This is a genomic window from Rhizobium lentis (genome assembly GCF_014200175.1).
GTDB classification, from domain to species: domain Bacteria; phylum Pseudomonadota; class Alphaproteobacteria; order Rhizobiales; family Rhizobiaceae; genus Rhizobium; species Rhizobium mulingense.
In genome coordinates, this window is record NZ_JACHBD010000005.1 from 54916 (window position 1) to 284134 (window position 229219).

General features: G+C 62.0%; 202 protein-coding genes, 14 pseudogenes and 1 riboswitch (2 of these 217 running past the window's edge). Of the genes and pseudogenes, 104 read left to right on the plus strand and 112 right to left on the minus strand.

The genetic code is table 11. The features are described 5' to 3' along the window. From GGI60_RS13335 to GGI60_RS13370, 8 genes are all read right to left on the minus strand, one after another. On the minus strand, positions 1-732 hold the 5' portion of the coding sequence (locus tag GGI60_RS13335; RefSeq protein WP_183916428.1) for a pilus assembly protein. Its footprint begins 411 nt before the window's first position; the window shows 732 of its 1143 coding nt (coding positions 1-732); the start codon lies at positions 730-732; the stop codon falls past the left edge of the window. Positions 733-761: 29 nt separating this feature from the next. Next, positions 762-1385, minus strand: a complete 624-nt coding sequence (locus GGI60_RS13340) for a TadE/TadG family type IV pilus assembly protein (RefSeq protein WP_183916430.1) — start codon at positions 1383-1385, stop codon at positions 762-764. Then, positions 1379-1858, minus strand: coding sequence for a TadE/TadG family type IV pilus assembly protein (locus tag GGI60_RS13345; protein WP_183916432.1), 480 nt, complete (start codon positions 1856-1858; stop codon positions 1379-1381). The genes GGI60_RS13340 and GGI60_RS13345 overlap by 7 nt, the downstream gene beginning before the upstream one ends. Beyond that, positions 1855-3456: a TadE/TadG family type IV pilus assembly protein gene (locus GGI60_RS13350; protein ID WP_183916433.1), complete on the minus strand. Its 1602-nt coding sequence runs from the start codon at positions 3454-3456 to the stop codon at positions 1855-1857. The genes GGI60_RS13345 and GGI60_RS13350 overlap by 4 nt, the downstream gene beginning before the upstream one ends. A gap of 91 nt (positions 3457-3547) precedes the next feature. Next, positions 3548-3853, minus strand: coding sequence for a hypothetical protein (locus tag GGI60_RS13355; protein WP_183916435.1), 306 nt, complete (start codon positions 3851-3853; stop codon positions 3548-3550). After that, the gene (locus GGI60_RS13360) at positions 3837-5324 is read right to left on the minus strand and encodes a type II and III secretion system protein family protein (protein ID WP_183916437.1); all 1488 of its coding nucleotides are present in this window, start codon (positions 5322-5324) and stop codon (positions 3837-3839) included. The genes GGI60_RS13355 and GGI60_RS13360 overlap by 17 nt, the downstream gene beginning before the upstream one ends. A 55-nt stretch (positions 5325-5379) precedes the next feature. Then, positions 5380-6294: a Flp pilus assembly protein CpaB gene (cpaB, locus tag GGI60_RS13365; protein ID WP_183916439.1), complete on the minus strand. Its 915-nt coding sequence runs from the start codon at positions 6292-6294 to the stop codon at positions 5380-5382. Between the two features lie 121 nt (positions 6295-6415). After that, complete coding sequence (locus GGI60_RS13370; RefSeq protein WP_183916441.1) at positions 6416-6616, minus strand: hypothetical protein; 201 nt, start codon at positions 6614-6616, stop codon at positions 6416-6418. A 261-nt stretch (positions 6617-6877) separates the two neighbouring features. On the opposite strand from GGI60_RS13370, the gene GGI60_RS13375 reads away from it, so the two are divergent. Beyond that, positions 6878-7414: a prepilin peptidase gene (locus GGI60_RS13375; protein WP_183916443.1), complete on the plus strand. Its 537-nt coding sequence runs from the start codon at positions 6878-6880 to the stop codon at positions 7412-7414. A gap of 223 nt (positions 7415-7637) precedes the next feature. On the opposite strand, the gene GGI60_RS13380 is transcribed toward GGI60_RS13375, so the two are convergent. The 6 genes from GGI60_RS13380 to GGI60_RS13405 all read right to left on the minus strand — a co-directional run bounded on the left by GGI60_RS13380 (position 7638) and on the right by GGI60_RS13405 (position 13935). Then, positions 7638-8435 (minus strand): SMP-30/gluconolactonase/LRE family protein, encoded by a 798-nt coding sequence (locus tag GGI60_RS13380; protein WP_183916445.1) that lies wholly within the window; start codon positions 8433-8435, stop codon positions 7638-7640. A gap of 169 nt (positions 8436-8604) precedes the next feature. Next, complete coding sequence (locus tag GGI60_RS13385; RefSeq protein ID WP_183916447.1) at positions 8605-9579, minus strand: ABC transporter ATP-binding protein; 975 nt, start codon at positions 9577-9579, stop codon at positions 8605-8607. After that, a complete protein-coding gene (locus GGI60_RS13390) occupies positions 9576-10547 on the minus strand; it encodes an ABC transporter ATP-binding protein (RefSeq protein ID WP_183916449.1) in 972 nt (323 codons plus the stop codon). The genes GGI60_RS13385 and GGI60_RS13390 overlap by 4 nt, the downstream gene beginning before the upstream one ends. Then, positions 10547-11464, minus strand: a complete 918-nt coding sequence (locus GGI60_RS13395) for an ABC transporter permease (RefSeq protein WP_183916451.1) — start codon at positions 11462-11464, stop codon at positions 10547-10549. The genes GGI60_RS13390 and GGI60_RS13395 overlap by 1 nt, the downstream gene beginning before the upstream one ends. Further along, entirely contained in the window at positions 11461-12381 is a 921-nt protein-coding gene (locus GGI60_RS13400; RefSeq protein ID WP_183916452.1) for an ABC transporter permease, read from the minus strand. Before GGI60_RS13400 ends, GGI60_RS13395 begins: the two co-directional genes overlap by 4 nt. 36 nt (positions 12382-12417) lie before the next feature. Further along, positions 12418-13935 (minus strand): ABC transporter substrate-binding protein, encoded by a 1518-nt coding sequence (locus GGI60_RS13405; protein ID WP_183916454.1) that lies wholly within the window; start codon positions 13933-13935, stop codon positions 12418-12420. Between the two features lie 201 nt (positions 13936-14136). On the opposite strand from GGI60_RS13405, the gene GGI60_RS13410 reads away from it, so the two are divergent. From GGI60_RS13410 to GGI60_RS13450, 9 genes are all read left to right on the plus strand, one after another. Further along, positions 14137-14922, plus strand: coding sequence for an IclR family transcriptional regulator (locus GGI60_RS13410; RefSeq protein ID WP_183916456.1), 786 nt, complete (start codon positions 14137-14139; stop codon positions 14920-14922). Between the two features lie 73 nt (positions 14923-14995). Beyond that, positions 14996-15718 carry a ribonuclease activity regulator RraA gene (locus tag GGI60_RS13415; RefSeq protein WP_183916458.1) on the plus strand — a complete coding sequence of 241 codons (723 nt, stop codon included), beginning with the start codon at positions 14996-14998 and terminating at the stop codon, positions 15716-15718. A 428-nt stretch (positions 15719-16146) separates the two neighbouring features. Then, positions 16147-17469 (plus strand): sn-glycerol-3-phosphate ABC transporter substrate-binding protein UgpB, encoded by a 1323-nt coding sequence (gene ugpB, locus GGI60_RS13420; protein WP_183916460.1) that lies wholly within the window; start codon positions 16147-16149, stop codon positions 17467-17469. A gap of 61 nt (positions 17470-17530) precedes the next feature. After that, positions 17531-18415: a sn-glycerol-3-phosphate ABC transporter permease UgpA gene (gene ugpA / locus GGI60_RS13425; RefSeq protein ID WP_183916462.1), complete on the plus strand. Its 885-nt coding sequence runs from the start codon at positions 17531-17533 to the stop codon at positions 18413-18415. Positions 18416-18427: 12 nt separating this feature from the next. Next, on the plus strand, positions 18428-19276 hold the full coding sequence (gene ugpE, locus GGI60_RS13430) for a sn-glycerol-3-phosphate ABC transporter permease UgpE (RefSeq protein WP_183916464.1): 849 nt from the start codon (positions 18428-18430) through the stop codon (positions 19274-19276). A 1-nt stretch (position 19277) separates the two neighbouring features. Further along, the gene (locus GGI60_RS13435; RefSeq protein WP_183916466.1) at positions 19278-20324 is read left to right on the plus strand and encodes a sn-glycerol-3-phosphate import ATP-binding protein UgpC; all 1047 of its coding nucleotides are present in this window, start codon (positions 19278-19280) and stop codon (positions 20322-20324) included. A gap of 62 nt (positions 20325-20386) precedes the next feature. Beyond that, a complete protein-coding gene (locus GGI60_RS13440; protein WP_183916468.1) occupies positions 20387-21136 on the plus strand; it encodes a glycerophosphoryl diester phosphodiesterase in 750 nt (249 codons plus the stop codon). Positions 21137-21145: 9 nt separating this feature from the next. Continuing rightward, on the plus strand, positions 21146-21931 hold the full coding sequence (locus GGI60_RS13445) for a DeoR/GlpR family DNA-binding transcription regulator (protein WP_183916470.1): 786 nt from the start codon (positions 21146-21148) through the stop codon (positions 21929-21931). Continuing rightward, the gene (locus GGI60_RS13450; protein ID WP_183916472.1) at positions 21928-22743 is read left to right on the plus strand and encodes an HAD-IIB family hydrolase; all 816 of its coding nucleotides are present in this window, start codon (positions 21928-21930) and stop codon (positions 22741-22743) included. Before GGI60_RS13445 ends, GGI60_RS13450 begins: the two co-directional genes overlap by 4 nt. 112 nt (positions 22744-22855) lie before the next feature. Here the strand turns inward: GGI60_RS13450 and GGI60_RS13455 are convergent, their stop codons facing one another. Together GGI60_RS13455 and GGI60_RS13460 are read right to left on the minus strand one after the other, a co-directional pair. Further along, positions 22856-24850, minus strand: coding sequence for a glycosyltransferase (locus GGI60_RS13455; RefSeq protein ID WP_183916474.1), 1995 nt, complete (start codon positions 24848-24850; stop codon positions 22856-22858). Further along, entirely contained in the window at positions 24832-26064 is a 1233-nt protein-coding gene (locus GGI60_RS13460; RefSeq protein WP_183916476.1) for an HlyD family secretion protein, read from the minus strand. Before GGI60_RS13460 ends, GGI60_RS13455 begins: the two co-directional genes overlap by 19 nt. 310 nt (positions 26065-26374) lie before the next feature. On the opposite strand from GGI60_RS13460, the pseudogene GGI60_RS32000 reads away from it, so the two are divergent. After that, a pseudogene (locus tag GGI60_RS32000) lies at positions 26375-26563 on the plus strand (hydrolase); the annotation flags it as partial. Between the two features lie 160 nt (positions 26564-26723). Here GGI60_RS32000 and GGI60_RS13465 read toward each other — a convergent pair. The 15 genes from GGI60_RS13465 to GGI60_RS13535 form a co-directional block, all read right to left on the minus strand. Further along, positions 26724-27635: an ABC transporter permease gene (locus GGI60_RS13465; protein ID WP_183916478.1), complete on the minus strand. Its 912-nt coding sequence runs from the start codon at positions 27633-27635 to the stop codon at positions 26724-26726. Then, on the minus strand, positions 27632-28729 hold the full coding sequence (locus tag GGI60_RS13470; RefSeq protein WP_183916480.1) for an ABC transporter permease: 1098 nt from the start codon (positions 28727-28729) through the stop codon (positions 27632-27634). Before GGI60_RS13470 ends, GGI60_RS13465 begins: the two co-directional genes overlap by 4 nt. Beyond that, positions 28726-30246: an ABC transporter ATP-binding protein gene (locus GGI60_RS13475; RefSeq protein WP_183916482.1), complete on the minus strand. Its 1521-nt coding sequence runs from the start codon at positions 30244-30246 to the stop codon at positions 28726-28728. Before GGI60_RS13475 ends, GGI60_RS13470 begins: the two co-directional genes overlap by 4 nt. Before the next feature lie 3 nt (positions 30247-30249). After that, on the minus strand, positions 30250-31350 hold the full coding sequence (locus GGI60_RS13480) for a BMP family ABC transporter substrate-binding protein (RefSeq protein WP_183916483.1): 1101 nt from the start codon (positions 31348-31350) through the stop codon (positions 30250-30252). A gap of 20 nt (positions 31351-31370) precedes the next feature. Next, a complete protein-coding gene (locus GGI60_RS13485; protein ID WP_183916485.1) occupies positions 31371-32750 on the minus strand; it encodes an amidohydrolase in 1380 nt (459 codons plus the stop codon). 1 nt (position 32751) lies between these two features. Continuing rightward, a complete protein-coding gene (locus GGI60_RS13490) occupies positions 32752-33411 on the minus strand; it encodes a glutathione S-transferase family protein (RefSeq protein WP_183916487.1) in 660 nt (219 codons plus the stop codon). Then, positions 33408-34256, minus strand: coding sequence for an aromatic ring-hydroxylating dioxygenase subunit alpha (locus GGI60_RS13495; RefSeq protein WP_183916489.1), 849 nt, complete (start codon positions 34254-34256; stop codon positions 33408-33410). Before GGI60_RS13495 ends, GGI60_RS13490 begins: the two co-directional genes overlap by 4 nt. Then, a complete protein-coding gene (locus GGI60_RS13500) occupies positions 34253-34894 on the minus strand; it encodes a Rieske 2Fe-2S domain-containing protein (protein ID WP_183916491.1) in 642 nt (213 codons plus the stop codon). Before GGI60_RS13500 ends, GGI60_RS13495 begins: the two co-directional genes overlap by 4 nt. 134 nt (positions 34895-35028) lie before the next feature. Further along, complete coding sequence (locus GGI60_RS13505; RefSeq protein ID WP_183916493.1) at positions 35029-35316, minus strand: acylphosphatase; 288 nt, start codon at positions 35314-35316, stop codon at positions 35029-35031. Positions 35317-35915: 599 nt separating this feature from the next. Beyond that, complete coding sequence (locus GGI60_RS13510) at positions 35916-38000, minus strand: HlyD family efflux transporter periplasmic adaptor subunit (protein ID WP_183916495.1); 2085 nt, start codon at positions 37998-38000, stop codon at positions 35916-35918. A 77-nt stretch (positions 38001-38077) separates the two neighbouring features. Next, positions 38078-39412, minus strand: a complete 1335-nt coding sequence (locus GGI60_RS13515; protein WP_183916497.1) for an efflux RND transporter periplasmic adaptor subunit — start codon at positions 39410-39412, stop codon at positions 38078-38080. After that, positions 39409-40005, minus strand: coding sequence for an efflux RND transporter periplasmic adaptor subunit (locus GGI60_RS13520; RefSeq protein WP_183916499.1), 597 nt, complete (start codon positions 40003-40005; stop codon positions 39409-39411). The genes GGI60_RS13515 and GGI60_RS13520 overlap by 4 nt, the downstream gene beginning before the upstream one ends. Positions 40006-40207: 202 nt before the next feature. Then, on the minus strand, positions 40208-41782 hold the full coding sequence (locus GGI60_RS13525) for a TolC family protein (RefSeq protein WP_183916501.1): 1575 nt from the start codon (positions 41780-41782) through the stop codon (positions 40208-40210). A gap of 43 nt (positions 41783-41825) precedes the next feature. After that, positions 41826-50372, minus strand: coding sequence for a VCBS domain-containing protein (locus GGI60_RS13530; protein ID WP_183916503.1), 8547 nt, complete (start codon positions 50370-50372; stop codon positions 41826-41828). Between the two features lie 17 nt (positions 50373-50389). After that, positions 50390-53464: a DUF4347 domain-containing protein gene (locus tag GGI60_RS13535; protein ID WP_183916505.1), complete on the minus strand. Its 3075-nt coding sequence runs from the start codon at positions 53462-53464 to the stop codon at positions 50390-50392. Between the two features lie 1076 nt (positions 53465-54540). On the opposite strand from GGI60_RS13535, the gene GGI60_RS13540 reads away from it, so the two are divergent. Further along, complete coding sequence (locus GGI60_RS13540; protein ID WP_183916507.1) at positions 54541-54720, plus strand: hypothetical protein; 180 nt, start codon at positions 54541-54543, stop codon at positions 54718-54720. A gap of 48 nt (positions 54721-54768) precedes the next feature. Here GGI60_RS13540 and GGI60_RS13545 read toward each other — a convergent pair. The 3 pseudogenes from GGI60_RS13545 to GGI60_RS13550 form a co-directional block, all read right to left on the minus strand. Further along, a pseudogene (locus GGI60_RS13545) lies at positions 54769-54945 on the minus strand (IS481 family transposase); the annotation flags it as partial. Further along, positions 54911-55072 (minus strand): annotated as a pseudogene (locus tag GGI60_RS32005) (IS630 family transposase); the annotation flags it as partial. The pseudogenes GGI60_RS13545 and GGI60_RS32005, both read right to left, overlap by 35 nt. Positions 55073-55082: 10 nt before the next feature. After that, positions 55083-55347: pseudogene (locus GGI60_RS13550) on the minus strand (plasmid partitioning protein RepA); the annotation flags it as partial. A gap of 200 nt (positions 55348-55547) precedes the next feature. Between GGI60_RS13550 and cobF the strand changes: the two are divergent. From cobF to GGI60_RS13575, 5 genes are all read left to right on the plus strand, one after another. Continuing rightward, positions 55548-56312: a precorrin-6A synthase (deacetylating) gene (gene cobF, locus GGI60_RS13555; RefSeq protein ID WP_183916509.1), complete on the plus strand. Its 765-nt coding sequence runs from the start codon at positions 55548-55550 to the stop codon at positions 56310-56312. A 71-nt stretch (positions 56313-56383) separates the two neighbouring features. After that, on the plus strand, positions 56384-57766 hold the full coding sequence (gene cobG, locus GGI60_RS13560) for a precorrin-3B synthase (RefSeq protein ID WP_183916511.1): 1383 nt from the start codon (positions 56384-56386) through the stop codon (positions 57764-57766). A 2-nt stretch (positions 57767-57768) separates the two neighbouring features. Beyond that, complete coding sequence (locus GGI60_RS13565) at positions 57769-58401, plus strand: precorrin-8X methylmutase (protein ID WP_183916513.1); 633 nt, start codon at positions 57769-57771, stop codon at positions 58399-58401. Continuing rightward, complete coding sequence (locus GGI60_RS13570; RefSeq protein ID WP_183916515.1) at positions 58398-59129, plus strand: precorrin-2 C(20)-methyltransferase; 732 nt, start codon at positions 58398-58400, stop codon at positions 59127-59129. The genes GGI60_RS13565 and GGI60_RS13570 overlap by 4 nt, the downstream gene beginning before the upstream one ends. Further along, a complete protein-coding gene (locus GGI60_RS13575; RefSeq protein ID WP_183916517.1) occupies positions 59126-59890 on the plus strand; it encodes a precorrin-3B C(17)-methyltransferase in 765 nt (254 codons plus the stop codon). Before GGI60_RS13570 ends, GGI60_RS13575 begins: the two co-directional genes overlap by 4 nt. On the opposite strand, the gene GGI60_RS13580 is transcribed toward GGI60_RS13575, so the two are convergent. Next, positions 59854-60624: a cobalt-precorrin-6A reductase gene (locus tag GGI60_RS13580; RefSeq protein WP_183916518.1), complete on the minus strand. Its 771-nt coding sequence runs from the start codon at positions 60622-60624 to the stop codon at positions 59854-59856. The genes GGI60_RS13575 and GGI60_RS13580 overlap by 37 nt on opposite strands. On the opposite strand from GGI60_RS13580, the gene cbiE reads away from it, so the two are divergent. Both cbiE and cobM read left to right on the plus strand, forming a co-directional pair. Then, positions 60623-61861 carry a precorrin-6y C5,15-methyltransferase (decarboxylating) subunit CbiE gene (cbiE, locus tag GGI60_RS13585; RefSeq protein WP_183916520.1) on the plus strand — a complete coding sequence of 413 codons (1239 nt, stop codon included), beginning with the start codon at positions 60623-60625 and terminating at the stop codon, positions 61859-61861. The genes GGI60_RS13580 and cbiE overlap by 2 nt on opposite strands. 4 nt (positions 61862-61865) lie before the next feature. After that, on the plus strand, positions 61866-62624 hold the full coding sequence (gene cobM, locus GGI60_RS13590; protein WP_183916522.1) for a precorrin-4 C(11)-methyltransferase: 759 nt from the start codon (positions 61866-61868) through the stop codon (positions 62622-62624). Positions 62625-62710: 86 nt separating this feature from the next. On the opposite strand, the gene GGI60_RS13595 is transcribed toward cobM, so the two are convergent. Both GGI60_RS13595 and GGI60_RS13600 read right to left on the minus strand, forming a co-directional pair. Continuing rightward, positions 62711-63523, minus strand: coding sequence for a TIM barrel protein (locus GGI60_RS13595; RefSeq protein WP_183916524.1), 813 nt, complete (start codon positions 63521-63523; stop codon positions 62711-62713). A gap of 160 nt (positions 63524-63683) precedes the next feature. Continuing rightward, positions 63684-64712, minus strand: coding sequence for a LacI family DNA-binding transcriptional regulator (locus GGI60_RS13600; protein WP_183916526.1), 1029 nt, complete (start codon positions 64710-64712; stop codon positions 63684-63686). Between the two features lie 131 nt (positions 64713-64843). Between GGI60_RS13600 and GGI60_RS13605 the strand changes: the two genes are divergently transcribed. From GGI60_RS13605 to GGI60_RS13665, 13 genes are all read left to right on the plus strand, one after another. Beyond that, positions 64844-65932, plus strand: coding sequence for a fatty acid desaturase family protein (locus tag GGI60_RS13605; protein ID WP_183916528.1), 1089 nt, complete (start codon positions 64844-64846; stop codon positions 65930-65932). A 22-nt stretch (positions 65933-65954) separates the two neighbouring features. Next, entirely contained in the window at positions 65955-66269 is a 315-nt protein-coding gene (locus GGI60_RS13610; RefSeq protein WP_183916530.1) for a MocE family 2Fe-2S type ferredoxin, read from the plus strand. A gap of 10 nt (positions 66270-66279) precedes the next feature. Further along, a complete protein-coding gene (locus GGI60_RS13615) occupies positions 66280-67503 on the plus strand; it encodes an FAD-dependent oxidoreductase (RefSeq protein WP_183916532.1) in 1224 nt (407 codons plus the stop codon). A gap of 27 nt (positions 67504-67530) precedes the next feature. Continuing rightward, positions 67531-68343 (plus strand): 3-methyl-2-oxobutanoate hydroxymethyltransferase, encoded by an 813-nt coding sequence (locus GGI60_RS13620; protein ID WP_183916534.1) that lies wholly within the window; start codon positions 67531-67533, stop codon positions 68341-68343. Between the two features lie 203 nt (positions 68344-68546). After that, the gene (locus tag GGI60_RS13625; RefSeq protein WP_183916536.1) at positions 68547-69443 is read left to right on the plus strand and encodes an NUDIX hydrolase; all 897 of its coding nucleotides are present in this window, start codon (positions 68547-68549) and stop codon (positions 69441-69443) included. Positions 69444-69512: 69 nt separating this feature from the next. Continuing rightward, complete coding sequence (nadA, locus tag GGI60_RS13630; protein WP_183916538.1) at positions 69513-70484, plus strand: quinolinate synthase NadA; 972 nt, start codon at positions 69513-69515, stop codon at positions 70482-70484. Next, on the plus strand, positions 70481-72022 hold the full coding sequence (locus GGI60_RS13635) for an L-aspartate oxidase (protein ID WP_183916540.1): 1542 nt from the start codon (positions 70481-70483) through the stop codon (positions 72020-72022). Before nadA ends, GGI60_RS13635 begins: the two co-directional genes overlap by 4 nt. Continuing rightward, positions 72000-72920, plus strand: coding sequence for a carboxylating nicotinate-nucleotide diphosphorylase (gene nadC, locus GGI60_RS13640; protein ID WP_183916542.1), 921 nt, complete (start codon positions 72000-72002; stop codon positions 72918-72920). The genes GGI60_RS13635 and nadC overlap by 23 nt, the downstream gene beginning before the upstream one ends. A gap of 266 nt (positions 72921-73186) precedes the next feature. Further along, entirely contained in the window at positions 73187-75139 is a 1953-nt protein-coding gene (locus tag GGI60_RS13645; RefSeq protein WP_183934462.1) for a BTAD domain-containing putative transcriptional regulator, read from the plus strand. A 105-nt stretch (positions 75140-75244) separates the two neighbouring features. After that, entirely contained in the window at positions 75245-75388 is a 144-nt protein-coding gene (locus tag GGI60_RS13650; protein ID WP_183916547.1) for a hypothetical protein, read from the plus strand. 13 nt (positions 75389-75401) lie between these two features. Then, the gene (locus GGI60_RS13655; protein WP_183916549.1) at positions 75402-76667 is read left to right on the plus strand and encodes a YcaO-like family protein; all 1266 of its coding nucleotides are present in this window, start codon (positions 75402-75404) and stop codon (positions 76665-76667) included. Beyond that, positions 76664-77407 (plus strand): TfuA-like protein, encoded by a 744-nt coding sequence (locus GGI60_RS13660; RefSeq protein ID WP_183916551.1) that lies wholly within the window; start codon positions 76664-76666, stop codon positions 77405-77407. Before GGI60_RS13655 ends, GGI60_RS13660 begins: the two co-directional genes overlap by 4 nt. A 65-nt stretch (positions 77408-77472) precedes the next feature. Then, the gene (locus tag GGI60_RS13665) at positions 77473-77739 is read left to right on the plus strand and encodes a hypothetical protein (RefSeq protein ID WP_004668299.1); all 267 of its coding nucleotides are present in this window, start codon (positions 77473-77475) and stop codon (positions 77737-77739) included. A gap of 41 nt (positions 77740-77780) precedes the next feature. Here the strand turns inward: GGI60_RS13665 and GGI60_RS13670 are convergent, their stop codons facing one another. From GGI60_RS13670 to GGI60_RS13680, 4 genes and pseudogenes are all read right to left on the minus strand, one after another. Continuing rightward, on the minus strand, positions 77781-78185 hold the full coding sequence (locus tag GGI60_RS13670; protein WP_004668301.1) for a helix-turn-helix domain-containing protein: 405 nt from the start codon (positions 78183-78185) through the stop codon (positions 77781-77783). Positions 78186-78534: 349 nt separating this feature from the next. Beyond that, a pseudogene (locus tag GGI60_RS32765) lies at positions 78535-78734 on the minus strand (hypothetical protein); the annotation flags it as partial. A gap of 197 nt (positions 78735-78931) precedes the next feature. Further along, the gene (locus GGI60_RS13675; protein WP_183916553.1) at positions 78932-79768 is read right to left on the minus strand and encodes an amidohydrolase family protein; all 837 of its coding nucleotides are present in this window, start codon (positions 79766-79768) and stop codon (positions 78932-78934) included. A 71-nt stretch (positions 79769-79839) separates the two neighbouring features. Next, on the minus strand, positions 79840-80625 hold the full coding sequence (locus GGI60_RS13680) for an IclR family transcriptional regulator (RefSeq protein WP_183916555.1): 786 nt from the start codon (positions 80623-80625) through the stop codon (positions 79840-79842). 302 nt (positions 80626-80927) lie between these two features. On the opposite strand from GGI60_RS13680, the gene GGI60_RS13685 reads away from it, so the two are divergent. Next, positions 80928-81662, plus strand: coding sequence for an SDR family oxidoreductase (locus tag GGI60_RS13685; RefSeq protein WP_183916557.1), 735 nt, complete (start codon positions 80928-80930; stop codon positions 81660-81662). Positions 81663-81827: 165 nt separating this feature from the next. Beyond that, on the plus strand, positions 81828-83105 hold the full coding sequence (locus GGI60_RS13690) for an L-fuconate dehydratase (protein WP_183916559.1): 1278 nt from the start codon (positions 81828-81830) through the stop codon (positions 83103-83105). Between the two features lie 175 nt (positions 83106-83280). Here GGI60_RS13690 and GGI60_RS13695 read toward each other — a convergent pair whose 3' ends face one another. From GGI60_RS13695 to GGI60_RS13705, 3 genes are all read right to left on the minus strand, one after another. Next, on the minus strand, positions 83281-83754 hold the full coding sequence (locus GGI60_RS13695; protein WP_086156580.1) for a methyltransferase family protein: 474 nt from the start codon (positions 83752-83754) through the stop codon (positions 83281-83283). Positions 83755-83811: 57 nt separating this feature from the next. After that, positions 83812-84453: a glutathione S-transferase family protein gene (locus GGI60_RS13700; RefSeq protein ID WP_086156579.1), complete on the minus strand. Its 642-nt coding sequence runs from the start codon at positions 84451-84453 to the stop codon at positions 83812-83814. Between the two features lie 83 nt (positions 84454-84536). Continuing rightward, entirely contained in the window at positions 84537-85433 is an 897-nt protein-coding gene (locus GGI60_RS13705; RefSeq protein ID WP_077989563.1) for an NAD(P)/FAD-dependent oxidoreductase, read from the minus strand. Between the two features lie 213 nt (positions 85434-85646). Here GGI60_RS13705 and GGI60_RS13710 point away from each other — a divergent pair, with 213 nt between their 5' ends. Next, entirely contained in the window at positions 85647-86330 is a 684-nt protein-coding gene (locus GGI60_RS13710; RefSeq protein ID WP_183916561.1) for a TetR/AcrR family transcriptional regulator, read from the plus strand. Then, positions 86327-87190 (plus strand): class I SAM-dependent methyltransferase, encoded by an 864-nt coding sequence (locus tag GGI60_RS13715; protein WP_183916563.1) that lies wholly within the window; start codon positions 86327-86329, stop codon positions 87188-87190. The genes GGI60_RS13710 and GGI60_RS13715 overlap by 4 nt, the downstream gene beginning before the upstream one ends. Positions 87191-87367: 177 nt before the next feature. Here GGI60_RS13715 and GGI60_RS13720 read toward each other — a convergent pair whose 3' ends face one another. The 4 genes from GGI60_RS13720 to GGI60_RS13735 are packed head-to-tail and all read right to left on the minus strand — an operon-like array spanning position 87368 to position 92394. Beyond that, the gene (locus GGI60_RS13720) at positions 87368-87907 is read right to left on the minus strand and encodes a sarcosine oxidase subunit gamma family protein (protein WP_183916566.1); all 540 of its coding nucleotides are present in this window, start codon (positions 87905-87907) and stop codon (positions 87368-87370) included. Next, positions 87900-90854 carry a sarcosine oxidase subunit alpha family protein gene (locus tag GGI60_RS13725; RefSeq protein ID WP_183916568.1) on the minus strand — a complete coding sequence of 985 codons (2955 nt, stop codon included), beginning with the start codon at positions 90852-90854 and terminating at the stop codon, positions 87900-87902. Before GGI60_RS13725 ends, GGI60_RS13720 begins: the two co-directional genes overlap by 8 nt. Beyond that, positions 90851-91132, minus strand: coding sequence for a sarcosine oxidase subunit delta (locus GGI60_RS13730; protein ID WP_183916570.1), 282 nt, complete (start codon positions 91130-91132; stop codon positions 90851-90853). Before GGI60_RS13730 ends, GGI60_RS13725 begins: the two co-directional genes overlap by 4 nt. Before the next feature lie 11 nt (positions 91133-91143). Further along, positions 91144-92394, minus strand: a complete 1251-nt coding sequence (locus GGI60_RS13735) for a sarcosine oxidase subunit beta family protein (protein ID WP_183916572.1) — start codon at positions 92392-92394, stop codon at positions 91144-91146. An 87-nt stretch (positions 92395-92481) separates the two neighbouring features. On the opposite strand from GGI60_RS13735, the gene GGI60_RS13740 reads away from it, so the two are divergent. From GGI60_RS13740 to GGI60_RS13770, 7 genes and pseudogenes are all read left to right on the plus strand, one after another. Beyond that, positions 92482-93441: a GlxA family transcriptional regulator gene (locus GGI60_RS13740; protein WP_183916574.1), complete on the plus strand. Its 960-nt coding sequence runs from the start codon at positions 92482-92484 to the stop codon at positions 93439-93441. 77 nt (positions 93442-93518) lie between these two features. Further along, a complete protein-coding gene (locus tag GGI60_RS13745) occupies positions 93519-94196 on the plus strand; it encodes a helix-turn-helix domain-containing protein (RefSeq protein ID WP_183916577.1) in 678 nt (225 codons plus the stop codon). Positions 94197-94286: 90 nt separating this feature from the next. Further along, on the plus strand, positions 94287-95192 hold the full coding sequence (locus tag GGI60_RS13750; protein ID WP_183916579.1) for a glutamine amidotransferase family protein: 906 nt from the start codon (positions 94287-94289) through the stop codon (positions 95190-95192). A gap of 68 nt (positions 95193-95260) precedes the next feature. Further along, a complete protein-coding gene (locus GGI60_RS13755) occupies positions 95261-95947 on the plus strand; it encodes a GXGXG domain-containing protein (protein ID WP_183916581.1) in 687 nt (228 codons plus the stop codon). 14 nt (positions 95948-95961) lie between these two features. Next, on the plus strand, positions 95962-97290 hold the full coding sequence (locus tag GGI60_RS13760; protein WP_183916583.1) for an FMN-binding glutamate synthase family protein: 1329 nt from the start codon (positions 95962-95964) through the stop codon (positions 97288-97290). Between the two features lie 80 nt (positions 97291-97370). Continuing rightward, positions 97371-98678: a type III glutamate--ammonia ligase gene (gene glnT / locus GGI60_RS13765; RefSeq protein ID WP_183916585.1), complete on the plus strand. Its 1308-nt coding sequence runs from the start codon at positions 97371-97373 to the stop codon at positions 98676-98678. A 79-nt stretch (positions 98679-98757) separates the two neighbouring features. Continuing rightward, positions 98758-99326: pseudogene (locus tag GGI60_RS13770) on the plus strand (formyltetrahydrofolate deformylase); the annotation flags it as partial. A gap of 41 nt (positions 99327-99367) precedes the next feature. Here GGI60_RS13770 and GGI60_RS13775 read toward each other — a convergent pair. The 4 genes from GGI60_RS13775 to GGI60_RS13790 all read right to left on the minus strand — a co-directional run bounded on the left by GGI60_RS13775 (position 99368) and on the right by GGI60_RS13790 (position 105410). After that, the gene (locus GGI60_RS13775) at positions 99368-100189 is read right to left on the minus strand and encodes an oxidoreductase (RefSeq protein WP_183916587.1); all 822 of its coding nucleotides are present in this window, start codon (positions 100187-100189) and stop codon (positions 99368-99370) included. Positions 100190-100528: 339 nt separating this feature from the next. Next, positions 100529-101104, minus strand: a complete 576-nt coding sequence (locus GGI60_RS13780; protein WP_409527261.1) for a TetR/AcrR family transcriptional regulator — start codon at positions 101102-101104, stop codon at positions 100529-100531. Between the two features lie 77 nt (positions 101105-101181). After that, positions 101182-104292 carry an efflux RND transporter permease subunit gene (locus tag GGI60_RS13785; RefSeq protein WP_183916591.1) on the minus strand — a complete coding sequence of 1037 codons (3111 nt, stop codon included), beginning with the start codon at positions 104290-104292 and terminating at the stop codon, positions 101182-101184. Further along, complete coding sequence (locus tag GGI60_RS13790) at positions 104292-105410, minus strand: efflux RND transporter periplasmic adaptor subunit (protein ID WP_183916593.1); 1119 nt, start codon at positions 105408-105410, stop codon at positions 104292-104294. The genes GGI60_RS13785 and GGI60_RS13790 overlap by 1 nt, the downstream gene beginning before the upstream one ends. Before the next feature lie 90 nt (positions 105411-105500). Here GGI60_RS13790 and GGI60_RS13795 point away from each other — a divergent pair, with 90 nt between their 5' ends. From GGI60_RS13795 to minE, 4 genes are all read left to right on the plus strand, one after another. Continuing rightward, positions 105501-106088, plus strand: a complete 588-nt coding sequence (locus GGI60_RS13795; protein ID WP_183916595.1) for a TetR/AcrR family transcriptional regulator — start codon at positions 105501-105503, stop codon at positions 106086-106088. Between the two features lie 391 nt (positions 106089-106479). After that, a complete protein-coding gene (gene minC, locus GGI60_RS13800; RefSeq protein ID WP_183917013.1) occupies positions 106480-107202 on the plus strand; it encodes a septum site-determining protein MinC in 723 nt (240 codons plus the stop codon). Between the two features lie 83 nt (positions 107203-107285). Beyond that, entirely contained in the window at positions 107286-108101 is an 816-nt protein-coding gene (gene minD, locus GGI60_RS13805; RefSeq protein ID WP_041683996.1) for a septum site-determining protein MinD, read from the plus strand. After that, positions 108098-108358 (plus strand): cell division topological specificity factor MinE, encoded by a 261-nt coding sequence (minE, locus tag GGI60_RS13810; RefSeq protein WP_012490694.1) that lies wholly within the window; start codon positions 108098-108100, stop codon positions 108356-108358. The genes minD and minE overlap by 4 nt, the downstream gene beginning before the upstream one ends. 260 nt (positions 108359-108618) lie before the next feature. On the opposite strand, the gene GGI60_RS13815 is transcribed toward minE, so the two are convergent. Continuing rightward, positions 108619-109650 (minus strand): aldo/keto reductase, encoded by a 1032-nt coding sequence (locus tag GGI60_RS13815; RefSeq protein ID WP_183916596.1) that lies wholly within the window; start codon positions 109648-109650, stop codon positions 108619-108621. Positions 109651-109875: 225 nt separating this feature from the next. Next, positions 109876-111144: a flavin monoamine oxidase family protein gene (locus GGI60_RS13820; RefSeq protein ID WP_183916598.1), complete on the minus strand. Its 1269-nt coding sequence runs from the start codon at positions 111142-111144 to the stop codon at positions 109876-109878. Between the two features lie 115 nt (positions 111145-111259). Between GGI60_RS13820 and GGI60_RS13825 the strand changes: the two genes are divergently transcribed. The 5 genes from GGI60_RS13825 (at position 111260) to GGI60_RS13845 (ending at position 115628) form a co-directional block, all read left to right on the plus strand. Continuing rightward, positions 111260-112240, plus strand: coding sequence for a 3'-5' exonuclease (locus tag GGI60_RS13825; RefSeq protein ID WP_183916600.1), 981 nt, complete (start codon positions 111260-111262; stop codon positions 112238-112240). A 184-nt stretch (positions 112241-112424) separates the two neighbouring features. Then, complete coding sequence (locus GGI60_RS13830) at positions 112425-112571, plus strand: DUF1127 domain-containing protein (protein WP_183916602.1); 147 nt, start codon at positions 112425-112427, stop codon at positions 112569-112571. A gap of 586 nt (positions 112572-113157) precedes the next feature. Continuing rightward, entirely contained in the window at positions 113158-113994 is an 837-nt protein-coding gene (gene kduI / locus GGI60_RS13835) for a 5-dehydro-4-deoxy-D-glucuronate isomerase (RefSeq protein WP_183916604.1), read from the plus strand. Continuing rightward, positions 113991-114755, plus strand: a complete 765-nt coding sequence (gene kduD, locus GGI60_RS13840; RefSeq protein WP_312862803.1) for a 2-dehydro-3-deoxy-D-gluconate 5-dehydrogenase KduD — start codon at positions 113991-113993, stop codon at positions 114753-114755. The genes kduI and kduD overlap by 4 nt, the downstream gene beginning before the upstream one ends. A 126-nt stretch (positions 114756-114881) precedes the next feature. Further along, complete coding sequence (locus GGI60_RS13845; protein WP_183916608.1) at positions 114882-115628, plus strand: FadR/GntR family transcriptional regulator; 747 nt, start codon at positions 114882-114884, stop codon at positions 115626-115628. Positions 115629-115631: 3 nt separating this feature from the next. Here GGI60_RS13845 and GGI60_RS13850 read toward each other — a convergent pair whose 3' ends face one another. Beyond that, positions 115632-118919: a GH36-type glycosyl hydrolase domain-containing protein gene (locus tag GGI60_RS13850; protein WP_183916610.1), complete on the minus strand. Its 3288-nt coding sequence runs from the start codon at positions 118917-118919 to the stop codon at positions 115632-115634. Between the two features lie 102 nt (positions 118920-119021). Next, entirely contained in the window at positions 119022-120563 is a 1542-nt protein-coding gene (locus tag GGI60_RS13855; protein ID WP_183916612.1) for a DHA2 family efflux MFS transporter permease subunit, read from the minus strand. A 297-nt stretch (positions 120564-120860) separates the two neighbouring features. Here GGI60_RS13855 and GGI60_RS13860 point away from each other — a divergent pair, with 297 nt between their 5' ends. Continuing rightward, a complete protein-coding gene (locus GGI60_RS13860) occupies positions 120861-122882 on the plus strand; it encodes a beta-N-acetylhexosaminidase (RefSeq protein ID WP_183916614.1) in 2022 nt (673 codons plus the stop codon). 9 nt (positions 122883-122891) lie between these two features. On the opposite strand, the gene GGI60_RS13865 is transcribed toward GGI60_RS13860, so the two are convergent. Next, the gene (locus GGI60_RS13865) at positions 122892-123629 is read right to left on the minus strand and encodes a helix-turn-helix domain-containing protein (protein WP_096477741.1); all 738 of its coding nucleotides are present in this window, start codon (positions 123627-123629) and stop codon (positions 122892-122894) included. A gap of 276 nt (positions 123630-123905) precedes the next feature. On the opposite strand from GGI60_RS13865, the gene GGI60_RS13870 reads away from it, so the two are divergent. Beyond that, positions 123906-124820: a DMT family transporter gene (locus GGI60_RS13870; RefSeq protein WP_183916616.1), complete on the plus strand. Its 915-nt coding sequence runs from the start codon at positions 123906-123908 to the stop codon at positions 124818-124820. Positions 124821-124834: 14 nt separating this feature from the next. Here GGI60_RS13870 and GGI60_RS13875 read toward each other — a convergent pair whose 3' ends face one another. From GGI60_RS13875 to GGI60_RS13895, 5 genes are all read right to left on the minus strand, one after another. Then, positions 124835-126037, minus strand: a complete 1203-nt coding sequence (locus tag GGI60_RS13875; RefSeq protein ID WP_183916618.1) for an ROK family transcriptional regulator — start codon at positions 126035-126037, stop codon at positions 124835-124837. 75 nt (positions 126038-126112) lie between these two features. Continuing rightward, a complete protein-coding gene (locus GGI60_RS13880; protein ID WP_183916620.1) occupies positions 126113-127336 on the minus strand; it encodes an MFS transporter in 1224 nt (407 codons plus the stop codon). 101 nt (positions 127337-127437) lie between these two features. After that, positions 127438-128214, minus strand: coding sequence for an SDR family oxidoreductase (locus tag GGI60_RS13885; protein ID WP_183916622.1), 777 nt, complete (start codon positions 128212-128214; stop codon positions 127438-127440). 25 nt (positions 128215-128239) lie between these two features. After that, on the minus strand, positions 128240-129103 hold the full coding sequence (locus GGI60_RS13890; RefSeq protein ID WP_085861695.1) for a MurR/RpiR family transcriptional regulator: 864 nt from the start codon (positions 129101-129103) through the stop codon (positions 128240-128242). 22 nt (positions 129104-129125) lie between these two features. Next, complete coding sequence (locus GGI60_RS13895; protein ID WP_016736729.1) at positions 129126-129515, minus strand: RidA family protein; 390 nt, start codon at positions 129513-129515, stop codon at positions 129126-129128. 111 nt (positions 129516-129626) lie between these two features. Here GGI60_RS13895 and GGI60_RS13900 point away from each other — a divergent pair, with 111 nt between their 5' ends. From GGI60_RS13900 to GGI60_RS13910, 3 genes are read left to right on the plus strand one after another with little or no spacing between them, the layout of a single operon-like run. Then, entirely contained in the window at positions 129627-130109 is a 483-nt protein-coding gene (locus GGI60_RS13900; protein ID WP_183916624.1) for a hypothetical protein, read from the plus strand. Between the two features lie 30 nt (positions 130110-130139). Further along, on the plus strand, positions 130140-131615 hold the full coding sequence (locus tag GGI60_RS13905; protein WP_183916626.1) for a M81 family metallopeptidase: 1476 nt from the start codon (positions 130140-130142) through the stop codon (positions 131613-131615). Beyond that, positions 131616-132716 carry a D-TA family PLP-dependent enzyme gene (locus tag GGI60_RS13910; protein ID WP_183916627.1) on the plus strand — a complete coding sequence of 367 codons (1101 nt, stop codon included), beginning with the start codon at positions 131616-131618 and terminating at the stop codon, positions 132714-132716. 33 nt (positions 132717-132749) lie between these two features. Here GGI60_RS13910 and GGI60_RS13915 read toward each other — a convergent pair whose 3' ends face one another. After that, positions 132750-133040 (minus strand): hypothetical protein, encoded by a 291-nt coding sequence (locus GGI60_RS13915; protein ID WP_183916629.1) that lies wholly within the window; start codon positions 133038-133040, stop codon positions 132750-132752. Here GGI60_RS13915 and GGI60_RS13920 point away from each other — a divergent pair. The 3 genes from GGI60_RS13920 to GGI60_RS13930 are packed head-to-tail and all read left to right on the plus strand — an operon-like array spanning position 133019 to position 134581. Beyond that, the gene (locus tag GGI60_RS13920) at positions 133019-133621 is read left to right on the plus strand and encodes a TetR/AcrR family transcriptional regulator (RefSeq protein ID WP_183916631.1); all 603 of its coding nucleotides are present in this window, start codon (positions 133019-133021) and stop codon (positions 133619-133621) included. The two genes, GGI60_RS13915 and GGI60_RS13920, sit on opposite strands and share 22 nt — an antisense overlap. 43 nt (positions 133622-133664) lie before the next feature. Further along, the gene (locus tag GGI60_RS13925; protein WP_183916633.1) at positions 133665-134123 is read left to right on the plus strand and encodes a cupin domain-containing protein; all 459 of its coding nucleotides are present in this window, start codon (positions 133665-133667) and stop codon (positions 134121-134123) included. 53 nt (positions 134124-134176) lie between these two features. Further along, positions 134177-134581, plus strand: a complete 405-nt coding sequence (locus GGI60_RS13930) for a hypothetical protein (protein ID WP_183916634.1) — start codon at positions 134177-134179, stop codon at positions 134579-134581. Positions 134582-134805: 224 nt separating this feature from the next. Here GGI60_RS13930 and GGI60_RS13935 read toward each other — a convergent pair whose 3' ends face one another. Then, positions 134806-135564, minus strand: coding sequence for an SDR family NAD(P)-dependent oxidoreductase (locus tag GGI60_RS13935; protein WP_183916636.1), 759 nt, complete (start codon positions 135562-135564; stop codon positions 134806-134808). A gap of 171 nt (positions 135565-135735) precedes the next feature. On the opposite strand from GGI60_RS13935, the pseudogene GGI60_RS13940 reads away from it, so the two are divergent. Beyond that, a pseudogene (locus GGI60_RS13940) lies at positions 135736-136149 on the plus strand (AraC family transcriptional regulator); the annotation flags it as partial. Between the two features lie 55 nt (positions 136150-136204). Here the strand turns inward: GGI60_RS13940 and GGI60_RS13945 are convergent. Beyond that, positions 136205-136312 (minus strand): annotated as a pseudogene (locus GGI60_RS13945) (helix-turn-helix domain-containing protein); the annotation flags it as partial. Between GGI60_RS13945 and GGI60_RS13950 the strand changes: the two are divergent. Next, a pseudogene (locus GGI60_RS13950) lies at positions 136303-136667 on the plus strand (helix-turn-helix domain-containing protein); the annotation flags it as partial. The pseudogenes GGI60_RS13945 and GGI60_RS13950 overlap by 10 nt on opposite strands. 369 nt (positions 136668-137036) lie before the next feature. On the opposite strand, the pseudogene GGI60_RS13955 reads toward GGI60_RS13950, so the two are convergent. From GGI60_RS13955 to GGI60_RS13990, 8 genes and pseudogenes are all read right to left on the minus strand, one after another. After that, positions 137037-137974: pseudogene (locus tag GGI60_RS13955) on the minus strand (ISL3 family transposase); the annotation flags it as partial. Between the two features lie 291 nt (positions 137975-138265). Then, the gene (locus tag GGI60_RS13960) at positions 138266-138613 is read right to left on the minus strand and encodes a cupin domain-containing protein (RefSeq protein WP_183916638.1); all 348 of its coding nucleotides are present in this window, start codon (positions 138611-138613) and stop codon (positions 138266-138268) included. Continuing rightward, positions 138606-139274, minus strand: coding sequence for a cysteine hydrolase family protein (locus GGI60_RS13965; protein WP_183916640.1), 669 nt, complete (start codon positions 139272-139274; stop codon positions 138606-138608). Before GGI60_RS13965 ends, GGI60_RS13960 begins: the two co-directional genes overlap by 8 nt. After that, on the minus strand, positions 139274-140824 hold the full coding sequence (locus tag GGI60_RS13970; RefSeq protein ID WP_183916642.1) for an ABC transporter ATP-binding protein: 1551 nt from the start codon (positions 140822-140824) through the stop codon (positions 139274-139276). The genes GGI60_RS13965 and GGI60_RS13970 overlap by 1 nt, the downstream gene beginning before the upstream one ends. Beyond that, a complete protein-coding gene (locus tag GGI60_RS13975) occupies positions 140821-141522 on the minus strand; it encodes a cysteine hydrolase family protein (RefSeq protein WP_183916644.1) in 702 nt (233 codons plus the stop codon). The genes GGI60_RS13970 and GGI60_RS13975 overlap by 4 nt, the downstream gene beginning before the upstream one ends. Before the next feature lie 104 nt (positions 141523-141626). Beyond that, positions 141627-142553 (minus strand): ABC transporter permease, encoded by a 927-nt coding sequence (locus GGI60_RS13980; RefSeq protein WP_183916646.1) that lies wholly within the window; start codon positions 142551-142553, stop codon positions 141627-141629. Beyond that, positions 142553-143680 (minus strand): ABC transporter permease, encoded by a 1128-nt coding sequence (locus GGI60_RS13985; protein WP_183916648.1) that lies wholly within the window; start codon positions 143678-143680, stop codon positions 142553-142555. Before GGI60_RS13985 ends, GGI60_RS13980 begins: the two co-directional genes overlap by 1 nt. 20 nt (positions 143681-143700) lie before the next feature. Beyond that, positions 143701-144828 carry a BMP family ABC transporter substrate-binding protein gene (locus GGI60_RS13990; RefSeq protein WP_183916650.1) on the minus strand — a complete coding sequence of 376 codons (1128 nt, stop codon included), beginning with the start codon at positions 144826-144828 and terminating at the stop codon, positions 143701-143703. Between the two features lie 312 nt (positions 144829-145140). On the opposite strand from GGI60_RS13990, the gene GGI60_RS13995 reads away from it, so the two are divergent. Beyond that, positions 145141-145854: a GntR family transcriptional regulator gene (locus GGI60_RS13995; protein ID WP_183916652.1), complete on the plus strand. Its 714-nt coding sequence runs from the start codon at positions 145141-145143 to the stop codon at positions 145852-145854. A gap of 164 nt (positions 145855-146018) precedes the next feature. Here GGI60_RS13995 and atzF read toward each other — a convergent pair whose 3' ends face one another. The 9 genes from atzF to GGI60_RS14040 form a co-directional block, all read right to left on the minus strand. Then, the gene (gene atzF / locus GGI60_RS14000; protein WP_183916654.1) at positions 146019-147830 is read right to left on the minus strand and encodes an allophanate hydrolase; all 1812 of its coding nucleotides are present in this window, start codon (positions 147828-147830) and stop codon (positions 146019-146021) included. Next, a complete protein-coding gene (gene uca / locus GGI60_RS14005; RefSeq protein ID WP_183916656.1) occupies positions 147830-151369 on the minus strand; it encodes an urea carboxylase in 3540 nt (1179 codons plus the stop codon). The genes atzF and uca overlap by 1 nt, the downstream gene beginning before the upstream one ends. 2 nt (positions 151370-151371) lie before the next feature. Beyond that, a complete protein-coding gene (locus GGI60_RS14010) occupies positions 151372-152022 on the minus strand; it encodes an urea amidolyase associated protein UAAP2 (protein ID WP_183916658.1) in 651 nt (216 codons plus the stop codon). 10 nt (positions 152023-152032) lie between these two features. Continuing rightward, on the minus strand, positions 152033-152854 hold the full coding sequence (locus GGI60_RS14015; protein ID WP_183916660.1) for an urea amidolyase associated protein UAAP1: 822 nt from the start codon (positions 152852-152854) through the stop codon (positions 152033-152035). After that, positions 152851-153675 (minus strand): ABC transporter ATP-binding protein, encoded by an 825-nt coding sequence (locus GGI60_RS14020; RefSeq protein WP_183916662.1) that lies wholly within the window; start codon positions 153673-153675, stop codon positions 152851-152853. Before GGI60_RS14020 ends, GGI60_RS14015 begins: the two co-directional genes overlap by 4 nt. Further along, complete coding sequence (locus GGI60_RS14025; RefSeq protein WP_183916664.1) at positions 153672-154490, minus strand: ABC transporter permease; 819 nt, start codon at positions 154488-154490, stop codon at positions 153672-153674. Before GGI60_RS14025 ends, GGI60_RS14020 begins: the two co-directional genes overlap by 4 nt. Before the next feature lie 56 nt (positions 154491-154546). Next, positions 154547-155620 (minus strand): putative urea ABC transporter substrate-binding protein, encoded by a 1074-nt coding sequence (locus GGI60_RS14030; protein WP_183916666.1) that lies wholly within the window; start codon positions 155618-155620, stop codon positions 154547-154549. Positions 155621-155693: 73 nt separating this feature from the next. Beyond that, positions 155694-155807, minus strand: a riboswitch (guanidine-I (ykkC/yxkD leader). A 156-nt stretch (positions 155808-155963) separates the two neighbouring features. Continuing rightward, positions 155964-156194 carry a hypothetical protein gene (locus GGI60_RS32010; RefSeq protein ID WP_246720387.1) on the minus strand — a complete coding sequence of 77 codons (231 nt, stop codon included), beginning with the start codon at positions 156192-156194 and terminating at the stop codon, positions 155964-155966. Positions 156195-156275: 81 nt separating this feature from the next. Next, positions 156276-156734 carry a helix-turn-helix domain-containing protein gene (locus tag GGI60_RS14040; protein WP_183916668.1) on the minus strand — a complete coding sequence of 153 codons (459 nt, stop codon included), beginning with the start codon at positions 156732-156734 and terminating at the stop codon, positions 156276-156278. Positions 156735-156888: 154 nt separating this feature from the next. Between GGI60_RS14040 and GGI60_RS14045 the strand changes: the two genes are divergently transcribed. The 6 genes from GGI60_RS14045 (at position 156889) to scpA (ending at position 163553) form a co-directional block, all read left to right on the plus strand. Further along, the gene (locus GGI60_RS14045; protein WP_183916669.1) at positions 156889-157059 is read left to right on the plus strand and encodes a hypothetical protein; all 171 of its coding nucleotides are present in this window, start codon (positions 156889-156891) and stop codon (positions 157057-157059) included. 25 nt (positions 157060-157084) lie between these two features. Continuing rightward, positions 157085-158287 (plus strand): MFS transporter, encoded by a 1203-nt coding sequence (locus GGI60_RS14050; RefSeq protein WP_183916672.1) that lies wholly within the window; start codon positions 157085-157087, stop codon positions 158285-158287. A gap of 344 nt (positions 158288-158631) precedes the next feature. After that, positions 158632-159471, plus strand: coding sequence for a MetQ/NlpA family lipoprotein (locus GGI60_RS14055; protein WP_183916674.1), 840 nt, complete (start codon positions 158632-158634; stop codon positions 159469-159471). A 90-nt stretch (positions 159472-159561) separates the two neighbouring features. Further along, on the plus strand, positions 159562-160650 hold the full coding sequence (locus GGI60_RS14060) for a methionine ABC transporter ATP-binding protein (RefSeq protein ID WP_183916676.1): 1089 nt from the start codon (positions 159562-159564) through the stop codon (positions 160648-160650). Beyond that, complete coding sequence (locus tag GGI60_RS14065; RefSeq protein WP_183916678.1) at positions 160631-161284, plus strand: methionine ABC transporter permease; 654 nt, start codon at positions 160631-160633, stop codon at positions 161282-161284. The genes GGI60_RS14060 and GGI60_RS14065 overlap by 20 nt, the downstream gene beginning before the upstream one ends. A 130-nt stretch (positions 161285-161414) precedes the next feature. Then, positions 161415-163553 (plus strand): methylmalonyl-CoA mutase, encoded by a 2139-nt coding sequence (gene scpA, locus GGI60_RS14070; RefSeq protein WP_183916680.1) that lies wholly within the window; start codon positions 161415-161417, stop codon positions 163551-163553. Between the two features lie 72 nt (positions 163554-163625). On the opposite strand, the gene GGI60_RS14075 is transcribed toward scpA, so the two are convergent. Together GGI60_RS14075 and GGI60_RS14080 are read right to left on the minus strand one after the other, a co-directional pair. Then, on the minus strand, positions 163626-164372 hold the full coding sequence (locus GGI60_RS14075) for a hypothetical protein (RefSeq protein ID WP_183916682.1): 747 nt from the start codon (positions 164370-164372) through the stop codon (positions 163626-163628). A 70-nt stretch (positions 164373-164442) separates the two neighbouring features. Then, positions 164443-165603 carry a fumarylacetoacetate hydrolase family protein gene (locus tag GGI60_RS14080; protein WP_183916684.1) on the minus strand — a complete coding sequence of 387 codons (1161 nt, stop codon included), beginning with the start codon at positions 165601-165603 and terminating at the stop codon, positions 164443-164445. A 366-nt stretch (positions 165604-165969) separates the two neighbouring features. Between GGI60_RS14080 and GGI60_RS14085 the strand changes: the two genes are divergently transcribed. Then, positions 165970-166980, plus strand: coding sequence for a Gfo/Idh/MocA family protein (locus GGI60_RS14085; RefSeq protein WP_183916686.1), 1011 nt, complete (start codon positions 165970-165972; stop codon positions 166978-166980). Positions 166981-166990: 10 nt separating this feature from the next. Then, positions 166991-168082, plus strand: a complete 1092-nt coding sequence (locus tag GGI60_RS14090) for a Gfo/Idh/MocA family protein (protein WP_183916688.1) — start codon at positions 166991-166993, stop codon at positions 168080-168082. Positions 168083-168148: 66 nt separating this feature from the next. On the opposite strand, the gene GGI60_RS14095 is transcribed toward GGI60_RS14090, so the two are convergent. Continuing rightward, positions 168149-168658 carry a GNAT family N-acetyltransferase gene (locus GGI60_RS14095; protein WP_183916691.1) on the minus strand — a complete coding sequence of 170 codons (510 nt, stop codon included), beginning with the start codon at positions 168656-168658 and terminating at the stop codon, positions 168149-168151. 153 nt (positions 168659-168811) lie between these two features. Between GGI60_RS14095 and GGI60_RS32015 the strand changes: the two are divergent. Beyond that, positions 168812-168972, plus strand: a pseudogene (locus GGI60_RS32015) (VOC family protein); the annotation flags it as partial. Between the two features lie 8 nt (positions 168973-168980). Here GGI60_RS32015 and GGI60_RS14100 read toward each other — a convergent pair. After that, the gene (locus tag GGI60_RS14100; protein WP_183916692.1) at positions 168981-169898 is read right to left on the minus strand and encodes a helix-turn-helix domain-containing protein; all 918 of its coding nucleotides are present in this window, start codon (positions 169896-169898) and stop codon (positions 168981-168983) included. Between the two features lie 86 nt (positions 169899-169984). Here GGI60_RS14100 and GGI60_RS14105 point away from each other — a divergent pair, with 86 nt between their 5' ends. The 5 genes from GGI60_RS14105 to GGI60_RS14125 all read left to right on the plus strand — a co-directional run bounded on the left by GGI60_RS14105 (position 169985) and on the right by GGI60_RS14125 (position 176179). Next, positions 169985-171259 carry an extracellular solute-binding protein gene (locus GGI60_RS14105; RefSeq protein ID WP_097599593.1) on the plus strand — a complete coding sequence of 425 codons (1275 nt, stop codon included), beginning with the start codon at positions 169985-169987 and terminating at the stop codon, positions 171257-171259. Between the two features lie 90 nt (positions 171260-171349). Continuing rightward, positions 171350-172210: a carbohydrate ABC transporter permease gene (locus tag GGI60_RS14110; RefSeq protein WP_183916694.1), complete on the plus strand. Its 861-nt coding sequence runs from the start codon at positions 171350-171352 to the stop codon at positions 172208-172210. Beyond that, positions 172207-173043, plus strand: a complete 837-nt coding sequence (locus GGI60_RS14115; RefSeq protein WP_183916696.1) for a carbohydrate ABC transporter permease — start codon at positions 172207-172209, stop codon at positions 173041-173043. The genes GGI60_RS14110 and GGI60_RS14115 overlap by 4 nt, the downstream gene beginning before the upstream one ends. A gap of 13 nt (positions 173044-173056) precedes the next feature. Further along, complete coding sequence (locus GGI60_RS14120; RefSeq protein ID WP_183916698.1) at positions 173057-174139, plus strand: ABC transporter ATP-binding protein; 1083 nt, start codon at positions 173057-173059, stop codon at positions 174137-174139. Between the two features lie 36 nt (positions 174140-174175). Next, a complete protein-coding gene (locus GGI60_RS14125; protein ID WP_183916700.1) occupies positions 174176-176179 on the plus strand; it encodes an aldo/keto reductase in 2004 nt (667 codons plus the stop codon). A gap of 104 nt (positions 176180-176283) precedes the next feature. Here the strand turns inward: GGI60_RS14125 and GGI60_RS14130 are convergent, their stop codons facing one another. After that, positions 176284-176883 (minus strand): HupE/UreJ family protein, encoded by a 600-nt coding sequence (locus tag GGI60_RS14130; protein ID WP_183916702.1) that lies wholly within the window; start codon positions 176881-176883, stop codon positions 176284-176286. A 294-nt stretch (positions 176884-177177) separates the two neighbouring features. Between GGI60_RS14130 and GGI60_RS14135 the strand changes: the two genes are divergently transcribed. Continuing rightward, the gene (locus tag GGI60_RS14135) at positions 177178-178209 is read left to right on the plus strand and encodes a hydroxyacid dehydrogenase (RefSeq protein WP_183916703.1); all 1032 of its coding nucleotides are present in this window, start codon (positions 177178-177180) and stop codon (positions 178207-178209) included. Positions 178210-178229: 20 nt separating this feature from the next. Here the strand turns inward: GGI60_RS14135 and GGI60_RS14140 are convergent, their stop codons facing one another. Both GGI60_RS14140 and GGI60_RS14145 read right to left on the minus strand, forming a co-directional pair. Further along, positions 178230-179243: a Tim44 domain-containing protein gene (locus tag GGI60_RS14140; protein WP_183916705.1), complete on the minus strand. Its 1014-nt coding sequence runs from the start codon at positions 179241-179243 to the stop codon at positions 178230-178232. A 74-nt stretch (positions 179244-179317) separates the two neighbouring features. Then, on the minus strand, positions 179318-179776 hold the full coding sequence (locus tag GGI60_RS14145) for a YbaK/EbsC family protein (protein WP_183916707.1): 459 nt from the start codon (positions 179774-179776) through the stop codon (positions 179318-179320). Between the two features lie 249 nt (positions 179777-180025). Between GGI60_RS14145 and GGI60_RS14150 the strand changes: the two genes are divergently transcribed. From GGI60_RS14150 to GGI60_RS14180, 7 genes are all read left to right on the plus strand, one after another. Further along, on the plus strand, positions 180026-181372 hold the full coding sequence (locus GGI60_RS14150) for an extracellular solute-binding protein (RefSeq protein WP_183916709.1): 1347 nt from the start codon (positions 180026-180028) through the stop codon (positions 181370-181372). 67 nt (positions 181373-181439) lie between these two features. Continuing rightward, positions 181440-182741, plus strand: coding sequence for a carbohydrate ABC transporter permease (locus GGI60_RS14155; protein ID WP_183916711.1), 1302 nt, complete (start codon positions 181440-181442; stop codon positions 182739-182741). A 2-nt stretch (positions 182742-182743) separates the two neighbouring features. Beyond that, entirely contained in the window at positions 182744-183586 is an 843-nt protein-coding gene (locus GGI60_RS14160) for a carbohydrate ABC transporter permease (RefSeq protein WP_183916713.1), read from the plus strand. Further along, positions 183586-184641, plus strand: a complete 1056-nt coding sequence (locus tag GGI60_RS14165; protein ID WP_183916715.1) for an ABC transporter ATP-binding protein — start codon at positions 183586-183588, stop codon at positions 184639-184641. The genes GGI60_RS14160 and GGI60_RS14165 overlap by 1 nt, the downstream gene beginning before the upstream one ends. After that, entirely contained in the window at positions 184641-185414 is a 774-nt protein-coding gene (locus GGI60_RS14170; protein WP_183916717.1) for a glycerophosphodiester phosphodiesterase, read from the plus strand. The genes GGI60_RS14165 and GGI60_RS14170 overlap by 1 nt, the downstream gene beginning before the upstream one ends. After that, a complete protein-coding gene (locus GGI60_RS14175) occupies positions 185404-186408 on the plus strand; it encodes a LacI family DNA-binding transcriptional regulator (RefSeq protein WP_183916719.1) in 1005 nt (334 codons plus the stop codon). The genes GGI60_RS14170 and GGI60_RS14175 overlap by 11 nt, the downstream gene beginning before the upstream one ends. Continuing rightward, positions 186408-187229: an inositol monophosphatase family protein gene (locus GGI60_RS14180; protein ID WP_183916721.1), complete on the plus strand. Its 822-nt coding sequence runs from the start codon at positions 186408-186410 to the stop codon at positions 187227-187229. The genes GGI60_RS14175 and GGI60_RS14180 overlap by 1 nt, the downstream gene beginning before the upstream one ends. Before the next feature lie 55 nt (positions 187230-187284). On the opposite strand, the gene GGI60_RS14185 is transcribed toward GGI60_RS14180, so the two are convergent. From GGI60_RS14185 to GGI60_RS14220, 8 genes are all read right to left on the minus strand, one after another. Beyond that, positions 187285-188154 (minus strand): glycerophosphodiester phosphodiesterase family protein, encoded by an 870-nt coding sequence (locus GGI60_RS14185; RefSeq protein ID WP_183916723.1) that lies wholly within the window; start codon positions 188152-188154, stop codon positions 187285-187287. A gap of 65 nt (positions 188155-188219) precedes the next feature. Then, on the minus strand, positions 188220-189314 hold the full coding sequence (locus GGI60_RS14190) for an aminotransferase class V-fold PLP-dependent enzyme (RefSeq protein ID WP_183916725.1): 1095 nt from the start codon (positions 189312-189314) through the stop codon (positions 188220-188222). Positions 189315-189325: 11 nt separating this feature from the next. Beyond that, a complete protein-coding gene (locus GGI60_RS14195; RefSeq protein WP_183916727.1) occupies positions 189326-190105 on the minus strand; it encodes an ABC transporter ATP-binding protein in 780 nt (259 codons plus the stop codon). Continuing rightward, on the minus strand, positions 190102-190896 hold the full coding sequence (locus GGI60_RS14200; protein ID WP_183916729.1) for an ABC transporter ATP-binding protein: 795 nt from the start codon (positions 190894-190896) through the stop codon (positions 190102-190104). Before GGI60_RS14200 ends, GGI60_RS14195 begins: the two co-directional genes overlap by 4 nt. Beyond that, entirely contained in the window at positions 190893-191726 is an 834-nt protein-coding gene (locus tag GGI60_RS14205; RefSeq protein WP_183916731.1) for an ABC transporter permease, read from the minus strand. Before GGI60_RS14205 ends, GGI60_RS14200 begins: the two co-directional genes overlap by 4 nt. Next, on the minus strand, positions 191723-192712 hold the full coding sequence (locus GGI60_RS14210) for an ABC transporter permease (protein ID WP_183916733.1): 990 nt from the start codon (positions 192710-192712) through the stop codon (positions 191723-191725). Before GGI60_RS14210 ends, GGI60_RS14205 begins: the two co-directional genes overlap by 4 nt. 40 nt (positions 192713-192752) lie before the next feature. Then, complete coding sequence (locus GGI60_RS14215) at positions 192753-194363, minus strand: ABC transporter substrate-binding protein (protein WP_183916735.1); 1611 nt, start codon at positions 194361-194363, stop codon at positions 192753-192755. Positions 194364-194523: 160 nt separating this feature from the next. Next, positions 194524-195564: a substrate-binding domain-containing protein gene (locus GGI60_RS14220; protein WP_183916737.1), complete on the minus strand. Its 1041-nt coding sequence runs from the start codon at positions 195562-195564 to the stop codon at positions 194524-194526. Positions 195565-195699: 135 nt separating this feature from the next. On the opposite strand from GGI60_RS14220, the gene GGI60_RS14225 reads away from it, so the two are divergent. The 8 genes and pseudogenes from GGI60_RS14225 to msrA all read left to right on the plus strand — a co-directional run bounded on the left by GGI60_RS14225 (position 195700) and on the right by msrA (position 203462). After that, positions 195700-196731, plus strand: coding sequence for a Gfo/Idh/MocA family protein (locus GGI60_RS14225; RefSeq protein ID WP_183916739.1), 1032 nt, complete (start codon positions 195700-195702; stop codon positions 196729-196731). 11 nt (positions 196732-196742) lie between these two features. After that, positions 196743-197642, plus strand: coding sequence for a sugar phosphate isomerase/epimerase (locus tag GGI60_RS14230; RefSeq protein WP_183916741.1), 900 nt, complete (start codon positions 196743-196745; stop codon positions 197640-197642). 103 nt (positions 197643-197745) lie between these two features. Continuing rightward, the gene (locus tag GGI60_RS14235; RefSeq protein ID WP_183916743.1) at positions 197746-199008 is read left to right on the plus strand and encodes an ABC transporter substrate-binding protein; all 1263 of its coding nucleotides are present in this window, start codon (positions 197746-197748) and stop codon (positions 199006-199008) included. 66 nt (positions 199009-199074) lie between these two features. Continuing rightward, positions 199075-199983 (plus strand): carbohydrate ABC transporter permease, encoded by a 909-nt coding sequence (locus GGI60_RS14240; protein ID WP_183916745.1) that lies wholly within the window; start codon positions 199075-199077, stop codon positions 199981-199983. A gap of 3 nt (positions 199984-199986) precedes the next feature. Next, positions 199987-200874: a carbohydrate ABC transporter permease gene (locus tag GGI60_RS14245; protein WP_183916747.1), complete on the plus strand. Its 888-nt coding sequence runs from the start codon at positions 199987-199989 to the stop codon at positions 200872-200874. A 61-nt stretch (positions 200875-200935) separates the two neighbouring features. Then, the gene (locus tag GGI60_RS14250; RefSeq protein ID WP_183916749.1) at positions 200936-202012 is read left to right on the plus strand and encodes an ABC transporter ATP-binding protein; all 1077 of its coding nucleotides are present in this window, start codon (positions 200936-200938) and stop codon (positions 202010-202012) included. 85 nt (positions 202013-202097) lie between these two features. Continuing rightward, positions 202098-202822: pseudogene (locus GGI60_RS14255) on the plus strand (inositol monophosphatase family protein). Between the two features lie 130 nt (positions 202823-202952). Next, entirely contained in the window at positions 202953-203462 is a 510-nt protein-coding gene (gene msrA / locus GGI60_RS14260) for a peptide-methionine (S)-S-oxide reductase MsrA (protein WP_183916750.1), read from the plus strand. A gap of 158 nt (positions 203463-203620) precedes the next feature. Here the strand turns inward: msrA and GGI60_RS14265 are convergent, their stop codons facing one another. The 6 genes from GGI60_RS14265 to GGI60_RS14290 are packed head-to-tail and all read right to left on the minus strand — an operon-like array spanning position 203621 to position 210850. Continuing rightward, positions 203621-204910: an amidohydrolase family protein gene (locus GGI60_RS14265; RefSeq protein ID WP_183916751.1), complete on the minus strand. Its 1290-nt coding sequence runs from the start codon at positions 204908-204910 to the stop codon at positions 203621-203623. 23 nt (positions 204911-204933) lie between these two features. After that, positions 204934-205878: an ABC transporter permease gene (locus GGI60_RS14270; RefSeq protein ID WP_183916752.1), complete on the minus strand. Its 945-nt coding sequence runs from the start codon at positions 205876-205878 to the stop codon at positions 204934-204936. Next, positions 205875-206924 carry an ABC transporter permease gene (locus tag GGI60_RS14275; RefSeq protein ID WP_183916753.1) on the minus strand — a complete coding sequence of 350 codons (1050 nt, stop codon included), beginning with the start codon at positions 206922-206924 and terminating at the stop codon, positions 205875-205877. Before GGI60_RS14275 ends, GGI60_RS14270 begins: the two co-directional genes overlap by 4 nt. Then, entirely contained in the window at positions 206914-208446 is a 1533-nt protein-coding gene (locus GGI60_RS14280; RefSeq protein WP_183917015.1) for an ABC transporter ATP-binding protein, read from the minus strand. The genes GGI60_RS14275 and GGI60_RS14280 overlap by 11 nt, the downstream gene beginning before the upstream one ends. Further along, positions 208443-209855: an amidase gene (locus GGI60_RS14285; protein ID WP_183916754.1), complete on the minus strand. Its 1413-nt coding sequence runs from the start codon at positions 209853-209855 to the stop codon at positions 208443-208445. The genes GGI60_RS14280 and GGI60_RS14285 overlap by 4 nt, the downstream gene beginning before the upstream one ends. Positions 209856-209863: 8 nt before the next feature. Continuing rightward, positions 209864-210850, minus strand: a complete 987-nt coding sequence (locus tag GGI60_RS14290; protein WP_183916755.1) for a BMP family protein — start codon at positions 210848-210850, stop codon at positions 209864-209866. Between the two features lie 338 nt (positions 210851-211188). Here GGI60_RS14290 and GGI60_RS32630 point away from each other — a divergent pair. The 3 genes and pseudogenes from GGI60_RS32630 to GGI60_RS14305 form a co-directional block, all read left to right on the plus strand. Next, positions 211189-211299 (plus strand): annotated as a pseudogene (locus GGI60_RS32630) (CDP-alcohol phosphatidyltransferase family protein); the annotation flags it as partial. A 101-nt stretch (positions 211300-211400) separates the two neighbouring features. Then, on the plus strand, positions 211401-212021 hold the full coding sequence (locus tag GGI60_RS14300) for a lysophospholipid acyltransferase family protein (protein WP_183916757.1): 621 nt from the start codon (positions 211401-211403) through the stop codon (positions 212019-212021). Then, entirely contained in the window at positions 212018-212947 is a 930-nt protein-coding gene (locus tag GGI60_RS14305) for a phosphatidate cytidylyltransferase (protein WP_183916758.1), read from the plus strand. The genes GGI60_RS14300 and GGI60_RS14305 overlap by 4 nt, the downstream gene beginning before the upstream one ends. Positions 212948-212975: 28 nt before the next feature. Here GGI60_RS14305 and GGI60_RS14310 read toward each other — a convergent pair whose 3' ends face one another. The 3 genes and pseudogenes from GGI60_RS14310 to GGI60_RS14320 all read right to left on the minus strand — a co-directional run. Further along, complete coding sequence (locus GGI60_RS14310) at positions 212976-213299, minus strand: chaperone modulator CbpM (protein WP_183916759.1); 324 nt, start codon at positions 213297-213299, stop codon at positions 212976-212978. A gap of 2 nt (positions 213300-213301) precedes the next feature. Continuing rightward, on the minus strand, positions 213302-214216 hold the full coding sequence (locus tag GGI60_RS14315; protein WP_183916760.1) for a DnaJ C-terminal domain-containing protein: 915 nt from the start codon (positions 214214-214216) through the stop codon (positions 213302-213304). A 139-nt stretch (positions 214217-214355) separates the two neighbouring features. Continuing rightward, positions 214356-214472, minus strand: a pseudogene (locus GGI60_RS14320) (universal stress protein); the annotation flags it as partial. 142 nt (positions 214473-214614) lie between these two features. On the opposite strand from GGI60_RS14320, the gene GGI60_RS14325 reads away from it, so the two are divergent. After that, a complete protein-coding gene (locus tag GGI60_RS14325) occupies positions 214615-215481 on the plus strand; it encodes an NAD(P)-dependent oxidoreductase (protein ID WP_183916762.1) in 867 nt (288 codons plus the stop codon). Between the two features lie 66 nt (positions 215482-215547). Here GGI60_RS14325 and GGI60_RS14330 read toward each other — a convergent pair whose 3' ends face one another. Further along, a complete protein-coding gene (locus tag GGI60_RS14330; RefSeq protein WP_183916764.1) occupies positions 215548-216372 on the minus strand; it encodes a phosphoenolpyruvate hydrolase family protein in 825 nt (274 codons plus the stop codon). Then, positions 216369-217580, minus strand: coding sequence for a Tm-1-like ATP-binding domain-containing protein (locus tag GGI60_RS14335; protein ID WP_183916766.1), 1212 nt, complete (start codon positions 217578-217580; stop codon positions 216369-216371). Before GGI60_RS14335 ends, GGI60_RS14330 begins: the two co-directional genes overlap by 4 nt. A 129-nt stretch (positions 217581-217709) precedes the next feature. Here GGI60_RS14335 and GGI60_RS14340 point away from each other — a divergent pair, with 129 nt between their 5' ends. The 7 genes from GGI60_RS14340 (at position 217710) to yghU (ending at position 224191) form a co-directional block, all read left to right on the plus strand. Continuing rightward, positions 217710-218363 carry a GntR family transcriptional regulator gene (locus GGI60_RS14340; protein WP_183916768.1) on the plus strand — a complete coding sequence of 218 codons (654 nt, stop codon included), beginning with the start codon at positions 217710-217712 and terminating at the stop codon, positions 218361-218363. Between the two features lie 79 nt (positions 218364-218442). Next, a complete protein-coding gene (locus tag GGI60_RS14345; protein WP_183916770.1) occupies positions 218443-219696 on the plus strand; it encodes an ABC transporter substrate-binding protein in 1254 nt (417 codons plus the stop codon). Positions 219697-219755: 59 nt separating this feature from the next. After that, positions 219756-220691, plus strand: coding sequence for a carbohydrate ABC transporter permease (locus tag GGI60_RS14350; RefSeq protein WP_183916772.1), 936 nt, complete (start codon positions 219756-219758; stop codon positions 220689-220691). Continuing rightward, entirely contained in the window at positions 220688-221515 is an 828-nt protein-coding gene (locus GGI60_RS14355) for a carbohydrate ABC transporter permease (protein WP_183916774.1), read from the plus strand. Before GGI60_RS14350 ends, GGI60_RS14355 begins: the two co-directional genes overlap by 4 nt. A 2-nt stretch (positions 221516-221517) precedes the next feature. Then, entirely contained in the window at positions 221518-222609 is a 1092-nt protein-coding gene (locus GGI60_RS14360; RefSeq protein WP_183916776.1) for a Gfo/Idh/MocA family protein, read from the plus strand. A gap of 17 nt (positions 222610-222626) precedes the next feature. Beyond that, positions 222627-223007, plus strand: coding sequence for a cupin domain-containing protein (locus tag GGI60_RS14365; protein ID WP_183916778.1), 381 nt, complete (start codon positions 222627-222629; stop codon positions 223005-223007). Between the two features lie 308 nt (positions 223008-223315). Further along, positions 223316-224191: a glutathione-dependent disulfide-bond oxidoreductase gene (gene yghU, locus GGI60_RS14370; protein WP_183916780.1), complete on the plus strand. Its 876-nt coding sequence runs from the start codon at positions 223316-223318 to the stop codon at positions 224189-224191. An 82-nt stretch (positions 224192-224273) separates the two neighbouring features. Here yghU and GGI60_RS14375 read toward each other — a convergent pair whose 3' ends face one another. The 4 genes in view from GGI60_RS14375 to GGI60_RS14390 are tightly spaced (at most 19 nt apart) and all read right to left on the minus strand, a layout consistent with a single transcriptional unit that may run on beyond the window. Next, on the minus strand, positions 224274-225788 hold the full coding sequence (locus GGI60_RS14375) for an ABC transporter substrate-binding protein (protein ID WP_183916782.1): 1515 nt from the start codon (positions 225786-225788) through the stop codon (positions 224274-224276). Positions 225789-225807: 19 nt separating this feature from the next. After that, positions 225808-227517 (minus strand): dipeptide ABC transporter ATP-binding protein, encoded by a 1710-nt coding sequence (locus GGI60_RS14380; RefSeq protein ID WP_183916784.1) that lies wholly within the window; start codon positions 227515-227517, stop codon positions 225808-225810. Continuing rightward, positions 227514-228365, minus strand: coding sequence for an ABC transporter permease (locus tag GGI60_RS14385; protein WP_183916786.1), 852 nt, complete (start codon positions 228363-228365; stop codon positions 227514-227516). The genes GGI60_RS14380 and GGI60_RS14385 overlap by 4 nt, the downstream gene beginning before the upstream one ends. Then, positions 228362-229219, minus strand: partial view of an ABC transporter permease gene (locus GGI60_RS14390; protein ID WP_183916788.1) — the 3' portion only. It continues 81 nt past the right edge of the window; only the last 858 of its 939 coding nucleotides appear in the window; its start codon lies off the right edge, out of view; its stop codon occupies positions 228362-228364. Before GGI60_RS14390 ends, GGI60_RS14385 begins: the two co-directional genes overlap by 4 nt.

Consider the following 229219-nt stretch of genomic DNA (forward strand, 5'->3'; position numbering starts at 1 on the left):
ACGCAGCACGAGTTCACCGCCCTTCGGCGCCAGAAGGACGGATGGCTGCTTGAAGGACAGCAGCGAAAAGCCCCCCGAATGACGCTTTTTTACCAGATCGATGAATTCCAGATCGACCCGGGAAGGATTGGCGATGACGGGTTTCAAGTCGTAGTCGTTGACGAGGTTGAGATAATAGCCAAGGGTCCCGGCGCAGAAATCCGTGTCGAACAGGTCAACCCGCGGCTTGGAATTCTTGGTCGGCTGCGCCAGCACATGCGCGAGCGATGAGGCGATCATGCTGGCGCCGGCGCCACCGACGGCTGAGACTACGGCATGCACGCGGCTGTCGCTGGCCCCTGTGCCTGGCGCATGGGTCGAAATCATGTCGATCAGTGCGCGGCGCTCGAGAGGCTTCTTCAGCCAGTCATTGCCGTTCAGGCGGAAGAGCAGCCGCAGCATGTCGTCCGGGAGATCTTCGGAAACGACGACGAGGGGGATATCCCGGTAGCTGGTGCGAAACGCGAAGAGCTCCGGACGCTGCAGCAATTCGCCCCTGTCGACGTCGAGAACGATCAGGTCGAACTGCGTCGGATCGAACTTGCCCTTTTCACCGAGCGCCTTCAGTGCCAGATGGCGGACATCGTAACGCGAAAGCGACCCGAACGTATCGAGCATGAAGCTCGCTGCAGCCGCGTCGTCGGAGAGAACCAGGATCTTGGCGGATGCGGCAATGTTCATGTGCGCTGTCATTTTCGCTTTCCTACGCGTTAATTAAGGAATCAGCAGGTTGAGCAGGTCTTCAGGTCTTCCGTCGTGATCGTCACCGGATGGGCCGGGATGGTAACCTCGTTGAGCCCCAGCAGCCCGCCGAGGATCGGCAGATCGAAGGTGATGTCGCGCACCTCCAGTCGCATCGTCAGCACGGGCCCGTCCGGGCGGCCCCAATAACCGAGCCCCGATCGCTGGTAGGTGACGACCAGATTCTGCGGTTGGATGCGCCGATTGAGATCGCAAATGCCGGGGTGGGGATCAGTTCCCGCGTTGCAAAGGCCATCGCTTCCCAGGACGATCCGGTTCAATGCCGCCGTGCAGTTTGCGAGAGCCGGTCCGCAGGTCGAGGATATCGTGGCATCGTTCGGTGTGGCTTTGCCGTTGTTGAGCGGATCGGCAGCGTCGGTCGGGAATACGGCATTGAAATTCGTTGTCAGCGGATCGGATACCGCCGCCAGGCGGGCACCATATTGCAGCGCCTTGACCGTCTGATTCCACTGCGACATGGCATAGCCGAACTCGATGAAGGCGGCGAATACCAGCATAACGATAGGGAAGGTCATCAACGCTTCGACAAGGCTGACACCACTGCTATCCTCCCAGAATGTCTTGATTGTCCTAAAGGTCACCATCCGATGTATCTCTCTTCATGGGAGGAATTGATCGTGATGGCATCGATCCCGAGGAAGCCGAACACCGGCGAGCTCTTGTAGAGATGAGCAGTCGAAAGGGTGATGTTCCCGTCCGCATCGGGGGCCGTGATCGTGATGTCGGAGGGGTCCTTCCAGTCGGGGACGCGGGGTTCAGCGTCGGCCGCAGGTGTTTGCGTTCCATAAAAGGCGATCGTCTTCGCCGTCGCCTGACTACATGTCGGCACATAGGTTCCCGACACGGGTCGGCATCGCGAGAGGTAGCGCCCGGCATCGCGCAAGCCCGCGTCGATCTGCATGCGCTGCCAGAAGATGCTGCCGAACTCCAGTATGGCAGCCGCAAAGAGTGTGACAAAGGGGATCGCGAGCAGCGCTTCCGCAAGCACTGCGCCTTCCTCACGCCGCCAGAAGCCGGGGCAAAGCCGATGCAGGATAAAATTGCGGAGCGCCATCATCTGACCAGCTCCGCTTCTTCCCGCAGGAATTCGTCTGCCGTACCGCGACCACCCTTGCCGGTGATGTCGATCATCTCTAGGGAAAGGTATCGTTCGCTAGAATCCTTTATCGCCGGCTTGGTCAGGAACATGCGCGCGAAGGCGACGGCGCGGGTGGCCTTGTGACCGTTCAGATGACCGACCGAGGCTTCATAGCCACAGTTGACGATGGCTGAGAAGATCTCGCGGCGATCACCATATTCAGCCGCCGTATAGTTCGAAAGGTCCGGGCCGGTATAGCACTGGCCGCCGGTTGTCGGTTTGCCCGTTTCGCCATTCGCCGAGGCATGGTTGATCAGAGATGGGTTGGCAAGCTCGTAACGATAAACGTCGTATGCGGAAGGCTGGCTTGGTGTTCCAGTCGCCTGCGGGGGATAACTGGAGTAGTTGCTGAGGACCGTGCTCACCGAGGGCGCAGCCGTGCCCTGCGCGACATTCCAATAGGTCGTGTAGTTCCAGTTGTTGCCGCTGCTGATCTTGCCGCCGGAAAGCGAGCTCATGGCCGCTCCGTAGCCGAGCGGCAAAGCCTTGGTCGCATCGCCGACAACATCCCCGACCATGACCGGAGTATAGGTATCGCAGCCTGGCTTTCCCTTGGTGGTTGTCCGAGCGGAGCGTACGTTTCGGGCAGGACGGTATCGATAATCTCCCTTCGCCTTGTTGAACGAGGAGGCATAAAAGCCGAAGCGCGTATTCACCCCGTCTTCGACAGGCCCCGCCACTGCGCCGGTCTCCGTGTCGAGATTGTCCTGGGTGTAGCAGGCGCCGGGATTGCCGGTGGCAAGAGCCTCCGCCAGCACGGAGGCACCATTGCCCAAGGGGGTCCGCAGGAAGCCGAAATTGCCGGGGCCGGGATTGGACGATGAGGTGCTGTGAAGCTCGATCTGTCGCCCGTAGAGATTGCCGGCCGCAAAATTGGTGTGCAAGGCGGCAGCGGCATCTGCGTTGGCGCTTTCACTGGTGTTACCAGCAGGCTCGAACGGATTGCAGATAAAGATCGGCGTCACGTCGCAGGCGCTGGCGTGGTATACCGCCACGGCGTCGGCGGCAATATTGATCGTATCGCGGTTGAAGCCGACCGGGATCGGAAAGATCGTCTGCATCGCTTGCGGCTTTGCGATGACCCAGGCATAGGAAGCTTCGCTGGGCTCTGTCGTTTCCATCGAAGCCGCGATGGGCGTATCGTCGTCGGCCGGGATGCTCTTCAGAAAAAGCACGGTAACGGTGTTTCCGGCATCGTTGCCGGCGTCATAGGTCACGCTGATATTCGAGCCAAGGGACATGCCGGTCCCACCGCCGGAGAAAGCCGCGCTGTTGGCGATTTTCTCGATCGCCGTCTGCGCCCGTGAAATGGCATCGTCGCGGCCATCGAGTTCACGGGCTCCGGCCAGCGCCATCGCGTCGACCGCGTTCTGGAGATCGGTATGCAGGTTGCTGCTGCGGCCGACATCTATGACCAGCAGCGAAAAGCCGAGAAGCATCGGCATGGCGATGAGCGTCAAGGCGATGACATAGCCACGATGATCGTTCCAGAAGCGTCTGACAACCTTGCTGAGCATTGGCGTCCCCCCGTCACGGCGCTATCGCCGTGACGACCCCTTTTCGTGCATTTTCCCCTCCGGCGCTGCCGCCGTTCATGCCTTTCGCAAGCTACTGGCTGGCGGTCGCCCCGTTGGAGGCCCCATTCGCCCCCATGGCTGGCGACGGCTGAACAACGCCCAGCCCGCCGTTCTGATACTGAGTAACCACCCTGCGGATGACCTTGCCATCGCTTGCGATCTGGGTTCGCTGGGCTTCCGGCGGGAACGGGTCCTCAATATGGATGGCCTTGTTTGCTTCCACGGCGTTCCCGACCCCGAAAGTGACCGAGTCGCGATTGTTCATGTAGTCGGCGCAGCCGGAAGCGAGGCCGGCGGCTGCAAGGACGAGAAGGACGCGCTTAGCGTTTTGTAGCAACGGCTTGGACTCCCTGGTTCAGGTCGAGACGATGACCGTAAGGCCCGGTCACACCCACGCCATTGCGAAAGCGTCGGAGCATGTCCTTGTCGACTTCCAGGACACCGAGTGCGAAGAGCTCCACGTCGTTAGACGAGCGCGTCTGATCGAGCGGACTGTAGAGGTCCTCACCCGGGCGGGCCGGGCGCACAATGTGTGGCGTGACAACGATAACGAGATCGGATTCCTTCTTCTGGAAACTCGTCGAACGGAACAGTGCGCCGAGGACCGGTATCTGCCCGAGTCCCGGCAATTGCTGGATGTCTTTAGCATTGATCGACTGCAGCAGGCCGGCCAAGGCAAAGCTCTGGCCGTCGCGGAGCGCGACCGTGGTGCTGGCAGCGCGCGAGATGAACCCCGGATTGCCGTTGACGTTGATCGACGGATCAATCTCGGAAACCTCAGGCTCGATCTCCAGATTGATGAGGCCATCATCAAGAACCACCGGCTTGAAGGTCAGCCGCACACCGAAGGGGCGATAGTCCGTCTCGGTGGCGACAGTTGTGCCGTTGTTCGTCGTCTTCAGGATCGGCACTTCACCGCCGGCATGGAAGCTCGCGGTCGAGCCGCTCATGGCGATGAGGTTCGGCTGAGCCAGGCGGCGCACCAATCCCTTCTGCTCGAGGGCGTTGATGACCACATCGATGTGGCCGCCCGAGATTTCCAGCACCTTGGCAATCAACTGGCCGAAGGGCAGCGCACCCGTTGCCGCACCCTTGGGGTCAAGAAGGGTACGGGCCAGGCTGCCGTCGTCCACGGCGATCCCCTGGCTGGTGGTTGCCTTGCCGATGCGGTTGTTATTGCCCTGCCCGGACCAACCGATCCCGAGGTCACGACCCGTCTGGCGCGAGGCTTCGATGACACGGACCTCCAGCATCACCTGCTGGCTGTCACTGACGCGCAACTGATTCAGCACCGGCTGGTCGGAATAGGACTGGGCGATTTCCATCACCCGCTGCAGTTCGATGCCGTCACGGACGAAGCCTGTCAGGCGAATGCGATCGTTGGAGTTGATTACCCTGACCCGAGCCGAGGGCGCGGCTGAGCGAATGGCGGAGGCGACTTCACTGAAGTCGCTGGCAACGCGGATGTCAATGACACCGAGAAGCGACTTGTCGTCGCCATAGACCGAGATATTGGTGGCGCCGGTCTTTTTGCCGCGAATGAACAGCGACTTGTCGGAAAGCGGCACCACGTCGATCATATCGGCGCTGCCGATGACGAGATCCCCGAAAGGCTGGCCCGTGTTGAGCGTCAACGTCTCGTTCGGAGGCAACGTCACGTGCTGGACCGATCTGCCGAGTGAGATGGATTTTTCCTGTGCGTTGGCGCAGCCGGCAAATCCGGGGCCTAAACACACACAGGCCGAAAACACTGCCGCTAATGCCGCAAGGCTTTTCGTCCTTGCGATTCTTCTCTTGCCATACGCCATGCCTGCTTTAGCCCCTTCCTCCGGCCGGCCGCACCTGCGGCATGCCGCATAAACATCACTGGACCAGGCCGACTCGGTGCTCCTCGCGCTTCGTCGTGTTCCAGACACCCACTGTCACCCACTTCGGCTCAACCGGCAACACCGGTTCAACCTTTTGTTCCACAATCTGCACTTGTTTTTCGGGTTCTGGCAACATCTTTTCCAAATCCTTGCCCAGTTCCGTCGCCATCGCGCCGCCACCGAGGTCGGCGACGGTGATCGGCCGCGTCTGTTCGACAGAGGAAGAGGCAACATTGCGAAGCGCCAGCGAGAGCGTGCCGATACTGGAGCCGAGGGTAAGGCGCTGGGCCTCATCAGTCGTGACCTCAAAGGTCACGGTCTTGACGACGGACGGCTCGTCCTTGCGCTCGTCTGCCGTCTGGTCCACTGCAAGCACTTTGACGCCCTGCAGCAGCACGTCGACGAAGGTCTGATCGTTGCCTGCCGGTCCGCGCACGACCCGCGTCAGAAGCACGTCGACGCGATCGGAAGGTCTTACGAAGCCGGCAACGCCGAGCACGTCGTTGACACGGATGGAGACTGCCTTCATGCCCTGGTCGAGCGCCGCCGACAGCGTGGCGCGTTCGCCGGCACCCGTGATCTTCGAGGATAGCACCGGCTCGCCAGGGTCGATCGCCGCCATGGCATAACGCGGCTGGGCATCATTGCCGACGACCAGATCGATACTAACGAAGGAGCCCGTGGGTGTTTCATTGGAGGGCCACGGAATGGCCCTGAGATTTTCGGATCGGATCCGGTCGCCGAAGCGCATTGGCTTGGCGGCGACGACAAGTGTCCGTTCCTCGGCCTTCACGCCGTTCATCGCCAGCAGCCGGGCCTTCTGATCGGAGAGATACGCGCGCATGCCGAAAACTGCGGCGGCGGCGAGTACAAATGCAATAACGAGGCTTAAAATCGTTGAAGAACGCATCGCGGTTACTCGCTACACTGGACGGAGCGCATCCATTCATTGCTACTAATTTAGAAGAAAGGGGTTAACAAAACCCCTCTCTTCAGCTCAAAAACGCTGCTCAGGAAGCAGCTGAGGTGCATCAGGCCGGCGGCGCTTCCAGATTTTGTGCTTGGAACCAAGTGGCCCACGATGCCCATGCCGTGTTGAGTTCACCGCCGATCAGGACAACTGATGCAACAACGCCGCCGACCAACAAACCAAGCAGAATAAGATATTCAGTCAGCGCGACGCCATCTTCTTCCCGCGCGAAAGCGCGTACGCTATTTACAAATGCTTTCATCGAGAATTAACCTCCCAGGTAAGTTGTGCGCCGTAATTCCCCCGGCACGCTTTGTCGTTGAGACCGCCCCTTCGACTGGAAATATTAATAGTCTGTTAATTCTAATTTAGTCAATTGTTTTATACCAGCTCGAATTGAGAACTATACTTATAGTTAAGACCAAAACCCGAGGACTGGTCATAAAAGCCCGGGAAAATATGCCGACTCTGAGTAAAAACGGACCTACGTGGTAGATTGCCATAGCCCAAAAGGTTGAATCCTATGATTGGAATGATAGTTGTTGTTAATTCGCTTTCGGTATTACTTTTTCTCTATGCCGCCTGGACCGATTTCCGCACCTGGAAGATCCCCAATGCGGTCGTGCTTGCGCTCGTGACACTTTATGCAGTGCGCGCGGTGGCCGTGATGCTTGGCTCCGAGGATCTCGGCGCTGCGCTGTTTGCTTCGAGCGGAATTGGAGGCGACGTTGGGGCCGGTCTGCTGATGTTTATGCTCGGAGTGGTGCTTTGGGCGTTCCGTCTGTTTGGCGCAGGAGACGCCAAGCTTTTCCTGCCGATCGGCCTTTTTGTCGGATGGCACGGAATGCTGCCGTTTTCGTTCTTGCTCCTCGTCCTGGGTATCGTGACGCTTCTGGTCCTGCGGCTGCCGGTACCGTTGCGCGTCGCACATCTCGCCTTTTTCATGCGCATCGAGGAAATCCGGGCAAGCCGGAAGATACCGTACGGCGTCCTCATGGTCTTCGCCGTGCTCCTTACCCTGGCTCTGCCGATGATCCAACAGCAGCTGCAGCTACGGTGACCCGGTATCGACGTAGCGTCCCCCGCAATGGCCGCAGTGCCAACGCGCCCATCCTTCGTGGTGTAAGAATGGAGTCGCGGTGTGACATCGACGGCTGCAGCCTCCGGTCACGCGAAGTGAGGTCGACCGTGAGCAATCACAACCTGTTCAGGTCGCAGGTTCATCCTGGTGCCCGCCGGTGCCGAAAGTCAGTGAAGCTGGCAGACCTGATTCGTGCCGCTGTTCAATTGTATGGCCAGCCGGCTCCGGGAGTGTTCACTTCGACGGAGACGATCTGACCGGTTCCGGCCATCTGATCCATCCTGTCCATGCCAAACCATCGTGCAGTAGTGACGAAGAGGGTCGACCGATTTTCGCCGCCGAGCATACAGGCGAATGCGCCCCGATCGACCTTGACCTCATCAAGAATTTCGCCGCCTTCTCGGACCCGGCGGCAATAGGCATTGGGGACATCCGCGTACCAGATGGCTCCCTGGTTGTCGAAACAGATCCCGTCCGGGGGGCCGGGAAGCTCCGCCCAGATCCTCCTGTTGCCAAGCCGACCGTCCGGCGCCACATCGAAAGCAGTCAATTGCCTGGCCCAACTTTCGGCACAGACGAGAGTGCGGCCGTCCTGGGATATCGCCATGCCGTTCGGAAATTGGAAACCTTTGGCCTGCGTCTCAACGCTGCCATCCGGCCAGATCAGCATGAGGGAAGGGCCGTTGACATAGATCCTGCCTGCGGCGTCAATGACGATCTCGTTCCACCTGCCTGGCCCGAGCGCGGCGAACTCTTTCAGATCCTCGCCATCGAAACGCATGAGCGATGAGGAAGCTGACTGAACCACGAAGAGCTCGTTCTCCGGACTGAAATCGAAAGACAGCGGTGGAGCTTTCGCGGGAACGACAAGCCGCGATCGGCTTTGCTCTTCAAGAACTCGGATTTCGCCACTGGTCCAATCGGCAAACCATAGCTCGCCCTTATGCCAACGCGGGCATTCAACCAGTCCTCTTCCCTTCAACAATATCTTCGCCGGCACGTGCGTCTCCTAGGTCATCTACAACTCCCCAGGACGGATGACCTTCGGTCGCTCCGACATTCCGGAACAAAAAATTCCGGCTTTTGGCGGGCGAGACCGTCTGGTCTAGCGTTGGAATATTGCTGCGCTTGCGCAACGCTGCTGAAATCCGGGGGCTGCTCCGTCGCGGTCAGCCGGCATTCGCGGAAAAACCCGGATCGGCGTGGTGGCAGGCGGTCAGCAGTCCGGGAGCTGCCGTCCTGTTCGTCAATGCCGGCTCCTGATCCGCGCAAATCGATGTCGCCTTCCAGCAGCGCGTTCGAAACCGGCATCCGCTCGGTGGATCGACGGGGCTTGGCAGGTCGCCTTTCAGAACGATGCGGCTGCGTTGTCCGCGAAGCCGCGGATCCGGTGTCGGGACTGCCGACATCAGGGCCTGGGTGTAAGGATGGGCCGGCGCGCTGAAAATCGACTGTTTCGGCCCTGTTTCAATGATTTTGCCGATCACGCGGTCAGAGACATGCCGCACGACGGCCAGATCATGGGCGACGAACAGCATCGCCAGATTGCGCTCGCGCCTCAGCCTGGCGAGCAGATTGACGACCTGCGCCTGGACCGACACGTCGAGGGCCGAGACCGGCTCGTCGCAGACGAGGAGGGTCGGATCGAGTGTCAGGGCGCGCGCGATGCCGAGCCGCTGACGCTGGCCTCCCGAAAATTCGGAGGGATAGCGCTCCGCATGTTCGGCGCGCAATCCGACGGATTCGAGCAGCCTGACCGTCTCCTCCCGCCATTTGGATTTGGGCAGAACGCCGGGATGCAGCGCCCAGGGTTCGGCAATTAACCGGTCGACCCGCAGGCGCGGATTGAGCGACTGGTAGGGGTCCTGGAAGATGACCTGCATCTTTCGGCGCAGACCGTGCAACTGCGGGCCGCTTGCACTGGTGATCTCGACGCCGTCGAGCAGGACGCTGCCGCTCGTTGCCGGCCCGAGCTTCAGGAGTGTTCGTACCAGCGAGGTCTTGCCGCATCCGCTTTCGCCGACGAGACCAAGGGTTTCGCCGTGGGCGATGTCGAAGCTGACATCATCGACGGCGCGTACCGCCGTTGCGCCACTGCCGAAATGCCGGGAGAGATTTTGCACTTTAAGAAGAGGTTCGGTCATGCTGGCGCTACCGGGAAGTGGCAGGCGGCCTGGCGGCCTGGACCCACGGTTTCAAGGGGAGGGACACGCTCGGCGCAGATACCCGCAGCGCGCGGACAGCGCGTCCTGAAGGCACAGCCGGACGGCAGCGCGACCGGATTGGGAGCCGAGCCGGGGATCGGGATCAGCTCGTCCTCATCGGTGTCGATGCGCGGCTGCGAGGCAAGCAGCCCGACGCTGTAAGGATGCCGGGCATCCTCGAAGAGCTCAAAAACACTTGCGGTTTCGACGATGCTGCCGGCGTACATGACCGCGACACGGTCTGCCAGCTCGGCAACCACGCCGAGATCATGGGTGATGAAGATCATGCCGGCATTGCTGCGTGCGCGGATGGTGCGGAGTAGCTCGACCACCTGAGCCTGGATCGTAACGTCGAGCGCCGTTGTCGGCTCGTCGGCAATGATGATATCCGGTTCGAGCGCCACGGCCATGGCGATCATGATGCGCTGGCGCATGCCGCCCGAAAACTCGTGCGGATATTGCCTGGCGCGCCGTTCGGAGTCGGGAATACCGATCGCCGTCAGCAGGTCGATCACCGCATTTTCCACACCGCCCTCCGGCCTGCGCCCATGGATGCGGAACATCTCGGCGATCTGCCAGCCGACCGGATAGACCGGGTTGAGCGACGCCAGCGCGTCCTGAAAAATCAGGGCGATCCGGTCGCCGCAGAGATCACGCCGCTCGCTCCTCGGAAGTTGCAGCAACTCGGTGCCCTCGAAGCGGATGGAGCCGCGGTCGATGGCGCCAGGCGGATCGGGAACGAGGTCCATAATGGCCGAGGCGGTCACCGACTTTCCCGAGCCGCTTTCTCCTAGAAGCGCCAGAACCTCGCCGCGCTCAAGCGAGAAGGAAACGCCGTTGAGTGCGAGGATGCGGCCGGCAGCCGTATCGAAGCTGACCTGAAGGTCCCTAACGTCGAGAAGGGCCATCAGCGCCTCCGGCTGACAAGCCGCCAGTGCTGTGCCGGATCATTGATGATCCGGAACCAGTTGGCGAGAAGGTTGAAGGACATGGTGGTGAACATGACGGCGAGGCCGGGAAAGAAGCTGAGCCACCAGGCGGAGGACAGGTAGCCCTGGCCTTGCGCGACCATCAGGCCCCAGCTGACCGAAGGCGGCTGGATGCCAAGTCCGAGATAGCTGAGCCCGGATTCGAACAGCATGACCATGGCAAGATTGACGGAGGCTAGCGTCAGCATTGTCGGCGCAACGCTTGGGAGAATGTGCGTGCGCAGGATCCAGACTGGTCCACCGCCGAAGACGCGCGCCGCATCGACGAACAGCCTCTCGCGGACCTCCAGCGTTTCGGCTCTTGCAACGCGGATATAGGCCGGCATGCGGGTCACGGCGAGCACGATCACGAGGTTGCCGACGCTCGGGCCGAATAGATAGAGGCCGAACAAGGCCACCAGCAGCGTCGGGAAGCCGAGGATAATGTCGCAGATCCGCATGATGAGGCTGCCGACGAAGCCGCCGAAATAGCCGGCGACGACGCCGAGCAGCGTCCCCCCGGCCAGGCTCGTCAATACCGTGACGAGAGCGATCCCGATCGTCGTCGATGCCGCCTCGATGAGACGGACGAGGAGCGGGCGTCCGAGCGCATCGGCGCCCAGCCACAAGCTCCAGGACTGCCCGAAGTTGAAGGGCGGCAGGTTGCGTGCCTTGAGCGAGATGCGGTTCTCACCCAGGAGCGAAAGGCTGTCAGCGACAATGGCAAGCACGACAATCAGCAGCCAGATGGTTGCCGCCACCGCCATCGGATCTCCCGAAAGCGCCCGCATGAGCCAGAGGATGCGCCTGCCGCGGCGCTCTCGGGCGGGAAGGAGCTCGGCGGATGTGTCGGTCATTCGACCCTCACGCGCGGATCGATCGAGGCATAGAGCATGTCGATCAGGATGTTGATGACGAAGATGACGACGGCGACGGCAAAGATCGATGCCTGAACGATCGCGAAATCGCGTTTCAGGATGCCGTCGATCAGAAGTTTGCCGATGCCAGGAAAGCCGAAGACCACTTCGACGACACCGCCGCCGCCGGCGAACTGCGCGGCGAGATCGCCGGTCACCGTGACCGCCGGAAGGAGCGCATTGCGAAGCGCGTGCACGAAGGTGACGCGTCCGTCGCGGGCACCCTTAGCGCGCGCCGTGCGGACGAATGTTGCGTTCAGCGCTTCGATCATCGAGCCGCGGACGATCTGCACCAGCGTTCCGAAAGGTCGGGCAAACAGGCAGGCGACCGGCAACACCCAGTAGACGGGACCGCCGAAGCCCGAGGTCGGTAGAATTCGGAAGGTGACCGCAAACAGAAGGACACCCATCAGGCCGAGCCAGAAATCGGGTACGCTGGCGGCGGACTGCGACAGGAGGTTGATGCCCCGGTCGATCCAGCCACCGGCATTCACTGCCGCAATCGACCCGACGACGATCGCGGCGGCAAAGGCAAGCGCCAAGGCAATGGCGCCGAGCGCCAATGTGTTCGGCAAGGCTTCCAGCACGACGTTCATCGCGGGACGATGGTGCCAGAGAGACATGCCGAAATCGAGGCTGAGCATATCCCAGGCCCAATCGAAGAACTGGGCGAGAAGGGAACGATCGAGGCCAAGGCGGACGCGCATGGCTTCGCGCGCCGCATCCGAGGCGTCTACAGGCAGATAGAGATTGACGGGATCACCCGTCAGCCGCACGAGAAAAAAGGCTGACGTCATCAGAGCCGCAAGCGCGAGCGCTGCGAAGGCGGCACGTTTCAGGAAATAGGCGAGGGACATCCGCTCTCCTCAGGCGACAGTGTTTAGGCTCATCGATCAGCGATAGCTGATCGACTTCAGCTTGATCTCGTTGCCGGCCTGCACATCGGGGGTGTAGTTCACGTCCTTTGCGACCCGGGCAATCGAGACCATGTGGAAGAGCGGCGCGATATTGACCGCATCGACGGCGATGTAACGGAACGCTTCCTGGAACAGCTTCTTGCGCTCGTCGCCGGTTGCCTTCGAACCATCGGCGATCAGCTTATCGAGCTTGGGGTCTGCGATTGTCGCCTGATTGCCGTCGGTGGTGAAGCGGTTGGGCAGGGTGAAGACGGCATCTCCCTCGGCATTGTCGATCTGCGTCTGCAGGATGGACGGCGGGCGATCCTTATCCCACGGCTTCAGGAGCCGTTTCAGCCACGGGCTGGTCTCGAGCATTTCAAGCCGCGCGTTAAAACCGGCATCCGCCAGCATCGCCTGAATGGCCTCCAGGCTTTCGGAGGAGTTGGGATAGATGCCGATGCGACCGTAGATGACGATCTCCTTATCGACCGGCACGCCATCGGCCTTGGCTGCAGCAAGCAGCGACTTCGCCTTTTCTGGATCGTAGGTCCAGACGGGAATGTCGGGATTGAAGCCGAACACCGAAGGCGGCACGACCTGCATCGCCTTCTGGGCGTCCTCATGGAAAATGGTTCCGACAAGGCCGTCCCGGTCGATGGCGAGATTGAGGGCTTCGCGCACGCGTTTGTCGTTCAGTGGTGGGACCTGGGCATCGATCCTCAACAGCGAAGTTTCAGCGTTCGGAAAGGCCTGGTCCTGTTCGGTCGTACCGTCCTGCGGCGCGATCTCATAGGCGACCTGCGCTTCTCCGGTCTCTACCATTGCCGCACGAACGGCGGATTCGGCACGCCAGATGATCGTCGCGTTTTTGATCGCCGGCTTATCGCCCCAATAGCCGTCATAGGCCGTCAGCGTGACGGACTGGCCTGGCGTCCATGCTTCCAGCTTGTAAGGCCCCGTTCCGGCCGGGCTGCGCGTCTTGCCGTCGTCCGGGGTTGCCGGTGAACCAATGTCGACGGCAGACATCTTGTTCGGCAGGATCGGTTCGACGACGTCGGTTTTGATGAGGACGGTCGTCGGATCGGCGGCCTGTGCGTTGAGTTTGACGCCCTTCAAGGTGGCCAGTCCGACTTCGCATGCCAGTGCCGGGTCTTGAGCCCGCTTGACGGCGGCGACGACTGCGTTGGAATCGAACGGCTTGCCGTCATGGAACGTCACGCCCTCGCGCAGCTTGAACTCCCAGGTCAGCTCATCGACCTGTCGCCAGCCGGTGGCAAGGCTTGGAACGACCGATCCGTCCTGCGGGCTGAGGTTGACGAGCGCCTCAGTGATATTGTTGTGCAGGATGCGGGAATTTCCCGAAAGGTCGGTGTCGCAGGGATCCAGCGATTTCGGCTCGTCCGTCACCACAACCGCCAGCTTGCCCTCGGCAGCGTATGCTGGCATTGCGACACTCGCCGCCAAGGAGATTGCCAGTCCGATGCAAATTGCGTGGATAGTCCTTATCGCCATGAAAGCCTCCTCCCGTTCCCAGCCGCGCGCCGGCATCCAGTTCACGGCAGCCGTTCCGGCTGCGCAGACCTGTTCGGCGCTCTATCGGCTTTACTTCCTCCCGCAAGCGCGTAGTGTCAAATACGACACTTGCGGTGGACAAGATGGTTGTCAACGCCGGGCAAGTCAAGAAGATTAATTCTCTAATGGAATATGAATTTCATGAATGAACCAAAGCATGGTTCTCCTGTGGTGGAAAAGACGGCCCATCTGCTTGAGGCGGTGGCCGATGCGAAAACGGGCATTTCCCTTGGGGCTCTGGTCGATCAGCTGCGTGTGCCCCGCTCGACGGTCTACCGCATTCTGAACTCGCTGACCGCGCACGGCCTGGTCGCGCGGGTCAATGGCGGAGCCTCCTACGAACTGGGGCCGAAGTTCGTCGAGCTTGCCCGGCGGATATCGCCCGGTGCCGATCGGGTGACGCTCATCGAGGCGGCAAGGCCAATTCTTGCGGCGGCAGCGGAGAGGATAATGGAATCCTTCAAGCTGGCCGTGCCCGAGGGGCATGAAATGATGACGATATTCGCCTCCTCGAGCCCCGGCGATTATGCTTTGTTTATCAAGGTCGGCGCGCGCTCGCGCAAGCACGTCGGAGCGGCGGGCAAGCTTGCTCTGGCCTATTCGGACTATAGCGAAACCGAAGCCTACTGCTCCGGCGGGCTGGAGGCCAAGACGCCCTACACGATGACTGATCCGGAGGCGCTGAAAGAAGCACTCGTGGAAATTCGCCGCAACGGATACGCTGAGGACAATCAGGAATCCAACCTCGGCTTGCGCGCCTTCGCCGCACCAGTATTCGATGATCAAGGTCGTCTGATCGCCACCGTCAGCGTGCCTTTCATTGGGGAGGCAACACCGGATCGGGCTCGGTCGATCAGGCGCGAGGTCCTGGAGGCGGCTGCTACGCTGACGAAAACCATCAATGGGCTCAATCCATTGTCCAAATAAGAAGCTATAAATCCGCTATTGAACAATTGCTTTGATATGGTAGATCTTTCGCCGAACAAGGGGAGGGATTCTCATGACCGCTTTGGACCCATCGGTTTACGCCAAACTTTTGCAGACGAATTCGGCGAGTCTAAGCAGTTTGCTGCTGAAGCGGGGACTGAGGAACACGGCTGTTCGCGGGGTGCGCCCGCTCGCGGCCGCCGAAAAACCGATGATCGGTCCGGCCGTCACCGTCCGTTATATTCCGGCCCGCGAGGATATCGACGGTTCGACCTATAGTTCCGATCCGTCAAACCAGCAGCGCAAGGCGATCGACACGATACCGGAGGGCCATGTGCTTGTGTTCGACTGCCGCTCGATCGCCGAGATCGCCGGCATTGGCGCGGTACTGGCTCGTCGCCTTGTCTATCGCGGCTGCGCCGGTCTCGTGCTCGACGGAGGCGTTCGCGACACCGCCGATATCGCCCAACTCGGGCTTCCCACCTATTGCCTGGGTCCTGCAGCGCCCGCCAATCTGGTTGCCCATCATGCATCGGATATGAACCAGCCGATTGCCTGCGGCGGCGTTGCGGTCTACCCGGATGACATCGTTTTCGGCGACAGCGAAGCCGTCATCATCATTCCTCGCGAATATGTTGGCGAAATTGCCGACGAGGCAGTCGCGATGGAGGAGCAGGAGGAATTCCTGAAGCTGGAGATCGAATCCGGCAAGCCGACACTCGGCGTCTACCCGCCCAACAAAGAAACGCTCGAGCGGTTCCAGGCGTGGCGCAAGGCCCGAGTTCAAGCCGTCTGAGACGTGGCTTATATTTTCTGAAGGTCGTTGGCGTCAGCCACGCACATCCGACCCGCCGTGAAGCGGTCATGGATGCGGCGATGAAGGCTTGAGGGCCGTACTGCATTTTTGAACTCGCGTATGTCGGCCGCTTTGTCTTGACGCGGGCACGCGCTCGTTGCTGCGGTAAATTTCTGCGTCCCCGATATTTTTTGCGCCAACTGACACAAGACGTTCATTTGAACATTGTATCTGGGCATTCGAGCGGCTGACGGCGAATGTCGGTCAAGCCGACCATGCTGTGACACTGAGAAGCCGTTCGGCGCTCAGTATGCGTGCATTCGACATGTTCATTTGAACATTCCGTTATTGCAATGTGAAACTCCGCTGCTACCATTGCCGCGCGTCTGGAGCGGGAGGCTGCGGACCGAAAGAAAGTGGGAGTGACCATGAATAAGATCGCTTTTTTCCTGACCGCAGGACTGACCAGCCTGTCGTTGTCTGCGCCAGCAATGGCTGCCACGAAGATCCAGTGGTGGCATGCAATGGGCGGCGAGAACGGCGCGAAGCTGGAGCAAATCGCCAAGGGCTTCAACGCATCTCAATCCGATTATGAAATCGTGCCGGTCTATAAGGGCACGTATGACGAGACTCTGACAGGCGCCATCGCTGCCTTCCGCGCCAATCAGCAGCCTGCGATCGTGCAGGTCTACGAGGTCGGCACCGGAACCATGATGGCAGCGCAGGGGGCCGTCTATCCGGTGTACCAACTGATGAAGGATCAAGGCGAATCCTGGGATCAGAACAAGTTCATTGCGCCCGTCGTCGGTTATTACTCGGACACCAGCGGCAATGTCTTGTCCTTGCCGTTCAACTCCTCCACGCCGATCATGTATTACAACAAGGACGTGTTCAAGAAGGCTGGCCTTGATCCGGAGACCCCGCCGAAAACCTGGGCGGACGTAGAGTCTTATTCGCGTACGATCGTCAAGTCGGGCGCTGCCAAGTGCGGGTTCACCAGCGCCTGGATTTCATGGATTCAGACCGAAAATCTCAACGCCCTGCATGACAAGCCTTACTCCACCAAGGCAAACGGCTTCGGCGGCCTGGACGCGGAATTTACCTTCAACAACGATCTGACGATCCGCCACTGGGGGAACCTGAAGAAGTGGCAGGATGAAGGGCTCTTTAAATTCGGCGGACCTGTCGGCGGCGATAACGCCCCTCCGATGTTCTATTCGCAGGAATGCGCGATGTATATGAACTCGTCGGCCGGCCGTGCCGGCGTCATCAACAATGCCAAAAATTTCAAGGTCGGCTTCGCGCCGCTTCCCTATTATGACGACGTCATTGCGCAGCCGCTCAATTCGATCATCGGCGGCGCCACGCTTTGGACCCTGAAAGGCCGCCCGGAAGAAGAATATAAGGGTGTGGCAAAGTTCTACACCTATCTGCAGAAGCCGGAAGTCCAGGCCGACTGGCACCAGTTCTCAGGCTACCTGCCGATCACCGAAGCTGCCTACAAGCTGAGCCAGGAGCAGGGATTTTATGAAAAGAATCCTGGCGCAGATGTCGGCATCAAGCAGTTGACGCGGGTCACGCCGACCGAAAATTCCAAGGGTATCCGGTTTGGCAATTACGTCCAGGTCCGCGGCATCATCGACGATGAATTCGCCGCACTGCTGGGCGGCAAGAAGACCGCGAAGGAAGCGCTTGATTCCGTTGTCGCGCGCGGCAACGAGCAGCTTCGCGATTTCGAATCCGCCAACTAAGGGCTCCGGGCAGGGGGTCGGCGCGGCCGGCCCCTGCCTCTCCGTCAGTCAGTGAGGGCCCATGCAAACCAAACGGACCGTCTTTCCCAATAAGGTCTTGCCTTATCTGCTTATTGCTCCCCAGATTCTGATAACCGTGGTCTTCTTCCTGTGGCCCGCCGGGACCGCCTTCTGGCAGTCGTTCCTTCGCCAGGATGCCTTCGGGTTCAAAACGAACTTCGTGTGGTTCCAAAATTATCGCCGGCTCTTTGCCGACCCGCTCTATATGGACGCCTTCGGCCACACCCTGGTCTTTGCCGTTCTGGTGACGGTCTTGTCCACGACGATCGCCCTCATTCTGGCCGCCGCGGCCATGCGTGTGCTGCGCGCGTCCCGTCTTTATTCGACCTTGCTGATCTGGCCTTACGCCGTTGCACCCGCGATTGCCGGCATTCTCTGGTGGTTTATGTTCAACCCCTCGATTGGCATCGTCGCCTATATGCTTCGCAGCATGGGGGTCAGTTGGAACCATCTGGTAAATCCGAACGATGCAATGGTCCTGATCGTCATCGCCGCCACATGGAAACAGATTTCCTATAACTTTCTGTTCTTCCTGGCCGCGCTGCAATCCGTGCCGCGCTCGCTCCAGGAAGCCGGCGCCATCGACGGCGCCGGGCCGGTGAAGCGCTTCTGGACGATCGTGTTCCCGTTGATCTCGCCGACCACCTTCTATCTGGTCGTCATCAACATCGTTTACGCGATGTTCGATACCTTCGGCATCGTTCACGCGACGACGCAGGGCGGACCGGCGCGCGCCACGGAAATTCTCGTCTACAAGGTCTATTTCGACGGCTTCATCGGTCTCAACCTGGGCTCCTCGGCGGCGCAGTCGGTCATACTCATGGTGATTGTCATTGCTCTCACCGCGATCCAGTTCCGCTTCGTCGAACGCCGCGTGCAATATTGAGGAGCGTCAAAGGTGGTTGAAAATCGTCCCTTTTTGAATGTCCTGGCTCACCTCGTCCTGATCCTTGGCGTTACGATCGTGGTCTTCCCGGTCTATATCGCCTTCATCGCCTCGAGCCACGGTCCGAACGACTTCCTGTCCGGCGTTGTACCGTTGGTCCCGGGACCGCACCTAATCGAAAACTATTCGACCATGCTGTCGGCGGGAATGACGAGTTCCGGCGCCCCGCCGATCGGGCCGATGCTGCTCAACTCGTTGATCATGGCCGTCGGTGTCGCGGTCGGTAAGATCGCCATTTCCATTCTCTCCGCCTTCGCGATCGTCTATTTCCGGTTTCCCTTTCGCACGCTCGCCTTCTGGATGATCTTCATCACCCTGATGCTGCCGGTCGAGGTGCGCATCGTTCCGACCTACAAGGTGGTCGCCGACCTCGGAATGCTGAACAATTACGGCGGGCTCATCATTCCGCTGATCGCATCGGCAACCGCGACCTTTTTGTTCCGCCAGTTTTTCCTCACCGTTCCCGACGAACTGATGGAGGCCGCGCGCGTCGATGGTGCCGGACCGCTGAAATTCTTCCGCGACATCCTGCTGCCGCTCTCGGTGACCAATATCGCGGCGCTGTTCATCATCCTGTTCGTGCTCGGCTGGAACCAGTATTTGTGGCCTCTGATCGTCACCACCGACCAGAGCCTCTACACCGTCGTGATGGGTATTCAGCGCATGGCTGCGGTCGCCGATGCCGAGCCAAGATGGAATCTCGTCATGGCAGCGGTCATCCTGGCCGCTTTGCCGCCCGTCCTCGTCATCGTCGCCATGCAACGCCTTTTCGTCAAAGGCCTGGTCGAAACGGAGAAATGAAATGGCCACGATCAATATTATCGACGTCAAGAAAAGCTATGGGTCCGTTCCCGCCGTCAAAGGCATCAATCTGGCTGTTGCAGACGGCGAGTTCATCGTCCTCGTAGGTCCTTCCGGCTGCGGCAAATCTACCTTGCTTCGCATGGTTGCCGGATTGGAGTCGATCAGCGACGGGCAAGTCGAAATTGCCGGCCGCAACGTGAACAAGGCGGAGCCGGCAGAGCGCGACATCGCCATGGTCTTCCAGAACTACGCGCTTTATCCGCATATGACGGTGCGCGGAAATCTGGAATATGGTTTGAAAAACCGTGGCACAGCCCGCGCGGAAATCGACCGCCGCGTCAAGGAGGCGGCCGACATCCTCGAAATCGGACCATTGCTCGATCGCAAGCCACGTGAATTGTCCGGTGGCCAACGCCAACGCGTCGCCATGGGACGTGCCATCGTCCGCGAGCCGGCAGCGTTTCTGTTTGACGAGCCTCTGTCCAATCTCGATGCCAAGCTGCGCGTACAGATGCGCGTTGAGATCCGCAGGCTGCAACGCCGCCTGAAGACCACAAGCATCTACGTCACCCATGACCAGCTCGAAGCTATGACGCTTGCCGACAGGCTCGTCGTCATGAATGGCGGGCTGGTCGAGCAAGTGGGGACGCCGGTCGAGGTCTACGACCGGCCGGCGAGCCTGTTCGTTGCCGGCTTCATCGGCTCTCCGCCGATGAACCTCGTGCCGGTCGAGGTGCTCGATACGGTCGAGGCAGAGCGACGCCTTGCCCTGCCTGCGGGAACGGATGTAGTCGGGCTTCGGCCGGATGCGCTGCTCGTCGAACAGCCTGCCGGGCCTTCCATTCGCCTGAATGCGATCGTCGAACTGCTCGAGCCGATCGGCGGCGAAAGCCATCTGCATGTCAGGTTGGGCGAGAGCCAGCAGACGATTGTCCTGACCGTTCAGGGACGGCCGGACTTTGCCGAGGCCGCCAGGATCGATATCTTTGCCCGCGTCGATCAGATGCATCCCTTCAACAGCAGGACCGGAAGGCGCACGGACTGAGATGCGGCCATGGGCTCTCCAGTAAGTCCGATGCCACGAGAAACGACGAAAGAGACGAGTGAATGAAGGAATCAGAGCGAAGATCGGGACCTTCCCGCAGCGAGGTTCAGGCGCATCGGGGCGCATCGTCCGTCGCTCCGGAAAACACGATAGCCGCTTTTCGGGCGGCGGCCGAGCAGGGGGCCGAATGGGTCGAGTTCGATGTCGCGCTGCTCGGTGACGGAACGGCCGTCGTCATCCACGACGTTTCAGTCGACCGTTGCTCTTCGTCGACGGGCAATCTCGGTGACCTCACCGCAGCCGATCTCGAGACGATCGATGCAGGCGCCTGGTTCGATCCTCGCTTCAGGGGCGAGCGCTTGCCGACCCTTGCCGCGGCCGTGTCCGCCTTGGCGGAACTGGGGCTGAATGCCAATGTCGAGATCAAGCAGCACCCGCATCACAAATCGCTCGAGCAACTGGTGAAAACCGTTGATGAACATCTTCGGGCGCGCGTGCCGCAAACTGAGATCATGATATCGAGCTTTGACGCTGCTGCACTCAAGCGCATGCACGAAATCAATCCCGGCTACGAGCTCGCCATGCTGTGGAGCAGGGTGCCGGACGACTGGAAAGAGATCCTCCAATCTATTCCGGCAACGACAGTCCATCTTGGTTACAAATCTCTCAGCATCGGGTTCCTCGAAGAGGCGGTGCGTCACGGCATCAAGGTTCGGGCCTGGACCTGCAACGATCCTCGACAGCTCGCATCTTTCTGGGTTGCCGGCTTGACCGGTGTGATAACAGACGACCCGAGTGTCTATCTTTCCTAGGAAACAACGATGGCGCAGCGGGTCATATCGAGCCGACAACGCGAAATACTGGCGCTTATCGAAAGCGAGGGGGTCCAATATATCGACGAGCTGGCGCGTCGGTACGACCTGACGACCCAGACGATCCGGCGCGATATCAATGCGCTGTGCGATCTTGGGCACGCCCGCCGCTTTCACGGTGGCGTCGATGTGCCGGTCGAGGGCAGCAACATCTCGCTCAACGCCCGTGCCCAGCTCAATCGACGCGCCAAGCGGCAGATCGCCAGACGGGTCGCCGCCGATATCGGCCCGGATGCGACGGTGTTTCTCGGGATCGGCAGCACGGTTCAGTTCGTTGCAGAGGCTTTGCGCGATCATCAGGGGCTGAGGGTCATCACCAACAATATGCACGTCGCCTTGACGCTTTGCGAATCTCCCAGTGTCGAAGTCCATCTCACCGGCGGGCTGCTGCGTCACGACGACCGTGACGTTGTGGGTACTGACGTGATCAAGTTCGTCGAGAAATTCTATGCGACCTATGCGGTTGTCGGCGCCGGCGCACTGAACCCGCTGACCGGCCTGATGGACTTCAGCTACGCCGAAGCGCAGATCACCAATGCGCTGCTGGAGAATGCGCAGACGCGCCTTTTGGCGGCCGATGTCAGCAAGTGGACGCGCCATGCGAGCGTGCGCGTTGCGCCCTTCAACAAGATTACCCGCTTTTACACCGACCGGCTGCCGGCCGATGCGTCCGTCGCCGGCGTGCTCGCTGAGAGCAGTATGGAGGTGGTGACCTGCGGCGAGGAGGCGATATGACCTTCGTAAATCTGGCGCCATCCGCGGCCGAGTTGCAGCACGTGCGTTATCTCTTCACCGATATCGACGATACGCTGACGACCGAGGGGAAACTTCTGCCGCAGACCTATAATGCCCTTTGGGATCTCAGCCGCGCCGGCATTGCCGTCGTTCCGGTCACGGGCGGTTCAGCTGGGTGGTGCGAACACATCGTGCGTGCCTGGCCTGTCGCTGCCGTCATCGGCGAAAGCGGTGCCTATGCCGTTACGCGCCGGAGGGGCGAGGTTGTCTTCGATTATTGGGAGGACGGCGCGTTGCAGGGCGAGCATCAACGTCGGCATCTCCAGGCGATCGAAAATCTAATTTCGGAAAAAGGCGGCACCTTCAGGATTGCCCATGATCAGGTGTTCCGCCTGGCCGACGTGGCGATCGACATTCAGGGGCACGATGCGCACGCTGTCGAAGAGCTGGCTTGCGAAATCAGGGCGATGGGCGGGACCGTCGCCATCAGCTCCATCCATATCAACACCTGGATCGGTACTTATGACAAACGTGCGATGAGCGAGCGCCTCCTGACAGGCATGTTCGGGGTCGATCCTGCCGAATTGCCTTCGCTCACGGCATTCGTCGGCGATTCTCGAAACGATGCGCCGATGTTCGGTTTCATTCCAAACTCTTTCGGCGTCCGCAATATCGTTCCTGTCCTTCCGCATTTGCAGCATGTGCCGAAATGGATCTCCGCCCAGCCTGCGGGGCTTGGGTTCGCCGACATTGCGAGGACGATCCTGGATGCCGCGACAACCGGTGAACGACGCCGCGCCGAAAGGCGGTGAGGCGAGCCCGAGCCCGGGCCTGTCATGCCTGGAAGGCGATGTCATCGCGAGCCATTGGTCACTTTACGACGGGCTCCCCAGCGTTCGTGCACCAAAGCTGTCATGAGCTGGGCTACAACGTGCGCGTTCGCCCAAATGACCGCAGCAACAGATTGAGAGAGACGGCAACCTTGTCGATATCGCGAATGTCCCGCGAATATTGGCCGGTGTAGAGTTTGACAATCATGCTGTCGCGAGCAGCGCCGCTGAGCTCGAAATAGAGGTGCAGGTAATAGGCTTGCTTGTCGCCGCTGCGACTGATGCTACTTCGTCGTTGGGTGACCTGTCCGAGCTCCGCTTTGATCGGTGCGAAGCCGGCGAGTTTCAGCATCACCGATTTGGATTGAAATCTGGCCATGTTGTGGACAGCAACGACCGCCTTGTCCAGTGCCAGACTGACGATTTGGCCGGGGACATCGTCTACGACAGCAGGTTCATCGAGCTTGAAAGCATGAAACAGCCGTCGGGGTTTCTCAAAGCAGATGAGCGACGCGATGAGCAGGACGACGATATTGATACCTGACCACCAGGCCGCGACCGGCGAAAACTGGCCTTGTACATGCGACGTTTCCGGCACGACGTTGACCAGCAGACCAACAACGGTGATCGTGATCATGCTTGCGATCCAGGCGAAGCTGTAGCGGTCGAACTGGTTCGCCTCGTTGCCACTGCCCTTCGGCGTCACCCTGAACGGCTTGCCAAATGGTCTTACCAAGCTGGAGACCACGGTCGGCAGCATGCGGAATGTCGCAAAGGTCCCGACGGCGCTGGAAACCACCGGCAGATAACGCGTCGGCGTGATCCACAGCATAAGCAGGAAATACGCCGCCAGCAGCGGTACCTGATGCGAGACATAATCGGCTATGTCGGTGAAATAGAGCGGGAGCAGGCCGAACCAGAGATAGACGATGGGGACGAGCAAGATCATGAAGCGCACCAGATACTGCACCAGCCATGATGCCGGCAGGAACATGATCCGCTGAAACAGCGTCAATCCGGGGCCGCGCAGCGGGCCATTATACAGGTAAAGGGTTTGAATACCTCCCTGACACCACCGTTCGCGCTGCACAAAGTAACCGGTCAGGTTTTCGGCGGCCAGTCCCATCGATAACCGCTCGTTCAGATAGCGCGTCTTGTAGCCTTTGTTGAGCATCGAAAGAGTGGTCAGCAGGTCTTCAGTGATCGACTCCGTCGGAAACCCGCCTATTGCGTCGACGGCCTTGCGGCGGGCGATCGAGCATGAGCCGCAGCAGAAACTGACATCCCAGGCGTCGCGGCTGGGCGCGATCTCGTCGAAGAACAGGCGCTGCTCGTCGGGCCAGATGTTTTCCAGGCCCAGGTTTGATTGCACCGGATCGACATTGAAGAAATGTTGAGGTGTCTGAACGATGCCGATGCTGTTATCGGAAAAGAAGGGCAGCGTCCGGCGAAGGAAATGTCGATAGGGAACAAAATCGGCGTCGAAGATCGCAATAAAATCGCCCGAGCTGACCTTCAGCCCATTGTTCATATTGCCTGCTTTGGCGTGGCTGTTGTCGCCGCGCGTGACATGGATGACGTTCTTTTCTTCGCAATAGGCCTTCAGCCAGTCGCGGCGTTGGTCGTCAAGCACATATACATTCAACTTGTCGGCGGGATAATCCAGCGAGCGGGCGCCGATGATGGTTCGCTCGAGCACGTCGAGCGGCTCGTTATAGGTGGGAATGAAAACATCGACGGTCGGCAGCTCACGCTTGTCGCGCGCGAAGAAAACACGACCCAGCCTGTCCGCCTCTGCGCTCCGGTCGACATAGCGGCTCATCAATATCAGAAAAAGAATGACTTCGAAGCAGGCCAGAACCTCGACGGCAAAGAGGATCCAGACCCAGTAGAAACTCGGACCGTCGCCGGGGTAGGGGAGCACGGTCTCCGTCAAGCGCCAGAACATGTATCGCAATGCAAATGCTGCGACGAACGCGCAAGTCACCGCCCGTGTCCAGCTGTGATGGCGCGACCAATTGAACGGCCCCAGGAAAAAGAACGCCAAAACGACAAAGGTCGGAACCAGCGCTACAAGATACTGAACCACAGGCTTTTAACCCAGTTGGATACGTTGATGCCGCGCTTGGAAAACCGTACCTGCACTGTGCGCCCCACCTGGCAGAAGTTCGCAAAGTCGTCGTTCATGAAGGATGGATCGAGGCGAACCCGAATGCGGGCATTGCGTTGTGTCGACGGCGGCAAACTGGCGGCAAAGGAATCGGCCTCGACCGTGGCCGAATTGCCTCTGACGGAAATGACGGTGCCCTTGAAGACATCGCTGCGGCCGAGCAAGCGCACCTGCGCAACAAGTCCGGGATAGATCTCGTCGTAATTGACTTCAGGAACAAGGATATCCACGAACAGCTCCCGGCAGTCGAGCAGGCGCATCAGCTCGTTGTTCAGCACGACATTGGAACCGTTGACGATACTCCTGCTCCAGACAACGCCGTCGAACGGCGCGATTGCGGTTGCTGATTCAAGGCTGCTGACGCGGTTTCTCTCTTCGACTAATTGCTTTTGGACTTCGCCGGCTCGTGTCTCATTTTCCGCTATGCGTGAGTTCAAGTCGTTGATGCGAACGACCACCTCGTCTTCACGCTGCCGCGAATAGGGCACGTCATTCTGTCCGTCGCCGAAGACAAAGATACCCTGGCGGACCGCATTGAGCCTTTGTTGCAATTGATCGACGGTTAGATTGCTGATTTCGACCTCGCCGCCGGTCGCAGCTCCGGCGGCACGCGCGGCCTCAACCAGCTTCTGCGTCAGAATACCTTTTGAGTTGAGTGCCATCCGACGGTCCAGGTCGACCTGCGCGACCAAATCCTGGGCTTGCGACACCTCGACTTTTTTCCTGAGGATTTCGACTTCGCGTTCGAGATTGGCAATGGTGGTCTGTCTGTAGACTTCCAATCTGGCCGCCAATTCCTCGCGAAGCGCGGAAAGCTCCTCCCGTTCCTTTTTCAGTGCCGCGACACGGTCGAGTGCGGTGTTGCGATCTGCCTCGAGCGACGCGAGGATTGCGCGATTGACGCGCGTATTTTTGATTTCTGCGAGGGATTGTCCCGCTTTGGCCGGGCTGCCGACCTTGAGGGGGTCTTCGGCAATCGTGCCGTCGATTGGGGCATTAACGACAGCAAACCGCGCATTGACCGTGCCATCAAGGCTCGTAAAGCCGGTAATCATCGGCAATGAGACGACAGCCACGAGCGTCAGCAGCAGCAGGCCGACAATGATGCGTGTGATGCGATGGTTCCAGATCATATTGGCATCCGAAGGTATCGCTTTGCAGCCACCTGGACCTATCGGCCGGCAGGAGTGGATGCAACTATTTCTTGTATAACTTAATGCACTGAAAACCAATAGACAAGTGATGGTCGCAAAATGGGCGAATGGCGGATTAACAACCGCAGCCGCCAGCCCGCCGACACAGGCCTAGGCCTTATCGATAGGGGAAACAGCGAAGCATTCTTCGGCCGTTGCGGTCCAAGGCCATCCGCAATTTACATGCCGGCTTGACGCGGGGAGAATGACATTCCCACTTTGCAGAGATAGGACACTTTAACTTTGCGGCTACGTCGGCGATTCTCGAAACGATGCGCCGATCTTTGGTTTCATCCCGAATTCTTTCGGCGTCCGCAATATCGTTCCTGTTCTTCCGCATTTGCAGCATGTGCCGAAATGGATCTCCGCCCAGCCTGCGGGGCCTGGTTTTGCCGACATTGCCAGGACGATCCTGAATGCCGCGACTGCCGGCGAATGAAGCGCGAGCCGCTTGCAAGCGAAGCAGGCGCAAGCTGAGTAGGCCATGCACCGGTCGTCGGAGGCTCTGAAACCGGACCACCACTCGCCTTGCTTCAGCTGTCGTAATGGCGAACGAAGGATTGAATCCCGGTTATTACGTTGCGCGCCGGCGCGTCATGCTATCGCTCGAACGGTTCGCCGAGCGAGGCGATGCCGTTGAGCTTGAGCAGGCGGCGATCCGCCGAAATGATGCCGAGCACGATGATCGTCACCAGATAGGGCAGGCATGCGAGCAGCTGCGAGGGGACGTCGAGCCCGGTCGCCTGGGCGGCGAGCCCCATCAGCGATACGGCGCCGAACAGGCATGCCCCGAGAAAAATGCGGCCAGTCAGCCAGGTTCCGAAGACGACGAGCGCGATTGCAATCCAACCGCGGCCGGCAATCATCCCGTCCGCCCAGAGCGGCGTGTAGATCGTCGCAGCATAGGCGCCCGCGAAGCCTGCCATCATGCCTCCGAATGCGACTGCGGCGAAGCGGATGGCGATGACCGGGTAGCCGATTGCATGCGCCGCTTTCGGGTTTTCCCCTATGGCGCGGATGATCAGACCGACCTTGCTATAGGCAAACATCGCCCAGATCGCGATGGTTGCGGCCAGCGAAAACCAGACGACAATATCCTGGACAAACAGTCCGCCGATGACGGGAAGATCGGAAAGGCCGGGAATGTCGATCTTCGGCAGAGCCCTGACCGTCAGGCTCTCGTAGCTCTTGCCGAACAGCGCCGACAGGCCCTGCCCGAGAATCCCGATGGCGAGCCCCGTGGCGACCTGATTAGCGTTGAAGCCCAACACGATGACCGCAAAGACCAGCGACAGCAGGGCGGCGCCGAGGCCGCCGGCGAGGAAAGCCAAAAAATGACCGCCGCCGTGATAGACGATAATGAAGGCGATGACGGCGCCGAATGCCATCAGCCCCTCGACGCCAAGATTGAGAACCCCGGCGCGCTCGGCGACCAGTTCCCCGAGGGCTGCGAGGAGAAAGGGTGTCGCAGCCGCCAGCATTCCGGCGAGGATGAACTCGATGGCGTTCACGTCGCGCTCCTGGCTGCCGCCGGTCGCCAGGCAAGGCGGTAGCGCGTGAAGGCGATGGCGACCAGATAGGCGAGGAGCAGGCTGCCCTGGAAAACCCGGACGGCGGCAACCGGCAGATTGGCGGAGACCATTGCGTTGTCACCACCGATGTAAAGCGCCGCCATGACGATGGCTGAGATGATGATGCCGATCGGATGCAGCCCGCCGAGATAGGCGACGATGATTGCCGCATAGCCATATCCGGTGGAAATAGAGCGCTGCAATTGACCGAGGGGGCCGGCGACCTCGGCCGCACCGGCAAGACCGGCTGCCGCGCCGCCGATCAGCAGGGAAAGCCAGATTGCCCGGCTTTCCCTGAATCCGGCGTAGCTCGCCGCCCGCGGCGCCAACCCGCCGACCTGCAATTTGTAGCCGATGAAGCTCTTCTGGATGAAGACCCAGGCGGCAATCGACAGGAGGAGGGCGAGAATGAGCGAGACATTGACGCGCGTTCCCTCGACCAGGTTCGGCACCATCGCGTCATACTGGAACATGACCGATTGCGGGAAGTTGAAGCCGTTCGGATCCTTCCACGGGCCGAGCAGCAGATAATTGAGGAGTTGCACGGCAACGAAGCTCAGCATCAGCGAAACGAGGATTTCATTGGCATTGAGCCTGACGCGCCAGAAGGCGGTGAGTGACGCCCAAAATGCGCCGCCTATCGTGCCGAGCAGCAGCATTGCCGGCCAGATCCATTGTCCTGTTGCGCCAGGCCACCAGATCGGAATGGCGGAGGCGAAGATCGCACCGAGGACGAATTGTCCTTCGGCACCGATATTGAACACCTTGGCGCGGAATCCAATTGCAAGCCCCTGCGCGATAAGGAGCAATGGCCCGGTCTTCAGGAGCACCTCGGAGAACGACGCCCACGAGACGAAGGGCTCGATCAGCATCGCATAGACGACCGCAGCCGGATCGCGGCCCATGACGACGTAAAGTCCGAGATTGAGAATGACGGTGATGATGAGGGCTATGGGCGGTGCCAGAAGGGTGGCGGCAAGCGATGCCCGCTCCCGGCGGACCAGCCTGGGCAGGCCGAGGAAGGTTCTGCTCATACGGGGGCTTTCTCGCGATTCGGCTGGGCTCCGATCATATAACGGCCGATCTCTTCGGGCTTGGTGTCGCGCGTGACCAGCGGCGGGCTCAGCGTGCCGTGGTGCAGGACCTGGATGAAGTCGCAGAGTTCGAACAATTCCTCGAGCTCCTCGGAAATGACGAGGATCGCCATGCCTTCATTGCGAAGACTGATGAGCCGCTTGCGGATTGCCGCGGCTGCACCAATATCGACGCCCCAGGTCGGCTGGGCCAGGAAAAGAAGCTTCGGCGCCAGCATGATTTCGCGCCCGACGATGAATTTCTGCAGGTTGCCGCCGGAAAGCGACCCGGCTTCCGCCTCGGGGCCGGGGGTGCGCACGTCATAATCGCGGATGCATTCACTGGCAAAGCTCTTCGCCCGTGTCTTGTCGAGCAGGCCGTGCCTGACAAGGTCGAGCGGATGGGCGGTCAGCAGGCTATTGAGACTAAGCGACATTTCGGGAACCGCACCGCGGCCGAGCCGGTCCTCCGGGACAAAAGCGAAGCCGAGCAGGCGGCGGGCGGCGGCGTCGAGCGTGCCGACATCTCGGCCCATCATGAAGATCTGGTCGCGCTGATCTCGCGGCAGGACGGTCTCGCCTGAAATCAGTGCTGCGAGCTCACTTTGGCCGTTCCCTGAAATCCCGGCAATGCCGAGGATTTCACCGGCGTGCACCGTCAGGCTGATGTTGGAGAGCGGTACGGCGAAAGGATCCACCCGGTAGTCGAGGCCGATAAGCTCCAACCGCTTTTCGCCCTCGGCCAAAGGCAGAGCAGGCATGGGGTTCGGCATGTCGCGTCCGATCATCATGCGCGCAAGTTCGTGGGCGTCATGCTCGCACGGATCGACATGACCGGTCACGCGACCGCCGCGCAGAATCGTCGCCTGATCGCAGAGCGATTGGATCTCTTCCAGCTTGTGGGAGATGAAAAGGATGGATACGCCGCCGTCGCGCAGCCGGCGCAATGTTTCGAAGAGTTTTTCCACCGCCTGCGGCGGCAGCACCGACGTCGGCTCGTCGAGGATCAGCAGTTTCAGATTGGTCATCAGGCAGCGAATGATTTCCACCCGCTGCCTTTCGCCGACGGAAAGCGAATGCACATGGGCGAAAGGATCGACCTCGAGACTGAACTCGCGCCCGAGCTTGCGAACCCGCTCGGCAAGCTCGCTCTTCTTGCCGGACACGATCAGGCGGATATTCTCGACGACCGTCAGACTCTCGAACAGCGAGAAATGCTGGAAGACCATGCCAATGCCGGCGCGCCTTGCCTCTGCGGGCGAGGCAAGGCTGAGGGGCTGCCCATTCCAGGCGACCGTGCCGCTGTCCGGCTGCTCGACGCCATAGATCAGCTTCATCAGCGTCGATTTGCCAGCCCCGTTTTCTCCGAGGATGGCATGGATCGAGCCGGCCGCGACGTCGAGGTCGATCTGCCGATTGGCATGGACCTGACCGTAGCTTTTGGAAATGCCGCGCAGCGACAGAAGCGGGTTTACCATGGCTTACTTCGGCAACGGCGTCGTCACACCCTTGACGTGCCAATTCATAGCGACGATCTCAGCGTCCGCCAGCGTGGCACCGGAAGCGACGCCTTCACTGCCGTCAGCCTTGGTAATCGGGCCGGTGAATGGCGAGAAGCTGCCATCGGCGATCTTCGCCTCGATTTCCTTGATCTTGGTCATCGTATCGGCCGGAATGGCCGGGTTCCAGTCGACGACTTCGACCACCTTGTCGGCGACGCCGAGGAAGGTATTGGCGCCCTTGAAGGTGCCGGCAAGATGCGCGTCGACCGACGCCTTGAAAAACGGCGACCAGTCAGTGGCGACGCAGCCGAGATAGGTCTTCTCGGCGTATTTCTTCATTGAGGAATTGAGATTGAAGGCATAGATGCCGGCGTCCTCACAGGCCGAGATCACCGAAGGCGTATCCTGCGCATTCGAGAAGATCACGTCGCAGCCTTGCGAGATCAGCGCCTTGGCGGCTTCCTGCTCCTTGGCCGGATCGAACCAGGAATTGACCCAGACGACAGACACTTCGATATCCGGCTTGACGGCCTGTGCGCCGAGCGTGAAGGCATTGACGGAGGTGATCAGCTCGGGAATCGCGAAGGCCGAAACCGAGCCTAGCTTGCCGGTCTTGGAAACGGCCGCCGCCGCCATGCCGAGCAAATAAGTTCCTTGGAAATATTTGGCGGCGAAGGGCGAGAAATTCGGCGCGACCTGGAAGCCTGAAGCATGCAGGACGGTCACCTTGGGGTTACGACGGGCAATCTGCAGCGCGCCGTTCTGATAGCCGAAGGAGCCGGCGATCAGGAAATGATTTCCGTCGGCGACCGTCTTGTTCATGATTCGGTCGGCATCCGGGCCTTCGGCGATGTTCTCGATGATCGTGACCTTCACCTTGTCGCCGTAAGCGGCCTTGATCGGGTCGATGCCGGCGGCAAGCGCATGGCCCCAGCCGACGTCGCCGACCGGCGAGGGAACGACGAGGGCAATGCCGAGCGGTTCGTCGGCGGCAGCCACGGAGCGGCCGGCAAAAGCCGTCGCGAGACCGGCAGCCGCTGCGCTCTTCATGAGTGTTCTGCGGGTGAGATCGTTGGACATGTCAGTTCCCCTTTTGGTTTTCAAAATTTCACTGTCTCGAGCGCCGCTTCCGCGGCGGCGAAAAGCTTGGCCTCTTCGAGCCCGATAAATTCGCCGGCCTGCCAGACGATGCGCCCGTTGATCATGGTCAGATCGGTCGGCATGCCGATCCCGACCTTGGCAATAAGGCTCAACGGATCGTGGCGCGTGCCGACATAATCCATCCGCCGCGTATCGACCGCGAAGAGGTCGGCGGCCATGCCGGGAGCAAGCCGGCCGATATCGCTGCGGCCTAGCAGACTTGCGCCGCCCGTGGTCGCATAGTTCAGGAAATCCACCGGCGCGGGAACCGAATGAGCCCGCGTCGATGCCGTCAGGCATTGCAGCATATAGGCAGAGTGGATGCAGTGCATGAGGTTGGAGTTGTCGTTTGAAGCTGCACCATCACAACCGAGCCCAATGCGCAGGCCGAAATCCGCCATCGCAGGAATGTCCGTCACTTCGGCGCCGACCAGATAGACCGGCTCCGGGCAATGCGAGACACCCGTGCCGCTTGCCGCCAGCTTGCGCAATTCCTCGTGTGTCAACTCCCAGCAGTGAGCATAATAGGTGTCAGGCCCGGCAAAGCCGAGTTCGGCGCAATAGTCGACTGTACGCATGCCGTACCGGGCTTCGATGACGGGGCTTTCGCCTTCACCGACATGCGTGTGCAATTGGACGCCGCGATCACGGGCGAGCGCGACCGACTCGACGAAGGTCTCGCGATAGCAATTGACCGGCTGGCAGGGGGCGACGACCACCTGCCGCATGCTGAAGGCGCCAGCATCGTGATAGCTGTCGATCAGCCGGGCGCAATCGGCGATGAATTCGTCCGTCGTTTCCAGCATGGCGTCCGGGATCGTCGACCCCTCGGACTTCGGCAGTGTGTTGCCGCCGCGTCCTGCGTGGAAACGCATGCCGAGAAGTTCGGCCGCCTCGAATTGGCGATCGATCAGGCGCTTTCCGGCATGCCTGGGGAAACAATATTGATGGTCGAAGGCCGTGGTGCAGCCATGCTTGATCATCTCGGCCATGGCCGTGACCGACGAATGGTAGAAGCAATCCTCGTTCAGCCGCGAGAAGATCGGATAGATGCGATCGAGCCACTCGATCACGGAGAGCTTCGTCCAGTCGAGATCTGCCCGGTTACGCACGAAGCATTGAAAGAAGTGGTGATGGGTATTGACGAGGCCTGGATAGACAAACCAGCCGGATGCATCCTGGATGATCGTATCGGCCGGCAGCGCCTCTTGCGGCAGGTTCTCACCGATCGCCTGGATTGCCGGACCCCTGGTCAGCAGATCCGCATTGCGGCGCACGGTTGGCCCATTGCCTTCGTCGACAATGATGGCTGCGCAGTTTTTCAGGAGGTAGCCGGCCATCTCACTTCTCCAAACCGGCCGGATGAGGATCGGGCTTCAACTCGTGCAGGCGGTGGATGCCGGGCATTTCGATGAAACCCTCAAGGCTGCGGATGGCGCGCAGCCAGAGCCGGATGTTCGGATAAGGATCGAGCGATATGCCGCCATCAGGCGCCAACGCCACATAGGGGAAGCAGGCGATGTCGGCGATGGTCGCGCGGTTCGATATCAGGAACCGCATGTCTCGGAGCCGCTGCTCGAAAAGGCCCGCCTCCAGCTCGCGCAGCGCAGCGACCCCCTGTGCCTGCAGGGCCTCAATATTGCCGGGGCGCAAAAGCATCTGATGCAGCCGTGCGCCGCCAAGACTGGCCGTCAGCCGGTGTGAAAAAGAGAGCCATTGCTGCAGGCGCGCCGTTTCCTGCGGCGCGCTCGCGCCCAACCATTCCGGCCCGCTCCGGGCGGCGAGATAAGCAAGGATGGCTGAAGATTCCGTCAGGACGAGGTCGCCATCCTCAAGGATCGGTATTGAGCCTGCCGGATTGAGGGCCAGAAGTTCAGGGCCCCGATGCTCGGCACCCGGATGGAAGTCGACCGGCCGGATGTCCAGCTTGACGCCAAGGATCGCAGCCATCAGGCGGATCTTGTAGCAGCTCGGCGAAAGGATGTAGTCGTAGAGCTTCATTGTGCGACCAGCTGCGCGCCATAGAGATAGTTATGGCGCTTCAGCCAGCGCCGGTAAGCGATCGATGTCATGTCGGCCCGGGTCGGAATTTCCATGCCGGGATCGAGCGGCAGAAGCGCCGGGATCTGGTTTTCGAGGATCGACCGATCCTGCAGGAAAATCATCTGCTGAAAATGGATGAGGTCTGTCATTGGCGTCACATCGTCGAAGAGGGCCATCCACGGCCACACGTCGCAAAGATCTTCCGCAAGCGGCTGGACGAACAGGGCAATGACATCCCATTCCGTCGGGCGGGGAGGGCAGGTCTTGTACAGCACCGAGCAGGTCGGAGCCGGCACGCGGTACATATATTCAGTGGTTATCCCGCCGATCGCCGACTTTGCCGCCTGCGGCTGGTAGAATTTCACCTGCGTCGCCCAGACTTCATCCACCGCCTCGCGGATCTCGACCTTATAACTTTCGACTTCCGTGTGCGGCTCGGCGCCGAGTATATCCGTGTGGACGAAGGGAAAATGTGCGATGTCGAGGAAGTTCTCGACCGCTCTCAGCGGCGAACAGCGTACCCGTATGACGCCGACATCGACAAAGCGGCGGCCGGGTTGATCGGCCTCGGGAATGGCAAACAGCTCCTTGGCGGGGTTGCCGAGAGAAGACCAGACATGGCCGTAGCGGACGCGGACGGGCAGGGCGCGTCCACTGCTCGATCTAACTTGCGCCGCGCCGTCAGGCGTGCGCGTCACCTCTATGGGCTCGCCCATCAAAGCGGTTTTGCTTCCCGCCTCGGTGAGCCGACTGAAGAGGCCGACCGGGTACCATTCATCGATCATCGCGCCGGCTCCCGTCATGCGACAGCCTTTCGGTCTGTTTCCGCCCGGCGGCGCAAGGCCTCGGCGATGCGCGACGCCATGAGCCGATCGGCGACATTGCGACCCTGCTCGACAAGGACGTGAACGAGCGTGCGCCCGATCTGCGCTGTCGGGAGCAGCCGCACCCACGGACAATCGGCAATGCCGATCAGCCCGTCCGCATCGGCTTTTCCGCCGGCTGCCGCCTCGATCGCTGCAATATCAGCCTCCAGCGTCAGCGAACGGAGGGGAACGAGATGGTCGAGGCGCGGCGGCCGGGCCGTTGGTTCGCCCACTGCCACCCAAATAATGCCATCCAATTCTTCGACCTGCTGAACGGCCACACGGATCGTCTCCGGCGGCACGAGGTCGGGATGAGCCGGGATGCGGATGCATCCTCCCGCCGGAGAGTAGCTCCAGCCGTGATAGATACAGGAGAGCGCCTCGCCCCGCACGAAGCCATGAGACAATCGCATGCCACGGTGCGGACAGCGGTCGGATGATGCCGATAGACGCCCGGACTGACTGCGCCAGAGAGCAATCGCTCCCGCCGGGGTCCAGGCCGGTATGACAGTTGCCGGCGGCAAATCGGCAGAAAGCGCGACAGGCGTCCATGAGCCGGTCGTATCAGAGAACATGACCTATACTTCCTCAATTTACCAATGCTTTAGAGCCGCTGGCCACACATTGCTGACGAGGTTGCAATCTTCGTTTTCAGAAGCTTGCATAAAAGATTCGCATTGGCAACAATGATTAAATAAAGTGCATGCGATCAATGCTGAGCAGGTTGCAGCGTGTCGGAGGGATCTACAATTTTGCGCTGAATCTCGTCGACCCAGACATCGATCGGTCCGAGCGAACAGCCCATTTCCAGCATGTCGATCAGTTCCGCAGGCCCCGCCACCTCGAACTCTATCCTGCCGGCGTCGGCGTAAAAGAAATGCTGGGAAAGGCCGAGCTTGTCGGCATGGCGGCGAATCCACGGGACGAAAGAGGCGGCATTGACGTCGCCAACGATCGTGATCCGTTCCCGCAACTCGCCCTGGCGTGATGGTCTCATGGATTGCACTGGTTTCCTATCATGATGACAGCATAGCGCGTCGGTGCCGTTGTGAAAGGGGCATGAGCGGGCGAACGGTTTTGGCGCTTTCGTCGGACATCAGGACAGGATGCCAGTCAATTTGCCGGCGGCGTTGCGATGCGTGGACCTCGAAGTGCAGGCGGCCCGGATCTGTTCGGGACATGAGGCACGTAAAATCGGAGATCGTTCTCGCGCGCCGGCAACCTCGTTTTACGCGTCGAAGCATTGTTATTAGCATGTCGCACTTCTAACCAGCTTTGGAGAATCTACGCCAAGTGCAACATGGGCGTGTGCAGGGTAGGGGGTCAGCCGCATTCACGCAAATGCGCCATGAAGGTTTGCCGTAAATGATGAGCTTAGGACGACTCGTCCTCTCCTTCTGTTATGATTTTTTCACATTAATTGTAGCGGCGGTCGCTGCTTGTTCGCCGCCAAGACTCTGGGCGAGAGACAGGGGACCTGCATCCAACTTGGTCCGATGATCAAGACGGAGTTAACGATCGATCTGTTCTCAATGGGGCCCACCAAAGGCACGCTGCAAGCTGGCGCTAATCGCGGGCCATTGATTGGGTGATAGCTCAAATTCCGCTTTCGCGAATGATGACGCCGGCGACCTTCCGCCATATCTGCCCGGCAATCGATGCTGGGCGCGCTTCGATGACAGCAATCCCCGACATCAGGTGCTGGAGGGACGAGGGCTCCGCCACCTCCAGCGTAACGCGGTAGAGCGAAACCTCAGGAACCAGTGTCGCGTTCGCCCCTTGACGCGTTGCGATCGCGCCGCCATGAAGGGAGGCAAGTTCCCCGTCCGGCAATGTTTCTATGGCGGCGCCGTCGATGGTGATGACGCGTGCCTTGAGCCGAGGCGAGGCAAGATCAGCAGGAACAAAAGAGCCCTCGCCGCCAACCTCGATACGCTGGAGATCGGCCTCCATTACATAGGCCCGGACGCGGGCAGCCTTTGCGTCGGCAATTAGTCCGACGGATTCACCGACCTTGAGCCACTCGCCGACCGCCAGCGGATCGGCAAGCTGCACGACGGTTCCCGACACCTGTGCCCGAATGACGAGCCGGCCCCTCTCCACCTCGGCTGCAGCAAGCTCCGCCTTGGCTCCTTCTAATTCACGTTCCAAAAGCTGTGCATCGGAGCGCAGCGTCGGGTCCTGTGCTGCGGCCCGGATACGCATCACAAGATCATCGACATGCAGTCTCGCCTTCTTGAATTTGAACTCGATCTCGGGCGAGGCAAATTCGATCAACGGTTCATCCCTCTCCACCCGATCGCCGACCTTCACATGGATGACCGAGACACGCCCCGCCACCTGGGTGAACAGTTCGACTTGCGTGGCAGCGGCGAGCAGCGCCGGCGCATGAACCGAGCCCCGCCAGGGGACGACCAGCGTGACGAGAATGCCGGCAAAGATCGTGAAGGTGAGAACAGTTCTGGCGTTTAGCGGGCGGCTGCGGCGCCGTTTCCCCCAGTCGATCAGTTCCCGAACGATCGGACGTGCGGTGAACCACCACAGCTCCACTGCGAACAGCAGGATGCCGAGCGCCTTGAAGAACATGTGGTAGACGACCAGCGCGATGCCGAGGAACAGAAAAAATCGGTAGAGCCATGTCGAAAACGCGTAGACGAGAAGGATGCGGCGCATGCCCCGGGACCAGGGCTCGGGAGGCGGAGCGCGGAAATCGAACAGCATTTCCCGGAGCTTGTGGCGCGCGAGCGCGAAGGAGCGCTCCTGCAAATTTGGCACGTCGATCAAGTCCGAGAACAGGTAATAGCCATCGAACCTCATGAAGGGTGACATGTTGATAAACACCGTCAGTACCCATGCGGTCGTCGCCCATACCAACACAACGCTGCGAAAGGCGCCGTCGGGAAGGAAGCTCCACAACAGCAAGGCATAGGCCGCAAGGCAACACTCGGCCGCCACGCCGGCACAGCCGATCGCAAGCCGCTTCCGCCGGTCCTTGAGCCGCCAGGCCGCGCTAGTGTCGGTATAGAGGACAGGGGCCATGACCAGCAACGCGACCCCCATGCTTGGAACGCGACACCCGTAGCGCTTCGCCGTAAGTCCATGGCCAAGCTCGTGAAGGACCTTGGAGAAAAGCAGCGCCGCACCCGCCAAAGCCGCGCCTTCCAGCGAAAAGAACCAGGGGAACGACACTTTGAATGTGTCCCACTGCCGCAGCGCCAGGTATAGGCCAGTCAGCCCGACAAGGACGGTGGTTGTTAGAAAGCCGTAACTGTAGACCCATTCCAGCCTCCGCAGCAGGATCCCGAGAATCCGGTCCGGCCGCAGGAGCGGAATGCGAATGAATAGATAGTGGTGGATCAGCCAGGTGAGCCAACCATGCTGTCCGGCAGCCTTGCGCTCCAGAAGACGCCGTGTTGCCTCGGGCCTGGCTTCGCGCAACAGATGAGCATTGGAAAGGAAGCGGAAAAATTGCTCTATATCGGTCTTTTCCGGCCTCAGCGTCGTGTCGCGGCCGATCTGATCAGCGATCTCCTGCATGTCTCCGAGACGCCACCGGCACAGTACTTCGAATTCCAGCCAGCCGATGCGATAAAAGCGATTGGCAGCCGGATCGTAGAGCGTCCAGCTCGGCGCCCCGCCTCTCAGCCGTCCAGCCCTCTCCAGAACAAGCTCATCGCGCAATGGCGGAAGATCAGCCGATGCGCGCGCGGCGATGTTTTCAGGTATAGGAGGCGCGGGCGATGCGCCCGCAGCGAGGCTCAGAACCCCAGCCATTGGCGCGCCGCCGATATCGGCCGTCGGAATATCGCATAGGCTAGCGGCACTCGCTCGCCATAGAGCTTCGCCGTTCCCTTAAGTCCGATCCGCGGCAATTGTTCGTGCTCTGCAAACTGCGCCTTAACGCGATAGGCAAGTACCCCGTCAGGACCTTGCTGGGCCTTGTAAGAGACGGAGGTTAGAACGGCATCCAGCGGCCGCCCGGGCTCGATGTTCAGGAACAGCCAGACTGGTCCGCCGACTTCAAGGTCGATCGCGTCTGCCACCGGAAGACGCGCATCAACCTCGACTCTGCTCGGATCGGCAATCAGCATCATGCGCTCGCCGATGGCAACAGGCCGGCCAATCCAGTCGTTCGGATCGTCATAGACCGCTATTCCGGAACGCGGCGCCTTGATATCGGTCTGGCCGAGCTGCTCCGTCAAATAAGCGACCTCGGCCATCTGCTGATCCAGCTTGCCTTGCAGCACCGGCAATGAGGCACGGACCTTCTGGTCCACCACTGCGAATTGTTTTGCCTGGCGCAGCTCGGCTTCTGCCGCCTCCTTGGCGCGGGTCGCCACCTCAAGCTGGTTGCGCAGCTTTCTCGGGTCGAGCGTAATGAGGGTCTGCCCTTCCGCTATGGTTTGGTTCGGCTTCGCAAGGATATTCTCAACGACGCCGTCGAGGGGCGCGCGGATCATGAATGGTTCACGCGGAGCAATCTCGGCCTGCGCAAGCACGGATTGACGAACCGGCACGAAGGCAGAGGCGAAGAGAACTGCGAGCATGAGTACGAAGGCTATCCTGCGCCTGCCCTTTCCCGAGCCCGTTATCCTCTCCCGAAAGCCCCTGCCTTTAAGCTGCGCCCTCCAAGCGTGACCGTAAGCGTCAGCTATCACTTCTAGGAGATTCCGCTCTCCCTCATTCAGCGGAGTCTCGCGCGCCAGGACAAGCGCGCCGAGCGGACGTCCAAGTGGGACCCATACCAGATACGGTGGCAGCCACTCCGCCCACTCGACTGCGATCCTGGGATCGACGTCGGCGGAAACGACTTCGTGTATGCCTTCAAGGCCCTGCGCCTCCAGTTGAGAGCAAAGCCCGCTCGCCCAGACGAGGTAGGGTGCATATGGATCCGGAATCGCAACGCCTGATACTGCGATGACGCGCCCTGCCGGAGCCGAGCGCCACAGCAATGCCTGTCGGTAGCGCACGACCGCGAGCGTTTCATTCACCATGACGAAGGACAGTTCGTCATCGCCTGCCGCACGCGCCCGCTTTTCCAGGTGAATAAGGGCCGTGAGGCGCAGGAGTTCGCGATTGGGAATGTTGCTCATCGGACGGACGATTCCGGGGGCGCGATGAGGGCGAGGCCGCTCATGCCGGGAATGAGTTCCGGAAAGTCGCCGTCGATGCGTGCATAGATCTTGATCGACTGGCTGACCGGATCGATGCGCGCCCCCGTCCTGGTAACGACCGCGGGAAAATCGCGATTGAGCTCGTCGATGCGCACGGCGAACGTCGCGCCGGGTTTCAGCCAGGAGAGCCAACGTGACGGCGCAAGCAGCTCCACTTCGAGATCGTGGTCACTGACGATATCCAGCATGGGCTCGCCGGCCGAAACGTATTGGTACCGACGAATCTTCAGCTCGGCGATCCGACCGGAAAACGGGGCCACGATATTGCAGCGCGAGACATCCGCCGCGGCAGCACTGTATTCAGCTTTGGCGGCGAGCACCTCGATCTCGGCAAGGTCGACATCGACCTTGCCGGTCGCTCCCTTCTTATCGAGCACTGTGAGCGCTGCCACCTTTCGCTCGCCGCGGCGGACCTGGGCATCGGCGAGCGAGAGCTTGGCTTCGTAGGTCGCGCAGTCGATGGCAGCAATCTCGTCCCCTTGCCGAAAGGACTCGCCTTCGCGGAACGGCAAAGCTACGACCTTCCAGCGACCTCGCTGGAGAGCAGCGTGGCGCTGCGTGAGACCAGCTGCGCGCGAATACCTGCCCCCTCCGCCGTCTGAGCCATCGCGGGATCTGTTCCGGCGGGCAGGGCGATCAACAATGATATTGCAGCCCGCGGCAGAAACTTGCGTGCAAGTCCCATGTCAACAGCCCAACGGCTCGCTCTCATCTTCATGAGCCACTCTTCTTCGCCGGCGCCGAGGCGACGGCCGCGCCGTCGATCTTGACGGGTGCGGATGTGGGGGAACTGAAGTCAGGAACTTCGATCCTGGCGCTCCGCCGTTCGGATTCCCGCTGGCGGAGGGCCGCAACCAGGGCGTCGAGATTGGTCGTGGAGATGCCGTCGGGGAGAGCATCCAGACCGAGGGTCACGTAAATATACGCATCCGCGTTCTGCAGGTCGGCATAAGCACGATTGCGTGCCAGGTCCGAGAGCGTAGCATTGGCCCGCTCAAATATGCGATCGAGGTCGGATGCTGTTTCGGCTTCCGCCGTCTCGGCCGCAACGGTCGCAATACGGCGGTTGACCTCGGCCAAAGTGCGCGCATTGTGATAGTTTTTGCGGGCGATCTGGTATTGCTGGGCGGCGATTTGGACCTGCGCGAGCACGGACGTCGTCATTGCGAACCTGCGCGTTTCAGCAATTTGAGCCTGCGATTCATTCAGTCGCTTCACGTCCGGCAGGGTTGCCAGGCGCAACAGATTCGCCGTCACGCGGGCGCTCGCCTCGGCCCAGTTATTGAAAAGAAGATAGCTGTTGCTGTCGTAGTTGAGCGAACCGAGCAACGTGACGCCGGGGACCAGCTTCAGCAGCGACTTACGCCCTTCCTGCTGAACGACCCGGGTATTGTAGCCTTCCTCATGGAGTTCCGGCCGGTTCACCAGGGCCACCCGCTCCATCTCGTCGATGGTTAGCCGCACGGGCGCAGGTGCGGGCATGTCCTTGGGTATGACCAGCTTATATTCGATGCCCGGACGCAGCCCCATCAACTGCGCGAGCTGGATCTTGGCGATTGTGAGATTGTCATCGACACCTTCCAGCTCCTGGATCAGTTCGATGAGCGAACGCTGGTAGCGCAGCGCGGCAAGCGGATCCTGGGCGCGAGCCGTTTCCAGGTCGCGCGATGAAACCAGCGCCCGCCGCGCCTCACTGATGATCGGCCGCAGGCGCGGACGTAGCCGCTCGGCGGCTACCGCGGTCCAATAAGTCGACCGGACCTGCTGAAAGATGTTGTTGATGACTCGCCGCCGCTGCTCGTTGGCGATTTCGACGCGATCGGCCTGCTGCTTCGCCTGCAGATAGCTTAAACCGAAATCGACAATATTCCAGGATAGAGTAAGGTCGGCGAACTCGCGCCGACGGTCGACGGAGACGTTCTGGAAATTGGACGGGTTGATAGCGCCGCTCTGGTAGCTGGCGCTTGAACTCACCAGCTCGCGGTCGCGCGCCACATAGCCGGCATTGGCGGTGAGGTTGGGCAGCATGTCGAGCTTCGTCAGATCGAGCTGCCGGTCCTGCATGGCCGCATTGAAGATCTGCAGGCGGTGGTCGAGATTGTAGGCGACGGCCCGAGCCTGGGCTTCTTCCAGCGATATCGGGCCTGTCGGGGCGGGGCTGCTATTTTCCACCGCCGCAAGATCCTTCGATGCGCGAGCGATGTTCTCATTCAGCGTGAATGGCTCAGGTTTGACGATGCAGGCGCTCAGGCCTACGCACAATAAGATCGCTGACAATCGTAGCAGCATTGGTGCATCCCCGCTCGAATTCTGGATTATTGCCGCCACTTGATCATCGGTCGCCACTCCCTTCCGCAGCCAATGATTCAATGAAGCGTGCCGCTTGAATCATCTGACCGGCGGGGCCGAGCGCTAGCAGCAGATTACTTAACGAAATGTTGTCTGTTCCACCTTCCGCGCCGGTTTCAGGGGCGGCGAGTGAAATCCGCGGCAGGAGTTGATCGGCGACGACGTGACCCGGAAGCTGTATATCGCCGCTGTGATCGTCTTCGATCGGAGCGTCTTTCTGCTCCGGCTCAGAGGCGTTGTCAGGTGTTGTCTCGCCGGCGTCATCAACCGCCTTGGCGGGCTTGGTCGCCTTTTCCGGATGCGGAAGCTTGGCGGCACCCGCATCGAAGCTCTTCTTGACGTCGCGCAGCACGTTGATGGTAAGCACGGATTCCGCCTCGTTGCCCTCGGCGTCGCGGGCAACAACACGCACCGTGTAGACACCTGGCTTCACGGCGTCGTCCGGTATGGCGGTGACACTTTGTGTGTGCGCATCGAAGGTGATCCAGGAGGGTAGCGGCAAGTCGCGGCCGAGTCGGGCCTCATAGAAGAGCGTTTCCCGGTCCAATCCATATTGCTGGAACGACATCTGCTGCGTGATCGGCTGCCATGTCACCGCATAGCGATGGATAGGGCGGCCCTCGAGATGGCCCATGTCGCCGTAGGAGCGCTCGTCAGTGTCATGGATATCCCATTGCAGGGCACCGTCGTGATGATCTTCTTCCCCACGCTCGGAGTCAGGCAGGTTGATGACGCTGGGATCGCTCGCGGGCGGCCGGGTCACTGTAATATCCACCACATGGCTCGCCGTGCCCGGCTGGGCACCGTCTCCCGAGACGCCGTTCAGATGATCATCGAGCGCGACACTCAACTGGTCCGAACCTTCGAAAGTGCGGTCCGCCACATAGGAAAGGGTCGCAAGCGCCGCTTTGATCGCATCGCGCGTGCCGGAGATCGTGAGTGTCGCTCCACTGCCCTCGCCGACGATGCCGCCGGTCGGGTCGGCAATCGTGATCACGCCGTGTCCCACGCTCAGGGTGACGGTGAAGGCATCGGTCGCTCCGGTTGCCGAGAGGTCGATCAGGTCGTCGATGCTGATTGCCGGTGCGTGGCCTGAACCTCCGCGGCCGTCGAAGACCACAGGTGCATCCGGCATCGTGGAGATACTGTCCGGCCCGGAAACCGTGGGGGTGTCGTTGCGGGGCTCGATTTTGATGCCCATGGTGGCGGGCGTCGAGTATTCCGCGCCATCGCCGAGCTGATATTGGAAGCTGGCATAGACCGTGCCGTTTCCATCCGGCGCCGGGCGATAGGTGAGCTTGCCTGCCGCGATGTCAGATAGGCTGACAGTCGCACCGGCGGTCAGCGCCTCCCCATTGCGATAGAGCGTGCCCTTGGTTGGCACCTCGACAATCCTGACGTCCTCGACCAAATCGCCCGCATCAGCATCGGTTGAGGCGAAGTCGTCCGGCGTGAGAATTATGACGCCGTCCTCGGCACCGGCTATCAGGTGGTTCGGGTCGACGATGACCGGCGCGTCATTGGAACCGGAGATGATGATGGTCAGCGTTGCCGTGGACGCGTCGCCATCGCCATCAGTGATCGTGTAGGTGAACTCCTCCGTTAGCGTCTCGCTCGGGCGCAGCTGGTCGACGGCGGGATTGGCATTGTCGAGCACATAGGAATAGCTGCCATCCGGGTTGAGCGTCAGGTTGCCATAGTTGCCGCTGACAGGGGTTCCGATCGGCTGTGCGTCTCCGCCGAAGCTCAGACCGGTCACCGTGCCGCCGTCAGCACCGAGGCGATCGGCTACGTCACCCGGACCGGTGCCGCTCACCACGTTGCCGGTGACCGAGCTGGTGTTCTCGGCGATTGTGCTGATGTCGTTGGCCGCTGCCGGCACGTCATCGATGATGCGCACCGTCAGAATACCCGTGCTATTGTCGCCGCCCGCATCCGTGACTGTCAAAGCGATCTGATCGAAGCTCTCCGTCCCGGATGGCTGGCTCTGTGAGGCCTTTATGACATAGCTGTAACTCAGCGCTCCCGCGGTGGGCACTGCGCCCGCACCGCTGCCTGTCGTAAAGCCGGTCAGCGTCAGAGTGCCTTCCCCGGTGTCGATCGTTATCGGGGCCGAACCCAGCGCCTGCAGCTCGGTGAGCGTCACCGTCCGGCCGCCAACGGTAACGGACGCAAGTCCGTCCGGCGATGCGATATCGATCGTGCCGGTGGTTGTCTCGCTCGCGTCCGCCGTGTCGGTCAAGCCGTGCTCGTCGACCTCGGCCTCGCCCGCCGCGCCGCCATTGGCGTCGATCGAGGCTATGGCCGGTGAGCCATCCGTATTGCCGTGTACCGTGACCGTCAGCGTCGCTGTCGAGGTCTCACCGTCGCTGTCGACGATCGTGTAACTGACGGTCTCGCTTAGCGTGCCGCCGGCCTTCAGCTTGTTGACCGCCGGGTTGGTGTTGTCGAGCTGATAGATATAGCTGCCGTCGGCGTTCAGCGTCAGCGAGCCGTAGGCAGTCGCAAACGACAAGCCCACAGGATGTCCTGTGCCGCCGAAGCTCACCGCCGTTACGACATTACCGCTCGCCGGAGGACCGTCGGCGCCAAAATCGTCCGCCACGTCCTGCGGGCCTGCTCCCGTCACAACATTGCCGCTCACGGTCGCAGACGCCGCATCTTCGGTGATCTCGGCCGTGTCGTTGCGCCCCGTCGGCGCGTCATCAACAATGCGCACGGTCAACGTGCCGTTCGCAGTTGTGCCGCCCTCGTCGGTTATCGCAAGCGCAATCGCGTCGAGGCTTTCTGTCGCCGATGGTTGATCCTGCGCAGCCTTCAGTTCGTAGCTATACTGAATTGTGCCGCCGATCGGAATGCTGCCGTTCGTCGCCGTCACCGTGAATCCAATTAGGGTCAGTGTTCCCTCACCAGTATCGATCGTGATCGGCGTGGAACCGAGCCCCTGCAGCTCAGCCAAGGTGACGGCTTGTCCGCCGACCGTCACGGAGGCCAGTCCATCCGGCGCCGTAAGGTTGATGGTCCCGGTGGTTTTTTCGGTGGAATCCGATGACGATGTGAGGCCACGCTCGTGGACTTCAGCCTCGCCCGCCAGGCCGCCGTTGCCGTCAACGGGGAGAATGGTCGGACCGCCATCCGTATTGCCATGGATCGTGATCGTGAGCGTTGCGGTCGAGCTCTCGCCGTCGCTGTCGACGATGGTGTAGCTGATTGTCTCGCTCAGCGTCTCGCCGGCCTTCAGCTCGTTGACGAACAGGTTGGTATTGTCGAGCTGATAGGCATAGCTGCCGTCGGCGTTCAGCGTTAGCGAGCCATAGGCGGCCGCAAACGGCGAGCCAACCATGCGTACCGTGCCGCCGAAGCTCACCGCCGTCACGACATTGCCGCTCGCTGCAGGACCGTCGGCGCCAAAATCGTCCGCCATTTCCTGCGGGCCCGCTCCCGACACCACATTGCCGCTCACGATCGCAGACGGCGCATCTTCGGTGATCTCCGTGGCGTCATTGCGTGCGGCCGGTCCATCATCGACGATGCGCACCGTCAGCGTGCCGGTGCTGTTGTCGCCACCCGCGTCCGTAACCGTCAGCGCGATCTGGTCCAGGCTTTCCGTCGCCGCGGCCTGGTTCTGGGCGGCCTTCAACACATAGCTGTAGGTCAGAGTACCGCTTGTCGGCACGCCGGTGGCCGGCGTGAAGCCGGTCAGCGTCAGGATGCCCGCGCCTGTGTCGATTGCGATCGGTGTCGAATCGAGCCCCTGCAGTTGAGCGAGCGTCACCGACGTGCCGCCCACGTCGATGGAGGCAAGGCCATCGGGTGCCGTGATATCGATCGTGCCGGTGGCCGTCTCGCTCGGATCGATCGCCGAGGTCAGGCCGTGCTCGAAGACGTCGGTTTGCCCAGCCGCGCCGCCATTGGCATCGGCCGGCAGAACGGTCGGAGACCCATCGGTCCGGCCCTGGATGACGATCATCAGCGTCGCCGTCGACGTTCCGCCCGCGCCGTCGGAGATCGTGTAACTTACGGCGTCCTGCAGCGTGTCACCGGTCTTCAGCGCGTTGACCGTCGGATCGCCGTTGTCGAGATCGTAGGTGTAGGTGCCGTCGTCGTTGAGCGTCAGCCAGCCGTGATCTATCTTGAAGCGCGTGCCGACACTTTGCGCGTTACCGGCGAAGCTCACGTTGGTCACCGTAACCGTCAGCGAGTCCGGGTCAGTATCCTGGCCGACGCCGCCGTGGCCAGCGATCACGTTGCCGCCAACCGAGGCTGGGCCATCTTCCGTTATGCTATTATTGTCGTCACGCGCAGTCGGGGGTTCGTTCGCGGCATTGAACGTTATCGTTCCCGAGAGCACGTTGGAAGCCAGCGCGGGTCCGCCGGCATTCCCGCCCGCCTGCTGATTGTTCCCGTCATTGGCGATGATGGTATAGGTGCGGGTTGGGCTGGCACCGTAGCTCGTTGGATTGTCGGTGGTATTTACGAATGCAATGCGCTCGATGAGGCTCTGCACCTCGCCGATCGTGGTATCGGCATCAAGCGTGATGGTCAGCGTGCCGTCGACGCCGCCACTGACGGTCACTCCCGCCGGCAGGCTACCCTGAACCGCCAGTACGTCTCCGGTCTGGAAATTGCCGAGGCTGACCGTGATCGTGCCGGCACCGAAGACCGTGGCGGCAAGGCCGGGCGTCGTCGAAAGGTCGATGTCCGAGACCGTGGCAGTCCCGGCGGTCACCAGCGTCACGGGAGCAGTACCTACCCCGGACGTCCCGCTCTCGACCGCCGTCGGATTGCTCACTGCCCCGCCGAGCACCGGGGCGTCGTTTTGCTTGATGACCGAGGTCGTAAGGCCACTTGCGAGCGACCAATGGCTGGTCTGATCATTGACGGTGGGCGAGATATCCTGGCTGGCGGCGAAGTTGACAGGACTGTCCGATGCGCGAACTGCCAGGGCACCCGGCGTCCCATTGTAATTTCCGTCCGGCAGGAAACGCAGATGCGCATCGGTGGGCAGGAGCAGCGCCGCCGTATCGCTAACGGATGTGGCGATGTCGGTCCAGGTCGTTCCGTCGAGCGAATATTGCCAAACGCCCTGAGCGGCGGTGGCGGCGTTGTCGACGATCGCGATGCCGCCGAGGGGAGTCGCGGCATTGCCGCCGCCAGTGATGGAGGTTCTGTCGTCGATCGCGTCGGCGTAGGGGCCGGTGCCGTAGATCTGGGCGACCGTGCGGCCTGGAGGATTCGTAACGTCCTCATTCACGTTGGGCAGTGATGTAGAGGAAAGGGTCGGACGATCGTTGACGTTGTCGACGGCAGTCGACAGCACAACCGTTCCCGCGCTGTAGCGGGTCGTGCCGCCGGTGGCGCTCCCGCCCGAAAGATTGACGACGGTTCCGGTCACCGGCACCGTCCCCCCATCTTCCATCAACCGCACCGTCATCGCATTGGGCGTACCGTGGAAGTCGGCGGCAGGATTGAACCGCACCAGAGTGTCGGCGCTGAGGATGAGCGCAGTATTGAGGTTGCGAGCGCCGACATCCACCCAGCTGCTGCCGTTGAAATACTGCCAGCTGCCCTGAGACGTGTTGGTCGTCAGTCCGACGACAGCAATGCCGGCAAAGCTGTTCGAACTCGATCCTGCGGGAATGAGATCGACTGGATCACCGAACTGGCCTCCGAAAAGGCTGGCGACAGTCTGGCCGGCAGGTGTCCCGTCCTCCGGGCCGGCCGGCAAGGTTTCGGTTCCGTCGCCAACCACCTGGGGCGCATCGTTCACCGCGGTCACCGTGAAGGCGAACGTGCGCGTGGTCACGAGCGCCGCCCCCGACGCGTCAACGTAGCCGAAGTCGCCGGGATTGGAATTGGCGTCGTTCGTATCGCCGGTCAGACTACCTGGACGGCCACCGTTATGGCCGCCGTCATCGACCACGATCGTAACATCGAACTGCCCGTTCCAGTCGCTCGCGTTCGGCGCGCCGGCAACGTCGGGAAGCTGGATGCGGATGCTGTTCAGTGTCGAGTTGATGTCGGCCACCGACCCCGTCAGCGTCAGCGTCCCGGTTCCGATGCCGTTGACACCGGCCGTTCCGCCCGCCGAGGCGAACGTGAAGCCGCTGGGCAGCGTCACGGTGGATGAAACGGTATCGTTCAAGGCGTCGGCATCGGTGACGGTGATCCCGCTGAGCTGAACAGTGTTCGAGCCTTCGGGTGTGATCAAGGCTCCGCTGAGATCGATTTGTGCCGGGTCGTTGACCCCGCTCGGGAAAAGATCGCGCGCGTTCGCGGCCACATTGGTCGTCAGCCCGCCCGGCACTGCCGCGTAAGGATCGACCGCCGTCGTCGGCACCGCCGTGCCGTTGCCGCCATTGTCATCGAGCCCGCCGTCAGCGCCACCGGTCAACGCCCCGGACGAGACGTCGCGCACGCGGTCGTCCGCTACGACCTCCATTTTGTAATGGTTATCGCTGTTGGCAAGACTGCCAGTGAACTCGACCTGCAGCTGCCCGAGATAAGCGTTGACCTGATCACGTGTGCCGCGGATGACGAGCGCGCTCCCCGTGCCATCAAAGGTGTTGTCGATCTCGAATGTTGCTCCCTCGGCTATCGCGGCAGTCGAGGTGATGTTGACCTCCTGGTGTTGCAGCGAACTGAGCGGTATGCCCGAGGTCGAGGTGATGCGCACCGTGACCTGGACAAAATCGGTTTCCCCGGCGGCAGTTGCGGTCTCACCGTCTCCGCCAAGATCGAGGTCGCCGACCGAGAAGCCCGGTATGGCGGTCGGCCCGCTCACCGCAACCGTGCCGGTACCGGAGGAGACGGTCGGTGCGTCATTGACGGGGGTGATGTCAAGGGCGATCGACAGGTCGGAAGGGTTGTTGGCAGCCTGCCCCGTACCCAGGTTGGAGCCGGTGTCGCTGAATGAGACGGCGAGTGTTACGTCTCCGGCCGCAGCGCCGTTGAGATCGTGGTTGATATCCTGCGCGCTTCTGTAGTTGAGGCTGGCATTCAGGAGGTTCTGGATGTCGGCGGCGGTTCCGGTAAGAACCAGGGTCCCGGTGTCGCGGCCGCTGACTGCCACGGCGCCCGGGTTGGCTGCCACGTTCAGCGCTCCACTCGCAATGGTGAGCGTCACCGTGACCGGTGTTCCGAAGGCCGCCGATTCCGGATCTGCGACCGTGAAATTGATCTGGCTGCCGATAGGTGTCGCCTGGTCTTCGTAAACCGTCGCCGAAGCGCTTCCGCTGGTCAAGGTCGCCGGGTCGTTGACGCTGGACGCACGAATCGTCACCGTGGCCGCCGAGATATTGCCGGCGATCGCGCCGGTTGCCGGCACCGCATCGGCATACCAGTCGTAGTCGGTCGACGGCACCGCCAGGGGCGTCCCCGTCATGGGCGTTTCCGGCTCGTTCAGAGTGCCGCCGCCGTTGCCGCCGGGCTGTAGACCTGCAGCCGTCCCGTCCCTGTCGACAAGTGTGCCGGTGCTGTCGCGTACGCGATCATCGGCAATGACCTGGATCTTGTACGTCTCGTCCCTATCGGTGCTGAACGACACCTTGAGCGTGCCGAGCGCGGCGTTGACATCGGCAAGCGTGCCTCGCAGTACGAGGAAGTCGCCGTTGCCGTCATGATCAGCGTCTATTGTGGCGCCACCGGCAGTAACATCGATCTGTACGTCGGCGTAGTTTCCGGCGTTGAAGGCGCTGCTATCGGATTTGAGCAGGCGCACGATCACCTGGACGAAGTCCGTTTCCTGCGCCGTGACAGTCGCCAGATCTGGATCGGCCACGCTGAAGCCCGGCACGTTCGTCAGATTGTCGGTCACGTTGATGACACCGGATGGGGCCGTCACGACCGGCGCGTCGTTGGTAGGCTTCAAGTAAATCCACAACTCGCGGGCTGTCTGTTCTGCGGCGCCGTCGGCCAGCGTGAACACGACCTTGTCGTCCGGAGTGCCGGGATAGCCGCTGCTTGTCGGATCGTCGCCATTGCTCAGATAGTAGATGCGGCCGGCATCGACATCGGCCTGGGAAAAGGCCGAACCCACGCCGATCGTAGTGAAGTTCACACCGTCGGTTGAGTAGGCAATGCGACCATGCGCGGGTGCGGTGGTGATGCGATATTGCACCTGCTCCCTGGTACTGTCCGCATCAATCGCCTGCAGCATCGCCGAGGTGATTTGTGAGAACGAGCCTTCCCAGATGATCTCGAGCGGTTCGTTCGCGCCGGTGCCGGGGATCGACGTGCCCGGCAGATTCCCGGTCGGATCGGGCTGGGTTGGGTCCTGGGCAATCTGCGGTGCGTCGTTGACGTTGGTAATGAAGAAATTCACCGATCCAGTATTCGACGTCTTGCCCCAGCGGTCGGTCGCTTGCACGTCGAAGGTGTCGCTGCGGTCTTCCCCGCCGTCGTGAACGTAACGCAGGCGCGTTGTTCCCGGATCGTTTGTGATCCAGGAGGCCTCGATCTCCATACCGGCTGTGACGTCAAGCCAGTTGCCGACGCCGTCGCGATACTGCAACTTGCCGTGATTCGGCATGTTGGCAATCGTGAACGTCAGCGGATCTGAGGCGTCATGGTTAACGGCAAAATTGTCGCCGCCGGCCCGGGCAAAGTCGCAGTGCCCTCGAGATAGCTCTCGCTCTCGGCATCGTCAGCATCGCTGAAATTCAGCATGCCCGTCGTGATGGCGACGGTTTCGCCTTCATCGATGATGTTTTCGGAAGATCCCGTTACGACCGGCGCGTCGTTCACCGGCTTGACGTAGAAGGTGAAGCTCGTGTTCCACTCGTCGGTAGTAAGGCCGCCGCTACCGTCGCTTACGAGCACGCCGGCGGACGCCTGAAGCCGGACGTTCGATTCGAAGTCCTCGCCGCCATCATGCTGAAAGCGGACGTTTCCGGCATTAAGATCTGCCTGCGTGAAAGTGTCGTAGAGGCTCAGGCTGACCCAGCTGCCACTCACCAACTTCTGCAGTTCGCCGTTCCAGCTCGCGCCAGCCCCGTCGAAGCCAAGGATCGTGTAGACGACCTGCGAGGGATCGACCCCTTGTACGATGTAGTTTAGACCGGGCTGGCCGCCGCTGCCGTTGGTCAGAATGATGGTGCCACCTTCCTCGAGGGTGCCGTATGTGGTGCCAGACGGATTGGTGCCGGCAAAGGTCGAGCTTGCGCTGGACGTAACGGTCTGACGAGTCGGCAGACTGCCGTCCGTGCCGGCAGGTGTCTGGACCAGATTGATCGTAAAGACCAAGTTCCGCAGCGTATCCGACGAGGACGGCCCCGTATAGACGCCGCCCATGCGTTCAAACTGCCCGCCATCGGTGTTCCAGTGAGGCGCGATCGCATTGTCCACGACCTGGAAGTTGAAGCTGTCGACAAGGCCGTCGGTCGGGTTGGCCCCGGCGAGCTGCCAATATTGCACTCGACCAGCCTGTACGTCCGCCAGAGTAAAGGTCCCGCCTTCGGGCAGCAGTGATGCATTGCCGCCGCCGTCTATATAGACGAGGCGCCCTTGATCGAGGGCGGCCTGCGATGTGACGATGAAGGTTATGCTTTCAGGCGCAGTATCGACGTCGGTGGCGTTCAGCATGGCCGTCGTCAGCGTCACCTTGTAGTCTGTCGCCGTGTTGCCTGCGGGCGTCGGGACGGTCGCCGCGCGTGTGCTGCTTTCGACCCACACCGGATCGTCATTGACAGGACGGATCGTCAGATTGATCGTGGCATCCGCGCTTGCTGGAGTTCCAGTCCCTCCACCGCCATCGACGACCTTGACACCGAAGCCGTCGTTGGGCGGTCGCCCGTTCGAACCATCGATTCCGTCATTGGCATAAGTGAGGCCGGCCCGATCGGCATAGGCGAAGACGAAGCCGGCGCTGATGTCGCTCGCCGTGATCGCACGATTGGTGAACGTCTGAGCGACACCACCAAGGGTCGCCGTGCCCGTAAAGTAGAGTGTACCGTGATCCGGCAGGTCGGTCAGCTGGACGTTCAGCACCGTATCGCCGGAATCGCCGCCGCCGGTCGCGTTGATGAAATTGCCGACCACAGACTGCGGCACGCCGCCGAGAGTGGCGTTGGCAGGCTGCCCCTCATAGATCGCGCCGCTGCCGGAGGCAGTGGGCGCCTGGTTCACAGGCGTTACGTCCAGGGTGATGACTGCGGTATCAGAGCTCGCCTGCGGGGTCGCTCCGTCATTCAGCGAGACGGCAAAACTGTCGCTGGCGTTCTGGTTGCTTCCCTTCTCCGTGTGCACGTAGACGAGCTTGCCGTCGATCACATCCTGCTGCGTGAAGATGGAGCCAATGGCGATGCGCTGACCGTCGAGCTTCAGATAGCCGAACTGGGGATCGTCAGTCAGTCGATAGACGATCTGGCTCGGAATCTGCGCGCCTGCAGCGACCTCCGGATCGACCGGAGCAAGCACGCCTGAACCAAGCGTCAAACTGCCGCCCTCGACCACAGCGGTCGAGCGGTCGTCGAGAATGGCGGGGTCGTTCGAAGGTGTGACCTCCACGTCTATCGAGCGATTGGCAGTGCCGCCGTCCGCGTCCTGGATCGTCAGCGAAATGGACGTCGAGCCGGCAATGTTGCCCCGCTCCACATCGGCCGCCGCGAAGGTCAGGCTGTCGAGCCAGGCGTTGGCCTCGGCCAAAGTGCCGGTGAAGCGCCAGCCGCCTGTAACCGCGACGGCGCGGCCGTCGGTATTCAATATGGTGCCGATCGACGCGTCGTCCACTGCGGCTGTAACGGTGACGTTGCCGGAAACGTTGCTGTTGAACTGCCACGCGGCAAGCGAAGCGCGGTCGGCGCCGGCTGCGTTGAGCGTGCTCGGTTCCGCAACCCGCACCGGCGAGTCGGTTGGTCCGCTGATCGTCGGCGGATCGAGCAGATGATCCCAATTGGCGAGCGATTCGGCTTCGAAAGGCGTCGCAGTGTCGATTTCCCCACTTGATACCTCAAGGCTCCAGTCGCCGCCTCGCGCAGCCGCACCGGTGGCATCGGTGGATGCAGCCACGTCGGCGCCGGTGAGGGCCGAAAGCCCGCCGACCAGCGCCTCGCCCGAAGGCATCGACCCGACATCGCAGCCCCAGATCATGATGTCCGCGTCAGCGCCGAGCGCGCTGCTCCATCCGGCAATCTCGTTCGCGCGCGCAGCGAGGGTCGAGCCGTCAAGAGTTGTCGAACCGATCGAGAACGAGCCGCTTTCACCGTGGCCGACGAAATGGATAGCGGAGAGGTTTTTGTATCCGGCGAGCGTTTCGCTAACCTGAGCGAGGCCGTCTCGCGACGGATCTAGAACGACGACCTCGACGCCAGCGCGCGGGGCGAGCGATTGGATGTCCGGCAAGCGTCCATCAACGAAGGCGATCTCCGTGACGGGAGCCGGCCCTGATGTCGGAAGCGGTTCGCCGTGGGAAACGTCGGGATGGCTATTCGCATCCGCTGCATCGGCATGGGCTGTGTCGCTTGAGTGAGCCGAATCCGCAGGCGCTGTCGCCCCAGATTTGTCGGCCGTCGCGGAGCTTTCGGCCATATGGGCTTGATCCGCAACGGTTGCCGCGGTCGCTGCCCCGGCCGCATCATACATGAAGCGGGGTTCGAGCGCCAAGGCGAGGCTGACAGAAGACATGTCCCTGTTGGCGGAGACCGAGCGAGTCAGACTCCGGGCAAGAAAACCGCCACGTTTCATGCAAACCACCTTCCCTCGAGAGGCATCCTTTTCGGGACACGATCTCTGACCTACGCTGCTGCTACCGCTAACACCGGACCGGAATTCCCTTCAACGACTGCTTGAAACAAGGGAAAACAACCTCTTAACGTGCCAATCGAAGACACGCTGGAAAACTGCGATTTAGCGACCTGCCGGTTTCGGCATGAACCCGGCGGAAACGAATGGCGTCAACCGGCCGGCCGTAAGCCCCCGGCGTTACGCAATTTAACCCCTCTCTTGGATCGTGCGTTTGCTGACGAATCGAAAACAATCTGACATCGTTCGGAAGCGGATATAACAAAAAAAGCTTGGTTCGTTGCACAAAAATTCGACTTCAACGTGCAGGAACGCATGTCGGGGAGGCAAGCTGTTACTGGAACGCCACAGTAACGGCTCGCCCCCGGCGTCCAGGCTAAGTTTTTCAAGGTCAAAGAGGACACGAGCGTCCGGTTCAAGAGGCCGATTACCTTCTCGGTCCCTTCACAGCCAAAAGGATGCATGAAGACAGCGCAATTTACGATGTCGCGGATGTTAAAGCCGGCCCCGATTGCAGGCGTCGCCTGGATAGTGAGATGACGGCGGACGATCTTTTGGCCAATGTCTGAGGCACAGTCCTGAGCGCTCTCCCGAATGGCGCGGGCAATGTCACTTCACCGTCGGTCGAAGCTGATAGGCGGCTGCAAAGCCATGCGGCGGGCTAGTCTAAAACGTGAATTCTATGGCAACAAGCCGGTCGCTGGCCTCGAAAGCCCTCGCCGCGCGCCAGCACCGTTGACCCCACTATTTTAGTGTCAGTGGCGAAAAGGGTATTAATGGAACCTGTGAGCGGAGGCCTTGCGCGAAGCATCGATGCAGACCATCAAAGCCCGCTTCGACCTTGTCGTCGCCGGCATGTGTTCGGTAGCGTACCAAAGCGTCCGATATGTCTTATTTAATATATTTCTAATTTAGCAATGTTTAACTCATCCACTTGGTAGCAGGAGGACTGAGTAAGCATGCAGCATATTGAATCTCTCAAGAATGTTGAAACCAAACCCGTGTGGTCGGTAAAGGATTTCGCCAAGCGTCACCATCTCAATGATATCGAGGAAGCCCGCCTGCTGCAGCTATTCGGCCCCTTTGCGACAGCATCCGAACTTCTTCATAACGCCGAGCGAGCGCCTCGGTGGCGGTAGTTTTACGATGGCTGATCGCCGGCCGGGCGTCCTTCGCAGTGAATTCGTGCGGCGGAAAGCGACGATAACGGCCTCCTCCTCGACGGATAGCACCGTCGATCTCGGCTCTTTCGGGCCAGTCGGAAGGTTCGCAACGGAGGACCGCTTCCGCCATTTGGCGATGGCCTTCTGATCGATCCCGTAACGCTTCGAAAGCGTTCTCGGGTTCTCTTGACTTTGATCCATCGGAGACAGGTGCGGCAAGCCGATTGTAGCGCAACGCGCCCAGGAAAGTCCGGGCGCGCCAATGGGCCATGCGGGGCGAACCCGCGCAGGCGTTTACCCTCCGACCCCAGCCCCGAAGCGACGCCAGCCGCCAGGGATTCATTGATTTGGCCGAGCGTATAGGAGCGCCGGCCATTCTGGGAAAGCTCCGGCTGCGGCCCCTTTGCCATCCAGCGAAAGCTGGCGAAGATAGCCGTCGGAAACGCCGATCATCTGAGCGGCTTCGCCAGAGGAGAACGTGCGCAGCGTCTTCTGCGAAAGCGGCGGAAACAGCTTGTCGCGCAGCAGCTTCAATTGCCGCGAAAGCTGGTTCGCATGCCGCTCGATCCGCACATCTGTCGTCGATACGCTAATGTTGTCCAAAACACCCAATCCTTTTCGATGCGCTTTTCTGTCAACTTAGCGTCAAAAAGCGTATCGAAAACGACACGATTCGGGATTTGCGGCAACAATAGGGGCCGGGGCCTCATCGTCGGCCCAGTTGGCCGCGGCCAACTCCCCACCTGCCCTTGCGGTGGTCCGGCTTTTTCGGCAAGACCGGCAGGTATCATCGGAGTATCGGCGTGAAGCACATCCATATCATCGGCATCGGCACGGGCAACCCGGAGCACGTCACCATACAGGCAATCAATGCGATGAACGCCGCCGACGTGATCTTCCTGCCGCTCAAGGGCGCGGCCAAGGAAGAGCTTGCCGAGGTCCGCCGCGAGATCTGCGAGCGATATATCACACGGCCGGGGATCCGGATCTCAGAATTCGCAGTACCACAGCGACAGACGGCCGACAGAAGTTACGCGCAAAGCGTCGACGCCTGGCATGGCGAGATCGCCCATATCTATGCAGAATTGATCGCCGGCTTGCCCGAGGATGGCAGCGGCGCCTTTCTGGTCTGGGGCGATCCCAGTCTCTACGACAGCACGATCCGCATCATCGAACGGGTGCGGCAGCAAGCCCACCTGGATTTCGATTACAGTGTCGTTCCCGGCATCACCAGCATCCAGGCCCTGGCGGCCAGCCATAAAATCCCGATCAATCTCGTCGGCAAGCCGATCGAAATTACCACCGGACGTCGACTGGCGCGGGAGGGGCTCCACGTGTCGACGACGGTCGTCATGCTCGACGGCGAACAGGCTTTTGCCAAGATTGACGACCCAGATGCCGAGATTTTCTGGGGCGCCTATCTCGGTACCGAGGACGAGATCGTTCGATCAGGAAGGCTCGGCGATGTCGCGGCCGATATCCTGACACTCAGGAGCGAGGCCCGGCAACGGCATGGCTGGATCATGGACATCTATCTCCTGCGCAAGGGACGGGATTTCGAGGAATAGCCGGCCGACCGTTTCCATCATGTTTTGCCGCGTCTGCCGCGATCATGTAAGACACGGACAGAGGATTAAGAATGGGCATAGAGACCGCCAAGGCGATCGACAGAAGAGACGCGACGGACGGCCGTGATCGCGCGGCGGCGAAGAGGCGCGCGCGCGGCGCCTGCCCCGCCCTTGCCGCGCCGATGCCGACGGGTGATGGCCTGCTCGTGCGGCTGCGGCCGGCCGGCGGCGCGTTGACGCTCTCGCAATTCTCCGCTCTTGCTCACTCATCTGCGGCGCATGGAAATGGTATTCTCGAGATCACCGCGCGCGGCAATCTGCAGATCCGCGGGCTGCGGGCCGAGACGGTCGGACAGCTCGCTTCCGATATCGATGCCGCCGAGATCACCGTGCCTGCCGGGCCGGCGATCGAGATCTCGCCGCTGCATGGCATCGACCCGGAGCAGGCTAGCGATCCGGCCGCAATGGAACTGGCCCTGCGCGGCAAGCTTCAGGAACTACTCGCCTCGCCGCGGCTTGCGCCGAAACTGTCGATCGTCATCGACGGCGGTGGGGTCTTCGGCTTGTCGGCGCTTTCCGCCGATATTCGTGTCGTCGCACTATCCCAAGCGCATTGGCTTGTCGCCATCAACGGCGATGGTGCGACCGCAACGCCGGTCGCGGTCGGCCCTGCGGAGGCAGCCGTCTCGGCCGTTGGCGAAATCCTGGTTCTGCTGGCAATGCGCGGGCAGGGCAGTCGGGCACGGGATATCGATCCGGTGCTTCTGCGAACACATTTTCCCGCCACGGCCGCTATCCGATCCACTCAGTCGTGCTCGGCAAGGATGCCGCTACCGGGCCTGCATAGGCTGGCGGACGGCAAAGCCGTACTCGGCGTGCGGCCGGAGTTCGGGCAGACGAGAGCGTCCGACCTGACCGCGCTGCTCGATCTCGCCAAGGCCTCCGGCGCAACGGCCATCCGGCTGGCGCCGGGTCGCGGTTTCTTCTTCCTTGGCCTGTCTGCAGAGAAAGTGCCGGCGATCGAGGCCGCGGCCGCCCAATATGGCTTCAGCGCGCAACCCGGCGAGAAAGCCGAGCATATCGCCGCCTGCGCCGGCGCCGGCGCCTGCGGCTCCGCCTTCTACGAGACACGAACGCTGGCCCGCCGCATCCTGGCTGCCGCACCCGACCTGTTCGACGGGTCGCTGACGCTGCATCTCTCCGGCTGTGCCAAAGGCTGCGCACATGCGCGCCAAGCGCTGACCCTGACCGGGACGGCTGAAGGTTACGATCTCATCTTCAACGGGTTGGCAATGGATCAGCCGGATGAACGGATCGCTGGCGGACGGATCGATTTCGCTATAGAGAGGCTCGCCCGCTCCATCGAAGATAACAGAGGCGCTGGCGAATCGACCGCCGCCTGCCTTACACGGCTTGGCGCAACCGGCCTTTCGAAGACGCTGCGACAGGAATAGGAATGCCAGACTACGATTATATCCGCAGCGGCGACGCAATCTACGAGCGCTCCTTTGCGATCATCCGCGCCGAGGCCGATCTTTCGCGCTTCACCGAAGATCAGGCCGAGATCGCCGTGCGCATGATCCATGCCTGCGGACTGGTCGAAGCGGCGGACGATTTTGTCTTTTCCGCCGATGTCGTCAGCGCGGCGCGCGAAGCGCTGAAAGGTGGGGCGCCGATCTTCTGCGACGCGGAAATGGTCGCTCAGGGCGTTACCAGGGCACGGCTACCGGCGATGAACGAGGTGATCTGCACGTTGCGCGATCCCGCCACGCCGGAGCTTGCGGTTAAGACCGGCAACACGCGCTCGGCGGCCGCCATGCATCTGTGGGTCGACCGGCTCGGCGGAAGCATCGTCGCGATCGGCAATGCGCCGACGGCGCTGTTCCACCTGCTCGAACTCTTGCGCGATGGCGCCCCGAAACCCGCTGCCATCCTCGGCATGCCCGTTGGTTTTGTCGGCGCGGCGGAATCGAAGGATGCGCTGGCGGAAAATTCCTATGGCGTCCCCTTTGCCATCGTGCGCGGCCGGCTCGGCGGCAGCGCCATGACGGCGGCCGCCATCAATGCGCTGGCGAGGCCGGGCCTATGACAAGGCAAGGCCGCCTGATCGGCGTCGGCACGGGTCCCGGCGACCCGGAGCTCCTGACCCTTAAAGCCGTCCGCGCCATCAAAGATGCCGACGTCATTGCTTACTTCGCCAAAGAGGGCAGGGGCGGCAACGGCAAGGCGATCGTCGAGCCGCTGTTGAACTCCGGCGTGACGCTGCTGCCGCTCTATTATCCCGTCACCACCGAAATCGACAAGAACGACGAGCGTTACCGTAGCCTGATCACCCTGTTCTATGACCAGTCGGCCGAGGCAATCGCCGGACATCTCGATGCCGGGCAAACCGTCGCCGTGCTCAGCGAAGGCGATCCGCTCTTCTACGGCTCCTACATGCACCTGCATGTCAGACTTTCCCAGCGCTACCCGACGGAAGTGATCCCCGGCATCAGCGCCATGTCGGGCTGCTGGTCATTGGCCGGCATGCCGATCGTCCAGGGAGATGATGTGCTTTCCGTACTGCCCGGTACGATGGCCGAGGCCGAGCTGACGCGCCGCCTGGCCGATACGCAGGCCGCCGTCATCATGAAGGTCGGCCGCAATCTGCCGAAAATCCGCCGGGCGCTGGAAACTGCCGGACGACTCGGTGAAGCCGTCTATGTCGAACGCGGCACCATGGCGAACGCGGCCATGGCAAAGCTTGCCGACAGGGCAGATGGCGATGCGCCGTATTTTTCGCTCGTCCTGGTGCCGGGTTGGGAGGGCAGCCGATGAGCGGCGCGCTTTTCGTGATCGGCACCGGCCCCGGCAATCCCGAACAGATGACGCCGGAAGCGCTGGCCGCCGTCGATGCGGCAACGGATTTCTTCGGTTATGGCCCTTATCTCGACAGGCTGCAGCTCCGCGACGACCAACTGCGCCATGCCTCGGACAATCGGGAAGAGCTCGACAGGGCAGGGGCGGCCCTTTCGATGGCAGCGGGGGGCGCCAAGGTCTGCGTCGTCTCCGGCGGCGACCCCGGTGTCTTCGCCATGGCTGCCGCTGTCTGCGAGGCGATCGAGAATGGGCCAGCAACCTGGCGCGCGGTCGATCTCACCATCCTGCCCGGCATCACGGCGATGCTGGCGGTGGCGGCAAGAGCCGGGGCACCGCTCGGCCACGATTTCTGCGCCATCTCGCTGTCCGACAATCTAAAGCCTTGGAATATAATAGAAAACCGCCTCGAATTGGGGGCAAGGGCCGGCTTGGTCATCGCCCTTTATAATCCGATCAGCCGGGCCCGGCCCTGGCAGCTCGGCGAGGCCTTCAAGCTGTTGCGCGAGCATCTGCCGGCAACGACACCGGTTATTTTCGGGCGCGCGGCCGGGCGGCCGGACGAACGTATCGCCGTACAGCCGCTGTCCCAGGCTGATGCCTCGATGGCCGATATGGCGACCTGCATCATCATCGGCTCGGCCGAAACGCGGATCGTCACGCGGCCCGGCAAGCCGGATCTCGTCTACACCCCGCGTTTCATGGCGGAGGGGAAGAGGTGATCGACCGCCGCCAGCGCCGCCTCGACAGTTTCGACCGTCTTGACCATGGACGCTTGCACACGCGTGACCATCATCACCTCGATGCCGAGCAGGCGGGCTGCCTCGATCTTCGCATAGGTGGCGCCGCCGCCGCTGTTCTTGGCAATGATGACATCGATATGGTGCTGTCTCAGCAGAGCCAATTCGCCTTCCAGCGTGAACGGACCACGATCGAGGATATAATCGACATTCACGAGCGTAAGCGGCGGCTCGACGGGGTCGACGCTGCGAACGAGATAGCGATGCTGCGCTGCCGCTTCGGCATAATGCGCACCCTGCCGGCCCGTTGCCAGGAAAACATGGCGGGGGGAGGGGCCAAGCGCCTCAATGGCTGCCGGAATGCTCCGCACTTCCCGCCAATTGTCGCCCGGCAGGCGCTCCCATTCAGGACGACGCAGAGCGATCGCGGTTATGCCGGTGGCCTCGGCAGCATGAGCGGCATTGGCGGAGATGCGCTCGGCGAAGGGATGCGTGGCGTCGATCAGCAGATCATATCCGCCCCCGTTCAGGAAATCGGCCAGCGCCGCAGCGCCGCCGAAGCCACCGATGCGAACCGGAACCGGCTGCGCAGCCGGTTTTTCGGTACGACCGGCCAGCGACAGAAGGATATTGCAATCGTCACGCGCCGCGAGCGCTTCGGCGAGCAGGCGCGCCTCACTCGTGCCGCCGAGGATCAGAATGCGAGGCCGTCCCATGTCTGATCTCTCTCCTCCTGGCAATCAGCCCTGGCTCACTATTATCGGCATCGGGGAAGATGGTCCAGAAGGGCTGGGCGAGGAGGCGAAAAGGCTGATCGCCAGCGCACCGGCCGTCTTTGGCGGCGCACGGCATCATGCGCTTGCGGCGCAGCTGATATCAGGTGAGAGGTTTTCCTGGCAGAGCCCATTCGCGCGCTCGATCGAGGCCATCCTTACAAGGCGCGGCACGCCGGTCGTCGTGCTCGCCTCAGGCGATCCGTTTCTCCATGGCGTCGGCGCAACGCTCTCCCGCCATTTGGCGGTGGAAGAGATGCGCACCATACCGGCGCCGTCGGCCTTCAGCCTTGCCGCCTCGCGGCTTGGCTGGTCGCTGCAGGACATCGCGACGATTTCGCTGCACGGTCGGCCGATCGACTTGATCCGGCCGCATCTGCACCCTGGGCGGCGGATCATCGTGCTGACGTCGGACGAGAACGGGCCTCGCGCGCTGGCAAACCTGCTTACCGCCGATGGTTTCGGTCAGTCACAGCTTACCGTTCTCGAGGCGCTGGGCGGCTCGCGGGAACGGCGCAGAAGCGCGATCGCGGCGGATTTCGATCTTGCGGACATCGATCCCCTCAATGTCTGCGCCCTCGCTGTCACGGCAGGGGAGGGGGCGCGCATTCTGCCTTTCGTCGCCGGGCTCGAGGACGAACTGTTCGAGCATGACGGACAAATCACCAAACGCGAAATCCGGGCAATGACGCTGTCGGCGCTCGCGCCGCGGCACGGTCAACTGCTCTGGGATATCGGCGCGGGTTCGGGATCGATCGGCATCGAATGGATGCTTGCCGATCCGTCGCTGAAGACGATTGCCATCGAGCAATCGCCGGAGCGGGCGGCGCGGATCGCCCGCAACGCATCCGCTTTCGGCGTGCCGCATCTCGCCGTCGTCGAAGGCGCAGCACCCGGCGCGCTTGTGGGCCTGCCGAAACCGGATGCGATCTTCCTCGGCGGCGGCGGCGGCGGCAGCGAGGCTGGCGTCATCGATGCCGCGATTGCGGCGCTGAAGCGGGGAGGGCGGCTCGTCGCCAATGCCGTGACGCTGGAGATGGAAGCCGTGCTGCTCTGCGAACATGCAAAGCGCGGCGGCTCGCTCACGCGCATCGAAATAGCGCGCGCCGGCGCCTTAGGCGGCATGAGCGGCTGGCGGCCGGCCATGCCGGTGACGCAGTGGCGCTGGACGAAAGGATGACGGAATGACGGTGCATTTCATCGGCGCGGGGCCAGGGGCTGCGGATCTGATCACGGTGCGTGGCCGCGATCTCATCGCCCGGTGCCCGGTCTGTCTCTATGCCGGTTCGATCGTCTCTCCAGACCTGCTGCAATATTGCCCGCCGGGCGCGCGTATCGTCGATACCGCGCCGATGTCACTCGACGAGATTGAGGCGGAATATCTCGCCGCTGCGACTGCCGGGCAGGATGTCGCGAGGCTGCATTCCGGTGATCTCTCGGTCTGGAGTGCGGTGGCCGAGCAGGTGCGCCGGCTGCAAAAACACGGCATCGCCTATACGATGACGCCGGGTGTTCCGGCCTTTGCCGCCGCTGCCTCAGTGCTCGGCCGCGAACTGACGATCCCGACCGTGGCCCAGAGCCTGGTGCTCACCCGCGTTTCCGGCCGCGCCTCGCCGATGCCGAATGACGAGACGCTGGCGAAATTCGGCGCCACCGGCGCCACGCTGGCGATCCATCTGGCAATCCATGCGCTGAAGCAGGTGGTGGCGGAATTGACGCCGCTCTACGGCGCCGACTGCCCGGTCGCGATCGTGGTCAAGGCCTCCTGGCCGGACGAGCGCGTGCTGCGGGGAACACTCCGCGATATTGCGGCAAAGGTTGCGGCCGAGCCGATCGAACGCACGGCGATCATCTTCGTCGGCCCATCGCTTGCGGCAGAGGATTTTCGCGAGAGCTCGCTCTACGACCCCGCCTATCAGCGCCGGTTCAGGGGCCGCGAATAGAGTGATGCGGTCGGCCGCTCGCCAGCGGCCGACCACATCGACAATCGTGGCGACGCTTCATGACAGCGCCGCAGGTCTTTGCAGTCTTAAACCCGTGCGGTGAGATAATCCATGCTGGCGCGTAGCGCTGCAGCAGGGTCCTTGACGGCATGAACTTCGGCTGCGAAGGGCTCGAAGGAGAACGGACCCTTGTAGCCCGCCTGCAGCAGCGCCTTGATCTGCCCGGCATTGTCGAGCCGGTCGTTGCCATCGACGAGGACGCGGTGGGAATCGCGCATATCGGCAACCGACACAGAGGGGTCGCTGACGCCGGAAATGTGGACGAGCCCGGCAAGCTCCGGGAAGGTCGCCGCTTCGCCGGCAAGGTGATGGTGGAAGGTGTCGTGGACAAGCTTGAAGGTCGATTGCGCGTCGAGTTCCTTGATCGCCTCGGCCGCCTCGGTCTTCGAGCGCAGCGAGCAGATCTCGAAACCGAGGGGCTCGACGAGGCCGATGATGCCGGCTTCATCAAGCATCGGCTTCAACGCCGTCAGGGACTGGCGCAGATTGACCTGCCGTTCGCCATCGGCGCAGCCGGTGCCGTCGTTCTTCGGAACGAGGACGAGCGCCTTGGCGCCGCAGGCGCTAGCATAGTCGATCAGTTCCTGCGCTTCGGCAACCCGGGCTGCATTCCATTCGTTGAAGCGCTGCAGCGCATTGATCGAGATGATCGTCAGCCCGTGGCTCTCGGCGGCTTGCTTGATCGCCTCGGGTTTGGTGCCGTCGAGAATGGCGTTGCCGGAAAGGTCGTTGCGGATCTCAACCTCTCCGATGCCGAGCGACTTTGCCAGCGCGAAGAAATCATCGATGGCAAGCGACGGCGCGGCCATATGGTTGAGCGCAAAGCGGATGGAAGTCATGACGGATATATCCTCCTCGTCTCCGCATCGCGGCGGAGAAATCCTGTGAATGGGCGAGCGAATCTCTATCGGAATCCGTGCGGCAATCCATACGCTATCGCCTGCTCCCGCTTTCATTGCTGAAAGAATTTCGAGGGCGATGATGGAATTCCATCACTCCTCAGATGTTTTCTGAAATGTAGATGTCGAATGGCAGGAAGGACTGGCCGGGAATGGCGGCCTCGCCGCGCTCGATGGCGCCGAGCATCAGTGACACCAGCTCCTTGCAAAGGGCGGGCAGGGGGGTCGCGATCACCATCGTGACGATATCGTCGGCGAGACCGGCCTTGCTGTCCGGCGTCAGTTCGTTGACCACCAGCGCGACCCGGCCGCCGACGCCCTCTTCGCGGAATGCCGAGATCGCCCCCTCCATGCCGCCGCCGCAGACATAGAGGCCGACGAGGTCGGAATGCTTCTGCAGAAGCGTCAGCGTCGCCTCGTGGGTGATTTCTGCGGTTTCGAGATTGATCAGCGTGTCGACGACGTCGAATTCCGGCGCATTCTCGCGAAAATAGGAACGGAAGCCAATCTCCCTGAGTTCATGGCCGTGAAAGCGGTGACTGCCGACGAAACAGGCAACCTTGCCGGGTTTGTGCGCCGTGCGGGCGATCGTCCAAGCAGCGGTTCGCCCGACCTTGCGGTTGTTGACGCCGACATAGGCGTCGCGCACGCCCGTGGCGAGATCGGAGAGCACCGAGAACACCGGGATGCCCCGCTCCTTCAACTCCTCGACCGCCGTCGTCACCGCGGGATAGTCCGGCCCGACGACGGCAACCGCCTGGTTCCGGGCGGCAAAGCCTTTGATCTTCTCGATGATGGCGGCCGGGGTGGCCGCTGAGGGATAATCGATCTGGATCTGCAGGCGGGCGGTGGTCACGTTGCGCGCCGCTGCCTCGATTTCGCGAGCGAAGGCCTGATAGAAGGGCTGCATCGGCTTCTGCAGCAGGAAGGCCAGCCTGTATTGCGGCAGATCCTCGAAGACACGCTGCCGGATGAGGCCGACGGCATGGTAGCCGATCGCCTGGGCCGCGTCATAAACCCGCCGCGCCGTTTCCTCCCGCACGCGGTGGCGGCCGTTGAGAACCCGGTCGACGGTGGCAACACTGACGCCCGAGGCGCGGGCGAGATCGGAGATGGTGGGACGGCGCATGAACGTTCCTGATAGATGCAATCACGGATGCAAGCCAATTATGATGGCTTTTGATAGATTGTATCAAGCCTGCATTGAGGGCCCGCCAAAGTCAACCTATTCTGATCGGCAAGGGCAACGGGAGGCAGATAATGGCGACCCAGGCAAAGAAACGCGACTACGACCTGCTCGGCGAAAGCGGCCGCACCGCCGTCGAGACGGGGCTGGCGGCAGCGCAATGGTACCACACCGATATTCCGCGCAAGGAGATGAAGGCGCTGATGCAGCGCTCGGATGCGCCGGCGATCCGTGACACGGTCATCTGGCTCGGCAGCATGGCCGTTCTTGCCAGGCTCGGCATCTATTTCTGGGGTTCGTGGATCGCCGTGCCCTTCTTCCTCGCCTATGGCGTGCTCTACGGCTCGGCCTCCGACAGCCGCTGGCACGAATGCGGTCACGGCACCGCTTTCAAGACTCGCTGGATGAACGACGTCGTCTACCAGATCGCCTGCTTCATGATCATGCGCAATCCGGTGACCTGGCGCTGGAGCCATGCGCGCCATCACACCGATACCGTCATCGTCGGCCGCGATCCGGAAATCGCTGTGATGCGGCCACCGGACCTCCTCCGGCTGATTCTCAATTTCTTCGGCATCCTCGACGTCTGGCATGCGATGATCGACATGCTGCGCAACGCCTTCGGTATCATCAGCGCGGCCGAGAAAACCTTCATTCCCGAAATGGAACAGCCCAAAGCGATCCGCATCGCCCGCATCTGGCTGGCGATCTATCTTGCGACCGTCGCCGTTGCAGTCGCCACGGGCTCGATCCTGCCGCTGATGCTGATCGGCCTGCCGCGTCTCTACGGCGGCTGGCATCATGTGCTGACCGGGCTCCTGCAGCATGGTGGGCTTGCCGACAACGTCATTGATCACCGGCTGAACAGCCGCACCGTCTATATGAACCCCATCAGCCGTTTCATCTACTGGAACATGAATTACCACGTCGAACATCACATGTTCCCGATGGTGCCCTATCACGCGCTGCCGAAGCTGCACGCGATGATCAAGCACGACCTGCCGGCGCCGAACCGATCGATCTGGTCGGGCTACCGTGAGATGATTCCGGCTTTCCTGCGGCAGCTGCGCAACGAGGATTATTTCCTGAAGCGGGAACTGCCGGCCACCGCGCGGCCCTACCGCGAGGAATTCCACAGCGAACTCGCCCCGGCGGCGCAATAATGACAATCGACGGAGGTTAAAGATGAGCGGAAACTGGATCGAAGTCTGCGGCAAGGACGAGATAGACGAAGAGGATGTCATCCGCTTCGATCATGGCGGGCGCACCTTCGCGGTCTACCGCAGCCCCGACGACGCGTTCTTCGCGACCGACGGGCTCTGCACGCATGAACATATCCATCTCGCCAACGGGCTTGTCATGGATGAGATCATCGAATGTCCGAAACATAACGGCCGCTTCAACTACAAGACCGGCGAAGCCAAGGGCGCCCCGGTCTGCGTCAATCTGAAGACCTATCCGGTCAAGGTCGAAGGCGACACCGTCTTCATCGCCCTATAAGGAGGCGGACGTGGCTCATTTCGTCATCCTGGGTGCGGGCGAATGCGGTGCCCGCGCCGCTTTCGCCTTGCGGGAAAAGGGTTTTGACGGCGAAATAACGCTTGTCGGAGCCGAACCCCTCCACCCCTATGAGCGGCCGCCGCTTTCGAAGGCGGGTTCCGATGCGAGCGATCCGAAATTCATCGTTGCTGCGGAAAAATACGCCGAAAACCGCATCCGGCTCCTGACCGGTCTGGAAGCCACGGACTTCGATCCCGCCTCCAAGACCGTCACGTTTTCCAATGGCACTGCGCTTCGCTACGACAAGCTGCTGCTGGCGACGGGCGCAGCCGCACGATCGTTCCCCGGCGCCCCGCAGGGCAGTCCACATATCCGCGCGCTTCGGACCCATGACGATGCGGCGGCGCTGCGCGAGGCCATGAAAGCAGGACGGCATATCGCCATCATCGGCGGCGGCTTCATCGGCCTGGAGCTTGCGGCGACGGCGCGCCTCCTCGCCGCGAAGGTCACCGTCATCGAGGGGCTGGAACGGGTCCTGAAGCGCGGCGTGCCGGAGGAGATCGCTCATCTGCTCACCGAGCGCCACCACGCCGAAGGCGTCGATATTCGCTGCGGCGTCTCCATCGAAGCGCTGACGGCGGAAGGCGGGAAAGCCCGCATCCGATTGTCGAGCGGCGAGGTGATCGAAGCCGATCTTGCTCTCGTCGGCATCGGCGCGCGGCCGAATGTCGAGATCGCGCAAAGGGCGGGGCTGACGATCGAAAACGGCATTGCCGTCGACAGCTACCTCCGGACCTCGGCGCCTGACGTTTTTGCGGCCGGCGACTGCTGCTCCTTCCCGCTGCCGATCTATGGCGACCGGCGGGTGCGGCTCGAATCCTGGCGTAATGCCCAGGAGCAGGGCACATTGGCCGCGGCCAACATGCTCGGCCGCGACGAAGCCGTTTCATCGGTGCCGTGGTTCTGGTCGGATCAATACGACATGACGCTGCAGATTGCTGGCCTTGCCGAAGGGGCGGTCCTGCATCTGCGCCGCGACCTCGGGCCAGACGCCTTCATTCTCTTCCACCTCGGCGCCGATGGACGGTTGATCGCCGCCAGCGGCATCGGCCCGGGCAATGCGGTAGCGCGCGACATCAGGCTTGCGGAAATGCTGATCGCCGCACGCGCCCAGCCAGACCCGTCGGCGCTGACAGCCGCCGACGTCAAGCTGAAATCCCTTCTGGCCGCCTGAGCCGGTCCGACATTTTCAAAGGAATTGATGATGAAAAAACATAAGCGTGCAACCGTCGCCGATCTGCTTTCGGAAAAAGGCAAGCGTCAGCTGACCATGCTGCGAGTCACCTCGCTGGAAGAGGCGGAAGCCGCCGAAAAAGCGGGGATCGACATCGTTTCGGTGCCGCCATCGCTGCTCGGTCCGGTCTTTCGCGAGATCGCTCCCACGCCCTTTGCCATTCCGGGGCTCGAATATGGCGATCATGTTTCGGCCGAAGACTATCTGCGCGCCGCCTTTGCGGCGCTGAAGGCCGGCGGCGATGCCGTCTATTGCGCCGCCAGCCTGCAGATCGTCCGGCGCCTGCGCGATGAGGGCATTCCCGTTTGCGGCCATCTCGGCCTGATCCCGTCGAAGGCGACCTGGACCGGCGGCTTCCGCGCCGTCGGCAAGACGGCGGCAAGCGCGGCCGAAATCTGGCGGCAAACCAAGGCGCTTGAAGAGGCCGGCGCCTTCGCCGCCGAAATCGAAGTCGTGCCGGGAGACGTCGCTGCCGCCATCAGCAGCAATACCTCGATGCTGATGATCTCGATGGGGGCGGGCAGTGGCTGCGACGCCCAATATCTCTTCGCTGACGACGTGCTTGGCGCCAATCGCGACCACTATCCGCGCCATGCCAAGGTCTACCGCAACTTCGCCGCCGAACATGACCGGCTGCAGCGCGAACGCATCGCCGCCTTCACCGAATTCGCCGATGACGTCAGGTCCGGAGCCTATCCGGAGAAGCGCCATCTCGTCGGTATTGATGAAAGCGAATTAAAGGCTTTCCTGGATCGGCTGGCTGTCGAGACGGGGGAATAGCTGAGGCCGATGGCGGCTATTCTTTGCCTTCGCTTACGCGCATTCGCAGGAGCGCCCGCGACGAACGCCTTGAGCGCACGCAAAAGGCATCTTCACGGGAGACCAGAGAGATGTGGAAGGCCCGCGAAGTAGCTTCCTCTCCATTGGCTTCCGTCCCCGCCTGTGTCAGGAATGCCCATTCGGAACGGAGTATTCGATCCCCTGTGACGATCGGCTTTGCGCATGCGGAATTGATTGCGGTGCTCGTCGCGGTGACGGGGGATGAGCCGCGTGTGATGACGATCCGTTCCGGCAATGCGCTGCCGTCCGGCCCCTTCGAAATGGGCCATCGCACCCTGCAATCGGGCTTGCGCGAATGGGTCCAGGAGCAGACGGAACACCCGGTCGGCTATCTCGAGCAGCTCTATACCTTCGCCGACCGCGACCGGAACAACGATATTCCCGGCGGCCGGACGATCTCGATCAGCTATCTCGGCCTCGTCAACGAGCAGGCAGGCGCCGGCCGGCCGGGCTGGCACGGCTGGTACGACTATTTCCCATGGGAAGACCATCGCCACGGCCGGCCGGCTGTGCTCGACGAGATCGTAGCGCGCCTCAGGGGCTGGGCGGATGCCGATCCGGCCCGGCGTGATCACCGCCGTCGCCGCGCCGATTTCACCTTCGGCCTCGATGGCGGCGGCTGGAACGAGGATCTGGCGCTGCAACGCTACGAACTGCTCTATGAAGCCGGGCTCGTGGCCGAAGCCGGATGTGCTGGTGAAGCCAATCTCGGCCGGGCGATGTTTGCCGATCACCGCCGCATTCTCGCGACCGGGATCGCCAGGCTGCGCGCCAAGATCAAATACCGCCCCGTGGTCTTCGAGCTGATGCCGGAGAGTTTCACGCTCCTGCGGCTGCAGCGCACCATCGAGGCACTCGCCGGGCTGACGTTGCACAAGCAGAATTTTCGCCGCCTGATTGAACAGCAGGAGCTGGTCGAGGAGACCGGCGGCACGGAGAGCGAAACCGGCGGCCGCCCGGCCAAGCTTTTCCGCTTCCGCCACACCGTGCTCGAGGAACGGGCGCTCGCCGGAACGAAATTACCGCTCTCCCGCAATTGACATATGCTCAGAACGAGAATATCTCTTTGCCCAAGATATGCTCAAATAGAGCATAATTAGGAGCCGGCCATGAATCACCCTGTTTCCGCATTCTCACTCTATGAGCGCGTCAGCCGCGTCATTCCCAAAGCCGAATGGATGATGTTCGAAAATGACGTCGACGCCATTCTGGAACTCAAGCGTCGCCGCAACGCCGTCATCCTCGCGCATAATTACCAGACGCCGGAGATCTTTCACGGCGTGGCCGATATCGTCGGCGACAGCCTGGCGCTCGCCCGCAAGGCGATCGAGGTCGATGCCGACGTGATCGTGCTCGCCGGCGTGCACTTCATGGCCGAGACCGCCAAACTGTTGAACCCTGAGAAAACCGTGCTGATTCCGGATCTCGGCGCCGGCTGCTCGCTGGCGGATTCGATCACACCGGAGGATATCGCGCTGTTGCGCCAGGCCCATCCCGGCGTGCCCGTCGTCACCTATGTCAACACTTCGGCCGCGGTGAAGGCCGCTTCCGATATCTGCTGCACCTCGGGCAATGCCAAACAGGTGGTGGAATCACTCGGCGTGCCGAAGGTGCTGATGATCCCGGACGAATATCTGGCGCGCAATGTCGCCCGCGAGACCGCTGTCGAGATCATCGCCTGGCACGGCCATTGCGAGGTGCATGAACTTTTCACCGCCGACGATGTGAGGCAGCTGCGCGAAAACCATCCCGGCGTGACAGTGCTCGCCCATCCGGAATGCCCGCCCGACGTCGTGGCCGAGGCCGATTTCGCCGGCTCCACGGCCGTGATGTCCGATTATGTCGGCAGGCAGAAGCCGGCGCGCGTGGTGCTGCTGACAGAATGCTCGATGAGCGACAACGTCGCCGTGCACCATCCGGACGTCGAGTTCATTCGTCCCTGCAATCTCTGCCCGCATATGAAGCGGATCACGCTCGCCAATATCCGCGCGGCGCTTGAGGAAAACCGCCATGAAGTGACGGTCGATCCGGCAATCGCGGCAGCGGCGCGGCGCGCCGTCGAAAGGATGCTGGCGATATGAGCGAACGTCTCGATCATCTTGCCGGGCGCACCGTCATCGTCGGCAGCGGCCTGGCTGGGCTGATGACCGCACTGACGTTGGCGCCGGAACCCTCCGTCATCGTTACGCGCGCTGCCCTCGGCACACAGACCTCGAGCGCCTGGGCGCAAGGCGGCATCGCCGCCGCCATCGGCGCCGACGACAGCGCGGCGCTGCACCTGGCCGATACGCTTGCGGCCGGCGACGGGCTCTGCGATCGGCCCGTCGCGGCCGGCATCATTGCCGGGGCGCCGTCGGCAATTGCAGCGCTGGAACAGGCCGGCGTGCGCTTCGACCGCAATGCGGCGGGAGAGTTCTCGCTCGGACTGGAGGCGGCCCATAAACGCCGCCGCATCGTCCATGCCGAAGGCGACGGATCGGGTGCGGCAATCATCGCCGCCCTGGTGCGGGCCGTGGCGCAGACGCCCACCATATCCGTGCTCGAAGGCTTCGAAGCGCGGCGGATTCTGATGGACGGCGACGAGGTCGCCGGCCTGCTCTGCGCAACCGAGGGTGGAGCCGCCATCCTGCCGACCGGAAAGGTGGTCCTCGCCACCGGCGGCATCGGCGGTCTTTATGATGCGACCACCAATCCGCTCGGCAATTTCGGCCAGGGGATCGCGCTCGCGGCACGGGCAGGTGCCGATCTCGCCGACATGGAATTCGTCCAGTTCCATCCGACGGCACTCGATTCACGCCGCAGGCCCTTAGCGCTGGTCAGCGAGGCGGTGCGCGGCGAGGGGGCCCTCCTCGTCAACGAACGCGGCGAACGGTTCATGGCCCGCATCCCCGGCGCCGAGCTTGCGCCGCGCGATGTGGTGGCGCGCGCCATTAGCGCCGAGATCGCCCGCGGCGGCAGGGTCTTCCTCGACGCTCGCGACGCGCTCGGCAGCCGGTTTGCCGCACGATTCCCTGTTATCGCAGCCCTTTGCGGCGAAGCCGGAATCGACCCGGCGAAAGACCTCATTCCGGTGCGCCCGGCCGTTCACTACCACATGGGCGGGGTCGCGACCGATGCCAACGGCCGCAGCTCGGTTCCCGGCCTCTGGGTTGCCGGGGAAGTAGCCTCGACCGGCCTGCACGGCGCAAATCGACTGGCCAGCAATTCACTGCTGGAAGCGGCGGTGATGGGCATGCGGGCGGCGCGCGACATAGCGGGCATGGCGGCACGCACCGGCAGTCCTTTCCAATCCGAAAGGCTGCCGGTTTCGCCCGACGCATCGCTTGTCCGGCCGATCGTCTCGCGCCATCTCGGCGTGCTGCGCAATCGGGATGCCGTGCAGGACGCGACCGCCGCTCTGCTGCCGCTTGCCGAAAGTGACGGCCCTGCCGCCGATCCGGCCATCGTTGCGCTGTTGATCGCCGTCTTCGCCGGCCTGCGGATGGAATCGCGCGGCGCCCATGCCCGTACCGATTTTCCGCTGAAGCTCGCCGATGCGCAGCGTCGCCGGATGCGCCTTTCCCAGGCGTTGGAGATCGCCCGCGCAACACCGCCCTATGCCCTTGCCAGGAGTGCCTGAGATGAGCCTCGTTCCCCTTCCTCGCCTGATCGTCGAGCCGCTGGTGCGGGCGGCCTTGCTCGAAGATCTCGGCCTCGCCGGCGACATCACTTCGGCATCTGTCATCCCCAAGGATCACCGCTCGACAGTGGTGATGGCCGCCCGTCAGCCGGGCGTGATCGCCGGTCTCGACGCGGCCGAACTCGCTTTCACGCTTGTCGATCCCGAGATCGTCCTGCGACGCCATGTCGAGGATGGCGACGCGGTCAAACCAGGCGACGTAATCGCCACCATAGAAGGTTCGTCGCGCGGCCTGCTCACCGCCGAGCGAACAGCGCTGAATTTCCTCGGCCATCTCTCCGGCATCGCCACCGTGACGGCCGAGATTGCCGCCGCCATCAGCGGCAGCAAAGCTTCTGTTGCCTGCACGCGCAAGACGACGCCGGGGCTGAGGGCGCTGGAGAAATATGCGGTGCGGGCCGGCGGCGGCATGAACCACCGTTTCGCCCTTTATGACGCGGTGCTGATCAAGGACAATCACGTGGCGATCGCCGGCGGCGTTGCCGAGGCGATCCGCCGGGCCCGGGCCGGCGTCGGCCATCTCGTGAAGGTCGAGGTCGAAGTGGACAGGCTCGATCAGCTGCATGAAGCGATGGAAACAGGCGTCGATGCCGTCCTGCTCGACAATATGACGCCGGATCAGCTGCGCGAGGCCGTCGCCATCGTCGCCGGTCGGGCGATCACCGAGGCATCCGGCCGGGTGACGCCGGCAACAGCCCCCGCAATCGCAGCCTCCGGTGTCGACCTTATTTCCGTCGGCTGGCTGACGCACAGTGCGCCGGTGCTGGATATCGGGCTCGATTTCATCGAGGCGGCTGCGACGGAAACAAGCCCGAAACGGGTTGCGCAGATGCTGTGAGATCCTCAACTCTGCCTGCTGAAATTGCCGGCCATCGAGCCTCGCCCGGCTGAAACAATGGAAGGCAACTCGTATCGCCTGGAAAGTGTTAGCAAGCATTTCCTGTCGGCGAACGGGAAAAAATGCAAATATTCGACGAAAAATCCGCTTTTCGATAGCAAAGCCGCTATGCGCGGACCGCATATAGCTCTAACATCGTATAGCTCTAACATACGGTTGACCGGCGGGTGCGCATGCGCGCCTGGCTTTCAGGGGTGAGAAGCGGGATGCAACGGACATCCGGACAGATGTCGACGAACAGGCTTTGCCTGCTCGGGAGGCCGCGACTGCTGGCAGCGGGGAGGGAACTCCCCTTGCCGGAGAAGTCTTATTTTCTCCTCGCCATGCTCGCCGCCGAAGCCGATCTCGAGCTCGACCGCGAAACCGTCAGACGCCAGCTCTGGCAATCGGAATTGCCGGAAAAGCGCGCAGGCAGCCTGCGCCAACTCCTGGCGCGCATCGAGCAGAGCATTCCCGCCGGCCTTCCGCCGCTACTGGCGACAACCCGAACCCATATCGGGCTTGCCGATGGCTGGGAAGTCGACGTTCATTTGCTGAAGCAGAAAGGGCCGCTCGCCGCTGAAGACGGCGACATCCTGAATGGCGAACTGCTCGAAGGCGCCAAATCGCCGACGCAGGGGGCCGAGGACTGGCTGACCTTCGAACGCCAGCGTATTGACGAATTGCGCGCCGCCCATCTCACCCGGCTGGTCGAAGCTGGCGAAGACAGATCGGAGGAAGAGCAGGTCGCCTTTGCCCGGCGGCTGCTGGAACTCGACCCCGCCAGCGAGACGGCCTATCGCGCCCTGATGCGCCTCTATGTCAGGATGAACGATCCGGCCGCGGCCCGTCAGGCCTATCTGAAGTGCAAGAGCCAGCTGAAGGACGACTTCGATACCGAGCCGGAGGAAAGCACCAGCGCGCTTGCACGCGAACTCGGCCTGGTCCCGGCAGCACAGGCCGCGGGCGAGCGCCCGTCTTCCGCGCTCGGCGGCTTCGCCGACCCGCTCGGCCAGCCGCGGATCATCATCCTGCCGCCTGAAAGTATTTTTACCGATCCGCTGATGGAGCGCGTCGGCCGGGCCCTTCTCGAAGACGTCACCATCGGCCTCAGCCAGCAGCGCGGCTTCAAGGTGATCGCAGCCCATACGAGCCTCGAGATCCTCAGCCGCTCGGTCGATCCGGCGCGCGCCGTCCCCGGCCCCCTCGACCTCAGCTTCGACTATGCGGTCTACGTCACCATCCAGGGCCGCGACGAGGATGTTTATGCGACCTGCCGGCTGACGCGAACGACGACGTCGGAGGTGATCTGGGCGCTGGAACTGCCGCTGGTCATGCAGAAGATCAGCGAATCCTTCGCGCATCTGACACGGCGGATTGTTTCATCGCTCGCCGACACGATCGAGCGCCACGAACTGGTGATGCCGATCGGCGATGCGCCGCCATCCGCCTACCGTCTCTATCTGGAAGGCAAGCGGCTGATCGCCCAGACCGACCTGCAGCATCTGCGTCAGGCGCGCAAATGGTTCAAATCATCGCTCAATCGCTACGAGAATTTCTCGGCCGCTCATGCCGGCGTGTCGCGCGCGCTCGGCATGGAATGGCTGATCCGCGGCATGCAGGACACTGACCTGCTCGACGAGGCGAATGGGGCCGCGCGGCTCGCCCAGCAATCCGACCCGAACAGCGGCCGGGCCTACCGCGAACTCGGCTTCGTGGCGCTGTACCGCCGCCGTTTCGACGAAAGCCTGGAATATTTCCAGCAGGCTCAGGATCTCAACCCCAACGATGCCGACATCCTCGCGGATTATGCCGATGCCCTTTCCCATGACGGCGATTTCGATCGCTCACTGGAGCTCAGCCGCGCCGCATTCAGGCTCAACCCGCTGCCGCCGGACTACTATTACTGGAACCTCGGCGGCATCCACTTCATGCGCGAAGAATACGAAAAGGCAATCAAAGCGCTGGAGCCGGTAAAGGCCAAACAGGCGACCGCTCGCCTGCTCGCCGCCTCCCATGCCATGGCAGGCGATAGGGGTAAGGCGGGAAACTACGCACGCGTGGTGCTGGAAAACTTCCCCGATTTCCGCAGCGAAGATATTCGTCATTTCGTCCCCGATCGCGATCCCGCCTTTACGGAACCGTTGATAAAAGGCCTACAATTAGCCGGTCTTCCTTAATTGCACGGCCTTTTAACGAAGCCTGTAACGCTTAAATGACGCGGACAATGTTTCTCTCCGATGGTTAACGGCAGCAACGCGCTGTCCAGCCAATAGGAGATGAACATGCAGACGAACGCTGAAACCAACGCAGGTCAGACACAGTCCCTGCGCTTTTCCACAGCCGCCAAAGCAGCCCTGAAGCAGGACCAGCTGAATGTTTCCGCCAACGCGCTTGAGAGTCTGACGCATGCGCTGAGGTTCCGATAGGAACAAGATCGGTATGTCCGCCTTCGCCGACCTTGAAACGCTAGCCGGTGACCTCGAACGATCATCGGCCGGCATCAGCGACTATCATGACCGAGCGGTCACGCCCGCGCAGACATTGGCCGCCATCAGGCCGCATCTGCGCGAATTCGGCATCACTCGCGTCGGCCTGTTGACCGCCCTCGATGTGCTGAACATCCCCGTCGCCTTCGCGACGAGACCGAACAGCCATACGCTTTCGGTCTTCCAGGGCAAAGGTATCGACAATGATGCCGCTATGGCATCAGCCGCCATGGAGGCGATCGAGACTCGGATCGCGGAAATTGCGCCAGCCGACCTGACACAGGCGACCGTCGAGAGCATGCGGGCGGAAGGCGCCGCCATGATCGATCTCGACAATGTTGCGCGTTGCGCGCCCGATGACATCGGCGGCGGCCCTATCCCCTGGTGCTCGGGCCTCGACATCCTCTCCGGCAGCAGCGTCGTCGTCCCCTGGTGGCTCGTCGGCCTCGACCATCGCGGCGAGCGGCCGTCGGGCTTCGAGCAGTCGAGCGACGGGCTCGCCTCGGGCAACACGCCGTCCGAAGCGGTCCTGCATGGGCTTTGCGAGCTGGTGGAACGCGACGCCTGGGCCCTGACCCAGCTGAAATCGCCGCAGCGCCTCAAGGAGAGCCGCATCGATCCCGCCTCCTTCGGCGATGCGGTTATCGATGTCATGACCGACCGGATTTCGCGCGCCGGCATGCGTCTGCTGCTGCTCGACATGACCACGGATATCGGTATCCCGGCCTTTTTAGCCGTCATCATGCCGGGCAATCTGTCCGACCGCGTCGATGCGCGCTGGGCCCATGTCTGCGGCGGCTGCGGCTGCCACCCCGACCCAGTGCGTGCCGCGCTGCGTGCCATCACCGAGGCGGCGCAGAGCCGGCTGACGGCGATCGCCGGCAGCCGCGACGATTTCTCGCCGCGCATCTATCAGCGGCTCGACAAGAGTGCGGCGATGCAGCAGGTGGTCGAACTCTGGGAGGGCGATAGCCGAATGCGCTCCTTCCAGCCCCGCCATCGCCGTCCCGCAACCATCCAGGAGACCATCGGCCATATTGCCGACCGGCTGACGGCAACCGGCATCGAGCAGATCGTCGTCGTGCCGTTTCCGCATTATCAGGCTCTGCCGGTCTCCGTTGTCAGGGTAATCGTGCCGGGCCTGGAGGTCGATATTTCAGGTCAGTACATCCAACTCGGCCTGCGCGCCGTCAACACCATGAGGGGAGCCCAATCATGAAGGTTCTGTTCGTCGGTCCGAGCCTTGGTGGCGGTCTTGCCGCAGCAAGAAACATGTCTCCCTGCATCGATTTCCGGCCTCCTGCCGTCTGCGGCGACATTCTCAAAGCGGTGGAGGATGGGGCCACCGCGATCGGCCTTGTCGACGGCTATTTCGGCGATCTGCCGTCGGTCTGGCACAAGGAGATTCTCTACGCGCTCGAACAGGATGTCGCCGTTGCCGGCGGCGCCAGCATGGGCGCATTGCGGGCCGCCGAATGCGCTCCTTTCGGCATGGTCGGGCTCGGCTCGATCTTCGAAGATTACCTGTCCGGGCGGCTGCTTGACGATGAGGCCGTAGCGCTGGTGCATGCGCCGCAGGCGCTCGGCTGGCTGCCGCTTTCGGTGCCTTGGGTCGATTTCGAACCGACGATCAACGCGCTTCATGTCGGCGGAGAGATTTCGTCGGGCGAGCGCAAGAAACTGCTGCTCTCCGGCCGCTTCCTGCATTTCTCCGAGCGCACCTATGCGAGGGTGGTGGACGAATGCCATTTCCGCAAGCCGCGCCGCGACCATCTGCTCGCCGCCCTGCGCAAGAACCGGGTCGAACGCAAGCGGGACGACGCGCGGCTGGTGCTGGAATGGCTGCGCCGCGACGAATTCGTGCCCATCAACCGTGACTGGCACTTTGCCGCGACCTCCCACTGGGAGCTTTTGCACGCCGAAGTCACGCGCAATGTGACGCCTGTAACGCTTGTATAACGGTCATGGCGAAAAGATGCAGTGGTGATGGAATCTGAGGCCTCCACGGCCAAAGGGGCGGGACAATGTTTGAACAGCATAACGAAGGTACAGGCAGTGAATACGCAAGGATCTTCCGGCTGCTGTCGGCGGCCAAGGAGGAGGCTGAAAAGCTTCAGCTGCGTAATCTGATGCACCTGACGAACATGGCGCTGCTGCAGGTCGTCATCGATTGGGACGGCATAGATCCGGACAGGGAGCTAGACGTCAACCTCGAGAAACTGCTCGGCAGCAAGGCCAAGATCGCAATGAAGGACGCCAGCGAGAATCTGATCCTGATCGATCGCCATTGACCTTCATGCAGTCCGTTCGGAACGCGTGAAGGAGATCCGGCCTATTCGGCCGCTTCACCGTCCATCTGTTCGGTGTGGGCGATTGCCTGGACGAGCTTCAGGATCTTCTTGCGAAGCGCTTCGTTCTTGATCGAGAAGAACGCGGCGTTGAGAAGGACGCCCTCGCGCGAAATAACGAATTCCTCGCTGGGAGCGGGGTTGTCGTTGGCCGTATCAGGAGTGGACAGGTCGTCGAAGAACGTCCTGACGTCGACCTTCAGCGCGCCGGCGATTTCGACCAGCATGCTGGCGGAAACGCGGTTGGAGCCTTTTTCGTATTTTTGGATTTGCTGGAATGTCACGCCGACGCGATCGCCCAATTCCGTCTGCGAAACTTTCCGCAGCAGACGCTGTATGCGGATGGTCTTCCCGACATGAACATCCACTGCATGCGGTTCTTCTTTCATTCTGTTTTCCCTCCTGAGGACACGGAGATGAGGTTATTCGCCATATCCGTGTCTGACAACTTTTACCTGAGTTACATAAAGCTAGCAATTGCTCCGCTGTAAGTCGTCCCAAACCGAAACATTACCACGCTTCATATTAGCAGGAGCAAAAAGCATGCCAAAGTAGTACTTTTGGACGACACGTCACCTGATTTTGGGACGTGGCGTCGCTACGGGAGAGAGGGCAGCCTACCCTTAATGCCAACCGCCGGGATGATCCGGGATTACCACGCCCCGCGCCTGAGAAGCTGCGCAAAAGAGGCTGCAATATTTTGAATTAATTATCGTTAAATCGATTGCGATTTGGCAGTTATGCCGTCGCAAGCGCAAAGTTTCGGTCGAGCTGTGCCCTTGTCGTCGGAGCGGATATCTGATCCGTGTCGTAGCGGCTTCCAAGGGTCGGCAAGCGCCATGGGGTCCGGAGGAGCCGGATCCAGCGAGCTTGGCATGTTCCTCCAAATATTGTTCGTGCCCAGGTGGAGAAACGGTCATCCGCACGCGTGCCGGCTTTTGTTGGCGGCTGCTCGAACGCGCCGCCGAACTCGATCCAGCCTATGCCTTGGCGCATGGCAACGCCGCGATGTGCCATCATGGCCTGTTCTGCACGCCGGCTCGCTGGAAGCCAACCATGCCGCTTTGATAGACTATGCCCCCGCGGCCACCACGGGCAGGATAATGCCGCCCCCTTGATCCCGGCAGAAGCCGCGTCAGAGTGACCAGATCCGTTGGGCATTGGCGAAGAGCAGCTTCGAACGTTCCGCCTCGCTGCTGCCGGAGAGCGCGGCATGGGTCGCAGCGACCCAAGTGGAAAGGCCGCCACCGAGCGTGCAGACCGGCCAGTCGCTGCCCCAGACGACACGGTCCCAGCCGAAACTTGCGATGACATGTTCGATATAGGGCCGCAGCGTCTGCGCCGTCCACGTCTCGGCATCGGCATAGGCGACAACGCCCGAAACCTTGCAGATGACGTTCGGCCGCCGGGCGATCTCTGATATGCCGGCCTTCCACGGCTGGAAGGCGTCCGAGCGGATATCGGGCACGCCGCAATGGTCGAGCACGAACTGCACATCCGGCGCAAGGTCGACGAGGGCGGCGACGCGTCCTGCCTGATGCGGCAATGTGCAGAGGTCGAAGGTCAGGCCGCTGCCGCCAACGCGCCTGATGTTTTCGCGAAACAGCGTACCTTCCGAGACGTCGTCGGCCACGACATGCAGCACGCGACGAAATCCTTTGACGAAGGGATCGGCCTTCTGCCGCTCGAGATAAGCGGCAAAGCCCTGATCTTCCGGCCGGCAGGAGACGATGGCGCCGGCAATCAGGCTGCCGGGCTTTTGGGCGATAGCTGCGATGTGGTCGGTCTCGGCCTGCATGGCGGCCGGATCGACATCGACTTCCATATGCAGCGCCGTGGTGATGCCGCAGCGGCGCGCTTCGGCTGCATAGGTCTCGTAGAGAAAATCCTGGTCGAGCGCCGGCACGCCGGAGAGCCAGGGATAAGGCAGCGCCGACCGATCGATAACATGCAGATGGGTGTCGATGAACACGGGTTCCTCCAAGGCTGGCTTGCGGCAAGCTATCCCTGGTGAATGGATTGTTCAAATAGAAATTCGACAGTTCAGGCCGGGATGCTGACGTCGGCGCCGGCAAGCTGTGAGAGCTCGGCGGCGGTCTTCTGCAGCAGCATGATCGTCTGAGTGATGTCGGGCGCCGACGGCGCATTGACGAGCGCGATGAATGGACAGGTGAGGGCAGCAATGCAGCGCCGATCGGGCCCGAGCACCGGCGCCGACAGATTGTAGACGCCCGAGGTCTGTGCGCTCGCCATCATCTCATAGCCGCGCTCGCGGATCTGATCGAGGCGATCATAGAACTCGGCGCCGAGTTCGATATCGGCGCGATTGCGCACATGTTCCGATATCATCATCTCCCGCTCCTCATCACTGCGGAAGGCAAGCAGCACATGCCCCGAACCGGTGTTGAAGAGACTGATATGGGCGCCGATGCGGATCGAGAATCCCCAATAATCCGGGGCCTCCTGCTGGGCGATGACAACGGCGGCGCCGCGATCGAAGACGGCCAGGTGATTGGCCTGACGCGCGCGCTGGGCGAGATCGCGCATCAGCGGCGTGGCGTAGGAGGCGAGCCGGCGCACCGGCGCATGCAGTTGGGCAAGTCCGAAGAGCTTCAGCGTCAGCGAATAACGATCGCCGTCCAGCCGCGTGACGTAGCCGCGACGGACCAGCCGGTCGAGCATGCGATAGAATTCGTTGGGGCTACGGTCGAGCCGCTTGGCGATTTCCGCCTGGGTGAGGCCGCTGTCGACGCCGGCAAGCAGTTCCAGGATGTCGAGGCCCTTGTCGAGGGCAGGAGCGCGGTAGCGGTCTGACTCGTCGGGCTCCATTTCATCCTCCTGTGAATATATTTCTGCATATACGCAGAACCGCAGCCGGAAAAGCAAAACTTCGCGCTTGACCCTTGGCCAATCGTCTGTTTGTCTATAAACAGACAAATCATTGTTGAAGACAGCGGATCGGCGGGAACGACAGGGAAGCCGGCATCGTGCTTTGCCGCAGGCGGGCCGCAATCCGCAAGGAAGGAAAATGGCAGGCACTGATAGACAAGCTATTCCATCTCAGCCCGGCCTTCGCCAAGATATGACCGTACGCACCGCCCGCGCAGACAATTCCAGAAAAGGCCCGTGACATGACAAACAGACTTTCCGGCAAGACCGTTCTCATCACCGCCGCCGGCCAGGGCATTGGCCGGGCGACGGCGGCAGCCTTTGCCGCGATCGGCGCCAAGGTCCACGCCACCGACATCAACACCGAGGCGCTGGCGACGCTGGCTGCGGAAACCGGCGTTTCGACCCACAAGCTGAACGTGCTCGAGGAGGATGCGGTCAAGGCCCTCGTCGCCGAGATCGGCGCGGTCGACGTGCTGTTCAACTGCGCCGGCTTCGTCCATGCGGGCTCGATCCTGGAGATGAAGGATTCCGATTTCGAATTTGCCCTCGATCTCAACGTCAAGGCGATGATCCGCACCATCCGGGCCGTGCTGCCCGGCATGCTGGAGCGCAAGGACGGGGCGATCATCAACATGGCCTCGGTGGCTTCTAGCATCAAGGGCGTGCCGAACCGCTTCGCCTATGGCGTCACCAAGGCCGCCGTCATAGGCCTGACCAAATCCGTCGCCGCCGATTATGTCGCCAAAGGCATCCGCTGCAACGCCATCTGCCCCGGCACGGTGGAAAGCCCATCGCTGCAGGACCGCATGCGTGCCGGCGGCGACTACGATGCGGCCCGCGCCGCCTTCATTGCCCGCCAGCCGATGGGCAGGCTCGGTTCGCCGGAGGAGATCGCAGATCTCGCCGTCTATCTCGCCGGCGCTACCTATACTTCGGGGCAGGCGATCGCCATCGACGGCGGCTGGACGATCTGACCCGGCGCATGTCGCGCAAAACTGTGCAGCGGTTTTCGATGACGGCATGGATAAAACAAAGACCTAAAGCGCGAGGAGCGAATCGGAAAGATCGCAACGCGCTTCAGCCGATGAGGAGCCGGCAGGCTGCCGGCCGATCCGGCTATCGTATTTGGGAGGAACAACATGAGCCGCATCACCGACCTTCGCGTCTTCGATCTCCGCTTTCCTACTTCGCAAAGCCTCGACGGATCCGACGCGATGAACCCCGATCCGGACTATTCGGCCGCCTATGTCATTCTCGACACGGATGCGCCTGATCTTGCCGGCCACGGCTTGACCTTCACCATCGGCCGCGGCAACGATATTTGCTGCATGGCGATCGAAGCGATGCGCCACCTCGTCGTCGGCGTCGATCTCGACGAGGTGCTCGCCCATCCCGGCAAATTCTGGCGGCATCTGACCAGCGACAGCCAGCTGCGCTGGATTGGCCCGGAAAAGGGCGCCATTCACCTGGCGACCGGCGCGGTCGTCAACGCCGTCTGGGATCTGCTCGCCAAGCAGGCCAAAAAACCCGTCTGGCGGCTCGTCGCCGAAATGTCGCCGGAAGAAATCGCCGATATCGTCGATTACCGTTACCTCACCGACGTCCTGACGCGCGATGAAGCGATCGCTATTCTGAAGAAGGCAGAAACCGGCAAGGCGGAACGTATCGCCACTCTCGAAAAGGAGGGTTACGCCTGCTATACGACCTCGGCCGGCTGGCTCGGTTATGAGGACGAGAAACTGCGCCGCCTCTGCCGGGAGGCGATCGACGCCGGCTTTAACCATATCAAGATGAAGGTCGGCCGCGATCTGGAAGACGATATCCGCCGTCTGAGGATCGCCCGCGAAGTGATCGGTCCCGATCGTTACCTGATGATCGACGCCAACCAGGTCTGGGATGTCGGCCAGGCGATCGACTGGGTCAAGGCGCTTGCTTTCGCCAAGCCCTTCTTCATCGAGGAACCCACAAGCCCCGACGATGTCGCCGGCCACCGCAAGATCCGCCAGGCAATCAGCCCGGTGAAGGTCGCAACCGGCGAGATGTGCCAGAATCGCATCATGTTCAAGCAATTTATCGCCGAAGGCGCGATCGATATCGTCCAGATCGATTCCTGCCGCATGGGCGGGCTGAACGAGGTTCTCTCCGTCCTGCTGATCGCCGCCAAGTTCGGCCTTCCGGTCTGGCCGCATGCCGGCGGCGTCGGCCTCTGCGAATATGTGCAGCATCTGTCGATGATCGACTATGTTGCGGTATCAGGCACCAAGGAAGGCCGCGTCATCGAATATGTCGATCACCTGCACGAACATTTCCTCGACCCCTGCCGGATCGAGGACGCCGCCTATATGCCGCCGACCCTGCCGGGCTTTTCCATCGAAATGAAACCAGCTTCGATCAGCAGCTATATGTTTCAAGGCTGAGGAACCCGCGCCGGCGGCGCGCTCGTCCGCGCCAGACTGCGACATACACCCGGCCTAGCGAGATCACCGTGAAGCGGTTCAGTCCACGCGCCCCGGCGATGCTCGACGAAACGCTAGCGGCAAGGAAGCCGGTGCTGGTTTATCAGAAGGCCCCGCAGCGGCAGCGGCGGAATAGTCAGAGCCAGCGGCGAACCTCGGCCTTGTAGCGGCGGTAGTCGTCGCCGAACTTCGCTTCGAGATAGCGCTCCTCGCGGGCGATCACCTGCGTCTGGATCACGATCAGCACCAACGGGAGCAAGGCGAAGGCGATCGGCCCGTCGAAGCCGATCGCAAGACCGGCATAGATAAGCGCCATGCCGAGATACATGGGATTGCGGGTCCACCGATACGGACCTGTCGTTGCGATGAGGGTCGCTGGCTGCGACGGCGGAATGTTGGTGCCCAGCCGCCGGAACAGCCCCGCCGCCGCAAGCATCATCGCCGCGCCGGCAACGAACAGCAGCGCGCCCGCCGCGACCAGCAATCGCCAGTCGATGCCGAAAGAGCGCAGGGTGACGAACTGCTCCGCCGCCAGCCCCAACAGCAGCGCTCCCAGATAGATAAAGGGCGGTGGGAAGCGCACACCCGCGCTGTCCGGTTCGACGGCCATGCTCATCTCCAATCTGTGCTCTCAAAACGGCGGCCCCAGAAACAACGCCTCGAATTACTACCGCAGGACTTGTTTGGCGCTCGGGCGTCCGCTCACATGGGCGAACCACTGGACGAGCTTGTTCTTGCCATCGAGGATCGCGTCGCCCTCTGGCGTTATACGCAGCCGGTCGAAATGCGGCATGAGGCGGATGTCGGCCAGACTAAAGGTTTCGCCGGTGAGGTAGGGTGCCGCAATCAGAGGCTCAAGCGCCTCAGCGCAGCTACGTGCCATGGGCACGGCCGCGTTGACCCGTTCCATGTTGGTCGGCTGGCCGAGGAAGGTTGGCGCGACCACTCGCTCGAACCCAATACCGCCCCAGGATGGCCCCAGGTAGCAGTCGATAATGCCGATGATCTGATTCATACGCGCCCCTTCGCGCGCGTTCGTCGGCTGGAGCGCCGGACCAGGAAACGTCTGGTCCAGATAGCGCAAGATGGCCTGGGTTTCGAAGACTTCGAAGCCATCATGCTCAAGCACCGGAACCTTGCCGAACGGATTCCGCGCAAGATGCTCCGGCGTTTTCCATGCCGGCGGCATCAAGCTGACGAACTCGTATTCCACACCTTTCTCGGCGAGGCCAAGCATCGCCCCCCGCACGTTGGGACTACCTGCCGTCCCATAAAGTTTGACGCTCATCCCAGGACTGGTCGTATTCATGAGGATCACTTCCCTTCTTGCTTTAGATTGGAGCGCCGCCGCTCGGGTTGGCTAATTGGGACCGGAGAACGCAAATTCTGCTCTCAAACCAGCATCGACTGCTGCGCGAAGATGCCCGCCATCGCGCCATGCGACGATGCCAGGGTGACCGATGGCGGCGTGAGGGGGTTGGCGAGGTCGCCGGCGGCGTAGATGCCGGGCATGCTGGTTTGACGGCGCTCGTCAACCTTGAGGATGATGCCGAGGGGCGTATCGACCGTGGCGAGGCCCAGCGATTCATGCAGGCTTGCGGACGGCTTGTTGCGCGGATGCGCGAACAGGATGTCGACCGCGACATCGGGGCCGGTATCGCGCTTGACGATGGCGTTATGGGCTCCATGACGGGCGATCTCGGTGATCCGGCCATCAACGACAGGTACGTGGCGGCCCGCCAGATCGGCCCGGATATCGGGTGCAATGTCGTGACCATCGGCGAAGACCGTCAACCTGTCGGTCCAGTCGTGGAACAGCCTGACCTGATTCATCGACTGCGGGCCGGACCAGACGAGGCCCCAATGCTGCCCAGCGACTTCAAAGCCATCGCAATAGGGGCAGGGCACAATGGATGTGCCCCAGCTTTCCGCGAAGCCCGGAACAGCAGGCATCTGATCAACAACGCCATAGCTCAGGATCAGGCGTCGCGCGCCAAGGCTCTCGCCGTCGCCAGTAAGGACGGAGAAATTGTCGATAGTGCCGGAGATGCTGTCGGCCCGGGCATTGATCAGCCTTATCGTGGGATAACGTGTCAGCTGCTGCCGCGCCTCGGCCAGGATGTCCAGCGGTGGCTTGTGATCGTGGCCGAGCAGACCATGCGAGTGGCCAGCGAAGCGATTGCGCGGCAGGCCGGTGTCGAGAACGGTGACCTTGCGGCGGGCACGGCCGAGCTGCAGGGCGGCGGCGAGACCGGCAAAGCTGCCGCCGATGATGATGACGTCATCCATGGTGAGGGGCTCCGTGTTGCGGATAGAGGAGGTTGGGGTAGCGGTGGCCTGGGCACGGGGGGAGGCCGATGGCGGTAAGCACGGCCAGCTTCAGCAGTGTTCGTCGTTGCATGGCACCCTCGTGTTTTAAATTCATTCTTTGGCTTGCATATTTCCGATACGTCATGGTATCTTAATTCAGGAATTAGGATACTGTCAAGGACTAGAATTGTCGTGAACGAAATTAGTCAAGTCCGGCGCGGCCGGCCCGCCAACGAGGCGCTTGGCCAAACCATAGTCGACGCCGCATACGAACTCTTTGTGGAATTGGGTTTTCAAGCGACGACATTGGACAAGGTCGCCCAGAGAGCGAGGATATCCAAGCTCAGCATCTATCGGCACTTCGAGAACAAGGAGGCACTGTTCGGCGCGGCGATCGCGGCCCACTGCCATCAGTTTACACCACAGGCCCTTTTTGAAGGCGTCGACGGTTCGGCCGAAGATCAGCTCATGGCGGTGGGATCATCCCTGCTTCGCACGCTGCTGAACCCGGACGTCCGCAATGTCGAAGCCATGGTCATGGCCGACAAGACGAATCAAAGATCGTTAAGCAAGCTCTTTTACGAAGGCGGCCCCGTCCATGTCATCGCCCAGATAGAGGACCTTTTACGTCAGCTGCATGCGAATGCGGTTCTGAACGTACCCGATCCTCGCCAGTCCGCCCGCTTGTTTGCCGCGCTTATCAAAGGATCCGATCTCCTGATTATCGCACGCTTCGATGAGGCGAGAGCGGAAGACGACAACGAAATCGAATCCTATTGCCGGTCGGCCGTCGCCATGTTCATCGCCGCTCACGGTGGCAACAACGCGAAGGCGGATAGCTGGGTCGGAACAGACCAGACGAAGGACATAGTATGACAGAGGAAAATGTTTCTCAGGTAGCCGACTGGAAAGGCCAAAGCGGGGAGCGCTGGGTCGCTTATCAGGCCCGGCTCGATGCCATGATGGCAGTGTTCGGCCATGCCGCGATCGAAGCCGCCGCGCCCGCCATGGGCGAACGCGTGCTGGACGTCGGCTGCGGTGCAGGGGCGTCTAGCCTTGACCTGGCCACCCGCGTCGGCGCGGGAGGGCATGTGCTGGGCGTGGACATATCCGAACCGCTGATCGATAGAGCACGCGCGCTAGCGCCGCAGGATACGCCGGCCCTGTTCCAGGTGGCCGACGCCAGCAGCGCCGAGTTCCCCGAGGGCGCGTTCGACATCCTGTTCTCGCGCTTCGGAGTGATGTTCTTTGACGATCCTACGGCGGCGTTCGCGCATATGCGCCGTGCGCTCAAGCCGGGCGGGCGGGTCGCTTTCGTCTGCTGGCGCGGCATGGCCGAGAACGATTGGGTGCGCTTGCCGATGGGCGCGATCAAGGGCATCCTCCCGCCGATGGCGCCACCCGATCCCGAAGTGCCCGGCCCGTTCTCGTTTGGCGACCGGGGGCGGGTGGCGCGTATCCTGACGGCGGCTGGCTTCACCGATATCGCTATCGCGCCCTTCGATGCTTCCATCCCGTTCGGCGAGGGCGGGACGCGGGACGCGGCGATCGACGACGCGGTGAAGATGACACTCGAGGTCGGCCCGCTGTCGCGCGCGCTCGCTGATCAGTCAGACGACATCCGCGCCCGCGCCTCGGCCGCGGTTCGTGCCGCCTTCGCGGACCGCGCCGGCGAGCGGTCGGTGGTGATCGACGGCGCGGCGTGGATCGTCACGGCGCGCAATCCGGCAAGCTGACACACGGATTAGCAGAGGTAGACGCCCCCCCGTGGAGCCGGGCGTCTTTGGCCGGTCAGCGGGACCGGATGAGGGCGTATTCGCCGGCAATCTCGGTCTCGGACGTGAACGCCAATCGTCGCTTTCACTCATGGGGCAACCCCTTGGCGCGATGACAGGGAGGATGGCCTTTGCCGGCTATCCTCTTTCGGCGCTCGCCGCCATATGAGAGAGTTCGTCCCAGAGGCTTTCGGCGAAGCTGCGCAGGACCGTGAGTTCGAAGCTGTCGTCGCCGGTGCGGGCGATCTGCACGGAGATATGGCCGACCATCGTCATCGCCGAACTGCCTTCCGCAAAGACGGCGGGATCGAGATCGACGGCAGTGCCCTTTGATAGAAGCACGCGCGAAGACCGGCCGGAGATTCCGATGCGGACGCGCCCGTGGCTCTGGTCCGTGACGAAGGCTTTACCGGCAAGTGCTGCCGCAAGAGCGTCAAGACCGGTCAGCGCAAGCGGTTCGTCGCCGGCGACGAACCATTGGCGGAAGCCGACCTTGCGGATCGTACTGCTCGCAAGGCCTACCTTCGCCAGTTCGGCGGCAAGTGCGGTCGGCTCGATCGCGCCGAGCACGTGCAGCAGATGGCCTTCCGGCAAGGCTTCCAGCAGGATGCCGGATCCTGTCATGCCGCTATATCTGGCGCCGGCGAGAACCGGTCTGTGCTGGGGAAGATCAGGCATGGAGCTTCTCGTTTTCAGGGTCGACAAAGACGGGATGGCAGAGCACCCCCTCGGTGTATTCATTGTGCAGCCCGTTCCAGACCGTCACCTTCTCCCCGATGCGCTCCGGCCCGCGCTTGACGAGCGCCAGGCCGATCTTATGGCCGAGCGTCGGCGAAAAGGCGCTTGACGTGACGTAGCCCTGATCGTTTTCGAGCGTCGCCGCAGCGCCCTCGGCAAGAATATGCGAACCGGTGCGGAAGGTGCTTGCCGGATTGAGCGGCTTGACGCCGACCAGACGCGGACGCCCGGGATCTTGCAGGCCCTCACGGGCGAGCATCGCCTTGCCGATGAAATCCGGCTTGGTGGAGGAAACCATGCGGCCGAAACCGAGATCGCCTGGGGTGACCGTGCCGTTGATCTCGGCATGGGTGACGTGGCCCTTTTCGATGCGCAAGACGCCGAGCGCTTCTGCGCCGTAGGCGTTGATGCCGTGTTTTTCGCCGGCTGCCATGATGGCGTCGGCAACGCTCTCGCCGTAGCCGGCCGGCACGGCAAGCTCGTAGGCGAGTTCGCCGGAGAAGGAGATGCGGAAGAGCCGGCCTTCGAGACGGCCGTCGAACAGCGAAACCTTGCGGGCGCTCATGAAGGGGAAGGCCGCGTCGGAGATGTCCTCATCGACGATCTCGGCGAGGATGGCGCGGGATTTCGGCCCGGCAACGGCCATCTGCGCCCATTGATCGGTCGAGGAGGCGAGGCAGACGTCGAGCTCCGGCCAGAGCGCCTGGGCGCAGAATTCGAGATGTGTGAGCACGCCGGCGGCAAGCGCCGTCGTCGTCGTCATGAAGAAATGCTCGTCGCTGAAGCGGCTGGTGGTGCCATCGTCATAGATGAAGCCGTCTTCGCGCAGCATGATGCCATAACGGGCCTTGCCGACCGCAAGCTTGGCGAAGCCGTTGCAATAGACCCGGTCGAGGAAGGCCGCGGCATCGCGGCCGAAGACTTCGATCTTGCCGAGGGTCGAGACGTCGCAGAGACCGGCATTCTTGCGGATATTCAGCACCTCGCGGTCGACGCTGTCGCGCCACGTCGTCTCACCGGCGCGCGGGAACCAGGAGGAACGATACCAGAGGCCGGTTTCGACGAAGACCGCGCCATTCTTTTTCGCCCAGCCGTGCAACGGCGATTTGCGCGCCGGCTGGAAATCTTTGCCGCGCGACGCCCCGGTCAGAGCGCCGAAAGAGACCGGCGTATAGAAAGGCCGGAAGGTCGTCGTTCCCACTTCGGCGGGCGAAACGCCGCGTGCCTCGGCAAGGATGCCGATGGCGTTGATGGTGGAAAGCTTGCCCTGGTCGGTCGCCATGCCGCTGGTGGTATAACGCTTGGCAAGCTCGACATGGCCGTAACCTTCGCGAACGGCAAGGCCAAGGTCCTTGAGATGCACGTCGTTCTGGTAATCGACGAAAGCCTTGCCCTTCGACCCTTTGACCGACCAGAGCGGCTTCGTGCGCTGAGCCGTCTCGGTGGCTGAGGCAAAGGCCGGTTCCGCTGCAAAGCCGATTGCCTTCAATGCGGCGGCAGCCTTTTCCGCGCCATCGCCGAGGCAGGCTGCAATCTGCTCGAGGCCGGCAGCCGAGCCGGCAACGGCAAGACCATCCTGCGCAGCCGGCGCCAGAAACGCCGCGGCCTCGTGCGACCATTGGGGTTTACCGCCGCGATGGCAGGCAAGATGGATGATCGGGCTCCAGCCCCCCGACATGGCAAGTGCATCGGCTTCGATGCGGCGAATGCCGTCTTCGCTCTGGATGTTGACGCCACGCAGGCGCTTGCCGCCGAACGCATCGATCACCCGGGCGCCCGTCAGCACCTGGGCGCGGCCCTGCCAGCTTTCGGCCGTCTCCGCCCGGCTGTCGACGATCGCCGCAACGGCGAGGCCGGCGGCTTCGAGGTCGGCGGCGGTGCGGTAACCGGCATCGTTGGTGGTGAAGATCACCGTACTTGTGCCCGGCGCCACCGCCTGCCGGTTGAGATAGCTGCGCATGGCGCCCGCCATCATCACGCCGGGAATATCGTTGCGGCCGAAGACGAGCGGCCGCTCCTCGGCTCCTGTCGCCAGGATCGCCTGGCGGGCGATGATGCGCCACAATCGTTCGACGGGGCGCTCCGGATCGGGCGTCGCCACATGCTTCTGCACACGTTCGACGGCACCGAAGACATTATCGTCGTACCAGCCGAAAACGGTCATGCGCGGCAGGCGGCGGACATTTTCCAGCCCCTCGAGTTCGGTCAGCAGCTCGCCGACGAAAGTGTCCGCCGGCTTGCCCTCGATCGTGCCGCTCTCGGACAGCAGGCTGCCCCCGAGTTCGGCGCCTTCGTCGGCGAGGATGACGCGGGCGCCGGCGCGGCCGGCCGTCAGCGCCGCGGCAAGGCCGGCGGGGCCGGCGCCGATCACCAGCAGGTCGCAATGCGCCCAGCATTTCTCATAGGTGTCGGGATCGGCCTCATAGGAGGCTCTGCCGAGGCCGGCCGCCTTGCGGATCACCGGCTCGTAGAGTTTTTCCCAGAGCGCCGCCGGCCACATGAAGGTCTTGTAGTAGAAACCGGCGCCGAGGAAAGGCGAGAGCAAGACGTTGACCGCGCCGACATCGAAGCCGAGCGAGGGCCAGCGGTTCTGGCTTCTGGCCGCCAGCCCCCCGTAGAGCTCGATCATGGTCGCGCGCGTATTCGGTTCGGTGCGCCCGCCGCTGCCTGTCGTCACCAGCGCGTTCGGTTCGGCCGCACCCGCCGTCAGGATGCCGCGTGGGCGGTGATATTTGAAGCTGCGGCCGACGAGCTGGATGCCATTGGCAAGCAGCGCGGAGGCGAGCGTATCGCCGGGATGGCCTTCCAGCGCATTGCCGTCGAAACTGAAGCCGAGTGTCATGGCGCGGTCGATGCGACCGCCGGAGGAAAGACGGAAGCTCGTCATGCCGGTTCTCCGCCGAGCTTTGAAAGGGCGGCATCCCTGACGCGATGGACCTTATGGGTGGCGGTATCGCGTTCGACGATCAGCCAGCGGCGGCAACCGGCGGAATGGTGCCAATATTCGCTGTGGCGGCCGCGCGGATTGTCGCGCAGATAGACATATTTGAACCAGGCATCCGCACCGGCATCCGGCGCCGGCCTGACAAGGCTCGCATCGCCGCGGATCGAGAATTCCTCCTTCGGCCGGGCGCCGCAATGAGGACAGGAAATCAGGCTCACCATGTTGAGTGTCCTCAGTGCAGATTGGGCTGGGCGCCGACGCCCTTTTCGTCGATCGGATAGCCGCGGGCGAAACGGTCGAGCCGGAAGGCGCGGGCCGTCTGATGAGGCGTGTTGCGGGCGATCAGATGGGCGTAGCAGAAGCCGGAGGCGGGCGTTGCTTTGAAGCCGCCGTAACACCAGCCGGCGTTGAGATAGAGATTGTCGATATGGGTGCGGTCGATGATCGGCGAGCCGTCCATGCTCATATCCATCACCCCGCCCCAGGAGCGCAGGAAACGCACCCGCGAAAGCGAAGGGATCATCGCCACGCCGGCTTCGGCGACATGCTCGACGGTCGCCAGATTGCCGCGCTGGGCATAGGAATTATAGCCGTCGATATCGCCACCGAAGACAAGGCCGCCCTTGTCCGATTGGGACACATAAAAATGTCCGGCGCCGAAGGTGACGACATTATCAATGAAGGGTTTCAGCCCTTCGGAGACGAAGGCCTGCAGCACATGGCTTTCGATCGGCAGGCGAAGGCCCGCCATATCGGCGACGACGGTGGAATTGCCGGCCGCCGCCAGCGCCAGCTTGGCGCAGCCGATGAAGCCCCTGCTGGTCTCGACGCCGGTGACCTGACCGTTTTCGGTGCGGATGCCGGTGACCTCGCACTGGGTGATGATGTCGACGCCGCGGCTGTCGGCGCCGCGCGCATAACCCCAGGCGACGGCATCGTGGCGCACCGTGCCGCCACGCGGCTGGAACAGGGCGCCCATGACAGGGAAACGCGCATTGTCGAAATCGAGGAAGGGCAGTTTTGTGCGCACCGCCTGCCTATCGAGAAGCTCGGCATCGACACCGTGCAGCCGCATGGCGTTGCCGCGGCGCGTATAGGCATCGCGCTGCGCATCGGAATGGAAGAGGTTGAGCACGCCGCGCTGCGAGACCATGGCGTTGAAATTGAAGTCCTGCTCCAGCCCTTCCCAAAGCTTCATCGACAGCTCGTAGAAGGGATTGTTGCCGGGAAGCAGGTAGTTTGAGCGGATGATCGTGGTGTTCCGGCCGATATTGCCGGAGCCGAGATAGCCCTTTTCGAGCACGGCGACATTGGTGACGCCGAATTCCCTGGCGAGGTAATAGGCGGTGGCAAGGCCATGCCCGCCACCGCCGACGATGACCACATCGTAATGCGGCTTCGGCGCCGGGTCACGCCAGGCGGGCGTCCAGGCTTTGTTGCCGCGAAGGCCGTTGAGGAAAATCGAAAGAGCGGAATAGCGCATGGGTCAATCCGAAAAGAACGGGTGCATGATGCCAGAAAGGCCGGGATCGACTTGCGCAATAGGGACTTGAATGGTTAGAAAAGAGACATGTCCTCCTCCGATAATCGAAACGTCCAGGAGATCGGTTTCATCCTGATCCCGGGATTCGCGCTGATGTCCTATGCCTCGGCGACCGAGCCGTTACGCGCGGCAAACCTTCTGGCTGGCCGCGAGATTTATCGTCTGTCGATCTTCTCCCCGGAGGGCGCGCCGGCGCTCTCTTCCTCGGGCGTCAGTGTGCCCGCCGAACCTCTTCCGGCCCGGGGCTCCGGGCCCGGCACCGCCTTCGTCTGCGCCGGCGGCTCGCCGCGGGACTGGCGTTATCCCGGCGTGCTTGCCTGCCTCAGGCAGCTGGCGCGCGAAGGTGTCAGGATCGGCGGCATTTCGGGCGGTCCCTATCTGATGGCCGCCGCCGGACTGCTCGCCGGTCGCGACTTCACCATCCATTGGGAACATGCGGCGGCGCTTCTTGAAGCCTTCCCGGATCTCACACCGCGCCAGGCGCGCTTCATGATCGACGGCAACCGCATCACCTGCGGCGGCGGCATCGCCCCGCTCGACATGATGCATGTGCTGATCGCCGAACGGATGGGACCGGATTTTGCCCGCCGCGTCAGCGACTGGTATCTTCACACGGAGGTCAACGAGCCGGCAGCCCCGCAGCGCGCCTCGCTCGCCGAACGCTACGGCGTCCACCACCCCGGCCTGCTCACTGTTCTCGAGCGGATGGAAGAGACGATCGAGATGCCGCTCGACCGCGCCGCCATGGCGCGTATCGCCGGTGTCACTCCCCGTCACCTTGATCGGCTTTTTTCAGGCCAGCTCGGCACGACCTTTCTCGACCAATATCATAGGATCAGGCTTCAGCATGCCCATCGCCTGCTGAAGCAGAGCCCGCTTTCCATCTCGGAGATCGCGGTCGCCACCGGTTTTTCCAGTTTGAGCCATTTTTCCCGCATGTTCCGCACCGTCTATGGCATGGCTCCGAGTGAGGCGCGGCGGGATTGAGTTTTCTTCAAGGTTGAGGAACCTTCACCAGGGCGATAGGTTGGCATCGGGACAAAAAGCAGGCGGGCGGGACATTTATGACAACCAAGCGTGAAACGGCAGAACAACCGGACCATGGGGCACGCGCGCCCCTTTCCCAGGACCCGCACGCCGTTCGGGAACCGAAGGAAAACAACCTCGAAATGGCGATCGGCCATGAGGTGCGGGCCTACCGCAAGAAACTCGGCATCACGGTCACCGATCTCGCGGCCGCCACCGGCATTTCGCTCGGCATGCTGTCGAAGATCGAGAACGGCAACATCTCGCCTTCGCTGACGACGCTGCAATCGCTGTCGCGGGCGCTCGGCGTGCCGCTGACCGCTTTCTTCAGGCGCTACGAGGAACCGCGCAATGCCGTCTTCGTCAAGGCGGGAGAGGGCGTCGAGCTCGAACGGCGCGGCACGCGCGCCGGCCATCAATATAATCTGCTCGGCCATGTCGATAACAATTCGAGCGGCGTCATCGTCGAGCCCTATCTCATCACGCTGACGGCCGATTCCGACGTCTTCCCGACTTTCCAGCACGAGGGCATGGAGTTCCTCTACATGCTCGAGGGCGAGGTGGTCTATCGCCACGGCGACCAGCTCTTCCAGATGCAGCCGGGCGACAGCCTGTTCTTCGACGCCGATGCGCCGCATGGGCCGGAGCAGCTGGTGAAACTGCCGAGCCGGTATCTCTCGATCATCAGCTACCCCCAACAAGTCATTAGAAGTTGATATTGCCTTAAAAGAAAAATTTATTCCTCCCAGTTGAAGCCTGCAAACAGAGCTGTTACTCCTTTCGCAACATGAACGGAGGCACGCGCTATGTGCGGCATTGTTGGACTGTTCCTCAAGGACAAGAGCCTTGAACCCCAGCTGGGAAATCTGCTCTCGGATATGCTGATCACCATGACGGATCGCGGACCGGACTCGGCCGGTATCGCGATCTATGGCGGCTCCGCAGAGGGCAAGGCGAAAATCACTATCCAGTCCAGCAATCCAGAGGCGGACTTTGAAGGCCTGGCCGCTGATCTCGAGAAAGCCGGCATCAAGGCCCATGTGTGGATCAAGAGCACGCATGCGGTCATTGAGCTTGATGCCTCCAAGCTTGGAGCAGTGCGCGAGGCGCTCGAACGGATCCGCCCGGCTGTCCGCCTCATGGGCTCCGGCGAAAGCGTCGAAATCTACAAGGAAATCGGCCTTCCAAAGGACGTCGTGACACGGTTCGACGTCCGTGCCATGAGCGGCACCCACGGCATCGGCCATACCCGCATGGCGACGGAATCCGCGGTCACCACGCTCGGCGCCCATCCGTTCTCGACCGGCGTCGACCAATGCCTGGTGCACAACGGCTCGCTGTCCAACCACAACAATCTGCGCCGCCAACTCATCCGCGAAGGCATGACCTTCGAAACGCAGAACGATTCCGAAGTCGCCGCCGCCTATCTGACGGCCGAAATGGCCAAGGGTAAAGATCTCGGCGAGGCGCTGACCGGCGCCCTCGACGATCTCGACGGCTTCTTCACCTTCGTCGTTGGCACCAAGTCCGGCTTCGGCGTGGTACGCGACCCGATCGCCTGCAAGCCCGCCGTTATGGCCGAGACGGATCAATATGTCGCCTTCGGCTCGGAATACCGCGCGCTGGTCAATCTTCCCGGCATCGAGAATGCCCGCGTCTGGGAGCCGGAGCCGGCAACCGTTTATTTCTGGGATCACGACAAGGCCGCCTGAGGGGCGCCTGAAGGCAGGAGACGGCTGAAACCGTCTCCCAGACAAACGAGGATTCCAACGAGGATTCAATGCCCATATTCGACCTTTCCAACACCCCTCTTCGCGAACTGAACAGCGCGCTGCACGCCCTTTCCCAAGGCGCCAACGACACTGAATTCGAAGTCATCAACCCGCGCGGCAGCCATGCTGTCGCCGTCGGCATCGATAGCCCCGTCACGGTCGCCGTCAGAGGATCGGTCGGCTATTACTGCGCCGGCATGAATGACGGCGGCAGGGTTACGGTTCATGGGTCCGCTGGTCCGGGCGTTGCCGAAAACATGATGTCCGGCACCGTCGTCATCGAAGGCGACGCCAGCCAGTATGCCGGCGCCACCGGCCGGGGCGGCCTGCTCGTCATCAAGGGCAACGCGGCCTCGCGCTGCGGCATTTCGATGAAGGGCATCGACATCGTCGTTCACGGCAGCATCGGCCATATGTCGGCCTTCATGGGCCAGTCCGGCCATCTCCTCGTCCTCGGCGATGCCGGCGATGCGTTGGGGGATTCGCTCTACGAAGCCAAGCTGTTCGTCCGCGGCGAGGTGAAGAGCCTCGGCTCCGATTGCATCGAGAAGGAGATGCGGCTGGAGCATCTCGAAAAAGTTGCCGAGCTGCTCGACAAGGCAGGCGTGACGGGCGTCAGGCCCGAAGAATTCAAGCGCTACGGCTCGGCCCGCAAGCTCTACAATTTCAACATCGACAACGCCGATGCGTACTGAGGCGAGGGACACTCATGAGCTATCACAACCCCTATACCCCGCCACGCAAGTCCGCTACGTTCGACGACTATACACTTGCCGAAATCCGCCGCGCGGCCGCCACCGGCATCTATGACATCCGCGGCGCTGGCACCAAGCGCAAGGTTCCGCATTTCGACGATCTGCTGTTTCTCGGTGCCTCCATCTCGCGCTATCCGCTCGAAGGCTACCGTGAGAAGTGCGATACGACAGTGGTGCTCGGCTCGCGTTTCGCCAAGAAGCCGATTACGCTCAAGACGCCGATCACCATCGCCGGCATGAGTTTCGGCGCGCTTTCCGGCAACGCCAAGGAAGCGCTCGGCCGGGGTGCGACGATCGCGGGCACGTCGACCACGACAGGCGATGGCGGCATGACGGATGAGGAGCGTGGCCACTCGCAGACGCTGGTCTACCAATATCTGCCGTCGCGCTACGGCATGAACCCGAAGGACCTGCGCCGCGCCGACGCAATCGAAGTCGTGGTCGGCCAGGGCGCCAAGCCCGGCGGCGGCGGCATGCTGCTCGGCCAGAAGATCTCCGACCGCGTCGCCAATATGCGCAACCTGCCGCAGGGCATCGACCAGCGCTCGGCTTGCCGCCATCCCGACTGGACGGGCCCCGATGATCTGGAAATCAAGATCATGGAGCTGCGCGAGATCACTGACTGGGAAAAGCCGATCTACGTCAAGGTCGGCGGCGCGCGTCCCTATTACGACACGGCTCTTGCCGTGAAGGCCGGCGCCGACGTCGTGGTGCTCGACGGCATGCAGGGCGGCACGGCAGCGACCCAGGATGTCTTCATCGAAAATGTCGGCATGCCGACGCTCGCCTGCATTCGTCCGGCTGTCCAGGCGCTGCAGGATCTCGGCATGCATCGCAAGGTACGGCTCATCATTTCGGGCGGCATCCGCTCGGGCGCCGACGTGGCGAAGGCGCTGGCGCTCGGCGCCGACGCGGTCGCGATCGGCACGGCGGCGCTCGTCGCGATCGGCGACAATGATCCCCGCTGGGAGGAGGAATACCAGAAGCTCGGCACGACGGCCGGCGCCTATGATGACTGGCATGAAGGCAAGGATCCGGCGGGCATCACCACCCAGGACCCGGAGCTTGCAAAGCGCCTCGACCCGGTTGCGGCCGGCCGCCGCCTTGCCAACTACCTCAAGGTCATGACGCTCGAAGCCCAGACCATCGCACGCGCCTGCGGCAAGAACCACCTGCACAACCTCGAGCCGGAAGACCTCGTCGCGCTGACAATCGAGGCATCGGCCATGGCGCAGGTGCCGCTCGCCGGCACCAACTGGATCCCTGGCAAGGGAGGCTTTTGATTCTACCGGGCCGGGCACATGTCCCGGCCCTCTCATATCCATAACCAAAGTGTCTCGAAGAAATCCAAAGGGGAACGAGAATGACACTGGACCTTGCTGCTTTTGCCAGAGACAAAGGCATCAAATATTTCATGATCAGCTATACCGACCTGTTCGGCGGCCAACGCGCCAAGCTGGTCCCCGCCGAAGCCATTGCCGATATGCAGAAAGATGGCGCCGGCTTTGCAGGTTTTGCAACGTGGCTCGATCTGACGCCGGCCCATCCGGATTTGTTTGCGGTTCCCGATCCTTTGTCAGTCATCCAATTGCCCTGGAAGAAAGACGTCGCATGGGTCGCCGCCGACTGCGTCATGGACGATCGGCCTGTCGAACAGGCGCCGCGTGTGGTGCTGAAAAGACTGGTGGCTGAAGCTGCGAAGGAAGGGCTCCGGGTGAAGACCGGCGTGGAGCCCGAATTCTTTCTCATCTCTTCTGATGGTTCGGTGATTTCAGACCAGTTCGATACCGCCGAGAAGCCTTGCTACGACCAGCAGGCCGTGATGCGTCGGTATGATGTGATCGCCGAGATCTGCAACTACATGCTGGAGCTCGGCTGGAAGCCCTATCAGAACGATCACGAGGATGCGAACGGCCAGTTCGAGATGAACTGGGAATATGACGATGTCCTGAAGACCGCGGACAAGCACTCTTTCTTCAAGTTCATGGTCAAGTCGGTCGCCGAAAAGCACGGCCTTCGCGCTACGTTCATGCCGAAGCCCTTCAAGGGCCTGACCGGAAACGGTTGCCATGCGCACATCTCGGTCTGGGACGTAGACGGCAGGGTAAACGCCTTCGCGGACAGGGAAATGGCTTTTGGGCTCTCGGCTCAGGGGAAAACCTTTCTCGGCGGCATCATGAAGCACGCCTCCGCGCTGGCCGCGATCACCAATCCAACGGTCAATTCCTACAAGCGCATCAACGCGCCGCGCACGACCTCGGGCGCCACCTGGTCGCCAAACACGGTGACGTGGACGGGCAACAACCGCACTCATATGGTGCGCGTGCCGGGGCCGGGACGGTTCGAGCTACGCCTGCCGGACGGCGCGGTCAATCCATACCTCTTGCAGGCGATCATCATCGCGGCCGGCCTCGACGGCATCCGCAGCCAGGCAGACCCCGGCCAGCACCACGATATCGATATGTATGCCGAGGGGCACCTGGTGGAGGACGCGCCGCGCCTGCCGCTCAACCTGCTGGATGCGCTGCGCGCCTTTGATGCCGACGAAGGCTTGAAGGCGGCAATCGGGGCTGAGTTTTCCTCCGCCTATCTCAAGCTCAAGCACCTGGAATGGAATGCCTACTGCTCGCATTTCACCCAGTGGGAACGCGATAGCACGCTCGATATCTGAGCAGCCGGACCGATGTCTTCGCCATGCCGGGTTGGAAAGCTCGGCATGACCGGACTCTTGCACCTGAAAGGGCGAAGGATGGAAGATCGGCGCGCTGCCGATCGACATCGTCGGCGTCGTCTCCAACCATTTCGACTACCAGAAGGTCGTGGTCAATCACGACATCCCCTTCCACCACATCAAGGTGACCAAGGAGAACAAGCCGCAGGCCGAAGCCCAGCTGGTCGAGCTCGTCGAGCAGACCGGACCGAGCTGATCGTGCTCGCCCGCTACATGCAGGTTCTCTCCGACCAGCTCTGCAAGCAGATGTCGGGCAAGATCATCAACATCCACCATTCCTTTCTGCCCTCCTTCAAGGGCGCCAACCCTTACAAGCAAGCCTATGAGCGCGGCGTCAAGCTGATCGGCGCGACCGCCCATTACGTCACCGCCGATCTCGACGAAGGCCCGATCATCGAGCAGGACACGGCCCGCATCACCCATGCCCAGAGCGCCGACGACTATGTCTCGATCGGCCGCGACGTCGAAAGCCAGGTGCTGGCGCGGGCCATCCACGCCCATATCCACCACCGCACCTTCATCAACGGCAACCGCACCGTCGTCTTCCCGGCAAGCCCCGGAAGCTACGCCTCCGAACGCATGGGGTGAACGCCCGGTCAGCTGACGCCGTCCGGAAGTTTGGGCAAAACTCAGGACGCCGGACGCTTTCCGAAGCCGAATGTCTTGCGCAGGCTGCTGTCAACCGCTTTTGCCGGCATAAACCTGCGCAGCCGGCTTAGAAGCGTTGCCTGGCCGCCGGCCGGTTGACGCATTTTGTAGGGGCCGTTGATTGCCGCCAACACCTTCTCCGCGACAGTCACCGCCGATGGAGCGGTTTTGATCTGGGCTTGTACCGCCTTGATCGTCGCCTCGGCCTGCGCTGCATAGGCTCCCAGGGGTGCCGCGGTCTGTGCCGCGTTTACATCGAGCTTGGTGTTGGTGAAGGTCGGTTCAACCAGCACGACGCGCACGTTGAACTCACGAATTTCATGATCCAACGACTCGGACAGCCCTTCGAGCGCATGTTTGCTGCTGGCATATATTCCCATGAACGGTGCCGGCAGGAAGCCGAGGACCGAGCTGATATTGATGATCAGCCCGCTGCGAGCGGCGCGCATGGAGGGCAAGGCAGCGCGGATCATGCGCAAAGGGCCGAAAACATTGGCATCGAATACCGTGTGCGCTTCGGAAGTCGACGTGTTCTCGACAGGGCCGACCAGCGAAACGCCGGCATTATTGACCAGGATGTCGATTTTGCCTGCCTCGGACAAAACCCATTGAACAAAATTGGAGACCGAAGCGTCATCGGTCACGTCGACAGTTCCATATCGCACGCCGGGGATAGCGTTGACACGGCTAGGGTTGCGTACGCCCCCAAAGACCTGGAAGCCGTGTTGTGCGAGAAGGCGGGCTGACGCCTCACCTATTCCGGAGGAGGCTCCGGTAATAACGACAACTCTGTTTTGGGACATGCATGCTCCTTGGCTTTTGGCGCGAATGGTTGATGACGTGCTTCAATAGAAGGTCGGAACTTTTCGCCCCCGTCGCCAAAGGACAGCTTCTCAGAACCTGGCACCAAAGCACGTAAGATTTCGACCGACATCTATAATCGCTTTAGATGTCAATCGAAATATAAGATCAAGTACTTTTCGCTTTACGGAGATTTTTTCCGATGATCGCGCCTCCAAGCGCGCAAGGGCATTGCGCCGAGCCGGAAGGCCCGCCGACATTACGGCTCGGAGCAGCATGAGCCTCAACGGCGTCAGGATTTCGGAGCGGCGGTCCCCGCTGGTTTCGCACGGACCATTTCGTCACGCCTTTAGGGACGTCTCGCGGTCCACTGTGCCGAGCGCTTTCATGATGAAGCGGATTTGGGCATCAACGCTGACGGCGGCGGCCTCACCCTCCTGAACACGCTGTTCGACCAGAACCGGATGGGAAAACGGCAAGAAGGCGGTGATGATGCCGTGCGCCGCTTCGTCGGCGTCTCCGACTTTGAACTCGCCCGCCTGCTGCCCCTCGCGGACAAGAGCCTTGAGGATTGCAAGGATGTGATCATTGTGCGCGTTGAGGGTTGCCCAACTTCCATCCGTGGCGGCGACAAGCAGTTGGTGCATGGGTCTGTCCTCCACCAAGGTTCTCGCGCTGTGCCGGTGAATGGCGGTCAAAAGATCAGCCAGCTTTTTGCTCGCCGGCGCATCCGATCGTGCAATTTCCAGAGCGATTTCAGCAACCTCTTTGACAACAAGTCCGCAGACGGAACTGTTGATCGCCGTCTTCGAGGGAAAGAAGCGATAGATATTGGCGCGGCTCATTCCGAGTTCCGAGGCGATGTCAGCGACCGACGTCTTATGATAGCCGATCCGCCGAAAATACCTTTCCGCCACCTCAAGAATTCGCGTCCGCGACTGCTCAAGGTCACTTGCTATCGGTCCGCAAAGGTCATCGCCGCCTCCGGAGAACATCACTCGGCAGCCATTGCTGTTGGTAGTTCCACTTCCTTCGACGAATTTTCATGGCCTTCATTTTTCGTCGGCTTGATGCGGAACCAAGTCGCGTAGAGAGCGGGAAGGAAGAGCAGGATCAACACAGTGCCGACCGCCGTTCCACCGATCAGCGTGTAGGCCATCGACCCCCAGAACACCGAATGGGTGAGGGGAATGAAGGCAAGGACGGCGGCAAGGGCTGTCAGGATGACGGGACGCGTGCGCTGCACCGTCGCCTCGATGACGGCGTGATAATCGTCGAGACCGGCTGCCTTGTTCTCCTTGATCTGTTCCGTCAGGATCAGCGTATTGCGCATCAGGATTCCGGCCAATCCGATCAATCCGAGAATGGCGTTGAAGCCGAACGGCTGATTGAAGAGCAGCAGCACCGGAACCGCCCCTGCAAGACCGAGCGGCCCCGTCAGCATGACCATGGTCATCGTCGACAGGCTGCGGACCTGCAGCACGATGACGATCAGCATGGCGGCAATCATCGCCGGAAAGATTTTGACGAGGGCGGCGTTGGCCTTGAGCGACTCCTCGATGTTCCCGCCCATCTCGATGTGATACCCGACAGGAAGCGAGGCGATCAGCGGCTGAAGCGCCTTCATGACCTGCTGGGACACCTCGGGGGGCTGCGTCGCCTCGTCGATATCGGAACGGATCGTGACAACGGGCGTGCGGTCGCGACGTTTGAGGATCGGCTCTTCAAACCGGATTTCTGAATGACCGATCTGATCGAGCGGAACCTGTCGGCCGTCCCGGCTCATCAATGAGAAGTCTGCCAATCGAGACGGATCAAGCCGGTTGTCGCCAGCACTGCGTGCGATGACAGGCACGTTTCGGATATTCTCGCGAACCTCGGTAATCGGGATCCCGCTCAGCAGCAGCTGCATCTGCTGGGCGGCCTCCGCCGGCGAAAGGCCGATCAGGCCCAGCCGTTCCTGGTCTGGAACGAAGCGCACGACCGGTGTGCGGTTGCCCCAATCACGGTTTGCCTGACGCACATCCGGAACGCTCTTCATGATCTCCAGGGCCTTTTCGGAGATCCGGTACAATTGGTCGGTATCAGGACCCATGATGCGGAATTCGACCGGAAACGGTGTATAGGGACCAAAGACGAGCTGGGTCACGCGGACATAGGCTTCCGGAGCGAGCCCATCCGAGATGGCCGCACGCAGGCGAAGCTTCAAAGCCTCGCGTGTGTGAGCGTCAGGGGTGAGAACGACGATCTTGGCGAAGGACGGGTCCGGCAGCTCAGGCGCCATGGCAAAGAAGAAACGGGGAGCGCCCTGACCGATATAGCTCGTGACTGTCTTTGCCTCCGGCTGCTGCTGCAGCCAGTCTTCGAGCTTCCCGACCGTGGCGGCCGTCGTCTCGATGCTGGTCCCTTCAGGCATGCGGACTTCAACCAAAACCTCCGGACGATCCGACGTCGGGAAGAACTGCTGTTTCACCGCGCCCATTCCGACGACAGAGACCCCCATGGCGATGCCGACCACCGCACAGGTGACGAACTTGTGGCGCACGGTAAACTCGATCACCCGCCGCAGGCGCCGGTAATTCGGCGTGTCGTAGATGGCGTGATGGCCGCCTTCGACCGGCTTGATCGCCGGCAGCATCTTGACGCCGAGATACGGCGTGAAGATCACCGCGACGACCCAGGATACGATGAGCGCAAAGCCGACGACCCAGAAGATGTTGCCGGCATATTCGCCGGCGGTTGACCGGGCAAAGCCGACCGGCATCAATCCGATGATCGTCACCAGCGTGCCCGACAGCATCGGGGCCGCCGTATGGCTCCAGGCGTAAGCCGCCGCCTTGATGCGATCCATCCCCTCTTCCATCTTCACCACCATCACCTCGATGGCGATGATGGCGTCGTCGACCAGAAGGCCGAGCGCCAGGATCAGCGCACCGAGGGTGATGCGATCGAAGAACCGGCCGGTCTCCAGCATGATGAGGAAGACGACGGCAAGGGTGAGCGGAACGGCCAGAGCGACGACGATCCCGACGCGCCAACCAAGGCTGACGAGGCTGACGAACAACACGACGCCGAGCGCCATGGCGAATTTCAGCATGAACTCGCCGACGGCTTCGTCGATGTTGACGGCCTGGTCGCTGACCTTGGCGAGCGTCATGCCGAGCGGCAGGGTCTTGGCGATCGCGGCGGATCTTTCCTCCAGCGCCTTGCCAAGCTCCAGACCGTTCCAGCCCTGCTGCATCACCGCGGCCAGCATGATGGCGGGCTCGCCGTCATGACGGATGAGATAGGTGGCCGGATCCTGGTAACCGCGCCGCACTTCGGCAAAATCCGAGAGTTTCAAGGTGCGTCCGGCCGCGACGATCGGCGTGTCTGATATCGCTTGGATGCTGTCATAGGCGCCATCGAAGCGAATGAAGACCTGCGGCCCGCGCGTATCGATCGATCCCGCCGGGGTCACGGTGTTTCGCCGCTCCAAGGCGGCCGCGATGTCCTGGGCTGAAATGCCGAGCGTGGCGAGCTTGGCATAAGAGAATTCGACGAAGATCTGTTCGGGCCGCTCGCCCAGGATGTTGATCTTCTTGACTCCAGGCACATGCAGAAGATCCTGGCGGATCACCTCGGCCTGGCGCACGAGCTCACGCATCGGCATGCCCTTGGCCTTCAGCGCATAAAGACCGAAGCTGACATCGGAGTACTCGTCGTTGACAAAGGGACCGAGCACACCCGGGGGCAGGTTGCGCGCCTCGTCTCCAAGCTTCTTTCGCGCCTGATAGAATTCCTCCTCGACGGCCGTGGACGGCGTGCTGTCCTTCAAGGTGACGGTCAAGAAGGCGTATCCCGGCCGCGTTGTCGTCTCGACACGATCGTACCAGGTGAGTTCCTGGAGACGCTTTTCGAGCGGCTCGGCGACCAGATCCTGCATCTCGCGCGCAGTCGCGCCCGGCCACACGGTCGTCACGGTCAGGGTCTTGATGGTGAAGGAGGGGTCCTCGGCGCGCCCGAGCTTGACGAAGGCATAGGCGCCGGCGGCGGCCAAGAGAACGATGAAGAACAGCGTAACGGCCCGCTCGCGAACGGCGAGCGCGGATAGATTGAAGGTCATCAGTTTGCCGCCTCTGCCTGTTCCACCTTGGTGCGCACGCTGGCGCCGTCCTGCAGCAGATGGGCGCCGAGTGCGACGACCGGCTCGCCAGCATTGACGCTGGAAACCACCGCCACCTCCTCACCCAATTGTTCTATTTTCACCTGCCGGAAGTGGACGGTCGAAGATTGCGCATCGAAGACCCAGACGCCGGTTCGGCTGCCATCGTCCAAGACCGCGCCGACCGGCACCGCGGAATGCGATTGGCCAGTGCTGCTAGCGATTCTGATCGTCACCGTCGCGCCGAGCGGCGCCGAAGCTGCAGCCCCATCGAGAACCCAACGCGCCTCATAGGTGCGGGTCTGAGGATCGGCAGCATCTGAGATCTGCCGAAGCCGCGCCTTGTCCTGCCGGCGCTCGTTTCCGTAGATGCTGGCGTCGGCTATCTCGCCGATTTGCGGCCGCAACGACTCCGGAAGCCAGACGAGCGCTTCGCGCGGACCGGCCTGCGCCAGACGGATCACGGTCTGTCCCGCCGTCACGACTTGACCCGGCTCTCCGAGCGTTTCGACAATGGTCCCGTCAGCATCGGCAACCAACAAAGAGTAAGTTGCGGCGTTTTCAGCGACCCTTGCCTCCGCTTCCGCTGCAGCCAGTTGAGCCGTTGCAGTATCGAGCGCAGCCTTTGCCTGTTCATAGCGCTGCGGCGAAGCCGCCGCCAAACCGCTTTTCGCCAAAGCGGCGTAGCGTCTCTCGTCGGCTTGCGCCTGGGTCAACACAGCTTGCGCGGAGACCACTGCGTTGTGTTTCGCCGTCAGTGCGAGACGCAGATCGGTCTCATCGATGCGCATCAGAGGCTGGCCGGCCTTGACCTGCTCGCCAACATCCACATAACGCTGCATGATCTTGCCGGGCACACGAAAACCGAGATTGCTCTGCACCCGGGCGGCAACGGTACCCGTAAAGGTGCGTTCGGCCGTTTCCGGCTTCTTCGCTTCCACCAGTTTGACGAACGGCGGCGCGATTCGGGGATCGGCGGCTTGCGCGCTTTTTTCCGAGGAAACCCCGAAAAGCACGAACGTCGTGGCGCCGGCAGCTGCCAGAAGGCCGAAAGAGGCGAGGAGGATTTTGCGGTTCATGTCGGTAAGCCTTATTGACGGGCTGAATTAGATTGCGATCTAACTCTAAATCTGTTATAGATGTCAAATGAAATCTAATTGGAGATCGCAATGAGAGTCAGTCGCGCTCAAGCAGAGGCCAATCGTGAAACGGTGATCAATGTCGCAAGCCGGCTTTTCCGAGAGCATGGATTCGACGGCATCGGGCTGAAGGATCTGATGAAAGGGGCCGGCCTCACCCAAGGCGGCTTCTACAAGCAGTTCGCATCAAAGGATGATCTTGCGGCGCTGGCATCCGGTCGGGCAATGGAAAGCGCCATTGGCAGGTGGTCGAGGGTTGCCGCCGGAAGCGCCGATCCCTTCGCTGCGGTTGTCGGCATGTATCTGTCGACCGGCCACCAGGGAGAGAAAGGTGACGGCTGCCCCTTGGCCGCGCTTGGATCCGATGCGGCGCGCCAGAGTGAAGAGGTGCGACTTCCGTTCCAGAATGGCATCGAGGCGCATCTTCAGGTTCTCGACGAATTGATCCCGGCATCGGACGGCGCGAAACCCTACGACAAAGCCATGGTCGTCCTGTCCCTCATGGTGGGCGCCGTAACCATCTCTCGCATCATGACCGATCAGGGCATGTCGGAGCAACTGCTCGAAGCGGCCGCTGATGCCGTCAAGCGCATCGCGGGCGAAACAGCGGAGGGATGAGATCACCGGCTCTGCACCGTCATTGCCGAAAATGATCAGCGCAGGCAAATCACCTCACCGCTCCTCACCCGCGAATTCAGAGGTCCTCATGATCCATAACGCCGCTCCCGGAAGCCCCGGAAGCGACGCTCCGAGCACACGGGGTGAGTCGCCGAAGGGTTAACGCAGCGCTAAGAACCGCGTGATGCTGTCGACATGATCGTCGATCAACAGATCTTCACTCCGATCATATATGAGGATTATTCATTCTTCATATTAGTTCAATCCTTTCATATGCTTAAGCAAATTTTTCGACTGAAGGAAGCGACATTGCGTTAGGGAATTTTTAAGCTGCGTTAACTTTTTGTTAACCATGTCGGCGGTAGACATGGTCAACGATTTCTTCACACAGATGACCAAAGTGCTAACAGACGCTCGCTCTATCCGCATCAAGGGCCGCTCTTTCCTGGCGGTCATGCTCTCCCCGGACCTTCCGTTCGACGATTGGCTGGCGAGGCTCGACGATCTGGCCGCACGTTCGGCCGGCTTCTTCCTCGGACGCCCCGTGGTGCTCGACGTGACGGACCTGCAAATCGACAAGCCGCAGCTGAAGGAGCTCATTGCCGAGCTCGGCAAGCGCAATGTCAGCATCATGGGCATCGAGGGCGCGCGGCCTTCCCTTCTCGGTGCGGGCATGCCGCCAGCGCTGAAAGGCGGCCGCTCCGCCTCCGACATCGAGGTTCAGGCCAGCGAGCCTGTTGAATCGTCGAGCAAGCCGGCGGCTCCCGAGATCCGCCCGACAACGACGCAATCGATCGTCATCCGCGAGCCGGTGCGCTCCGGGCAATCGGTGATCTTCCCGGAAGGCGACGTCACCATCGTCGGGTCGGTCGCCTCGGGCGCCGAGGTCATCGCCGGCGGCTCGGTCCACATCTATGGGGCGCTGCGCGGCCGCGCCATGGCAGGATCCATCGGCAACGCCTCGGCGCGGATCTTCTGCCGCAAGCTCGAGGCCGAGCTGGTGGCCATCGATGGTATCTACAAAATGGCGGAAGACATGGCGCCCAATCTTCGCGGACAGGCTGTTCAGCTCTGGCTCGAAGACGATGCGATCATGGCGGAAAAACTGACCTGACCACAACGCCGCGCGTCTTCAAAAGACGCGAAAAGGACGCGGCGTAAGACTTGAATTACTGCGGCACGGCAAAGGAGAGAGAAATGGGGAAAGTGATCGTCGTCACGTCAGGCAAGGGCGGGGTCGGAAAGACGACCTCGACCGCCGCATTGGGCGCGGCGCTGGCGCAACGCAATGAAAAGGTCGTCGTCGTCGATTTTGACGTCGGCTTGCGCAATCTCGACCTGGTGATGGGGGCCGAACGCCGGGTCGTCTACGATCTGATCAACGTCATCCAGGGCGACGCCAAGCTCACCCAGGCGCTGATCCGCGACAAGCGGCTGGAGACGCTGTTCCTGCTGCCGGCCTCGCAGACGCGCGACAAGGACAATCTGACGGCCGAGGGCGTCGAGCGCGTCATCAACGATTTGAAGCGCTATTTTGACTGGATCATCTGCGACAGCCCCGCCGGTATCGAACGCGGCGCAACACTTGCCATGCGCCATGCCGATGTCGCCGTCGTCGTCACCAACCCGGAAGTGTCGTCGGTGCGCGATTCCGATCGCATCATCGGGTTGCTCGATGCGAAGACCGCCAAGGCCGAACGCGGCGAGCGGATGGAAAAGCACCTGCTGCTGACCCGCTACGATGCCAACCGCGCCGAACGCGGCGACATGCTGAAGGTCGACGACGTGCTGGAAATCCTCTCCATCCCGCTGCTCGGCATCGTGCCGGAAAGCATGGATGTGCTGCGCGCCTCCAACGTCGGTGCGCCGGTCACGCTGGCCGAAAGCCGCAGCCCGGCCGCCATGGCCTATTTCGATGCCGCCCGCCGGCTCGCCGGCGAGACCCTGCCGATCGCCATCCCCGAGGAAAAGCGCAATATTTTCGGCAAGCTTTTCGGACGGAGGGCGGCATGAATATTTTCCGCCTCTTCAACAAGCAAAGAACCGCGCCCGCTGCCCGCGAACGCCTGCAGGTGCTTCTTGCCCACGAGCGCGCCTCGGCGGGATCGGACCTGGTCACCCTGCTGCGCGAGGAAATCCTTGCGGTGATCGCCAAGCACGTCGAACTCGACCACGACAAGGTGCAGGTGACGATCGACCGCAACGAATTTGTCTCGACGCTCGAGATCGACGTCGAAATCCCTCTGAATGCGGCCGTACAGGCTGCTTGAGGGTCACGACACGCTTCTCTCGTTGCCTTTGAAAATGCGAAAGCCGCCATGGAACATGGCAGCTCAGTTTGATGGCAACCTTGCTCTGCCCGATGTCATCCTCGGCCCTTGTGCCGAGGATCTGCTGCCCTAGCGACCGGGGGCAGATGCTCGGGACAAGCCCGAGCATGACGAAATGAAGGGTCGGCCGACCTTGTCAGCGGTTTGAGCCGCCATGGAAACCATGGCGGCTTCTTGCGTCGGCGTGCCGGCCGGAAGGCTCAGCGGCCGCCCTCGATCTTGCGGTGGCGCTGCGCAATCCCGCCTTTGCCATAGGGATAATCGAGCGGCTGCGGCGCGCTGACCTCGTTGAGCCTGGCCATTTCCTCGTTGGAAAGCTCGACCGTCATGGCACCGAGATTGTCGGCGAGCTGTTCGGGTGTGCGGGCGCCGAGAATGACCGAGGTGACGGCCGGCTGCGCCGCCGTCCAGGCGAGCGCCACCTGCGCCATGCTGACGCCGCGGGCCTTGGCGATCTCTTCGACCGTGCCGATGATCGCCCAGGTGCGTTCCTGCGCGTTGCGGGGGGCATAGGATTCGCTGCCGCGATTGGGGTTCTCGCCGAGGCGGGTGGCGCCGGTCGGCATCTGGTCGCGCTTGTACTTGCCGGTCAGCCAGCCGCCGCCGAGGGGCGACCACGGCAAGAGGCCCATGCCGGCGTCCTGGCAGGCGGCAACGATTTCGAGCTCGATGTCGCGCGCCAGCAGGCTGTATTGCGGCTGCAGCGTCACCGGACGCGTATAACCGCGCGCCTTGGCGATCTCCGACGCCTTGGCGATGTGCCAGCCGACATAGTTGGAGAAGCCGTAATAGCCGATCTTGCCAGAGGAAACCGCATCGTCGAGGAAACGCAGCGTCTCTTCGATCGGCGTCAGCGCGTCCCAGGCATGCATCTGGTAGAGATCGATCTGTTCGATGCCGAGGCGGCGCAGCGAATCATCGAGCGCCTGGCCGAGATGCCGGCGCGACAGGCCTATATCGTTGGGTCCGTTGCCCATCGGAAACCGGCCCTTGGTGGCGACGATCGCCTGACGGGCCTCGGTCGGGCGCGCCTTCAGCCAGCGGCCGATGATCTCTTCCGACTTGCCGGCGCTGTAGACATCGGCCGTATCGATGAAATTGCCGCCCCAGGCGAAATAATCGTCGAGCAGCTTGTGCGAGGCCGCTTCGTCGGCCTCCGCGCCGAAGGTCATGGTGCCCAGGCAGTAGGCGGTGACGACGGCCCCGCTGGGACCGAGCTTGCGATAATCCATTTATTCCTCCTCATGCGGATACCCGTAGCCGACGCGCAAAATCGCCGGGGTAGAAGCCGGGGCTTCCGCAATCTAATGACAATATCGAGCTTGAGGCGGCCTCTGCCGCCGGATGACGTATGGCGCCCTGGGCTCATCCAGCGCAGGGGCGAGGGCAGCATAACCAATCCCGCCCGTGCCACAAGTGGGAAAACATATTCCCGCCTGCCGCGCAGCCGGCGACGACTACGGATTCTTCGAGAACGAGGCGGCGATCAGGTCCGCGGCTGCGACACCGGTCTCATAGGCACCGTGCGCCGTCGAGTAACGCGAACGCGAACAGGCTTCGCCGGCAAAGAATATTCGCCCCTCATGTGGTGCTGCGAGGACCGCCCGCTGATCGGAGGCGCCGGGCTCGGCATAGGAATAGGACCCGCCGATATGGGGGGCGGCGGCCCAGGCGGAGATCGCCGCCAGCGACAACTCCTTGCGGATGTCCGCGCCGAATTGCCCGGCCAATTCATCGGCGGCAAAGGCAAAGGCGGCGTCTTTTCCCTCCCGCTCCAGATGGTGCGCCAGATCGCCGGCGAAATAGGCTTCGACAACAGGAGCGCCGAGAGGGCGGAGCTGATAGGTGCCTGTTGCACCGCTGCTGATGGAGCCGAGCATATGGGTATCAGCCGGCAGCGCCTCCGGATGGGCAAGTCCGAGGAAGAGCTTGTCGGCCAGCCCGAGCGGTAAACGGGCGGCCGCCTGCGTTTTATCAGGCAGGGGCGGATCGAAGGCGATCTTTTCGGCGGCAAGCATATTCGTCGAAACGGTGACCAGCACGGCGCGGACGCTCAGCACGCCTTGGTTCGTCTCGATGCCGATCCGGCCGGCGTGACGGTGATCGATGCTCCCGACTTCGACTCCAAGCCTTACCGGAACCGGCCCCCCGTAGAGCGAGATCAATGTTCCGTAGCCCTCGCGCACCCGCCAGTCCGGGCCCGGCCCCGGATCGTATCTGGTGTAGTCGACGATCGATGAGCGTTCTAACTCGGCGCCGGTGATATAGGTGCCGATTGCCCGGATCTGGCCGTTCCAGGCATTGCCGGGTTCGAGCACAGCCGCCAGATCCGCATCATCGCCTTCATGGCTGTCGAGGCGTTCGAAATAGCCGCCGATCGCCTCCTGCGCGGCATGGATGTCGACGCCATCCCGCTGAAGCCGCCGCCCGCCGTTCCAGGGCGCCGGGGTGCGGTCGACCGTCAACCCCACCTTCTCGGCAATCGCCGTCCAGGCATTGGTTCGCGCCCCATGCAGCCAGCCGCAGCCGAGATCAAGCGCGACGTCGGCTGCGCCCGGCAACCCCACCGTCCAGGCCCTGCCGCCGAGACGGTCGCCGGCTTCCAGCAGGAGAATCGAAAGATCCGGACGAATCGCCTGCAAGCGCCGAGCGGCGGCAATGCCGGCTGCGCCACCGCCGATGATGACGACGTCTTCGTCGGCGCCTTTGCCATTATCACCGGACATGTCTTCTCCTTTGGCTGCTCGGGCTCAGCTAAACTTTCATCTCGATAAAAGACAAGGGCTGGGGATAGCGCGCCGCGCCATGGATTAAACTGCCTCCGCGTGACATACAGGTCCGATGAGCGTGCAGAGAGATTCGCAACTCGACATGTTTGCCAGGCCATCGCCGGCGGTCGCCAAGGCGCGCGCTCCTTCGCGCCGGCCGCCGTCGCAGCCGGACGCCCGTTCCGATGAAGAGATGGCGCGCGCACTTGAAGAAAGCGGCAACTATCGCATCCTCAGGAAACTGACCGCCCGGCCGATTGCCCCTGTCAGGCGGCCGGAATATCCGCGGCTCGGCGTCGTTCTCGACACGGAGACGACCGGTCTCAACCATCGCAGCGACGAAATCATCGAAATCGGCGCCGTCGCCTTCACATTCGCCGACAACGGCACGGTCGGCGATATCGTCGGCATCTATGGCGGCCTGCAGCAGCCGTCGCGGCCGATCCCGCCCGAAGTCACCCGGCTGACGGGGATCACCGATGCGATGGTCGAAGGACAGGTGATCGACATCAGGTCGCTCAGCGATCTGATCGAACCGGCCGATCTGATCATCGCCCACAATGCCGGTTTCGACCGGCCGTTCTGCGAGGCCTTCTCAACGCTCTTCACCGGCAAGGCCTGGGCATGTTCGGTGTCGGAAATCGACTGGAGCGCGCGCGGCTTCGAGGGCACCAAGCTCGGCTATCTCGTCGGCCAGGCCGGTTATTTCCATGACGGCCATCGCGCGGTGGACGACTGCCACGCGCTCCTGGAAATCCTCGACCGGCAGCAAGGTGAGGGTGAAAGCCCGTTTGCCGAACTGTACCGGGCCAGCCAGCGCTCGCGCATCCGGATCTTCGCCGAACACAGCCCGTTCGAAATGAAGGACCATCTGAAGGCGAGGGGCTATCGCTGGTCTGACGGAAGCGACGGCCGCCTGAAGTCCTGGTGGATCGAAGTCGGCGAAGACGAGCTCGGTGACGAACTCTCCTATCTGCGCTCGGAAATCTATCGATGGAGAGAGGCGGATCCGCCGACCGTGCGGCTGACGGCCTTCGATCGTTTCAAACTGTGACCGCGAAGCGGTTCGGATCCTGAACAAAACCCTCCCGACGCGACCCATGCAAGAGCCGCATAGGTGCAGTGATGCATTGGCGCTGCAACAATCACAGGTCTCATACTATATACGGCTCATCGAAGCGAACGAAGCGCCAAGGACTGGCAGCTAGGCTTCGAAAGCCCACGGAAAGGGGATCATCATGAACGTAGCACGCTCTTTCAACAATTGGCGCAAGTACCGTCAGACGGTCGCTGAACTGGGCCGCATGACCACGCGCGAACTGGACGACCTCGGCATCGGCCGCGGCGAAATCCGCTCCGTCGCCCGTGCCGCCATCGGCCGCTAACGGCCTGATAGACGACTCTCTTCGAGCCTTGCCCAGCGCCTGCTTCTCCCGAGCGGGCGCTTTGCTTTTGCGTCGCGAGCCATGAGCATTTCGCATAATGCATGGCTGCCTTGCAAAGAAATGCCTATCAACTGGGCATAAAATAAGTATGATTATTTCCATCGAAGCGATGCATCTCCTCCCGCATCCCTTCGATATGCAGGCGCCCATTCTCCTCCCAAGGTCGCCTGCGTGAATGACAGCACTCCTCCTCCCAGCTGTCGTTCGGTTCTTTTCGAAAAGCCTGCCGCACCTCCTCCCGCGGCAGGCTTTTTCGTTTTGGCCACCGGACCGCGCCGAGAGCGGCCGCTTGCGATGGGGATGTCGTCATCAATCCCAGGCAATTCTCCTGTCTGTTCTCAGCTCTGCCTGAATGCTCCAGCCGCCTCGCCTGTCTTTAGGCAAGCGCGGACAAAGCTGTTGACACTGAACTTGTCGTACAACTATGTAACCAGACGGATACCACCGCGGCGGAAAACGTCCGATATGACCCGCTTTCCGCAATAGCGGTACCGCCTGACGACAATGAAGCTGAAGGAAAATTGACATGCAGATCGACGTGAGGCACGCCTCCCATCCCGAGGCCGTGCGCGGTTACGACACCGAAACGCTGCGGCGTCACTTTCTGGTGGAAACCGTCTTCGAAGGCGGCGAGATCCGGCTGACCTATTCCCATTACGACCGCATGGTCATCGGCGGCGCCACTCCGCTCGGCGCCGGGCTGACGCTGACGGCGCCGACGGCGATCGGACAGGAAACCTTCCTTGCCGAGCGCGAACTCGGCGCCCTCAATATCGGCGGCGCTGGCCGCATCATCGTCGACGGCACCAGCTACGATCTTGCCAAATATGATTGCCTCTATGCCGGCAAGGGCGCCAAGGACGTCAGGTTCGAAAGCGTGGATGCCGACAATCCGGCCAAGTTCTATCTGGTCTCGACGCCGGCCCATCAGACGCATCCGATCGTGCTGCTCACCCGCGAAAAGGCCCGCCACCTGACGCCGGGCGAAGCCGCGACGGCCAACAAGCGGTCGATCTACCAGTTCATCCACCCTGAGGTCTGCCAATCGTGCCAGCTCACTTTGGGCTTCACCATGATCGAGCCGGGCAGCGTCTGGAACACCATGCCGGCCCATACACATGACCGGCGCATGGAAGCCTATCTCTATTTCGATCTCGAAGCCGAGCAGCGCGTCTTCCACTTCATGGGCGAGCCGCAGCAGACCCGGCATATGCTTGTCGCCAACGAGCAAGCGGTCATCTCGCCGCCCTGGTCGATCCATTCAGGCGCCGGCACGAAGAATTACAGCTTCATCTGGGCGATGGCCGGCGACAACAAGAGCTTCACCGACATGGACCACATTGCCATTGCGGATCTGAGGTGAGCGCCGTGGCCAATCCCTTCGATCTTTCCGGCAAGACGGCTGTCGTCACCGGTGCCAATACCGGGATCGGCCAGGCCATCGCGGCCGCGTTGGCCGGTGCCGGTGCGTCGATCGTCGCCGTCGGGCGCTCCTCGATGGACGAAACCGAAGCATTGGTGAAGGAAGCGGGCAGCCGCTTCCACGTCATCAAGGCCGATCTCGGCACCATCGAGCCGGTCAAAGGGATTGTCGCCGAGGCCATCCAGACCTTCGGCGACCTCGACATTCTCGTCAACAATGCCGGCATCATCCGCCGTGCCGATGCGCTCGACTTCACCGAGGAAGACTGGGACGCGGTGATCGACGTCAACCTGAAGACGGCCTTCTTCCTGTCGCAGGCGGCCGGCCGTCACATGGTCGACAAGGGCAGGGGCAAGATCATCAACATCGCCTCGCTGCTGTCCTTCCAGGGCGGCATCCGCATCCCCTCCTATACCGCCTCGAAAAGCGGCCTTGCCGGCCTGACCAAGCTGCTTGCCTGCGAATGGGCCGGCAGGGGCGTCAACGTCAACGCCATCGCGCCGGGTTATTTCGTCACCAACAATACGACGGCGCTACGCGAGGATCCGGATCGCAATGCCGCCATCCTCGCCCGCATTCCGGCCGGGCGCTGGGGGAAGCCCGATGAACTCGGCGGTGCGGCCGTCTTCCTGGCATCGTCGGCATCCGACTATGTGCATGGGACGGTGCTGCCCGTCGATGGCGGCTGGCTGGCGCGGTGATCCGCGTCACCGTGTGACCGATATTGAGGCGCCAAGCCGCACGTCGTTTTGCCTTTCCCGTCGGCATGCGTTAGCAAAGGGACAGCGGTCGGCGGAGCCACCTCGACAGGCAGGATTTCGATCGGGATGACGGACAAGGACAACGCGCTCTTCACCACCATTCGCCAGCCGCCGAACCTGCGCAGCGGCCTTGCCGATACGCTGATGGCGCAGATCGAATCCGGCGATCTTAAGCCGGGCCAGCGGCTGCCGACCGAACAGGCGATCATGGCGGCGACCGGCGTCAGCCGGACGATCGTGCGCGAGGCGCTCGCCACGCTGCGTGCCAAAGGCCTGATCACCACGCATCAGGGCCTGGGGGCTTTCGTTTCGAACGATCCCAACCCGCGATCCTTCTCGATCATCCCCAACGATCTGCGGTCGATCGATGAGGTTCTGCGTGTGCTGGAGCTGCGCATCGGGGTCGAATATGAAGCCGCCGGTCTTGCCGCGCTGCGGCGTACGTCGGAGGACATAGAGCGCATGCAGGACCGCCTCGACGCCCTCGACAAGGCGCTGGAGAAGGGCGGCTACGGCGCGCAGGAGGATTACGCCTTCCACAGGTCGATCCTGGTCGCGACGCAGAATTCCTATTACAGCCGCCTCTTCGACACGTTCGGCGATATTATGGTGCCGCGCCAATGGGCGCGTCTCGACAAGATGACGGGCTTGGAGCGCCAGCGCCATGCCGCACGCATGCGCAGGGAACACCACGCCATCTTCGGGGCGATCCGCGATGGCAACGAAGCGGCCGCGCGTCGCGCGATCCGCAGCCACCTGTCGAAGAGTGCGGCGCGCTTCGAAGAGCTGCGCGACGCGACCAACCCGACCTGAATTTCAAATCTGCGGCTTCGGCTTCATTAACCGCCGCCAGGCAGCGTGATCCGTCTGCAGATCGAGGGCGGCATGCGCCGCCGGCAGCAGCGGTTTGCGGCTGCGCCGGCCGAAGCGCCGTTTGAAACCTATGATATTTTCGACGAAGCTCCTGGTGTAGAGGCCGGGTCCGCTTGAATAGATGCGCCATCCGCCGTCGACGGCGATATTGCCCGCCTTGACGCGCCCCCAATCATCTGCCGCCTGATAGCGGTCATGGAAGGCCGCGTCGCTGCTGCTGAAATAGGTATTGCGCTGGCGCAGCGAAGCATGCGGCAAGGCCGTCGTGACGGCGATCGGATTGACGATGGCGATCGCCGTCCAGAGCGCGTCGGCCGCAGCATCGATGGCAAGCGTCTCGCAATAACGCAGATGCGCATGCACATACATCAGCCCGATCTCGCGGCCGAAGAAGGAGGAGGATTCGGCCCGGCGGAACAGCGTTTCGGGCCCACCGGCGTAGGTCGCTGGTTTTTCCATCAACCGCACGCCGTCGGGGAAAAGCAGATGCTCCTCGATCAGCCGCATATGATCGCGCCTCTGCGCCGGCGTGAACAGCTTGCCGAGGATCGCCTGCGTCATCGCGATCAGCGAGAAGGACAGGTCGGTGCGCGTGTCGCTTGGGTGCAGCAGCAATTCAACGCCGTCATGGGCGGGATCGAAGATGCCGTAGCCGGCAACGACGCCGTCACGCACGAGATGGCGATTGAAATCCCGGCGCATCGCGGTTGCGATCTTGCTCAGCGCCTTGGCCTTGCCCTTGTGACCGAGGCGGCGCAGGATGGCGGAATAACGAACGATCTGCTCGTAGCCCAGGGCGACGGTCCAGCTGCTGACCATCCAGTCGCGCAGATGCGGATCGGCCGGCTGTAGGGAATCGTTCCAGTCGCCCTCGCCATAACGGATCAGATGGGTTCCCGGGATGAAGCGTTCGCGGACGGTATCGAGCAGCTTCTCGACATGGACGGCAATGGTGTCGGCCTCGGGCGCCTTCTGCATGGTCTTTTCATCGCGCCAGGACACTTTCTCGTCGAGAATGGCGAGATCGCCGGTCGCTTCGATATAGTCGCACAGCGCCTTCAACGGCCAGATGATGATGTCGCCGTGGCAGTCGCCCGCCCGGATGTTGGCATAGGGCTCCAGCATGAACCATTGCGGCCAGTCGCCTTTATCAAGGTACTGTTCGCTGAAGACCGTTTTCAGCACTTGCTTGGCCTCGCGGTCATGCTCATAGGCGAGCAGGAATTCGATCGGCCCCTGGCAGGCGTCGCGCGTGCCCCAGGCCGCACCCGTATATTGCTCCAATCCATGCGGCACGCTCAGATGCACGATGGCGTCATGTGCAAGCCAGGGCAGGAGGGTGGCCTGGGCGGCAAGATCGGGCAAAGCGCTGGCAATCCGCATGCCGCGCACGGCGTTGCGCCAGAATGTCGATGCCGAGGCGAGCAGGGCTTCCCCGCTAACACCGGCCTCATACCGTTGCGCCAGCCGCTTGGCGTCGTCCGCATCGGTCATCGAACCGACGACGGCGAAGGAGAGGGCCTGGGTCGGCCGGGAGCGCAGCGCCACGAAAGCGCCGTTGCGCGCAAGGCCGTCGATATAGAGCAGCTCGTCGCCGCCGATCTCGTCGATGGCATCGGGCGTCGAACTCACCAGCCAATACGCGGCATCGGGGTAACGCCCGCCCCAGAGCCAGGCGGGGTCGGGCCGGAAGGAGACGCGTTTGCGCGAGGGGTCGAAGTCGATCTGCCCGCCGGCGTCATATTCGCGCTCGCCGAGCACGACATGACCGAAGACCAGGAAGCGGCACGGCTTGCCCTCGACGGAAACGCTCCATTGCATCGCCGCATCCTCGCCGGAGGCGACGGCCGTCACGATGATCGTGTGCTCCGGGCATTGATAGATCCAGCGGCAGTCGCTCAAACCCATCTCGAAAGCCGACGGCACCGCCAGAAGCTGCCAGCCCGCGCCGACATCCGCCATGATGCGCAGTCCGCTGGCGCGCGTCAGATTGTAGGGATCGCGCGAGACGGAAAAGAGCTTGTGGAAGGAGGTGTTGCCGATCGTCAGCTGCGCAGCAAAAATGCCCTGCATCCAGCAGGTGGCGGCAAGCGTGGCATCGTCAAGCAACATGTTCTGGCCGCTTCGGACGATGGCGCCGTGGCGCCGCGCGACGACGAGCTCCTTGTCGCGCAGCACGACGTGGCGGTTGAGAGCACCGTCCGGCACGAAAAACGAAAGCAGCTTTCCGTGGCCACGCTCTTCCAGGCTCCGCTCGGGATACAGCCGGCCGATCGCCTTTTTATCCAGCGTCTCGACTTCCAGCAGAGGAACGTCCTGGAGCAGGCTGCGAACCGGCGCTGCCGCTTCCGGACGAGCTACAGCATCGTCCGGCAGCTCGATGCCATCGAGCCGCGAAAGATCGGCATCGCTCGAGGCGTCGGGATGATCGGCGGCGAACAGGGCAAAGAACGTCGCCGTCGCGCCATCTGGTGTGACCGACAGCGATCTCGATTGAACGGCAGGGCAGGCGGTCTCCTGCTGGCGCCGTTCGCTCGGCAGCGGCGTGCCGAAGGCGCCGACCAGCAGGTCGTCGAGCCGGCTCTTTGCCTGCACCAACTGGATCGCATCGGTGGCATAGGCGACAGCCCCGTCGAGGCAGCCTTGCGCGAGCCAGGGATTGCGGCCGCCCGACTGTTTGAGATTTTGCCGGTTGATCACGACGCAGCCATAGGCCTTGTGGTCGGCAATGTGGTGATCGACATATTGCGAGGCATAGGCCTCGCTGTTCATCAGAAAGCCGCGGTCGCCGAGGCCGACATCTTGGATCAGCACCAGATCCGCCGGCAGCGTGCCATCCATCAGATGCCGGATCGAGGCACGCCAGAACCATGCCGTTTCGGAAGAGTGAAGCGCGAGGCGGACGTCGTAAGCAATATCGCCTGTCTTGCCGCTCCACGAGAAGCTCGTCGCATCATAGGCGAAACTGCCTTTGGCACGCGGCCCGACGATCTCAACGACATCGGGACGGGCGCCGCCGACGCGCAGATAAAGGCGGCTGATGCCGCCGATGAGCGGCGAGCCCTGGATCTGGTTGACCTGCACCGATCCCTTGTCGTCGGCATAGTCGATGGCAAACAGCGTCCCGTTCGGCAGCGTCGATATCGACAGGCCGGAACCGTTGCTGATCGTAAAGAGGCCAAGCTCTTCACGTCGTGGCATTTGCAAGCTGCGCGTCCGGTTGGGGGCCATTGAGATCTCGTCGATTGATCAGAGGGAATCAGAGGATGGCGCAAAAAGATTGAGAGAAATCTTACCGGTGATCGGCAGATCGACAAGCAATCGTGGCGGTCTTCACCCAGGCGCCGGCCGTCTGGCGAAGGGTACGCACAACAGGGCGCAGCCGGTCAGGATGGCGACGACCATCCAGGCTTCGTTGATGGCCTGAACGATTGCCGCGGCCTGGATCAGCGGATCGAGCAACGCGGTGGTATCGGCATCGAAACTGCCATTATGTCCCGATATGGCCTGAAGCGGTGCGCCGACGAAAGCTGCCGCGCCGATGTCGCCGGCCTGAAGGCGCGCCCACAGACCTTGTCCCAGCGGTTCCGAGCGCGTGTAGATGATGGTGTCGATCAGGGCGATGCCGATCGCGCCGCCGAGATTGCGCATCAGATTGAAAAGCCCGCTGGCATCGGGAATGCGATCGGCCGGCAGCGTGCCGAGCGCCAGCCGCGTCGGCGGCAGCAGGCAGAACATGATGGCGACGCCGCGCACGACCTGCGGCCAGAACATCGCGTCGTAGTCCGAACGCGGGTCCTGAAAGGCGCTCATGCCGACCCCGATCGCAAACATGGCGAAACCGACAGCCGAGAGCAGCCGCGCATCCATGCGCTTCTCCAGCGCGACGGCGACCGGCGCGGTGATCAGCTGCGCAATGCCGGTGACCAGCATCGTCATGCCGATTTCGAGCGCACCGTGGCCCCTGACGAAAGCGAGAAAGACCGGCATGAGGTAGACCGAGCCGAAAAGGCCGATGCCAAGCACGAAACTCAGGACGGAGCCGACGAGAAAGTTGCGATCGGCGAAATTGCCGAGATCGACGATAGGCCGGCGCCGGCGCAGCGTCCGGCCGATGAAGGCGCTTCCCGATACAAGACAGACCGCCAGCAGGCTCAGCACATAGGCCGAAGCCCAGCCGCTGGTCGGCGCCTCTTTCAGGCTGAGTTCCAGGCTCGTCAACGCCGTCGCCATCAGGACAAGCGACACGGCGTCGAGATGCCGGAGTTCGGACGGGTCGGCCGCCTGCCGCGGCAGAAAGCGGGCCGCCAGCACTGCCGAGGCTATGCCCGGAAGGATGTTGATCAGGAACAGCCAGTGCCAGGAATAGGTTTCGGTCAGCCATCCGCCGACGATCGGCCCGATGGTCGGCGCCAGCACCGCCAGCACGCCGGCGATCGTCGTCGCAAGCGCCTGCCGCTTGTTCGGGAACAGGATGAACACGGCCGAAAACACTGAGGGGATCAGCGTCCCCCCGGAAAAACCCTGCAGCACCCGCCAGGCGACCAGCGTGCCAAAACTGCCGCTGGCGGCGCAGCCGGCCGAGGCAATCACGAACAGGGTGATGGCGGCAACGAACAGCCATCGCATCGTCAGGAGCCGCATCAAGAGCCCGGTGAGCGGGATCGCGATCACTTCGGCGATGAGATAGGCCGTCTGTATCCAGCTCATCTGATCCGGATCGATCTCGAGCGCCGACTGGATGGTCGGCAGCGACGTCGCCACCACCTGGACGTCGAGGATGGCCATGAACATGCCGACGCACATCGCCAGGAAGCCGAGCCAGACGATGGCGGGCGTTCGATCCGGACGAGCAGCTTCAACTTCAACCGACATGCGACGATCCCACCGGCCGCGGCATCCAAGCTGTCATGTTTGCGATCGAAACAATCGAGCTGTCAATCGGCAGATTGAGTATCTTGGCACAACCCGCAGAACCGAGGGAGCGGCAGGGGCTGGCCCGCGGGCACGCGGCTTGGCCCGGAGGCACCACAGAAAATCCGCCTCGTCGATTGACCCCGGCAAAAATCCGACTATCAATATTAAATCAATTTGATTGACTTCACTGCCATGCCAATCCCGGCGCCCGCGCCGGAGTGCTCAAAAGCCTGTTTTTCCTTAAGGAAGAGTCCCATGTCGACACCGCGACCGAACGCCCTGCGGCTTGAAACCCTTTGGAACCCGCCCGCCGACGGCAAGGAATTCTCCTACGTCCTGCGCCTCAAAAACCTCGGCAGCGCGTCGCTTTCGAATTTTTCCCTCTGCGTCAGCGGCCCCGGCCGCGTCGATCCGGCCGGGCGCGTCGAAGGGGCGACGGTCTCGAAGCGGCTCTCCAATTTCACCGAATTCCAGCCACCGGCTGGTTTCGTTCTCGGCGCGGGCGAAACCTGGACAGTGTCCGTCTTTGCGCTGAGCTGGCAGTTCCGCCACTGGACGGATGGCGCGACAAGCGCCTATCTTGCGCTTTCCGATGGCAGCACCATTGTGCTCGGCATCGAGCCGACGCGCTCTTCGGTTAGCAACGCAGCCCTGAAGCGCGGCGCCGAGATCTATCCCGTTCCGGTCAACGCACCCGTTCAGATATCGGTCATCCCCTGGCCGAACCATGTCGCGGTCTCCTCCCGCCGTCCGCTGCCGGCCGGTTTTGCCCCGCAGGCGCAGAGCGCCGAAGGGGAGGCGGCGGCGAAAGGCTTCGCGGCGCTGGTCGACCATCTCTTCGCCGTCGAAGGCATCGTGCGCAGCGAGGCGGAAGGCGCAGTGCCGGTCATCCTGAAGGATGCCGCCGGCTTCGGCCCCGAAGCCTATCGGCTGAGCTTCGACGAGGAGACCCTGACGGTCGAGGCGAGCAGCCGCACCGGCTTCCTCTACGGCCTCGTCACACTCGGCCAGATCTGGCGCGGCGCCAGGCTGCATCCCGGCGTCTTCCAGTTTCCCGGGGCCGGCGAGATCGTCGACGAGCCGGCGATGGGCTGGCGCGGCCTGCACCTCGACGTCGCCCGCCAGTTTTATGGCGCCGCCGAGGTCAAGAAGCTGCTGGCAGTGCTCGCCTGGAACAAGCTCAACCGCTTCCACTGGCACCTTTCCGACGACGAGGCCTGGCGCGTCGAGATCGACGCCTATCCCGCCCTGACCGAGATCGGCGCCTGGCGCGGCCACGGGCTTGCCGTGCCGCCGCTGCTGGGATCGAGCCCGACCCGAACCGGCGGCTACTACACCAAGTCAGTCATCCGCGAGATCGTCGCCCATGCGAAGAGCTTCGGCATCGAGATTGTGCCCGAGATCGACATGCCCGGCCATTGCTACGCCATGCAGCAGGCGATCCCGGAGCTGCGCGATCCGGCCGAGAAGGGCAGCTATTACTCGGTCCAGGGCTTTCCCGACAATTGCATCAATCCGGCGCGCGAGCAGACCTACGAGATCGTCGAGACGATCCTTGCCGAACTGATCGAGCTCTTTCCGTTCAAGGTTATCCATCTCGGCGCCGACGAGGTGCCGCTCGGCGCGTGGTCCGGGTCGCCGGCAGCACTCGCGCGCCTGCGGGATGTCGCCGGCGACGCGGTTGCCGATGCGCATGCCAAGCGGCTGAACGTCGTCACCAACACGCACGGCGCCGACGATATCCACGGCTCGGGCGCGGCGATCCTGCAGGCGGAGTTCCTGGAGCGCGTGCAGCGTTTCCTGGCAAGCAAGGGCTGCATCACCGGCGGCTGGGAAGAGGCGGCGCATGGCGACGTCATCGACAAGGAGAAGAGCTATCTCTGCAGCTGGCGCAATGTCGAGGTCTCGGCCGAGCTCGCCGAACGCGGCTATCAAATGGTCGTCTGCCCCGGCCAGGTCTACTACCTCGACATGGCGCTGAGGCCCGATTGGGACGAACCGGGCGCCAGCTGGGCGGGGAATTCCGATGCGGAAAAGCTCTATAAGTTCGATCCGCTCGGTGGCTGGACGGCGGGCCAGAAACAGAAGCTGCTCGGCATCCAGGCCTGCATCTGGTCGGAACCGATGACGGACCGCGCCGTCTTCGACCGCCTGGTTTTCCCGCGCATCTCCGGGCTTGCCGAAACAGGCTGGACGAAGCCGTCCGCCAAGTCTTGGGACCGCTTCAAGGCACTCGCAGGGCTGATGCCGCTGCTTTACGGGCTGCAACAATCGTAAGGCCGGCCTTCACTGCCGCTGCCGGTAGGCAGAGGGCGTGAGACCGGTGCCCAGCTTGAAGGCCCGGGTCAGGTGGCTCTGGCTGCTGAAGCCGCAGGCCGAAGCGATCTGCGCGATCGGCTCCATGCCCGATAGCATCGATTTGGCGCGCTCGACACGCCGGTGCGCCACCCAGCCGTGGGGCGACACGCCAAAGCTTGCCCGGAACATCCGCTGAAAATGAAAGGCGCTGAGCTGCCCGATATCAGCCAGATCCTGCAGGCGGATCGTCTCGCCAAGATGGGCCTCGATATAGTCGAGGGTTCGGCGCCGCACATGCGGCGCGAGTCCGCCGCTGATCGCGCGGGCACGCATGCCTCCATAACGCGGATCAACGAAGAGATCGTGGATCGCCTGCGTCATCGCTTCTTCGGCGAGCAGATGCCCGCCCGCCAATATCGCTTCCGTCATCTGCCGAAGCCTCAGCGCCAAGGCGGGGGCATCGGCAAAGGTCACTTCGGGAAGAGCCATGAGCCGCGCATCGCGGTCGAAGGTCTCGGCAAACATCCGCCGCATCTGATCGTCGGGAACATACAGATGGACGAATTCGAAGAAGTCGGTGATTTCCCATTCCGACGAGTGCCCCTGCGGCATGATGCACAGCACACCGGGACGGCCGCGCGCGTCGGGGCCATCCAGCCGACGCGTTCCGGCGCCGCCGCTGAGATAAAGACTGAACGTATGACCGTCCGGCCGCTGATAGCTCATCCTGTCATGCGCATTGCTCCAGATGGCAGCCGATCGCCCGAAACCCAGATCGATCGACTGTGACATCCGCGCAGTGGGAGAGGCGGACAAAAACCTGAAAACCGAGAGGCGGCTATCTTTCACTCATCTTTCCCACAGCTGGCCATGCGTTCAGAACAATACGGAGAGACGCCTGACATGGCGAGGGGGAAGTCCGGGCACATCGATTTCATAGCAAGAATCTGCAAGAGACCCGTTCACGGTTTGCCTATTGGTGGAGAAAACAAGGATTACTCCATGGCAAATGTCGTTCTTTTCATCGCGACCGTCCTGATATGGGGGACGACCTGGATCGCCATTGCGATGCAGGTCGGTCCCGTGCCGGTCCTGGTCTCGGTCTTTTATCGATTTGCGCTCGCCGCCGTGATCCTCGTCGCCATCCTGGCTGCCATGCGCCGGCTCAAGGTCCCTGCCTTGCGCGATCAACCCTTCATCCTGGCCCAAGCGCTCTGCCTGTTCAGCCTCAATTTCATCTGTTTCTACAACGCTGCCGCCTTTGTTCCTTCAGGGCTGATCTCTGTGATCTTCTCGCTCGCAACGATCTACAACGCCGTCAATGCGCGCCTCTTCTTCGGCGACCGCATTACCGGCCGCACGCTCTTCGCAGCGGCGCTCGGCGCAACCGGCCTTCTGCTGCTGTTCGGAGATGAGGTTGTCGTCGATTTCGACATGGGCACGCTGAAAGGGATCGGGCTTGCAGCGCTCGGCACGCTGTTCTTCTCGCTCGGCAATATGGCATCGCGCCGCAACAGCGCGGCCGGCATCTCACCGCTGACCGCCAATGCATGGGGCATGACCTATGGCGCGATCATCCTCCTCGTGCTGATTGCCGTGACGCGGACGCCGATCGTGGCACCATCAGGCGTCACCTATCTTGCCGCGTTGCTCTATCTCTCTACCATCGGATCGGTGATCGGTTTCACCACCTATCTCATGCTGGTGTCGCGCATCGGCTCCTCACGCGCGGCCTATGCCACCGTGCTGTTCCCGATCGTCGCCCTGTCGCTGTCGACGGTCTTCGAGGGCTATCACTGGAGCGGTCTCGGCCTGATCGGCCTGGCGCTGACGCTGCTCGGGAACGTGATCATCTTTGCGCGCCCTCTCGCGCGGCGGTCGCCGCAACCCGATGCGAGCCTGCCGGCACGCGGCTGACGGACGGGCGAGAGCTAGCCGACCGGCTTCTGCAGCACGTCGAAGCGTGGATTGGTTTCGGAAAAGATCGGCAGGGCGGCGGCGCCGAGGATGGCCGTGTCCTTGCCGGTCATGCCGAACATCACACGCGGCACCGTCCGCTGCCGGCCGGGATCGATCGGATCGTGCAGCGGCTCCAGCCGTTCGGCAAGCCGGCGCATCAGCGATGTCGGCAGGCTGCCGCCGAGCACGATGGTCTCAGGATCGAAGGCGAGCTCGAGGAAATCGAGGATCTGCCGCAGCGGCTGGATGGCCTGGTCGAGCCAGGTGTCCAGACCTCCGCCGCCTCTGGCGATCACCGCATCGAGTTCGTCCGGCGAAAGCTCCCCTACGTTGGCAATGCCCATGGATTGATAGGCGACCGACGCCGAAATGTAGCGATCCAGGCAGCCGCGTTTGCCGCAGCTGCAGATCCTGCCATTCGGTTCGACGATGACGTGGCCGATCTCGCCGGCATTGTTGCGGCTGCCCTTGTAGAGATGGCCGTCGAGAAACATGCCGGCGCCGATGCCGCCGCCGCCGGCCAAAAACAGATAGATGAAGCTGGCCAGACCGCGGGCGACACCATGAAGGCGCTCGCCGATCGCTGCCGCCGTCGCATCGTTCTCGACCAGCACCGGCACGTTGAGCCGCTGTTCCAGCTCGGGGCCGACGGGAAAACCCTGCCAGCCGGGCAGGCTCTGGGGGCTGAGGGATGTGGTACCGCCCTCGGCATAGCGACCGGGCAAGGCGATGCCGACGCCGAGCAGCCGCTCCTGGTCGAAGGCGAAGGCTTGTTTGAGATGTTCGACGGTCGACTGGAGGAGCGGCATCGCCCTCTGCGGATCCGGGTGCTCGACCTGGCGCTCGACGCGCGCGCAGACGGCGCCGGAGAGATCGGTCAGCACGCCGCTCGCCCGCTGGTGGCCAAGCTCGAGGCCGATCGAATAGGCGCCGGCCGGATTGATGGAATAGGGAATGATCGGCTGGCCGCGCGCCAGCTTCTGCGCCTCGGCGGCGACGAGCAGATGCGACCTCTCCAGCTCCTCGACGATATTCGACACCGTCTGCGGCGTCAGCGCCGTCATGCGGGCGATCGACGCTCGCGACAGAGAACCGTGCGTGCGGATCAACTCGATTACCACGCGCCGATTGTGAGACTTGGCCTGCTCGAGATTCGTGCCGGAAATCGCCTTCATGTCGCCTTCAAAGGATAAGCCTCACCACCCTTGTCACAAGACGGGTGGCGATGAAAGCCACATTCTTCGTGCCCCCTATTGAACCTCGGCGTCGGCGGGCGCAACGGCATTGCGCCGCTGCAGCAGGCCGAGGATCGTGATCCCAGACAGGCCGGTGACTGCGCTCAGAATGGCGGTTCCGGAATAGCCGGTCGCCCAGGTGCCGGCGGCGAAGACCAGCGCACCGATGCCCGCACTCACAAAGACATTGACGGAGATCAGCGCGCTGCCGAGCCCCGCCCGGTCGCCAATGAGATCCTGCAGGTAGGTGATCGGAATGCTGATGATCGCCGCAGCACCGATGCCGGCAAGCAGGGTCAGCGCATAGAGATGCCATGGAGCGGAGGCAAAGCCGAGCAGGCCGAGAAACAGCGCGTAGATGATGGTGCCGGCGGCCAGCGCCGTCATCTGGCCGGTCTTCCGGGCGATCCGCGACCAGACGATGATGAAGATGATCTCCAGCGCTGCGACGATGCCGACGAGAATGCCGACATCGCTGAGCCGGCCATGCGCCGCGCCCGTGGCGATCAACGGCAGCAGCGCATCATTCAGATGCAGCGTGCTGGTGATCATGGCGATACCTGCGATATGCGCCGAAACCCGCGGCGACACCACCTGGCGGAGCGCTTCGAAATAGGTGAGACGGCGAACCTCCGCCATCATCGCTCCGGCGCGCTTCGGAAGAGCAAAGAGGATGATGCCCTGGCAGAGCACACAGGAGAGGCTGGCGAAGAGATAGGCCGGCAGCATGCTCGACGCGCCGGAGAGGACAAGACCCGTTATGCCGGGGATCAGCACCCAGGAGAGCGAGATCATCGCGCGCACGCCGGAGTTGGCCGTCATCATGTTGCTGCGGCTCATGCCGTGCATCGCCGCGCGCGCATTGGCAAACAGCAGCGAGTTCAGCGCCCCGTAGATCGGCAGCGGCAGCAGCGCGCTGACGATGAAGGTCGCCGGGCTCGGAAAGGCATAGACCATGCCGTAGCCGACGATGCCGAACAGACAGGCGCCCATCATTGCCGAACGGTATTCGCCGAGCCGGTCGGCAAGATTGCCGAGCAGGACGCTGATCACCACATTCACCGCTGCCGAGGCAAAGGCGAGGAAGGAATAGAGCCCGTCGCTCAGCCCCAGTTCGCGAATGCCGACGATTGAACGATAGGGCGTGGTCATCGCCCCCGCCATGCCGAAGGTGAAAATGGCAATCATGCTGGCGCGGATCGCCGGATTGCGGAAGACGTCGGGAAAGAAGCGACTCATCGGATCATCAATCGTCAGGGAAATTCGCAGGCTCGGCCGCAACGGGCAGCCCTGAAGGTCAGGCTATGCTGTCTTGTCGGCTCGGAGATCGGAGCGGCTGATCAATAATGCTCCGATTGGGAGAAGGTTCGCGCCAGCTCGGCCTGGCCAGCCGTGAGACCGCAATCGACGGGCAGGCAGACCCCGGTAATGGCGGCGGCGAGCGGACCGGCCAGGAAGCCAACGGCATTGGCGACATCGCGAGGATCGACGACGCGCTGCAGCGGATACCAGCGGCGCGCCTCGTCGAAAACATTGGGATTGGCGGCGGCGCGTGCCTCCCAGGCCTGCGTCTTCACCGTGCCGGGGGCGACGGCATTCGAGCGGATGCCGAACTTGCCGTATTCCACCGCGACGAGCCGGGTGAAATGCAGAAGCCCCGCCTTGGCGGCGCTATAGGCCGGATGCCCGAAGACATTCATGCCGTTGACCGAGGCGATATTGACGACAGAGCCTTTCGAAGCCTTCAGCATCGGCTCGAAGGCGCGGAAGCATAAGAAGGCAGCCTCGAGATTCAGCGCATTGTCGGCCCGCCAGATCTCCGGCGTCGTGTCGTGCAGGCTGGTCGCCCGCGCCGCGCCGGCATTGTTGACGAGGGTTCGAACCAGCCCGGCATCGGCGGCGCGTTTTGCCAGTTCTGATATGCTCGTCTCGCTGGTCACATCGCAGCCGACGGCGACGAAACGGCTGGCCGGCCCGAGTTTTGCAGCGACGGCCGCCGCCGCAGCAGCATCGATATCGGCGAGCAGCACGACGTCGTGATCATCGGCCAAGCGTGCGGCGATCGCCGCGCCGATATCACCCGCCGCCCCCGTGACGATCGCTGCCGATTGGGTCATTTTCCCGCACTCCCGCTCATGGGTTTCAGTCTCCAAGCAATTGCCGGTCGTCGCCGTCGCGGTGGATGACGAGCTGCTGCTTGATGCGCCGCAGCGTGGTCGTCGCCTTCGGCTGAACGGCATAGGCGACCAGGCTCGAGAGAATATCGACCGTCGCGATATAGGCGATGCGCGTCGAGGTCGGACGGTAGATATTATTGCCCTCGGGAAGGTCGATCGGCACGACAATTTCGGCGGCCTTGGCAACCGGGCTGTCCGTCTGGGTCAGCGCGATGGTCTTCACCTTGTTCTGACGGGCAAGCTCGAAGGCCCGCACCAGCTCCAGATTGCGGCCGGAGAAGGACGAACCGATCAGCACGTCGCCCGGCCGGGCCGCCGCCGCCATCATCAGCTGCATGCTGTGATCGGAGCTGGCGGTGATGCGAAGCCCGAGACGGAAGAGGCGGTTCTGCAGCTCGTCGGCAATCATCGACGAATTGCCGCCCGAGCCGAAGGCATAGATCATGTCGGCCTTGGCGATATGGGCAACGGCCGCTTCGATCGCCGCCAGATCGAGCGAGCGGTGCAGCAGAAACAGCGCGTTCTGCGCCTTGGTGATGATATCCTGGGCGACATCGGCCGGTTCAGTGCTTTTCGATTCCGGCTTCAGATAGCGCACGCCGATATGGGCGGTGCGGGCGAGCTGCACCTTGAAATCGGAAAAGCTCTCGCAGCCGAGCCGGCGGCAGAAGCGGGTAACGGTCGGCGGCGAAACCTCGGCGCGTTCGGCGAGCTCGATGATCGAGGCATTCACCGCAAACTCGAAATCATTGACGATGATTTCGGCGATGCGGTTCTCCGAAGGAGAAAGCCGGCTCTTATCTTCCTGCAATGTCGAAAAGATATCCAAACCGACTCCCACCGATTTTTCGCTATGCGTCCTTCTTCTTATAGGCCACGCAATCGATCTCAACCTTGCAATCGACCATCATCGACGATTGCACACAGGCGCGTGCGGGCGGATGCTCGCCGAAATACTCCTGATAGATCTTGTTGAAGGTCCAGAAGTCGCGCGGATCGTCGAGCCAGACGCCGACGCGCACGACATGCTCGACGCCGTAGCCGGCCTCCTCGAGAATCTCCAGCACATTGGCGATCGTCTTATGGGTCTGGGCGATGATGTTGCCGTCGATGATTTCGCCGTCTTCCATCGCAACCTGGCCGGAAACATAGAGCCAGCCATCGGCTTCGACCGCACGGGCGAATGGCAGCGTCTTGCCGCCGGCGCCCGTTTGAACCGTGCCATAGCGCTTGATGGGCATGCTGGAGTCCTTGCAAATTATTTTCTTGATACGTTGACAAATGACCATAGAAAGCAGAATTTGACCAGTGAAAAACGCGATTTATGAAAAGAATTTCAATCCGGGGCACACATGCGCGATCCTTTTCAGAACCCTTTCCCGTCCGACAGCGCCCGACAGGCGATCTGGGAAATGCTCGTTCCGCGCGATATCGACGCGTTTCTCGCCGCCGACTGGTCGATGGTCGTGGATGATTTCGTCGAAGAGGGCTTCATCGGCATCGACGGCCGCAAGGAGGCGAACCCCGACATGTGGCGGCTCACCTTCCCGACGCTTGCCGCCTATCGCGAGGAGTGGCTGAGGCAGGCGAGAGATTTCGCTGGGCAGAGCTTCGCGGAAGATCCGCGCACGGCGATCTTCACCACGACGACGCTCGAAGATATCGAGATCGAAGGCGAGACAGCGCTTGTCCGCAAGAAATTCGACGGCGGCATCACCAAGGCCGACGGCACCCGCGATGTCCTGCAATGGCAGACGCTCTATTATTGCCGGCGGCACGAGGGGCGCTGGAAGATCTCAGGTTTCACCGGCTACCTGCCGAACCCGATGGGGTGAAGCGGGGCCTGCAACACGAAGGCCACTTTCTTGCGCATATTCACGGCAGCACTGGCGACCGAGACCAACACCTTCTCCCCGATCTGCGTCGATCGTCGCGCATTCGAAGCCTCGCTTTATGCCCCGCCCGGCCAGCATCCCGAGACACCGACGCTCTGCACCGCGCCGATTACCGTCGGCCGGCGCGTCGCCAGAGAAAAGGGCTGGGAGTTGATCGAGGGCACCGCCACCTGGGCCGATCCGGCGGGCCTCGTCAACCGGGCAACCTATGAGGAGCTGCGCGACGAAATCCTCGACCAGCTCCGCGCCGCCATGCCGGTTGATGCCGTCGTCATGGGCCTGCACGGCGCCATGGTGGCAGCCGGCTATGAGGATACCGAAGGCGATCTTCTCTCCCGCATGCGCGACATTGTCGGCTCCGATGTCCTCATCTGCGCCGAACTCGACCCGCACAGCCATCTCACCGCAAAGCGTCTCGCCGCGCTTAATTTCGCCGTCTATTTCAAGGAATTTCCGCACACGGATTTCGTCGACCGCGCCGAGGATCTCTGGCGCATCGCCGTCGACACGCTGGAAGGCCGGGTCGAGCCCCGCATGTCGGTGTTCGACTGCCGGATGATCGACGTTTTCCCGACCTCGCGCGAGCCCATGCGCTCCTTCGTCGACAAGATCACGCGGATCGAGAAGGATGACCCCGAGATCCTGTCGATCTCGGTGATCCACGGCTTCATGGTCGGAGACGTGCCCGAAATGGGAACGAAGCTGCTCGTCGTCACCGACAACAAGCCGGAGAAGGGCGCCGCTCTGGCGCGCGACCTCGGCCTCGAACTGTTTTCCAAGCGCGGCACCTTCATGGTGCCGCAGATCGACGAGAGGCAAGCGGTCTCGCGCGCCATCGCCGCCACCGCATGGCCCGTCGTCATTGCCGATGTCTGGGACAATCCGGGCGGCGGCACGGCGGGCGATGCGACCGTCATCCTCGCCGAGCTGATGGCCCGCGGCGTCACCAGTGCTGTTATCGGCACCATCTGGGATCCGATGGCGGTGCAGATCTGTTTTGCGGCGGGCGAGGGGGCGGAAATTCCGCTGCGCTTCGGCGCCAAATCGGCGCCGGGCACCGGCAATCCGATCGACGGCACGGTCAAAGTCGTCAGGCTGGTGAAAAATGCCGAGATGCAGTTCGGCGAGAGCCTGGCGCCCTTCGGCGATGCCGCCCATATCGTGGTCGACGGCATCGATATCATCCTCAATTCGACGCGCGCCCAGAGCTTCGATCCGAGCCTGTTTTCGGTGATGGGCATCGATCCGACTAAGCAGAAGATCCTGGTGATCAAATCCACCAATCATTTCTTCGCCTCCTTTTCGAAGATCGCCGCGGAAATCCTTTACTGCTCCGCCGGAACGCCCTATCCCAATAATCCGGCGACGACGCCGTACCGGCGGGCGCCGAAGACGATATGGCCGATCGTCGCCGATCCACATGGGTTAAACCGCGGAGCCGCCTGAATGCCTGATCGCAGCTTTGCCGTCGTCGCCAAGGCAGGAGATAGGATCGCCGATCTCTCGACGCCGCGCCCCGTGATCGACGAAGACCGGCTGGCCGCCAACATCGCCCGCGTCCAATCCTATATGGATGAGCACGGGCTGAACTTCCGCCCGCATATCAAGACGCACAAGATCCCGGCGCTCGCCGTCGCCCAGGTCGCCGCCGGCGCCAAGGGCATCAACTGCCAGAAGGTCACGGAAGCGGAAGTCTTCGCCGAAGCCGGCTTCAACGACATCCTCATCACTTTCAACATCCTGGGGCAGCAGAAGCTCGAGCGCCTGGCCAGGCTGAACGAGCGCATTTCTGATCTCAAGGTCGTCGCCGATAGCGAGGTGACGGTCGACGGGCTCGCCGCACATTTTTCCGGCCACAAGCCGCTGACCGTGCTTGTCGAATGCGACACCGGCGGCGGCCGCTGCGGCGTGCAGACGCCTGACGAGGCGGCCTCGCTCGCCAGGCGCATCACCGCCGCCGACGGCCTCACCTTCGGCGGCATCGTCACCTATCCGAAGCCGCAAGCGGCCGCCGCCATCGAAGCCTTCATCACCGAGACGCTGGACCATCTGAAATCCGACGGCATAACCTGCCCGATCGTCAGCAATGGCGGAACGCCGAGCCTGTTCGAAGCGCATCTCGTCCCATCCGCCACCGAACACCGCGCCGGCACCTATATCTACAACGACCGCCAGATGGTGCGCATGGGCCATTGCAGCGAGGACGATTGCGCCATGCATGTGCTCGCGACCGTCGTCTCCCGCCCGACCGCCGACCGCGCCGTCATCGACGCCGGCTCGAAGGCGCTGACCTCGGATCTGCAGGGCTTCAGCGATTACGGCCTGATCGTCGGCTATCCCCAGGCGCGGATCACCAGCCTCTCGGAAGAACACGGCGTAATTGATCTTTCGAACTGCACCGGCCCGCGGCCGCAGATCGGCGAAAAGCTCTTCATCATCCCGAACCACACCTGCGTGGTCTCCAACCTGTTTGACACGATGGTGTTTCATCGGGGTGGCATCGTGACCCGCGTTGAGGAGGTCGCGGCCAGGGGGCTTGTCTGGTAGAGTCGGTTCCGATTGAGGGAGAAATGGCCCCGATCACCCCAGGCGGCATTTATTGTTGAATTGCTCGCTCCCAACAGGGCCTTGGTTGCCCCGCTGGCTAATAGTTTCCATGATCGGTTTTGTGGCGTGGCTCGGACCTTGAGCGCCACCCTGATGCCTTGGCAATAATCCATCACTTTTAATGATATCAGCCGCGGAAACACCGCTTGGCAAGCGCGGCGTCATGAGCCCGCGAGAAAAGCATTGACCTGCATCCAAAATAATGTCACTCGTAATGACATGAATACACCAAGAGAGACATAATGTCAGGATCGGCTGATACACGAAAATATTCCTCTCCGCTGAGAGAGCAGCAGGCGCTCGAGACGCGCGAGAGGATTCTGCGCGCAACCCTTGACCTCCTGAACGTCAATCCATTCGGCGACATCTCGATGGATGACGTTGCCAAATCCGCAGGCGTCGAGAGGCGGACGGTTTTCCGGCATTTCGCAACGAAGGAAGCCTTGTTCGACGCATTCTGGACTTTCATCAATGAAGGCATGAACGCGCAGACTTTGCCATCAACGCTCGACGAACTCGTTCACGCGCCGATCGATACGTTTCAGCAGTTCGACAAAAACCAGGGCGTCATACGCGCAAGCATTCACACTCCGGCGGGATACGCAATGCGTATGCGTAGGATTGCGGCACGCCGGAAGGCATTCAAGCAGTGCTTTGACGCCGCCGAGATGGAGCCGGCTTCAGAAAACGGGAAGAGGGCCGAGGCTCTTTTCCACCTCCTGTACAGCGCAGGGGCATGGGAAATCCTCAAAGACTACGCCGGCCTAACCGGTCAGGAGGCCGGAGAGGCGGCGTCATGGGCAATGCAGGTCATTTTGAAAGCCGCAAAGCCCGACGCCCAGTGACCGAATAAGCAATCGAGACAAACCTATTCAAATGGAGAGTGACATGGGCATGGCATACAAGACGCAAGAAAGCGCGGAAGCCCTGTGGGTTATCCGCGACAAGGTGCAGTTTATGGGCGAAGTTCCCGAAATGGGCTTGAGCGTCCTTGAGGTGACAGTGCCTCCCGGTTCCGGAACGCCGCCGCATAAACATCAATCGATAGAGATATTCCGTGTTGTGAGCGGCGAAATCACCTTCACGCTCTTTGATGCGGCGCCGCCTACCCAGATTGTCGCACATGCAGGCGACGTTCTCACGCTACGCTCCTACCAGCCGCACAATTACGTCAATACCGGCACCCTGCCTGCACAGATGCTGTCGATCGTCGAAAACTCCATGAGCCGATTTTTCCGCGACCTCGGCCACACGGAGGTTCCGCCCGCCGGCCCGCCCTCGAACGAAGAGATCGAGACTGTGATGGCCGCCTGCCAGCGGCATGGCATCGAAATCCTGAACATATAATTGAGTGCAGCAACCGGAAGCCCGCTTGCCCCTCTTTTTCAATGGTGAAACAAATGCTTTCGCGTATTTTTCTCAGACTCGGCGCGAGTTGCGGGCTGGTCGGCATGACGCTCGGCGTCTACATGGCGGCATCCCACGATCACGTTCTCGCGCCTGTTCATGCCCACGTGAACCTTATTGGTTGGGTCGGCATGTTCCTCGCAGGGCTATTTTACGCCCAACGACCTGATGCTGCAGGCGGCACGCTTGCCCGCGCCCACCTTGCCTTCACCGTCGCCGGGTTGCTCATCCTCGCGCCCGGCCTCGCCGGCGTACTCCTCGGCTATCCGTTCGGCGAACTCATGGCAGCACTCGGATCAATCCTCACAATTGCAGCGATGGCGCTCTTTGCCGTGGTGGTGTTTCGCTGCGAAGCAACCCCCGCATCCCCGCCGGATCACCGACCGGCCCGCCATTAGCCATAAGGGCGAAATGAGGCCATCCCTGCTTCCAAGATGTCGCCGACAGCGAGGAGACGGTCGACGGCCTCGCCTTCGGCGGCATGTCGCCTATCCCCGCGTGCTGGCGTCGGACTTGGTTTGCCACGCTGCGTGATCGGCGTGGAGACCCTCTCCTTTCGCCCGGCAAAATGCCTTGGCACGTAAGAAAGCTCCACGCCTTCCTTGCGCAGCCATGGCAGCAGTTACAGCATCTGGCCACCCGAGATATCGAAACAGGTGCCGTTCGCCCAACTCATGTCGTCGGAGAGGATTGCGGCAACCGCGCTGCCGATATCGTCCGGCAGACCGACGCGGCCGAGTGCGATACCCTGCGCGACGAAGGCATTGACCGCCTCGTTATCGCGCACCGCGCCGCCGCCAAAATCAGTCGCGATCGCGCCGGGGGCGATGGCATTCACCCGGATCCTGCGCTCACCCAGTTCGACGGCCATGAAGCGCGTCAGGACCTCGGTCGCCGCCTTCATTGCCGCGTAGACGCTATAGCCGGGCAGGGTGAATCGGACGAAACCGGAGGAGACATTGAGGATACCGCCGCCGTCCTCGATCAGCGGCAAGAGCTTTTGGGTGAGGAAGATCGGACCGCGCAGATGTGTCGCGACCAGAGCGTCGAACTGTTCTTCCGTCGTCTCCGCGAAATTGGCGAATACGCCGATGCCGGCGTTGTTGACGAGATAGTCGAACTGCTGACGGCCGAAAGTATCGTCCAGCGCCGTGGCCACAGCTTCGACAAAGAGTGGAAAGCCCTGCGTGTCGGTCACGTCGAGCGGGATCATGACGGCCTTGCCACCCTTCGCTTCGATTTCGTGCCTCAACGTATCGGCTTCGGCCGCGCCGGTGCGGTAGGTGCCGATGATGCCGACGCCACGGTCGGCGAGGTGAAGCGCCATGGCGCGACCGAGACCGCGGGGGGCGCCGGTGATGAGAGCGATTCTGTCAGTCATGTTCTGCCTTTCAGAGAGAATAATGGCGAGCGGCAAATCGCTCACGATGAGCGCCGCCTGCCTCTGCAAGGTAGCGACAAGCCTTCACCTAAACGCGCCTGATCGGATCAACATTTGCCCAATTGTCTCAACTGGCATGCCCGGTGCCAAAGGTACTGACATAGTGCCGCAATGACCGAAGTCTTCGAACAGCATCTTGAGATCGCCTTGCGCCACGCCAAGCCTGACACGCTGCTCACGCCGATTCCGCGCGTCGAGCTGCTGGTCGGCGATCGCCCGACCGGTGAGACGCGTTGCCTTTATCGGTCGATGGTCTGCTTCATTCTTCAGGGTTCCAAACGCGCCGCCTTCAACGACAGCATTCTGAGCTACGACAGCTCGCAATATCTGATCAGCGCCCTCGATCTGCCGCTGATGGGCCAGGTGTTGGACGCCGGCCAGCATCGCCCCTATGTTGCCGTCTCATTGACACTCGATCCCGCCTTGCTGGCAGAGCTGGCCGCTGCCATGCCGCCCAAGCGGGAGAGCGACGGCGAGCAGATCGGGCTGTCGATCAATCCGATGACGGTCGAGCTTCGTGATGCGCTGCTTCGGCTGCTTTCGCTGCTGGACAAGCCCGCCGACATCGCAGTTCTCGCGCCGCAAGATGCCGTCGAAGGGTGGACCCCGCCATGCCATGGGCCCGCAACGACAGCTGTGCGTTCGACGGGAAAATAATGAGCGGCGCGTCCTGGCGCTGCCCATCTGGTCGCCATCAACCTCGGCCTCAAAACCATTCCCGTGGATCGGCGTCGCGCCCGCGATCGCGAGACCCGACTGCTGGGATCGCCCAGGGCCTGATTGCGGCCGCCGAGCTCGGCATGAAAGAGCACGACCGGCTGGTGTTGGCGAAAACAATGATGGACCGAAAACTGGATGGACGCCGAACCTCGTCTATACTTCCGGAGCTCGTCGAGCTGGTGATCGGGAAACCGCTGGTGTCGGCAAAAATAGTGGCGAACACGCTCGAGGTCACGCCGCAGGCGGCGCGGCGGATTGTTTTGGAGCTTGGCCTCAGGGAGATGACGGGCAGGGGGAGGTTTCGGGCATGGGGAATCGTTTGAAGCAAATCCTTGAGCCGACGTTGGTCAGCTACTGTACCATCCGACAACGATCGACCGCGTCTTCATTCCGTGAAATGGAAATGTGGCGGTGCTCACTAAATTCACGTGCCACACAGGACGGGACCAGCGCCCCTGATGCCGATGCCTTAGCCGACTTGGCGGCTCGCCTTCACGTTCGAAGAGAGTATTTTCTTAGACCGGTCGCCAACAGCGACCGGCCTCTGTTTTATCGCATCTTGGCATCGAACTTGGTGAAGGATTTGAATTGCCAGGATGTCAATCGGCACCCAAAAATTCACCCATTATCGGCGTCCAATTTTGGGTCTGAAGCAATGTCGATGACATCAGGGTGCTCCCCCGATACGTGCCTCAAAGCAAATCGAGTTTCCCGCGCCCGTACATCTGGCGCTTGATGAGTTTCAGCTTGGTGATCTGGCCCTCTGTCTGGCCGTTCGACCAGATTGAAGTTATTGCATTCTGAACCGCTGCTCTGTCGCGGATAACTCCGTTGGCGAATGACGCGACCAAGCTTGTCGCGGCGCGGTCGATCCACGCGTCCAGATCATCTTTAGACTTGCGCCGCAGCATCTCGTGAAAGCTCTTCACGACATCTCTGGCCCCGACAAGGTCTGGTAGTCGCTCCTCGATCGCAGCAACCGTCATCGTTTGAGCCTTGGTCAAATGATGGGCACACCTTCGCCGACGAGCCCACGAATGACAGCGTTTGCCTCTTCACGTCGCAGATACCCCTCGTATTGCAGACGCTCGGCGGCAGTCAGAAGCTTAGGGTTTAAGGTTGCTGTGCCAACTGCCATGCGGACCTGCCGCATCGACTTGCGCACAGCGTCGAGAAAGGCGTGGCTAGCGTTCTCCATCAGATGCCAGCGGTCGGCAATTTGACCGGCATGTGGCAGGGCCTGCGTGGCGGCTTGCGCATATCCGCCACCGCGGTCTCGTGCGACGATCTCGATCTGGAGCTGCTGGACCAGCCAGGCCTTGGCAGTCGCCGGTTCTCGGTCGGGCAGCAAGGCGATCGTCTTTCGCCGCTCAAGGTCGCAGATGATCGTGCCATATCGATCATTGCGACGCCACGCCCAGTCATCGATGCCGATAACGCTCGGCGGCGGTGGCGGTGGGCGATCATATCGGCGAAGGGTTCGAAGCAGCGTGTCATTGCTAACCGGAAACCCGAGACGATCTGCGAACCGTGCTGCCGGGCGACCACCCAATGCCAAAGCGAGATGGTGAACCAAGGTGTCCAGGCGTGCTGTCCGGCGGGCCATGGGTCGGACTATGTCATCACCGAAGCACTGCCTCCACGTTCAACTCGGCAGGGATCAGATCGGAAAGCCGAAAACGGGTTCGCATGGCGCTGATCCTCCTTCAGAAACCAGGCCAGTAGAATCCAAAACATCATCGAGAATGAGTCAGACCCAAAATTGGATGCCGATTGCCCGCCAAGGGGGTCAAATTTGCACGCCGAAACACAGAATGGCACCGGCAAGCCTATCGAATGAACATTAAAGCCGCGGAAATCATCGAGTAACACCTTGCTGGTACCAATCGTTGCGACACCAGCCGATGGTGCTACCCTATGGTTAGTCATCGTCAAGTATTTTCACCGGCCGGTCCCATTGGATGAGTACGACGCAGCCGATATCGCTCCAGACCGAATGTTCGGTTCCAGGCGCATTGACGATGTAGCTGCCACGGCCGTAGTCGCCAGCCTCGTCCGATTGTACGCCATCCAGAACCAAAATCGTTTCCAACCCTTGATGCCGATGGCGCGGAACGCTGGCGCCGGCCTCATACCTCAGGAGCGCCACGCCCGGCTGGTCCGCTTCGAACGGGCGGATCCAATGGATGGTCACGTTTTCACGAAAGGGGCCGAATTCCAGTTCCTTCCAGCCGCCCAGGGTGAGCAGTTCGCGGGTGGTCTCAGGCATCGGCGATGCTTTCCAGTATGTCGTCGACGTGGGCGGTCCACCCGACGATCGCCCCTTGGGCACGGATCATGGCGATAGTCGCTGCCTTGAATTGAGGGAAATAGCTTTCCGTCGCCTCCTCGGCGAGCAGGCATTCGTAGCCGCGGTCGTTTGCCTCGCGCATGGTCGTCTGGACGCAGACCTCCGTCGTCACACCGGCAAACACCAGCTGCTTGACGCCCTTCTGCTGCAGTATTTCTCCCAGCCGGGTGGCATAGAAGGCGCCCTTGCCCGGTTTTTCTATGACCACTTCGCCCTCGATCGGGGCAAGCTCCGGCAGGATCGCCGTTCCCTTTTCGCCCGATATGAGGATGCGGCCCATAGGGCCCTCGTCGCCGATCCTCAGCACCGGATTGCCGCGGTCGCGTTTCGCGGGCGGCAGATCCGAAAGGTCGGGCTGATGGCATTCCATCGTATGGATGACCGGTAGGCCGGCATCGCGGAAGGCTTGGATAAGGCGTCGGACATCCGGTACGATCCTGGTGATGCGGCTCACGTCATTGCCGAGGCTTGCGCCGAAGCCACCAGGCTCGGCGAAATCGCGCTGCATATCGATGACGATAAGGGCGAGCTGATCGTGCCTCACCGGAAAAGCGAAGGGTTCTGCCTTGATCTCCGCCATCAATGATGCCCCGCCATGTGGGCGCCGATCACGGTGATATCGGCCACACGCGCCGGTGTCTCATAAACCAGCCGGCCTTCGGAAATGACGATGATGCGATCGGACATCTCCAGCAACTCGTCGAGGTCTTCGGACAGCAGCAGGACGGCCGCGCCGGAATTACGAGCCTTCATGATGCGGGCCCGAATTTCGGCGACAGCCGAGAAGTCGAGGCCGAAACAGGGATTTGAAACGATCAGCAGGTCCACCTTGCCGGTCAGTTCGCGGGCGAGCACGGCGCGCTGCACATTGCCGCCTGAAAGTGCTGCGATCGGCGTGGCCGAGGAGGCGGTCTTCACCTTGAAGTCCGAGATCAGTGCCGCCGCTCGCTTTTTCATCTTGCGCTTGTTCAGCCAGACGGCATCCTTGCCGTCCGGCTTAAGGTCGAAAGTCCGAAAGGCGAGATTTTCGCTGACTGTCATGCGCGGGGCGCAGGCGTTCTGCAGCGGCTCCTCGGGGATGAAGCGGACATTGTTTCTGCGGGTCTCCAGACGCGTCGCGCCGTAAATTTCGCCATTGACCCTCACGCGACCGCTGTCAGTCGGCCGCTGGCCGGCAAGGATCTCCGTCAGCTCTTTTTGACCGTTGCCTGAAATCCCGGCAATGCCAACGATCTCGCCGGAGCGGACCATGAGATTGTCGATCGCGATGGTCTTGAGGCCGGAGCGGTCCGGCCCCTTGACCTGCTCCACCGCAAGGACAGGCCTGGCGTTTCCGGCGACGGGAACGCGACTGTCGAGTTCGGCAAGCTTCACGTCGCCGATCATCATCGCGGCCATATCCGATGTCGAGAGCTCGCCGACCTTGCCGGTGCCGACCAGCCTGCCGCGCCGCAGGATCGAGACGGCATCGGCGAACTTCGTCACCTCGTGGAACTTGTGCGAAATCATCAGCACGGTCAGTTCGCCACGCTCCGTCATTCCCCTGATCAGGCCAAGCATCTCATCCGCTTCGGCGGGCGTCAGAACCGAGGTCGGTTCGTCGAGGACGAGAAAGGAGCGGCCGAGATAGAGCTGCTTGACGATCTCCAGCTTCTGCCTCTCGCCGGCGGCTAGCTCGCTCACGGGGCGGTCGAGGCGGATCCTGAAGGGCATATGCTCCATGAAGGCAGCAAGGTCCTTTCGTTCCTTGGCCCAGTTGATGATGGCGGGCACTTCGGCGCGGCTGATGACGAGGTTTTCGGCGCCCGACAGCGACGGGACGAGCGTGAAATGCTGATAGACCATGCCGAGGCCGTAGATGGCGGCGTCCTTGGGTGAGGCGATAGCCACTTCGCGGCCGTCGATGGAAAGCGCTCCCGAGGTGGCGCGGTAAAAGCCCATAATGCATTTGACGAGCGTCGATTTGCCGGCGCCGTTTTCGCCGAGCAATGCATGGAAGCTGCCGGCTGGCACCTTTATCGAGACATCGTCGAGCGCCGTGAAACCCCCGAAGCGCATCGTCATGTCGAGCGTATCGATGCCGACGGCCCTGCCGGCCTGTGGGAGAGGCGTGTCGCGGACCGTGCTCACGGCAGCTGGCTCACAAGCGTTTGCGAATTGGAGACGGAACCGAAGACGCCGCCCTGCATCTTCACCATTTTGATGGCGGCGAGATGATTGCCGTAGTCGGTCGCGCCGCAGCAATCTTCCAACAGCAGGCATTCGAAACCGCGGTCGTTGGCCTCGCGCATCGTGGTGGAGACACAGACATCGGTGGTGATGCCGGTCAGGATGATGTTTGCGATCCGCTTCTGGTTGAGGATCAGCTCAAGGTCGGTGGCGCAGAAGGAGCCCTTGCCGGGCTTGTCGATGATTGTCTCGCCTTCGATCGGATAGAGTTCGGGGATGATGTCCCATCCGGGTTCGCCGCGGGTCAGGATACGCCCGCAAGGGCCTGGATCGCCGATGCCTGCGCCGATCCGCTGCGAGCGCCAGCGTTTATTGGCCGGCAGGTCGGCTAGGTCGGGCCGATGGCCTTCGCGCGTGTGGATGATATGGTAGCCCTTGGCTCGCATGGCCGCCAGCACGCGCCTGATCGGCTCGATCGGTGCCTGGACGAGCGACAAGTCATAACCCATGTGGTCGACATAGCCGCCCTTGCCGCAGAAATCCGTCTGCATGTCGATGATGATGAGGGCGGTGTTTTCCGGTCTCAGGTCGCCATTGTAGGGCCAGGCATAGGGATCGGCGTCGATATATTGTCCTTTGGTTTCGACCATGGCATCCATCGTCTTCTTCTCCTATTCGCCTGCGCGTTTGAATGTTTCCCTGTGGTGATGCGGCCGTTGCGATCCGTTCGACATGCCGACGCCGGACATGCGCTGCTCCTTCCTCATTTCGTCAGAGACAGCGCGCCCGGCGCACCCGAAAGCGAGCGGGTGGGCGAGGAGGTCGCGATCATGATGACGAGGGTGAGCACGTAGGGCGCGGCATAGAAGAGGTAGTAGCCCTCGCTCACGCCGGCCGATTGCAGCGCCGGTCCGAGCGCGCCGGCGCCGCCGAAGAGCAGGGCGGCAAGAAAGCAGCCGATCGGATTCCATCGGGCGAAGATCACAAGTGCGACGGCCATGAGGCCCTGACCGGAGGAAATGCCTTCGTTCCATGAGCCGGGGTAATAGAGCGAGAGATAGGCGCCGCCGATCGCCGCCAGCGAACCGCCGGCGGCAGTGGCGAGCAGTCGCACGCGATCCGGACTGATGCCCATGGCCCGGGCAGCATCCGTACTGTCGCCGACGACGCGTAGCACGAGACCAAGGCGGGTATTCCCGAGGGCCCACCGGAGAACGAAGGCGAGGGCGGCTCCGAGGAGGAACAGCACGTTGATGTTCAGCGCCGCCTGGATCTGCGGCAGACTGGACCAGAAGCCCAGCGGAATTGCCGGCAGGTGCGGCGCTGCCGGCTGGATGAAGGGCTTGCCGAGGAAGAAGGCGAGACCCAGGCCGAACTGCATCATGGCGATTCCGATCGCGATATCGTTGACCCTCGGCCATTTGCAGATCCAGCCATGGGCTAGGCCAAAGACCGCACCGGTCGCCATGGCCGCGATTACGCCGAGCCAAGGAGAATTGGTCATGACGGCGACGGCATAGGCCGTCATTGCGCCGAAGACGAGCGTGCCTTCGAGACCGAGATTGATACGGCCGGAGCGCTCAGTGACCGTCTCCCCCAGACTGACAAAGATGAAAGGGGTGGACACCCGGATAGCGCCTGCAAGAATGGCGAGGGGCACGCCCCAGGCGCCAATGCCGGTCTCTTCCATCAGAGGCTCCTTTTCCAGAGGTCGGGATTGAAGATCTTGAAGCGGCCGTAGAAGGTCTCGCAAAACAGGATGACGAGGAAGAGCATGCCTTGCAGCACCAGCACGGTCGCGTCCGGCAGGCCCATGCGGCGCTGGATCAGACCGCCCGAAGCGTCGATGCCGCCGAGCAGGATCGCGACGGGGACAATCGCCAGCGGATTGTGCCTGGCGAGGAAGGCGACGAGGATGCCGGTATAGCCATAGCCCGCGGCAAGCGAGGCATTGGCGCTGCCCTGCACGGCGGCGACCTCAATCATGCCGGCAAGCCCGGCGAAGCTGCCGGCGATCGCGGTGAAGCCGGCAATCAGCTTGCCCACAGGCAGCCCTTGGATCTGGGCTGCGCGCACATTGCCGCCGGCAATGCGGGCCGCAAAGCCATAGCTCGTCACTTCAATCAGGATCCAGGAGAGAATGCAGGCGAGAATACCAATGACAAGGCCCCAATGCACATCCATGCCAGGGATGTTGCCGAGCATGTAGTCAGCTGGCAGCGGTTTGGTCGAAGGCTTGTTGAGGCTTGCAGGATCGCGCAGCGGTCCTTCGACGAATTGGTTCATCAAGGCGATGGCGATATAGGAGAGCAGCAGAGACGAGATGGTCTCGTTGACACCGCGGTAATGGCGTAGAAAACCGGCAAGGCCGATCCAGATCCCGCCAACCACCATCGCGGCAATTCCCATGAGGATGAGGGTCAGGAAGACGGGTGCCGAACCCGCCAGAGGCATGGCCATGGCCGCTGCGGCAACGCCGCCCAGCACGACCGCTCCTTCCCCGCCGATAATGACGAGGCCGAGACGGGCGGGCAGGGCGACGCAGAGTGCCGTCAGGAGAAGGGGTGCGGCACGGCTTAAGCTGTTCTGTACGGAAAACCAGCTGCCGAAGCCGCCGGTATACATGAGTTGAAAGAGCGTCGCCGGCGACTTGCCGATCGCCAGGATGAATAGGGAGAAGAGCGCAAGACCAATCAGGATGGCGGCAAGGCATATGACAAGGGGTTCGGCTTTCCGCGCAAGCCATTCAAAAATGGGGCGCAGCGAAGCCGAGTTATTCGCGATGGGTATTGCGGGATCATTGGCCGGGACGGTCATGGCGCTTCTCCCTTCGCAGTTTACGCGGTGGACCCGACGACCCCCTCGACCAGGTAGTTCATGCTTTCGAGTTCGATCGCATCTTCGGCGTAGCTCTTGTCGGCGGTCACGGCCATGTTGCCCTTGTTGTCCTTGAGCGGGCCTTTGAAGACCGAGAAGCCGCCTTTCATCATTTCGGCACGGGTGACTTCGAAGGCCTTGCGCCCAGCCTCGGAGACGCCGGGGCCGAGGGCGCTCATCTTCACGAAGCCGTCCTTAAGGCCGCCGCGCACGAAATTGCCGAGCTTTTCCCCGGCCTGAGCCTTCTTTACGAAATCACTGTAGACATTGCCCCACGCCCATTCGGCGCCTGTCAGGTACTTCTCGGGTGCAAGCGGGCTTTGGTTGGCATGATAGCCGCAGACGAAGGCGCCGCGGCCGGCGGCCGTCTCGACCACCACCTTCGGGCTGTCGACATGGCATGTGATGACATCCGCACCCTGGTCGATAAGCGCATTGGTGGCCTCGGCCTCTTTGACGGCGAGCGACCATTCACCGGTGAAGATGACCTGGCAGGTGATGGTCGGGTCAGCGGTGCGGGCGCCGAGGAGGAAAGCGTTGATATTCTGCAGCACCTGCGGGATCGGTTTCGCCGCGACAAAGCCGATCTTCTTACTTTTAGTCGCATGGCCGGCTGCGATGCCATTCAGGTACTGACCCTGAAAAATATAACCGAAATAGGAGCCTGTATTGGCCGGATGTTTGCCCGCCTGCCAAAGGCCGCCGCAATGGCGAAACTGCGTGTCGGGATATTTGGCAGCCATCGCAAGCATGTGCGGATCGAAATAGCCAAAGGAGGTTGGGAAGAGCAGCGTCGCGCCATCGAGGTTGATCATCGATTCCATCGTCTTCTGTACGTCGACCGTCTCGGGTACGTTTTCTTCTTCGACGACGGTGATGCCAGGCAGCGCCCTGACAACGGCCGCACCCTCGGCGTGCGCCTGGTTGTAGCCATAATCATCCTTCGGGCCGACGTAGATGAAGCCGACCGTGAGAGCGCTCTCGGCAAGAGCGCGCGAGGAGAGCAGGCCGGGTACTGCGCCGGCGATGCCGGCGGCCGCAGATGCCTGAAGAAAACTGCGGCGGTTCATGGAAAGGAATTTGGTCATCGGAATGCTCCCCTTCGGCGGTTCCGCCTGTTCATTGGTTACAGAAAAGTGTATGCAATGCGTGTGCCAGAAATTAAAGCATTGAAATAACAGGACTTAACTCAACGATCGCCCAGCAAATGAGATAAGTGCATGCAATTCGAAGGCCTTTCAGTATAAAATTTGTGCAACGCCTCTAAAAGCATCCAACTCGGGCGTTGCGGAGCCATCGATTCTGTCTTCTTGCTGTGGGGCTTAGTAATTAGCTAAAAGAAAACAAGCCGTTCATACCGCGTTTGACTTTGTTTTCCCGACAATGCATGTGTATCCAGCATGGCCCAGGACTACACAGACCCATCGAAGCAGATCCGCCGCCGAGAGATTATCCGGGCAGGGACGACCGTCGAGCAGATGGTGCGGGCCATTGCCGATATGATCGTGACCGGGCAGATGCTACCGGGCGACAAGCTTGACGAAATTTCGCTGGCAGCCCGTTTCGAAGTGTCCCGCACCCCGGTGCGCGAGGCGCTCCGGGAACTTGGAGCAATGGGGCTTGTTGAGCGCGAGCCGAACCGCAGCGCGGTCGTCACCAATGTGACGGAGACCTATCTGCATTCGATGTTCGAGGCGATGGCGGAGCTGGAGGGAATTTGCGCACGGCTTGCCGCGCAGCGGATGACGATCGAGGAACGACGCCTGTTGGAAGTCGAGCATCGTGCCTCGGCCGGGCTCGTGCGTCAGGGCGCAGACGAGGAATATGCTGCCTATAATACCGAATTTCACAACCGCCTCTATCGCGGCGCGCACAACGAGCACATCTATGAACTTGTAACGCAGAGCCGGGCCAGACTTGCGCCTTTCCGTCGTGCGCAGTTCCGGTTGCCGGGCCGGTTGGCGAAATCCTATGACGAGCATGACGTAATCGTGACGGCGATCATGCGAGCAGATGGGCCGGCGGCCGCGCGGGCAGCCTATTCGCATGTGGAAATCGTCAGCGATGCAAGCGCCGTCTTTGCGACCGCTGCCGAGCGCGCACAGCGCGGGTAAAGTCACACGGCGCCTGAGGTCGACTTCGGCGGCCGCTCCGGACGATTAATCCATTCGCCGGCACTGATCTTGCTTCGCCGCCCAAATTGCGCAGCTCCTGGCAATAAGGCCTCTTAGAAGGAGCTGCGTTGACTTCCAGAGAAGTTTTCGCATGCTATCTCCCGTCACGCCATTTGGGCCGATTGACGAACATAGTTGCGCCAGCCGCCGAACTCGGTGATCTCTCGGCCATCTGCGACTGCATGCGCTTCGCATAAGAAACCGGTGATGCTACTTGCGTCGTCGAGGGTGATCTTGCCGACGCCAAGCGGCGCCGGAATGCTTTGCACAAAACGGGCAAATGCGGCCGGTGGCAGCGCCCAGACCTCGATCTCCACACCATCGCCGGCAAAGCCCGGATCTCGTACCAGCCCCGGCTTGGGCGGGATCGTGCCGTTGAGGGCGAAGAGGCGGTAGCTGCCATCCGTTCGTCCTGTTCTCAACCTGTATCCGCCCGTTCGCGTCAGTTCGTGGTTTAGCGGCATATCCGTCAGATGGGCACCGACGACGACGATCGGGACGAAGTCGTCGGCGGCGGGTAAAACGCGACTTGCCTCCGGCAGCGCGACGTTGCGGTCCTTGCCCATTCCGGCCTCCGCGGCGCGATGCAGAGCGTCGGCAAAGGGCGCCAGCGCATCGTCGGTGAAGGCGGGTCCTACCAGCATCACGCCTGCGGGCAGATGACCGTCTGCATCAAAACCGGCGGGAATGGCGATCGCCGCGCAATCGAGCAGATTGGCGAAATTGGTATAGCGGCCGAAATGGCTGTTCTTGACGATCGGGTCCGCCTGCATTTCGTCGACGCTATAGGTGGTGGGGGACGTCGGCAGCATCAGGAAATCCACTTTCGCCCACTCGGCTCTTGTTTTCTGCCTCAATGCTTCCAGTTTGTAGCGGCCCTCGAAGGCGTCGACGGCATCATAGGCCTTTGCGCCCTCGATGATGGCCCGCACCGTCGGGTCGAAGTCGCCGCCATTCGTTGCCAGGAATTGCTTGACCGCCGCTAGCCGCTCGGCGACCCAGGGACCATTGTAGAGCAGCTCGGCCGCTTGCCGGAATGGCGCGTAGTCGAAAGGCACGATCACCGCACCCAGCGAGCGGGCCCTTTCGATAGCCGCGTCATAGAGGGCTTCCACATCCCTGTTGCCGTAAAATTCCCGTTCCGCGCCGTCGAGTACGCCGATACGCGGGCGCGTCGACGGCAGGCTTGCTGGAACAGCTTGCCGTGAAAACGGATCGCGGGCGTCGTAGCCTTCCATGATGCGGCGAATGGCAACGCCGTCGCCGACCGTCGTGGCGAAGACGGTGACGACGTCGACGCTGCGGCATGCAGGCACCACGCCGACATTGGGTACCAGCCCCGGCGTCGGCTTGACGCCGACGAGATTGTTGAAAGCGGCCGGCACGCGGCCTGAACCGGCCGTGTCCGTGCCGAGCGAGAAGCTTGCCAGACCGGCCGCCACCGCGACGGCCGAGCCCGAGCTCGAGCCGCCGGAGACATAGTTGCGGTCAAACACCGAACGCGGAGCGCCATGCGGCGAGCGCGTGCCGTTCAGCCCCGTTGCGAACTGGTCGAGATTGGTCTTGCCGATCACGATGGCGCCGGCAGCCCTTAATCGCGCGACGGTCGTGGCATCCGCCTGCGGGTGATAGGCGAAAGCCGGGCAGGCGGCCGTTGTCGGCAGGCCGGCGACGTCAATATTGTCCTTGACGGCAAAGGGAATGCCCCAGAGCGGCAGGCTGTTCGGTTCAGGCGCGCGGGCGACCAGCTCGCGGGCGGCGGCGCGCAATTCCTCCTCGGGCGTCATCGTGATGAAGATGGCCGGATCGTTGGACGAGCTGCGTCTCGTGATGATCTCCTCGATCAACTCGAGCGGGGAAAGTCCATTCGCATAGGCGGACCGCAGCGTGACAAGATCGAGAATGGTTGGGAGCATCAGATTTCCTCCAGAATGACCAGCACGTCGCCGGCTTTGACATTACGCCCGGGACCGGCGCGCAGATCGCGAACGCGTCCTCCGGCATGAGCGGTGACGTTTATTTCCATCTTCATGGATTCGATGATCGCCAATGTGTCGCCGGCGGCCACCGGCTGCCCCTCTTCGACCAGGATTTTCCAGACGTTGCCCGGCACGGCGCTTTCGACGCCGAAGCACCCTTGCGGGATGTCGCCGGAAAGTCCGGTACCGGCGTCTTCATCAACGGTAAAGCTATCGAGACCGAGTTCCTTCCAGCGTCGCCGCTCTGTTTCGAAGGCAGCCTGCTGCTTCGATTTGAAGGCGCCTATGGCGGCTGCCTCGCGGGCAAGCCCCGTGCCATAGGCGGCATAGGAGAACTCGCTTTCGTCTATCCTGACCGGATAGCCTCCGTGCGGGAACGCGGCGCGGGCTTCGGTCAGCTCTTCGTGGCTGACGGGGAAGAAGCGGATCTGATCGAAGAAGTCGAGCAGCCAAGGCTTGCCCTTGGCAAACACCGGCGTCTGCCGCCAGGTGTTCCAGACCTGGATGGTACGGCCGAAAAGCTGGTAACCGCCAGGACCTTCCATGCCGTAGATGCACATATAGGCCCCGCCGATACCGACGGCATTTTCCGGCGTCCAGGTGCGGGCCGGATTGTATTTTGTCGTCACCAGCCGATGGCGCGGATCGACCGGTGTCGCAACGGGTGCGCCGAGATAGACGTCACCGAGGCCAAGGACGAGATAGCTGGCATCGAACACGATATCGCGCACCGCCTGTTCATCCGGCAGGCCGTTGATGCGGCGGATGAACTCGATGTTATCAGGGCACCAGGGCGCGTTCGGCCGCACGAGTTCCTGGTATTTGCGCATGGCGAGCTCGGTATCCGGATCATTCCAGGAAAGCGGCAGATGGACAATACGGCTCGGGACCTTGACGTCTTGCGCCGCCGGCAGCCCCGCCTCGATCTCTGCCAGAAGGCCGAGCAGGCGCTTGCGGGTGAGTGCCGTACCGTCATAGTGGATCTGCAGCGAGCGGATGCCGGGCGTAAGGTCGATGATGCCAGGCAGACGCGCCCGCGACACGGCCTGCATCAGCAGGTGCACTCTCAGCCGTAGGCCGATGTCGAGCGTCATCGGTCCGTACTCGACGAGCAGATTGTCGTCGCCTTGGCGACGATAGACGACGGAAACCGGGCCGTCGTCGCGCTTGCCAATGATCGGCGAGCCCAACGCTTCCTTCGCGCGATGCACAACCGGGCCGGCGATCGGATCTTTAGGCCGGGCGGCGGGATGAAAGCGGATACGGTCGCCAGGCTTGAACTGACCCATCTTCCATTGCTCGTCACGGGCAATCACCGCCGGGCAGACGAAGCCGCCAAGGCTCGGCCCGTCGGGACCAAGGATGATCGGCATGTCGCCCGTGAAGTCGATCGCGCCGATCGCGTAAGCGTTATCATGCAGGTTTGAGGGATGAAGGCCAGCCTCGCCGCCATCGCTGCGCGCCCATTTCGGTGCGGGGCCTACGAGGCGCACCCCGGTACGGGCGCTGTTGAAGTGCACCTCGTAGCTGGCCGAGAACAGCGTCTCTATATCGCTGTCCTGAAAGAAATCGGGCGACCCATGCGGACCGTAGACGACGCCGACATCCCATTCGCGCGTCAGCTCCGCGGGGTCCGTTGCCGGCACCGGCGGCTCGGTCGCGACCTTGCGGGCAAGATGCAGAACGTGGCCGGTCTTCAGGGTGCCGGTGGCGTTGCCGCCGAATTGACCGAGGCCGAAAGTGGCGCGGGAGCCGAGGACAAGCGGGGCGGCAAAGCCGCCGGCGACTGCGAGATAGGCCCGCTGTCCCGGGCCGTCGATGCTGCCGACAGAGAGGATCTGGCCGGCCCTGATCATCACCGCCTCGCCATGCGGCAGTGTCTTTCCATCAATGCTCATCGGCATCCTTGCGCCGGCAAGAGCAACCAGCGCATCGGCATGAAATTTCAGGACCGGGCCGGACACCGTCAGCTCCAGCGCGGCGACCATATCATCATTGCCGACAAGGCGGTTGGCATGACGAAAGGAGCGCTCATCCATCGGGCCGCTCGGCGGTACGCCGACATGCCAGAGGCCAAGCCGACCCGGCAATTCCTGAATGCTTGACTGGGCGCCAGGCGCGATCACCTCGATGACATCAGGCACGAAGGAAAAGTCGCGCAGCGCCGTCGTCGCCACCTTGCCGCTGGCGAGGAGCTCGGAGCCGGCAATGGCGCTGAGATAATCGAGATTGGTCTCGATGCCGGTTATCGATGTTTCAGCAAGGGCCTTCCGCAGCTTTTCGATCGCCGCCGGGCGATCTTCGGCCGAGACGATCACCTTGGCGAGCATCGGATCGTAGAAGGGCGTTACTTCCGTGCCGGTTTCGATCCATCCGTCGATGCGCGCATTCTGAGGAAAGACAACCTCCGTCAACAGGCCGGCGCTCGGGCGGAAGTCGGCATGCGGCATCTCTGCATAGACGCGCGCTTCAATGGCAGCACCTTTCGGCTCGAGGGCTGTTGCGCCCGAGAGCACGTCTTCACCCGCGGCCTGGCGGATCATCCATTCGACGAGGTCGATGCCGAACACGGCTTCGGTGACTGGATGCTCGACCTGAAGGCGAGTGTTGACCTCAAGGAAATAGAATTCCTCGCGCAGAGGATCGTAGATGAATTCGACCGTGCCTGCCGATTCATAGGAAACCGACGCGCCGAGATCGACGGCTGCCTTGTGCAGCCGGCCACGGGTTGCGGCTGCAAGGCCAGGGGCAGGGGTCTCCTCGACCACCTTCTGGTTTCGCCGCTGCAGCGAGCAGTCCCGCTCGCCGAGCGCAATGACATTGCCTCTGCCGTCGCCGAAGATCTGCACCTCGACATGCCGGGCATCCGCGACGAAACGCTCTATGTAGACGCGTGCGTCGCCGAAGCTTGCGCGCGCCGTACGCTGCACGCTCTCGAACGAAGCCTTCAGGCTTTCCTGATCAGTGCAGAGCTGCATGCCGATGCCGCCGCCGCCGGCCGTACTTTTCAGCATCACCGGGTAGCCGATCGCTTCAGCTGCGGAAAGCGCTTCATCGGCGCTCGACAGCAGGCCCGTCCCTGGCAGAAGCGGTACGCCGCTCGCCTTGGCGAGTTCCCGAGCCGTGTGCTTCAAACCGAAGGCCGATAGATGCTCTGGTCGCGGGCCGATGAAGGCGATGCCTTCTGCTGCAAGCCGCTCGGCAAAACCGATATTTTCAGAAAGGAAGCCATAGCCGGGATGGACCGCATCCGCTCCCGTTGTCCTGCAGGCGGCGATGACGGCATCGACATTCAGGTAACTTTCGCTGGCTGGCGACGGGCCGAGACGAACGGCTTCGTCGGCCATCATCACCGCTTTGGCGAAGCGGTCGGCATCGGAATAGACGGCGACCGAGGCAATGCCCATACCTCGTAGGGTGTTGATGACCCGCACGGCGATCTCACCGCGGTTGGCGATCAGAACTTTTCTGAACATGATCAATCCTCGCCGTCCCAGATCAGCACCCGGACCGGCGTCGGATCGAAGCCGTTGCACGGGTTGTTGATCTGCGGGCAATTGGAGATGACGCAGAGCACATCCATCTCGGCGAGAAGTTCGACATAGTCTCCCGCTGCGGAAATGCCGTCGACGATCGTCATCTCGCCATTGGGCTTGATCGGTACGTTCATGAAAAAGTTGATATTCGGCACGATATCGCGCTTGCTCATGCCGTGCTTGCTGACCTCGAGGATGAAGTTGTCGCGGCAGGCGTGCAGGTATTTCGTGCCATGGCCGAAACGCACCGTATTGCTCTCGCAGGAGCAGGCGCCGGCCGAGGTGTCGTGGCGGCCGCAACTGTCGGCCGTCATCGTCAGCATGACATTGCCTTCGCTCGATATGATCTTCGTGCCGATGCCGACATAGGCGCCACCCTGCATGCGCATCGTGTCCTGGTTGGAGTAGCGCTCCGAGAAATCATCGGCACGATAGAAGAGCGTGTCGATCGCCTGCTGGCCGTAGCTGTCTTCGATGCGGATGATCTGGCCCTTGCGCACGATCCCGGACCACGGCGCTTCGGCTGCAATGAAGTGGTCCTGAACGGTATTTTCCAAAGCGCGGGCAGCGGAGGTCTGGATGAAATCGGACATCGTCTTCTCCTCAGGCCTGCATCAGGGCGTTGTTTTCGAAACCGCGCATCGCTTCGGCCGTCGCCGTGCGGCAAAGATCGTCATCAGCGGGGACTGCCGGCTGATAGCGAGTGATGACAACAGGTTTCGGCTGGTAGATCGGATCCGGATCGAGCGGATGCGGGCAATTGGAAAAGCCGACCAGCATGTCCATCTCGGCACGAAGTTCGACGTAATCGCCGCTGTTGGAACGCTTCCCCTGCCAGCCGAAGCCGCCGGCCTCGGAAAGGCGCACGGGCGCGAAGAGATTGAGGATGCCGGGAATATCGCGACGGGTAAGACCGAGCTTGCTGGCCACGAGGACCAGGTTATCGCGAGTGTTGCGCGTCTTTTCGCCCGGATATTTCGATGCGTTCGAGGCAGCCGTCGAGCCGCCCATAAGGCAGTCATGGGCGCCGGAGCTGTCCTCGATCATCGAGAACATGACGCGGCCCATGTCGGAGAAGATCACGCGCCCTTTGCCGAGCGCCGTCGTCCACTGGACCTTGGCAGTATCGACGAGATTGATCCGTTCGCTGGTATCGGCAGCGCTCCAGGCGACGAGCGCCACGGTAGAATTGCCCTCCGCCTGATCGATGCGGATCGCCTCGCCGCGCGAGACTTTCGTCGACCAGTACCAGCCGCCGGGAATGGTTTCCTTGTGGATGATGGCGGCGGAGTCGATTGCCGGCGCCGGCAAGGGGCTGGGGCCGGGCAGCGCCTTTGGGGCGAATTCCAGCCCCTTCTTCTGATGTTCCTCGTAGCGCGCGCGGTTGGCGGCGATTTCTTCGGGTGAGCGTCCCACATGCATCATTGCATCTCTCCTGATGGTGCCAGGTCGTCCCGGCTGTGCCCCAGGGAAGCGACCGGGCCGTCCCGGTCGGGGCTGAAGATCGATGGCTGGCCGGCAAGGCGCGGCGGCCAGATGGAAATATCCTTGGTAATGGTGGCGCCGTAGCGCTCCCTTTCCTCCGGTCGGTTGCGACGGCGTTCGAAAGCCACGACGCGGTTCGCAAGCGTGAAGGCTTCGCGCATGTCATGCGTGACCATGACAACCGTCATCTGCGTCTCATGCCAGAGCCGCTTCATCAGCATGTGAATCTCGGCGCGGATTCCCGGATCGAGCGCGCCGAAGGGTTCGTCGAGCAGCAGCACTTTCGGCTTCATGATCAGCGCTTGGGCCAGCGCAAGGCGCTGCTGCATGCCGCCAGAAAGCTGGGCCGGGTATTTGCCTTCGGAACCGGCAAGACCCACCTCGGCGATCAGCCGATGCGCCTCCTCGACAGCGTTGCGGCGGGCCGCGCCGAAGAGCTTGGACCGGTAGGGCGCGGCGGAGAATTCCCTGCCGAGCAAGACATTGCCGAGCACGGTCAGATGCGGGAAGACGGAGTAGCGCTGGAAGACGACTCCGCGGTCCGGCCCCGGTTCCGGCGGCAGAGGCTCGCCGTCAAGAAGAAGCTTGCCCTTTGTCGGCTGCTCCTGGCCGAGCAGCATGCGCAGAAACGTGGACTTGCCGCAGCCGGAGGGCCCGACAAGCGCGACGAAGGCGCGCGAAGCGACGGTAAGCGACACGTCTTCTAGTACGATCTGGTTGCCATACTCCTTCCAGACCCGTTCGATCTTCAGTTCGCTCATGCCTGCTTCTCCAGGTCCGACCAGGGGAAGACGGCGATACGCAAGCGGTCGAGCAGGGTGTTCATGACCACGGCAAGCAGCGTGATCCAGATGACATAGGGAAAGATGATGTCCATCGAGAGATAGCGGCGGACAAGGAAGATACGGTAGCCGAGGCCGGAATCGGACGAGATCGCTTCAGCGGCGATCAGGAACAGCCAGGCGGGGCCGAGCTGCAATCTGAGGCAGGTGATCAGCCGCGGCAGGATCTGGGGCAGCACAATACGCAAGGCAATCTGCCAGGAGGAGCCGCCAAGCGTTTCAGCTTTGACGATCTGTTCGCGGGGCAGCTCCAGCGCCTTCAATGCCAGGTCGCGGATCATCGTTGGCGCCACACCGATGACGATGAGGGCGATCTTCGAGGTTTCGCCGAGCCCCATGACGATGAAGAGGATCGGCAAAAGCGCGAGCGGCGGGACCATGGAGATCACGGTGATGAAGGGGGCAAGCAAGGCCCGCAGATAAGGCAGCATGCCGATCAGCATGCCGATGAGCAGCGCGACCGCCGTCGAGATGCCGAGTCCGGAGAGCAGCCGGATCAGGCTGGCTCCGGTATCCGACCAGAGCAGATATTCACCCGTGCGCTGGTCGGCAACGAAGGAAAGACGGTTGATCGCATCGGCGAAGCCCGCGAGGCTCGGCAGAAGCTTGTCATTGGCATTTTCGGCCAGCCGCGCAGCCGAGCCGAAAGCATAGGCAAGGGCGAGCAGCACGAAGGGCAGCAGCGTCAAGGCAAGCTGCGCGCTCCGGCTTGGCCTCGTGTTGATCCAACGCATGGGAAATGCTCCGCTGGGAAAGGGAGGAGGAGCGGCGAACCGCACCCCTGTTGTGATCAGAACGAACCGTCGGCCGCTGCCTTCATGTAGGTCTCGGTGAAGCGCAGCTTCACATTGCCGGTATCGCCCAGCACCTTGCCGTCAGGCATTTCGATACCGATAACGTCGGCGGACGGCGCGCCATTGCCGAGCAGGCCCTTCTCGAAAAGGAAGCCGCGGACGAGATCCATGGTCTTCGGCAGGCTGGATGAGGCGGTGAAGGCAACGGCGTCAGCCGGTTTGTCAAAGAGCTTGGTCGCGGCGAGCTGCGCCTCGAACCCTGCAAGGTCGGTGCCGGACGCTGCGCCCATGGCTTCGCGGGCGGCTTTGCCCTCGGCGGTGTCGGCCCGCAGCAGCGCGGCGGTCTCGTACCAGATGCCGGCGAGAGCCTTGCCGAAATTCGGATTGTCCTTCAGCACGTCGGTATTGGCGACCATCAGGTCGATGATCTCGCCCGGGATCTGCGAGCTGTCGAAAACCTTCTTGGCACTGGGATCCTCCAGAATGGTGGAGACGAGCGGATTCCAGGTGACAACGGCGCTGACATCAGGGGTCTTGTAAGCCGCGACCATGTCGGCATCGGACGTATTGACCACCTTCACGTCGCGCTCGCTGAGCTTGATGCTTTCGAGCGCACGGGCGAGCAGATAATGCGAGACGGAAAATTCGACGAGATTGACGTTCTGGCCCTTGATGTCGCTGAGGCTCGCCTTGTCCTTCAGGATGACGGCGTCGTTGCCGTTCGAAAAATCGCCGACGATGACCGCCGTTGTGTCGACCCCGCCGGCGGCCGGGATCGAGAGGCCGTCCATGTTAGTGAGCGTCACGGCATCGAAGGCGCCCGCCGTGTATTGGTTCATCGACTCGACGTAATCGTTGAACTGGGTGACCTCGATGTTAATGCCGTATTTGTCGGCCCATTTCTTGACGATACCGTGGTCGCCGGCGTAGCCCCAAGGCATCCAGCCGACATAGATCGACCAGGCGACCTTGAAGCTGGTCTTCGGCGCCGCGCCGGCGGGAGAGCCGAACCCGAAAGCCAACGATGCCGAGACGGCCGCTACGGAAAGAATCTTAGAAAAAGTCTGCATAGAAATTCCCCTTTTTGCTTTTCAAAAAGGGATCGGCAAAGACCATCGCGCCGCCAATCCCTTGGCTTACGAGGTCTCCCGGGCTTTTGTCCCGCCGTGCATCCGGTGGGATTTCTCTCCCAGCCGGTGGTGGCTCTCGGACCAGCACGCTCCCGAAGGGAACGCCGGAACCCTAGCCACCAACTCACGAATATCGAAGCAAGCGGTGTGCCAGATTGTAACCTTTTGATTTGCCTCAAGGGGAGAATGCTGGCTTTCATTGGGAGTCCGCGAGTCATGCATTCTGCGCGAAATTTGTGCAATCTTTGCTGATATGACTGCTTGCCAGCCAGGCGTCCTCACCCTAGCGCAATGTGAAGCGCTCCTCCGGCCGCCAGATCTCAACCACATAAACCAGATGGCTGATCGAGCGCGCCGCACGATCAAGCCATACAAAGCGGAACTCGTTATAGGTGAGGATCGAGACGATGATCAGCGTCGACACGATGCCTGGCACAATGATTGGCACGACGATATGGACGAGGATCCGCAAAGCGGGAGCGGCGCCGCGTGCAAATAGACTCGTCGCAGTCAACCCGAAAGGTCTGACGCTCGGATCCAAATTATTTCGAGGACTGCGGTCGGGCCGTGCGAAAATTTCCGGTCCGGCCGTCGGCTATTCCGCGAGTGGATGCGACATCTCGGCTATGGAGGTCGTCGCCGCCAACCCGCGGCTCTCCGCCTGGCTCATCGCCGTGACCAGTGCGATGATCGATTGGCGGATATCGGGATCGGCGATCTTCAGAAAGGCGCGATTGAGCACCAGTCCCTCTTTGGTTCGCAGGAATTCGGCAACCGGATCGGTATGGTCCGGTGCATCCAGCCCCCGCTCCGCCAACGGCTGGGAGTCGCCCTGCTCGAAAAAGAAGCTCGGTGAGGCATGAAGCACCGCGGCGATCCGCTGCAAACGACTCGCGCCGATGCGGTTGATGCCCTTTTCATATTTCTGAACCTGCTGAAAGGTCACGCCGATCTGCTCGGCAAGCCGCTCCTGGCTCATTCCGAGCAGTTGCCGGCGCATTCTGATGCGCGCTCCGACATAGCTGTCTATGGCATTCGGTGTCTTGACATTCATTGCGTATGGCCAGCCTCGATCGCATCTCAATCGGCGCAGCTGTAGTGCCCCTCTCACCGGTTTTCCATGATTGTTTTCATATAGCATACCACATATGCGACGATCCCGGCTGACTGTGATATGAAAACCCCCATCGAAAAGACCGGCCGAGCGCTTGAACCAGCTCGACGGAAGGCAAATCGAACAAAAGCGTACCAATCCCGGAGAAACCGGGCTGGCGATTGCTGCCAGGCGTGGGTTAAATGCTTCTCAGCGACCGTCGCTCGACAGTCTTGCCAGCCCGGATCGCCGCAAATCCATCGAAAACGACGCAGCACGGCACTGATCGTGCCCGTTCAGGAGAATATTTGATGGCAACCGTTGCCGAAGGCGCGCCCCGTTTCGAAAAAACGACGATGTCTATTCTGATGGCGGTCAGCTTCTGCCATATGCTGAACGACATCATGCAGTCGCTGCTCGCCTCGCTCTATCCGCTGTTCAAGGCGAATTACGATCTGGACTTCGTGCAGATCGGCCTTCTTACCATGACATTTCAGGTCACCGCCTCTCTGCTGCAGCCGGCGGTCGGCATCGTCACTGATCGCTGGCCGATGCCCTATTCTCTGCCGGTCGGCATGGCGAGCACCTTTTGCGGGCTTATTCTGCTCGGCAACGCCGGCAGTTTCGCACTGCTGCTGTTGGCAGCAAGCCTGATCGGCTTCGGTTCGGCGGTCTTCCACCCGGAATCCTCGCGTGTGGCCCGTCTTGCCTCGGGCGGTCGTCACGGTTTCGCGCAATCCTTTTTCCAGGTCGGTGGCAATGCCGGCCAGGCGATCGGTCCGCTGCTCGCCGCCTTCATCGTGCTGCCCCTCGGCCAGCACAGCGTCTCCTGGTTTGCCGCCATCGCCATGGTCGGCATGATCGTGCTGAGTTGGGTGGGCAACTGGTACATGAGCCATAGGCGCCAGAACGCCAGCAGGCCGGCCGTCAGTCGAACCCTGCCGCTGCCACAGAATAGAGTCGTCTGGGCGCTGCTGATCCTCGTGCTGCTGACGGCAACGAAGAATGTCTACATGGCGAGCGTTTCCAGCTACTTCACCTTCTATGTCATCGACAAGTTTGAACTCAGCGTGCAGCAGGCTCAGCTGATGCTCTTCCTGTTCCTCGGCTCGGTTGCCGTCGGCACTTTCCTCGGTGGGCCGATCGGCGATCGCTTCGGTGCCCGTTTCGTCATCTGGTTTTCGATCCTCGGCGTCATTCCCTTCGCATTGCTGCTGCCCTATGCGAATCTTCTCTGGACGGGCGTGCTCAGCGTCGTCATCGGCCTGATCTTCGCGTCGGCATTTTCGGCGATCGTCGTTTTTGCTCAGGAGCTGGTGCCCGGCCGCGTCGGCCTGATTGCCGGCGTCTTCTTCGGCTTCGCGTTCGGGGCAGGGGGGCTTGGTGCGGCGCTGCTCGGTGATTTTGCCGATACGCACGGCATCGACTTCGTTTACCGCATCTGCTCCTACCTGCCGTTGCTCGGCCTGCTGACGATCTTCCTGCCGCGTATCCCGAAGCAGAAACCGGCCTGAGGTTATATGGTCCGCAACCAATGCGAAGATTTCCTCCGCATCTGGATGGGGAGGATCGGGATGGCTTTACCATGATGTCGCCCACACATGGACAGGCGCTGCGCCATCACGATCTCGGCGAGCGGGCCCCTCAAGCGCCGCCTTCATTCTTTAGAACATGCTTAAGGGCCGCAATTAATCCATAAATTTGATGGAAATTTATCCTGCCGATATTGAAGGCAGGGCAAGAGTTTTTCAGGCTCTTCCTTCACATCAGACGTTCGTGCTTCGCCCCTGATCCGCGCATTTGCCATGCTCAGCCTGCTCAAGGCGTTCGGCCTCATTCAGTCAGACGGGATATAATAATGACCAACAACAAAAAACTTCACGGACTACAGCTTTCGCGCCGGGCGGTTGTTGCCGCCGCCGCCGTTTCCGCTGCCGCGCTTTTTACCTTTGCAGCACCCGCTCCCTCCTTCGCCGAGGAAAAGTCGATCAAGGTCGGCATCATGGCCGGCGAAGAGGAGGACATCTGGCGTGTCGTGACGAGCGAGGCGGCCAAGAAAGGCCTTAAGATCGAGACCGTCGTCTTCAACGACTACACGCAGCCGAACGAAGTGCTGGAGCAGGGCGAGATCGAGGCCAACGCCTTCCAGCATCAGCCCTATTTGGATAACCAGATCCAGCAGCACGGCTATCATATCGTCCGCGCCGGCTACACCGGGGTCTGGCCGATCGGCCTCTACAGCAAGAAATACAAGTCCGTCGCCGAAATCCCGGAAGGGGCGGTCGTCGGCGTCCCGAACGATCCCTCGAACGAAGGCCGGGCGTTGCGCGTTCTTCAGAGCGAAGGCCTAATCAAGCTGAAGGACGGCACGGGCATTCTCGCCACCGTCGCCGACGTCAGCGACAATCCGAAGAAAATCGAGATCAAGGAGCTCGATGCCGGCATCGTCGGCCGCTCGATCGATGATCTCGATGCCGGCGTTGTCAATACCGATTGGGCTTTGAAGAGCGGCCTTTCTCCGGCCGAACGTATCGCGCAGGAGCCGGTCGCCGATAATCCCTACCGCAATTTCATCGCCGTCAAGGACGAGAACAAGGATGCGGACTGGGTCAAGACGCTTGTGTCGTCTTATCAGAACGACACCGTCAAGGCCGAATTCGACAAGGTCTACAAGGGGACGGGTCTCAGCGCCTATTGATCCGAAACTCGGCTGAAGTTAAGGCCTGCCGAAAGGCGGTCCGGGCGTTTCATGCCGGGACCGCCTTTGGCGTTTGTAAGGAAAAAGCAGATGAATTCCTTTGTTTCCGCCACGACAATCGAGCCGCAGCCGCGAGCTGCAGCGGCCGAAGAGGTGGTAAGGCTTGTCGATGTGAAGCGGCGGTTCGGCGCCACGGCGGCACTCGACGGTATTTCCTTAAGCGTGAAAAGGGGAGAGATCCTCGGCATCATCGGCCGCAGCGGTGCCGGCAAGTCGACGCTGATCCGCTGCCTGAACGGGCTGGAGCGCGCCGACAGTGGCGAGATCGTTATTGAGGGCCGCGATATCACCGGGCTTCAAGAACAGGAACTCCAGCCGCTGCGCCGCCGCATCGGCATGATCTTCCAGCACTTCAACCTGCTTTCCTCCAAGACCGTCGAAGACAATGTCGCCCTGCCGCTGAAGATCGAGGGCGTTGCCAAGGCCGAGCGCCTGCGGCGGGCGCGTGAGCTGCTCGATCTCGTCGGGCTTGCCGACAAGGCGAAGGCCTATCCCGCCTCGCTCTCCGGCGGCCAGAAACAACGCGTCGGCATCGCCCGCGCGCTCGCTGCACGCCCGGCGCTGCTGCTGTCCGACGAGGCGACGTCGGCGCTCGATCCCGAGACGACCCGGTCGATCCTGTCCTTGCTCAAAGATATCAACCGCAAACTCGGCCTGACCATTCTGCTGATCACGCATGAGATGGAAGTGGTGCGCGGGATTGCCGATCGTGTCGCGGTCATCGATGCCGGGCGGATCGTCGAGGAGGGCCAAGTCTGGTCGGTCTTTGCCAATCCGCAGGAAGCGATCACCCGGAGACTGCTCGGCGGCATCCGACCGCAGCTTCCCGATCATATTGCCGGCCGGCTGTCTGCGACATCTGGCAGCGAGGTGATCCTCAGTGTCGATCTTGCCGGACCTGAAGCCCAAGGCGCGCTGTTTGCCGATCTGTCGGCAGCGCTGCCGCACTCCTTCCGCCTCGTCCATGGCGGCATCGACCATATCCAGAACCAGCCGGTGGCGCGGTTCTTCATCGCCGTTCCCATGCGCGACCCCGCGCTTGCCGGCAAGGTCGAACAATTCCTGACGGCCCGGTCCGCCCGGGTGGAGGTGCTTGGTTATGACGCCGATCATGCTTGAACTGCTTCTTCGCTCGCTTTGGGAGACGGTCCTGATGACCGTCGCCTCGGGAGTGATTTCGCTCGTCGCCGGCCTGCCGCTCGGCCTTGCCCTCGTCGTCACGGCGCGCGGCGGCATCGCCGAAAATCTCTGGATCAACCGCATGCTCGGCGCCGTTATCAACGGCTTCCGTTCGGTGCCCTTCATCATCCTGCTGGTGGCGCTGATCCCGCTGACGCGGCTAATCGTCGGCACGGCGCTTGGCACATGGGCGGCCATCGTGCCGCTCGCCATCGCCGCCACGCCTTATTACGCCCGCATCGCCGAAGTGTCGCTGCGCGAGGTCGACCGCGGGCTGATCGATGCCGTACGCGCCATGGGCGGCAATCGCTGGACCATCGTGCGCGAAGTGCTGGTGCCCGAGGCGCTGCCCGGCATCGTTGCCGGCTTCACCGTCACGCTGGTGACGCTGATCGGCGCCTCGGCCATGGCAGGTGCGATCGGCGCCGGCGGCCTCGGCGACCTCGCCATTCGCTACGGCTATCAGCGTTTCGAAACCAATGTGATGATCGCAGTCGTGGCCGTCCTTGTCATCCTCGTCTGCGGCATTCAGTGGCTCGGTGACCGGCTGGTCGCCAAGCTGGATCACAAATAGATGAGCCCGCGAACCCGCGGCGGATGAGCGGCAGGCGCGATCGATGCTTTGCTGCGTTCAACGTCCTAAGGCTTTATCGCATTGTGCGCCTATGAAATGATAAGGTGCAATGAAAGAGCCGGAGGAAGGCATGACGAAGAAGACGCTGTCGGATTGGGCGGAGCTTGCGCAGAAGGAGCTGGGTGCTTCGCCGGAAACGCTGACCTGGCAGACGCCGGAAGGCATTGCCGTGAAGCCGCTCTATACGGCCGAGGATCTCGAAGGCGCCGCCCACCTCGGCTCGCTTCCCGGCTTTGCGCCGTTTACCCGCGGCCCGCGCGCCACGATGTATGCCGGCCGACCATGGACAATCCGTCAATATGCCGGCTTCTCGACGGCAGAGGAATCGAACGCCTTCTACCGTCGCAATCTGGCCGCCGGCCAGAAGGGCCTGTCGGTCGCCTTCGATCTCGCCACCCATCGCGGTTATGACAGCGATCATCCGCGCGTCGAAGGCGATGTGGGCAAGGCGGGTGTGGCGATCGACAGCGTCGAGGACATGAAGATCCTGTTTGACGGCATTCCGCTCGGGGAAATGTCGGTTTCAATGACCATGAACGGCGCGGTCATCCCGATCCTCGCCTCCTTTATCGTCGCCGGCGAGGAGCAGGGGGTGGCGAGGGCCGACCTTTCAGGCACCATCCAGAATGATATCCTCAAGGAGTTCATGGTCCGCAACACCTATATCTATCCGCCGGAACCCTCGATGCGGATCGTTGCCGACATCATCGAATATACGGCAAGGGAGATGCCGAAATTCAACTCGATCTCGATCTCCGGCTATCACATGCAGGAGGCCGGTGCGACGCTGGTGCAGGAGCTCGCCTTCACGCTGGCCGACGGTCGCGAATATGTCAGGGCGGCGATCGCCAAGGGCCTCAACGTCGACGATTTTGCCGGAAGGCTCTCCTTCTTCTTCGCGATCGGCATGAACTTCTTCATGGAGGCGGCGAAGCTGCGCGCCGCCCGGCTGCTCTGGACCCGGATCATGGAGGAGTTCCAGCCGAAGAAGGCGGCCTCGCTGATGCTGCGCACCCATTGCCAGACCTCCGGCGTGTCGCTGCAAGAGCAGGATCCCTATAACAACATCATCCGCACCGCCTTCGAGGCGATGTCGGCCGTGCTCGGCGGCACCCAATCGCTGCACACCAATTCCTTCGACGAGGCGATCGCGCTGCCGACGGAATTTTCCGCCCGCATCGCTCGCAACACCCAGCTCATCCTGAACCACGAAACCGGCGTCACCAAGGTGGTCGATCCGCTGGCCGGCTCCTACTATGTCGAGAGCCTGACGCAGGAGCTTGCCGATAAGGCCTGGGCGTTGATCGAGGAGGTGGAAGCACTCGGCGGCATGACCAAAGCCGTCAATGACGGCCTGCCGAAGCGACTGATCGAGGAGGCGGCGGCGCGGCGTCAGGCGGCCGTCGACAAGGGCGAGGAGGTCATCGTCGGCGTCAACCGCTACAGGCTCGACAACGAGCAGCAGATCGACATTCTGAAGATCGACAACAGCGCGGTGCGCAACGCCCAGATCAAACGGATCGAGGAGACCAGGCGGCGGCGCGACGGCAATGCGGTGCGCGTGACATTGGCCACCCTTTCGGAAGTGGCGCGCAGCGGCAGGGGCAACCTGCTCGAAGCCGCGATCGAGGCGGCGCGAGCCCGTGCCACCGTGGGCGAAATCTCCGACGCCATGCGCGATGCCTTCGGCGACTATGCCGCAACGCCCGAGGTCATCACGGGCGTTTATGGCGAGGCCTATGACAACGAGCCGGAACTCGCCGTCCTCAAGGAGCGCATGACGGAGGTCACGGAAGCGATGGGGCGCCGGCCGAAAATCATGGTCGCGAAACTCGGCCAGGACGGGCATGACCGGGGCGCCAAGGTGATCGCCTCGGCCTTCGGCGATATCGGCTTCGATGTGCTTGCCGGCCCGCTTTTCCAGACGCCGGACGAGGCAGTCGACATGGCGCTTGACGAAAAAGTCAATGTCGTCGGCGTGTCGTCGCTGGCAGCAGGCCACAGGACGCTGCTGCCGCAATTGATCGACAGGCTGAGAGCGCAGGGCGGTGACGATATCATCGTCGTTTGCGGCGGCGTCATCCCGCGGCAGGACTATGAGTTCCTGCACGAACACGGTGTTGCCGCCGTGTTCGGTCCGGGCACCAACGTCCTTGACGCGGCAAACTCCGTCCTCGACCTGCTGCAGGGCATGCGGCGGAACCAGTAAGAGGCGTAGCGTTGTTTTCCCGCTAAACAACGCTAATGGAGAACAAAGGGGAAGAGCGTTTATGCGCCCTCATCAGAGCCAGATCCGCAGTTGGCCGACGGGCTTGAAACCCAGCTTTTTCATTTCGTCTAGCGCTTCACCGCGATCATATCCGACAAGGGGCAAATCGGCTGAAAAGGCGACAGTGGCCAATGAAACTGCATCCCGGAAGGCCTGCGGCGTATCAGTCAAACTAAAAACATTTGAGATGCCTACAACCTGCGGCGATCGGTTTGCGATGCATCCCGCATCAAAGCCGTCGCCGGCCAATCGACCGTAGATATGCATGTCGGGATCGGAAAGCAGGGCAGGTGTGAAGACGTTGGCATCGGTCGGGCTACCAGAAGCTTTCCAGGAGCGTTCCCAGCGATCCAGCGATGCCGCATCGCTAACGCGTACCCAACCTTGAGGCGCAGTCGATGAACTTTTGTGAGGTTCAGCCCAAATCCATGATGCGGAAAACAACAACCGGAACCCTTTGTTGTTAAGATCTAGCTTGGAAAAGCCATCTTTGATACCAGGTCGATGTCCTAGCCGATCTGACAGCCGATCGATTTCAATCAGCAGCTCCTCTGTTGCGTCCCGGTCGAGGGTCGTCATGTTGGAATAATAGGGAGGTGCGACTGCATCACTTGTCCAAAATGCGCTGGTTCGCTGATCAGGCAATCCATGGGCGCGGAATATTGCGTGATACAGGTCCGCATTGTTAGCGGCACAAAGGCGCACTTTTTCTTCATCTGAGCGTTCTTGGATACCGCTTAGTCGAGAGCTATTTGTCATAGCAAACCTGTTGATCAGAGCGGCTGACACCAACTCGGTACATTTCGCGATAAGTTAAACGCTCGAAAACTTACAGCAATCCGCGCTTCGCCAGGTTGCTCATCAGCGCCGCTATGCCGAAGGTCCAGGGCGGGCATTCGGTGGAGAGGCGGACGGTGTTGACGAGCGCGCCGAGCCCGGCCGAAGAGATCTCGACGACATCGCCGATCTTGTGCGTGAAACCCTGCTTCGGTGCGTCGCGATCCTGCGTCGGCGCAAACAGCGTGCCGAGAAAGAGCACGAAACCGTCGGGATACTGATGATGAGGCCCGAGCGTCTGTTTGACGAGATCGGTCGGATCGCGGCTGATCTGCGACATCGAACTTTTGCCGTTGAGCACGAAGCCATCGCGGCCGGTGACCTTGAGGTCGAGTTCCGCCTTGCGCACCTCATCCAGCCCGTAACCGGCATCGAACAGACGAATGAAGGGACCGATCGCACAGGAGGCGTTATTGTCCTTGGCCTTGCCGAGCAAGAGCGCCGAACGGCCTTCAACGTCACGCAGATTGACGTCATTGCCGAGTGCGGCCCCCTTGATCTCGCCGCGGCTATTGACCGCCAGCACGATTTCCGGCTCGGGATTGTTCCAGGTCGAGATCGGATGCAGGCCGACATCCGCACCCCAGCCGACCGAGGACAGCACTGGCGCCTTGGTAAAGACCTCGGCGTCGGGTCCGATACCGACCTCGAGATATTGCGACCACATGCCCTCATCGATCAGGGCCTGCTTGACCTTGGCGGCCTCCGGCGAACCGGCCTTCAGATTGGTGAGACTGCCGCCGATCAGCGTGCTGACGCGCTCGCGGATCGAGGCGGCGCGCTCCGGATTGCCGGCCGCCTTCTCCTCGATGACGCGCTCGATCATCGACTGGGCGAAGGTAACGCCGCAGGCCTTGACCGCCTGCAGGTCGACGGGAGCCAGCAGATAGGGACGCACCTTATCCGGCGTCCCCATACTGTTGCCCGCGACTTCCTCCAAGGAACCGACCGCCTTGCCCTTTGCGGCGCGGACGAAGCCGGCGGCATCCTGTTTTTCAAGCAGGGCGCTGAGCGTCGGCGCGTCGCGCGAGGTAATGTCGACCAGCATCCCATCGCGGAGCGTGACGATGCTCGGGCCGGAAGCCTCGGGGCTCCAGACGCGGCCGACAAAAAGACCCGCCGAAGCAGCGGCATCGAGAAGGGGATGAGACATGGTGATCCTCCGTCACAGGCAAGCGGGAGCGCTCTTTGAATATCTTCGAGGTCGTTGCCGCCCTCCCAACCCGGCGGTGGCGGAAATCGATCACATTCACGCAGACTGGGCAAGACATGCTGGAGAAAAAGACTTTCGTCCAATCGGATCGAATGAGCGACCTATCGGCAAAACGGCGCAGCAAGCCAGTAAATAACTATTTAGATACAAAATAGCTATTTGATATCAGCTATTTAGATATATCCGTACGCACTTTCAGCCTCGAACTCGCCTTGACAGGAAGCAAGTTTCGTTATCTGTTTTGCCCGACATGGAGGATGCCGGCCTCAGCCGGCGCTCAGAAAATCCGGGGAGGATATTGCAGCGATGTTGAGATTTGCCGTCGTCGGAATCGACCATGGGCATACATTCGATCATGTGAAGGGATTGCTTGCCGCAGGCGGCGAGTTCGTTGGCTATTGCCCGCAGACCTCGGTGCCGGCATTGCGCGAAGCCTTCGAAAAGACCTATCCCGATGCGCCGCAGATCGATCGCGAGAAGCTGTTCGACGATCCCTCGATCGACGTCATCTGCATTGCCGCGATCCCGCGCGACCGCGCCGGGCTTGCCATCCGGGCGATGAAAGCGGGCAAGGACGTGATGACCGATAAGCCTGGCGTCACGACCTTCGCCCAACTCGAGGAGGTTAAGCGCACCGTTGCCGAAACCGGCAAGATTTTCTCGATCTGCTTTTCCGAGCGCCACTGCGTGCGCTCCGCCGTCAAGGCCGGCAAGCTCGTCGCCGACGGCGCGATCGGCAAGGTGATCCAGACGCTCGGCGTCGGCCCGCATCGGCTGCAGCTGCCGACCCGGCCGGACTGGTTCTTCGATCCGGAGGCCTTCGGGGGTATCATCGTCGACATCGCCTCGCATCAGGTCGACCAGTTCCTGTTCTATACCGGCTCGACGTCGGGCGAGGTCATCGCCAGCTCGATCGGTAATTTCGGCATGCCCGACAAGCCGGCCTTCCAGGATTTCGGTGAAGTGCTGCTGCGCTCCGACAGAGCGGCAGGTTATGTCCGGGTCGACTGGTTCACCCCGGAGGCGCTGCCGACCTGGGGCGACGGACGCCTCACCATCCTCGGCACCGAGGGTTATATCGAACTGCGCAAATATATCGATATTGCCGGCCGGCCGGGCAAGGATCATCTCTTCCTCGTCAACGGCAAGGAGATGACCCATATCGATTGCAGCGGCGAGAAACTCGATTATTTCGACGCTTTCACCGCCGATGTCACCAACCGCACGCAGACGGCGATGACGCAGGATCATGTGTTCGAAGTCTGCCGCCTTTCGCTCGAAGCCCAGACGAAAGCCGCGCGTATCGGCGCTCGCTGAGGAGGAAAACATGACCAGGAAATTGCGCGTCGGCGTCATCGGCGCAGGCATTGCCGCGCGGCATCTGACCGGCTTCGGCTGGAACAAGGATCTTTTTGAGGTTCCCGTGCTCTGCTCGCTCGATGAAGACCGCGGCAAAGCGCTGTGCGAGGAGTTCGGCATCGATGAATATACCCAGGATGCGGATTCGCTGTTTGCCCGCGACGATCTCGACATCATCGATATTTCGACGCCGCCGAGCTCGCATTTCGAGCTTTGCCGCAAGGGCATCGAATCCGGCAAGCACGTGATCTGCGAGAAGCCGCTCTTCGGCTCGATTGCCGAGGTCGATGAGATGGAGCGCATCCTCGCCCGTTTCCCCGGCAGGAAGCTGATGCCGATCTTCCAGTATCGTTACGGCTCCGGCCTGCAGAAGCTGAAGCTGCTGATCGAACGCGGCCTGGCCGGCAAGCCGTTCCTGACGACGATCGAGACCCATTGGTGGCGCGGCCCGGACTATTACGCCGTGCCGTGGCGCGGCAAATGGGCGACCGAGCTCGGCGGCGGTCTTCTCGGCCACGCGATCCACGCCCATGACATGCTAAATTACGTGCATGGCCCCTGTGCCGAGGTGTTTTCCTATGGCGCCACCCTGGTCAACCCGATCGAGGTCGAGGATACGGCAGCGCTTTCGGTGAAGATGCAGAACGGCTCGCTGGCGACGCTGTCGATGACGCTCGGCTCGCGCAAGGAGATCTCGCGGCTGCGTTTCTGCTTCAGCGATCTTGTCGCCGAAAGCATTCTCGAACCCTATACGATGGGCCGCGATCCCTGGGTCTTTACCGCCGGAACCGAGGAGCATCAGGCTCGGATCGACGCGGCGCTGGCCGCCTACGTGCCCGGCGAGGACGGCTATACCCGCCAGTTCGAGCTGTTCCACCGGGCGATCGTCGAGGACACGGATCCGCCGGTGACATTGCAGGATGCTCGCAATTCGCTGGAGCTGGTGACGGCCGCTTATTTCTCGCAGCGCACCGGCATGCCAACGCCGATGCCGATCGCCGCCGATCATCCGCTCTACCGCTCCTGGCTCCCGGAGGAACAGCGCGCGGCTGGCCTGTGAGCAAAGCAGGAGAGGGGCGTTAAAACGGCTGCGGACGTGGAGCCTTCCGACGAGGCCTTCGAACGGTCAAACGGGGGATGCCGGACTGGGCTTGGCATCCACCTTGAAACGTTTCTTGACCCGATCGACGGGCGTTCCATCCAGCAGCGGAACCTGGATGAGCCTGTCATAGGGCTCGAAGCCCATCTTTGCGTAATAAGCAAGACCGCCGACATTGTCGGCACGAATGGTCGCATTGATGAATTCGAGCCCGAACTCTTCGGCTGCAGCCCGCGTCGCCGGGAAAAGGGCGCTGCCTGCGCCGGATATCCTCGGGCTCATGCGGGCAAATGTTGCGATATCGGCATAACCCTTCGGCGGATCGCCGTACACGCTCAACGACTGAAAGCCAACAAGCGACCGATCATGCTCGGCTACGTGGCAGACAAGGGGAAACTCGCCGTCGATGAACCAGTCTGCGAATTCCGCGACCGTAAGCGGTGTCTCGAGCGCGGTTGTTCCGCCGGCCAGGATGATCTCGTTCAGGAGACCGCACAGTTCCTCCGCGTCGGCGGGTACCGCTCTTCGAATATCCATGTTTGTGGTCGCTCCATCTCTCAATCGGCAGCGTAGCCGATGGACGCGATGGAGCACAAGCCACCCGTCTGCCGCCTGCTGCAATCTTCGCTCATCCTTGAAATTCCAAGCCGTCGATGAAATTTCTCGCAATCGGAACAGAAAGAAGCACCCATGCTAAAATCCTTCGAGCGTGTCGGCTGACAGTCAGCGATATGGACCGCACGGTCGCAAGATGATGGCTGACGGCACTGAGGTCGCCTTTCTCGACGCTGGCGGCTGCATGCTTGAAATTGTTGCGCCCGGCGGGTGGTGCGGTAAGGGCGGTTGATATTCGGGTGATTTAATTGCGGAAGGCGGCGGGCATCGTCGTCACCAGCCGGATATCGCGGCGGAAATCGGACGGCGACATGCCGGCGATGTGGCGGAAGGATTTGTTGAACGCGCTGATGGAACCGAAGCCGCTGTCCATTGCCACCTGCAGAACGTTGGCGCCTTCGCTCATCAGCATCGCCTGGGCGCGCGACAGCCTGAGCAGCGTCACATATTTGCTGAGCGTCATGCCGGTCGATCGCTTGAAAAGGTTCATGGCATATTTCGGATGCAGATCGGCGGCTCGAGCGATATCGACCGAATCGATGTCCTGCAGGAAATTGGCGGCGATGAAATCGCACATGCGCGCAACGCTGCGCGAGGAATTGGGATGCGGCTGATCGCCTTCCAGGCTGACGGTCGTCTTCGATGTCGTCATCGAATAGGGTTCGAGTGCGATACGCTCGATGCGTAGCAGCAATTCATCAACGGCGTGCTGGGCCTTGGCAGCGTCGCCGGACTTGGAATAGCGGAACCAGCGGGCGAAGTTCTCGTTGTCGGCGGCATCGGTTGCTGAGGTCAGCAGCGTCTCGCCCTTCATCAGCCGGCTCGAAATGCTGATCGGCAGACGCAGCCGGAAGAAATAGATGAGCGGCAGATGAGCGCCGGCATAGAGCGAATCATCCGACGATTCGTCCATTTGATGTGGCTGCCCACCCCAGAAGAGGCACATTTCGCCGGGGTTCAGGCGAAATTCGTGATCGCTCATCCGATAATGGACAGTACCGCGCATGACATAGTTGACCTCGACCTGCGCATGCCAGTGCGGCATGGCCATGACGAGCGGATGGGCATGAAACATCTGCAGCGCCGTCGGCGAACCCTCAATGCCACCAGCGCCGGGCCGGTAGATTGCACTCGTGCCGATCTTACTTTCCGCCAAATCCATATTCCCTTTTTAGGAGACAGCCGCTCCCTTGCAGATAGTCTAACCGCGTTCGTGAAAGATCGGCAATTGAAAAGGGAGGATTTTCAATGCGCTTCAAACTTCTCGCTGCGACCGCAGCTGTCGCACTGCTTGCTTCCGGCTCCGCCTTCGCTGAGTCGGCCAATCTCACCATCTGGAGCTGGAATGTCGCCGCATCGGCGCTGAAATCCACGCTTCCGGGTTTCAATAAACAGTTCCCCGATATCAAAGTCACCGTTGAAGACCTTGGCAACAGCCAGGTCTTCGACAAGACGCTGGCTGCCTGCGCTGCCGGCGGTGACGGTTTGCCCGACATTGTCAGCATCGAGAATTTCGAGGCTGAAATCTTCTGGAGCCGTTTCCCGGATTGCTTCGCCAATCTGAAGGAGCTCGGCTATACGGCCGATATCCAGGCGAAGTTCCCCGACTTCAAGCGCACCGAACTTGAGGTCGGCGACGTCGCCTATGCCATGCCGTGGGATTCCGGTCCCGTCGCCGTCTTCTACCGCCGCGACATGTACGAAAAGGCCGGCGTCGATCCGAGCACGATCAGCACCTGGGACGATTTCATCGCCGCCGGCAAGAAGATTTCTGCAGCCAATCCCGGCGTCGTCATGGCTCAGGCCGATTTCAACGGCGACAGCGAATGGTTCCGCATGATCGCCAACGAGCAGGGCTGCGGCTATTTCTCGACCGATGGCCAGAACATCACCATTAACCAACCGGCTTGCGTCGCCGCGCTGCAAAAGGTGAAGGAGATGAAGGACGCCGGCACGCTGACGGCGGCCAACTGGGACGAGAAGATCCAGGCCAATACTGCCGGCAAGGCAGCAAGCCAGCTCTATGGTGGCTGGTATGAAGGCACCGTGCGTTCGACCTCGCCCGATCTCAAGGGCAAGTGGGGCGTCTACAGAATGCCGAGCCTGACGGCCGATGGTCCGCACGCCGCCAACCTCGGCGGTTCGTCGCTCGCCATTTCGGCGACCTCGGCCAATAAGGAGGCCGCCTGGAAATTCGTCAACTACGCCCTCGGCACGAATGAAGGCCAGGTCACCATGCTGAAGGAATTCGGTCTGGTCCCGTCGCTGCTGTCTGCCGAGAAGGATCCCTTCGTCAACGAGCCGCAGCCCTATTGGGGCGGCCAGAAGGTTTGGGCCGACATCCTCGCGACATTGCCGAAGATCGTGCCGAGCCGCGGCACCGCCTTCCAAAGTGATGCAGAAGGCATCTTCAAGGCAACGCAGGCGAAATTCTTCGCCGGCGGCTATCCCGATGCGAAGGCGGCTCTCGACGATGCCGCCAAGCAGATCGCTTCCGCAACCGGACTTCCAATCGCGCAATGAATGACGATGCCGGGCGCCTCCCGCGCCCGGCATTTCACCCGCTTGCAACGCGGCGCGTCATTCATTCGTTCGTGAGGAGGAGGAGGCTCGATGCCGTTCAGAACCCGGAGCGCCTATGCGTTCCTCGCCCCCTATCTGCTTGTTTTCGCCACCTTCTGGGTCTGGCCGATCATCGATTCGTTCCTGATTTCCTTTCAGAACACGCGCATCAATCCGTGGAAATACAGTTTCCAGGCCAACTGGGGCCGGCTCTTTTACGATCCCGCCTTCTATAATGCTCTGTACAACACGCTGATCATCCTGGTGATCCAGGTGCCCGTCATGATCGCGCTGGCGACCGTCATGGCCGTGCTGCTCAATTCGCCCCTCCTGAAAGCGCGCCCGCTTTTTCGTTTCGCATTCTTTGCCCCCGTCGTTGTCGGCGAGGTCGCTTATGCGGCCGTGTTCCGGCTGATGTTCAGCCTCGATTTCGGCATCATCAACAAGATGATTTCAGCGGTCGGCTTCAGCCCGATCTCCTGGTTCGACAACGCCACTGCTGCGATGGCAGTGATCATCCTCGCCGTCACATGGCGCTGGGCCGGCTATAACGCGATCATCATCCTGGCCGGCCTGCAGGCCATCCCCGATGATGTCTACGAGGCCGCGACGCTCGACCGTGTGAGCAAGACACAGCAATTCTTCCACATCACTCTGCCGCTCTTAAAACCGATCATCCTCTTCTGCGTCGTGCTCTCGGTGATCGGCACCATGCAGCTTTTTACCGAACCCTTCCTCATCACCAATCGCGGTGGTCCAGGCGGCGGCACGGAGACACTCGGCCTCTTCCTCTACCGCCAGGGGTTCACCTCGCTGAACTTCGGCTATGCCTCGGCGATCGCTTATACAATGGCCGCTCTGGCCGTGGTGATCTCCTTTTTCAATCTCTGGATCGGGAGGGACCCGAAATGAGATCCAAATCGCAGTCCCTTCTCATCCGTCAGATAGCCCTGCACGCCGCGCTGGCGCCGCTGGCACTGGTCTGGCTGTTTCCGCTGTGGATGATGTTCATCTTCTCGACGATGCCCGACAACGGCATCTTCAATCCCGAGATCGTGCTGTGGCCATCGACCAACTTCGTCGAGAATTTCAAAAATCTGCAGGCCGATACCGATTTCATCGGGGCAATGGTGATCTCCATCGGCGTGGCGCTTATCTATACCGTGCTCTCGGTGATGCTGACGTCGATGGCCGGATGGGCGCTGGCACGTTACCGTTTCGTCGGCCGTTCCGTTGTGATCGCCATCATCCTCGGCACGATCACGCTGCCGTTCTCCGTGGTCGTCATCCCGCAATTCATCATGGTGGCGCGCGAGTTCAAGCTGGCAAACACCTGGGTGGCTCTGATCGTGCCGCCGCTCTTCAACTCGCTCGGCGTCTTATTCATGCGGCAGTCCTTCTCGATGATGCCGGGCGAGCTCTTCGATGCGGCCCGCGTCGAGGGCGTCAAGGAATGGCAGATCTTCCTGCGCATTGCCCTGCCGCTGGCGCGCCCGACCATGGCGGCATTGGCGATCATTCTCTTTCTGCACTCGTGGAACAATTACCTCTGGCCGCTGCTCATCAATTCCAGACCGGGGATGATGACGGCGCCGGTGGCATTGGGAACGCTGATCGGCCTCACCAAAGTGTCCTGGGGTGGCATCATGGCCGGCGCGGTGCTGCTGACGGCACCAATCCTCGTCGTCTTCGTGGCGCTCCAGCGCCATTTCATCGCCGGCATCGCGGCCGGCGCAATCAAGTAATCGGGGAAGCCGAATGGCAGAGCTTTCACTTACCAACATCGTCAAACGCTTCGGCGGCTTTGAAATCATCCATGGCGCCAATCTGGAGGTGAAGGACGGCGAATTCGTCGTCTTCGTAGGCCCTTCCGGCTGCGGCAAGTCCACGCTGCTCAGGATGATCGCCGGCCTCGAGGATATTACATCGGGCGAGCTTCGGATAGGAGGCAAGGTCGTCAACGACGTCGAGCCGGCCGATCGCGGCATCGCCATGGTATTCCAGTCCTACGCGCTCTATCCACACCTGACGGTCGAGGAAAACTTGAGCTTCGGCTTGCGCATGAACGGCAACCCGAAGGCCGATACCGAGCGGCGCGTGAGCCATGTCGCCGATATCCTGCAGATCACCGAACTGATGAAGCGGCGGCCGAAGCAGCTTTCCGGCGGCCAGCGCCAGCGCGTCGCCATCGGCCGCGCCATCGTGCGCGAGCCCGAGGTCTTCCTGTTCGACGAACCGCTTTCGAATCTCGATGCCGAGTTGCGCGTGCAGATGCGCGTCGAAATCTCAAGGCTGCACAAGCAGCTCGGCACGACGATGATATACGTGACCCACGATCAGACGGAAGCGATGACGCTCGCCGACCGGATCGTCGTGCTGCGCGCCGGCAACATCGAGCAGATCGGCGCACCGCTCGACCTCTATGACGACCCGGCCAACCAGTTCGTCGCCGGCTTTGTCGGCTCACCGAAGATGAATTTCTTGAAAGCGGTGGTCGTCGAGGCGCAGCCGGGTAGGGCGGTGATCGTGCTGGAAAGCAACCCGGCGACACGCCTGCCGCTGCCTGTCGCCGACCCTATCGAAACCGGCGCAAAGGTGACCCTCGGCATCCGTCCCGAACACTTCGTAGATGCCGGTGCTGGCGATGCCGATCTCACCGTTGCCATCGACGTCGCCGAACACCTCGGCAATACCAGCTACATCTATGCCGCCATCGGTGATGAACAGCTGATCATCGAGCGGCCGGAATCGCGCACATCAGGCAATCGCGAGACGCTGACGGTCGGTCTTCCCGCCAACCGCACATTTCTTTTTGACGACGCCGGCAAACGGCGCCGCTGAACCACTCCCAAGGCCAGAAAGACGAAAGAGGATTCCATGACTTCCGATCAATCGATCCGCTGGGGCATCATCGGCCCCGGCACCATAGCCCGCACCTTTGCCGATGGCGTTGCCCATTCGCGCACCGGTAAACTGGTCGCGATCGCCACCCGCAATCCTTCCAAGCCGGGATTGCAGGAAAACTTCCCCGGTGCCCGCATCGTCGATGGTTACGAGGCGCTGCTTTCCGACCCCGAGGTCGATGCGGTCTATATTTCCGTGCCTCATACCGGCCATGCCGAATGGGCTATCAAGGCGGCGCGCGCCGGCAAGCATATCCTCGTCGAAAAGCCGATCGCGCTTTCGGCCTATGATGCCGAAGCCGTCTACTACGAAGCCAAGAAGGCCGGCGTCTTTGCCGGCGAGGCCTTCATGTATCGCCTGCATCCGCAGACGGAGAAGCTGGTCGAGCTCATTAAGAGCGGCGTCATCGGCACGATCCGCATTATCCGTTCGAGCTTCGGCTTCAACATGGGCAGCTATAAGCCGGAGCATCGACTTTTCGCCAATGATACCGCCGGCGGCGGCATTCTCGATGTCGGCGGCTATCCTGTTTCCATGGCGCGATTGATCGCTGGCGCCGCGGAAGGCAAAGCCTTCCTGGAGCCGGAAAAGGTGTCGGGCGTCGCCCATCTTGGAGACAGCGGCGTCGACGAATGGGCGTCGGCCGTGCTCAAATTCCCGAACGAGATCATCGCCGAGGTCTCCTGCTCGATCATGGCGCAGCAGGACAACGTGCTGCGCATTATCGGCTCCGAGGGCCGGATCGAAGTCGCAGACTTCTGGTTCGCCTCCGGCCACAGGGGCGGTGTCGGCAAGATCGAGGTCTTCAAGGGCGGCAAACAGGAGACGATCGAGGTCAGGGAAGAGCGCTGGCTCTATTCCTTCGAGGCAGACGCGGCGGGCGACGCCATCCGCGCCGGCAAGACCGAGTTCGGTTCTCCCGGAATGAGCTGGGCGGATTCGATCGGAAACCTGCGCGTGCTCGACCAGTGGCGCGCCTCGGTTGGTCTCGAATATGGCGTCGAGAAAGCCGTCAAGCGCACGTCCAATATTTCAGGCGGCGCGGTCAGGCGCGGCAGCAGCATTCCGCAGCGACAAATTCCTGGCATTTCCAAGCCCGCTTCGGTCGTGACCCTCGGCTTCGAGTTTTTCCCGAACTTCGCCGCCGCTTCACTGACGCTCGACGCCTTCTACGAGGCCGGCGGCAACACCTTCGATACGGCCTTTGTCTATGGCGCCGGCAAAACGGAGGCGATCTTCGGCGACTGGCACACCAGCCGCAAGGTGCCGCGCGAGGAGATCGTGCTGATCGGCAAGGGCGCGCATTCACCGCTCTGCTATCCAGATATGATCGCCAAGCAGCTCGACCAGTCGCTCGCCCGGCTGAAAACCGACTATGTCGACATCTATTTCATGCATCGCGACAATACCGACGTACCTGTCGGCGAGTTCGTCGATGCCATGGACGCCGAGGTCAAACGCGGCCGCATCCGCGGCATCTTCGGCGGTTCGAACTGGACGCGCGCACGTTTCGACGAGGCGATCGCCTATGCCGAAAAGACCGGCAAGACGGCCCCTGCAGCGCTTTCCAACAACTTCTCGCTCGCCGAAATGCTGGATCCGATCTGGGCCGGCTGCGTTGCCGCCTCCGATGACGACTGGAAGACGTGGCTGAACGAGAAGCAAATCCCGAACTTCGCCTGGTCCAGCCAAGGCCGCGGCTTCTTCACCGACCGCGCCGGCCGCGACAAGAAGGATGACGAGGAAATTGTACGCGTCTGGTATTCCGAGCGCAATTTCGGACGCCGCGACCGCGCCATCGAGCTTGCCAACAAGCTCGGCCGCAACCCGATCCATATCGCGCTCGCCTACGTGATCGCCCAACCTTTCCCGGTCATTCCACTGATCGGGCCGCGCACCATCGCCGAATTGGAGGACAGCCTCTCGGCCCTCGACATCAAGCTGACACCCGATCAGGTGAAGTGGCTGGAAGGCTGATGAACGACGGGAGGGGCGCGGCTTTGCACCGCGCCCTTTCTATATCTGCTTGCTCATTTCGGACGCTTTCTTCCCGGCTGCGTCGTCCGGAGATTCCGTACAGATCAGATCAAACCGGCCAGGATGCCCAATCCGGATATGGCGGCAACGCCACCTGCCGCGCGCATGGCAAGAACGCCTTGCCGTTCGCCGACGCGGCCGATGACGTAGCCAAGAGCGAGGCCGGCGCCATGCAGCAGTCCGGTTGCCACGATGAAGCCGGCCGCATAGGCGGCGCCGGCAGCATCGTCCGGCATTTCGGCGCCGTGCGCATGGCCGTGAACGATGGCGAAGAGGCCGGCCATGCCGAGCGCCGCGGCGAGCGGCGCCCTGACATTGATTGCAATCATGCCCCCCAGAATGACGACGGAAAGTGCAATGCCTGTCTCAACGAAGGGAAGATCAACGCCGGCAGCGCCGAGAACTCCGCCAAACGCCATCATCAAGATGAAGGTCACCGGCAGGAGCCAGATGGCGCGGCCGCCGAGCTGGAAAGCAACCACACCGACCATCACCATGGCAAGGACGTGATCGAGGCCGGACACGGGATGAGCAAAGCCATGGCTGAAGCCGGCGGCGTCACCAACGGCAGGATGGGCGGAAGCGACAGCCGGAAGCGCTGCGACAGCCAGGGCAAGCAGGCTGCTCTTAAGTACTGACCTCATTGTTCGTTTCCTTTGCAATGCTTCGATTTTGCTGCGGGGGCGAGGCGCCCATGTTAGGTGCCTCAAGCTAATTCAAGCAATTCGGACCGTCAACATAGAAACCACGAATAGCAAGAGAATTCAATTGCTTATCTGATAGGCAAATGCCGCTTTCCATTGCTCCGGCCACTCTAACCAGCGCCGACCAAAGGTTCGCTCCCCAATTTCTCGTCCGCCAGCTGGAAACGGCTGCGGCCGGAGGGTATCAATTCTCCAGCCGAGGAAACGCAAGCCGCCGAGACGGAGGAGACGCCGATGACAAATGCCGAACGACCGCTGGCGATCAGCGCGCCCCAGCCGCGCACGCTCGATCTGATCTTCAGCGACAAGGCGCGCGCCGAGCTGCACGCGAAATATGAGGTTGTCGAAGCCGATGCGGATACTGTCGCCGAACTTGGCGACAATATCCTCGGCAGGACCCGATACATCATCGGCCAGCCGCCGCTTTCGGCGGAAACATTGGCCAGAATGCCGGCCCTGCGCTCGATCCTCAATGTCGAAAGCAATCTCTTGAACAACATGCCCTATGAGGTGCTCTTCCAGCGGGGCATTCATGTCGTGACCACAGGCCAGGTCTTTGCGGAGCCGGTCGCCGAAATCGGCCTCGGCTTCGCCCTGGCCTTGGCACGCGGCATCGTCGATGCGGACGTTGCCTTTCGCGAAGGCAGCGAGCTGTGGGGCGGGGAGGGCAATGCGAGCGCGCGGCTCGTCGCCGGTTCCGAGATCGGCATTATCGGCTTCGGCGATCTCGGCAGGGCGCTGCGCCGCGTGCTGTCCGGCTTCAGGGCGCGCATCAGGGTGTTCGATCCCTGGCTGCCGCGCTCGATCCTCGAGGAAAACGGCGTCGAACCGGCAAGCCTGGAGGATGTTCTGACGAAGAGCGATTTCGTCTTCGTCGTCGCCGCAGTCACCAGCGAAAACAAGGGATTTCTCGGCGCCGAGGCCTTCGCCGGCATGCGCAAGGGTGCGGCCTTCATCCTGCTCAGCCGCGCCGATGTCGTCGATTTCGATGCGCTGATGGCGGCCGTCTCGTCAGGCCATATCGTCGCGGCGAGCGACGTCTATCCGCAAGAGCCGCTGCCGCCCGATCATCCGGTGCGCAGCCTGAAAGGCTTCATCCGCTCGGCGCATCGGGCCGGCGCCCTCGACAGCGCCTTCAAGAAGATGGGCGACATGGTGCTGGAAGATATGGACCTGATGGACCGTGGCTTGCCGCCGATGCGCTGCAAGCGGGCGGAACGCGAGACGGTCTCCCGCATGCGCTCCAAACCGGTCGCGGTGAATTAAGCCAGGTTAAGCGCGCTACCTCAGGCAGCGCGCTGCTCGGTCCCCTGGATCGCGGCGAGCTTCCAGTCAGCGCCCGATTTGCGCACGAAGGTCCATACCTCCGTGCTCTCGCTCGGGTGACGGTCGTCACCGGAAACGACACGGCCGCTGTCGCGTTCGACCAGGGCGTCGATCGAAGAGTAACGCATGGCGAGCGTCGCATATTCCTGGCCGTCTTCGCGCCAGGCCTCGGCAATATCGCCCTGCAGCAGCTTGACGTCGGAGACGCGGTTGCGCACGCCGTTGGTGGCGTTTTCGCCGAGTTCCTCGGCAAGATAGGACATGGCCTCGGGCGTCGTCAGCCGACGCAGGGTGCCATAATCCTCAGCGCCGTAAGCAGTCTGAATGCTGGTCAGCAATTCCTCGAACTGATCGAGATCGGCCTGTGCCAGTCCGATCTCGTCACTCGGGCGGTTGCCGCGCGACTGTCCGCCGTAACCGGTGCCCGAGCCGATCGCCGGGATCTGGAACGACGAATTGTTCGTGGGCGCCATGTTGAAGGACTGGCCGTAGGACCGGCTCTGACCGCCTACGCCATAGGAAGGCTGGCGGCGATGGGCGAAATAGCGCATGGCGAGCATGATGGCGCCGCCGATCAGGGCAATCTGCAGCAGCATGCCGAGGAAGCCGAAGCCGCCGCCAAAACCGTGGCCGAGCAGCATGCCGAGGAGACCGCCGGCAATCAGGCCGCCGATCATCGAACGGCCGAAGCCGTTGAAGAAACCGGGGCGCTGCTGGGCGTAGCCGGGCTGCTGCGTGCTATAGGGCGCTGTCGTTTGCGGGCGCGGCGTCATCGACCGTTCAACGGGGGCAGCCGGGGCAGGCGCCGTGCGGGTTACCGGAGGCGCGCTGAATGTACGGGTGCCGCGGCTTCCAAACCCGCCGAAGCCGCCGGCGCGGCGCGCATCGGCATCGCTGATCGTGGCAAAAACGGTAGCGCTCGTCAGTACGGCAATGGCCGCCATCTTGGCAAAACGCGAAACGGTACTCGGCATTCCTGGTCTCCTGTGATGCACAATCACGGCATGTCGGGATAGAATATAGGTCGTCTTTCCTCTGTTTGAAGATTTTATTGACAAACATCGACCCAGCTGGCGCCGATCAGCTCGGCAAGTCGTCCTGTGGCGATGCGGACAGCCGAATTGGTCGAGCCTGCCGCCGGAACGACTTCGTCGAAGCGTTTCAGCGAAATATCGCAATAGATCGGCAGCGGCGAGGGCAGGCCGAAGGGGCAGACTCCGCCAACCGGGTGGCTGGTGACCGCCACGACCTCTTCGGCATCGAGCATGCGCCCCTTGGCCCCGAACGTGTCCTTGAACTTGCGATTGTCGAGGCGGGCCGTCCCGCCGGCGACAACCAACATCATCTGCTCGCCGACGCGCAGGCAGATCGTCTTGGCGATCTGGGCGGGCTCGACGCCATGGGCCTCGGCGGCAAGGGCAACCGTCGAGGAACTCTCGGCGGTTTCGATGATGTCGATATCAGGGGCATGCGCACGGAGGAAGGCGCGGACGGATTCAAGGCTCATGACGTGATGCTAGCCCAGCATAAGCGCAATTTGAAGCGCAAAAGATGCCCGCTGAAAACCGTCGCTTGCAAGTCTTTCGGACATCGTCATAATAATTTTGCACACGTGCTCAATTTTTGTCATTCGGCCGTTACGTTGAGCCCATAGAGCGGGACATGTCACGTTTTCGTGGGGTTTCGGAACGGCCGTCAAGCGACAGTGCTGACCCGTCAAGAGGCTTCACACTGCTCTTCCAGGGAGACGAAGAAAATGACCATTTTGCCGACGTTGAAATCCCTTACGATCGCGGCCGCCATCTTGGCCTCGACCTCCGCCTTTGCGCTTGCCAAGGACGTTACTATCAGCGTCTGGGCCGGCGGCACCGGTCCGAACGACACCTATCGCCTCGACGCCATCGAGATCGCAGCCCAGCAGCTGCAGCGCGAAGCCGCGCTCAAGGGTGAAGACCTGAAGATCACCATCGAGAAGAAGGCCTATTCCGGCTGGGATGATTTCAAGCAGGCGCTGACGCTTGCCGCGGAGGCCAAGACCGCCCCGAACATCGTCGCCAGCGGTCATGAAGATATCGCACCCTGGTCGCAGGCCGGCCTTATCGTTCCGATCGAGGATCACGTTGATCTCGACGCCTGGCCGCTCAACGGCATCTACGAAAACCTGATGCAGATCGCCTCTTACAACGGCACCGTCTATGGCATTCCGCAGGATGCCGAATCCCGCCCGATGTTCTTCTGGAAGCCTTACATGAAGGCGATCGGCTATAGCGACGCCGATCTCGATGCACTGCCGCAGAACGTTCAGGACGGCAAGTACACGATGAAGAACCTGCTCGAAGACGCCAAGAAGATGCAGGACAAGGGTCTCGTCCAGCCCGGCTACGGTTTCTATCCGCGCCCCAGCAACGGTCCTGACTACTGGCAGTTCTACACGAGCTTCGGCGGCACGATGGAAGAAAACGGCAAGCTCGTCTTTGACAAGGCGGCCATGACCCGCACCTATCAGTTCATCTCCGATGCCGTTAAGGCAGGCGTCACCAAGAAGAACCATATTGGCATGCCGGGTGATCAGTGGTGGAAGGAAGTCGCCACCGGCAAGGCCGGCATCTGGGACGCCGGCACCTGGCACTATGCCCGTCTCGTCAACCAGGAAGGCCTGAAGGATTTCTTCGACAACATCGTCTTCACGCTGATCCCGGCCGGCGAGGGCGGCAAGGCCAACACGCTGACGCATCCGCTCGTCTACATGGTGACCGCAGGACACAGCGATGAAGATACGCAGATCGCCGCTCAGCTGATCACGATCGCCTCCGAACCGCGCATCAACGCGCTGCATGCGATCAAGTCCGCCCATCTCGGCATCTCCAAAGCTGAAGCCGAAGTGGACTTCTATGCGGACGACCGCTGGGCTCGCGAAGCCACCGAGCGCCTGCTGCCGCATGCCAATGCGATGCCGAATAATTCCGATTTCGGCAAATATTGGAACATCATGTGGAAGAACCTCGAAGCATCCTGGACCGGCGCCAAGACCGTCGACGCCGCCATCGGCGATGCCGAGAACGAGCTGAAGAGCACGCTCGGCGACAAGATCGTCATCCGCTAAAGTCGAAGCACTCTTCCGGGCGGCGGCGACCTCGCCGCCGCCCGGTCGGTCCTGCGAGGAGGCTTCCATGAAATCGTCCAGAACGCTTGGACTGGTGATGATCGCGCCTGCCGCGATCATGATCGTCCTGTTCTTCCTGATGCCGGTCGTTTTGACCGCGGTCTTCTCGATGACTAATATGACGACCGCAACCGGCATTTCCGGCGGCGTCTATCAGATCGCACCCAATTCCCTCATCGCACTGAAGTCGGCCATGCCCGACATTGCCGCCGAGATGGCCGAACCGCGCTACGCCGTCGACGAGGCGGGCCTCAAGGCCGTCGAGGGTCTCGGCCTTGCGCCTGGTATCGCCGCGGAGCTGCGCGCCAAACATGCTGGCGAGGTCTTCCCGACGCGCCGCGAAGCCGAGCGCATGATCAAGGATCTCGCCGACCGGCCTTCGACGCGAGAGGTCAAACAGATCTCCGAACAGTTCAATCGCTCCGTCGTCAACACCCGTTTCGACAGCAAGGAACAGCTGTTTTCGGCGTTGGACAACCTAGATCTCAAGCTGACGCAGGAACAGAAGGAAACTGTGGCCGAGGCCACCTATACCGGCTGGACCTGGACGACCGACAATTTCTCCCGCATCGCCACCTCCCCTGATATGGCGCGGGTTCTCTTCAACACCGCGCTCTACGTCGCGCTGGTGCTGACGCTCTTCAATGTCGGCTATGCGCTCCTGCTCGCCATCTGGACGCATTATATGCCGCCGACGCCGGCCTCGATCTTTCGCGGCATCTGGCTTCTGCCGCGCATCACCCCCGTCGTCATCTATGTCCTCCTGTGGAAATGGCTCGCCTGGGATACCGGTTTCATTTCGATCCTGATGGGCAAGTTCGGCTATCCCCCGAAGAACTACCTGCTCGACAACGCTTATAATGCCTGGTTCTTCGTCGTGCTGATCAACGGCTTCATCGGCGCCTCGATGGGCATGCTGGTGTTCTCCTCGGCAATGAAGGCCATTCCGAAGAGCCAGTTCTATGCGAGCGAGGTCGACGGCGCCTCCCGCTGGCAGCAGATCCGCTACATCGTCCTGCCGCAGATGCGCTGGCCGATCCTCTTCGTCACCTGCTACCAGACGCTGTCGCTGCTCGCCTCCTTCAATGAAATCCTCCTCGCCACCAATGGCGGACCGGGCAACACGACCGAGGTCTGGGCGCTCTCCGCCTATCACACCGCGCTCAGGAATTATGCCGGCAATCTCGAATACGGGCTGGGCGCGGCCATGGCGCTGGTGCTCGTCGTCATCGGCGTGACCCTGTCACTCCTTTATCTGCGCGTCTTCAACTACGGCACGCTTGTCGCCAAGCCCCTGATCGAGGACTGACCATGGCCGAACAATCGCAGCCCTCGGCAAATTATCGCAGCTGGCCCGTCATAACGACGCTCACCGTCGTCAGCCTGCCGCTGCTCCTGATGTATGTCTATCTGTTCCTCGACACCGTGACCGTGAAGCAGCCGGATGCGCTGCTGCCCTCCGGCCTGACGCTCAATCACTGGCGTTTCCTGTGGCAGACGACGGGGGGCAAGGCGAATATCTGGCAGGTGACGGTGAATACGCTGCTGTTTTCGGCCTGCACCACCAGCCTCGTGCTCATCGTCTCGTCGATGGCCGGCTATGTGCTGTCGCGACTGAACGTGCCGGCGCGCGGTTTCTTCCTCGCCGGCGTCATGGTGCTGCATGCCTTCCCGTCGGTCACGCTGATCATCGCCATCTTCATCGTGCTGCAGATGATCGGCCTCTACAATTCGCTGATCGGTGTCATCCTAGTGAAGGCGGCGATCGACCTGCCCCTCGGCATCTGGCTGATGAAGGGCTTCTACGACACCGTGCCCTGGGAAATCGAAATGGCCGGCGTCGTCGACGGTGCCTCGCGCTTCCGCGTCTGGCGCAGCCTCGTACTGCCGCAGGTCAAACCCGGCATCATGGCGCTCGGCCTGTTCTCCTTCCTCGCCGGCTGGGGCGAATTCATCCTGCCGCAGGTGCTGGCGCCGGGCAATGACGTGCAGGTGCTGTCGGTCTATCTCGCCGGCTTCCTCGCCGACGACAACAATTACGATTTCAATATGTTCAAGGCTGTCGGCCTCTTCTACCTCATTCCGGTGCTGATCGCGTACGCGCTCTTCAACAAATATCTGATGAACATCTACGGCGGCGGGAGCAAAGGCTGATGCGCATCCTCCTCGACAATTTTTCGAAGAGCTTCGGTTCCACCAAGGTCATCGAGAACATGCAGCTCGAAGTCCGCGACGGCGAGATGTTGGCGCTGCTCGGGCCTTCCGGCTGCGGCAAATCGACGACACTTTTCGCGGTCTGCGGTATCCACCGGCCGACCAGCGGACGCATCCTCTTCGGCGACCGCGACGTCACCGACCTGCCGAGCCAGGCCCGCAATGTCGGCGTTGTCTTCCAGTCCTATGCGCTCTATCCGCACATGACCGTTGCCGAAAACATCGGTTTTCCCCTCAAGGTGAAGGGCGTCAACGCCAGCGACATCCGCAAGGAGGTCGATCGTATTTCCGGGCTCGTTCACATCAGCAATCTCATGGAACGCCGACCGGCGCAGCTTTCCGGCGGCCAGCAGCAGCGCGTGGCGCTGGCCCGCGCCCTGATCCGCAAGCCCGATGTGCTGCTGCTCGACGAACCGCTCGCCAATCTCGACGCCAAGCTGCGCCTCGAAATGCGCTCGGAAATCCGCCGGCTGCAGCGCGAGACCGGCATCACCGCCATTCTCGTCACCCATGACCAGGTGGAGGCGATGAGCATGTGCGACCGCATCGCCATCATGAAGGAAGGCGAGATCGTCCAGATCGCAACGCCCGCCGAAATGTACAATGACCCGAAAACCGCCTTCGTCGCCGGCTTCCTCGGCAATCCGCCGATCACCTTCCTGCGTGGCGTCATGAACAAAGGTGTCTTCATCATCCCCGAGAGTGAGATCCGCGTGCCGCTGCCAGGCGCCGTCGGCGCCGCCGAGGGCAGCAAGCTGATGCTTGGCGTCAGGCCCGAGCATTTCACACCGGCAGGTGATACCCCCGTCACCGGCAAGGTCACCTTCGCCGAGACACAGGGCCGCGAAAACCTCTACGACGTGGCTCTTGCGGGTGGCCCGCTGCTGCGTTCGATTCAGCCGGTGCGCAACGATATCCATGTCGGCGACCATGTCACCTGGGCGATCGACAGCCGTGGCGTGTTCGTCTTCGACGAAAATGGCAGGAGGATTTGATGACTCGCGATTTTTCGGCTTTTTTCGAGCGCTATGGCTGGCCAGCGGCCATGGGCCGGTTTCCCTTCTGCATCGGCCATCGCGGCGCCAGCGGCCATGAACGCGAGAACACGCTCGCCGCCTTCCGCCGCGCTGCCGAACTCGGCGCTGAGATGTGGGAGCTCGACACGCAGCTGACAGGCGACGGCGTGGTCGTCGTCTCGCATGACGACCATCTTGAACGCGTCTTCGGCATCGACCGACGCATTTCCGAAATGACGGCCGCCGAGCTCGCCGCCCTTGACGGCGTCGACGTGCCGCCCTTTTCGGAAGTCGCCGCTCTCGCCCGTAAGACCGGAACGGGTCTCTATGTCGAACTGAAGGCGTCCGGGACCGGCCTGCTCTGTTGGCGCCATCTTGCCGAAATGAACCAGCGTTTTGCCTGCCTCGGCTCCTTCGACACGACACAGGTGCGCGAACTCAGGGATGCGGGCTGCGATTTCCCGCTTTCGGTGCTGATCCGCGTCGGCCACGATCCGCATGCGCTGGGCGACGAGGCGGGCGCCGATATTCTGCATCTCTGCTGGGAGAGAGCAGGCGAGCGTCCGCAGGACCTGGTAACCGACGCACTGATGCGGCGTGCCTTCGAAGCGGGCCGCGAGATCGTGCTCTGGCACGAGGAGCGGCCGCCCATTCTCGACGACATCATGAAGCTTCCGGTTCTCGGCATCTGCACGGATCTGCCAGATCTGATGCGGCCGTCGGCAGAGAGGGAAAAAGCAGTTGCCAGATAGGGATAAGGGACCGCGCAAGGTAACCTCCTTCGACGTTGCGCGGGTGGCCGGCGTCTCGCGCGCCGCCGTCTCACGTGCCTTCACGCCGGATGCCAGCGTCTCGCCGAAGACCCGGGAAAAGGTCTATCAGGCTGCCAAGGAGCTCGGCTACCGGGTGAACTACCTCGCCCGAAGCCTCACCAACAAACGCTCCGATCTCGTCGGCGTCGTCGCCGCCGGCCTCGACAATCCGTTCCGCACATTGCAGATCGAGCATCTGGCGAGAGTGCTGCTTGCCCGCAATTTCCGCCCGATCCTGCTGCCGACCTCGCAGGAGGCGGATACGTCGACGGTTATCGGCCAGTTGCTGCACTACGCCGTCTCCGGCGTCATCGTCACCTCGGACGCACCGCCGACCACGATCTGCGAGCAATGTGCGGCCGAAGGCGTGCCGATCGTCCTGATCAACAAGGGCAATGACATTCCCTTTGTGGATCGCATCATCTCGGACGACCGCATGGCCGGCCATCTCGCCGCCACGCACTTGATTGAAATCGGCGTGCGAAAGCCCGCCGTGATGGCCGCTCCCGTCATATCCTATACGGCGCGGCGGCGCAGCGAGGCCTTCATTGCCCGCTGCAAGCAGCTCGGCGCCGAGCCGCGATTTCTGCAGATCAGGATCAACGATTACCGGAGCGGCTATGATGCGGCCGGCGAACTTGCCGCATCCGGCATTGACGGCTTGTTCTGCGCCAACGACTTCATGGCCTGCGGCGTCCTCGACCGCATCATGCTGGGCCGTAGCCGCGACGACGTGCCGCCGATCTCCGTTATCGGCCATGACGATATTCCGCAGGCGAGCTGGACCGCCTATGAGCTAACAACGATCCGCCAACCTTGCGATATCCAGGCCGAACAGACCGTCGATCTGCTGATGAGCCGGATAGCCGAGCCGGATCTGGCGGCGCGCGTCGAATTTACGCCGGTGACACTGATAAGAAGAAGGACTGCTTGATGAATTCCGCATTCGATGCCGCTGCCATCCGGGCCCGGGCGGAGGTCGCGATCGCCGTTGCCCTCGAGACCGGACGGGAAGCGGTCCGGTTTCGGCGCGACTCTGACCCCGGCATCCTCGCCGTCGAAAACAAGGGATTGCAGGATTTCGTCACGGTCGCCGACAAGAGGGCCGAACAGACGATCCGCCACGGGCTCCTCTCGCGCTTTCCGGATGACACGTTCATGGGAGAGGAAAGCGGCGGACTGTCGGACGGGGTCGGCACCTGGGTCGTCGATCCGATCGACGGCACGACCAATTACATCAGGGGCTTCCGGCATTGGGGCGTCTCGATCGCTTTCGTCGCCGGCGGCAGGACCGAGATCGGCGTGGTTTACGACGCTGCCGAGGACAAGGTCTTCCATGCCATGCGCGGCGGCGGCGCCTTTCAGGATGGGCTTGCCATTCGTGCCGCCGCAACCGACGATCCAGCCAATGCGCTGGTCATCCTCGGCCATTCCCGCAAAACGAGTTTCGACGACTATCTCGCACTCTCCAGAAGGCTGCACGAGCGCGGCATCGACTATCGCCGTATGGGCGCGGCTGCCATCGACCTGATTCGCGTGGCCGAGGGCGTCGCCGACCTCTATTATGAACGCCATCTCAATGCCTGGGACATGCTTGCCGGCGCGCTGATCGCCGAAGAGGCCGGCGCTGTGGTGGCGATGCCGCCGATCGACAAGCTGCTTGCGGAAGGCGGGCCGGTCATCGCCCACGCGCCGGGGCTTGCCGGCGAATTCGCCTTCATCCTCGACATCGAGGGACTGTCAGTCGCCGGCTAAAAGCCGTTGCTTAAGGCATGCCATCATCCGGAACGGCTGCACATTTCCGGACGGGTTAGCCGGCCATCCGGCGGCTCCAGGCGCGTTCGGTCGCCGGCGCCTCGTCGGTGGTGATCTGATCCGGCTTCAGCGCCATCAGCGCCTGGAAGTTCCCCCATTCCGCTTCGCTGAAACCGGCCTCGGGATGCTTCAGGGTAAAGGTCCAGGCGTCGACGCGTTTGCCTGCGTCCTGGCAGAGCGCGATCATGTCGAGACCCTCATTGGCGGCATCAAGGATCAGCGGCCAGTGGAGATAGACCGTGTCCGGTTCGGTCGGACCGCGCAAATCGGCGCGCAGTTCGATCTCGACAGCCTTCCAGCCGTCGGCCTTCCTGATCCCGTAGAGCTTGTCAGTGGGATCGATGCCGCGCAGGAGATGAGGAAGCTTCTCCTTGACCGCGACGATGAGGTCGAAACTGCCGGCGCTGACGATCACCGAGGCGGCGATCTCCTGGAACTGCGCGGCAAGATGCGCGATGCCCTGCGCGCCGATCGCCTCGTAGTCGTCCTTCATGTCGAATTGCAGCAGTGCGGCCGGGTGGGCCGCTTGCAGCATGGCGGCGAGGTCTTCGCTGAGGATGAGCGGCCGGTCGCCCCCCTGCATCCTGATATCGCGGAGGTCACTGAGGCGCTTTTCGGCGATCGGTCCATGACCGTTCGTTTCCCCTTCGAGGTCCTCGTCGTGCAGCACGACGAAACCGCCGTCGGCGCGCACGCGCAGATCGAGTTCCATCGAGGCGCCTGCGGCAAATCCCTCCGCCATCACGTCGGCGGAGAACAGCGGATCGGCAAAACGTTTGCGCAGCCGGTGCCATTTCAGACGGGTGCGATGCCCCTCGTGCAAAATCTCCAGGCCCTGCGCATCCAGCAATTTCGTCATCTGCATCCGGCCTCCGCGATGCCACTCTCCTGCCTTGGACAGCCGCGATTATCAAGACCCGAACATAAGATTCAGCGACTGTAGGCTGCGGCTATCGCCTCTGCAGCGGCGGCGATATTGGCGGGACGGCCGGCCTGCGTGAGGGCTGCGCCGTAGCCCACGACATTTGAGAGCACTGTCTGGAATGCGGCGCGCGGGCCTGTGTGGTTCAGCCGCACGAGGCGGGCGGGCGCGGTTCCCACGGCTTCCGTCAGCTCGACTCCCAGCCGCCCCGCGGCCGCGATCACCGAACCCGGTTCCAGTGCCTCCGGCAATGGCACCGCCGTCACCAGGTTCGACGACTTTACCGTCGGCACCCAGGCCGGGGCGCCGAGTGCGGCGAGCCCGGCCGACGTCGCCGATGCCGCCAGCGCATGGCGGGCAATTACATTCTCCAGGCCCTCGACCTCGATGCGGTCGAGAGCCGCCTCCAGCGCAAAGAATTCCAGCGGCGCCGGCGTTCCGGGCAAGGTGCGCCGACCGTTGTCGATCCAGCGCTTCAGATCGGCCAGCGACAGGATCGAGTCGCGCGGCGCGCCGCCCTTGAGAACGAGATCCCAGGCACGCGGGCTGACGGAGAGCGCAGAGACACCCGCCGGACCGCCGAGCGCCTTTTGCGGGCCGATCACCGCAATGTCGATGCCGAGATCGTCGACCTCGAGCCGATGCCCGCCGACCGAGGCGACCGCATCGACGACGGTGACGATGCCGCGGGCGCGCGCAAGCGCGAGTATCTCTGGCAGCGGGTTGAGAATGCCGCTCGCAGATTCCGCGTGAACCACGGCGAGCACATCGATATGAGGGCCGGCATCGAGCGCTTTGGCGACGCCGTCGATCTCGATCGGCAAGCCCGGCTCGGCGACGAGATTCCGAACGGTTGCGCCGCCTCGCCGCAGCCATTGCCCGAACCAGCCACCATAGGGACTGGTGACGAGGTTGAGGGCCGAAAGGCCGGGACGCGCGAGACTGGCTGCCACCGCTTCCAGCGCCACCACCGCCTCTGCCTGCACCAGCACGACGTCACCCCGGCAGCGCAGAATGCGGCCGATTCCGTCAGCGAGCACGGCGTAGCGCTCCGCGGGGTACAAAGGCGCGCCGAGCAGGGGATTCCAACCGAGATCGAACATGGACGCCTCCTTCACAGCGGTTCGGTCACAAGACGAGGAACGGCTGCCACTAGCGCGCGGCCGGCAGCCGATTGCGGTGCGGCGACAACGGCCACGGCCGGACCGGTCTCGACGATCCGGCCGCCGTCCATGACGGCGATGCGGTGGGAAACAGCGCGCACCACGGCAAGATCGTGCGAAATGAACAGACAGGCAATTCCATGCTCCTTCTGGAGCTCGACCAAAAGTTCGAGGATCCTGCCGCGCACGGTGACGTCAAGCGCCGAGACCGCCTCGTCGAGCACCAGCAGCGAGGGCCGTGTAGCGATCGCCCGGGCAATCGCCACACGCTGGCGCTGGCCGCCGGAGAGCGCGCGGACCGGCCGGCGGGCATAATCGGCAGGCAGGCCGACACGTTCGAGGAGCATGGTGATCTCGCCGGCACGCCGGTTTTGCGACACGACGCCGTGGATGCGCAAGGGGTCGTCAAGCACCGAACCGACCGTCACCAGCGGGTTGAAGGCGGCCAGCGGATCCTGGAACACCATCTGCATGCGCACCCGCCTGCGGCGCAAGGCAGCGCCTCTCAGCGTCAGCCAATCCTCTCCCTCAAAACGGATCGCACCGGCATCACAGGGGAGAAGCCGCAGCAGGATACGCGACAGCGTCGATTTTCCGCTGCCGGAGGCGCCGACCAGACCGAGCGTTTCCCCGGCTGCGATCGTCAGCGAAACATTGTCGAGCGCGGCGACCCGGCGGCCCGCGGAAGAAAAGCGCTTCGAGATGTTTTCTATGGACAGCAGAGGATTCATGGCGCCAGCTCTTCGATCAGGGGTGGCGTCGCGAGGTCGCGATGGCTGGCGATGAGAGCGGCGGTATAGTTGCTCACGGGCGCCGAAAGCACCGAACGCACGGGACCTGCCTCGACGAGACGCGCATCGCGGAAGACGGCGATCCGGTCGACGAAGCCGGAGGCGAGTGCGATGTCGTGGGTGATGAAAAGCAGCGTCATGCCGTCCTCGCGCACCAGCCCGTCGAGCAGGCGGACGATCTCGGCCTGGACCACCACGTCGAGCGCGCTCGTCGCCTCGTCGGCGATCAGCAGCGCGGGCCTTGCAGCGATCGCCGCAGCGATCGCCACACGCTGGCGCTGGCCGCCTGAAAGCTGATGCGGAAAGGCCCGCATCGCCTTGTCGGGCTGCGGCATCCGCACCCGCCCGAGCAGTTCCTCGGCTCGGATAGAGGCCCGTTTCCAGCCGAGGCCGAGGTGGCGCCTGGCGCCTTCGGCAATTTGCTCGCCGATCGTCAGGACGGGATTGAGGCTCGTGCCGGGATCCTGGAAGACGAAGCCGAAATCGCGGCCCGGGCGGGGCGGGTGGCCGAGGGCGGGCCAGAGCATCTCGCCGGTGACTTTCGTTCCCTCGGGCAGCAGACCCGCGAGCGCCCGGGCGAGCGTGCTCTTGCCGGAGCCGCTTTCGCCGATGATCGCCAGCCTCTCGCCGGCGGCAATATCGAGATCGATACCATCGAGCGCGGCCGCATTGTTCTTGCCGCGCCGATAGGTGACCGAAAGCTGCCGGAGGCTGCAGAAAATGCCGCTCATGCCGCCCTCCCGCCGTCATCGCCAAGCGCCTTGCCGAGACCTTCGCTGAAGAGATGAACGCCGAGCACAGTCACGGCAAGTGCTGCGCCCGGCAGGACGGAGAGATAGGCGGCCGAGCGCAGCACGCTGCGGCCTTCGGCGATCATCGAACCCCAGGTGGCGATATTCGGATTGCCGAGGCCAAGAAAGGAAAGCGCCGACTCGGTGAGGATCGCGCCGGCGACGATCGTAGCGGAAAGCGCCAGCACCGGCGGCAGCGCGTTCGGCAGGATCTCGCGGAAGGCGATTTCTGCGGGATGCATGCCGATCACTCTTGCCGAGGCGACGTAATCCTGCTCGCGGATCGCCAGCACCTGGGCGCGCGTCAGCCGCGCCGGATCGGCCCAGGCGCCAAGCGCGATGGCAAGCACGACGATCGGGGTCGATACCCCGATGGTGCTGACGAAGGCGAGGGCAAGCAGGAAGCCCGGCACGATCTGGAAGGCGTCGACCACACGCATCAACGCCTCGTCGACGAACCCGCCGGAAAATCCGGCCGCCATGCCGACGCAGACGCCGAGGACCATCGCCGAAAAAGCTGCCGCGAGGCCGACGGCAATCGAGGTTCGCGCGCCATAGAGCAGGCCGGCGAGCACATCACGTCCGAGGCGATCCGTGCCAAGTGGAAAGGCCGCGTCGGTGAAGGGCGCAAGCAGCGCCCGCCCGGCGATCCTCAGCGGATCGCCGGGCGAAATGGCGGGGGCAAGCAGCCCGGCCGACAGCAGGATGACAAGGATCGCAAATCCGGCAATGCCTTCCCACGTGCCGAGCAAACGCTGGAGACGGCTCATGCGCCACCCTCCGAAGCGCCGATGCGCGGGTCGAGCGCGGCATAGATAAGATCGACGAGGAAATTGACCGAAATGACGAGAACAGCGCTGGTGACGACGATGCCCATCAACAGCGGCGCATCGCGGCCGTTGACCGCATCCTGTGCCAGGCGCCCGAAACCTGGGATCGCAAAGACGCTCTCAATGACCACGCTGCCGCCGAGCATGGCCGCCGATTGCAGCCCGAGCATGGTGACGAGCGGCAGCAGCGCATTGCGCGCCACATGGCGCAGCACGATGCGGCTGCGCGACAGGCCCTTGGCGCGGGCGAAAAGGACGAAATCCAGTTTCCAGGCCTCAGCCATGCCGGCCCGCATCACCCGCAGGAACAAGGCGAGATAGATCAGGGCAAGGGCGCCGACCGGCAGGACCAGGTGATCTGATATGTCGAGGGCACGGGAAAACCCGGTCTTGCCCGAAGCAATCGTCTCGATTCCGGCGATCGGAAACCAGCGCAGCTTCACCGAAAAGGCAATGCTCAGGACCAGGCCGAGCCAGAAGCTCGGAATGGCATAGACGATCAGCGAGCCGATCGACAGCAGCCGGTCGCGCAAGCTTCCCGGCCGCGCCCCGGCGAGGATGCCGAGCGCGGAACCAAGGCCGAAAGAAAGCGCCGTCGCGCTGCCCATCAACAGCAGCGTATTGGGCAGGCGCTCGGCGATGAGCGCGCCGACCGGCCGGTCGAAGGCGACCGACCAGCCGAGATCGAGCTGCGCTAGCGAGGAAAGATAGAGCCAGAGCCGTGCCAGCACGGACCGGTCGAGGCCGTAGCTCTCGCGCAGCGTTTGCCTGAGTGCCGCATCGCCGCCGCCGATCGCGCCCAAATAGGCATCGACGGCATCGCCGGAGGCGGATTCGAGCAGGAAAAAGGTGAAGATCACCACGATCAGCAGCACTGGAAGGCTGCTGATCGCCCTACGCCGCAGGAGGAGGATTGCGCGTTTCACGCCGGATAAGACCTCCGGAAGAGAATTGCCGCCGATCCTATCACGATTGCAGCACGGTATCGCCCCAGTTCGAAATGGCCCAGCGCGGATTGTTCGCCACGTTGAGGACGGTGTCGCGGGCGACGGTGATGAAGCCCCATTCCGCAACGTTGATCAGCGGCAGATCGGCGACGACGAGCTGCTGGAACTTGCGGTAGAGATCGGTGCGCGTCGCCGTGTCGACGGTTTCGGAGGCCTGCTTGATGATCCTGTCGAGCTCGGGATTGGCATAACCGCCCTGGTTGGAGAAGGGAACGCCATCAGGGGTACCGGACTGAACGAGAATGGTGGTGGAGATCGCCGGATCGCCGCGGAACACCGGCGGGGCGACGGCGAGGTCGAAATCGTGGTCGGTATAAACAGCCTTCTGGTGCGCGGCCGCATCGGCATTGATAATTTCGGCATCGATGCCGATCGCGGCAAGCGCCTGGCGAAGGTAATCGCCGAACTGGCGGGTCTCGTTAAAATAGGGCGCGGGGCGGAGCTTCAGCTTGAAGCGGCTGCCGTCCGCCCCCTTGGCATAACCCGCCTTGTCGAGAATATCGTTGGCGGCCGCCGGATTGAAGTCATAGGTCGTGACATCGGACGTATAGAATTCCGGCGCATTCTTCGGCACCGGACCTGTGGCGGCGGCGGCATAACCGAGAAAGATCGTGTCGACCACGAATTTCTTGTCGATGGCGTGCGCGATCGCCTGGCGGACCCTGAGGTCGGCGAGCTCCTTGCGGCGGTGATTGATCTCGACGACGAGCTGGTAGGTCAAGGCCTCGTAGCCTTTCGAGATCACCTTGATGCCGTCGACCTTGGAGATGCGATCGAGATCGGCCAGCGGCACGGCCGAGAAGGCGGCCAGCTGGATTTCGCCGGCTTCGAGCGCCGCACCCGCCGACGCGCGGTCGGGCAGCACGCGGAAAACGATCTCATCGAGTTTCGGCTGGTCCTTGTCCCAATAATTCTCATTGCGCGTCAGCCGGTAGTATTCGCCGGGTCTGTGTTCGGCAAACTTGAACGGCCCGGTGCCGACGAGCTTGTTATTACCAGGATTGGCGGCGATATCGCTGCCGTCGAAGATGTGTTTGGCGACGACGCTGGTGACGACGGGCAGGGCATTGCGGATGAGCTGGAACGGTGTCGGCTTGGAGAAGCGGAAGATGGCGGTGTAGTCGTCGGGCGTATCGACGGCTTCGAGATTGGCGAAGACCAGGCGCCCGAGATTCTGCAGCGGCTTCCAGATGTTGAGGGCGGAGAAGGCGACATCGACCGAAGTAAACGGCTTGCCATCATGCCAGGTGACGCCGTCGCGCAGCTTGAAGGTGACGGAAAGGCCGTCGGCCGAGCCTTCCCAGGAGGTGGCAAGGCGCGGCGCAAGCCCGTCCTTGCCGTCGAACGAGGCTTCGGCCAGTGGTTCGATCACCTTGCTAGCGATGAAAAAGACACCGTTCGAAGCGACGATGGCAGGGTTGAGGTTCTTGGGCTCGGAATCGGCCGCAACAACCAGTCTCCCGCCGCCAGGCGCGGTCTGGGCGAGCGTCTGGCGGGCGAGCGCCGTCGAGGCAAGCAGCAGAGCAGTGCCCTTCATCAGCGTGCGCCGCGAGATAGATGACACTATCATGACCCCTCCTGATCGATCGAAACCAGCTACCATATTCGGCCCGAAATACCGGTTGGCATAGAGATTAAATTCGAATGATCGGGCTCCGCGAGACATTTTTTGTCACCCAGCCATTATATCCTCTGCCTTACTCGCGCGGGAGGGCCGAAGCCGGCAACCTTCAGGCATTCGTCAGCTGAAACGCGTCGCTTTCTCCTGCCACCAGTTCGAGTGGCCAGATTCTGTTGCCACCGGCATCGGAATAGAGGGCTCGATAGGCCGGCATGCGAGCGAGCAGCATTTGGCCGAGCGCAACGCCGAGATCGTAGAGCGACATCCGGAAGCAGCTGAGCGAGGGCTGCAGAAACCGCGCGCGCGGGGCATCGCGGAAGCCGATCACCGCAAGATCGCGGCCGGGCAGGACGCCCGATTCCATCAGGCGGCGGTATAAGCCGATCGCCATCAGCTCGTAGATCAGGATCACTGCGGTCGGCCGGTCCTCAAGCAGCAGCAGCTCACGGGCCGCCTGGTAGCCGCCCTGTTCGCTCGATTTGACGCGGATGACGAGCGACGGGTCGAAGGGAAGACCATACTGTTCGAGCGCACGGCGATAGCTCTCGACAAAGACGTAGCCGAGGTTGACCTCGCTCGACGGCGCCGTAATCGCGATCCGGCGGTGGCCGCGCGCGACCAGCCGTTCGACGGCGCGCTCGGCGACGCCTTCGAAGTCGAGGTCGATCCAGGGGAAGTTGCCGGCCGAAAGGCTGCGCCCGACGGCGATGAACGGGATCCTTGCCCGCGAGAGAAAATCGACACGGCGATCGACGCGCTGCATATTGGAGATGATCATCGCATCCACGACACGCCGCGCTACCATGCGCTTCAGATATTCGCACGGGTCTTCATCGCTCGGGCAGGGCAGCAGAAGAAGATCAAGCTTGTGGCGGGTAAAGACATGCTGCAGGCCGCTGGTGACGCCGAGGAAGAAGTTGTCAGCGTTTTCGACCGCCTCCGCGCTCGATTCGATCATCAGGCCTATAACCTTCGTCTCTCCTTGTCTCAGGCTGCGCCCCGACTGATTGGCGACATAGCCGAGCGCCTCGGCCGCCGCCAGCACACGACGGCGCGTTTCCTCGTTGACATCCGGCCTGCCGTTCAGGGCGCGGGACACCGTGCCGATCGAAATAGCCAGGTGTTCGGCAAGCTGGCGGATTCCCTTCATCGGCTGCGATCCCTCCTGGGCCGTAAATTTCGCAGGTGGCCTCTATTGACACCGCAAAATGTTTTCGCCTACAGTCGTAAACGTTTACGGAGTGCGTGTCACGAGGAGAGTTGGCGCCATTCCCTGGAGGAAATCGTGAAATTCAGTGCCATTCTGTGCGGGTGCGGAGCTATGTCCAAAGGTTGGTTGCGCGCCATCGCGTCCAACCCTGATCTCGCCGATACCCTCACCATCGTCGGCCTCGTCGACCTCAACCGCAACACGGCGGAACAGCTCGCCGCCGAGTTCGGCCTCGACAGCGTCATCGGTTCGGATCTCTCCGAGGTCATCGCGGCGACGAGGGCCGATCTGGTCTTCGACATCGTCATTCCGTCCGCCCGTTACGATGTCGTGTCGACCGCACTCAAGGCCGGCTGCCATGTGCTCAGCGAAAAGCCGATGGCTGCCTCGCTCGCCGAGGGGGCCGCGCTGATCGATCTCGCCGCAGAGACCGGCCGCATCCACGCCGTCATCCAGAACCGCCGCTTCATCTCCGGCATCCGGCGCCTTCGCCGTTTCGTCGACAGTGGCGCAATCGGCGATCTTACCGCCATCCATTGTGACTTTTTCCTTGCGCCGCACTTCGGCGGCTTCCGCGAGGAGATGGACAATGTGCTGCTTCTCGACATGGCGATCCACACCTTCGATGCCGCCCGCTATGTCGCCGACAGGAAGCCGCTCGCCGTTTATTGCGTCGAGCGCAATCCGAAGGGGTCATGGTACCGGCATGGCGCCTCGGCCAATGCCATCTTCGAATTTTCCGACGATATCGTCTTTACCTATCGCGGCTCCTGGTGCGCCGAAGGCGAGCGCACCAGCTGGGAAAGCCAGTGGCGCCTCGTCGGCTCGAAGGGAATGCTGACCTGGGATGGCGAGGAGAGTTTCAAGGCGGCCGTGGCCGATGGCGAGCCCGGCCTTCTGCGCGGAGCTGCCTCCGTAAACGTTCCCGGTCCGGAACACGATGCCGAAACGCACGGCCACGCCAGCGTCATCGCCGATTTCATTGCGGCGATCCGCAGCGGCGGGCAGCCCGAAACGGTCAATTCCGACAATATCAGAAGCCTCGCCATGGTCTTCGGCGCCATCGAAAGCGCCAAGACCGGCCGGCGCATCGAAATTTCAGCATAGGAAGACGTGACGTGAGCAACCCTGCAAAATCCATTCGCATCGGCACCATGGTCAGCGGCAACAAGGGCGATGCCGCCCAGCGCATCGGCCAGATCGCCGATCTGGGCTTCGAGAGCTTCGAGCCCTTCTTCTGGCAGACGACCAAGGGCCAGGACCTCGCCGAGCTCGGCAAACGCTGCCTCGACGCGATCGGCGACCGCGACATCACCATCTCGACGCTCGGCATGTTCGGCAATCCGCTCGAGGAGACTGACATCGATCTCGAAACGCTGCAGGGCTGGAAGGATTGCATCGACAATGCCCATCATTTCGGCGCCACCTGCGTTGCCGGCTTCACCGGCCGCGTTCGCGGCAAGCCGCTGACCGACAGCCTGCCCCGCTACAGAGAGATCTGGACCGAGCTGGCCAAACGCGCTGCCGACAAGGGCATCAAGATTGCCTTCGAGAATTGCGCCATGGACGGCAACTGGGCGAGCGGCGACTGGAACATCGCCCATAATCCCGACGCCTGGGAACTGATCTTCAACGAGACGCCAGACGATCATATCGGACTCGAATGGGAACCCTGCCATCAGATGGTCTATCTGATCGACCCTCTGCCGCAGATCCGCAAATGGGCGCACAAGTTTTTCCACGTTCACGGCAAGGACGCGACCATCCGCTGGGAGGTCATCAAGGAACACGGCATCTTCGGCAAGGAGAAATTCGTCTTCATGCGCACGCCGGGCTTCGGCGACAGCAACTGGACCGACATCATTTCCGAGCTACGCCTTGCCGGCTGGTCCGGCTCGATCGACATCGAAGGCTGGCACGACCCGGTCTATCGCGACGAGCTCGAAATGACTGGCCAGGTTCACGGGCTCAACTATCTGAAGAAGTGCCGGGGCGGAGATTTCGTTGTTGATCCCTGATCGACCGCCTAAGGTAGGACGCCGTCGGGCTGGGAGGCCCAGCTGCGCCATGACTGACTAACTTGGCCTTTTCGCGGCGCAGCCGCTTTTTTGGGAGGAAAGCATGAAAAGAATTGCAAGACTTGCGCTAGCACTCGGCACGGCGATGCTGATGACATCAATCGGCCATGCTGAACAGAAGACCTTCAAAATCTGGTGGTTCGAGGAGCCTACCACGGCTCAGGGCATTGTCTGGAAGAAAGCGCTCGAGGAGTTCAAGGCGAAACATCCGGATATCAACGTCAGCTTCGAGCAGAAGACCTTTCAGCAGTTGCAGGCCTCAGGCGGCATGATCCTCAATTCCGATCAGGCCCCCGACGTGCTCGAGTACAACAAGGGCAACGCCACCGCTGGCTTGGTTGCAAGCCAGGGATTGCTGACCAATCTGGACGCTTATGTGAAGAAGGAAGGCTGGGACAAGATCCTTAACGAAGGCGATTTTGTCCTAAGCCGTTATGACGAAAAGGGCATCTATGGCTCCGGTCCTGTTTGGGGCGTTTCTGTCTTCGGCGAATATGTTTCGTGCTTCTACAATATTGACATGTTTGAAAAGGCAGGCCTCAAGCCGCCGACGACGCTCGAAGAGTGGGTCGCCGGCATGGAAGCCTTCAAGCAGAAGGGTGTCACGCCTCTCGCGCTCGGCGCCATCGACACCAGTGGCCAGCACTTGCTTGCCTCTCTCGCCTATACCAAGGCCGATGACGCCTGGGTCCAGAATTATCAGGGTTTGAAGGCTCCCCTCGACGGCGCGCCCTATCTCTATGCGGCGCAGACATTGGTCGACTGGGTCGGCAAAGGCTACATCAGCAAGGACTCCACGGGCATGAAGGACCCGGACGCGGCTCTGCTCTTTACCTCCGGCAAAGCACCGATGTACGTCTCGGGCACGTGGAATCTCGGCACCTTCGCCTCGACCATCAAGGACTTCAAGTGGGGCCAGTTCGTAATTCCGACGCCGAAATATTCGGTCGGCTCGACAGGCAATCTCTGGGTCGTTCCCAAGGCTAGCAAGAATCCTGATCTCGCCGCCGAGTGGATCAGCTTGACCTTGTCGCCGAAGTACCAAGCCGAACTCGGCAATGCCGGCGGCGTGCCGATCGCCGCTGACCTTTCCGCCATCACCAACCCCATCGGCAAGAACGCCGCAGCGGTTTTCAAGCAGATCTCTGACAAAAACGGTCTCGGTTTCTATCCTGACTGGCCGGTCCCCGGCTACTACGACGTGCTCAATCAGAAAGACACGGGTCTTTTCCAGGGCAGTCTGACTGCAGAGCAGTTCGTCGAAGAAATCAAGCAGGTTTACGACGACGCGCAGGAAAATCAGTAGCGCGACCTTGAGCGCTGGGCTGCACCTCTCGCGCAGCCCAGCATGGGAGGCTGAAGGAAGAATGATATGGCCATATCCAGCCAGCGATCGAGCGACGGTTCACGAAGCTATAGCCTTTACCTCGTCCCGGGGGCGATCGGGTTTATTCTGATCGTGCTCATACCCCAGCTTGCTAATCTGGGGCTGAGTTTTACGGCATGGAAAGGCGTGGGCACACCGCGACCGGTCGGCCTGCAGAACTATCATCGTCTGCTCACGGACGATCAGTTCTGGGGATCGATGTATCACACGCTGCTGTTCATCGTCTCGATGACCGTGATACCCGTGTGCATCGGCCTGGTGCTGGCCGCTCTGCTGTTCGATTATGTCAGGGACCAATTCGGGGAATGGGTCTCAAGCTTCTTCAGGGCGGGTTTTTACTTACCGCAGATTCTGCCCGTAACGGTTGCGGGCGTCCTCTGGGGCTGGATCCTCAATCCCGTCGGCGTCATCAACACCACGCTAAAGGCCATCGGCCTTGATAATCTCGCCCAGAACTGGATCGGCGATGCGACATACGCGCTTGCCGCCGTCTCGCTCGTCATTGTCTGGATACAAGTCGGCTATTGTCTCGTGGTCTTCATGGCCGGTCTATCGCGCATCGACCCTTCTCTCTACGAGGCTGCCGAGCTCGATGGAGCAAACTGGTGGAGCCGGCTGGTGACGATCACCATTCCGCTTCTGGCGCCGGAGATTTTCGTCGTTGTGCTGACCACGCTGATCGCAGCGCTTAAAGTCTTTGCGCCGATTTTTGTCATCACCGCCGGCGGCCCCGACAATGCCACTCTGGTGCCGTCCTATCTGACTTACTACCACTTCTTCACAACACAGCGCGTCGGCTATGCCGCAGCCATCGCGGTCGTGCAAACGACTCTGACGATCGGTTTGGCAGTGATTTTCCTGCGCTTCCAGAGCCAGCAGGAGGTGAAGGGATAGACCATGGCTTACTCAGTTCTCAGTGACGGTACGACCAAGGCAAAGGCGACGGCGGCATTCGGTCGCGCGCAACGCGACCCCATGCGGTGGGTGGTGCTGGCCATCCTTATTCTGCTCCTCGCCTTTACGCTCTTTCCCTTTTGCCTGGCGCTGCTCAACGCCGTCAAGGCGAGCGCCGAATACGCGGTCGGCGGACCGCTTTCGATTCCCCGGTCGATCGATCTCACGGCGATCGAGAAATTCTGGACGGTGTCCGATTTCAGCCGCAAGCTGCTCAACAGCGTGGTGATCAGTCTCTCAGTTTCGGTGTTGGGGGTGCTGATAAGCCTGTTCAACGCCTATGCGATTGGAGTCGGCAAGGTGCCGGGTTCGCGCGCGATTTTGGTGGTCTTTCTTCTGGGCATCATGGTGCCGCAGGAGTCGATCATTTACCCGCTTTACTACATGGCGAAAGCCAGCGGTCTCTACGATACGCAGCTTTCCGTGATCATCATTTTCGCGGTCCTGCAAAGCGCTTTCGGAACTTACCTGCTCTCGACGGTGCTGAGTACTTTTCCCAAGGAAATCCTCGAAGCGGCCGAGATGGATGGCTCGACCCACTGGAAAACGCTGTGGTTCGTAGTCGTACCCATGTTGCGGCCGACGCTCATGGTCCTCGGAACCTTCTTTTTCATCTGGACTTGGAACGAATTCTTGATCCCGCTCGTCATGCTGGTATCCAACAACAACCAGACAGTCTCGGTCGCCATGGGCCTCACTCGCGGTCAGAACATGTCGGACCCGGTGCTGCAGGCCTCGGCGGCTTTCCTGGGTATAATACCGACCGTGATCTTCTTCTTGATCTTCCAGCGCACGCTAACGCGCGGAATCGCCGCCGGAGCAGTCAAATGACGACGTTTTTCACCCTTGACCATCTCATCGGTCCCGGTTGGGGACCAGCAAGGTTTTCGGCATGAGTCAGGACATCCAAATCGAACTCTTGGGCGTCGAGAAGCACTACGGCGCCTTCCACGCGCTTAAGAACGTCAACCTTTCAATTCCCAAGGGCACGTTCGTGGCGCTGGTCGGTCCGTCCGGATGCGGAAAGTCCACGTTGCTCCGTTCGCTTGCGGGGCTGGAAAAAATTACCGGCGGCACGCTGAAGATTGCCGGTGAGGTGATGAACGACGTGCCGCCCCGCGCGCGCGATATCGCCATGGTTTTTCAGAGTTACGCCCTCTATCCGCATATGACGGTGGAACAGAACCTGACCTATTCGCTGAAAATGCACGGCGTCCCTAAGGCTGAGGCAAAGCGAAAAGCCGAGGAAGTCGCTGTCATCACCGGTCTTTCCCGGCTGCTCGACCGTTATCCGCGCCAGCTTTCCGGGGGCCAACGGCAGCGCGTCGCGATGGGCCGCGCCATTATCCGCAACCCTCAGGCCTTCCTGTTCGACGAGCCGCTTTCCAATCTTGATGCCGCGCTGCGTGTCTCGATGCGCAAGGAAATCCGCGCCCTGCACGACCGGCTGGGCGCCACCTTCGTCTACGTCACCCACGACCAGGTCGAAGCGATGACGATGGCCGACCATGTGGTGGTGATGCGCGACGGCATCATCGAACAACAGGGCGCGCCGCTCGAACTCTACGACCGGCCGGCCAACCGGTTCGTTGCCGGTTTCATCGGCTCGCCGGCGATGAATTTCATTCCCGCGATCGTTGCCGACGACGGAAAGCACCTGGTGGTGGATTTCGGCGCGGTGAAGCAGAAGCTTGCGATAGCACGCGCCGTTGAACCCGGGCGGAAACTCGTCGCTGGCATCCGGCCGGAACATGTCGGCGTCGTCGAGCCCGGGCATGGCAGTTTCGACGTGCCGATCGCCTTCGTCGAATCGACCGGCTCGTCGACCTTCATCAGCGCGGCAACCGAGCCGGAACTAACGATCGTCGAGACGCGGCGCGACAGAGTCAAATCAGGAGACATGATCGGGCTGTCGGTCGATCCGGCCCAGATTCATCTCTTCGATGCATCGACGGACCGGCTGATATAATATCGCGCGAATGGGTATGGGCCTCTGCGAAGGGAATGGCTCCGCACGATTCCGCCGTCACATCTGCAGCCTCCGGATTTTCTTCATGGCATCCTCCCCGATATTAACGCGTCTTTCCCCGACCGCGTCGTCCCGCCTCCTCGTGCTTGCCGAGGCGGTGGTGAAGGCCGGCGAAACCGCCCGCGTCTCGCTGCGGCGGCGAACCTCTCGGGAAATGCTCGCCAAGGCGCCGCGCGACTAGGGCCGGACACGCCGATCATCTACATCGACCCGATCGACGGCACCACCAATTACGCCTGGGGCGTCCCGCATTTCGGCATGACGATCGCCATCGCCGAAGGCGGCAGGCTGGTGGCTGGCGTCGTCTATGACGCCATGCAGGACGAGTTGTTCAGCGCCGAGCGCGGCGGCGGCGCCTATCTCAATGGCGAGCGCATCCGCTGCGCCGATGTCGGCGACATCGAAAACGTGCTTATCGGCGCCGGCCTGCCGATCCCCGGCCAGGTCAAGGCGGTCGCCGAAGAAATCTATTTCGACGCCATCAAACGGCTGATGGCCAATACGGCAGGTGTGCGCCGCCTCGGCTCGGCGGCGCTGTCGATCGCCTATGTCGCCTGCGGCCGGCTGGACGGTTTTTTCGAGGATGGGCTTTCGATCCATGATTTCGGCGCCTCGGCGCTGATGGTCGAGGAGGCCGGCGGCATCGTCACCCGGCTTTCCGGTGCTGAGGTCGATGGGCGGGGCGATATCCTTGCGGCCAGCCAGGCGCTGCATCCCTGGCTCAAGGAAGGCTTCCGTATTAAGGCCTGATTTTCCTGAGCCAGCAGCGACTATAGACCTCATCATCTTCCCTTGGCGGCGATAGCGAGGCTGCGCTCATTGCGCCTTATGGAAATTGACGGCTCGGAACACTATCTCTTGGCAAACAAGGAGACACCCAATGACCGAAGAACGTGCAGTGCTCGCCGGTGGCTGCTTCTGGGGCATGCAGGACCTCATCCGCCGCTACAAGGGCGTGATCTCGACTCGTGTCGGCTATACCGGCGGCGACGTGCCGAATGCGACCTACCGCAACCACGGGACCCATGCCGAGGCGATCGAAATCATCTTCGACCCCGCCAAGATCAGCTATCGGGAAATCCTCGAATTCTTCTTCCAGATCCATGACCCGAGCACGCGCAACCGACAGGGCAACGACGTCGGCACGAGCTATCGCTCGGCAATTTTCTATACCAGTCCCGAACAGGAGCGCGTCGCCAGGGAAACGATCGCCGATGTCGACGCATCCGGCCTGTGGCCTGGAAAGGTCGTCACCGAAGTCGTGCCGGCCGGCGATTTCTGGGAGGCCGAGCCCGAGCACCAGGATTATCTGGAGCGCATCCCGAATGGCTACACCTGCCATTTCGTCCGGCCTGGCTGGAAACTGCCGGCCCGTCAGAAGATCGCCTGATAGCGCTCATGGATGCCAGGAGCGACTCCGGCCTGCAGCGTCTGCGCGATTTGCTGGTGGCATATATGACGCCGGAGGGGTGTTTTTCGACTCCCGCGCCGCGCCTGGATCATCACAGCTCGCCGCGCGGCGGGATAGTACGCAGGCGTCCCCGCGTCTCAATAGCGCGGTGCATAATCCCGACCGCCGTCGATCTGCGCCGGGCGCCCATCCAGGAAAAGCTCGCCGATGCGCGGCGCCGAGCGGGCGATGACCTTCCCGCGGCGGATCACCGCCAGCCGGTTGGGCTTCAGCCGCAGCGCCTCCAGCGTGTCGCTGGCTTGGAGGATGACGAGGTCCGCTTTGCAACCTCTCTCCAGTCCGTAGCCAGCGAGCCCCATCGTCTTCGCCGAATTGACGGTCAGCGCGTCGAAAATCCTCTTCTTGTCGTCGATGCCGGCCATCTGCGCGACATGGATCGCCATGTGGCCTACCTCCAGCATGTCGCCGGACCCCATTGAATACCAGGGATCCATGACGCAATCGTGCCCAAAAGAGACATTCAGCCCGGCATCCATCAGCTCGCGGACCCGGGTCATGCCGCGGCGCTTCGGATAGGTGTCGTGCCGGCCCTGCAGCATGATGTTGATCAGCGGGTTGGGGATCACGTTGATCTCCGCCTCGGCCATCAGCGGGATGAGCTTGGAAACATAATAATTGTCCATCGAATGCATCGAGGTCAGATGCGAGCCGGCGACACTTCCCTGCAGGCCGAAGCGGATGGTTTGCGCGGCCAGCGTCTCGATATGGCGCGAGAGCGGGTCGTCGGTTTCGTCGCAATGCATATCGACCGGCAGGCCGCGCTCGGCGGCGATGCGGCAGAGCGCCTCGACCGACGCCGTGCCGTCATCCATCGTCCGTTCGAAGTGGGGAATACCGCCGACGATGTCGACGCCCATATCGAGCGCCCGGTTGAGAGCGTCGATCGCCCCCGGCGAGCGGTAATAACCGTCCTGGGGGAAGGCGACCAGCTGCAGATCGATATAGGGCGCGACCCGTTCGCGGACTTCGATCATCGCCTCGACGGTCACCAGTCTGGGATCACTCGTATCGACATGACTGCGGATGAAAAGCAGGCCTTGCGTCACCGCCAGATCGCAATAACGCAGCGCGCGATCGACCAGTTCCTCCCTGGTCACGATAGGGCGCAGCTCCCCCCAGAGCGCGATGCCCTCCAGCAACGTGCCGGAGACATTCATGCGTGGCAGCCCGAGCGACAGGGTGGCGTCCATATGGAAATGCGGATCCACGAAAGGCGGGCTCACCAGCCTGCCGGTGGCGTCGATTTCCTCTGCCGCCTGCGCCTGCAGATTACGCTCGACGGCGACGATCATGCCGCCCTCGATACCGATATCGATGCCGGTTCGGCCATCGGGGAGATTTGCATTTCTGACGATCAGATCAAACATCGGAACCTCGTTTGAAAGGGCGGCTAGCGTTCGCCGCGCCGATAGGGCTGCATTAGCGCCTGCGGCACGCGGGCGCGGCGGGCCATGATCGCAAGAGCGGCAATGGAAAGGATATAGGGCGTCATCAGGAAGAGCTGATAGGGTACAAGCCCGCTTAACGCCGTTTGCAGCCGAAGCTGAAAGGCATCGAAGAAGGCGAAGAGCAGAGCCCCGAACAGCGCGCGGCCCGGCCGCCAGGAGGCGAATACGACAAGCGCGATGCAGATCCAGCCGCGCCCCTGCACCATGGTCGGAAAGAAGCTGTTGAACGCCGACAAGGTCAGGAAGGCGCCGCCCATCCCCATCAGAGCGCTTCCGGCAACCACAGCGCCATACCGCACCTTCATTGGATCGACGCCCTGGGCTTCCGCCGCATGCGGATTTTCACCGGTCATGCGGATTGCAAGCCCCACGGGAGTGCGGAAGATGATGTAGGCCATCAGGAGTGCGATAAGGATCGCAAGATAGGTCGGCGCCGTCTGCGTGAAGAAGGCCGGGCCGATGAACGGCAGCGTCGAGAGACCGGGAATGGCGATCGGCTGAAACGGCACGATGGTGGGCGGCGTATTGGCAAGCGGCACGATCAGCCGGAAGACATAATAGCTGAAGCTTGAGGCAAAGAGCGTCACACCAAGACCGGAGACATGCTGCGAGAGCCCGAGCGTCACCGTCAGCGACGCGTGCAGCAGGCCGAAGACGCCACCGGCGACTGCGGCGATCAGCAGGCCGGTCCACAGATCGGCACCATGATAGACGGAAAGCCAGCCGATCATTGCGCCGAAGGTCATGATGCCTTCGATGCCGAGGTTGAGCACGCCGGCCCGTTCGCAGAGCAGGGCTCCGAGCGTGCCGAAAATCAGTGGCGTGGCGATCCGCAGGATTGCCGCCCAGAGCCCGGCGGAGGCGATGATATCGAATAATTGCGTCATCGCCGGATCCTGTATTGCGTAAAGAACAATGCGATCAGCATCGTCAGGAGCGAGAGCGCCACCGTGACGTCGGCAATATAGGTCGGGATGCCGAGACCCCGGCTCATGCCGTCGGCGCCGACGAACATCGTGGCCGTGAAAATGGCGGCGAAGACAACACCAAGCGGATTGAGGTTGGCGAGCATGGCGACGACAATGCCGGCATAGCCGAAACCGGGCGACAGGTCGGTCGTCACGTAGCCCTTGACGCCCATCACCTCGATTGCTCCTGCAAGCCCTGCAAGCCCACCGGAGAGACAGGCGACCTTCACCAGCGTTCTTCCGAGCGGCACACCAGCAAAAACCGCACCGGCAGGGTTAAGGCCCGCGGCGCGCGATTGCATACCAAATACGGTGCGGGACTGGACGAAGTGAACGATGATCGCCAGCACTATCGCGATCGCAAAACCGATATGAAGGCGCGAGCGGGCGATCAGCTTCGGCAGCATGGCGTGATCGCTGACGGATTGCGACTGCGGCCAGCCGAAGGCAAGCGGATCCTTGAGGACGCCGTCGATGAGCATCGAGACGAAAAGCACGGCGATGAAATTCATCAGCAGGCTGGTGACGACCTCATCGACGGAAAAGCGCAGTCTCAGCCATAGCGGGAGTAAAATCAGCACCATGCCGGCGATTGCACCGATCATCAGCAAGAGTGGAATAAGAATGGGTGCCGGAAGATTGCCCAGCAGTTTCGAACTCGCTGCCGCAACGGCGATCGCGCCAAGATAGAACTGGCCCTCGGCGCCGATATTCCAGAGCCGCGCCCGGAAGGCGACGGCAGCGGCAAGTCCGGTCAGCATCAGCGGCGTCGCCCGCGTCAGCGTTTCGGTCGCCGAAAGCCGCGATCCGAAGGCGCCGGTCAGAATGCGCCAATAGGCATCGAGGACAGGCGCGCCGGCGATCGAGATCAGGATGCCCGCCAGCGCAAGCGCCGCGACGACGGCGATAACCGGCGTGACGATCAGGAGGGAAAGCGGGCGGTGTTCGCGGCGCTCAAATCGCATGGCCGACCTCGCGGGTCTCTTGCCATTCCCCGGCCATCATCAGCCCCAGCCTGCGGGCATCGGCGCCGTCGGCGTCGACGGGCGGCGACAGCCGGCCGCCGACGATCGCCTGTATGCGGTCTGCGAGCGCGATCACCTCGTCAAGATCCTCCGAGATCAGCAGCACGGCAGTCCCCTGCCGGCGGGCTTCGAGCAGGCGCGCATGCACGGCGGCAACGGCGCCTTCATCGAGGCCGCGGGCAGGCTGCGCCGCGATCAGGATGCGCGGCCGCCGATAGAGACTGCGCCCGAGAATGAGCTTCTGCATATTGCCCCCGGAAAGAAGCCGCGTTCGGATTGCCGGGCCGCCACCACGAACATCGAAGCCGTCGATGATCTCGCGCGCAAACGCCATGCCGGCTTTGCGGTTGACGAGACCGTTGCGCGAGAAGGCCGGCGAGGCGATCCGCTCCAGCACGGCGTTTTCCCAGATCGCCATTTCCCCGATCACGCCCTCATGGTTGCGGTCCTCGGGAATGCGGCCGATGCTTGCTTCGACGACATCGGCGACTCCAAGATCGCCGACCGCTTCGCCGAACAGCCTGAGGTCGCCGCCGCTGCGCGCCAGCGTGCCGGAAAGAAGGTGCGCCAGTGCCGCTTGGCCGTTGCCTGAGACGCCGATGATGCCGAGGATCTCGCCCTGATGCAGCCGGAAGCTGATCGATTTCAGACGATCGATGCCGCCGGTTCGTACGGTCACACCTGCGGCCTCGAGCGCAACGGCGCCGGGTGTCGACGGTTCGCGCACGGGCCGTGTTACGCGGTGCCCAATCATCAGCTCGGCGAGTTCCGCCTTGCCGGTTTCCGACGCCCGGCGTTCGGCGACCATCTTGCCTGCGCGCAGCACGACGATGCGGTCAGCCGCCGCCATCACCTCGTCGAGCTTATGTGAGATGAAGATCAGCGACAGGCCCTGGCGGGCCATTTCCTTGAGCGTCGTGAACAGCCGCTCGGCTTCGATGTTGGTCAGCACCGCCGTCGGCTCATCGAGGATCAGAATGCGGGCATCGTTGTAGAGCGCCTTGAGGATTTCCACTCTCTGCTGCTCGCCGACCGAAAGGTCGCCAAGACGGGCATCGGGATCGACTTGCAGGCCGAAGCGTTCCGAAATCGCCAGGAGTTTGTTGCGCGCCGCCGATGTTGCCGATCGCCAGGACCACAGCCCCTCCGTGCCGGTCATGACGTTTTCGAGGACAGTCAGATTGGGCGCGAGCGAGAAATGCTGATGCACCATGCCAACGCCGGCGCGGATCGCCGCGCGCGGCTTGCCCTGCGGCAGCTCGGCACCTTCGATCAGAATTTGGCCGGCATCCGGCACGTAGTGACCGAAAAGGATGCTCATCAGCGTGGTTTTCCCCGCGCCGTTCTCGCCGAGCAGGGCGACGACCTCGCCCCTGGCCAGCGTCATGGAAATATTGTCATTGGCAAGATTGGCGCCGAAACGTTTGCTGACGCCGACAATTTCGAGAACGGGCCCGGTCATGACGGCAACCCCGCCACCGGATAACGGTGCTGCCATCGCCCCTCGGCCTCCAGGCGTGCCGCAAGCGACAGAAGCCCGGGCTCGTGCCCCATCGGCATCATGAGCTGCACCGGCAGCGGCATGGCATGCTCATCCTGTCCGAAAGGTAGCGTCAAAGCAGGAAAACCCGAAATATTGGCAAGGCAGGCAAGCGGCGCAAACGCGGTCATTCGCTCCAGATGCAGATCGGTGTCGGCATGATCGGACGGAAAGGAGCCGATCGCAAGAGGCGCGGAGGCAAGCATCGGCATCAGGATGCAGTCGACCGTGTCAAACAGCCCCCAGACGGCGTGGCTTACCAGGACAGCATCGTTCAGCGTTTTCCAGAGTTCGATGGCCGAAAGCGCTCGTCCCCGTATGGCGAAAGCCTGCGTAAGCGGCTCGGCCCTGCTTTCATCGAGGGCTGCTGCCTCGATGAGGGCGGTGAGATTGACCGAAATGATATCAGCGAAGGCGCGGCTGCTGGCGGCGACGCTCCATTCGAAATCGGCCCAGGTCAACGGAACGGTGACATATCCGTCCTTCTCGAGCACCCGTGCCGCGTCCTCGACGGCTGCAAGCCGGTCATCCGAGGTCGGATAGACCGGTCCGGTGTCGGTCAACAGGCCAATCCGCAAACGGCCGGTGCCGAAACCGGCGGGAGAGGGATCCGGAACGGGTCCGCACGCATTGCCGCTCAGATTGCTGAAGATAAGTGCCGTATCCCGCACCGAGCGGCAGACCGCCAGTTCGCTCGCGATGCCGGCAAGGTGGTTGCCAAAAGAAGGTCCGCCGGGGATGGCGCCGCGGGTCGGCTTCAGTCCGACAAGGCCGCAACAGGCGGCGGGCACGCGGATCGAGCCACCGGCGTCGGTGGCGTGGGCAATCGCGACGATCCCGGCGGCAACCGCTGCCGCTGCACCGCCGGACGAGCCGCCGGCGGTGCGCGCCGGATCGAGCGGGTTGCGACAGACAGGTCCGATTGCCGGTTCGCTGGCGAGCGAAAGGCCAAATTCGGGGCTCGTCGTCAGGCCGAATAGACAAAAGCCGGCGTCGCGGAATCGCGAAGCGAGATCGGAATCGGCCTCGCCGTCCTTTCTCGCGAAGAGGCGGGAACCGGCCGCTACCGGCAGTCCGCGGAAGGGACCGCCAAGATCTTTCGCCAAGGTCGGCACGCCGGCAAAGGGCCGCGCCGAAGAATGCTCGGGCGGGAGCTGCCGCTCCCGGTCGCAGGCCTGCGCTGCAGCGAGACCCATGGCGCCGTCGAGATAGGCGATCGCGCCGAGCGGCTCATGCCGCGCGGCTGCCTCAAGGGAGATCCGCATCGCTTCTGCAGCGCTCAAGCTGCCATGCCTGATCGCTGCCGCAAGTTCCGTTGCGTCGCCCTGCATCAGCCGAACTACTTCGGCTCTTCCATCATCTTCGGCACTTCGAAGGTGCCGGCCTTGATCTCTGCCCGCTTGGCTTCCATCGCGGCCTCAGCCTCGGCAGGCGCAACACCCTTTACGAAGACGATATCGCTGCCGCCTTCCTTCATCAGGCCGTAAGACGTGTAGTTCCTGCCGACCGGCTTGCCGGCAGCGACATCGGCAATCGCGGCATTCAGGATCGGTCGGAAATACCACATGGCGTTGGCAAACACCGTATCGGGATAACGCGGCGTGTAATCGACCAGCGAACCGACCGACTTGATGCCGCGTTCCTTGGCGGCATCGGCCGTGCCGATGCGCTCGCCGAACAGGATATCGGCGCCGGCGTCGATCTGGGCGAGCCCGGCCTCGCGGGCCTTTGGTGGATCGAAGAAGGTGCCGATGAACGAGACGAGGTGTTTTGCGTCGGGGTTGACCGCCTTGACGCCCGCGGCAAAGGCGTTGATCAGCATGTTGACCTCCGGGATCGGAATGGCGCCGACCGAACCGACGACGTTCGACTTGGTCATCTTGCCCGCCAGCATCCCGGCCAGATAGGCGCCGTCGTGATTCCAGGTGCCGAAAACACCGAAATTGTCGCCGGCCTGGTCGCCGCTCGAACCCAGCACGAAAGCGGTATCCGGATAATCGGCCGCGACCTGCCGGGCCTCCTTCTCCACCGCATAGGCCTCGCCGATGATCAGCTTGTTGCCCTGTTCGGCATATTCGCGCATGGCGCGGGGATAATCGGTGCCGGAGACGCCCTCGGAGAAGACATATTCGATGACGCCGTCCTTGGCGGCGTCCTGAAGGGCCTTGTGGAGACAGGAATTCCAGGCATTTTCAACCGGCGACGCATGAATGCCGGCAACTTTCAGCGGGGCGGCGGCCCTGGTGAGCGGGGCGAAGCTGGTCACTCCGAGCGCAATGCCCGATGCGATCACTGCCCGGCGTGAAATCAGGATGTCTTTGGTCATCGATTGCTCCCCTTTTTTTACCATCTGGTTTAAAAATCATAGTAGCGCCTAAAAATGTGTCAAGGAGAGAATAGGCTTAAAAATCAGGCTGATCACCCGCTGTGCTCTTTCTTTGTACACCGATTTTTCAGCGTCCTGATGGCGTCGCGACTTGGCGCAAGAAACGCGGCGTGGCAGGCTGCATCCCCGTCGCCGCCATGCTTTTCGGTTGAGATTTATCGCGTCAAGACGCACGTCCTTCGCTTCGGGGCGAGCGGGCTTGGACCGGATCGCCGGGGGGCTTGGCGCGGTGGCATTGGCAGGGTATTCAGAAGACTATTGGGCTGGGGAAACAATAAATGGGTGAAGAAGGGGCCTCGCGGCGACCGATCGCGAGCCGGTCGTCGTCCTGGGCGATCGCCATGAGCGCGTGGCTGGCGCGCATCGGCGTCACGCCGAACAGCATATCCAGCCATTGGTTGCTGATCCTGACCTCAGCCATCATCGCGGCCGGAAGCCTGGTCATCTGCGTCACCCGCACGATAACGCTTGCCCGTTCGCTGGAGAGACTATGACCGCGCTCATCCGTCGTCTTCTTGTGCTGTTCGTCCGTGTCATGGTCGGCGCTCGAAGCGAGTGGCGGGGCTGCACGCCCGACACGCGCCGCCGCATCTATTTCGCCAATCACAACAGTCATGTTGATACGGTCGCCGTCATGGCCGCCCTGCCATACCAGGTGCGGCGGCTGACCCATCCCGTTGCGGCGCGCGACTATTGGGGTACGAGCGCCCTTCGCCGTTTCATCGCGGAGAAGGGCCTGCGCGCCGTTCTGATCGACCGCAAACCTCTGCCGGACAGCAACCCGCTCGAGCCGCTCGAGCGGCTGCTCGAAGAGGGGCGTTCGATCCTGATTTTTCCGGAAGGCACGAGAAGCGCCACCGAAGAGATCGCCCCATTCCGCAGCGGCATCTATCGCCTTGCCTGCCGTTTCCCCGATGTCGATCTCGTACCGATCCATCTCGACAATCTGCAGCGAATCCTACCGAAGGGAAGCATACTGATCGTGCCAATCACCTGCACGGCGCGTTTCGGCAAGCCGCTACGCGTAGAACCGGGCGAAGGCAAGGAAGCATTCCTGGCCCGTGCCCGTGCCGCGATCATCGAGCTGGCAGACGGAGGGCGCGTCGCATGACCAGCCTGTTCTCCATCGTCCTTGCCGCGATCCTCGGCCTGCTCGCCGTCGCTTCCGCCATCGGTTTCATTCTGCAGCGGCGCGCGACCGAACCCGGTTCCGTCGCCACCGTCCAGAACCTCAATGCCCGCATCCGTTCCTGGTGGCTCATGGTCGCGATCTTCGGCGGCGCGATCCTGCTCGGCGATGCGGCGGTCGTCATCCTGTTCGCATTCCTGTCCTTCATGGCGCTGCGCGAATTCTGGACGCTGACGCCTTCACGGCGTGGCGACCACCAGGCGCTATTCCTATCCTTCTTCGTCGTCCTGCCGCTGCATTACGTGCTGCTTGGAACGTTGTGGTACGGCCTCTTTGCGATCTTCATTCCCGTATATGCCTTCCTGATCCTGCCGGCGGTGGCGACGCTCACGGGCGACGTCAATGAATTCCTGGCGCGGACTGCCAGGGTGCAATGGGGATTGATGCTGACGGTCTATTCGATCAGCCATGCGCCCGCACTGCTTATGCTTGAGACTGGCACGCCCTCAGCCCTTCTCCTCGTCTATCTCGTCATCGTCGTGCAGCTCAGCGACGTCTTCCAGTACGTCTGGGGCAAGCTTCTCGGAAAACATCGTTTCTCGCCGAACATCAGCCCCTCGAAGACACTCGAAGGCCTGATCGGCGGCGGCGCCTCGGCGATCCTGGTGGGAACGCTGCTCTACCGCCTGACGCCGTTCTCATCCCTGCAGGCGGCGGCCATCAGCACGGTCATCGTCGTCGCCGGTTTCTTCGGCGGCTTCGTGCTCTCGGCGATCAAACGCGATCTCAACGCCAAGGACTGGGGCTATGTGATCGAAGGTCATGGCGGCGTGCTCGACCGGCTGGATTCGATCACCTTCGCCGCGCCGCTGTTCTTCCACATCGTCCGCTACTGGTTCACCGCGTGAGAAATATCCGCCTGATGCGGCTGGCTCCTCAAAACCGGTCTATTTCCTCAAGGCTTTCGATGAGCCGCTGCTGAACCTCCCGCTCTTGTCGGCCGATGGCCGTCACCAGCTTGCTCATCGTTCCCCGCAGCGTGTGCAGCTGATCTACGAGATTCATGACGACATCGACGCCGGCTTCGTTGACACCCATATTGCCTATGAGATCGAGGATGAGCCGGCCGCGGGCGACATCGGCCTCGCGAAACTGCCGACCTTCTCCTGACATCTCCGGGATCAGCCAGCCCCTTTCGACCCAGAAGTCGAGCTGGACGACATCGATTTTCAAGTAAAGACGGAACTCATGATCATCCACGATCAGGCCTCCATATTCTTCCTCGCATCGTATGGATTTGCCGCCGCCCATTCCTTAACCAGGGAGGTCAGCCTTTCGTCTGGATTATCGGGCAGCACAATCTTCAAGGAGACATAGACGTCGCCGTGTCCGCCGCCGCGTTTTGGGACGCCCTTGCCCCTGAGACGCAGGACCTTGCCCGTATTCGAGTGCGGCGGCAGCGTCACGTTGACAGGTCCCGAAGGTGTCGGCACGCGGACCTTGCTGCCGAGCACCGCCTCGCCAAGCGAGATCGGCAGTTCCAGGCGGATGTCGTCGCCGTCGCGCGTGAAGAAGCGATGGGGCCTCACCCGGATTTCGATAAGGGCATCGCCCGGCGGCCCACCTCCAAGGCCTGGTTCACCTTTGCCACGCAGCCGCAAGGTCTGGCCGTCTCGGGTTCCGGGCGGGATCTGGACATCGAGCTGCGGCCCGTCCGGCAGCTTGATCTCGGTCCTGGTGCCGTTGACGGCCTCGAGAAAGTCGACCTCCATGGAGAAACGCCGATCCTGGCCCTGGCTGCGCATCCTGCCGCCGCCGGCGCGGCGCGAAAAGAAATTGGCAAAAGTATTGTCGATATCGGCGAAATCGGCGAAACCGGAATTGTTGCGATAAGGATCATTGGCACCGCTCGCCGAGGCATAGTCACGGTAATAGCTACGCTGCGCCCGCTCGGCGCCCGTCATATCGATCTCGCCGCGGTCGAAACGTCGCCGCTTCTCTTCGTCGCTCAAAATTTCGTAGGCGGTCGAAATATCCTTGAATCGGTCCTCGGCCTTTTTGTCGCCGGGGTTAAGGTCGGGGTGAAGTTTCTTGGCGAGCTTGCGGAACGCGCTCTGAATATCCTTCTGCGTCGCGTCCCGCTTCACGCCCAGAAGCTCATAGGGATCCTGGCTCATGCATATCTCCGGTCGGGCAGTCCATGCTGCCGGTTGGCTTGGCATTGATATAGGTTGCCGGGCCGCCGCCGGGGAGGGGCAACCCACGGGGTACCTCAAGCCGGTGATCCTGTGATCGGTGGCGGGAACTTGCCAGAGGTCAGAGCAGGGCAGTGTCTTCAGTTTGCAGCGCGGCGCCCTTATGCGCCTGGGCTAAACGCCGATCGACGAGAACTGAGCATCCCGCATGACGCACGATCTTCTCGACGATTGAGGAGTCCCTCAGTGAAGCGGCGGCGTGCACGGGAAGACCGTCGCCCGCTTTCAACAGGAGCATCCTGCCGCCTTGTCGCAGTTGACGGCGGTCCGATCGGCGATAGCTCTGATGCGATGTCGTCGTCACGCTATAGGGGTTTCACATGCCGAATTTCGCAATTATCGGAGCGGGCTCAATGGGAAGCGCTGTCGCCAGACGGCTGATCGACCAGGGCGCCACGGTGCTGACTTGCCTCGAAGGCCGGAGCGAGGAGACGATCGCGCGCGCCAAGGCAGCCGGCATGGTACCGGTCGAACGCGGGGCACTGACGGACGCCGAGCTGATCCTGTCGATCGTTCCGCCGGCGGAAGCGGTCGGCGTCGCCGAATTGGTCGCGAAGATATCATCGGGGATGCCGGCGCCGCCGCCCTTTATCGACCTCAATGCGATCGCGCCAAAAACCATGCAGGCCGTGGCGGCGCGGTTCAATGGCAGCCGGGTAGAGGTTCTCGACGGCGCCATCATCGGCGGGCCGCCGGTTCCCGGCAAATCAGGACCGGCCATCTATATCAGCGGCGATAGCGGGGAGCGAAGCAGGCGGCTCGAAGATTACGGCTTGCGGGTTCGCAAGCTCGACGGCCCGCTCGGCGCGGCTTCGGCGCTGAAGATGTGTTATGCCGGCATCAACAAAGGCTTTATCGGACTCGGCACCGCAGTGCTGCTGGCCGCATCTCGTTCCGGTGCTGCCGAAAGCCTGAAGGCCGAACTCGCAGAGAGCCTTCCCGACGTTGACCGCAAGCTGACGAAATCCATTCCCGACATGTATCCGAAAGCCTATCGCTGGATCGCCGAAATGCAGGAAATCGCCGACTTCCTGGGAAAGGACGATCCGGCAGCGGAGATTTTTCGCGGCATGGCAGGGGTCTTCTTGCAGCTGGCCGACGACGTGAAGGGCAGCCGCGCGCTGGTCAGGCAGCTGGACGAGATCCTTGGCTCCCCGGAAAGCGCCGGCGCGATGGTCATGCCCTGACCGCTTTTGCTGCCGGCGCCCTACCTTGGAGGCGCCGGCAGCTGGCGTGGCCAGTCCAAGCCGCGCCTAAATCTTTACAAAATCCTCGACCTGTGCCCTGATCGCGATTTCGGTCGGCAATCGCTCCATCGAACTTGCGCCGTAGAAGCCGTTGCATCCCTTGCAGCGGGCGAGCACGTATGCGGCATCCGCGGGCATAGCAATCGGCCCGCCGTGGCAGAGCACGATGACGTCGTCGCGCACGCATCTGGCGGCATCCGTCCAGGCGTTGATCTTCTCCACGCATCCGTCGAGCGTTAGCGCCGTTTCGGCGCCGATCGCACCGCCTGTGGTCAGGCCGAGATGGCAGACGACGATGTCAGCGCCGGCCCGGGTCATGGCAACGGCGTCCTCAGCACTGAAGACATAGGGCGTCGTCAGCATGTCCTTGGCGTGGGCGCGGGCGATGATGTCGATCTCGAGATCGAAGCTCATGCCGGTTTCTTCGAGATTAGCGCGGAAGGTGCCGTCAATCAGCCCGACGGTGGGAAAATTCTGTATGCCGGCAAAACCCATCGCCTTCAGCTCGTCGAGGAAGTGATCGGGCAGCATGAAGGGATCGGTGCCGTTGACGCCGGCCAGCACCGGCGTGTGGCGCACGACGGGCAGAACCTCGCGGCCCATCTCCCTGACGATGTCGTTGGCATTGCCATAGGCGAGCAGGCCCGCCAGCGAGCCGCGGCCGGCCATGCGGTAGCGCCCGGAATTGTAGATCACGATCAGGTCGATGCCGCCGGCCTCCTCGCTCTTGGCGGAAAGCCCGGTGCCGGCGCCGCCGCCGATGATCGGCTGGCCTTCGGAGATCTTGCGGCGAAGCCTGTTGAGAATGTCGTTTCTATCGATACGGGTCAAAATTCCCTCCTTGAGGTATGGATGTCATGAAAGTTGGCGACGAGTGCCGCGGCGAATTCCGGGCTGTTGATATGGGCGTCTATCTCGATGAGGCGCCTGTTCGGCGCATCGCGCCAGCCGTCTCGGATGGCGGCAAACAGCGCCGCGTCGGCTTCAGGATGGTGGAACGGCTGACCGGCGGCGTCGATGACCGAAACGCCGTGGAGCGGCAGCAAGAAACGGACCGGACCCTGCATCCGGTTCAGCCGTTCGACGATGAAGGCCCCGATTCGGCCGTTTTCCTCCGGTGTGGTGCGCATCAGCGTCACCTGCGCATTATGGACGTGAAGCCTGCGGTCGCGGAAAGGCGCCGGCACGGTTTCCCGCGCGCCGAAATTCACCATGTCGACGGCGCCGACCGAGCCGACATAGGGTAGGCCGGTGCGGATGACGGCGCCGAAGCGATCTTCGGTCGCCGGAAAAACGCCGCCGACAAGGAGATCGGCAACCTCCGTCGTCGTCACGTCAATCACGCCCTGCAGCAGGCCGGAATCGGCAAGTTTTTCCATCGACTGCCCGCCGACGCCGGTCGCATGGAAGACGTAGATTTCGTGCATTTCGCCGAGCATCTCACGCACCTGCGTGACGCAGGGGGTGGTAACGCCGAACATGGTCATGCCGATGCCCGGCCGATCATCGCTCGAGGTGGGGATGGGATTGCGAGCCATGCCGGCCGCCGCGTTCGCCGCATTGCCGATCACCCGGCGCGAGATCGCGTTCAGGCCGGCGACATCGACGACCGAGTACATCATGGTGAGATCGTTCGGCCCGACATAGGGCGCGACATTGCCGGAGGCGACCGTCGAGACCATCAGTTTCGGCAGGCCGATGGGAAGTGCCCGCATCGCTTCCGTCACCAGCGCGGTATTGCCGGTTCCGCCGAGGCCGAGTACGGCGCCTACGTCATCCCGCGATTTGAGGAATGCGGTTAGCGCCTTGGCCATGGCCGAAACCGCCGTTCCCCGGTCCGTCTGCCCGAGCACGGCCGCCGCACCCTCCGGATGGAATTCGGCGACTTCGCGCGACCGGACATTGGCGCCAGCACCCTCCCCAAGCGTACCAACATCGACCAGCACGGCATCGGCGCCGGCCAACAGAACCACCTCCTTGGCGTAATTCAGTTCTGCGCTTTTGGTGTCGCAGGTGCCGACGATAAAGACCTTCCCCATTGCTTTTCCTCCGCTTTCTATTTTTCCTGTGAGCTTTCGATAAAATTCCTGTTTTTGTATTTTCCATATTGTATATTCTTTCGCATATTGCATACTTAAACCCTCAACGCCAGACGGAAATGAACAACCATGAACGCACCGCGCCACCTCACCCTTCGCGAGCGGATCTACGAGGAAATCGTTCGCCTGATCGTCTCGGGCGAACTGCCGAGCGGTGTATCGATCGATGAAAAGGAACTGACGGAACGCCTGCAGGTCAGCCGCACGCCGTTCCGCGAGGCGATCGGCACGCTTGCCAAGGAAGGGCTCATCGAGATCAAGCCTTATCGCGGTTTCTTCGTGCGCAGCTTCACGCCGAAAGAGATCGACGACCTCTATAATTTGCGCAAGACGCTCGAATGCTTCGCCGTCGAGCTCGCCGTTCCTGAAATGAGCGACCGGCATATCGCAAATTTCGAGCGTATCCTGGATGAGGCAGTGGCCGCATTGCGCCGTCGCGACATGGAAACCTACGGCATTCGCGATAAGGAATTCCACGAGACCATTGCCGAGCTTTCGGGGAGCGCGCCGCTGATCGAAACGCTGGCGCGGCTCGCACTGCAGATTCAGATCTGCCGCTCGATCGCCAATGAGAGCCGTGATCTGGCCGAAAGGGCGGCCGAAGAGCGCGATCAGATCCTGCAGGCGTTCCGGGCGCGCGACATTGGCCGCGCCAAGGCGCTGATGCACGCGCATATCAGCGATGTCCAGCAGGCCGTCATGGCACGCTTTCAGAAGGGTTAGCCGAAAGACATGAAGGGGAGGGAGGTCTCCTTCAGCAACCGAACAACAGGGGCCGTGGAGCGGCCCGGAGGAGGGAACAATGCTGAAATTTCTTGCCCGCAGCACTGCACTGGCGGCGATCGCCGCAAGTTCGCTGGCGGCACATGCCGAAACCCTGAAGATGTGGGGGCCCGAGCAGATCACCGAGCCGCTCGTCGCGCAGCTCTGGAACGGCATCAAGGCCGATTTCGAAAAGGCCAATCCCGGTGTGACCGTCGAATTCATGCCGCCGACCGGCACGATCAGCAACGGCGCGGTGCAGGCCGCCATACAGTCGGATGCCGGACCGGACGTGATCCTCACCAACTCCGGCATCGGCCGCATCAGCGTCGTCAAGAACGCCAAGCAGGTCATGCCGCTCACCCAGCAATATGAAAAACGCGGCTGGAAGGACAAGATCTATCCCTGGCTCTACACCGAGCTGAAGGGCCAGTTCGGCGGCGAGATCTATGAGGTTCCCGATGGGCTCGATGCGCTGGGCATCTGGTACCACAAGGATATTTTCGCGCAGGCCGGCTGGAAGATCCCAGCCACCTGGAGCGAATTCGAAACGCTGATGAAGTCGATCGAGGAGACCGGCCTGCAGCCGATCGCCATCGGCCCGCGCACATCAGGCAGCGCCGGCCATCTCTTCGGCAACCTGCTGCAGTCGGCGAGCGGCAAGGAGGTGATCGGCAAGGCGCTGCGTCGCGAGATTGCCTGGGACGACCCGTCAGTCGCAGCCGGCGCCATCCGGCTGCAGAAGCTGGTCGAGGCAGGCGACATCAAGAAGGAAATGGCCGGCCTCGATCTCGACGGCGCCTCGCGCCTCTGGTTCAACAAGCGTGCCGCCATGTTTGTTGCCGGCCCGTGGTTCACCGCCAATGCCCGCAAGGCCGGTTATGATCTTACGAATGCCGGCTACGCGCCGATGCCGTCCGACATCAAGGGCGCGGCGATGCCGACCGGCGGCGTCGGCTGGAGCTGGCTGGTGCCGGTCAACTCGAGACAGCCGGAACTCGCGATGAAATGGATCGACTTCATGCTGTCGGACGCGGTGATGAAGAAGCGCGCCCAGGATCCGGCAAGCACGATGATCTATCCCCGCGATATTCCAGGCTTCGAGCCTCCGACTCCCGTGCTGAAGGACATCTTCGCAGCCGCCGCCGGCGGCGTCGGTTACAATCCGAGCGTCTATCTGCCGGGCACCGTGCTCGACACCTATTTCCAGGTCATCCAGGGCCTCATCTCCGGCCAGATCGGCGGCGAAGAAGGCATGAAGCAAATCCAGGCCAAAATGGCAGAGGCGAAATAGTGGTCATTCCCGAAACATCAGGCAGCAAGGTCGTGGCTCCTCTCAGGGATGCACGTGCCGTGGCGGGACATACGGGCGGCCTGTCTGTCCGTATGTCCAAACGCCGGGCGGCGAGGTCCGGCTCAGCCGATGGCGATGCCGGCACCGCATTCTGGCTGATGGCGCCGGCTCTCGGCCTCTATGCCGTCTTCACCCTGCTGCCGATCGCCGCCACCTTCTGGTTGAGCTTCAACAGCTCGTCCGGCTTCAACACCTCCGCGGCCTTCGTCGGCTTCGACAACTATGCCAAGGCGGCGCACGATCCGATCGTCTGGAGGAGCCTAGTCCATACCTTCGTATGGCTGGCTTATCATGTGGTGATGGCGGGCGGCCTCGGCCTGCTGCTGGCGCTTGCCGTCAGCCGGCTGAGGATCACCCAGGTCTTCTTCCGCACCGCGTTCTTCCTGCCGCATCTGGTATCTCTGGCCGTGGTCGGCGTCATCTGGGCCAATATCTACGATCCGTTTTTCGGCCTTTTGAATACGGCGCTGACGCGGATCGGGCTCGGCGCCTTCACTCAGGGCTGGCTTTCCGATCAGGCGCTGGTGCTCTTTTCCGTCAATCTCGCAAGCTCCTGGCAGGGTTTCGGCCTCTACATGCTGCTCTTCATCGCCGGCCTGCAGAATATCGACCGCTCGCTCTACGACGCGGCTGAGGTGGACGGCGCCAACGCCTTCCAGAAGCTGATTCATGTGACGCTGCCGGGGCTTCGTGAGGTGACGACCTTCGTCGTCTCGCTGGCGATGATCAACGGCCTGAAAGGCTTCGCCACGGTCTTCGTCATGACCAATGGCGGGCCATTCTACCAAAGCGAACTGATCACCACCTATATCTACCGGCTCGCCTTCCAATCCCAGGATCATGGACTGGCGGCAGTGCTCTGCATCCTGCTCAGCCTGCTGGCAATTGCCATTACCATCGTCTTCAACCGCTGGCGCGCGAGGCTTTCGCAATGAGTATGCGCAATCGCGAATGGCCGGTGGCGCTGGCGCTGACGCCTGTCTTGATCCTGATCCTCGCCCCCTTCGTCTGGCTGCTGATCTCCAGTTTCAAGACCGAGGCCGAGATCGGCCAAGCCGACCCTTTCACCTGGCCCGCCGACCTGATGTGGCGGAACTATCTGGACGCCTGGAAGATCGGCGGCTTCGGCGATCTCGTCGGCAACAGCCTCATCAATCTCGTCGGCGTCGTCGTCCTGTCGCTGATCACCTGCGCCCCTGCCGGCTATGCGCTCGCCAAGATCCGTTTTCCCGGCCGGGAATGGCTATTCTACGCCTTCATTCTCGGCCTCACCGTGCCGGTTCAGGCGATCGTCATCCCGCTCTACCAGGTGCTCTTCGGGCTCAACCTCGTCAACACGCTTGCTGGTATCGTGCTGGTGCAGGTCAGCAACGGAATTCCCTTCGGCATATTCCTGATGCGGAGCTTCTTCATCGGCGTGCCGGATGATCTGATCGAGGCCGCGAAGATCGACGGCGCTTCGCATCTCCAGATCCTCACCAAGGTCTTTCTGCCGATCTCAACGCCGGCGGTGCAGGCGCTCGTCATCATCAGTGCGCTCTCCACCTGGAACGATTTCTTCCTGCCGCTGATCGTGCTGATCAGCCCCGAAGTTCAGACGCTGCCGCTCGGGCTGGTTCGTTTCGCCAGCACCTACGCCTCCGATTACCGCTTGGTCTTCTCGGGCACCGTCATTTCGTTCCTGCCGATCATTCTTCTCTACATCCTGATGCAGCGCCGCTTCACCGAGGGGCTGACGCAGGGAGCAATCAAGGGCTGACCATGTCGCACCACGTCCAGCAGGAAATCCGCTACAATTTCGAATTCGATCACCGCATCAGGGCCTGCTTCATCGGCGCCGGCGGCCATGCCTACCGCAATATTTACCCGGCGCTGCGGTATGCGCCGGTCGAGCTCGCCGGCATCTGCGATCTCGATCTTTCCCGCGCCGAAAAGTTCGCCAAGCTTTTCGGCGCCGGCAGGGCCTATACCGATCACCGCGACATGCTGGAGCAGGAAAAACCGGACTTGGTCTTTCTCGTCACCGCCTATCATCCCGACGGCCGGGTGCAGGCAACAGATCTGGCGCTCGACGCGCTCGCCGCAGGCGCGCATGTCTGGATGGAAAAACCCACAGCCGCGACGATGGAAGACATCGAAAGGTTGCAGGCGGCAAGTGCCGCAGCCGGCCGCATGGTGATGACCGGTCTCAAGAAGACCTTCTTCCCGACCATCGAGAAGCTCAGGGACTTGATCGGCTCGCCCGGTTTCGGCCGGCTGACCTCGATCAATGTCCGCTATCCCCAAGCCCTGCCGAAGCCTGAAGAGCGCGCCGATCTCGTCAGGATGCAGAGCTTCCTCGACCATATCTATCATCCCGGCGCGATCCTCCATTTCCTCGGCGGCGAGATCGAACGCGCGAGCTATGAATGGGAGGCGCTGTCGGGGGCTACCGTCACCAGCCTGCGCTTCCGCTCCGGCGCGATCGGCACGCTGCATCTGGCGGCCGGCCAATCCGGCGGCAGCATCTTCGAGCGGGTCGAGATCATCGGCGAAGGGGCCAATGCCATCGTCGAAAACGGCAGCCGGCTGACCTACTTCCGTAAGGCGGACCTGCCGTCCTATGGCCGCGCCGCAAGCTTTATCCAGCCGGACGAGAATGCGGCGCTCATCTACGAGCCGGAGCATTCGCTCGGCCAACTCTACAACAACAACCTCTTCTATCTCGGCTATGTGGGAGAGATCCTGCATCTGACGGATGCGATCCTTTCCGGCACCTCAATCACCCGGGGCACACTGGAAATCGCCCGCGAGATCATGAAGCTCTTCGACTTTTTTAGACGCGCGGATGCCGGCGTCACCACCAATCTCTGAACGGGGGAAAGACAGCCTTGACCGAGACAGATATGATTTTCAGGAAAGCCGGCGGCGAATTCATGCCGACCACCTGGGGCGAACTCAACTGGAAGATCACCGGCGACGGCACGCCGGGCGCCGAGATGACTTTCGGCACCTGCCGCATCAATCCCGGCGAGCGCAACCAGCTGCATTCCCATCCCGATTGCGAGGAGATCCTCTATGTCGTTTCCGGCCATTGCGAGCACAAGCTCGGCGATGCACTTTACCGGCTCGAAGCCGGCGACGCCATCCGCATTCCCCGCAATGTGCGCCATTGGGCGCGCGCGCTCGGCACCGAACCGCTCTTCGCGCTGATCATGTTCTCCTCCGGCACTAGGACGGCGGTCAATCATGAAGGCGAGGGGGCGGCCTGAGCGTAACGCTGCGTCCCGGCACTGAGCGATCCCGGCAAAATTCATCTGCGGCATCAGGCCGGAACAGTTCGTCATCGCCGACGAGGGAACACTGGCGAAAATCATCGTCGTCGAGCCGACGGGCAGGCGTCTTGCGGAAGCGGAGCTCTCAGGCGGCCTTTCTCCTGCATTTGCTAATATTCTGACGATTGTGTGAAGCCGCCCCGACACCTGTGACAAACCCTCATCGCCTCTGCTATGTCAGCAAAAATGCGGTGGCCAGCCGATTGCCGCCGAACTCTATCCGACCAATGCCAGGAGTTTGAAAGATGAACGGTTCTTCCGATTACGTACCACCGAAGGTCTGGACCTGGAACAAGGCGAATGGTGGCCAGTTCGCCAACATCAATCGCCCGATCGCAGGCCCGACACATGAGAAGGAGTTGCCGATCGGCCGTCATCCGCTGCAGCTTTATTCGCTCGGCACGCCGAACGGCCAGAAGGTCACCATCATGCTCGAGGAATTGCTGGCGCTTGGCCATAGCGGCGCCGAGTATGATGCCTGGCTGATCCGGATCGGCGATGGCGACCAGTTCGGAAGCGGCTTCGTCAAGATCAATCCCAACTCGAAGATCCCGGCGCTGATGGACCGTAGCGGCGAAAAGCCGATCCGCGTCTTCGAGTCCGGCGCCATCCTCACCTATCTCGCTGAAAAGTTCGGGGCTTTCCTGCCGACCGAGCCGAGCGAGCGCGCCGAATGCCTGTCGTGGCTGTTCTGGCAGATGGGAAGCGCACCGTATCTTGGCGGCGGCTTCGGCCATTTCTACGCCTATGCTCCGACGAAGATCGAATATGCGATCGACCGCTTCGCCATGGAAGTGAAGCGTCAGCTCGACGTGCTGGATCGCCGCCTTGCCGAAAGCGAGTATTTGGCAGGCAGCCAATATACGATCGCCGATATTGCCGTTTGGCCGTGGTATGGCGGGTTGGTGAAGGGCTGGACCTACGGGGCAGCCGAGTTTCTGCAGGTCGAGGACTATAAGAACGTGCTGCGCTGGGCCGACGCCATCCACAGCAGGCCGGCCGTACAGCGCGGCCGGATGGTCAACCGCCTCTCCGGCGATCCCTCGACGCAATTGCACGAGCGCCATGACGCCAGCGACTTCGAAACCAGAACGCAGGACAAGCTGGCGGCTGCCGAGTAAGCAAGCCGCATCAGCGATTTGTGGCAGCAATAATCAGGCTCCGCCGCCTTTAGGCGACGGAGCACTTACGAGCTGCCGGGCCTCAGTTCTTGACCGTATCTTCCAGAAAGAAACGGCCGAGCGGGTTCTGGTGGAAGTTCTCGATATTCTTGCGCGAGACGTTGATGTAAGGGCTGTAATAGAGGTCAATCCAGTTGACGTCGTCCTTGGCCATCTTCTGCAGATCGACATACATCTCTTGACGCTTCTTCGGGTCAAGCTCGAGACGCGCTTTGGCGACCAGTTCCTTGACCGCCTCATTCTTGTAGTTGGTCATATAATTATTGTTCGAATCGTGGCCGAGAACGAAGGTTGTCTTCTGGTCCGGATCGAGGATGTCGTTCGTCCAATAATTGACGGAGATGTCGTAGTCGCCCGCAACCGTCATGTCCCATTCCTGGCTCGGGTCGACCTTTTGCAGGTTGGCGGTAATGCCGGCCTTCTGCAACTGCTGCTGGACCAGCACGGCCGTCTGTTCGTCGACTTCGTCACCGGCGCGGATCAGATAATTGAGCGTCAGGTCGGAAGCGCCAGCAGCAACCAGCATCTCCTTTGCTTTTTCAGGATCGTAGGGCCGCTGCAAATTATCGGCGAAATAATAAAGCGCGCCTTTCGGAATGTAAGAGTTGGCGACCGTGCCCTGACGGAAGGTGACGGCGTCGACGATCGCCTTCTTGTCGATCGCCAAGTCGAGCGCCTGGCGGACTTCCTTCTTGGCGAGCGCGCCGTGCGCATGGTTGATCAGAAGATGATCCTCGCGAGTCGAGGGATCGATGTCGACGTTGAGGTTTGTATCCTTCTTCAGCTCCTCGACCCGGGAAAACGGTACAAAGATCGCCGCATCCAGCTCGCCGGCCTGGACGTTGAGCATCCGGGTATTGTCGTCGGGTACGGAGATCCACTCCACGCCGTCGAGCTTGACGCGGTCGGCCTGCCAGAAGTTCGGGTTCTTCTTCAGGATAATGCGGTCGCCACGCCGCCATTCCTCGACGGTGAAGGCGCCGGATGCGACCGGCCTTTCGGCATAGGCATCGGCGCCTAGCGCTTCCATGCCCGCCTTCGAAATGACGGAGGCGTTCGGCAGCGCCAGCGTTGACAAGAACGGCGCCGACGGATTCTTGAGCTTGATCGTCAGCGTATGCGCGTCGGTCGCAGCCGCCGTGTCGATCACCTTGTAGGAATCGCTCCAGAGCGAGGCAGGGTCGTCGCGGATGCGCAGCAGGCTGTAGGCGGCGTCCTCCGCCGTAAGCGGCGAACCGTCCGAGAATTTCGCATTGCGGATCTTGAAGGTGTAGGTCAGGCCGTCATCCGAGGCGGTCCAGCTTTCAGCAAGGCCCGGCTCCAATTTCGTGCCCGTCTTGTCGACGCGGATCAGCACGTCATAGACGTTGGAAAACACCCAGTTGTCGATGTTCTGCGCGGTCTTGATCGGATCGAATGTCGTCGAATCCTCACGGCGGCCAATGGTGAGTACACCGGCGGCCTCGGCATAACTGGCGCTGAGGGCCAGACCGGCGAGCAAGGTTGCAAGCCCGATTGATTTCCACCTGTTTGTCACGTGTTCGTTCCCTTCGTTGTTATGGCATGCGTTTGATGGGCTGGATCGGCATCGAATGCGGATCGTCCTTGCCGTCGGCGTCCTGAAGCAGCCGCTTGTCAGGATCGATGTTGGGAATGGCGGCGATCAGCGCCGCCGTATAGGGATGCTTCGGCCGCGCGAAGACCTCTTCGGAGCGGCCTTCCTCGACGATTTCACCGCGATACATCACGACGACGCGTTCGCAGAGATTGTGGACGATTGCGAGATCATGGGCGATGAAGATCAGCGTGAGGTTCATCTTCGCGGTAAGCTCGCGGAAGAGCTCGATGATTTGCGCCTGAATGGTGACGTCGAGGGCGGCGACACATTCGTCGGCAATGATCATCTTCGGGTCGACGGCGAGCGCCCGGGCGATGCCGGCGCGCTGGCACTGGCCGCCGCTCATGCTGCGCGGTTTGCGGCCGGCGAATTCGCGTTCGAGGCCGACGAGATCGAGCAGGGCTTCGATCCGCGCCGGGATATCCGCCCTGGCCACTTTGCCCTGCACCTTCAGCACCTCGGCAAGCATCTGCGCGATCGTCAATCGCGGATTGAGCGCGTTATAGGGGTCCTGGAAGACCATCGCCGTTTCGCGCCTGAGCTTTGCCAGGCCCGCGCCCTTCTGTAGCGCCAGATCGACGCCGTCGAAGGTGACATGACCGGAGGAAAGGGGCGTAAGGCCAAGCACGGCGCGGGCAAGCGTGCTCTTGCCGCTGCCGGACTCACCGACGATGCCGACCGTCTCCCCGGCCATGATCCGCAGGCTGACGCCGGAAACCGCGCTGACCGTCTTGGCGCCGCCCTTCAGCAGGCCGCCGCCGGCTCTGAACTGCACATGGAGATCGTCGATTTCAAGCAGTGGTCGCGCCGTCCGGTTGGCGTCCGCGACGTCGGGCGACGAGGTGGGAGTCTCGCCAGATATCGAAGGGTGGCTGTCGATCAGGCTGACTGTATAGGGATGCTGCGGCCGTGCGAGGATCGCCCGCTTCGGCCCCGCTTCAATCAGCTTGCCGCCGCGCATCACGGCAATGCGGTCGCAGGTCTGGGCGACAATGCCGAGATCATGGGTAATGAGAATGATCGACAGGCCGCGCCGGTCGCGAATATCGATCAACAGCCGCAGGATCTGTGCCTGGATGGTCACATCGAGCGCCGTCGTCGGCTCGTCGGCAATCAGGATTTTGGGGTTGCAGGAGAGAGCCACGCCGATCATCGCCCGCTGCCGCATGCCGCCCGAAAATTCGTGTGGATAGCTGTCGTACTGACGCTTCGGATCGGGGAAGCCGACCTGCGCCAGGATATCCGTCGCAGCGGCGCGGGCCTCGCGGGCGCCGAGCCCCTCGTGATAGCGTATGCCCTCGGCGATCTGCTCGCCGACTCGCATCACCGGGTCGAGATGGCTGGTCGGGTTCTGGAAGATCATGCCGATCTCGCCGCCGCGCACCTTCAGCATCTCGCCGTCGTCGACCCGCATCAGGTCGCGCCCTTCGAGCAACACGGATCCGCTTTCGATCTTCAGGAGCGAAGAGGGCAGCAGCCGCACCAGGGAGCGGCAGAACAGGCTCTTGCCCGAGCCGCTCTCGCCAACGAGGCCGAGAACCTCGCCCTTGCCGAGGTCGAGCGAGACTGCATCGAGCAGCGTGCGCGGGCCGGAATCGAGATGGGCGCTGACTGTGAGATCGCAGACGGAGAGCAAGCAGCCGCTCATTCGTGCACCCCCAGCAATTCACCCAGCGCATCGCCCAGCATGCTGAACCCGAAGGCGAGGCAGACGATGGAAAGGCCGGGGAACAGGGTAATCCACCAGGCCGTGGTGATGAAGCTCTGTCCTTCCGCGACCATGACGCCCCATTCGGCGATCGGCGGCTGGACGCCGAGGCCGAGATAGCTGACGGCGGCGCCGCTGAGCAGTACCAGGGTCGCATCCGACATCGAAAAGACGATCGATCCGGCGATCGCGTTCGGCAGCAGGTGGCGGAACATGATGCGCGGGCGGCTGAAACCGAGGCTGACGGCGGCAACGGCATAGTCGCTGCCTTTCAGCACCAGCATCTGCGCCCGGATCAGCCGCGCATAAGAGACCCAGCCGACCAGCGCCATGGCGAGGTAGAAGCTGCCGGGGCCGGGGCCGAGTATCGCGATGATCGACAGCATCAGCACGAGAAAGGGGAAGGCGAGGATGATATCGACGAGACGCATGAACAGCGCGTCGACAATGCCGCCGAAGAAGCCGGCGACCGTGCCGACCGTCGTGCCGATCAGAAAGGGGAAGATGACGCCGATCAGCGCCATCTGCAGGTCGATGCGCGCGCCCCAGATGACGCGAGACAGGATATCGCGGCCGAAATTGTCAGTGCCGAACGGGTGAAGCAATGACGGCGCCTGCAGCCGCACTTCGGCATTCTGCATGATCGAGTCATAGGGCGCGATGATGGGCGCGCCGACTGCCAGCAGGACGAAAAACAGCAACAGGCCGGCACCGACAGCAAGCATCAGCCGCCGGCGGAAAAACCGGCGCCAGCCGGGCGATGCAGGCACGATCGCCTCGACGCTCATAACTTCACCCTCGGATCGACGGCGACAGTGACGATGTCGGCGATGAAGTTGATGAGCACGGTGGCGCAGGCAAAGACCATGGCGACGCCCTGTACCACCATGTAGTCACGCGAGAAGATCGCCCTGACGAGCAGTTGTCCCATGCCGGGCAGCGCAAAGACGCTCTCGACTACCACCGTCCCGCCGATCAGCCAGCCGATGTTGACGGCAAGCAGATTGATGGTCGGCACTAATGAATTCGGCAGGACGTGCCACCAGAAGACCACGCCTTCGGGCATGCCACGGGCGCGCGCCGCCGTCGCGACATCCGATTTCAGCTGCTCGATCATCGCTGCCCGCAGGCTGCGCGTCAGCACCGTCGAGAGCGACAGCGCGACCGTCAGGCTCGGCAGCACGAGATGCGACAGCTTTTCGCCGATGGTCGCGCCGTAGCCCGAAACCGGCAGCATGCCGAGCTCGACACTGAAGAGGATGATCAGCATCAGTCCCAGCCAGAAAGGCGGAAAGCCGATGCCGAAGGTCGAGACGATACGCACCGCATGGTCCGGCGCTCGGCCGGCACTGCGCGCGGCGATCGCCGCCATCGGCACCGCGACCAGCACGGACAGCACGACGCTGGAGGCAACGAGCGCAAGCGTCGGCTCGATGCGGGTGACGATCAGCTTCAGCACGTCGATCTTGTAGAGGATCGACTTGCCCATCTCGCCATTGACGAGGTTCTTGAGGAAATAGAGATATTGTAGCCACATCGGCTGATCGAGGCCGTATTGGGCGCGGATGCTGGCAAGGGCCGCAGGCGTTGCGCGCGTGCCGAGGATGTTGCGGGCGGGATCACCGGGGATCAAGCGGACCAG

Excerpts from the sequence above, each read along its gene's own strand:
- GGI60_RS13340 (WP_183916430.1), bottom strand. The coding sequence starts at position 1,385 with ATGGTGACCTTTAGGACAATCAAGACATTCTGGGAGGATAGCAGTGGT.
- GGI60_RS13345 (WP_183916432.1), bottom strand. The coding sequence starts at position 1,858 with ATGATGGCGCTCCGCAATTTTATCCTGCATCGGCTTTGCCCCGGCTTC.
- GGI60_RS13350 (WP_183916433.1), bottom strand. The coding sequence starts at position 3,456 with ATGCTCAGCAAGGTTGTCAGACGCTTCTGGAACGATCATCGTGGCTAT.
- GGI60_RS13360 (WP_183916437.1), bottom strand. The coding sequence starts at position 5,324 with ATGGCGTATGGCAAGAGAAGAATCGCAAGGACGAAAAGCCTTGCGGCA.
- cpaB (WP_183916439.1), bottom strand. The coding sequence starts at position 6,294 with ATGCGTTCTTCAACGATTTTAAGCCTCGTTATTGCATTTGTACTCGCC.
- GGI60_RS13370 (WP_183916441.1), bottom strand. The coding sequence starts at position 6,616 with ATGAAAGCATTTGTAAATAGCGTACGCGCTTTCGCGCGGGAAGAAGAT.
- GGI60_RS13375 (WP_183916443.1), top strand. The coding sequence starts at position 6,878 with ATGATTGGAATGATAGTTGTTGTTAATTCGCTTTCGGTATTACTTTTT.
- GGI60_RS13385 (WP_183916447.1), bottom strand. The coding sequence starts at position 9,579 with ATGACCGAACCTCTTCTTAAAGTGCAAAATCTCTCCCGGCATTTCGGC.
- GGI60_RS13390 (WP_183916449.1), bottom strand. The coding sequence starts at position 10,547 with ATGGCCCTTCTCGACGTTAGGGACCTTCAGGTCAGCTTCGATACGGCT.
- GGI60_RS13395 (WP_183916451.1), bottom strand. The coding sequence starts at position 11,464 with ATGACCGACACATCCGCCGAGCTCCTTCCCGCCCGAGAGCGCCGCGGC.
- GGI60_RS13400 (WP_183916452.1), bottom strand. The coding sequence starts at position 12,381 with ATGTCCCTCGCCTATTTCCTGAAACGTGCCGCCTTCGCAGCGCTCGCG.
- GGI60_RS13405 (WP_183916454.1), bottom strand. The coding sequence starts at position 13,935 with ATGGCGATAAGGACTATCCACGCAATTTGCATCGGACTGGCAATCTCC.
- GGI60_RS13410 (WP_183916456.1), top strand. The coding sequence starts at position 14,137 with ATGAATGAACCAAAGCATGGTTCTCCTGTGGTGGAAAAGACGGCCCAT.
- GGI60_RS13415 (WP_183916458.1), top strand. The coding sequence starts at position 14,996 with ATGACCGCTTTGGACCCATCGGTTTACGCCAAACTTTTGCAGACGAAT.
- ugpB (WP_183916460.1), top strand. The coding sequence starts at position 16,147 with ATGAATAAGATCGCTTTTTTCCTGACCGCAGGACTGACCAGCCTGTCG.
- ugpA (WP_183916462.1), top strand. The coding sequence starts at position 17,531 with ATGCAAACCAAACGGACCGTCTTTCCCAATAAGGTCTTGCCTTATCTG.
- GGI60_RS13435 (WP_183916466.1), top strand. The coding sequence starts at position 19,278 with ATGGCCACGATCAATATTATCGACGTCAAGAAAAGCTATGGGTCCGTT.
- GGI60_RS13440 (WP_183916468.1), top strand. The coding sequence starts at position 20,387 with ATGAAGGAATCAGAGCGAAGATCGGGACCTTCCCGCAGCGAGGTTCAG.
- GGI60_RS13445 (WP_183916470.1), top strand. The coding sequence starts at position 21,146 with ATGGCGCAGCGGGTCATATCGAGCCGACAACGCGAAATACTGGCGCTT.
- GGI60_RS13450 (WP_183916472.1), top strand. The coding sequence starts at position 21,928 with ATGACCTTCGTAAATCTGGCGCCATCCGCGGCCGAGTTGCAGCACGTG.
- GGI60_RS13460 (WP_183916476.1), bottom strand. The coding sequence starts at position 26,064 with ATGATCTGGAACCATCGCATCACACGCATCATTGTCGGCCTGCTGCTG.
- GGI60_RS13470 (WP_183916480.1), bottom strand. The coding sequence starts at position 28,729 with ATGAGCAGAACCTTCCTCGGCCTGCCCAGGCTGGTCCGCCGGGAGCGG.
- GGI60_RS13475 (WP_183916482.1), bottom strand. The coding sequence starts at position 30,246 with ATGGTAAACCCGCTTCTGTCGCTGCGCGGCATTTCCAAAAGCTACGGT.
- GGI60_RS13480 (WP_183916483.1), bottom strand. The coding sequence starts at position 31,350 with ATGTCCAACGATCTCACCCGCAGAACACTCATGAAGAGCGCAGCGGCT.
- GGI60_RS13485 (WP_183916485.1), bottom strand. The coding sequence starts at position 32,750 with ATGGCCGGCTACCTCCTGAAAAACTGCGCAGCCATCATTGTCGACGAA.
- GGI60_RS13490 (WP_183916487.1), bottom strand. The coding sequence starts at position 33,411 with ATGAAGCTCTACGACTACATCCTTTCGCCGAGCTGCTACAAGATCCGC.
- GGI60_RS13495 (WP_183916489.1), bottom strand. The coding sequence starts at position 34,256 with ATGACGGGAGCCGGCGCGATGATCGATGAATGGTACCCGGTCGGCCTC.
- GGI60_RS13500 (WP_183916491.1), bottom strand. The coding sequence starts at position 34,894 with ATGTTCTCTGATACGACCGGCTCATGGACGCCTGTCGCGCTTTCTGCC.
- GGI60_RS13505 (WP_183916493.1), bottom strand. The coding sequence starts at position 35,316 with ATGAGACCATCACGCCAGGGCGAGTTGCGGGAACGGATCACGATCGTT.
- GGI60_RS13515 (WP_183916497.1), bottom strand. The coding sequence starts at position 39,412 with ATGAGCAACATTCCCAATCGCGAACTCCTGCGCCTCACGGCCCTTATT.
- GGI60_RS13525 (WP_183916501.1), bottom strand. The coding sequence starts at position 41,782 with ATGCTGCTACGATTGTCAGCGATCTTATTGTGCGTAGGCCTGAGCGCC.
- GGI60_RS13530 (WP_183916503.1), bottom strand. The coding sequence starts at position 50,372 with ATGCCGAATCACGGCAAGTTGCAGTATCGCGACGGCGTCGGCAACTGG.
- GGI60_RS13535 (WP_183916505.1), bottom strand. The coding sequence starts at position 53,464 with ATGTCTTCTGTCAGCCTCGCCTTGGCGCTCGAACCCCGCTTCATGTAT.
- GGI60_RS13540 (WP_183916507.1), top strand. The coding sequence starts at position 54,541 with ATGCAGCATATTGAATCTCTCAAGAATGTTGAAACCAAACCCGTGTGG.
- cobG (WP_183916511.1), top strand. The coding sequence starts at position 56,384 with ATGGGCATAGAGACCGCCAAGGCGATCGACAGAAGAGACGCGACGGAC.
- GGI60_RS13565 (WP_183916513.1), top strand. The coding sequence starts at position 57,769 with ATGCCAGACTACGATTATATCCGCAGCGGCGACGCAATCTACGAGCGC.
- GGI60_RS13570 (WP_183916515.1), top strand. The coding sequence starts at position 58,398 with ATGACAAGGCAAGGCCGCCTGATCGGCGTCGGCACGGGTCCCGGCGAC.
- GGI60_RS13575 (WP_183916517.1), top strand. The coding sequence starts at position 59,126 with ATGAGCGGCGCGCTTTTCGTGATCGGCACCGGCCCCGGCAATCCCGAA.
- cbiE (WP_183916520.1), top strand. The coding sequence starts at position 60,623 with ATGTCTGATCTCTCTCCTCCTGGCAATCAGCCCTGGCTCACTATTATC.
- GGI60_RS13580 (WP_183916518.1), bottom strand. The coding sequence starts at position 60,624 with ATGGGACGGCCTCGCATTCTGATCCTCGGCGGCACGAGTGAGGCGCGC.
- cobM (WP_183916522.1), top strand. The coding sequence starts at position 61,866 with ATGACGGTGCATTTCATCGGCGCGGGGCCAGGGGCTGCGGATCTGATC.
- GGI60_RS13595 (WP_183916524.1), bottom strand. The coding sequence starts at position 63,523 with ATGACTTCCATCCGCTTTGCGCTCAACCATATGGCCGCGCCGTCGCTT.
- GGI60_RS13600 (WP_183916526.1), bottom strand. The coding sequence starts at position 64,712 with ATGCGCCGTCCCACCATCTCCGATCTCGCCCGCGCCTCGGGCGTCAGT.
- GGI60_RS13605 (WP_183916528.1), top strand. The coding sequence starts at position 64,844 with ATGGCGACCCAGGCAAAGAAACGCGACTACGACCTGCTCGGCGAAAGC.
- GGI60_RS13610 (WP_183916530.1), top strand. The coding sequence starts at position 65,955 with ATGAGCGGAAACTGGATCGAAGTCTGCGGCAAGGACGAGATAGACGAA.
- GGI60_RS13620 (WP_183916534.1), top strand. The coding sequence starts at position 67,531 with ATGATGAAAAAACATAAGCGTGCAACCGTCGCCGATCTGCTTTCGGAA.
- nadA (WP_183916538.1), top strand. The coding sequence starts at position 69,513 with ATGAATCACCCTGTTTCCGCATTCTCACTCTATGAGCGCGTCAGCCGC.
- GGI60_RS13635 (WP_183916540.1), top strand. The coding sequence starts at position 70,481 with ATGAGCGAACGTCTCGATCATCTTGCCGGGCGCACCGTCATCGTCGGC.
- nadC (WP_183916542.1), top strand. The coding sequence starts at position 72,000 with ATGCCCTTGCCAGGAGTGCCTGAGATGAGCCTCGTTCCCCTTCCTCGC.
- GGI60_RS13645 (WP_183934462.1), top strand. The coding sequence starts at position 73,187 with ATGCAACGGACATCCGGACAGATGTCGACGAACAGGCTTTGCCTGCTC.
- GGI60_RS13650 (WP_183916547.1), top strand. The coding sequence starts at position 75,245 with ATGCAGACGAACGCTGAAACCAACGCAGGTCAGACACAGTCCCTGCGC.
- GGI60_RS13655 (WP_183916549.1), top strand. The coding sequence starts at position 75,402 with ATGTCCGCCTTCGCCGACCTTGAAACGCTAGCCGGTGACCTCGAACGA.
- GGI60_RS13660 (WP_183916551.1), top strand. The coding sequence starts at position 76,664 with ATGAAGGTTCTGTTCGTCGGTCCGAGCCTTGGTGGCGGTCTTGCCGCA.
- GGI60_RS13665 (WP_004668299.1), top strand. The coding sequence starts at position 77,473 with ATGTTTGAACAGCATAACGAAGGTACAGGCAGTGAATACGCAAGGATC.
- GGI60_RS13670 (WP_004668301.1), bottom strand. The coding sequence starts at position 78,185 with ATGAAAGAAGAACCGCATGCAGTGGATGTTCATGTCGGGAAGACCATC.
- GGI60_RS13680 (WP_183916555.1), bottom strand. The coding sequence starts at position 80,625 with ATGGAGCCCGACGAGTCAGACCGCTACCGCGCTCCTGCCCTCGACAAG.
- GGI60_RS13685 (WP_183916557.1), top strand. The coding sequence starts at position 80,928 with ATGACAAACAGACTTTCCGGCAAGACCGTTCTCATCACCGCCGCCGGC.
- GGI60_RS13690 (WP_183916559.1), top strand. The coding sequence starts at position 81,828 with ATGAGCCGCATCACCGACCTTCGCGTCTTCGATCTCCGCTTTCCTACT.
- GGI60_RS13695 (WP_086156580.1), bottom strand. The coding sequence starts at position 83,754 with ATGGCCGTCGAACCGGACAGCGCGGGTGTGCGCTTCCCACCGCCCTTT.
- GGI60_RS13700 (WP_086156579.1), bottom strand. The coding sequence starts at position 84,453 with ATGAATACGACCAGTCCTGGGATGAGCGTCAAACTTTATGGGACGGCA.
- GGI60_RS13705 (WP_077989563.1), bottom strand. The coding sequence starts at position 85,433 with ATGGATGACGTCATCATCATCGGCGGCAGCTTTGCCGGTCTCGCCGCC.
- GGI60_RS13715 (WP_183916563.1), top strand. The coding sequence starts at position 86,327 with ATGACAGAGGAAAATGTTTCTCAGGTAGCCGACTGGAAAGGCCAAAGC.
- GGI60_RS13720 (WP_183916566.1), bottom strand. The coding sequence starts at position 87,907 with ATGCCTGATCTTCCCCAGCACAGACCGGTTCTCGCCGGCGCCAGATAT.
- GGI60_RS13725 (WP_183916568.1), bottom strand. The coding sequence starts at position 90,854 with ATGACGAGCTTCCGTCTTTCCTCCGGCGGTCGCATCGACCGCGCCATG.
- GGI60_RS13730 (WP_183916570.1), bottom strand. The coding sequence starts at position 91,132 with ATGGTGAGCCTGATTTCCTGTCCTCATTGCGGCGCCCGGCCGAAGGAG.
- GGI60_RS13735 (WP_183916572.1), bottom strand. The coding sequence starts at position 92,394 with ATGCGCTATTCCGCTCTTTCGATTTTCCTCAACGGCCTTCGCGGCAAC.
- GGI60_RS13740 (WP_183916574.1), top strand. The coding sequence starts at position 92,482 with ATGTCCTCCTCCGATAATCGAAACGTCCAGGAGATCGGTTTCATCCTG.
- GGI60_RS13745 (WP_183916577.1), top strand. The coding sequence starts at position 93,519 with ATGACAACCAAGCGTGAAACGGCAGAACAACCGGACCATGGGGCACGC.
- GGI60_RS13750 (WP_183916579.1), top strand. The coding sequence starts at position 94,287 with ATGTGCGGCATTGTTGGACTGTTCCTCAAGGACAAGAGCCTTGAACCC.
- GGI60_RS13755 (WP_183916581.1), top strand. The coding sequence starts at position 95,261 with ATGCCCATATTCGACCTTTCCAACACCCCTCTTCGCGAACTGAACAGC.
- GGI60_RS13760 (WP_183916583.1), top strand. The coding sequence starts at position 95,962 with ATGAGCTATCACAACCCCTATACCCCGCCACGCAAGTCCGCTACGTTC.
- glnT (WP_183916585.1), top strand. The coding sequence starts at position 97,371 with ATGACACTGGACCTTGCTGCTTTTGCCAGAGACAAAGGCATCAAATAT.
- GGI60_RS13775 (WP_183916587.1), bottom strand. The coding sequence starts at position 100,189 with ATGTCCCAAAACAGAGTTGTCGTTATTACCGGAGCCTCCTCCGGAATA.
- GGI60_RS13785 (WP_183916591.1), bottom strand. The coding sequence starts at position 104,292 with ATGACCTTCAATCTATCCGCGCTCGCCGTTCGCGAGCGGGCCGTTACG.
- GGI60_RS13790 (WP_183916593.1), bottom strand. The coding sequence starts at position 105,410 with ATGAACCGCAAAATCCTCCTCGCCTCTTTCGGCCTTCTGGCAGCTGCC.
- GGI60_RS13795 (WP_183916595.1), top strand. The coding sequence starts at position 105,501 with ATGAGAGTCAGTCGCGCTCAAGCAGAGGCCAATCGTGAAACGGTGATC.
- minC (WP_183917013.1), top strand. The coding sequence starts at position 106,480 with ATGACCAAAGTGCTAACAGACGCTCGCTCTATCCGCATCAAGGGCCGC.
- minD (WP_041683996.1), top strand. The coding sequence starts at position 107,286 with ATGGGGAAAGTGATCGTCGTCACGTCAGGCAAGGGCGGGGTCGGAAAG.
- minE (WP_012490694.1), top strand. The coding sequence starts at position 108,098 with ATGAATATTTTCCGCCTCTTCAACAAGCAAAGAACCGCGCCCGCTGCC.
- GGI60_RS13815 (WP_183916596.1), bottom strand. The coding sequence starts at position 109,650 with ATGGATTATCGCAAGCTCGGTCCCAGCGGGGCCGTCGTCACCGCCTAC.
- GGI60_RS13820 (WP_183916598.1), bottom strand. The coding sequence starts at position 111,144 with ATGTCCGGTGATAATGGCAAAGGCGCCGACGAAGACGTCGTCATCATC.
- GGI60_RS13825 (WP_183916600.1), top strand. The coding sequence starts at position 111,260 with ATGAGCGTGCAGAGAGATTCGCAACTCGACATGTTTGCCAGGCCATCG.
- GGI60_RS13830 (WP_183916602.1), top strand. The coding sequence starts at position 112,425 with ATGAACGTAGCACGCTCTTTCAACAATTGGCGCAAGTACCGTCAGACG.
- kduI (WP_183916604.1), top strand. The coding sequence starts at position 113,158 with ATGCAGATCGACGTGAGGCACGCCTCCCATCCCGAGGCCGTGCGCGGT.
- GGI60_RS13845 (WP_183916608.1), top strand. The coding sequence starts at position 114,882 with ATGACGGACAAGGACAACGCGCTCTTCACCACCATTCGCCAGCCGCCG.
- GGI60_RS13850 (WP_183916610.1), bottom strand. The coding sequence starts at position 118,919 with ATGGCCCCCAACCGGACGCGCAGCTTGCAAATGCCACGACGTGAAGAG.
- GGI60_RS13855 (WP_183916612.1), bottom strand. The coding sequence starts at position 120,563 with ATGTCGGTTGAAGTTGAAGCTGCTCGTCCGGATCGAACGCCCGCCATC.
- GGI60_RS13860 (WP_183916614.1), top strand. The coding sequence starts at position 120,861 with ATGTCGACACCGCGACCGAACGCCCTGCGGCTTGAAACCCTTTGGAAC.
- GGI60_RS13865 (WP_096477741.1), bottom strand. The coding sequence starts at position 123,629 with ATGAGCTATCAGCGGCCGGACGGTCATACGTTCAGTCTTTATCTCAGC.
- GGI60_RS13870 (WP_183916616.1), top strand. The coding sequence starts at position 123,906 with ATGGCAAATGTCGTTCTTTTCATCGCGACCGTCCTGATATGGGGGACG.
- GGI60_RS13875 (WP_183916618.1), bottom strand. The coding sequence starts at position 126,037 with ATGAAGGCGATTTCCGGCACGAATCTCGAGCAGGCCAAGTCTCACAAT.
- GGI60_RS13880 (WP_183916620.1), bottom strand. The coding sequence starts at position 127,336 with ATGAGTCGCTTCTTTCCCGACGTCTTCCGCAATCCGGCGATCCGCGCC.
- GGI60_RS13885 (WP_183916622.1), bottom strand. The coding sequence starts at position 128,214 with ATGACCCAATCGGCAGCGATCGTCACGGGGGCGGCGGGTGATATCGGC.
- GGI60_RS13895 (WP_016736729.1), bottom strand. The coding sequence starts at position 129,515 with ATGCCCATCAAGCGCTATGGCACGGTTCAAACGGGCGCCGGCGGCAAG.
- GGI60_RS13900 (WP_183916624.1), top strand. The coding sequence starts at position 129,627 with ATGCGCGATCCTTTTCAGAACCCTTTCCCGTCCGACAGCGCCCGACAG.
- GGI60_RS13910 (WP_183916627.1), top strand. The coding sequence starts at position 131,616 with ATGCCTGATCGCAGCTTTGCCGTCGTCGCCAAGGCAGGAGATAGGATC.
- GGI60_RS13920 (WP_183916631.1), top strand. The coding sequence starts at position 133,019 with ATGTCAGGATCGGCTGATACACGAAAATATTCCTCTCCGCTGAGAGAG.
- GGI60_RS13925 (WP_183916633.1), top strand. The coding sequence starts at position 133,665 with ATGGGCATGGCATACAAGACGCAAGAAAGCGCGGAAGCCCTGTGGGTT.
- GGI60_RS13930 (WP_183916634.1), top strand. The coding sequence starts at position 134,177 with ATGCTTTCGCGTATTTTTCTCAGACTCGGCGCGAGTTGCGGGCTGGTC.
- GGI60_RS13935 (WP_183916636.1), bottom strand. The coding sequence starts at position 135,564 with ATGACTGACAGAATCGCTCTCATCACCGGCGCCCCCCGCGGTCTCGGT.
- GGI60_RS13960 (WP_183916638.1), bottom strand. The coding sequence starts at position 138,613 with ATGCCTGAGACCACCCGCGAACTGCTCACCCTGGGCGGCTGGAAGGAA.
- GGI60_RS13965 (WP_183916640.1), bottom strand. The coding sequence starts at position 139,274 with ATGGCGGAGATCAAGGCAGAACCCTTCGCTTTTCCGGTGAGGCACGAT.
- GGI60_RS13975 (WP_183916644.1), bottom strand. The coding sequence starts at position 141,522 with ATGGATGCCATGGTCGAAACCAAAGGACAATATATCGACGCCGATCCC.
- GGI60_RS13980 (WP_183916646.1), bottom strand. The coding sequence starts at position 142,553 with ATGGAAGAGACCGGCATTGGCGCCTGGGGCGTGCCCCTCGCCATTCTT.
- GGI60_RS13985 (WP_183916648.1), bottom strand. The coding sequence starts at position 143,680 with ATGACCGTCCCGGCCAATGATCCCGCAATACCCATCGCGAATAACTCG.
- GGI60_RS13990 (WP_183916650.1), bottom strand. The coding sequence starts at position 144,828 with ATGACCAAATTCCTTTCCATGAACCGCCGCAGTTTTCTTCAGGCATCT.
- GGI60_RS13995 (WP_183916652.1), top strand. The coding sequence starts at position 145,141 with ATGGCCCAGGACTACACAGACCCATCGAAGCAGATCCGCCGCCGAGAG.
- atzF (WP_183916654.1), bottom strand. The coding sequence starts at position 147,830 with ATGCTCCCAACCATTCTCGATCTTGTCACGCTGCGGTCCGCCTATGCG.
- uca (WP_183916656.1), bottom strand. The coding sequence starts at position 151,369 with ATGTTCAGAAAAGTTCTGATCGCCAACCGCGGTGAGATCGCCGTGCGG.
- GGI60_RS14010 (WP_183916658.1), bottom strand. The coding sequence starts at position 152,022 with ATGTCCGATTTCATCCAGACCTCCGCTGCCCGCGCTTTGGAAAATACC.
- GGI60_RS14015 (WP_183916660.1), bottom strand. The coding sequence starts at position 152,854 with ATGATGCATGTGGGACGCTCACCCGAAGAAATCGCCGCCAACCGCGCG.
- GGI60_RS14020 (WP_183916662.1), bottom strand. The coding sequence starts at position 153,675 with ATGAGCGAACTGAAGATCGAACGGGTCTGGAAGGAGTATGGCAACCAG.
- GGI60_RS14025 (WP_183916664.1), bottom strand. The coding sequence starts at position 154,490 with ATGCGTTGGATCAACACGAGGCCAAGCCGGAGCGCGCAGCTTGCCTTG.
- GGI60_RS14030 (WP_183916666.1), bottom strand. The coding sequence starts at position 155,620 with ATGCAGACTTTTTCTAAGATTCTTTCCGTAGCGGCCGTCTCGGCATCG.
- GGI60_RS14040 (WP_183916668.1), bottom strand. The coding sequence starts at position 156,734 with ATGAATGTCAAGACACCGAATGCCATAGACAGCTATGTCGGAGCGCGC.
- GGI60_RS14050 (WP_183916672.1), top strand. The coding sequence starts at position 157,085 with ATGGCAACCGTTGCCGAAGGCGCGCCCCGTTTCGAAAAAACGACGATG.
- GGI60_RS14055 (WP_183916674.1), top strand. The coding sequence starts at position 158,632 with ATGACCAACAACAAAAAACTTCACGGACTACAGCTTTCGCGCCGGGCG.
- GGI60_RS14060 (WP_183916676.1), top strand. The coding sequence starts at position 159,562 with ATGAATTCCTTTGTTTCCGCCACGACAATCGAGCCGCAGCCGCGAGCT.
- GGI60_RS14065 (WP_183916678.1), top strand. The coding sequence starts at position 160,631 with ATGACGCCGATCATGCTTGAACTGCTTCTTCGCTCGCTTTGGGAGACG.
- scpA (WP_183916680.1), top strand. The coding sequence starts at position 161,415 with ATGACGAAGAAGACGCTGTCGGATTGGGCGGAGCTTGCGCAGAAGGAG.
- GGI60_RS14075 (WP_183916682.1), bottom strand. The coding sequence starts at position 164,372 with ATGACAAATAGCTCTCGACTAAGCGGTATCCAAGAACGCTCAGATGAA.
- GGI60_RS14080 (WP_183916684.1), bottom strand. The coding sequence starts at position 165,603 with ATGTCTCATCCCCTTCTCGATGCCGCTGCTTCGGCGGGTCTTTTTGTC.
- GGI60_RS14085 (WP_183916686.1), top strand. The coding sequence starts at position 165,970 with ATGTTGAGATTTGCCGTCGTCGGAATCGACCATGGGCATACATTCGAT.
- GGI60_RS14090 (WP_183916688.1), top strand. The coding sequence starts at position 166,991 with ATGACCAGGAAATTGCGCGTCGGCGTCATCGGCGCAGGCATTGCCGCG.
- GGI60_RS14095 (WP_183916691.1), bottom strand. The coding sequence starts at position 168,658 with ATGGATATTCGAAGAGCGGTACCCGCCGACGCGGAGGAACTGTGCGGT.
- GGI60_RS14100 (WP_183916692.1), bottom strand. The coding sequence starts at position 169,898 with ATGGATTTGGCGGAAAGTAAGATCGGCACGAGTGCAATCTACCGGCCC.
- GGI60_RS14105 (WP_097599593.1), top strand. The coding sequence starts at position 169,985 with ATGCGCTTCAAACTTCTCGCTGCGACCGCAGCTGTCGCACTGCTTGCT.
- GGI60_RS14110 (WP_183916694.1), top strand. The coding sequence starts at position 171,350 with ATGCCGTTCAGAACCCGGAGCGCCTATGCGTTCCTCGCCCCCTATCTG.
- GGI60_RS14115 (WP_183916696.1), top strand. The coding sequence starts at position 172,207 with ATGAGATCCAAATCGCAGTCCCTTCTCATCCGTCAGATAGCCCTGCAC.
- GGI60_RS14120 (WP_183916698.1), top strand. The coding sequence starts at position 173,057 with ATGGCAGAGCTTTCACTTACCAACATCGTCAAACGCTTCGGCGGCTTT.
- GGI60_RS14125 (WP_183916700.1), top strand. The coding sequence starts at position 174,176 with ATGACTTCCGATCAATCGATCCGCTGGGGCATCATCGGCCCCGGCACC.
- GGI60_RS14130 (WP_183916702.1), bottom strand. The coding sequence starts at position 176,883 with ATGAGGTCAGTACTTAAGAGCAGCCTGCTTGCCCTGGCTGTCGCAGCG.
- GGI60_RS14135 (WP_183916703.1), top strand. The coding sequence starts at position 177,178 with ATGACAAATGCCGAACGACCGCTGGCGATCAGCGCGCCCCAGCCGCGC.
- GGI60_RS14140 (WP_183916705.1), bottom strand. The coding sequence starts at position 179,243 with ATGCCGAGTACCGTTTCGCGTTTTGCCAAGATGGCGGCCATTGCCGTA.
- GGI60_RS14145 (WP_183916707.1), bottom strand. The coding sequence starts at position 179,776 with ATGAGCCTTGAATCCGTCCGCGCCTTCCTCCGTGCGCATGCCCCTGAT.
- GGI60_RS14150 (WP_183916709.1), top strand. The coding sequence starts at position 180,026 with ATGACCATTTTGCCGACGTTGAAATCCCTTACGATCGCGGCCGCCATC.
- GGI60_RS14155 (WP_183916711.1), top strand. The coding sequence starts at position 181,440 with ATGAAATCGTCCAGAACGCTTGGACTGGTGATGATCGCGCCTGCCGCG.
- GGI60_RS14160 (WP_183916713.1), top strand. The coding sequence starts at position 182,744 with ATGGCCGAACAATCGCAGCCCTCGGCAAATTATCGCAGCTGGCCCGTC.
- GGI60_RS14165 (WP_183916715.1), top strand. The coding sequence starts at position 183,586 with ATGCGCATCCTCCTCGACAATTTTTCGAAGAGCTTCGGTTCCACCAAG.
- GGI60_RS14170 (WP_183916717.1), top strand. The coding sequence starts at position 184,641 with ATGACTCGCGATTTTTCGGCTTTTTTCGAGCGCTATGGCTGGCCAGCG.
- GGI60_RS14180 (WP_183916721.1), top strand. The coding sequence starts at position 186,408 with ATGAATTCCGCATTCGATGCCGCTGCCATCCGGGCCCGGGCGGAGGTC.
- GGI60_RS14185 (WP_183916723.1), bottom strand. The coding sequence starts at position 188,154 with ATGCAGATGACGAAATTGCTGGATGCGCAGGGCCTGGAGATTTTGCAC.
- GGI60_RS14190 (WP_183916725.1), bottom strand. The coding sequence starts at position 189,314 with ATGTTCGATCTCGGTTGGAATCCCCTGCTCGGCGCGCCTTTGTACCCC.
- GGI60_RS14195 (WP_183916727.1), bottom strand. The coding sequence starts at position 190,105 with ATGAATCCTCTGCTGTCCATAGAAAACATCTCGAAGCGCTTTTCTTCC.
- GGI60_RS14200 (WP_183916729.1), bottom strand. The coding sequence starts at position 190,896 with ATGAGCGGCATTTTCTGCAGCCTCCGGCAGCTTTCGGTCACCTATCGG.
- GGI60_RS14205 (WP_183916731.1), bottom strand. The coding sequence starts at position 191,726 with ATGAGCCGTCTCCAGCGTTTGCTCGGCACGTGGGAAGGCATTGCCGGA.
- GGI60_RS14215 (WP_183916735.1), bottom strand. The coding sequence starts at position 194,363 with ATGATAGTGTCATCTATCTCGCGGCGCACGCTGATGAAGGGCACTGCT.
- GGI60_RS14220 (WP_183916737.1), bottom strand. The coding sequence starts at position 195,564 with ATGAAGGGAATCCGCCAGCTTGCCGAACACCTGGCTATTTCGATCGGC.
- GGI60_RS14235 (WP_183916743.1), top strand. The coding sequence starts at position 197,746 with ATGAAAAGAATTGCAAGACTTGCGCTAGCACTCGGCACGGCGATGCTG.
- GGI60_RS14240 (WP_183916745.1), top strand. The coding sequence starts at position 199,075 with ATGGCCATATCCAGCCAGCGATCGAGCGACGGTTCACGAAGCTATAGC.
- GGI60_RS14245 (WP_183916747.1), top strand. The coding sequence starts at position 199,987 with ATGGCTTACTCAGTTCTCAGTGACGGTACGACCAAGGCAAAGGCGACG.
- GGI60_RS14250 (WP_183916749.1), top strand. The coding sequence starts at position 200,936 with ATGAGTCAGGACATCCAAATCGAACTCTTGGGCGTCGAGAAGCACTAC.
- msrA (WP_183916750.1), top strand. The coding sequence starts at position 202,953 with ATGACCGAAGAACGTGCAGTGCTCGCCGGTGGCTGCTTCTGGGGCATG.
- GGI60_RS14265 (WP_183916751.1), bottom strand. The coding sequence starts at position 204,910 with ATGTTTGATCTGATCGTCAGAAATGCAAATCTCCCCGATGGCCGAACC.
- GGI60_RS14270 (WP_183916752.1), bottom strand. The coding sequence starts at position 205,878 with ATGACGCAATTATTCGATATCATCGCCTCCGCCGGGCTCTGGGCGGCA.
- GGI60_RS14275 (WP_183916753.1), bottom strand. The coding sequence starts at position 206,924 with ATGCGATTTGAGCGCCGCGAACACCGCCCGCTTTCCCTCCTGATCGTC.
- GGI60_RS14280 (WP_183917015.1), bottom strand. The coding sequence starts at position 208,446 with ATGACCGGGCCCGTTCTCGAAATTGTCGGCGTCAGCAAACGTTTCGGC.
- GGI60_RS14285 (WP_183916754.1), bottom strand. The coding sequence starts at position 209,855 with ATGCAGGGCGACGCAACGGAACTTGCGGCAGCGATCAGGCATGGCAGC.
- GGI60_RS14290 (WP_183916755.1), bottom strand. The coding sequence starts at position 210,850 with ATGACCAAAGACATCCTGATTTCACGCCGGGCAGTGATCGCATCGGGC.
- GGI60_RS14300 (WP_183916757.1), top strand. The coding sequence starts at position 211,401 with ATGACCGCGCTCATCCGTCGTCTTCTTGTGCTGTTCGTCCGTGTCATG.
- GGI60_RS14305 (WP_183916758.1), top strand. The coding sequence starts at position 212,018 with ATGACCAGCCTGTTCTCCATCGTCCTTGCCGCGATCCTCGGCCTGCTC.
- GGI60_RS14315 (WP_183916760.1), bottom strand. The coding sequence starts at position 214,216 with ATGAGCCAGGATCCCTATGAGCTTCTGGGCGTGAAGCGGGACGCGACG.
- GGI60_RS14325 (WP_183916762.1), top strand. The coding sequence starts at position 214,615 with ATGCCGAATTTCGCAATTATCGGAGCGGGCTCAATGGGAAGCGCTGTC.
- GGI60_RS14335 (WP_183916766.1), bottom strand. The coding sequence starts at position 217,580 with ATGGGGAAGGTCTTTATCGTCGGCACCTGCGACACCAAAAGCGCAGAA.
- GGI60_RS14340 (WP_183916768.1), top strand. The coding sequence starts at position 217,710 with ATGAACGCACCGCGCCACCTCACCCTTCGCGAGCGGATCTACGAGGAA.
- GGI60_RS14345 (WP_183916770.1), top strand. The coding sequence starts at position 218,443 with ATGCTGAAATTTCTTGCCCGCAGCACTGCACTGGCGGCGATCGCCGCA.
- GGI60_RS14355 (WP_183916774.1), top strand. The coding sequence starts at position 220,688 with ATGAGTATGCGCAATCGCGAATGGCCGGTGGCGCTGGCGCTGACGCCT.
- GGI60_RS14360 (WP_183916776.1), top strand. The coding sequence starts at position 221,518 with ATGTCGCACCACGTCCAGCAGGAAATCCGCTACAATTTCGAATTCGAT.
- yghU (WP_183916780.1), top strand. The coding sequence starts at position 223,316 with ATGAACGGTTCTTCCGATTACGTACCACCGAAGGTCTGGACCTGGAAC.
- GGI60_RS14380 (WP_183916784.1), bottom strand. The coding sequence starts at position 227,517 with ATGAGCGGCTGCTTGCTCTCCGTCTGCGATCTCACAGTCAGCGCCCAT.
- GGI60_RS14385 (WP_183916786.1), bottom strand. The coding sequence starts at position 228,365 with ATGAGCGTCGAGGCGATCGTGCCTGCATCGCCCGGCTGGCGCCGGTTT.